Here is a 227,601-nt window from a genome sequence, read left to right on the forward strand (position 1 = left end):
AGCCCGCCGGACAATGTCCGAGCGGGCTTTTTGCTGGAGGTCTGCATCAAGTTTGTCGCGGTCTTGCTTGGGCCGGCGTGTGGATCCGCCTGCTGTGACCGCTTGGGATCGGTCTCAGAATGCCTTGCGGCGTTCCATCATGGCCCGGAAATCATCGTCTTCCCGCTTCAGAGCCGCAATCGCCGAGACGACCGAGGCCACGAACATGCCGCTGATCAGGGCAGCCAGAACCGATAGGGTGATGAACATGGCGTTTCCTTTCTTTCTCAGCGTGTTGTTGCGTCTCTAGCGGCGAAGGTCCGATGAAAGATTAGTGGCCGAAGCTGTGGTATCGAGCCGTCATCGGTGGTCCGTAGAAAGCAGCGTCACCGCTGTCCTTGATGTAAAAGGTTGCGGAGGTGGCAACCATGGCAGTCATCATCATCATCCACACGAGGTTGATCAGGGTAACTTTGTCATGCATTGCTTTAGTCCTTTGAATGCCGGCATTCACAGCCGTAAAATGCTTGAGTGGGGAAATGGTTCCCGCACAGTGTAGGAAGGTGTTTACCAACGCCCCCCTGAAGTCCTCTTGAACACGCTGTTCATCTGCCGTTCATCTTCGTAGCGAATTTGCTGCGCTTCCCATTGATCGCGAACGACCATCAGCCCGAGTTCGACGAGAAGCGAGGCGACGATAGCGAAGGCGATGAGAAGAACCAGCATGGGAACGACCTTGAAATGGTATGTTCGATTGACGATACCGTTTTAGGCAAACGCGTCTGAAGTGGCCTTGAATGGGACGTTCATCTGCCGTTCAGCGGCAGAAACCGGCTTGCCGGGAGCGTGATCGTGCGGCCGGGATCATCGGACAGCGCTTGCGATATCGGCCCTTCCATGACAAAAGGCGGTCGAACAACCGACGGGTTCCCATGGCGACCGCATTCTATCCAGGCTCCTTCGATCCGATGACCAACGGGCATCTCGATGTGCTCGTTCAGGCGTTGAACATCGTCGATCGTCTCGTCGTCGCGATCGGCACGCATCCGGGCAAGACGCCGCTCTTTACCTATGAGCAGCGTGCGGATCTGATCCGCGCCTCGCTGGCTGAAATCCTGCCGGGTCGGGCAGGGGACCTTGAGGTCGTCTCCTTCTCCGATCTCGCCGTGGATGCCGCCCGCCGGCATGGTGCCCGCATCATGGTGCGCGGCCTGCGTGACAGTACGGATTTCGACTACGAGATGCAGCTTGCCGGGATGAATGCCAGGATGGCGCCGGAACTGCAGACCGTCTTTCTGCCGGCAGCGACCGCCTCCCGGCCCATAACCGCCACATTGGTTCGGCAGATCGCCGCAATGGGTGGGGATGTCGCTCCCTTCGTGCCGGCCCCGGTGCTGGCCGCCCTCAATTCCAGACACCGCGGCTGAGCCGCATCTATTGATAAAGGGAGTGATCATGAAGCTCGTTCAACTCGCAACCGCGTTCCTGCTGGCCATCGCCGGCTTCGGTTCCGCTCAGGCTCAGTCCAACGAGGACTTCCTGACCATCCAGCTGAAGGACGGCCCGGTCGTGATCCAGCTCATGCCGGACGTGGCGCCCAAGCACGTCGCGCAGATCAAGGATCTCGCCGTCAAGGGCGAATACGACAACGTCGCCTTCCATCGCGTGATCGAGGGCTTCATGGCCCAGACCGGCGATGTCCAGTTCGGCGACATGGAAAACGGTTTTGAGCCCGGCCGCGCCGGCACCGGTGGCTCCAGCCTGGGTGATATCCCGGCTGAGTTCTCCAGCGTGCCCTTCGAGCGCGGTACGGTCGGCATGGCCCGCAGCCAGGATCCGAATTCCGCCAATTCGCAGTTCTTCATCATGTTCGCCGAGGGCGGCTTCCTGAACGGCCAGTATACGGTCGTCGGCAAGGTCGTGGCCGGCATGGAATATGTCGACAAGATCAAGCGTGGCGAAGGCGGCAACGGCGAAGTCGCCGATCCCGACCGCATGATCAAGGTCACCGTCGGTCGCAACTGATACACCAAGGGCCAGACGCCCAAATACAAGGAGAAAACCCATGGCCGAGATCAAGGATCCGGAAAACACCATCCTGATGGAAACCACCAAGGGCAAGGTCGTCATTGCGCTCTTCCCGGACCTGGCCCCCGGCCATGTCGCTCGCATCAAGGAATTGTCGCGCGAAGGTGCCTATGACGGTGTCGTCTTCCACCGCGTCATTCCCGATTTCATGGCTCAGACCGGCGACGTCCAGTACGGCAAGAAGGGTGGCGAGAGCTTCAACCCCGGCCGTGCCGGCATGGGCGGCTCTGACAAGCCGGACCTGAAGGCCGAATTCTCGGCCACGCCGCATGTCCGCGGCACTTGCTCCATGGCCCGTTCGCAGAATCCGAATTCGGCCAACTCGCAGTTCTTCGTCTGCTTCACCGACGCTCCCTGGCTCAACAAGCAGTATTCCGTCTGGGGCCAGGTCATTGAAGGCATGGACATCATCGATCAGATCAAGAAGGGCGAGCCAGTCAGCGACCCCGATTCGATCCTGTCGATGAAGGTTGCCGCCGACGCCTGATCGGCCTACAGCACACGAAGCCCGCCACGGTGCGCAGCGCCCTGGCGGGTTTTCGCGTTTAGCCCCGCCATGACAGACCCGAACAGATAACGATGCGTGTAGACCTTTTCGATTTCGACCTGCCGGATGACAACATCGCGCTGAGGCCTGCAAGCCCGCGTGATCATGCCCGCTTCCTGGTGGTTCGCCCGAATGCGACCCCGGTGCTCGAAGATCACCATGTCTATGATCTGCCGTCCTTTCTGAGGCCTGGCGATGCGCTCGTGTTCAACGACACCAAGGTGATCCCGGCCCAGCTCGAGGGCATACGGCACCGCGAAGGCGCGGAAGAAATCGCCGTCTCCTGCACGCTGCATATGCGCGTTGGCGCCAGCCGCTGGAAAGCCTTTGCCAAGCCCGGCAAGCGCATCAAGCCAGGTGATCGCATCGATTTCGGGGTGGGGCAGGGCAACAGCGCCGTCTGCCTGCTCGGCTCGCTCGTCGCGACCGTCGCCGAAAAGGGTGACGCCGGCGAGATCGACCTCGCCTTCGACCTCTCCGGCCCCGATCTCGACCAGGCGATCGCTAGCGTCGGCCATATCCCGCTACCGCCCTATATCGCCGCCAAGCGGCCGGAGGACGGACGAGATCGCGCCGACTACCAGACCATCTATGCCCGCGAAGAAGGTGCCGTTGCGGCCCCGACCGCCGGCCTGCATTTCACACCTGACCTCTTCGCCAGGCTCGACGCCGCCGGCATTGAACGCCACTTCGTCACCTTGCATGTGGGCGCCGGCACCTTCCTGCCGGTCAAGGCGGACGACACGGCCGACCACAAGATGCATCAGGAAATCGGCCATATTGACGCGACCACGGCCGCAGCCCTCAATGCCGTTCGTGCGCGAGGCAACCGCGTCATTGCCGTCGGCACGACTTCGCTTCGCCTGCTCGAAAGTGCCGCCGAGGACAATGGCCACATCCCCGCCTGGTCGGGTGCGACCGGCATCTTCATCACGCCCGGCTATCGCTTCAAGGCGGTGGACATGCTGATGACCAATTTCCACCTGCCCAAATCCACGCTCTTCATGCTGGTCTCCGCCTTTGCCGGCCTCGACACGATGCGCGGCGCCTATGCGCATGCCATCGAGACCGGCTACCGCTTCTACTCCTACGGCGATTCCAGCCTGCTCTTCCGGAAAGACGACTGACCGATGTCCGAGAATTTCACATTCAATCTGAAGGCCACCAGCGGCAAGGCCCGTCTCGGTGAGATCACCATGCCGCGCGGCACGATCCGCACTCCAGCCTTCATGCCTGTCGGCACCGTCGGAACGGTCAAGGCCATGTATCTCGACCAGGTCAAGGAAGGCGGTGCCGATATCATCCTCGGCAACACCTACCACCTGATGCTGCGCCCCGGCCCGGAACGCGTTGCCCGCCTCGGCGGTCTGCATGAACTCATCCGCTGGCCGGGCCCCATCCTTACCGATTCCGGCGGCTTCCAGGTCATGTCGCTGTCGGGCCTGCGCAAGCTCGACGAGCAGGGCGTCACCTTCAAGAGCCATGTCGACGGCTCGCTCCACCACATGTCGCCGGAACGATCGATCGAGATCCAGGGGCTGCTCGATTCGGACATTCAGATGCAGCTTGACGAATGCGTGGCGCTGCCCAACGAACCCCGCGAAATCGAGCGGGCCATGGAACTGTCGCTGCGCTGGGCAGAGCGCTGCCGCGTGGCCTTCGCCACCCAGCCCGGCAAGGCCATGTTCGGCATCGTCCAGGGCGGCGACCAGCCGGGCTTACGCATCCGCTCGGCCGAAGGCCTGAAGCAGCTCGACCTCAAGGGCTATTCCATCGGCGGCCTCGCCGTTGGAGAGCCGCAAGCCGTCATGCTGGAAATGCTCGGTATCACGCTTCCGGTCCTGCCGACGGAAAAGCCGCGATACCTCATGGGCGTCGGCACACCGGACGACATGCTGAAATCCGTCGCCGAAGGCATCGACATGTTCGACTGCGTCATGCCGACAAGGTCCGGCCGCCATGGCCTTGCCTTCACGCGGCGCGGCAAGGTCAACATCCGCAACGCCCGCCATGCCGAAGACATGCGCCCGCTCGACGAACAATCCTCCTGCCCGGCGACCCGCGATTATTCGCGTGCCTATCTGCACCACCTCGTGCGCTCGAACGAGGCTCTCGGCGGGATGCTGCTCTCCTGGAACAATCTGAGCTATTATCAGGAACTGATGCAGGGCATCCGCCAGTCCATCGCCGAGAACCGCTTCGAGGATTTCAAGGCCGAAACCATCGAGACCTGGGCGCGCGGCGACATCGACCCGAAGTGATGGGCGCAGAGGGGCAGGGCAGCGTTTGTCCTGTCCGCGCCCCTCAGATGCCTTGACTGTTGGTCTCGCGCATTATGCGCACGCCATTGATCGCAAACTGCCCATCACGCTGCCGCTTCAGTTCGTAATACACCGCCCAGTCCTTTCCGTCGGGCGCCGAGATCAGGACTTCCTGATAGGCGATCGTCCCGTCGGGCGAGACCTGGTTGCGCCCAAACGCGTAATTGCCCGGCCGGTAAACCGGCGCGTAGCTTTTTTTCACCATCTCGAAGAAGCGTTCCGCGTTCGGAAACACCGACTTGATCTCCGGCGACGCAAAGGAGTAGGCGGTCGTCGCATCATCGTTGAGAAAGGCGGTGATCTGTTGTTCGATCACGTCCTTGGCGAGACCGGCGACACCAATACTTTCCTCCTGCTGGGCGAAGGCCGGGGCATTGACAATGCCGGCCACGAGAAAGATCGCAATTCCAATTCGCATGCGCATCATCATCCCCTTGCTTTAGAAAGTCCGAAACAAAAGGATAGGCGGATTCGTGACGATGAAAAGACCGTTCAAGTGGAAGTGAGCGCGTTTGCCCTCACATGAAGGGCATCACCGGTACCAGAGTGTGGGCAGGTAGAGCGTCAGTTGCGGGAACACCGTGATCAGCAGCAACACCGTCATCAGAGGGATGAGGAATGGCGCCGTCGCTCTCACAGTCTTCTCGATCGAGAGGTTGGATACCCTCGCCAGCACGAACAGGACCATGCCGATCGGTGGTGTGATGAGGCCGATCATCAGGTTGAGCACCATCACCACGCCGAACTGAACCGGGTCGATACCCACATGCAGGACGGCCGGCATCAGGATCGGGACGAGAATGGAGATCGCTGCAATCGTTTCCATGAAGCAGCCGACGATCAGGATGATGACGTTGATGATCAGCAGCAGCATGATCGGATCGTCGGTGATTGTCAGCAGGAGTTCCGTGAATTGCGCCGTCACCTGGGTGACCGTCAGGACCCAGCCGAACAGCGAGGCTGCAGCAACGATGACCAGCACCGAGGCGGTTGTTTCGATCGTCTGGATCGTGATCTGGTAGAAACGTTTCACCGACAAGGTGCGGTACACGACGAAGCCGAGGATGAGAGCCCAGGCGCAGGCGGCGATCGCAGCCTCTGTCGGCGTGAATGCACCCGTCGCGATTCCGCCGATGATGATCGCAGGCGTGAGCAGGGCCGGCACGGCATTCAGGGCACTCCTCGCCAGGACCCGCAATCTGAACGCCTGATCGGCGCCGATCTTGTGCCGCCATGAATACCAGGTGATGTAGGCCATCAGCGAGCCTGCCATCAGCAGGCCCGGAATGAAGCCCGCCGCAAACAACTGCCCGATGGAGACATTGGCCATGACGCCGAAGATCACCATGGGCAGGGACGGGGGGATGATTGGCCCGATGGTCGAGGACGCAGCTGTCACGCCGACCGCGAGATGGTCATTGTATCCCCGGTCCCGCATCGCCTTGACCTCGATCGTCCCGAGCCCGCCGGCATCGGCCACAGCCGCGCCCGACATGCCGGCGAAAATGACCGATGCGATCACGTTGACATGGCCAAGCCCGCCCTTCAGCCAGCCGACAGCCGCTGTGGCAAAGTCGAAGATCCGGTTCGTAATGCCGGCGGAATTCATCAGATTGCCCGCCAGAATGAAGAAGGGAACGGCAATCAGCGGAAAGCTGTCGACGCCACCCACCATTCGGTGGAGCACGACGAAATCCGGCAGGTTTCCAATGAAATGCGTATAGGCAAGGGATGCACCGCCCAATGCCACAAAGACAGGCACGCTGACCAGCAGCAGCCCGAAGAACACCATGAGAAGCAGGACCATCGACAGACCTCAATCGAACATCTGCGACGGGTCCGAAACCGGATCCCAGCCGCGCTTGGCATTGGAAATGAGAGCCTGAACCGCCCGCCAGAGCATAAGCAGGCAGCCAACGAGCACGCCGCCATAAACCACACTCATTGACACGTCGATCACGGTCATCCGCTGGATCATCATGCGTTGGGTCAGGTTCCAGGCGAACCAGACCAGCAGGATGACGAAGCTAAGCGTGATCATGTCGGCCACGAACCGCAACACCCTTGCAACGTTCGGCGGCATCATGTCCACGATCACTTCTACCGCGATATTGGTACGCCGCCGGAAGACGATCGCCGCGCCGAAAAAGGTCACCCAGATCAACAGATAGCGGCCGATCTCCTCGGTCCAGGCGACCGAGTCATTCAGCACATAGCGGCTGAAGAACTGCAGAAAGGTGACGCCGCCCAGGATCCAGAACAGGCAGAAGGCGAGAACGTCATCGATTCGGAAAATGAGCGGCGGATCGGCCTCGTCCTCGACATGCAGGATGGCGGCTGGCTTTGCAGCCTCGTCTTGCGGCTCGTGTGTCATGCGCTGTCTCCGCGCTGGCTGGCATCGAAGCGGCTGCGGCGCATCGCGCCACAGCCAATTCCCGCGAGGGGGTTAGCCCCAGGACTCAGAGCGCCTGCAGCGCGTCATACTGCTCCTGTGACCAGCCGGCGCCGGACTCAGGATCGTTGTGCAGTGGTACTGCAGCATCGATGAACGGCTTGCGATCGATCTCGACCACCGTCTTTCCGAGCGTCCGGAATTCGTCGGCAAGACGGCCCTCCGAGGCGCGGATGTCTGCGGTCGCCCGCGAAGCCGCTTCCTTCAAGACTTCGTCCATGATCGTCTTCTGCTCGTCCGACAGTTGCGCCATCACATGGCCGCCGACGATGGTCAGCAGCGATTCCGTGATGTGGCCGGTCAGCATGATATGGCTTTGAACTTCGTAGAATTTCTTGGCCATGATCGTCGGCAGAGGGTTTTCCTGCCCGTCAACCGTACCCTGCTGCAGGGCGAGATAGACTTCGGCGAAAGCGATCGGTGTCGCATTCGCGCCGACGGATTTGGTGAACATCAGGAAGAGCGGGGCAGGCGGCACGCGCAACTTCATGCCCTTCATGTCTTCCGGCTTGGTCACCTCGCGGTTGGCCGTCAGGTGCCGCTGGCCGTAATAGGTGAGGGCATGCACCTTGTGACCTGTGGCACTGTCATACCCGCCTGCGATCTCCTTGAAGAGGTCGCTGTCGCGATAAGCCTGCCAATGGTCGAAATCCCGCAGGATGAACGGCGCATTGGAGATCGCGATCGGCTTGTGGATCGCGCCGGCAAAGGCCACGCCCGTATAGATGATGTCGACGGTCCCGAGGCCGAGACCTTCATTGATCTGGTTTTCATTGCCGAGCTGCGAGGCGGGGAAGACCGAGATTGAGATCTCGCCATTGGTCCGCTTCTTGATTTCCTCGGCCGCCCATACCGCCTGGTTGTGATAGGGTTCGCTCGTCTCGTAGACATGCGCCCATTTCAATTCCATGGCCGACTGCGCCGGTCCTGCGAAGATGCCAGCCAAAGTGAGTGTTGCGATTGCGAGCGAAGCGCCCCTGCGGGTCAGTTTCATGATCAGTCCTCCCAATGCCGGCGGTCCCGGCCGTTCCTCCGAATGATCGTCCAGTCGCGCACTTCAGCGGCACTTCGCCTGGCGCTGGCGTCCCGCGTGCCTCCACATGCGTACCCCCTGTCCGTGGCCGGGACGCGAACTGCGTCACACCCAACCTGTCGTACAAGTAAATCGAGCGCTGGGGATGGTCAACAGACAACTGAAATTGCCTGGTAATTGCTGAGGCATTTGCGGCTGCCGTCCCAAAAGGAGCGCGGCGGACAAGGGCGTCGCTTCGCGGCTCTGGTCGCAATACGCGCAACGAGACGCATTCTCCGAAACCGATCCCACGATAGTCTGTCGCGGATAAAGTGGCGGGTAGGGTGCTCGACAGCCTCTGCACCATGCCTTGCTCGCCGCCCAAAATCCGCTAGAAGGCTTGGATGCCTTTAGAACCGCAACGGATCCCCTGAGTATGCGTCTCTTCCTCGGATCCGATTTCCACGTTGATTATCAGGAGAACCTGGATTGGTTGCGCGCACTCTCGCGCTCCGAATTCACCGACGACGTCCTGATCGTGGCCGGAGACCTCTCGGACGAGGTTGATCTCGTGAAGGCTTGTTTCGACGAACTGCTGCCGCGTTACGCCAAGCTCGTCTTTCTGCCCGGCAATCACGACCTCTGGACGTCGCGCAGCGGGAAGGGGCCATCATTCGACAAGTTCGAGACGCTCAATGCGCTCTGCCGGGGCTACGGCATCGAGACCGGGCCCCTCACGGTCGGCCGGACGCTTATCGTCCCGTTGCTTGCCTGGTATGATTATTCCTTTGGCGAGCCCGGACCCATGATCCGGCGCGGCTGGATGGATTTCTACAAGTGCAACTGGCAAGGCCTGACACCACCGGAGGTCGCCGCCCGGTTCGACGCGATGAACGTGATCCCGGAGACATCAGGCTTCGAAGCCGTCTATAGCGTCTCGCATTTCGTGCCGCGCCTCGATCTCATGCCGGCGCGCTATCCGGAGAAACACAAGGCTCTGTTTCCGGTGCTCGGCACCGACCGTCTGGAAGCCCAGATCCGCCGGCTCGGCTCGTCGAAGCATTTCTACGGACACAGCCACCTAAACCGCAACAAGGTGATCGACGGCGTGACCTATATCAACAACGCATTCGGCTATCCTTCGGAGGCAGAGATCTCGGCCAAGACCATCCTGCATGTCGCGGATCTCTGAGGGCCGAGGGAATGCCAAGCGAGCGCCTACATCACTACACACAAAGATCGCATAAGATAGATTATGGAACTAATCTACATATAGAGATGGCAGGCACTGTGGGCTGCGACAGTCGGTCAGCCCTCGACAATTGAAAGCCACAAGGCTTGTCACGCAATCAACAGCCGCGCACCGGCATCAGCGATGGCCTGGGCGATTTCGGCCGATGGAGCTTTGTCTGTCGCAAGCTCGGAGATCGCCTCGAAGCCGCAAACGCGCACGAGCCCATCGCGGCCGAATTTGCTGTGATCGGTAACGACAAGCGTTCGCTGCCCGCGCATCAGGACCGTGCGGGCGAATTCCGCTTCCTCGAGATCATAGTCCATCATGCCATGTGTGTTGACCGCGCCGGTCGAGATGATGGCATGGGTCACGGAGAAGCGACTGATGAAGTCGATCGCCGTACTGCCGAAGGCCGCACCATTGTCGCTGCGCAATTCTCCGCCTGCCATATAGACCCGGTTATCGTTCAAGGTCGCCAGGGTCCGGGCAATGTCGGAGGAATTTGTAACGATCGTCAGGCGTCGGTGACCGATCAATTCCCGCGCCAGGAAGCTCGTCGTGGTGCCTGTATCCAGCATGATGGAATCGCCGTCCCGGATCGTTGCTGCCACGGCCGCAGCAATCACCCGTTTCGCCTCGCTGTTCTCACGCATTCGTCTCTCGAACGGTGCTTCGCCGATCGTCGACGCAAGGCCGACGGCGCCATGCATCTTGATCAGGGAGCCGCTGTCGGCCAACGGCTTGATGTCGCGCCGGATCGTCTCCAGCGACACATCGAGTTTACGTGCCAGGAGCGACAGGGCCACGCTTCCCTCGTGCTCCAGCACCCGCATGATTTCCCGCTGTCGCTTTGAAGGCGGCATGACGCTCTCTCTCCCCACACCCAATGTTACGGCCGCTCGTTAGCGCGCCATGCGTCCAGTCGCAACCAATTACCACACATTCGGTCAAAAAAGCACAAAATGCCACAAATCGACATTGACAAGTCCGTACGCTTGATCCGAGACTGACGTCATACACACGCTCGTCATCAGATATGAAAAATACGGGGAACGACGACCGGGTGCCTTGCCAGTTCTATGGATTTTCAACGGGCTCTACTGGGAGAACTCGAATGCCTCATCTTGACCGCATGCCGAGGACCATCGCGACCGCATTGCTGATGTCCGCCTCATTTCTGGCCGTGCCGCTCTCGGCACAGGAATCCACCGATCCGATCAAACTGACGCTGCATGACTGGACGGGCCAGTTGATCACCACCCAGATCATGGGTGAAGTGTTGAAAAAAGCCGGCTATTCCGTCGAATTCGTTCAGGCCGATTATCTCGCACAGTTTGCCGGTCTCGAATCCGGCGATCTCCATGTTGCCATGGAAATCTGGGAGACGACCGGCCGTGAGGCCATGGACGCCGCAACGGCCACAGGCAAGGTCGAGAACCTCGGCGAAACCGGCATGCAGGCCAAGGAAGAATGGTGGTTTCCCGAATACATGAAGGAGAAATGCCCCGGCCTGCCGAATTGGGAGGCGCTGAAGACGGAGGCCTGTGCCGAAGCCTTCTCGACGGCAGAAACGGCACCGAAGGGTCGTTATCTCGGCGGACCGGTCACCTGGGGCGGATTCGACGACGAGCGCGTTGAAGCACTGGACCTCCCCTTCGAGGTCGTTCATGCAGGAACAGACGCGGCGCTTTTTGCCGAACTCGAAAGTGCCTATCAGCGCCAGGCCCCTATCCTCCTCTGGATCTATGCGCCGCATTGGGCGCCGGCCAAATACAAGGGCGAATGGGTCGAGTTCCCGCAATACACCAAGGAATGCTACACCGACGCCGCCTGGGGCTCGAATGCCGATATGGCCTATGATTGCGGCAAGCCTTTCGGTCCGATCTGGAAGGTCGCCTGGTCTGGTTTGAAGGACAAGTGGCCTGGTGCCCATGAAGCCATCAAGGCCTTTAACGTCGGCAATGACGAAATGGGCGCGATGATCACCGAGGTCGATCTCGAGGGCAAGAAGGTCGAGGAGGTCGTCGCCGAATGGGTCGGCGCCAACGAGGCAAAATGGTCGGAGTGGATCAAGAACTAGCCGAACTGGCTCCGGTCGCCTGCGCATGCACGCCGCGCGCGTGACCGGTCATTCGAACGGCCCCGGCGGGCCACCCGTCCTGCGATCCAGCGGAACTGCCATGTCGATTGAAGCCAAACTCGTCTGTCGCAATGTCTGGAAGATATTCGGTGCGGGTGCCCGCGAAGCCGTGTCCTCAAACGGTGGCAAGCCGGACGCCGGGACCCTCTTGAGCGCCGGCCTGGTCGGTGCCGTCAGGGACGTCAATCTCGAGGTGCGGACCGGCGAGATCTTCGTCATCATGGGACTGTCCGGCTCCGGCAAGTCCACACTGGTGCGTTGCCTGTCGCGGCTGATCGAGCCAACCTCGGGTGAAATCCTGTTCAACGGGGAAAATCTGCTGGCGGCCAGCGAAGCCCGGATGATCGAGATCAGACGCCATCAGATGGGTATGGTCTTCCAGAATTTCGCGCTTCTGCCGCATCTGACCGTGCTCGACAATGTCGCCTTTCCGCTGGAGGTCCAGGGCATTGACCGGTTGGCGCGGGAGGACCGCGCCCGACGCATGGTCGAACTGGTCGGTCTCGCCGGCAAGGAGACCGCCTTCCCGCGCCAACTCTCCGGCGGCCAGCAGCAGCGCGTCGGCATTGCCCGTTCGCTTGCGGTCGAACCCGAGCTCTGGTTCCTGGACGAGCCTTTTTCGGCGCTTGATCCGCTGATCCGCCGAGAAATGCAGGACGAATTCCTGCGCCTGCAATCGGTGCTGAAGAAGACCATCGTCTTCATCACCCACGATTTCGACGAAGCGATCCGGCTCGCCGACCGCATCGCGATCATGAAGGATGGCGAAATCGTGCAGGCCGGTACGCCCGAAGAACTCGTTCTGGCGCCAGCCACCGATTATGTCGCCGAATTCACCCGCCATGTCGCCCGCTCCAAGGTCGTCAAGGTCGCGTCCCTGATGACGGCTGCAACCGGCCCCCTGCCCGCGGCCACCACCTCGCAGTCGGCCTCCGTCTCCGAAGCCGCCGCCCTCTTTCTCAACGCCGGCGACACGCTTGGCGTCGTCGATGCAGAGGGCCGACCGGTTGGCCTCCTGCGACGCAGCGATGTCGTCGATGTGATGATGCAGGGCTGAAGCCATGAACCCATTGCCCGCCCCGCCATTCGAGGCCGCCGAGACCGACAAAACGTCGACTGGCAAACGCCTGGCGGATGGCGCCCTGGCGATCGTCGCTTTCACGGTCCTGATGGCCTGGTGGCTCGGTCCATCGATCGGCCAATGGGCCTTCGACTATCCACGCGCCTGGCAAATTCCCGCGGCTCGACACATCAGCCAGTGGATGAAGTGGTTGGTCAACGAGGCGAGCTTCGGCCTCTTCTCCTTCACCGATTTCACGCGCTTCATCGCTGATCTCATCGACATTCCCTATACCCTGGCGCTCGGCCTGCTCGCCACGGGCTTTCTTTCCGGCCAGGGGTCTGCAGCAGTCCAGATCGTCCCGCCGATTTCCTTCCTGGGTGTGATCCTCCTGGTCGGCCTGCTGGGATACTATGCGGGCGGACGCAGGCTGGCGACACTGGTCGTGGTCTGCTTCGGTTTCCTTGCCGCTTTTGGTCAGTGGTCGAGTGCCATGGTGACGCTCGCGTCCATCCTCGTCGCCGTTCCGATCGGTGTCGCATTTGGTCTGCTTCTGGGGCTTGCCGGTTATCGCTGGCCATGGGTTGACCGGGCCATCACCCCACTCCTGGACCTGATGCAGACGATCCCGATTTTCGCCTATCTCGTGCCGATCCTCTTCCTCTTCGGTTTTGGCCCGACGGCTGCCATTGTCGGTACGGTGATCTATGCCATGCCGCCCATGGCCCGTATCACCATCCTGGGCCTGAGAGCCGTGCCGTCGGAAATCCGGGATCTCGGCCACATGGTGGGCTGTTCGCGTCACCAGATGACGTGGAAGGTTATGGTGCCCTCAGCGGCCGATCCGATCATGGTCGGCGTCAACCAGGTCATCATGCTCTCGCTCAACATGGTGATCATTGCCTCGATGATCGGCGCCGGCGGCCTCGGTTTCGAGGTGCTGGCCGCCCTGCGCCGCCTCGACATCGGAGCAGGCTTCGAGGCGGGCTTCGCAATTGTTGCCCTTGCTGTCGCCCTCGACCGCCTGAGCCAGGCTATCGCCCGGAAAGCTGGTGTTCCTCCTGTTCTCGCGGAGGGCAGGACCAGTCTTGTCCAGCGTCACCCCTATCTGTCTGCAGCCCTCGCAGTCATCGTCGTCAGCCTGATCGCAAGTCTTCTGTCCCCTTCTCTCGCCACACTGCCAGACAGTCTCACCCTGTCGACCGGCACCTTCTGGAACGAGGTGGTGAAATGGATCAACATCAACTTCTTCGACGTGCTCGAGGTGATCCGCACCACCCTCCTGCTGAACCTGCTGGTGCCGGTCAAACGCTTCCTGGCCGAATTGCCCTGGCTCGGTGTCGTCGCCCTTCTCGCCATCGCCGGCTTCCGTCTTGGCGGTTTCAGGCTCGCTGCACTGGCCGGCGCCCTCTCCTTCCTGATTGCCGCGACAGGTCAATGGGAAAAGGCGATGGTGACGGTCTATCTGTGCGGCATCGCCGTCATCATCGCGAGCCTGATCGGCATCCCGATCGGCATCCTTGCCGCGGAGCGGGAACGGGTCTGGCGCTGGCTGCAGGTGGTGATCGACACGCTGCAGACGCTGCCCTCCTTCGTTTATCTCATGCCGGCCGTGATGCTGTTCCGCGTCGGTGATTTCACCGCCCTCATCGCCATCGTCGCCTATGCCGTGGCACCCGCGATCCGTTACACGGCGCTCGGCCTCCAGCGCGTCGATCCAAAGGTCATCGAGGCTGGCCGCGCCATGGGCTGCACTCCCTTTCAGATCCTCACCAAGATCAAGCTGAAGCTCGCACTTCCCGAACTCATGCTCGGTCTGAACCAGACGATCATGTTTGCCTTGTCTATGCTCGTGATCACGGCCTTGGTCGGCACCCGCGATCTCGGCCAGGAGGTCTATATCGCTCTGACCAAGGCCGATACCGGCCGCGGTATTGTCGCCGGGCTTGCTGTCGCCTTCATCGCCATCATCGCCGACCGGCTGATCTCTGCCGGTGCTGCACGTCTCCGGGAGCGAATGGCATGACCGACGTCACCCCGCCCCCCCTGATTGAAGATCGCATCGCGGCCCTGCCCTGCTGGAATGGAGCACTGGAGATCTCCGTGCTCAAGGGCGGCCTGAGCAATGAAAGCTTCCTGGTGGCTGATGCCACCGGCCGTCACGTTGTGCGTTTCGGGACCGACTATCCCTTCCATCAGGTGTCCCGGACCCGCGAACTCATGACGGCGCGCGCCGCCCATGAGGCCGGCTTTGCTCCGAAGGTGGAATATGCCGAGCCCGGCATCATGGTTTCGACCTTCCTCGAGGCGAAGACATTCTCAGCCGGCGACGTTGCGGCCGAACGCGAACGCGTCGCTCTTCTGCTCAGGCGCTTTCACAACGAGATGCCACGCCACGTCTCCGGCGCCGGTTTCATGTTCTGGCCCTTCCACGTTGTGCGCGACTACGCCCGCACGCTCGAGGCTGGCGGCAGCCGGATGATCCCTCAACTCGCGCGTTACCTTGTTCTGGCCGAGGAACTGGAAGCGGTTCAGTCCCCTCTCCCCATTGTTTTTGCCCACAATGACCTCCTCCCCTCGAACATCCTCGATGACGGCGAGCGGCTCTGGTTGATCGATTTCGAATATGCCGGCTTCTCGACGGCGATGTTCGACCTCGCCGGGGCGACTTCGAATGCCGGGCTGACAGCGGACCAGTCGGAGGAGTTTCTCACCGCCTATTTCGGCGGAGCCCCCTCGTCCGAGATCCGCCGCTCGCTCGCCGCCATGCAATGTGCCTCGCTGCTGCGAGAAGCGATGTGGAGCATGACCTCCGAGCTCTACCTTGATGCGCCGGGCGCCGACTATGTCGCCTATACGGCCGAAAACCTCACGCGCCTGCAAGAAGCGCTGGACCACTACAACTCTGTCTATGGGAAACACTCCAAATGACCCTGCCCTCCCACGCCCAGATCGTCGTCATCGGCGGTGGAATCATCGGCTGCTCGACCGCCTATCATCTCGCCAAGGAACACAAGGCAGACGTGCTGCTTCTCGAACAGGGCGCACTCACATCGGGTTCGACCTGGCATGCGGCCGGCCTCGTCGGCCAGTTGCGCTCCTCCGCGTCCATCACCCGCGTGCTGAAATATTCGGTCGACCTCTACAAGGGTCTCGAAGCCGAAACCGGTCTGGCCACGGGCTGGAAGATGAGCGGCTGCCTGCGACTGGCGACGAACCAGGACCGCTGGACCGAGTTCAAGCGGCTTGCCACGACCGCCGGCAGCTTCGGCATGGAGATGCATCTCGTTTCCCCCGAAGAGGTGCAGCGTATGTGGCCGCTGATGAATGTCGATGATCTCGTCGGTGCCAGCTGGTTGCCGACCGATGGCCAGGCGAGCCCGTCCGACATAACCCAGTCACTGGCCAGGGGCGCGCGGATGCATGGCGCGAAAATCCTCGAGAACGTGCGGGTGACGGGCTTCGAGATGAAGGAAGACCGGATCACCGCGGTGAAGACGAGCGAGGGCGATGTCACCTGCGAAAAAGTGGTGAACTGCGCCGGGCAATGGGCACGTCAGGTCGGTGCGATGGCCGGCATCAACGTCCCTCTGCAGGCCGTCAAGCACCAGTACATCATCACCGAGAAGATCGACGGCCTGTCGACCGACGCCCCGACGATCCGCGACCCCGACAGGCGGACCTACTACAAGGAAGAGGTTGGCGGCCTGGTGATGGGCGGCTATGAGCCCAACCCGCAAGCCTGGTTCACCGGCGATCTGCCTGACGATTGGGCCTTCCGCCTGTTCGACGACGATTTCGACCATTTCGAGCAGCACATGGTCCAGGCCATCGAACGCGTTCCGGCTTTGGAAAAGGTCGGGGTCAAGCAGATGATCAATGGACCCGAGAGCTTCACGCCGGACGGCAATTTCATTCTGGGTGCTGCGCCAGAATGCAAGAACATGTTCGTCGGCGCAGGTTTCAACGCCTTTGGCATCGCGTCCGGCGGAGGCGCCGGCTGGGTGCTGGCACAATGGGTGATCGACGGCGAGGCCCCGCTCGATCTCTGGGTCGTCGACATCAGGCGTTTCGCCGGCATGCATCGCGATCGTCAGTGGGTCTGTGACCGCACCCTGGAAGCCTACGGCAAACATTACACGATTGCCTTCCCGCACGAGGAATATGAAAGCGGCCGCCCCCGCCTCGTCTCTCCGCTCTACGACCGCCTGAAAGGTTCGGGCGCCGTATTCGGTTCGAAACTTGGCTGGGAGCGCCCCAACTGGTTCGCCCCGTCGGGCACGGAACCGAAGGATGTCTATTCGATGGGACGGCAGAACTGGTTCGATCCCGTCGGCGAGGAGCACCGCCACGTGCGTGAAGCGGTCGGTATCTTCGACCAGTCGTCCTTTGCGAAATACGAATTGTCGGGTCCTGATGCCTTGAAAGCGCTGGACTGGATCTGCGCCAATGACGTGAACAAGCCTGTCGGCCGCCTGACCTACACACAGCTCCTCAACACGAGGGGTGGCATTGAGGCAGACTTGACCGTCGCTCGCGTCTCGGAGGAAACCTTCTATATCGTCACCGGAACGGGTTTCCGCACCCATGACTTCGGCTGGATATCAGATCATATTCCGCCGGGTGCCGATTGCACCCTCGCCGATATCACCGAAGACTGGGGCACACTGTCACTGATGGGGCCGAAGTCCCGCGACGTGCTCAGCAACGTCACCCCGGCTGATCTCTCGAATACGGCCTTTCCCTTCGGCCATGTGCGCGAACTGTCCATCGCCGGAGCAACCGTTCGAGCGCTGCGTGTCACCTATGTGGGCGAGCTCGGCTGGGAACTGCATATCCCGATCGCCGCACTTGGAGACGTCTATGATGCGCTGATGACCGCGGGCAAAAGCCATGACATCCGCCCGATCGGATACCGCGCCCTGGAATCCCTGCGCCTCGAAAAAGGCTACCGTGCCTGGAGCTCCGACATCACGCCCAACGACACCCCCTTCGAGGCAGGCCTCGGCTGGGCGGTGAAGCTCCGTAAGAACACGGATTTCCTGGGTCGCCGGGCGCTGGAAAGCCTCGCCGGCCAGCCGCTCAAGAAACGGTTGATGGGTTTCACTGTCGATGATCCCTCGATCGTGCTTGCCGGGCGCGAGACGATCCTCAGAAACGGCGAGCCGGTCGGCTACCTCACGAGCGGCGGCTACGGCTACACGGTGGCCAGGAACATCGGCTACGGCTATGTGCGCAATGCGGAGGGCGTCAGCGACGACTACCTAAAAAGCGGCGTCTACGAATTGGTGGTCGCAGCAGCAAGGACGCCGGCCACGCTGCACTTCGGGCCGATGGTCGACCCGGCCATGGACAAGATCAAGGCCTGAGGGGTTTGCCCATGTCATTTCGCGCGGATCGTCACGTCCACATCCTCATCATCGGCGGCGGCGCCATCGGCACCTCTATTGCCTACCACCTTGCCCGCGATGGTGCGAAGGATGTGCTTCTCGTCGAAAAATCCATGCTCACCCATGGCTGCACCTGGCATGCGGCGGGCCTCGTCGGTCAGCTCCGGGGAAAGCGCAATCTGACCAGGCTGATGCAGAACTCGGTCGCCGTCTTTGATCGGCTGGAAGAGGAGACCGGGCAACACATCGCCTGGAAGAAAGTGGGCTCCCTCAGGCTTGCCGGCAGCCCGGAACGCTGGAGCGAAATCCGCCGGTCGATGACCCAGGCAAAAAGCTTCGGCGTGGAATGCCATTCCCTCTCCGCTGACGAAGCTGCCAGCCGTTTCCCGTACATCGTCCGGGACGGCATTGAAGGTGCAGCCTTTATCCCCGGCGACGGCTATATCGACCCCTATTCCCTGACCATGGCCTATGCCAGAGGAGCCCGCATGAACGGCGCGAAGATCGAGGAAGGCGTCACTGTCGAGGAGATCGTCGTCAATAATCGCCGCGTCGTCGGTGTCGTCACGAATGGTGGCACCATCTCCTGCGACATCGTCGTCAACTGCGCCGGCCTCTGGGCAAAGCGCGTCGGCGAGATGGCAGGCGTGCCGCTGGCAGCGGGTGTCGTGGAACACCAGTATTTCCTCACCGAGAAGAAGCTGACCCTGCCGCCGGACCTCACCACGCTGCGCGATCCTGACAACAATTTCTACCTGAAGCCGGATACCGGCTCCTTCGCCATCGGCGGCTGGGAAGACGGCACGAAGGGCTGCTGGCGCGGCAAACCGCTGCTCGATTTCGGTCGCGAACTCTTCGAGCCCAACTGGGAGCGGCTGGAGCTCTTTGCCCTGCCAACCGCGACCCGCATTCCCGCCCTGAACGACATTGGCATCCAGACCGTGATCAACGGCCCGATCCCGGTCTCCTTCGACGGCGAACCGATCATGGGGCTCGCGCCGGAACTCGACAATTTCTATGTCGCCTGCGGCTTTACCGCCGGCATCGCGGCCTCTGGCGGTGCGGGACTGGCGCTCTCGAACCTCATCCTGCACGGTGATGCCGGCATGGACCTTTGGCCTTTCGACGTCCGTCGTTTCGGCGCGGTGCATGCCCAGGGCCGGTATCTCGAGCAACGTGCCATCGAGGCCTATGGCGCCTATTACAAGGTCCATTGGCCGGGCGAGGAAGCGCAAGCCGCGAGAGGCCTGCGCCGCTCGCCGTTGCACGAGGTCCTTGCCAGGAACGGTGCTGTCTTCGGCTCGAAATTCGGCTGGGAACGCCCCAACTGGTTTTCGCAAGCGGGCTCGGAAAACCGGGATATCCCCTCTTTCGAGGACAAGCCGAACTGGTTCGACGCTGTCGGAGATGAGGTCAAGGCAATCCGCGAGCGCGTGGCGCTCATCGACCAGTCTTCCTTCTCAAAGTTTCAGATCAGCGGCCCCGGTGCCTGGGCCGCCATGCAGCGGATTGCGGCAAACGATCTCTCCGGCCCGCCCGGCAAGGCCGTCTACACCCAGCTTTGCAACGCGCGCGGAGGTATCGAGGCCGATGTGACCATTGTCCACCTCGCCGACGACCTGCTCTACCTGATCACCGGATCCGGATTCGGTGTGCGGGACGGCAACTGGGTCTCCCGTCATCTGACCGAGGGCGTGATCCTCAGCGACTTAACGAACCGGTTCGCCACCCTGAACATCTGCGGTCCGCGGGCTCGCGAGGTGCTGCAGAGCGTGTCCGACGACGACCTTTCCAACGCAGCCTTTCCCTTCCTATCAGCAAGACGCATCGAAATCGGTGCTGCAACGGCGCTTGCTGTCCGCATCGGTTATGTCGGCGAGCTCGGCTATGAACTCTATGTCGACCAGGAGTATGCCGCTCACGTCTACGACACGCTGAAGGCGGCCGGAAAGTCCTTCGGCATCGCCGATGCCGGCTACCGGGCCATCGATGCGGCGCGTCTGGAGAAGGGCTATCTCTACTGGTCCGGCGACATCACGCCCGACTACAACCCATATGAGGCCGGTCTCGGTTTCTGTGTTGCCCTCGACAAGGGGGACTTCATCGGCCGCGATGCCTTGGCGACGATCAAGGCGGCAGGCGTCGGGCGCAAGCTCGTCTCCTACACCATCGACGGCTTTGCCCCTTTTCACGGCGGCGAGGCCGTCTTGCTCGACGGCAAGGTCGTCGGTTCCACGGCCAGCACCGGTTACGGATATACGCTCGGCAAGACGATCGCCTTCGGCTACCTGCCAGCCGAAATGGCGAACGGCGAAGAATTTGAGATCGAGGCCTTCGGCAAGAGCTACCCGGCGCGCCGGGGTGCCCGCAGTCTCTATGATCCGAAGATGCTGAGGCTGAAAGCATGAACGAAGAGGCCGAAATTGCGCTTGCCCGCGAAACAATTAGGACGATTCCCCTGCTTGCCGGTTACAACGGACCGATCGAGCGTTTGGGCGGCCTCACCAATCTCGTCTTCCGCGTTGGCGACCACTGCCTGCGCATCCCCGGCAAGGGCACCGAGGAATACATAGATCGGGTCAACGAAATGGTGGCGACGGAGGCCGTCGCCCGTGCCGGTGTCGGCCCGGATATTCTCTTTGCGGATCCCGCGAGCGGCGTCTTCCTCTCGCGTTACCTCAATGGTGCCGCGACCATGACACCGGATCGCTTCCGCTCGCGCGCCGGCGCTCCTGCCCGGGCCGGCAAGGCCTTTCGAAAGCTGCATGACAGCGGGGCCATCTTTCCGGCACGGTTCGAGCTGTTCGCGATGATCGACAGCTACCTCGGCATCCTCGAAACGAAGGATGTCGCCCTTCCCATGGGATATCATGATGTGCTCCGGGAGGCCGAAGCCGTGCGGGCGGCGCTGTCGGCCCATCCACTGCCGAATCTTGCCTGCCACTGCGATCCGCTTTGCGAAAACTTCCTCGACGATGGAGAACGCATGTGGATCGTCGATTGGGAATATTCCGGCATGAACGACCCCATGTGGGACCTCGGCGATCTCTGCATCGAAGGCGGTTTCGGCCCGGAGCAGGAGGAGGAGATGATCCAGGCCTATTTCGGCCGCGAGCCCTCCCCCGCCGAGCGGGGCCGGATTGTCATCTACAAGGCAATGTGTGATTTGCTGTGGACCCTCTGGGGCCTGATCCAGCTCGCCAACGGCAACCCCGCAGACGATTTTCGCATCTATGCCGATAACCGTTTCGCCCGCTGCCGCGGCTTGATGCAAATCTCGGATTTCTCCCGCGCCATTGAATCCGTCGCGCGCGGCTCATCTGGCGGATGATTCCGGCTTCGCCCAGACCGACCGGCGAAGCTGATTCAGGATCTTAGAGAACTCAGATATCCATTTCAAATTGCATGGTAAACTGGTCGTAGCCAGGTTCGACATGCGACGGCGTCTCGGCCATGACTGTCTCGTAGTCGAGCGGCGTATGCATATGCGTCAGCACGGCACGTTTCGGCGCCAGCCGCGCGATCCAGCCGAGCGCCTGTTCCAGCGACAGATGGCTCGGATGCGGACGATATTGCAAGGCGTCGATGACGAGCAGATCGAGACCGGAGAGTTTCGCCACCGTCTCGTCCGGAAAATCGGAGACGTCGCAGCAATAGGCGACATTGCCGACCCGGAGACCGATCGAGATGATGTCGCCATGCTGCTGTTCGAGCGGCAGAAGTGTGATCGGCCCGCCTGCCCCGTTGACCTCGATCGGCGCGGACATGTTCTCGATGATCTGCGGCGCGACGATCGGCGGATAATTGCTGCCTGAAGGCGTCTTCAGGCAATATCCGAAGCCCTCCTCGATGCGCGCCATGGTGTAGGGCTCGGCATGGATCGGAATACGGTTTCTCTGGGTGATGAAATAACCTCTGAGGTCGTCGATCCCGTGCAGATGGTCCGCATGCGCATGGCTGTAAATCACGGCATCGATATGCGCGACCTGGGCGCGGATCATCTGCTCGCGAAAATCCGGTCCGGTATCGACAACGACGGTTGTCTTGCCGCCATCGGGTCCGATCTGCTCGATCAGGAAGGAGGCGCGGGTCCGCCGGTTGCGAGGATTGTTCGGGTCGCAATTGCCCCAGTCGCCGTTGATCCTCGGCACGCCTGGTGACGACGAACAACCGAGCAGCGTGAACCGGCGCGTGACCCTCATCAAAGCTCCCTCAGCTGAGCCGTGGCATCTTGGAGAAGCAGCGAAAGGCATTCTCTGTCGTGATGTCTGCCATCTCCGCGTAGCTCACGCCCTTCACCTCGGCCAGAACCTCCGCCGTATTCACCACATAGGACGGCTCGTTGCGTTTTCCACGCCAGCGCTTCGGCGCCAGATAAGGGGCATCCGTTTCGACCAGCAACAGGTCCAGTGGCACGCTCCTGGCGATCTCGCGCAACTCTTCCGATTTCGGGAAAGTCACAATGCCGGAAAAGGAGACGTAGCCGCCGAGCGCCACACCGGTATCGGCAAGCGTCTGTCCCGATGAGAAACAATGGAGGATGAAGGGGAAGGCACCCTTCCGGGTCTCGGCAGTCAGGATATCGGCCATGTCCTCATCGGCGCTACGGCTGTGAATGACGAGCGGCAAGCCCGTGCGTCGCGCCGCCTCGATATGCCGGATCAGGCCGGTCTTCTGGTCCTCGGGCTTCTGCGTGTCATAGAAATAGTCGAGCCCCGCCTCGCCGATCGCCACGATCTTCGCGTGGCTTTCCGCCAGCCGAACGAGTTCGTCCGCCGTCACGTCCAGCTCGTCGCCCGCATTGTTCGGATGCGTTCCGACCGAGCAGAAGACGCTCGGGTAACGCTCGGTGAGTGCAAGCAGCGTCTCGAGTTTCCGAACCCGCGTCGAGATCGTCACCATCTGCTTCACGCCGGCCTGATGGGCGCGCGTGACAAGCTCGTCACGCTCTGCGTCAAAATCGGCGAAGTCCAGGTGGCAGTGCGTATCGATCAGCATCGTCTCACGCCTTGCCCGTGTCCGGCGCAACGTAACGCGGATAGACCGGCGACGGTGCCGGCAGCTCCGTGCCCGGCTGAAGGCGACCGGCAGAGCCGAGCTTGGCAAAGACCCGGTCTTCGTCGGCCACGGCCACGAGATCCAGGATCTTCGCCGAAGACGCCGGCATGATCGGCTGGAAGAGGATGGCGATCTGCCGCACCACTTCCGCGGTCACATAGAGCACGGTGCCCATGCGCGCCTCGTCGGTCTTCTTCAGAACCCACGGCGCCTGGGCTGCGAAATAGCGGTCGGCCTCGTTGACGATGTTGATGATCGCCGCCACCGCCTTGTGGATCTGCTGGCGGCCCATCTCGTCGCGGCAGATCGCGATGGCGTCGTCGGCGACCTTGAGGATCGCCTCGTCTTCCGCCGTCAGCGGACCGGGTGTCGGCACCCTGCCCTCGCAGTTCTTGTTGATCATCGACAAGGAGCGCGAGGCGAGATTGCCGATGCCGTTTGCGAGGTCGGCATTGATGCGGGTCGCGATCCCCTCTTCCGAATAGCTTCCATCCTGGCCGAAGGAGACCTCGCGCAAGAAGAAGTACCGCACCTGATCAAGGCCAAAATGGGCAACGAGATCAACAGGATCGACGACGTTGCCTACGGATTTCGACATCTTCTCGCCCTTGTTGAGCAGGAAGCCATGGGCATAGACGCGCTTCGGCAAAGGCAGGCCCGCCGACATCAGGAACGCCGGCCAGTAGACGGCGTGAAAGCGGATGATGTCCTTGCCGATGATATGCACGTCGGCCGGCCAGTATTTGGCGCGCGCTTCATTCTCGTCTTCAACATAGCCCGTCGCGGTGATGTAGTTGGTCAGTGCGTCGACCCAGACATACATGACATGCTTGTCATCGCCGGGCACCTTGATACCCCAGTCGAAGGTCGTGCGCGAAATCGACAGGTCCTTCAAGCCCGACTTGACGAAGGAGATCACCTCATTGCGGCGCTCGTTCGGTCCGATGAAATCCGGCTGGTCCTCGTAAAGCTTGAGAAGCTTGTCTTGGTAGGCCGAGAGCTTGAAGAAATAGCTCTCTTCCTCGACCCATTCGACCGCCGTCCCCTGCGGCCCGTAGCGCACGCCATCGGCGCGCAGCTCGGTCTCTTCCTCCTGGTAATAGGCCTCGTCGCGCACCGAGTACCAGCCGGCATAGCCGCCCTTGTAGATGTCGCCATTCTTCTCCATCCGCCGCCAGACCTCCTGCACCGTCTGGTGATGGCGCTGCTCGGTCGTGCGGATGAAGTCGTCGTTCGAGGCATTCAGCAGCGTGCCCATCTCGCGAAAGGCATTGGAATTGCGCTCGGCCAAAGTCTCGGGCGAAATCCCTTCCGCGCGTGCCGTCTGCTGCATCTTTTGCCCATGCTCGTCCGTTCCGGTCAGGAAGAACACATCCCGGCCGTCGAGCCGCTGGAATCGCGCCATGGCGTCCGTCGCGATCAGCTCATAGGCATGGCCGATATGCGGCTTGCCGTTCGGATAGGAGATGGCAGTGGTGATGTAGAAGGGATCGCTCATGGCTTCTTGTTGTCTTTTCGTCGGTTGCGATGTCACGAGGCCGGACAATGGCGGCGTAGGGCCGGCCATGAACGGCGAAAACAATTGGGGTCGAACGCTCTTAAAGCATTCCTCGGCCTTTAGGAACATCCGTTTTGCTGCAGCGCCACGAAGTCGCTTCCCGGCCGCAGGATCAGCGCACGATCGCCGCCAGCACGTCGAGGATCGTCTGCTTGCGGTCCAGATTGTAGGCAGCCGCCACGCCGAGCTGCTGGTTGATGACGGAGGAGAGCCGGGCATAGTGCTCGGCGCCGCCGAGATCACCCGCCATGGCAAGCTTCCGTGCCGCCTCGGCCAGATGATCGCCGAGATGTTCGGTGAAGAAGCCGAAGGCGACTTCGCTGTCCTTGCCCGAAAGCGCGTCGGCAATCTTGAACATCATCCGCCGTTGCGCAGGGCCGGTCGCGGCAAGCATCTGCTCGAAGGCCTCCAGAATGTCGGCGCCGCCATAGTTCACCAGCTTCAGCGCGCGCGCCACGCTGCCCTTGGCCAGCGAAAGCACCGCCTCGCGCTTCTCTGCGGGAACCGAGAGACCGAGCTGCCCCAGCGCCTGATCCATGGCCGGCGGCGATAGTTCATGCAGTTTGAGCGGCAGGCAGCGCGATCGGATGGTCGGCAGGAGCTTGCCGGGCGCGTGGGACAGCACCAGGAACATCGCGCGCTTCGGCGGCTCCTCAAGGATCTTCAGGATCGCGTTTGCCGCATTCCGGTTGAGATCGTCGGCGGGATCGATGATCACGATACGCCAGCTGCCCGTACCGGATGTCTGGCTGAAGAAATGTCCTGCTTTCCGCACTTCGTCGACGGTGATCGCAGTCCGCACACGCCCTGTCTTTTCGTCAACAGGCCGCGACAGATGCAGAAGATTGTGGCTGGCACCCGAGGCGAGTTGCCGTGTCACGGGATGCGCCGGGTTCGGATCGGCAATCACCTCCGGCGCAGTCTGTGGCTCCGGATGGCGCAGGATGTGATTGGCAAAGCGAAAGGCGAGCGTCGCCTTGCCGATTCCCTCGGGGCCCTCGATCAGGACTGCATGGTGGCCCTTGCCCGATCGATAGCTGCGCGCCAGAAACTCTTCCGCCGCCTCGTGACCGAAAAGCTTGATATTGCTGACCGGCGCGATCGCCCCGTCGAGAAGCCCTGCTCTCTCGTCACTCATGACCGCGCCGCCTGCCCGTCGTCGGTCTGGCCGGAAGCCGGTCCGGCCATCACGCGTTCCACTTCCGACAGGATGTCGCGCGCAATGCGGTCGACATCGAGCGAGGCATCGATAACCCGACAACGTCCCGGCTCGCGCAGAGCAATGTCGAGAAAGCCTTGCCGGCGCTTTTCGTGGATTTCGAGTTTTTCCTTCTCGAAACGGTCCGGTGTGGCCGTTTCGGCCAGGGCGCCTGCCCTGCGACGCGCCCGCTGCAATCCGACCTCCGCCGGAAGGTCCAGCACCAGCGTCACGTCGGGCATGCTTGTCCCGATCGAGACGCGCTCGAGCGCGGCCATGAGCGGCGGTTCGAGATTGCCGGTCACGCCCTGATAGACGCGCGAGGAATCGACGAAACGGTCACACAGGACGGTCTCCCCGCGCGCGAGCGCCGGACGGATCACGCAATCCAGATGATCGGCCCGGGCCGCTGCGAAGAGCAATGCCTCCATGCGCACGCCGAAAGGTTCGGCAGCACCCGAAAGCAGAACATGGCGGAGCGCTTCTGCGCCGGCAGAGCCACCCGGCTCGCGGGTCGTCACGACCGTATGGCCGCGCGCGCGCAAGGCTTCCGCAAGCAGGCGAATCTGGGTCGATTTCCCAGCCCCCTCGCCTCCCTCGAAAGTCACGAACAATCCGCGCGCCGTCGTCAATGCCTTGCCTACTTCCCGCCTGCGGCGTTCCAGATTTTCACCCTGTCGGGCATGCCTACGGCTCTAAACCAAGATGCTCGCCCGCGAAACCGCGAACAGCAGATGCGGCTGCATTTTACGTCAGATCCAGAAGAACAGGAGTTCGATCACTGCATCCCAGGCCCGCTGGCGCAGTGTCCCCACTTCAACCGCCTCTGCACTTTGCAGGGGCAGGCTTCTCAACAGCCGTTCGCCGGAATAGAGGTTGAGCGTGGCGATTTCGCGATCCGCGGCGACCGGTGGATCGAGCGGCCAGCGATAGACGATGCGCGCCTGCAGCCGTTCTGGATTGTTGACCGGAACATAGACCTCGATTGCTCGATCGGCGACAAGTGGCACCTTGGACGAAGCGCCGCCATAGACACTTGCTTCACCGACAACCTCACCCGCCTTGAACAGCGTGCGCATCTCGAAACTGTCGAAACCCCAGGCAAGCAGCCGCGCCGCTTCATCGGTTCGCTCCTTGTTGGTCTGAGCGCCGCCCAGGCCGAGAAAGAGCCGCCGTCCCCCCCGCTCCATCGAGGCGACGATGGCAAAGCCGCTGCCTTCGGCAAAGCCGGTGCCGAGCCCGTCCGCGCCGAAGGATAAAAGCGGATTGCGATTGCGCTGCAGGATCGTGTTCCACTCGAATTCGGGCAGCCTGAAGGTCCGGTAGAGGTCCGGATAGGTGTCGACGAGATGGCGCGACAGTTTCACGAGGTCGAAGAGTGTGGATCGATTGTCGGGATGCGGCAGGCCCGTCGCATTGCCGAAGTGGCTATCCGTCAGCCCGAGTTCGGCAGCCCGGGCATTCATCCGATCGACGAACTTCGCCTCAGACCCCTCCATGCCCTCTGCAATGATCAGACAGCCGTCATTGGCCGTCTGCACCGCGATCCCCTTGACCAGATCGTCCACCGATACCTGGCTCTTCACCGCTGCAAACATGGTGGATGTGCGTGACGGCGCGCCCCCTGTTCGCCAGGCGTATTCCGAAACCGGATAGATCGTATCCGGTCGGATCTCGCCCGTCGTCAGCGCATCGAAGACGACTTCGAGCGTCATCAGCTTGGTAAGCGAGGCTGGCGCAAAACTCTGGCGCTCGTTCTTGGCGAGCAGCACCGTGCCCGTGGATGCCTCGATCAGATAGACTTGCGTTGCCTTTGTCTCGATCAGTTGCGGGGCGGGAACGGCCTGTGCGTGCGCCGAACCGGGCTCGGCCGAGACGAGTGCTGCAAGCAGCAGGAGAAAGGAGAGGAAAGGACGCATGATCACACTTCGGCTAAGGGGCGCAGGCCCTCTCCTTGCCCGGTCGCAGCGGCGTCAGAGCCCGCTGGAGAGCTTGATGCCGCCCGTCGCGACCGAGGAGAGAATCGACCGCTCGGTGAGGCCGTCATTGCGCACGAGAATGGCATCGAAGGCAAGCGCGCCGGCTTGCGCCGGTTCCTCGGCATAGGCCGAAGCAAAGCCCGACCCGTCGTAGCCGTCGACATGATGCGGCCTCGGCATTGGCGTCGGACCATAATCCGGAAGCGCCGCAAAGGTCTCGCCCGGCATCACCGTTGCGCCAGCACTCCCCTGCATCAGAAGCTGGGCATCCAGCGTCTGCTGGACCGCTCCGCCACTGGGCGTCGAACCGGCGAGCGCTGTCTGATAGGTGGTCGCGACCGGGGGCTGATATTCAGGCATGGTTGTGTCGTTCGACGCGACCATGACGCCGGATGCGATCTGGCCACCCGGATCGATGACAGGGCCTCGATCGCCCTTCCGGGTGTAGGAGGCCATCAGATAGGGCATGTCATGCCCGTCCATCCGGGCCGGCCCGACATATTGCACGCGCACTTCGCCGGTACCGCTGTGTTTCATGTCCAGCATGTCGGCCGTCTTGCGCGACAGGTCTATGATACGGCCCTTGTGAAACGGACCGCGATCGTTGATGCGCACGACGACGGAACTGCCGGTATTCAGGTTGGTGACGCGTGCATAGCTGGGCAGAGGCAGAGTCGGATGGGCAGCCGACAAGTGTTCCTTGTCGTAGAGCTCGCCATTCGCCGTCATCCGCCCATGGAAGGCATCGCCATACCAGGAGGCAACGCCGACCTTGTCATAGTCAGGATTTTCCTTCGGCACGAAGGTCTTGCCCTTCACCACATAGGGCTTGCCGACCATATAGCGCCCGCCGCCCTTGGGGACCGGCCCACTCGCGACCAGCCTCGGGCTCGCCTTCACGCCATAATCCGACTCGGCAAAATATTCCTTCGACCGCTTCGGCTTTTCAGCCGTGTCCTTGGTGGTCGAACAGGAGGCGAAAGAAGCGCAGAGCAGCGCCAGGCCGAACCACTTTGCCGATTTGGCCCCAAGGCCGTGCGTCGTCAGATGCATGTGTCCCACTTCAGATCAGCGGGGCATGCTGACATCGCGCCCCATCTGCGAGGCCCCCATGCCCCGCTCACTTGCGCGCAATTAACCTGTGCAAAAATGGCCAAAATGGGAAAAGTCACAATTTGAACGATCCAGAACGCCAGAATCTGCATTCATGGTTAATCGGACACTAACGTCGGGCGGCGCATTACCCGATGCGAGTCGGGTGGCTGCATGCGGCAAAACCATGCCGCAAGGCGCGACAACACTCTTGCCAAGTCTGATCGCTTTGCGCATAACGCCCCCGTCTGGAAGAGTGTCCGAGTGGTTTAAGGAACCGGTCTTGAAAACCGGCGTGCGGGAGACCGTACCGTGGGTTCGAATCCCACCTCTTCCGCCACAACCCTATATTTGTGCCGCGCCATTTCTGTTGACGTCGGCTGCTCCAATCCGGGGTATCCTGAAACATCGTCAGCAACACACTGCAACTGATTTGCTGTTGCGGCATCTGGTGATTCCCTCATCAACCAGGCGCAGTCGATCCCGCGCGCCCCGCATGGCGGCGCTTCGCTGACGCCCCTGCGGCTGCGCTGTGGTCTGATCTTGCCACGCGCGAATCCAGCCCCGGCCGTTGCGGATCATGGGCTCAAGCTTCCGATGGGCGCGCCCTGCAAGTCGTCGGGCTTTATCTGCATGGTCAGGCTGCCACAGGCGTAGACCTGGCAAGAGGGCCGTTACGGGTTGCTCGATGCGAATGCCGATGCCAGGCGTTTGGCAGCCTCGACCGCCTGGTCCCCGTGCAGCGGCCAGGACTGCGTCAGGCCTTCGAGGATGACCAGCATGGCCACCTCCTGTCCGGCAAGCCCCGCCGCGGCGGCCGCACGCTCGGCCACCTCTTTCTTGTGCCGCTCGAGCAGGTCGCGCAAGGAGGCATTGCCGGGGTCGGCAGCCACCGCCGCATGGAACAGACAGCCATGCGCGGCCTCGATCTGCATCCACGTGCCGATCCGGTCCATCAACAGGGCACGGGCCTCGCCTGGATCATCCGGCAAGCCGTGCATCACCCGCGCCATGTAACGTTGATGACGATGTTCCAGCGCAGCCTTCACCATATCGGCCCGCGAGGGCGTATATTTGTAGAGCGTGCGCAGGCTCACCCCGGCGGCCTCGCGCAGGGTGTCGACATTCGGCTCGGCAAATCCGTGGCTGGCAAAGGCCCGTTCCAGCCCGGCGGCGATCTTTTCTCGGATTCCGTCCATGCTTGACGCGGTAAAGGGATTGCTCTACCGCCGCAAGTAGAGGAAGTGCTCTACTTTGCGAAAGGACGACCGATGGCGCGGCCCGAAATGATGAAAGCCGTCCTTCTGACCGGTCACGGCGGCCTCGACCGGCTCGAATTCCGCGACGATATCCCTGTCCCTGAGCCGGCAGCCGGCGAGGTTCTGATCCGCGTCCGCGCCTCGGCCGTAAACAACACCGACGTGAACACGCGCACGGGTTGGTATTCGAAGGTCGTGCGCGGCGACACCAATTCGGCCGCGACCGCCGGCTATGACGGCGCGTCGGATGCCGATGGCGGATGGTCGGGCGCGCTGTCCTTTCCGCGGATTCAAGGCGCCGATTGCTGCGGCGAGATCGTCGCCGTGGGGCGGGAAGTCGACCCGGGTCGCGTGGGCCAGCGCGTTATCGTGCGCCCCATGTATCAGCCGAAGGCCAGCGATGACCCGCATGCGCTTTTCACCTTCGGATCCGAAGTCGACGGGGCCTTTGCCCAGTTCGCCGTCATCGAGACCGAACATGCCATCGCGGTGGACAGTGCCCTGACGGATCTTGAGCTGGCCTCCTTTCCTTGCGCCTTTTCCACCGCCGAGGGCATGATCCAGCGTGCGGACCTTCGCGCCGAACGCGTGCTGATCACCGGGGCATCCGGCGGGGTGGGGTCGGCGGCAATCCAGCTGGCGAAACGGCGAGGCGCCCATGTGACTGCGGTGACCTCCCTGTCGAAGGCTGAGGCCCTGCGCGATCTTGGCGCAGACGCCACGCTGGCGCGCGACGACGCGCTGCCGACGGATGCCTTCGATGTGGTGCTCGATCTGGTGGGCGGCGGGCGCTGGCCAGACCTGCTGGAAGCGCTCAATGTGCGCGGGCGCTATGTGACCTCCGGCGCGATTGCGGGCCCGATCGTCGAACTGGACCTTCGCACGCTCTATCTCAAGGACCAGACCCTGATCGGCAGCACCCGGCAGGACCCGCGCGTCTTTGCCGACCTCGTGGGATACATCGAGCGGGGGGAAATCCGTCCGGTCCTTGCCGGCAGCTATCCCCTGCACGAGATCCGGAGCGCCCAGGCGGCGTTTCTCGAAAAGGGCCATATCGGCAAGATTGGTCTGCACATTCCGTAACGCCCATGGCACGGCCTCACCGTCACGTGTAGCATGTCCCGTGCATGCACTTTCGGCCAGACCAGAGTGCCAAAGATTGGACGGCAGGCCCATCCCTTCGGCCACTGACCACGTATGTGCGTGCCGATGCGGGAAAGGAACTTCAGTGACAGCTCATGAGACAAGTCTGAAAATAATTCGTGCCGAGACGGGCGCTGCGCCAGCTCCACCGGAATATTTTACCGGTGACGTGCAGATCTCGGGCCGCTACCAGGCCGACGCTCCTGCCTGCATCGGCGGCGCCACCGTGACCTTCGCCCCTGGCGCAAGAACAGCCTGGCATACACATCCTCTCGGACAGACCCTGTTCATCGTCAGCGGGCACGGCTGGGTCCAGCAGGAAGGTGAGCCGGTCCAGGACGTCCGGCCCGGGGATGTGGTCTGGATCCCGCCGCTGATCCGGCACTGGCACGGGGCTTCCGCGCATGGACCGATGACGCATTTTGCAGTCGCCGAGGCACAGGCCGGAAGCTCGGTCACCTGGATGGAAAAGGTCTCCGACGCGGACTACCTCCAGGGGCCTTGAAGCGTAGCACCGGTACCGCGGGTGGTCGCCTGTCGCCCCCTCGGATCTGTGACACCGGGTTGCAGACCAACAGTCGGCCGCCCGACAGCCTTCATTTTGCCCGCTTCTTGAGAACTTGTTAAGAATTCATTCCTGTCGGAGGTCTTCATGGCGCTTGGCGCATCGCATCGCTTGCAGGACGGCGTCCTTGCCGTCGAAACCATGACGCGCTTTGCGCTCGCGGTCCTTGCTCTCGCCTCCGGCGTCTACACCTATCTCGGGGTGCGCAGTCTCCTCGACGGTTCGCCGACCGCTATTTTCTTTGCCGCCATCATCTACTCGGCATCGGTTTCGGTGGCGATCTATGCCTTCTGGTCCTACATGGCGCGCTTCTATCCGCATGTCACCGGCGCGGCCTCGCGCGGCGCCATGATCGGCGTCATGGCGCTTGGCTGCGCCATGATCATCGCCATGTCGAGCTGGCTGAATGCGGCCGCCCTTGCTGGCTCAGCAGCCCTCGAACAGCATCTCGCCGAAACGGTGCAGGACTATACGGCCGACCTTGATCAGGCGCACCAGAATGCACTCGCCGCGCAAAGCCTGCTGCCGGATATCCAGCGCACATCGGAGCGCTTTTCGAGGCTTGCTGAAGATGAACGCCAGAACGGCGCGCTGACCGGAACAACCGGGTCCGGCAGCGTCGTCCAGCTCCTGACGCAGATGTCGGCGCAGTTGAGCGAGCTCGAGACCGGCATCGTGGCATCCCGTGAACGGGTCACGACACTCTTCGACCAGGGGCGCACCCATCTTGCAACCATGCGCACACTGGTCTCCGCGCCGGGCGCGATAGCACCGCGCAGCGACGAATTTTCCGCCGAAGTCGTTGCCCTGTCAGGTGTCATAACCTCCCTCGAACAGACCTCGATTGCGCCCTCGGTCAAGCGGGCGGCCGAAGACCTCTCGCTTGGCTTCATCGCGCCGGTTGCCGATGGAAGGGCCGCCGATCTGGCCGACCGTCAGGACCAGGTGATGCAGACGATCCGCACCTCTGTCTCTGCCCAGTCGCAAGTCCTGTCACAGGCCGCGGACGATATCCTGGCGCGCGAGCCGGTCGCGGAGCGCCGGTTCGTGCCGCTATCGTCTGCAGAAGCCGTTCTGCGTTATGCCGCCGATTTCATTCCGGCCTGGGCCGGTGCCATCTCCATCGACCTGCTTCCCGCCGTCCTCGTCTTCATCCTGGCCGTGGTCCATGGGGCAATCAGACGGCAGCAGGAGCGCATGCCCTTTGCCCACAGGATCACGGCGGCCGAACTTCTGGAAGCCCTCGAAGTGCAGCGCGCGCTCGCCCGGCAAGGGGTGGACGTCGAGCAGGTCTTGAAGGCTGCCGAGCCCGAGGATGAGCATGGTCGGACGGACTCCAACATCACCAGCCTCGACATGTCGGCAAAGGCGCCGCGAAAGGGACCGCCCGCGTGAGACCCGCTTCGCTATTCCAGCGTTTGAAGACCGCTGTCCTGCGCGCCGACGACGGTCTGCTGATGCGCGGTGCATTCTTCGGCCTTCTGGCGGCAGCGGGAACCTTCCTCTTCGTCGACCTCCGGGAAATGAGCCTGGCACGCGCTGCGCTCCCGGGGCATGATCCCATGACGACGGACGCCCCGGTGCTGCCACCGGCCTTGACGGACGGCGTTCCGCAGGCGCCGCCGGTGGAGCCGGAAGCCTCCCGCGAGGTCCTGCGCCAGGCGATGCGCTTCGAACTCCTGCCAGGTGGCCAGCTGAAGGCGGAAGGGTCGATCGATCCGGGTGCCGCCGACCGCTTCGCCGAGGAAATCGCCGCGCGCGGTGAATATGTGAAGGAAGTGTCCTTGAATTCGCCGGGTGGGTCGGTCGACGATGCGCTGGCGATGTCGGCGCTGATCCGGGAAAAGGGTCTGAGCACCAGAGTGGCGGCAAAGTCGCTCTGCGCCTCGTCCTGCCCTCTGATCTTTGCCGGCGGTGTCGCGCGCGAGGCGGAAGAAAACGCCATTCTCGGCGTCCACCAGGTCTTCAATGCCGGCCAGGAGCGCCCGTCTCCCGAACAAGCCATGTCGGCAGCCCAAAGCACGACGGCGCGCATCACCCGGCATCTCGGCGAGATGGGCATCGGCGAGGGCCTCTGGATGCACGCGCTGGAAACACCTCCCGACCGCCTCTACTACCTGACGCCGAAGGAGATGGTCGAGTACAAGCTGATCACAGCACCGCAGGCGACGGCAAAGCAGGCGGACTGATCCGGATCGCCCCGGGCCTTCACACGGCATGATCCGAATCGCGCTTTGCCACTTCGGCATCGCAGCGGAGACGTCCAGATTACAACCTTACCAATCTTTCACTGTCCTTTCTCCACCGAACCTCTATCTCCATGCAAACGGAACAATGACGCCGATTGACCCGGATCAAGGGCGCGGCGCCGGTTCTGGTCCAGGTTGTGGGCCGATGCATTTCTGCGACGGAGTGGCTGTGAAAGACGACGTGAAATCCGAGACTTCTCCCGAGACGGAGGAACTGAAGGTCATCCTGGCAAATGCGGCGCGGCCGAAGGCCCGCTGGGGTCTGCGTATGCTCGGCCTTCTGGTTCTGGCCGGTCTTGGTTACGGTGCCTATCTCTGGTCCGCCGGCGGAACTACCGTCAGTTACACCACAGCCGAGTTGAAGCCCGGCGACCTGACCGTCCTTGTGACCGCCACCGGCTCGGTCGAGCCGACGGTCCAGGTCGATGTTTCCTCCGAGCAATCGGGCACGGTCCGCGACGTTCTGGTCGACTTCAACAGCGAGGTGAAGAAGGGCGACGTTCTGGCGCGCCTCGACACCGACAAGCTGAGCGCCGACCTGAAGGCCAAGGAGGCCGCCCTCGCCTCTGCCCGTGCCTCCGTATCGAAGGCGCTTGCCGACGAGCAGTCCGCCAAGGCCAAGCTCGACCGCCAGACCACGCTGGTTTCGAGCCGTGTCTCCACCCAGCAGGATCTCGACACGGCCGAATATACGTTCCAGGCCGCCTCTGCCGCACGGCAGAGCGCCGAAGCCGATGTGATCTCGGCAGAAGCAGCCCTCGAACAGGCGAAACTCTCGGTGTCCAAGGCGACCATCGTCTCGCCGATCGACGGCATCGTACTTTCGCGTGACGTCGACACGGGTGCGACCGTCGCGGCCTCCCTCGAGGCCCCGACACTGTTCACCCTTGCCGGCGACCTGCGCCAGATGGAGCTGCAGGTCTCGATCGACGAGGCCGATGTCGGCCAGGTCGCCGTCGGCCAGACCGCCACCTTTACGGTCGATGCCTTCCCCGAGCAGCGCTTTCCGGCCGAGATCACCTCGATTCGCTACGCCGCCGAAACCGTCAGCGACGTCGTCACCTACAAGGGCATCCTCTCGGTTGCCAACGACGATCTTCTTCTGCGTCAGGGCATGACCGCGACGGCCGACATCGTCGTCCAGTCGGTCGAAAACGGTCTTCTCATCCCCAATGCCGCCTTGCGTTATTCTCCGCCGGCCACCGCCACGGCCGAACCCACCGGCGGCGGCAGCGGTGTCTTCAGCCTCTTCCGCCCGCCGCGCGAGGCGGCGCGCAGCGCACCCGAGCCCGAAGGCAGCGAACGCACGATCTGGTTGCTGCGAGACGGTGAACCCGTCGCGGTCAACATCGAGATCGGCGCATCCGACGGACAGAACACCGTCATCGTCAAGGGCGACGTGAAGCAGGGCGACCGGGTCATCACCGACCAGACCGTCCGCAACGGCTAAAGGCGCGCAATGGCCTCCTCCCCTCTCCTCGAGTTTCGCCAGATCTCCCGCATCTATGGACGCGGTGAGGCGACGATCCGTGCCCTCGACCGGGTGGACCTGTCGATCGACCGAAATGAATTCGTTGCGATCATGGGGCCCTCCGGCTCCGGTAAATCGACCGCCATGAACATCCTCGGCTGCCTCGACGTACCGACCTCGGGCCAATATCTCTTCCAGGGCATCGACACGACCGGCTTCAACCGCGCGCAATACACGCTTCTGCGTCGCCACATGCTGGGTTTCGTCTTTCAGGGTTTCAACCTGCTCCCCCGCACCTCCGCCGTCGAAAATGTCGAATTGCCACTGGTCTATCGTGGCATGGATCCTCGCGAGAGACGTCTGCGCGCGATGAAGGCGCTTGCCCAGGTCGGCCTGGCCGGGCGCGAGAATCACACGACGCAGGAACTCTCGGGCGGTCAGCAGCAACGCGTCGCGATCGCCCGTGCCATCGTCACCAGCCCCGCCGTGCTGCTCGCCGATGAGCCGACCGGTAACCTCGACACGAAGACCAGTCGCGAGATCATGGAACTCATCACCGGCCTCAACCGTGATCACGGCATCACGGTCATCATGGTCACCCATGAAGACGATATCGCGGCTTATGCGAAGCGGACCCTGCGTTTCGTCGATGGGCATATCCAGTCCGACAGCGGGATCCAGGAGGCACGCGCCCATGTTCGGTGAAACCCTGAAGCTGGCGCTCCGCGCGATCAGCCGGAACCTTCTGCGCTCCTTCCTGACGGTGCTCGGCGTCGTCATCGGCGTTGCCGCCGTCATCGCCATGGTGACGATCGGCAACGGCACGACCGCCCAGGTCACCAGCGAGATTTCCAAGCTCGGAACCAATCTTCTCTTCGTCCGCCCCGGCCAGTTCGGCCCGGGACGTGCCGCAACCGATGCCAAGAAGTTCACCATCAGAGACATCGAGGCGATCCGCGAGCAGATCCCCGGCCTGCGCGCTGTCGCCGCCATCAACCAGTCCAGCCAGACCGTGATCTTCAGCGGCCAGAGCCGCCAGACCTCGATCATCGGCTCGGGAGACGATTACCTGATCGCACAAAACTGGGATCTGGCCTCTGGCCGAACCTTCCTGGCCTCCGAAGAGCGCGGCGGCCAGGCCGTCTGCCTCGTCGGCGAAACCGTCCGCTCCAAGCTCTTTGGCTCGACGCCGGCGATCGAACAGACGATCCGGGTCGGCAGCGTCGCCTGCCAGGTGATTGGCATTCTGGCAAAGAAGGGTCAGAGCGGCATGGGCAGCGATCAGGACGATGTCGTCATGATGCCGCTCAAGGTCTTCCAGCGCCGCATCGGTGGATCGACGGATGTCTCCAGCATCATGCTCTCGGCCGATGACGGCGTGTCGACCTCCAAGGTCCAGGCCGATGTCGAGCGCCTGCTGCGGGAGCGCCGCAAGATCGTGGCCGGGCGCGAAGACGATTTCAGTGTCAACGACATGACCCAGATGGCCGCGACGCTGACGGGCACCACCACCCTGATGACTGGCCTGCTCGGCGCGGTCGCGGCCGTCTCGCTGCTCGTCGGCGGCATCGGGATCATGAACATCATGCTGGTCTCCGTCACCGAGCGAACCCGCGAGATCGGTATCCGGCTGGCGATCGGTGCGGTCGAACGACAGGTGCTCATGCAGTTCCTGGTCGAAGCCGTCACACTCTCCGTCTTCGGCGGCGTGGTCGGCATCGCGCTCGGCCTGGCAATCGCCTATTCGGCCGTGACGCTGATGTCTGTCCCCTTCGTCGCAAGCCCCTCGATCATCCTGCTCGCCTTTGTCTTCTCGGCGGCGATCGGCATGGTCTTCGGCTATTTCCCGGCCAGGCGCGCCGCCCAGATGAACCCGATCGACGCACTCCGCCACGAGTAAGGCGGCCCTGCGACCACCGGGGCAAGCCTCGGGCAAACTTGTTGTGGTGTAGCTGGCCCTAATGGATGCGGGCCCGCCCCGTTTCCGAGAGTCCTGACCATGTGAGGAGCAAGCCCATGTCAGTCTTTCCGGATCGCGACACCGTCGCCGCCAAGATCGCCTCGATGCAGGAACCAGACCAGGCCTTTCTGAAGCTCATCTTCGAGAACCCGGCCCAGGACGATGCCCTGCTCGAAGGCCTTTGCCTCTATCTCGACATCGCCTCTGAATCTCGGTTTCTCAATTCGCTGAAGCTCGAGCGCAATGGCGAATGGATAGGCCTCAATGCGCCGACCCGCCTGCAGATCAGGCTGATGGAGGCCGCACGCTCCAGCCAGCACCCGGCCTTCACTGCCTTCCGCGCCGGCCTTGCCCGCTCCGGCGGCCTGGAGCGCGCCTATCCGAAGGCTGCCGTCTAGAACATTCCGGGAAAACAGAGAGATAGGGCATTTGTGGCGATCCGGTTTTCGCCGAAAATGCTCTGATATCCTATTGTGGAATGGGCATGCTCACCGAGAGGATCGGGCCCATGGGAAACAACCGGTCCATCCGCTTGTCTTCGGCGCTGAACACGCTCGAAATCGTCCCGTCGAGATAGAGCGCATTGTCGCAGCCCAGCCGGTCGCGGAAAAAGACCGCGAAGTCGTAGAAGCGCACCGGCACTCTCGACACCACCATATGCACATGGCCCTCGGCATCGACGCCCACACCGTTGCGGATCTTGTAGCTGTCGCTGTCCGGCAAGAAACGTGGATGCAGCTTGCCATCGATGACGAGCATCGGCCCCGATTGCGTCCCGAAATCAGGCGCAACGCCGCGCGCGACGAAGGCCTTCGTCTCCATCACCTCGGCCTTGCCCTGCGTCATCAGAAAGACGCCATTCGGCAAGAGGTGGAAATTCCCCCAGCCGCCAGTGGTCACCGCCGGCTTCGACACCGTGCCATATTCGGCAAAATAGCCGACGGGCGAGAGGTCGTCGTGATACATGCCGGCATTCATGGCAAAAAGCAGCACGCGCCGTTCGGCCCAGAGCTGCCGCCTGAGGCTAGCAAAACCGCCATAGTCCTGGCCGTCGGGTGGGGCGAGATGCGTTCTTATATCGTAGCGACCGGGATCGAAGCGGCAAGCGAGATAGCTTGTGCTCCCCTCCCGCATCTGCTCGCACGCGGCATGCGCCAGCGTCGGAAGGGAGAAAGTTGCAGCCATGAAGCCGAGTATGGTCAGGAAATGTCGCACGCAGAGCCCTTTCGCTGGCTCCGCTACTTGGCTGTGATTCCGGGCATTGTGAAGGCCATTCCCCGGAAATTCTCCAAGCGATCGCACGGGCTCTCAGCCGGGCAGCGTCAGGGCCTGCATGTGAAAGCGCAGTTGTGCGTCGGGATAGCGATACTGGACCCCGACAGGACAGGCATTGCGGGCAAGGCAACCCGAAACCATGCAGCCACCCTGCCCCGCTGCAGTCACAAGGTGCTGCCGACAGCGCGCGACATCGAAGTTGTTCTCCGAGACGGCCCCGGCCGGACACGCCGACAGGCAGGGTTTTTCGAAACAGCGATCGCATGGATGCGCTTCTGCCTTGCCAACCGCTCCGATCTCGTCGCCCCAGTTACGAAACAGGAGCGCGCCGCGATAGCTGTGCCAGAGCCCGTATTGCGGATGGATCAGAATGCCGAGCGGCGAGGCCTTCAACCCCTCGGCCTGCATCGCCCATCTCTGAAATGGTTGGTAAGGCGGCTCTGACGGATAACAGGCCGAAGCCCCGAATTGCGCCGCCACATCGGCGATCACGAATTTTGACCAGCGATCCAGCGGATCGGCCCCGCCACCATCCGCTTGCGCCTCCCGCCAGGCACTGAAGATCGGCCACATGGCACCACCGGCGACACCGACCAGCACCACGACCGAAACCGGTCCGTCATCGCCAAGCAAGGCTGCGGGCTCTCCGTCTCCGAACCGAAGCACCCCGCGGCATGAAAGGCCGAACGCTGCCAGCCGCGCATCGATTTCGGTCAGAACGGATGAAGGGCCGCTCATCGCGGCCCCTCGATTTTATAATGGGGTCGCCAAACCTCCTCCTGGATCATGTCGGCGACCTTGGTGGCTCCGCCTTGCTCCCTGGCAACGGGACCCTTTCAAGTGAAGGCGTCGGGCATCGAATCCTTGCGGCCAGCGATGAAGGCCAGCAGTGCCTCGTCGATCGCAGGATCGAGCGGCGGCGCCTCGTAGCTGTCGAGCCAGGAGCGGCAGAGTGTGTTCGCCCGTTCCTCGACGCGCTTGCGTCCCTCGATTTCCCACTGCTCGAAGGAGTTGTTGTCGGCCAGTGCAGAACGGTAGAAGGCGGACTGGAAGTTCGCCTGCGTATGGGCGCAACCGAGATAATGGGCACCGGGACCCACTTCGCGGATCGCATCCATCGCCTGACCGCTTTCGCTGAGATCCACGCCCTGTGCCATTTTCTGCATCATGCCGAGCTGGTCCTGGTCGATCATGAACTTCTCGTAGCAGGCGGCAAGACCGCCCTCGAGCCAACCGGCCGCATGCAGAACGAAGTTGGCACCGGCCAGCAGCGTCATGTTGAGCGTATTGGCGCTCTCATGGGCTGCCTGCGCATCCGGAACCTTGGACGCGCAGAGCGAACCGCCGGTACGGAAAGGCAGACCCATGCGCCGCGCGAGCTGCGCTGCTCCATAGGAGACAAGAGCTGGCTCCGGCGTGCCGAAGGTCGGCGCACCCGACTGCATCGAGATCGAGGCGGCAAACGTTCCGAAGAGAACAGGAGCACCTGGGCGGATCAGCTGCGTGAACGAGGCCCCGGCCAACACTTCGGCGAGGATCTGCGTCAGGGTTCCAGCAACCGTGACCGGGCTCATTGCGCCGGACAGAATGAAGGGTGACACGACGGATGCCTGGCCGTGACGCGCATAGACCTTCGACGCCCCGAGCATGGTCTCGTCGAAGACCATCGGCGAGTTGGCGTTGATCAGGTTCAGCATGACGCAATTGTTTTCGACGAAGTCGTCGCCGAAGACGAGTTTCGCCATGGCGATCGAATCTTCCGCCCGTTCCGGCGCCGTCACCGAGCCCATGAACGGTTTGTCGGAATATTTGATATGGGTATAGACCATGTCGAGATGGCGCTTGTTGACGGGTACGTCGACCGGCTCGCAGACCGTGCCACCCGACGAATGCATCGACGGCGCCATATAGGCGAGCTTCACGAAATTGCGGAAATCCTCGATCGTCGCATAACGCCTGTTGCCGTCGAGGTCGCGCACGAAGGGCGGGCCATAGACCGGCGCAAACACGGTGGCATTGCCGCCGATGCGAACGCTGCGCTCGGGATTGCGCGCATGCCAGGTGAATTCGGAAGGCGCCGTCTTCAGGAGCTCGCGGCAGAGCCCCTTGGGGAAATGCACCCGCTGTCCCTTTACGTCTGCGCCGGCATTCTTCCAGAGTTCCAGCGCCTCGGCGTCGTCACGGAATTCGATGCCGATTTCCTCAAGCACGATGTCGGCATTGTGCTCGATCAGCTGAAGGCCCTCTTCGTCCAGAACGTTGTAGGGCTGGATCTTGCGGGTGATGTAAGGCATGGCGGGGCCGGAACCACCGCCGCTGCGCGAGGCCCTGCGGGCTGCAGCGCCACGTCCCTCGCCGCGAGAACGACGTCCTGCACCCGGTTCTTCGATGATCTCATCCATGTCTGCTTCCTCGCTCGAGCGCTCGTCCGCGCTGCTTCTCTCCTCCATTATGCTATTCCAATCTGCATGTGAAACCATCCTTTATGCGCCAACCGCTTGCGTCTCACAGACATCGCATTTCGCACGGCTAGTCTCACACCGTCGCATTTCAGGGTCGCCGCGTCGTAATCGAAAAGAGTTTTTCACGAACTTGAGGTTTAACTTTCCTTCGGGCAATCTCATGCCCGGCGCGAACGGAATCGCGTTAAAAAAGAAGCGGGAAGCACCACCATGGCCGAAGATGACATCATTCTTTCCGAACTCTCCGATGAAGAGCTCGTGCAGCAGATGCATGATGACCTCTATGACGGCCTGAAGGAGGAGATCGAAGAAGCGACGAACATCCTCCTGGAGCGTGGCTGGGTGCCCTATGACGTCCTGACCCAGGCCCTCGTCGAAGGCATGCGCATCGTCGGCGTCGATTTCCGCGACGGCATTCTCTTTGTGCCGGAAGTTCTGTTGTCGGCCAATGCCATGAAAGCCGGCATGACGATCCTGCGACCGCTTCTCGCCGCCACCGGCGCTCCGAAGCAGGGCAAGATGGTCATCGGCACCGTGAAGGGCGACATTCACGACATCGGCAAGAACCTCGTCGGCATGATGATGGAAGGTGCAGGCTTCGATGTCATCGACCTCGGCATCAACAACCCGGTTGAAAACTATCTGGAAGCCTTGGAACGCGAAAAGCCCGATATCCTCGGCATGTCGGCTCTGCTTACGACAACCATGCCCTATATGAAGGTCGTCATCGACACGATGAAGGAAAAGGGCATTCGCGACGATTACGTCGTGCTCGTCGGCGGTGCGCCGCTCAACGAGGAATTTGGCAAGGCCGTTGGCGCCGATGCCTATTGTCGCGATGCGGCTGTCGCCGTCGAAACGGCCAAGGACTTCATCAGCCGCAAACACAACAGCCTGGGCGCTCGCGCCTGATCCGCGAAACGGCGAAGCCGGCCCTTAAAGGCCGGCTTCTGCGTAGAATTGTCCCTGGGGGGCCGTCGCCATGGTCTGCCAGGCGACATGCCCTCCGGCATACAGGATGGCCGCCAGCATGTAGATGGCACTGGCCTTCGCGATGGTGGTGAGCGTCATGCTCCCTCTCCTGTTTCAGATGCGCTCAAAGCGGTGTCCCCCGCGCGGTCGCGATTAGCGGGAAGCTGCGGCGTCGACGTTGTTGGCAGCGTTCTGGGTCGCATCGACCGTGTTGGCGGCGTCCTGGCCAACGCCCCGGATGGTATTGCCGCAGGACGACAATGCGAAGACGGTGACGAGAAGAACGGCGCCGGCTGTCAGTTTTTTGGCCATCATGTGTATGTACCTTCTGTCTGGTGAAGAGTGGATTGCGATGGAACAACGCGCAAATTCGGAAAAGGTTCACGTGATCGCATGCGGAGCGATCGCGCGCGAAATTCTGGCCGTGAAAGCTCTGAATCGGCTCGATCATCTGACGCTGGAATGTCTGCCGGCCATCTGGCATGTCTGGCCGGATCGCATCGCCCCGGCCTTGCGCGAAAAGATCGCGGAGGCCCGTGCTGCCGGCCACGAAAACATCTTCATCGGCTATGCGGAATGCGGCACGCAGGGTGAAGTCGACAAGATCTGTCGTGAGGAAGGAATCGAGCGCCTTTCAGGCCCCCATTGCTACGCCTTCTTTACCGGCACGGAGAAATTCCTCGCCGAATGCGAGACGGAATTCACCGCCTTTTACCTGACCGACCTGATCACCCGGCAGTTCGAGGCATTCGTCATCGAACCCCTGAAGCTCGATCGACATCCCGAACTGCGCGACATGGTCTTCGGCAATTACACGAAGATCGTCTATCTCGCCCAGACCCAGGACGCCGAGCTTCAGGCGAAGGCGAAATGGGCGGCGGATTATCTCAAGCTCGACTACGAATACCGTTTCACCGGCTATGGCGATCTGGCACCGGAACTGGTCGCAGCAGCAGGTGTCGCGGCGGAGACTGCCTGAAAACCGGCAGGTCCCGGACACGCCGGCTCAGTTGATGGAATTCGCGACGCTGCGGCCCGCATCCTGCGTCGCATCGACCGCATTGCCGAGATCGCTGCCAATCCCGCGGATCGTGTTGCCGCAGGACGACAGACCGATCGTCATAACGATCAACATGGTCACAAAACCTGCACAGCGTTGAAGAACGACAGTCATCCTGATTCCCCGTCTGATCAAAACAAGACGACCTAGGTGACAAGCGCTAGCGAAAAAATCAAGGCAACAGCCTAAGCCGGTTCCAGGATGGTTTTCGCATGATTCACCCTCTCTTTACCATTCCCGAAAGCACGGCAGCGTCACCGATCCGCTTTAATCGCCCTGTAATAACCCTGTGCAAACGTGGCGATAGGTCAACAAAAAACAAGAGATCAAGGAATGACCGACAGGGCGGAAACATGGGTGGCGGGTCTCGTCACCGCGCGTGAACATCATCAACCCGAGAACCTCTCGGACCTTCTGGTACGGCTGGCCCGCACCACGGACCGCAAGGTGACGATCCGCGACATCGCGATCGCCCTGCAGGACCGGTCCTTCGGCGCCTTCCTTCTTGTCTTTGCGCTTCCCAATCTCGTGCCCATGCCCCCGGGCGCCACCTTCATTCTGGGGCTCCCGCTGATTTTTGTCGCCTGGCAGATGGTCGCCTCTCCCGGCGGACGCGTCTTCTTCCCGCGTGTCGTCAATGAGTATGGCGTCGAACCGCAGACATTCGAGGCCATCGTCAGGCGACTCGTTCCCTGGATGCGCCGGGCCGAAAAGCTGGTGATCCCGCGCTTCTGGCTGTTCGAAAGCCGTATCGCAGAGCGCGTGATCGGTCTCTTCGCCCTGATCCTCGCGGTCGTCGTCTTCCTGCCGATCCCGCTTGGCAACTGGCCGCCGGCCTTCGCGCTTGCGCTGCTCGGCTTTGCTCATTCCCAGCGTGACGGCCTCGGCGTCATCATCGGCTGCGCCCTCGGCCTCCTCTCACTGCTACTCGCCGGCTTCGTCGTCTACACCGCCATCGCCGTCGTTTCGCTCGTCGTCTGATGCCCGAAACCATGGCCGAGCCGATTCGCCGTCCGGTGGTCGTCATGACCGCCGGCGGCCTCAATCCGACCATCGTGGTCCAGCACCTCGCCAGAAGCGGCCACGACGTTCACGTCCTGCTGGAAAATCCCGAGGGCAAGGGCGAGATCACCCGCCGTCGCGCCCGCAAACTCGGCTGGACCGCTGCCCTTGGCCAGCTCGGTACGATGGTCGCCGCCCGCCTTCTGCGGCGTCTGGCCGATCGCCGGGTGGCAGAACTGCTCAGCCTTCACAGTCTGGAACGGGATCTGCCGAAGACAATCCCCATCCACCCCGTCACCTCGATCAACGCTGCGGAGACGACAGACCTCGTCGAAAAGATCCAGCCCGGCGTCATCCTCCTCGTCTCTACCCGCCTGATGTCGGAGCGCCAGATCGCAGCAATGCCCTGCCCGGTCATCAATCTGCATGCCGGCATCAACCCCCATTACCGCGGCCAGATGGGCGGCTACTGGTCCTTGCGCGAACACGACGCGCAGAACTTTGGCGCCACACTCCATCTCGTCGATGCCGGCACCGATACAGGTGGCACGCTTTACGAAGTCCGCACCCGGCCTGCGCGCACCGACTTCATCTCGACCTATCCGCTGCTGCTGACGATTTCCGCCCTGGAGATCACCCGCCACTCGATCGAAGATGCGCTCCACGGCCGCCTGTCTCCGAAGGTCCCGCAAGGCCCCTCCGCTCTCCGCTTTCCGCCAACACTCTGGTCCTGGATCTGGTGCGGCATCGCGCGCCGAATCTGGTAAAATCATCAGGACTCATGGCAGCGTCGTATTTGGCGACAAGCGACGTCGTGAAAAGCGCAGTCCGGCGAATGCCCCCCGTGCATTCTGGTCTCAAAGGGAGAGAGTGGCATGGCAGACAAGATCGTCGTTTACTGGCGGGATATTCCAGCGCAGGTCATCGTCAAGCAGGGGCGCAAATCCGCCAAACGCGAACTCTCGCTGCGCTTCACCGAAGCCATCGACATGGCCGCGATGCGCTCCGGCGCTGCCGAGACCGACGCCTATCTCGCCGACTGGCGCAAGGCTGATCCTGTTCCCGTCGGAGATGACATGGAAGCGGAAGCGGAAGCCGCGGCCGCCGAAATCGAGGCGGCCTACGACAAGGCCCGTCTCGTCGCACTCGTCCATACCGGAGGCCGCGACAATGGGTGAGCCGCAACTCGTCGATCCCGGTCCTCCGAAAAAGGGCAATGCCGCCCCTGCGGCCAAGGCCAAGACCGGCGCCTTCACGCCAGCCGGCGTCTCGCCCAACCGCCGCGCCCGCCGCTCCTATACGATACGCCTCTGGGCCGTGCGCAATTCGCGCCTGCTCGAATGGATCTACCGCAATTTCGCCAGCGCCTTTCTCTTCCTCCATCCGGTCTGGAAGGCGCTCGGCTATAGCAGGGTCGAAACCCCGGTCACCTTTGTCGAGCGCAATGTGAAGGGCCTCCTCTTCGACTGTCGCATGTGCGGCCAATGTGTGCTGTCCTCCACCGGCATGTCCTGCCCGATGAATTGCCCCAAGCAACTGCGCAACGGCCCCTGTGGGGGTGTGCGCGCCAATGGCAATTGCGAAGTCGAGCCTGACATGCCCTGCGTCTGGGTCCAGGCCTGGAACGGCTCGCGCAACATGGTGTCAGGTGACGCGATCCTGAAAGTGCAAAAACCGGTCAACCAGTCGCTGCGCGAGACATCCTCCTGGCTGCGGGTCACGGCGGAAGCCGCCGCCGAGCGTGAAAAATCGGCAAAGGAAGCCTGACCCATGGCCCATATCGACGAAAACCCGCTGGGTCCGCATCTGCCGCTCGATCCCTTGCCCGGCCACTCTTCGCTGGGCCGCCTCGAACGCGTGCTCCGACGTGGTGAGTTCGCCGTCACTGCCGAGCTCAACCCGCCAGACAGTGCCGATCCGGAAGACGTGTTCGAACGCGCAAAGATCTTCGACGGCTGGGTCGACGGCATCAATGCGGTGGATGCCTCGGGCGCCAATTGCCACATGTCCTCCGTCGGTATCTGCGCGCTTCTGACCCGCATGGGTTATGCCCCGATCATGCAGATCGCCTGCCGCGACAAGAACCGCATCGCCATCCAGGGCGACGTGTTGGGCGCTGCCGCCATGGGCGTCGCCAACATCATGTGCCTGACCGGCGACGGCGTGCAGGCGGGCGACCAGCCGGGCGCAAAGCCGGTCTTCGACCTCGACTGCATGTCGCTGCTCGAAACCGTGCGCACCATGCGCGACGAATCGAAATTCCTCTCCGGCCGCAAGCTGACCACGCCGCCCAAGGTCTTCCTCGGCGCCGCGATCAATCCCTTCGCCCCGCCTTACGACTTCCGTCCCTATCGCCTCGGCAAGAAGATCGAGGCAGGCGCCCAGTTCGTCCAGAGCCAGTACTGCTTCGACGTGCCGATGTTCCGAGATTACATGAACAAGGTCCGCGACCTCGGTTTCCATGAGCAATGCTACATCCTGGTCGGTGTCGGCCCGCTCGCGTCGGCCAAGACCGCCAAATGGATCCGCTCCAACGTGCCGGGTATCCACATTCCGGATTCCGTCATCGCGCGCCTCGAAGGTGCGCAGGATCAGAAGAAGGAAGGCAAGCAGCTCTGCATCGACATCATCAACGAGGTGAAGGAGATCGAGGGCGTCTCCGGCGTGCATGTCATGGCCTATCGCCAGGAAGAATTTGTCGCCGAAATCGTCCACGAATCCGGCATCCTCAAGGATCGTCGTCCCTGGAAGCGCGAACACGGCCGGGCCGATGACATGGCCGCCCAGCGCATGCACGAAATCGGCGCCGATCCCGTTCAGGACCAGCAGGAAATGGCGGCCAAGGCCGCTCATCCCCAGCCGCACTGAGCGCAGCCCATTGCTTTTTCCCGGCACCTGCCGGCACAACCCATTCCCGCCGCGCGTCAGCCGGCAACGACCGGAGGACTGAAATGACCCGCACCATCGTCGCATCCGCCACACGAGAAATCATCATCGGCTTCGACCAGCCTTTCTGCGTGATCGGCGAGCGCATCAATCCGACCGGCCGCAAGAAACTCGCTGCCGAGATGATCGAGGGCAATTTCGACACGGTCATCAAGGACGCGCTGGAACAGGTCGCGGCCGGCGCCACCATGCTCGACGTCAATGCGGGCGTCACCTCCGTCAATCCGAACGAGACCGAGCCGGCGCTTCTGGTCAGGACCATGGAAATCGTCCAGGGCCTGGTCGATGTGCCCTTGTCGATCGATAGTTCCGTCACCGCCGCCATCGAGGCGGCCCTCAAGGTCGCCAAGGGCCGCCCGCTGGTCAATTCGGTCACCGGCGAGGAAGAAAAGCTCGAAGCCATCCTGCCGCTCTGCGCCAAGTATGACGTGCCGGTCGTTGCCATTTCCAACGACGAGACCGGCATTTCGATGGACCCGGATGTGCGCTTTGCGGTGGCCAAGAAGATCGTCGAACGCGCCATGGATTACGGAATCAAGCCGCATGACATCGTCGTCGACCCGCTGGTCATGCCGATCGGGGCGCTCGGCGATGCCGGCCGCCAGGTGTTCCAGCTGCTCTACCGCCTGCGCAACGAGCTGAAGGTCAACACCACCTGCGGCCTCTCCAACATCTCCTTCGGCCTGCCCCATCGCCACGGCATCAATGCCGGCTTCATTCCCATGGTCATTGGCGCCGGCATGACCTCCGCGATCATGAACCCCTGCCGCCCGCAGGAAATGGAAGCCGTCCGCGCCGCAAACGTCCTGAACGGCACCGACCCGAACTGCGGCAACTGGATCATGACCTACCGCGACCACAAGCCTGCCGAAGCCGGTGCGCCGGCGTCCACAAGTGCGCCGGGAGCATCGAGCGGCCGCCGCGGCGGTCGCGCGGGCCGGACGGGTGGAGGCGGCGCCACGGAGTGAGCCTGTCCTCCGATCTCCCCCCTTGTGGGGGAGATGTCACGCAGTGACAGAGGGGGTTAAGACCTCCGCGCAACAGATGAGGGAGACGTCCCTCGAAACCGGAAGACCAGAATGACAGACGCCGCTGATCCCCTCGTCCTCTTCATGCCATCGGGCAAACGTGGCCGATTCCCGGTCGGGACATCCGTGCTTGAAGCTGCCCGCACGCTCGGCGTCTATGTCGAAAGCGTGTGTGGGGGGCGCGCCACCTGCGGGCGTTGCCAGATCGAGGTCCAGGAAGGTCAGTTCGCCAAACACGGCATCACCTCCGCCAACGACCACATTTCAGCCATCGGGCCGAAGGAAAAGCGCTACGCGGAAATCCGCACCATCCCGGCCGGACGGCGCCTGTCCTGCTCGGCCCAGATCCTCGGCGATCTCGTCGTCGATGTGCCGCCGGATACCGTGGTCAATGCTCAGGTCATCCGCAAGGCCGCGACAGACCGGACTTTCCCGCGCAACCCGGCCATCCAGCTCTGCTATGTCGAGGTAGACGAACCCGACATGCACAAGCCACTGGGCGATCTCGACCGGCTCAACCTGATGCTGGAAAAGGATTGGGGTTTCAACGACATCCTCGTCGCCCAGCATCTCCTTCCGGATGTGCAAAAGACCTTGCGCAAGGGGAACTGGGGCGTCACCGCCGCCATTCACCGCGACCTTGATGCATCGCGCCCCAACATGATCGCGCTCTGGCCCGGCCTGCACAACGAGGCCTATGGCATTGCCTGCGATATCGGCTCGACGACGATCGCCATGCATCTCGTCTCGCTTCTGTCAGGCCGCGTCATCGCCTCCTCCGGCACATCAAACCCGCAGATCCGCTTCGGCGAGGACCTGATGAGCCGCGTCTCCTACGTGATGATGAATCCGGATGGGCGCGAGGCCATGACCAGGGCTGTCCGTCAGGCGATCAACGAACTGACGGTCAAGGTCTGCGCGGAGGCCGGCGTCAATCCCGACGACATCCTCGATGCGGTCTTCGTCGCCAATCCGATCATGCACCACCTCTTCCTCGGCATCGACCCGACCGAACTCGGCCAGGCACCCTTCGCGCTCGCCGTGTCAGGCCCCGTCCACACCTGGTCGCGCGAGATCGATCTCGCCATCAACCACGGTGCGCGCATCTACTGCCTGCCCTGCATTGCCGGTCATGTCGGCGCGGATGCAGCCGGCGCCACTCTGTCCGAAGGCCCTCATCGCCAGGACAAGATGATGCTGCTCGTCGATGTCGGCACCAATGCCGAAATCGTGCTTGGTAACCGCCAGCGCACGGTTGCCGCCTCCTCTCCGACGGGCCCGGCCTTCGAAGGTGCCGAAATCTCCTGCGGCCAGCGCGCCGCCCCCGGCGCCATCGAACGCGTCCGCATCCACCCAGACACGCTGGAGCCACGTTTCAAGGTCATCGGCGTCGAGCAGTGGTCGGATGAAGAGGGCTTTGCCGAAGCCGCGAGCAAGACCGGTATCACCGGCATCTGCGGCTCGGCCATCATCGAGGTCGTCGCCGAAATGTATCTCTCGGGCGTCATCTCCACCGACGGCGTGGTCGATGGCGGCATGGCCGCCAAAAGCCATCGCATCCTCGAAAACGGCCGCACCTTCTCCTATCTTCTGCATGACGGCGCCCAGAAGATCACCGTCACCCAGAACGACGTTCGTGCCATCCAGCTCGCCAAGGCCGCCCTTTATGCCGGCATCAAGCTCCTGATGGAAAAGCTCGCCATAGACACCGTCGACACCATCCGCTTCGCCGGTGCCTTCGGCTCCTTCATCGATCCGAAATACGCGATGGTCCTGGGCCTGATCCCCGATTGCGAGCTCTCGGAAGTCAAAGCCGTCGGCAATGCCGCCGGCACCGGCGCCCTGATGGCCCTGCTCAACCGCGACTACCGCCGCGAAATCGAGGAAACCGTCACCCGCATCGAAAAGATCGAGACCGCACTGGAGCCGCATTTCCAGCAACTCTTCATCGATGCCATGGCCCTGCCGAACAAGGTCGATCCGTTCCCGAAACTCTCGGCCGCCGTGACGCTGCCGGAGCGGAAGGTGCTGGCGGAGGGGGATGGCGAAGGTGGCGGCCGCAGACGCCGGCGATCGAGGGAATAGCCGCAGGCATCAACTGCGCCTGGGTTAGCGTCGCCGGAGATTGCCCCGACAGAAATTTTCTTCCTTCAAGGGAGCTTGTTCCCGTCTGGCGCGTTCAGCGTGGTCGGTATCATGGGGCCATCTTCTATATGTTCACAGAGTTCTTTGCAGACTACCAGGCGCAGGTTGCCCTGGGGCTGGTCGTCTTGCTGTTTGCCTTTTTCGTCTGGGAGAAATACCCCGCCGAAGTCACGGCGTCTGCCGGGGCCGCCCTCTTCATCGTGCTCGGCTTCGTGCCGACCGACAAGGCGATGGCCGTCTTCTCCAATTCCGCCCCCCTGACGATCGCCGCCATGTTCGTCCTCACGGGTGCCCTTGTGAGAACCGGTGTCCTTGAACGCGTGGCCGGCCTCGTTTTGGAGCGGTCGAAGACCTATCCGAGGCTTGCCCTCGGCGTCTTCCTGTTCACCGCCCTCGTCGCATCCGCCTTCATGAACAATACCCCCGTCGTGCTGGTGCTCATCCCGATCGTGATCCGGCTTGCCGCAGCGCTCGACATTGCCTCCACCCGCCTTCTGATCCCCGTCTCCTATGCGGCCATTCTCGGCGGCACCTTGACCCTGATCGGCACCTCCACCAGCCTGCTCGTCGATGGCGTCGCGCGCGGCCAGGGTCTGGAACCCTTTTCCCTCTTCGAGATCACGCCGGTCGGCCTTGCCACGGCCGCGACCGGCATTCTCACCATGCTCGTGCTCGGCAAGTTCCTGCTCCCGGATCGGCGCGACGAGGGCGGCGAACTGGAGAATGAAAACGACGCCGAATATCTTTCGGAAATCACCGTGCTGTCAGACGGTCCCTTCACCGAAAAACCCGTCGGCGAGATCGCCGAATTCAAGCAGCCTGGGCTGCGCATCACCGGCATACGCTCGAATGGCGAGATGATCCGAAAGGGCCTCAATGCCCTGACCCTGAGGAAAGGCGACAGCCTCGTTGTCCTGGCAAAGTCGGCCGAACTCCTCACGCTGAACAACCTCGAAGGCCTGCGCGTCGGTCAGCGTCGCGGAACGTCGGGTGAAGGCGAACGTTCGGTGGTCGAAGCCGTCGTCGCACCCGGACGGTTCTCGCAAGGCATTCGTCTTTCCACCCTTACGCTCGGCCGCCGGTTCGGCGTGCGCATCTTGGGCGCGCACAGGCACAAGCACGTGCCCGGCCCCGATCTCGGCAATGTCCGGCTTCGCCCGGCCGACAAACTGCTCCTAGAAGGCACGCCGGAGGCCCTCGACGAACTCTCCCACGAAAGCGAGCTTGTATCGGTCACCCGCTCGACCGCGCGCGCCTTCCGTCCGACCAAGGCGCCACTGGCGCTGCTCGCGCTGGGCCTCGTAGTCGTCCTTGCGGCCTTTGACGTCATGGATATCGGCATCCTCGCCATGATCGCCGTCCCCGCCATCCTCATTTTGCGCTGCATCGACGCAGACGAGGCCTGGGGATCGATCGAAGGCGGCATCCTGATCCTCATCTTTTCCATGCTGGTCGTTGGCCAGGGCCTGCAGGAGACCGGTGCGGTGACACTTGTCGTCGACACCGCCATGCCGCTGATGTCCGCCGTCTCGCCCTTCGTGGTCCTGCTTCTCGTCTACGCGCTGTCCTCGACATTGACCGAATGCGTGACCAACAACGCCGTTGCCGTCATCCTCACACCGATCGTAATAGGTCTTGGCCAACAGCTCGGCATAGAGCCGCGCGCCCTTGTCGTCGCCGTCATGTTCGGCGCCAGCGCCAGCTTTGCGACCCCCATCGGCTACCAGACCAACACCCTGGTCTATGGTGCCGGCAACTACCGCTTCAGCGATTTCGTCAAGATCGGCCTCCCGATGAACATCATCGTCGGCTTCGTCACCTGCTACGCGATCTATCTGTATTATGGGGTTTGAACTGGCGGGTGACGGCGCGCGAGGACGACGAAATGTTCCGGAATCATCGCCGGAAGGAGAGCGAGAGCAGCCACGGCATTTGGCAGCTCAAGCGCACAGGCAATGCACGAACCAGTTCGAAAAACGCAGTGAGGTCCAGGTCGAACGCGCCAGGCATGCCTGCGAGTTTCGTCCTTGTTAGGTGAATTCCACTGTGCCGACCGCAAACCGACCGTTGCACGCGCAGTTTAGAGCAAATGACCTTGTGGCGGCCGGGAATGTCAGCTGAATGCTGCATTCCTACAGTTCGCGAATGTCCTTCAGACTGCCTCGGAACGTGGCAACGAGCCCATCCGGCAAATAGCGCTTCTCGGCATCGCCATTGCCAACCAAGCCGAGCTGGATGAGGCGGGAACCGAAGCCTCTTCTGACCGGATCGGCAACGATTGGTCCGCCCGATTCCTTCCATGTCACGGTCAGCATTGGCTCAGACGCATCTGTTTCGATCTGCCATGAGAGGTCCACGCGTCCTTCCGGAAGAGAAAGTGAACCATACTTTGCCGCATTGGTGGCGAGTTCATGCAGCAGCATCGAAATCGAAAGTGTCGCTCTCGGTCCTAATTCCAGTTCAGGACCAATCGCGTAAATCCTTCCAGCGTCGTCATGCAGGTTGAGCAACAGGCGAACCACCCGTCCGAGAGGGGCGGCTGTCCAGTTCTCCTGCTGAAGCTGATCGTGCGCCAGATCGAGTGCAGATATCCGGCGCTGAAAGGCCTGCACCGCGTCTCTTTCGGCTACCTTTTTGAGCGTTTGATTGGCGATGGCCTGGACCATCGACAGCGTATTCTTCATCCGATGGGAGATCTCCTTGTTCAGGAGGTCCTGCCGGGCCTGCGCTGCTTCCCGTTCGCGCAAGAGTTGCCGCAATTCAATCTGCCGCATGACCTGACGCGCCAGAACGCGGAGTGCTGTTTCCTGGAGCGGAGAGAGAGATCTCGGTTTGTAGTCCAGGACGCAGACTGTCCCGATGGCATGACCAGCCTCCGTCTTGAGCAAGGCGCCGGCATAAAACCTCAGATTTGGCTCACCAGCGACGAGTGGATTACAGGCAAAGCGCTCGTCTTTTGTGGCATCCGGCACCATGAGGAAATCTTCCTCCAGGATCGCCTTTGCACAGAACGAAGAATCGATCGGTGTTTCCCGTACGCCAAGGCCGACTTCCGCCTTGAAAAACTGCCGATTCTTGCCGATCAGGTTGACCACCGCGATCGGCGTTTCGCAGATCTGCGAAGCGAGTTCCGCGATGTCATCGAAATCGCGCTCACGCGGGGTGTCGAGCATGTTGTAGGCTTCGAGGGCCTCAACTCGATCTGCTTCCCGATCATGCACAATCATACGTCAGAACCCGATATACCCAATCGAATCATGAGTGCCATCTCTGCCATCTAGATGCAACCGGTGCACATCAACGCCTCGGGGGGAAACTGCGCGATTACCGCTTGCCGCAGGGGAACATCGGCCATTCGGCTCAAAATTGGCATGATGCGCATGGCATGCGCGTGTCAATCGACCTGCGGTTTAAGCAAAATCCTGGCAAATGGTTTCATGGGGTCGTCGAGAACACCCCCCACGCTTACCGGCAGCAATTCAACCATGAGCACGGCCGCGGACAGTGTCCTGACGGCCCAAGTCGCCTCGCTCACCCCAGAATGTCGGGCGCCGCCTCCACCATCTTCGTCAAAGCCTCCGCTTTTGCCCCGCGCACCGGCCCGCAATACTTCACCTTGAGATCCCTGAACCCGCAAAAGCCGAGGATCTGCCGGCGCAGAATCTTCACCCAGCCATTGCCATAGCCCCATTTGAGGAAAAAGGTCGGCGTGTCGGACGTGATGACCACGCGCGCCTTGCGGCCCTTGAGCAGTGCCAGCGGAAACGCCTTTCCGTCGACATATTGAAAGCCGAATCCCGGCATCAGCAGCCGGTCGAAGAGACCTTTGAGCTTGGCTGGCGCCGCCCCCCACCAGAGCGGATGCACGATGACAAGCCGGTCGCACCAGGTGAGGCTTTCGGCCAGGGCCTGAAGATCCGGCTCCCAGTCCATCCGGGCGCGATAACCGTCACGAAGATTGGCGTCGAAATCCAGAGCCTCGAGATGCACCAGCCGCACCGTCTGGCCCTGCTGGCGGGCGACATCCGCAATTCGTTCGGCCATGTCCCCGCACAGGGTTTTCCGTGCCGGATTGCCGTTCAGGACGAGTACGCGCGATGGCTGCGCATCGCGTGACAGGAAGGACATGAGGGATCCTCTTGTTTTTGACCACGGTCAATTTATGCTGCGTAAATTGACCTCGGTCAAGTTAGTTTTGGCGTAGGCTCGTCCAAAAGGAATCGCGCATGAAACTTCGCCAGTCCCGCAGCCGCCAGACCCGAGACCAGATCCTTGGCGCCGCGCGCGAGCTTTTTTCGCGCCAGGGTTACGAGCCGACCAGCATCGACCAGGTGGCCAGCGCGGCAAAAGTGGCGAAATCGAGCGTCTTTGCCCATTTCGGCGACAAGGCCAATCTGCTGGCAGCACTCGGCCTCGGCGAAATCGAGAAGCTGGCGGAGGCTGGCAAGGCAGAAGTCGCAAGGGCCGACGACCGCCCGCTGGCTGATCAGCTGCGCGCCCTGCTCCAGCCTTGGCTCTCCTATTTCTGCCGGGAACACGCCTTTGCCGGCCTCTATCTCAGCCAGTCAGCCTTGACCCGCGGGCCCCATACGGAGGCCTTTCTCGATCTCTGTTGGGTGCTGGAAGATCAGGTGGCCGAACTGTTCCGCAAATCGCACAAGGGATCGCTGTCGGCCGAGCGCGCGCAACTGCTCGCGCGCGGCGTTCAGGCCCTGTTTCACGAAGTCATCGTCTTCGAGATCTCCGGCTGGATCGTGCCGCCGGAGAGCGCCGAGATCATGCTTGGCCGGTTCCTCGACATCTGGATCGCAGGCGCCCAACAGACCTCGATACCGCCGGACCCCATCGCTTGAGATCCGGAATCCTCATCTGCGAATTTCGGCGTCAGGTGAGCCCGGCGAGAAACCGTCGTGCTGCGCCGGCCAGAACCTCGGGCGGAAAACCGGAAAAGCCGATCACCAGGCCGCGCCGTGCCGGCAAGGCCCGATAGAGCGGCGAAAGCGCCTTGACACCGAAGCCAGCCTCGAGCGCCTGCCGCGCAAGCCCGACATCGTCGCTTCCGGGAGGAAGGTCCGCCACCAGGTGCAGGCCCTGCTCGGGCGTGGAAACGGCGAACGGCCCTGGCTGCAACGCCTCCACCAGCGCATCCCGCGCTGCTCGGACCCGTTTTCGCGCCCGCTTGATATGCGCCGAAAAATGCCCGTCGCGCAGGAATTCCGTCAGCGCATCCTCCGATAGCGTTGAGGGAAAGCGGTCGGTTAGCCGGCGAATGGTCAGTATGCGCTCACGCAAACGTCGCGGCACGACAAGATAGCCGATCCGGAAACCCGGCAGCAGCGTCTTGGAAAACGTGCCGAGATAGATGACATGGCCAGATCCATCGATCCCCTGAAGGGCACTCAGCGGCGGGCCGGCGAAGCGGAACTCGCTGTCGTAATCGTCCTCGATGATATAGGCGCCTGCAGACCTTGCCCAGTCGATCAGCGCCAGCCGCCGCGTCATGGACAGCGTGACACCGAGCGGATACTGGTGCGACGGCGTCACATAGACGGCCCTTGCATCCGGCCGCGTCGCGATGCCGGCGGCAACATCGATCCCCTCGCCATCGACCGGTACGGGTGTCACGGAAAGGTCCGCCCCCTCGAACAGCTCCCTTGCGGCGGCATAACAGGGATCCTCCAGCCACACCGGATCTCCTGGTTTCAGCAGCGCCCTCACCGCGAGATCGAGACCCTGCTGGGTTCCCGACGTCATGATGACCTGCTCGGGCTCGCAGACGACCCCGCGCGCCGCCTTGAGGTAAGCGGCGACTTCCACACGAAGCGCCAGGCTCCCGGCCGGATCATTGTAGTGGAAATGCCGCGGCGACGGTTTCATCAGATGCCGGTTCATCAGCATGCGGAAGATCCTCAGTGTCGTCTCGTCCGCCGTCGAACAGCCCAGCGCACCGGGAAGCGGCGCTCGCCCTTCGTCGCCCCTGATCTGCTGGGAGACGTGCGGGACGGCCTCCTTGGCGACCTCCGGGGAAAACTGCGGCAAAACCGGCGCCGGCTGGACCAGCGGCACGGCCTCGGCCACATAAGTGCCAGCCCCGACCCGCGCCTCGGCAAAGCCATCCGCCACGAGCATCTCATAGGCCGCCACTGCAGCGCCCCGCGACATGCCGAACCGTGCCGCAATATCCCGTGTCGTCGGCAGCTTGTCGCCAGGCCGCATCTGCCCGCTTTCGATCAGCCCTCGCAGCGACCGGTAGAGCGCCTGGCGCCGCGGCCCCGTGGCCGGCAGAACGGGCGTACTGGCCGACCAGTCGGAATTGGTTCTTACTTTCCTTGCCATCATGGACCTTCTTTGGACCAATCACTGCGACTATCCCTGCCGCATCAGCCGTCAGGAGGCAAGCATGAACGCGCGACCAGACCCGCAAACCTACCCCGTCACCCCGCGCAACCGGGCAAAACGCCTGCATGAGCGCGCAGCCTACGACCGGGACGCCGTCTACGCCGTGCTCGACGCTGCCCTTCTGTGTCATGTGGCCTATGTCATCGACGGTCAGCCCTATTGCACGCCGACCATCCACTGGCGCGAGGGCGACTGGCTCTTCTGGCACGGCTCGTCTGCCAGCCGCATGCTGAAGACCCAGAAATCCGGCATCCCCGTCTGCCTCACGGTCGCTCATCTCGACGGCCTGGTGCTGGCTCGCTCCGGCTTTCACCACTCCGCCAATTACCGCTCCGCCATGTGTTTCGGCACGGCCCAGATCATCGACGATCCGGCGGACAAGGCGGACGCCCTGAAAGGCGTCGTCGACCGCTTGTATCCCGGCCGCACGCAGGTCTTGCGCGAAAACGACCCCCAGGAAGCCAAGGGCACCATGGTCATCGGCATGCGCATCGAGGAGGCCTCGGCCAAGATCCGCTCAGGCGGCGTCTCCGACGATCCCGCCGATAGCGACGCACCGGTCTGGGCCGGCGTCATCCCGGTGGAAACCCGCCTCGGCACACCGGAGATCTGTCCGAAGGTCCCGGACGGCGTCACCTATCCCGACCATCTCGCCCATTTCCGAGAAGGCCGTAGGCTGGACGAAGTCTTGACGGAAAGCCAGGCGCTCTACGAAAGGCAGGGCTGACGGGGCCATCCCGCCTCTCGACACCGTGCAATGAACAAGGGGCGGCGCATCGACCGATGCCCGCCCCAGCAGAGCCATCCCTTGATCGCCCCTCACACCGCCGAAATCCACCCCTCGAGCTTGACCCGTTGCGCCTCGGAAAACGCATGCGACTTGCGCGTCGTCTGGTCGAAATGCACGACCACCGTCTCGGCCGAGGCACAGAGCCTGCCGTTCTGGAACACCGCCTGGCTCATCGTCACCGACGACCGCCCGACCCGCGTCACCCGTGTCCCGATCTCGACAGTGCCCGGCCACAAGATCTCCGCGACATAATCGATGTCGAGCTTGGCCAGAACGAAGGAAAAGCCTTCGTCGAGCAGCGGATCATCCGGGTTGTAGATCAGCTCCACACGTCCCGTTTCCATGAAGGTAGCAAACACGGCATTGTTGACATGCCCCTGCCGGTCCGTATCGCCATAACGCAGCTTGTCGTAAGCCTGGCCTGCAAAATCCTCGAGCCTCAGCCCCTTCGTCTCATCCACCATACGCACGGAAATCCTACTGCCTGCTGCCTCTTGGCCGATCAGCCAATTCGGCATTTCCCTAATTTCAGAAATCGCCAACCGCTTACCAAGGCCACCCGATCACGCAGCCATGCCGATCATCTCGGAAAACGCATATCGCACGCTGTCGGCCACCGCCCGGATCGTCTCCGACGTCTCCTTGCCGGTCAACAGCCTGACTTCGAAGGAGCCCAGCTCGGGCAGCCCGTGTTTGACGCCGAGTGCCGTCATGTCGTCGGTGAGATAGCTCCGCGGCAAGGGCGCGACCGCCAGATCGGCGATCACCGCTGCCCGCTGCGCCATCGTATGCGCCGAGAGATAGGCGATGCGATAGGGCCGCTTCTCCTTGTCGAGTCTCGCCAGCGCATCCGCCCGCCAGCAGCAGCCATCCTCCCAGATCGAGACGGGCAGCGGATCGCGCAAATGCGCCGTGCCACATTTGGCTCCGGCCCAGACCAGCTGCTCCTGGTGGATCACCTCGCCCTCATGAACCACCTGGCCGGGCGCGCAATTCGACAGCGTCAGATCCAGCCGCTGTTCGGCGAGCCGGCGCCTCAGCGCGCCCGACGAATCCACGGTCAGATCCACCATGATCAGCGGATAGAGCTCGGCAAACCGCCTCAATATCGTCGGCATGAAACGCTCGCCGATGTCGTCAGGCGCGCCGAGGCGCACCACCCCCTTCATCTCCGGCATGCGGAACCGGCCCACCGCCTCGTTCGACAGGGCGAGCATCCGCCGCGCATAGGGCAACAGCACCTCGCCCCCCTCCGTCAACGTCACCGAACGCGCGTCGCGCAGAAAGAGCGTCACGCCCAGCTGCTCCTCGAGCTTTTTGATCTGCATGGAGACGGCCGACGGCGTGCGGTAGACCCGGTCGGCGGCCGTGGTGAAGCTGCCGGTCTCGGCGATTGCCACAAAGGTGCGGAGCACGTCGTTGTCGAGAAGCGGAAGAGGCTGGCGCAGCATGAGGGTCATGATGATCTACCTTCAACAAAATTGAATCTGAAGACGATACTATTGCGTTTGATTGAATGTCAATTGCGGAGCATCCTTCTTCTCACACACCGACATAGGAGGATTGCAGCCATGACTTCGACAGCCTTCCAGACCCTGCGCCACTCCCTCGCCACCCTGATGGCGAAGACGCGCCAACGCACCACCCGCGAGGCCACCCGCCGGACGCTCGCCTCGCTCGACACCGCACTTCGCGATGATCTCGGCCTCACCCGCCACCACCAATTCATCACGTTCCAGAATGCAAAGCATGACAAACATTCGTTTGAGTGATGCGTTATGACGCGTCATACGAGAACCCGGCCCTGAGGATCCGATGAAGAAAGGGCCGCCGAACCCGAGAGGATCAAGTCCATGACAATGGTTTGCTGCACAGCCCCGATCACACGTACCGCCCCCGCCGTCCCGACGACGGTTGACATGGCAAGGCGCGCGGCCGCCCATCTCGCGACGAAACTGAACGGTCTGGCCCACGCCATCGCGGAGGACCGCCGCCGCAGGCGGGACGCCGCAGCACTGGCCGCCCTGCCCTTCGATCTGCGCAAGGATCTCGGCTGGCCTGCGGGCGACACGCATCGCTGATCGCCGGAACCAGCGCTCCACCCCGCGACGCGGCCAGCCGGCCGCGTCGCAAACGGGGCATCGCACCACCCCGCCCATCCCTTGCCCCACGGCCCGGAAGCCCCAGGTTTTTCAACCACCTGTAAGCGCCTGTCCCGCCAGTGCCCGTTTCCCGACGTCGCAGCCGGAAAAATCGGCAGAAATATCGCTCTTTAGCGATTGCGAATGCTTTCACGGCGCGGGATCTTATGACAATGTCGTAAAACGACTATCGCGCCGATCAATTCAGGCGGAGCATGCCGGAAAACAAGGGAACGGCAGCAAGGACAACCGGGCACCATCATGAGCAAGATTCAGCCACAGACCAAGAAGCGAACCATCGTCTTCTTCCTAGTCCCCCATTTCACGCTTCTGCCCTTTGCCGGCGCCATCGAGACGCTGCGCATCGCCAACCGCATGCTGGGTTACGGTGCCTATGAATGGCGCCTTGCCTCGGTTGATGGCCAGAAGGTCTATTCCTCCTCCGGCATCGGCATCGAGGTGAACGGCTCGCTCGCCGACGAGCGCCGATATCTCGGCGGCGAGAACCGGCCGAACATGGCGATCGTCTGTTCCGGCATCTATGTCGAGGAGTTCAACAACAAGTCGGTCAATGCCTGGCTGCGCGAAGCCTATAACCGCAATGTCGCCGTCGGCTCGCTGTGCACCGGCGCCCATGTGCTCGCCCAGGCCGGCCTCCTCAACGGCAAGCGCTGCGCCATCCACTGGGAAAACCTGCCCGGCTTCTCTGAAAACTTCCCCCAGGCGGAAGTCTATGCCGATCTCTACGAAGTCGACGGCAATCTCTACACCTGCGCCGGCGGCACAGCCTCGCTCGACATGATGCTGAACCTGATCGGCCAGGATTTCGGTGAAGGCCTCGTCAACCGCGTCTGCGAACAGCACCTGACCGACCGCGTCCGCTCTGCCAACGACCGCCAGCGCTTACCCCTCCGGGCTCGCCTCGGCGTGCAGAATTCCAAGGTCCTGCAGATCATCGAGCTGATGGAGGCCAATCTCGCCGAGCCGCTGTCGCTGCTGCAGATCGCCGACGATGCCGGCCTGTCGCGCCGCCAGATCGAGCGCCTGTTCAGACAGGAAATGGGCCGCTCCCCCGCCCGCTACTATCTCGAAATCCGCCTCGACCGCGCCCGCCACCTGCTCGTCCAGTCCTCCATGCCCGTCGTCGAAGTCGCCGTCGCCTGCGGCTTCGTCTCGGCCTCCCACTTCTCCAAGTGCTACCGCGAACTCTACAACCGCTCCCCCCAGCAGGAGCGTGCGGAACGCAAGCTGACAATGTCGAGCAACCGGACCGGGGTGGTGGTGTAAGCCACCGGCTACACCCGGAGCCCATCGCGGGGTCCGCTCTCCCACCTCGTGGGGGAGATGTCCGGCAGGCCAGTGGGGATCACACAGCAGATGGCTGGCTATGCCCAAAGCTGCATCCCAGCCTTGCCGTCCCTTTCAGGTGGAGACTGGGCATGGCGTGCGAAGCAAGATGCATAACCAGTCGGCTTCCGAAGCAGGCCGGCTCTATCGATCGCGTTGTGACGTCGGGCAGCAGTGTCTGGCGAGCGAGGTGGTCCCTCGCCTTGGACGCCAGGGGCGAACCCCGGATAGACCACGCCTATTGAAACCGTTTTCGCGCGGCTGAAGGCGCATCGTGCGGGGCGCGCGAAGAGAGGCGCGCACCGTCCGGCGCGCGCCCTGTTTCGTCTCAGTCCGCCAATTCCGGGATCCGCAACACCTGCCCGGGATAGATCTTGTCGGGATGGCTGAGCATCGGCCGGTTGGCCTCGAAAATCACTGTATTCTTCGCGCCCTTGCCCTTACCATACTGCGCCTCGGCGATCTTCCAGAGATTGTCGCCCTTCTTGACGGTGTAGAAGACGGGCTCCTTTGCCGCGGAGACAGGCGCGTCCGGCGTTTCGGCAATGGTCAGTTCCGCGGCCTCGACCGAGGAAATGCCGAGCGTATTGCCGACGGCAACGACGGCCTTTTCGAAGGCGGACTGGTCCTTGACCGTACCCTTCAGCACCACCTTGTCTTTGACCACCTCGACCTTGACGGCGTCGGTGCCGAGCCCATGTGAGGCGAGTTCCTTCTGCACGGCTTCCGCATCCGGCGCGTCGTCGTCACCGCCGATACCAAGCTTTTTGCCGGCATTCTTGATGAAATTGAATAAACCCATTTTCGTCTCCTCACTGTCTCAACCGTTGATCGGTGCCGACAGGAGAGACCAGCTTTATGACAAACTCAAGAAGCCATTGCTGTTTTATATTCATGCTTATCGCGATCGCACCAATATGCCGGCCGAGGCTTGGCCGCCGTTTAACAAATTGAAATCCATCCATGCGACACTGGGAACAACTTTGCACCTGAAGCGGAAGACGGCGCCGACAGTCTGCATGTGCCGCATTGCCTCGGGCGCAATGAGTATCGAGTGGAGAGCGGTGTCTTGTTTACCCAGCAGCAATTGACGGCGATCCTGTCATCGCTACCGGATCCAGCCTTCATCCTGACCCGGAGTGGCCGTTATACCGAGGTCTTCGGAGGCAAGGATGCGCGCCATTATCACGATGGCAGCGCCCTGATCGGGCGCAGCCTCTTCGAGGTATTGAAAGACGACAAGGCCCGCTGGTTTGCCGCCGAGATCGGCAAGGCGCTGGAATGCGGCGTTCTGCATATCGTCGAATACGAATTGTCCGGAAGCGACGTCAAAGGCGCAGGCGACGGACCCTCGGAGCCGATCTGGTTCGAGGGGCGCGTTCGGGCCCTGCCCTTCCAGGTGGACGGCGAGGATGCCGTCGTCTGGGTGGCGAGCAACATCACCGAGAAAAACGACGTAGAGCGCAAGCTTCGGGAGCTCAGTGAAACCGATGCGCTGACAGGCCTCTACAACCGCCGCAAACTGATCGAAACACTCGATCACCGCATGCAGATCTTCGCGAGCGAACAATCCCAGACATCGGTGCTGATATTCGACCTCGACAATTTCAAGCGCCTGAACGACGAGCGCGGCCACCACGCCGGCGATTCTGCCTTGATCGAGATCGCCCGGCTTTGTCGCGAAAACCTGCGCCAGGATGACGTGATCGCGCGCATTGGCGGCGACGAGTTTGTCATCGTGATGCCGGATCTGGACTGCAAGGATGCTCTGGCGATTGCGGATCGGCTGCGCAAACGGGTGTCCGCCGAGTTGCGCGAAAGCCTGCGCTACGAATCCACGATCAGCGGCGGCGTCAGTGAATTCAACCAGCCGGACCGCTTTTCGTGCGACATTCTGAAGCGCGCCGACGAGGGCCTCTATGTCTCCAAGCGCGCGGGCCGCAATCGCGTATCGGCCTGCTGATCCGCGCCTATGGCCTTGCGACGGAAACGAGGCGACCGCCGGTTATCGAGCGATGATCGAGGCGGCGAAGCAAGCCCTAGCTTCCAAGCAAGCTCCAGAAGAACCGCGCCGAGACGAAGAGCAGAAACACCGCAAAGCCCAGTTCCAGCTGTCGCTTGTTCAGCCGATGCGCCAGCTGGGCGCCATAGGGCGCGACCACCATGGCGATCGGGAAAATCACTGCAAAGGCGATCCAGTTGACATAGCCGGTGGAAAAGGGCGGCAGACCCGCCTCGCCCCAGCCGGCATAGATGAAGCCGAGAAAGGCCGGGATCGAGATCAGCACACCGACGCCGGAAGAAGTCGCGACCGCCTGATGGATCGGCCTTCCGAACAGCGTCATGAAGGTATTGTTGAACACCCCGCCGCCGACCCCCATCAGTCCGGAAAACAGGCCGATCGCCGACCCCGTCAGGAAGCGCCAGGGTTGCCCCGGCAGTTCCGTGCCGAGATGCATCCGGTTGGAAAGAAACAGCATGCGTGCCGCCAGCACCAGACCCATGACCGCGAAGAACAGGCGAAGTCCGGCGCTCGAGACATAGGCCGCAACGACGGTGGCGGCGAGCGCCCCGAGCGGCACCGCGATCATCCAGCCTTTCAGCAGGTTCATATCGACCGCCCCGCGCTTCTGATGCGCCTGGAACGAGCGGATCGAGGTCGGCACGATCAGCGCCGTCGAGGTGCCCACGGCGAGGTGCATGATCACATCCTCGGGGATCCCGGCATAACCGAACACCTGGTAGAAGACCGGCACCAGCACCGCCCCGCCTCCGATGCCAAACACACCGGCCAGAAGTCCCGCCACCGCACCGGCGGCCGCGAGCATGACGGCAAACAGGAGAATATCGGCAAGCGGCGGCATGGGGCACTCCGGAAAATACAAACCGTCTGGCCAGACGGTCCTTGGCGGCGGGATGTCGGGCGCCGCCGCTCGTCCCGATCCGGAAGCACTGCGGCGGCAGACATGCTGAAGCCTCTAGGCCCTGCCCGCCCCGGCCGCAAGCCCGCTCCCACCCGCTGCGGTACGCCCCGGACAGATCACCCGATCTTGAGCCTCATGCCGGGTTCACCATTGGGCTGCAGGAGAGCCGCTCGACGCAGCAGCCGGACTGAACCCTCTCTTTCGTGGGAAAAGTTCGGTGAGGTCACCTGAAAATGCCCGCCTGCACCGCGCAAGCATTGACCCACCCGAGGCATCCACCGCACACGCGGCAAATGACTTAGGCAATTAGCGAATTGCGGCATTCGCGAAGCGCCGACCTCAGCGGCAGTTCCGTTTGTCGAGATAGAGCGAGCAATCCTTGCCTGCGGGCGCGCCGCCTTGCTGCGAGGACGCCCCTGTCGACCGTCGCGTCGAGACCGGAACCGGATCGTTCATGCCGCTATTGCCGCTATCGGCCGCAAGCGGCAGGATCCCGCCCTCGCCCGGCATGTCCTGCGCCAGCTGCACCTCTTGTGCCGCCGCCCCGCCCGGTCCCGTCACGATCTGTGTCGGCTCGTCGAAACCGATCCCGTCCACCACCGGCTGGCTGGTCGTGCCCTCGGCAATCGCCATCGCCCCGCCATTCGTCACCACATGCGGCTGCACCCCGACAGGGCTCACGACGTCGGCAGACCCCAGGTCGGCAACAGGAGGCGCCTCGCCGATCCCGAGCTGGCCGTCGATATTCACGCCGCCTTCAGGAATGATCATCGCGCTTGCCGCAGGCTCCAGCCCGCCGTTCATCGAACGCGGCTCGGCCGCCGCCATCATCGGCGCGGTTTGTGCCCCGTCGCTCTGGCTGAGATCGGGCGTGTCGAGATAGTCGATCCCCGCGCTGCCGCCATTGCCCGGAGACGCCGGCGGCGCATAGGCCGCGGCCTCCGCTTGCGGGTCACCGACGCGTCCGACGAGCACCCGCCCGTCCCGCCTCCGATCGACCTTGCCGATCAGCTGGTCCCCCGCGCGCGGCCCACCGACATCGGCAAAGGGCACGCGATCGCTGCCGGAACAGCCTGATAGCATCAGGGCCGAGATACAAGCTGCCGTAAGCCGGCAGCCAAGGGACGAAAACACAAAACTCATTTCACCCTCGATGGCCCTTTATGGGACAACTTCGAGGAGCATAGGACCGGCAGACTTAACGCGCCATGAACGGAAACCGCCAGGAATCCAGGGCAAAAAATAGGGGCCGGCGGATCACTCCACCGGCCCCGACTGTTCGCCTGTGCTGACGCTTACGCCGCCCGGCGATGACCCGTCGCCTGCTGGACGTTGACCTTGAGGCGCGAGAGCAACTGGCGCAGCTTGTAGCTCTCCTCCGCCAGCGACTGCCCGGCCGCCGAGGTTTCCTCAACCATGGCCGCGTTCTGCTGCGTCATCTGGTCCATATGGTTGACCGAGGTGTTGATCTCGGCCAGCCCCGTCGCCTGTTCCTTGGCCGCGGTCGCGATCGTGTTGACGCTCTCGTTGACGCGGTTGACCAGCGATTCGATCTCGACCAGCGCCTCACCGGTCGAGCGAACCAGGCCAACGCCCGTATCGACTTCGGCCGCCGACGCGCTGATCAGCGTCTTGATCTCCTTCGCCGCATTGGCCGAACGCTGTGCGAGCTCACGCACTTCCTGCGCCACGACGGCAAAGCCGCGACCGGCTTCGCCTGCCCGCGCCGCCTCGACACCGGCATTCAGCGCCAGCAGGTTGGTCTGGAAGGCGATCTCGTCGATCACGGAAATGATCTGGCTGATCTTCTGCGAAGACCCCTCGATCCGTCCCATGGCATCGACCGCATTGCGGACGATCTCGCCGGAGCGGTTGGCGCTCGACTTGGTTTCGGCCACCATCTGGCGGGCTTCATTGGCCCGTTCCGCCGCCGTGCGTACGGTGGCCGTGATCTCGTCGAGCGCTGCCGCCGTTTCTTCGAGGGCCGCCGCCTGCTGCTCGGTGCGCTTCGACAGGTTGTTCGTCGCCTCGCTGATATTGCCGGCCGAAGACGTCACCACGTCGCTCGTCTGGTTGATCGCCGAGATCACGCCGCCGAGCGATTCCACCGCACGGTTGAAGTCGTCGCGCAGTTTTTCATAATCCGAGCCGATGACGCCGATCTGCACGGTGAGGTCGCCCTCGGCCAGCCGCTCCAGTGCCGACCCCAGCGCATGGATTGCGTGGTTCTGCCGTTCCGAAGAGGTGCGCAGGTTCAGTTCATTGCGCTCGCGTTCGCCATTCAGGCTCGCCTGCTGCTCCGCCTCGCGGTCGCGCAGCTCGATGCGTTCGCGCACGCTGTCGCGCAGCACCACGAGGGTCTGGGCCATGCCACCGATCTCGTCGCGGCGCTCCGTGCCTCCGACCTCGATATCCACCCGTTCGTCGGCGATGTCGCTCATCGCAGCCTTGAGCCGGTTGATCGGAGCAACGACGCTGCGAACGACGAGATAGGCGCACAGGATCATGCCGACCATGGCGCCCAGGATGAGCACGCCATATTTCAGGGCCGTCTGGCGGAAGAGTGCGGCAAGGTCGTCCGAATAGACGCCGGTCCCGACGATCCAGCCCCAGGGCTCGAAGCCGATGACATGCGACAGCTTCTCGACCGGCTCCTCGAAGCCCGGCTTTGGCCAGTAGTAGTTGACGAAGCCTTCCTTGCCCGACTTGACCGTATTGACGAACTCGACGAACAGCAACTTGCCGTTCGGATCCTTGTTCTGGCTCAGGTCCTTGCCGTTCAGTTCCGGCTTGATCGGATGCATGACCATGGCCGGCTGCATGTCGTTGATCCACATGTAACCGTCCGGCTGATAGCGCATTGCGCCGATCACGTCCTTGGCCCGCTCCTGCGCCTCCTCGCGCGTCAGGGTACCCTCCTGCTCCATCTTCTGATACTTGTTCAAGATCGCAACGGCATTGTCGTTGACTTGCGCAAGTCCGACACGGCGCTCTTGCACCAGCATGTCATAGGATTGGAACAGACTGTAAGTCAGCGCGCCCGCCAGAACGGCCAGAGCCAGCGCAACAAGTGCATAAAGCCGCACAGACAGCGACACGGATTTCATATTACCCACCCCCCAAATTGGTCAGAATGCTAAATTTTGATATTTAACCGTTCTAATTTCAGTAAATGCGCGCCTATAGATTCTGAGGGGTATCTTTTGATCCATTAGATTTAGTAGTGGCGCAGCCGCCGTGCACATCGACATCTGGTCGAAACACTCCGGAAGAGAATCGACAGGACATGATGGAAAGAACGGACAGGCCCACGGGCGAGCTCACACTGAGGACACTCGCCATGCCCGCCGATGCCAATGCCGCGGGTGATATTTTCGGTGGCTGGGTCATGGCGCAGATGGACCTTGCCTGCGGCATTCGCGCCGCAGAACGGGCCCGTGGCCGCGTCGTCACAGCCGCCGTCCAGGAAATGGCCTTCGCCATGCCGGTCAAGATCGGCGATACGCTTTGCGTCTACACGGAGATTGCCCGCGTCGGCCGCACCTCCATGACGCTGAAAGTCGAAACCTGGGCGCAGCGCTATCTGACACATGTCATGGAAAAGGTGACGGAGGCGACCTTTGTCATGGTCGCCCTCGATGCCGAAGGTAAACCCACGCCGGTGCCACCGGTCTGATCTGACGCCGCGCTACAGGAACGCGACCCGCGCCTCCTCCTGCAGCCCTGGAAACACGGAGCTGCGCAAGGCAGATCCTGAAATCCCGAACTGGCTCGCCAGGATCGCCGCTGCGATATGTCGGACATCCCCGGTCGGCATCAGGTCGCGGCCATCCAGAAGGTCACTGCCGTCCAGTCCCGGAAAGCGTCCATAGACCTTGCCGCCCCGGATCGCGCCGCCGGCAATGATGGCACAGCCGCCGGTACCGTGATCGGTCCCGCCACTTGCATTCTCATGCGCGCTTCGGCCGAATTCCGTCACGGCCAGCACCGCAGTCTGCGCCCAGGCGGCCTCGCCCAGGCTTTCCCGGAGCGTCGTGATCGCCCCCGAGAGGATCCTGGCCGCCGGCTGGAATTGCGCTTTCTGATTCACATGCGTGTCCCAGCCGTTGATCGAGAAGCTGGCGATCCTGTACTTGTCACGCAACATCGTGCCGGCCAGTTTGGCCGCCGCAGCACCATGCCGATCCTCCACGGCCTCGCCGCGCAGGAGGTCGGTGAACGCGTCTACTCCCACGGCGTCGCTCAGGGCCTTGGTATAGGCCGGATCGTTCCTGTAAAGCCGCGCCAGCATCTGCAACTCGTCGTCCGCCAGCGCAATGTCGGACCGGGGTGCCCAGACGTCTGCCGGGTTCGGCCCCGAAAGGATCATCTCGGGCGTCACGGAAACATCGATTGCCGGCGCCGGATTCCTGGTCAGCGTCAACACCCGATTGAGCCAGCCGCCTTCGCTGCCCCTTTGCGCAGAGCCACCGCCTTCCAGCATATCCTGACCGTCGAAATGGCTTCGGCCGTCGCGATAGGGCGTCGAGACGGCATGCACGAAACCCAGTTCGCCGCGCCGATAGAGGGGTTCGAGAGCAGCCGCGGCCGGATGAAGCCCGAAACGACCATCGAGATCGATCAGCCCCGTGTCCGGTGTCAGACCCAGCTTCGGTCTGAGCTGCCGGAAGGCGAGATCACCGTATGGCTGCACAAGATCCAGCCCGTCCATCGCCCCGCGCAACACGATGGTCACAAAGCGGCTGTCGCCCGGCACGGCAGCCAGGCTGACGGGGCTGAGGATCGGCGCTGCTGCCAGACTGCAGGCAGCACCGATCAGCCCGCGACGCGAAATCAAAATCCGATCAGTCATCTTCTTCATCTCCGGTTGAATTCGGGGGACACCAGCGTCGCGAGCAGCCCGGCTTCGCGGTTGGGAGCCTGGTTCACCACTGCGATCGTATCGGCGCGCGCCACCTCATCGAGTGTCGCCTGCAGGAAATCACGCGGATCGAGGGATTTGCCGCCCCGGGCGATAATGCGGCGTGCAAAGGCAATGCGTTGGGCGAGTTGGCCAGGCCCGCCCCAATAGCCCGAGCCGTCATCGAAACCGGCAGCATTGCTGGCGCGCCACAGCGGTTGCCCGAGTGCGTCCAGCGTCGCGACCGAGAGTTGACCAAGGCCGCGGGCCGCCCCGGCGCGGGCACCGGCATCGGCCATCATGTCACTCTCGCCGTCCGGATCGTCTGCGTCGTTCGTATTGAGCAACTGCGCCCGATTGAAACCGAATGCCTTCAAGCTGGACACGACATAATCCAGCGGCATCTTGGTTTTTCCCGCAGATGCAGTCCAGGCGGCTGGATGCTCCAGCATCGCGGCATAGACCGACGAAAGATCGCCATGGGTCTCCCTCCATCGAAGCGCCATTTTCTCCACCAGATCGTGGGGTGGCTGATCGCCGATGAAGTGTTCGGCGAGCCTTGACGAAACGTGGCGGGCGGTACGCGGATCATCGGCCAGCACCGAAAGGATCGTTCTTGCATCATCAAGAGAGCCTTCACGGCCATACCGCTGACCGAGGATTGCGAACGAGCCAGGTTCCGCTACCCGCGGATTGAAGACAGTCTCGATGGTCGTGGGAGCCAGAGTCACGCCCGTCAGCATCAGGGCCAGCGCTTGCACATCGGCCTGGCTGTATCCAGAGCCAGCACCGAGCGTATGCAGTTCCATCACTTCGCGGGCGAAATTCTCGTTTGCCGCCTCACCACCCTGCCGTTTGCCGCGTCGGGAACCCGGACCGACCGATTTCGCCTGATCGAGAAATATGACCATGGCCGGATGCAATGAGGCCGAGGTCAGAAGATCCCGAAAGGAGCCCGCGAGATGGGGACGGATCGCCTCGGCCTCGTAGAGCGGCACCAGCAGCCGCATGACCGGCGATTTCGATGCACTCACCGTGAAATGGTTGATCCAGAACGAGGCGAGACGCTCGTGAAAAGCATAAGGTGACAGAACGGCCTGGGTGACGCGCAGCACGGAATCCCGGCGAAAGCGCTTCTGCACCTCCCGCCGCAACACCTTGATGGCATCGTCCTCGGCCCCACCTGTCCCGACCGCCCTACGCTCGGCGCGGGCAGCTTTTTCGCGAGATGCAAAATCAATCAGCGCATCACGGCGCCCTTGCACGCCCTCGAGCGGAAACAAGGGAGGCACCGCAGCGGCCCGATCCAGCTCCGAGATCAAGTCGTCGGGTCGGAAGTAGGGAGCGGTTTGAGGTCCGAGACCATAGCCGAAACGGATGGCCGAAATGCCCGCGCTGAAGCCCGTCATGCAACAACCTTTCAAAAATTACCACTTTGTAATTATTGAATTTTATCGCAATTATGGGGTCAAAATGAGGCTGGCCTGTTTTAGCAGAACCGGCACGCAGGCAAGCCGATCAGCCTCGAAACACGAAGGCAGCGCCTGCCGCGATCAGGGCAAAGCCGATCGCGTGATTGATCGTCAGGCTCTCCTTCAGGAAGAAGACCGAGAAACCGGTAAAGACGATCAGCGTGATCACCTCTTGCATCGTCTTCAATTGCGCGGCCGAATAGACCTCGGCACCAATGCGATTGGCCGGCACAGCGAGACAATATTCAAAGAAGGCGATCCCCCAACTGGCGACGATGGCGATCCACAGCGCCGACGTTTTGTATTTGAGATGGCCGTACCAGGCGAAGGCCATGAAGATATTGGACAGCGACAGAAGCAGGATTGGCCAGAGAGCGGCGGGAGATAAGCTCGGCATGCAGAACTCGCGGGTGGGAGTGAGGTGGCGGAACGGTCGGCAAGTGACCGAATCTCGCCCCGCACAGCCTAGCAAAATGCAGGGATCATGGCGCTGCCAGGTCTTGCGCACCCCGCATGCAAGCATCTCACCCGCCACCACAACCTGAGGGACACTCACGAATGACGGGCAATGGTCGGATTTTCATCCTGCACGGGCGGATCCGTTGCCCAAAGGCCCCATGAAAAGTCGCGGATCATTTCTAGTTAAATTGCGCGAAGACGACGTAACATACCATTAAGTCGCTCATGTTATTGAGTAATTATTGAGATTGGTATGGGCTTTGATCTATGTGGTTGAGTGAGAACCGAAGCGGCGAGATGATACCTGAAGTGCTGCAAGCCAAGGTGGCGGACGTCGCCGATGGATACCGCTCGACCCTGACACTCAACCTGATCACCCTCTCCGTCTGCATCTTGATCCTCTATCTGCAGAACCAGGTGAATTGGGCCAGTCTGGCCTGGTACGGCACAGCGCTCGCCATCGTGGCTGGCCGTGCCTACTCAATGAAAGCGCTCACACGCCGAAACCTTCTCGTCACCGCCCCGAAATTCACCCTGACGATCCTGTCATTCGGCGCACTCGCGCTCGGAACCACCTGGGCAGCCCTGCCTTGGGTGGTCACCGACTTCGCCCCCCTCGGGCAGCACGCATCGCTCCTGCTGATCATGGGCGGCATGGCCACCGGATCGGTCGTCAAGCAGATCGGCAACACCCCCCTTGCACTCAATTACGCGATCCCGATCCTCGTTTCCCTCATGCTCAGCTTGATCGGGACGGGCCGCGCCAACGAAGTGCTCATGGGTTTCTGCCTGTCGCTGATGATCCTGGTCTTCATCCGCCGCAGCCTCTGGGCGGAACGCATGTTCGTCAACAGCCAGGTCGCGCGCCACGAGGCGACGGCGCTTGCCGACAGCCTGACACGGGCCAACAGTGACATCTTGCGCCAGAACACCCGTCTCGAAGCCTTGGCCAATCGCGACACGCTGACCGGACTGGCCAATCGGGTCTTCTTTCACGGCCGTCTGGCCGGGGACATCGCCCGCGCACGGGTCGTGGACGAAGACGTCGCCTTGCTGATCTTCGACGTCGAGCGTTTCCAGTCGGTCAATGATACGCTCGGACACAGCGCCGGCGATGCGCTGCTCCGGCAGATTGCCACGCGACTGTCCTCCACTGTCGTGGACGGCAGCCTGATTGCGCGTCTCGGCGGCGACGAATTCGCCGTTATCGTCAGCGGTCCGGACGCGCTCAGCCGCGCCCGCACCCATGCGGCCTCCGTGCTGGAAGCAAGCCGCCAGCCGATCCAATGGCATCAGCGCCAGGCCGTTGTCGGCCTGAGCGTCGGCCTTGCGGCCTATCCCGAGCATGCCAGCGATGCCGAGGAACTGCTCGCCTGCGCCGACATGGCGCTTTACGATGCCAAGCGCAACGACCGCCGGCAGCTGCGCGAATTCGATCCGGACCTGCGCAGGAATGCCGAGCGCCGGCGGATCATCGAACAGGATCTCGAGCGCGCCATCCAGACAGGGGCGATCGGAGCCTGGTTCCAGCCCCAGGTCGATCTCGTCACACGCCGCATCACCGGCTTCGAGGCGCTTGTCCGCTGGCAGCATCCGCAGCTGGGCTTTGTCTCGCCGCCCGAAATCGTCAATGCGGCCCGGGCCGTGCATCTCTCCGAACAGTTCACCGCCCGGATCGCCCGCGACGCCTGCCTCCTCGTCCGCCGCCTGCCGGAACTCGGCCTCCCCGATGTCACCGTCGCCCTCAACGTCTCGCCGCGGGAATTCGCGCTTTATTCCGTCGCCTGCATGCTGCATCGCGTGACGACGGAACACGGCGTCAGTCCCGCGTCGCTGGAGATCGAGATCACGGAAGAGACGATCCTCGACCCGGCCCTCGCCGACGCCCAGCTGAAGCTGATGGAAGAAGCCGGCTACAAGCTCGCCGTTGACGACTTCGGCATGGGTCATTCCTCGCTGGCCTATCTGATCGGCCTCAAGGTCGATCGCCTGAAGATCGACCGCAGCTTCGTCAACGATGTCGCCCGCAGCGAAACAAACCAGAAGCTGATCTCGACCATGGTCAGCCTCGGCCAGTCCCTCTCGCTCGAAATCGTCGTCGAAGGCGTCGAGACCCCCGAAGATGCCGCCATCCTGGCCCGCCTCGGCTGCGGCACGGCCCAGGGCTACCTCTTCGCCCGCCCCATGCCACCAAGCGCCCTCGACACCTGGATCGCCAACCACCAGACCACTTCCAATCTGAAGCGCAAGAGCAAGTCGAAGCATCTGTCGGTGGCGTGACAGTCGGCGCTCGGCGGCCCCAGCCTCAGCCTTAGCTTCGCGGGAGACGAGACGCGGCGTTTCGCAGTCCTGATCTGACATTCAGGACGGCTGACACCCGTTCCTCCTGCCACCATGCTGGCAACAACCCCTGCCCCCCGTTGCGTTTTTGTTCTGATTATCCGGGCCTCGCCTCTTCCCTTTGCCGGCGCCCTTCTCCATATTCCGGCCATGGCCAAGTCTCCCAAATCCTCCGCCCCCTCTGATCGTTTCGAGGAAGCTCCGCAAGCGCCGTTCGAAGGCGCGCCCCTGTCGGGATCCGTTTCCGACTGGGTGAAGCAATTGGAGGCGGAAGCCGAGGCGTCGACCGTCGAGAGCCAGCGCGAACTCGCCTCCAAGGCCGGCAAGCATCGCAAGAAGATCGAGATCGAGGCCCGCCGCCATGCGGAGAAGGTGGCGCTGGAAAAGGCGACGACCAAACCCACCGCCAAGAACACCACGTCGACCAAAACCTCCCGGGGCGTCTCGATCGGCGCCTCTTCCGATCCCAAGACCCGCGCCGCCGCCGGCCTCAATCCGATCGCCGGCATGGACGTCTCCCTCGAGGAAGCCGAATCCCTGGCCCCCGGCGCCGTCACCGCCACGGTCGAGGCCCTGACCGCCCTGATCGAAAGCGGCAATCCGCTGTTCAAGAACGGCGAACTCTGGATGCCGCACCGCCCGGCCCGGCCGCAAAAGTCCGAAGGCGGCGTGACCATCCGCATGGCCTCCGATTTCGAGCCCGCCGGCGACCAGCCGACCGCCATCAAGGACCTGGTCGAGGGCCTGAAGAATGATGACCGCACCCAGGTCCTGCTCGGCGTCACCGGCTCCGGCAAGACCTTCACCATGGCCAAGGTGATCGAGGCGACGCAACGCCCGGCCGTCATCCTGGCGCCCAACAAGACGCTGGCTGCCCAGCTCTATTCCGAGTTCAAGAACTTCTTCCCCGACAATGCGGTGGAATATTTCGTCTCCTATTACGACTACTACCAGCCGGAAGCCTATGTGCCGCGCTCGGACACCTTCATCGAGAAGGAATCCTCGATCAACGAACAGATCGACCGCATGCGCCACGCCGCCACCCGCGCCATCCTCGAGCGCGACGACTGCATCATCGTCGCCTCCGTCTCCTGCATCTATGGTATCGGCTCGGTCGAAACCTACACCGCCATGACCTTCCAGATGTCGGTCGGCGACCGCATCGACCAGCGCCAGCTCTTGGCCGACCTCGTCGCCCAGCAGTACAAGCGCCAGGACATCAATTTCGTCCGCGGCTCCTTCCGCGTGCGTGGCGACACGATCGAACTCTTCCCCGCCCACCTGGAGGATGCCGCCTGGCGCATCACCCTCTTCGGCGACGAGATCGAGAGCATCACCGAATTCGACCCCTTGACCGGCAAGAAGACCGGCGAGATGAAGTCGGTGAAGATCTACGCCAACAGCCACTATGTCACGCCACGCCCGGCCTTGAACGGCGCGATCAAGGCGATCAAGGACGAGCTGAAGATGCGACTCGCCGAGCTCGAAAAGGGCGGCCGCCTGCTCGAAGCCCAGCGCCTGGAACAGCGCACCCGCTACGACATCGAAATGCTCGAAGCCACCGGCTCCTGCGCCGGCATCGAGAACTATTCGCGCTACCTCACCGGCCGCAAGCCCGGCGAGCCGCCGCCGACGCTGTTCGAATACATTCCCGACAACGCGCTCCTCTTCATCGACGAAAGCCACGTCTCCGTCTCCCAGATCGGCGGCATGTATCGCGGCGACTTCCGCCGCAAGGCGACGCTGGCCGAATACGGCTTCCGCCTGCCCTCCTGCATGGACAACCGGCCGCTGCGCTTCGAGGAATGGGACGCCATGCGCCCCCAGACCGTCGCCGTCTCCGCCACCCCCGGCAATTGGGAAATGGAAGAAGCCGGCGGCGTCTTCGCCGAACAGGTCATCCGACCCACAGGCCTCATCGACCCGCCGGTCGAGATCCGCCCGGCCAAGTCCCAGGTCGACGACGTGCTCGGCGAAATCCGCGAGACCGCGCAAAAGGGCTACCGCACCCTCGTCACCGTGCTCACCAAGCGCATGGCCGAAGATCTCACCGAATACCTGCATGAACAGGGTGTGCGCGTCCGCTACATGCATTCCGACATCGACACGCTGGAGCGCATCGAGATCATCCGCGACCTCCGCCTCGGCGCCTTCGACGTGCTCGTCGGCATCAACCTGCTGCGCGAAGGCCTCGACATTCCCGAATGCGGCTTCGTCGCCATCCTCGATGCCGACAAGGAAGGTTTTTTGCGCTCGGAAACGTCCCTTGTTCAGACGATTGGTCGTGCGGCCCGAAACGTCGACGGCAAGGTCATCCTCTATGCCGACCAGATCACCGGCTCCATGCAGCGCGCCATGGACGAAACGTCCCGCCGCCGCGAAAAGCAGATGGCCTACAACACCGAACACGGCATCACGCCAGAGTCCGTCAAGGCCCGCATCTCCGACATCCTCGATAGCGTCTACGAGCGCGACCACGTCCGCGCCGACATTTCAGGCGTCTCCGGCAAGGGGTTTGCCGATGGCGGCCACCTCGTCGGCAACAATCTCCAGGCCCATCTCAACGCGCTGGAAAAAGACATGCGCAACGCCGCCGCCGACCTCGACTTCGAAAAGGCCGCCCGTCTGCGCGACGAAATCAAACGCCTCAAGGCCGTCGAACTCGCCGCCATGGACGACCCGATCGCCAAGCAGGAGGCGTCGAGCGCCGAAGGCGCGAGAGGGAAAAACTTGGCGCCGCCCCCTCCATCGTCATCCTCGGGCTTGACCCGAGGACCCACAACCGACGGCGACACCCAACCCCGCATCTCCCCCTCAGGCCGCAACAAGTCGGGCGCCCCGGAAGGCAAGGGCAGCTATTTCTCCAAACCCCATATCGACGACATGGGCCCCGGCACCGACGGCGCCGTGCCCATGCCGAAATCCGGCCCGGAAAGCTCCCATTTCCGCAAGAACACCAGCGCGGATGCCCTGCCCGGCGAAGCCGGACAGGAGAGCGAATCCGCGCCATTGGGAAAAAGCTATTTTCGTAAAAATAGCTTGGACGAGATGACCGTCGGCCGCACCGAAAAACCGGTGACCGGCAAGCTGCCGGAAAAGCCGGAGGCCCCTCCTTCTCCCCGTTCACGGGGAGAAGTTGCCCGAAGGGCGGATGAGGGGCAGTCCGACGACCCCCGCCCCATCATCCGCGCCCGCTCCGGCGCCGGCTCCTACGAGGATCCGATGGATCAGAAGCGCAAGGGCCGAACGAAGGGCAAGACGGGGCGACCGGGGCGCTAGGCCACCTCCCCCCTTGCGGCGGAGAGTGGAATTTCAGCATCTTAGCGCAGCTAAGTGCTAGAAATTCCAAGAGAGGGGCATCAACGGACACCATGCAAGACCTCGCAAACCTGCTCCCCGATATCCTTAGTTACATGACCGCCGGCTGGCGCAGCCGCTCCTGCAGCGTGAGGTGGCTAGTGCGGGGTGGGACGGTAGCGCTGGTCGTCGCGCTGGCATGGCTGCTGTGGCTGAAGTAGCCGGTCAGGCGCCCAAGATGATCGAACAGAAACTGGGGCACGTATTTCGTGTATTCGCGCGGTTGGAGGCGGCCGGAGGTGACAATATGATGCTAGGGTAACGCTAGGAGCGACGGCGGCAGGGGGATCCAGTGGAAGAAGCTGAGAATTCTAGAAAATTGAACAGATTGGCATACCAAGTCGAAGCGGAGCAGCGATTACTCTCGTCTGTAGATGATGTATTCGCAGAGCCCCCGGTGGATTTCATAGGAAATCACGGCATGGCAGGGGCAGAAGCCGCCATACAAAAACAACAAGTGTTGCGCGCTGAGCTTATAAGAATCGCAAGACAATGCCTTACCGAAGGAGGCTGGCTGGTGAGTGGCAGCCGTGCGTTAGACGAACTAACCGCATACTTTGATTCGTCTCCCTCCTTGCTGCGAGCGTTCAATGTCGCCCACTCAACCGGAATGGATGCGCAGGTTTACGGACCATGTCCGTTCATACTCGACGATAAGGTATCTTCGTTAAAGAAGCTGATTAGCGATTCAGAGTTGATTGGACGCAGTCAAAACGAATTAGGTGGATACATTCTCGCTAACCTACTTCATAAATACTCTCCAGTAGTCGGAAGAAACGCTCCCGACCTCCAAGACCTGTCCGCAATTATGTCCTTGGGAATGTCATGGATAGCGCTGCGCAAAATTTCTTATGCTCAACGACAAGCAAAAGATCACGATGCAGAGGAAAAGCAAGTCTTAGAATTGCAGCAGCAAGTGGCCCGGTACGCGGATGATGCAGGAAAAGTCCACTCGCAGTATATGCAAATATCAGACGGGATGGCTAAACTCGCGGAGCAGCCTAAGTATATCTCTGACGAAATTCGTATTTATCGGGATGAGGCCAACAATGCAATATCCGCTTTAAAAGAACAAATAGGAATGAATGAGACAAAGAAGCTCTGGTCTACTCAAGAAACAAAAGGGTCACGTGCTTATTTTTCTTCTTTAATGCTGATATTAGCGCTGCTGATAGGCGCTCCGATTGCTGTGTGGATGAACAAGAGCTATTTAATAGAATACATATCGAACATCGAAAGAGCATTTCTGCTCTCTGGGGAATTTTCGCCAGGATTTGCAGCTGTAGGGGTAGCGAGCCGACTGCTACTCATCACAGCCCCTTTGGCACTTCTCATCTGGGCAATAAGGCTGCTTGTCAGATTCAACATCCGATCAATGCTGCTGATGGATGACGCGTCCCAACGAGTTACCATGCTCAACACATATCTCTTTCTGGTGGATAAGGGTGCGGCAACGATTCAAGATCGCGGGGCACTGCTTGAGGCCATGTTTAGGCGTGCCCCTGGGCACGGACCGGAAACCATCGAGCCACCGAACTTAACAGATGTAATGAAGTACGGCGAAACAATGCGCGAGAACCCGCGGTAGCGTTGTAAGTTCTTCATCCTGACTTTGTTAGCGGCGGTTCCTAGTCAGCCTCGTTTCTCCCCACCTCCCCCCATGCGGGGGAGGACGGAAAATCGAAGGCTTAGGCGCGCGCAAGCCGCCTAAACTTCAGATTTTCCTGGAGAGAGGCACGGTTCCATAGGCATCGACATCACCGAGCCCCTCTTTTACGAAATCTGAGGTATGGCCCTGATCTGGCCAATTCCTCGATTTCGCTTTCTCCCCCGCAAGGGGGGACATGGCCCCGCCCCCACCTGTGTTTGGATCCTCGGGTCAAGCCCGAGGATGACTACCTCTAGAGAGAGATGAGGGTATCCTCCTCAGGCGTCGTGCAATGAAGACAGTCGCGGAGGATACCAATCGCCCACCTCACACTCCGTCATCCTCGGGCTTGACCCGAGGATCCAAACACAAGCCTTCCGAGGCCAGACATTCCAGCCCGACCGCCCCAATTCCCGAAAAAAGGGGGACGCCCCGCAGCGTTTCTCTAACAAAATCAGACCCCGACACATTTTTTCATCCCCCACCATTTCCACCCCATTACCCTAGTCCCCGTCCCGCCCTCGGATACACCTGACGATGCGATGTCAGGCGAGGCGGGGCCGGCGCCGGGGGCGAGCACTCTCGCAGGTGCAAATCCCCGGCCCGCTGCAACGGTCTCCCTCCGGACGAGGGGCTGAGGTGACGGGGTCGGATGCCCCAACACCGGATACCCTGATCGGAAGGACGTGCCTCAGAGGCACACAGACAAGGCGCCAGCGCTGTCGCGAACATCCAGACAGCGGGGCGAAACAAACGGCGGGGATGAGCGCCGGGCCGCAAATGGCCAGACGATCTCCCCCGGGCGAGGGTCCCGGTCGGATTGGTGCACCATCCGGCGGGAACCTCCCGGGCCACCGGCCAGGCTGAAGTGTCATCTCACGGTGATGCCGCAGCCGGACCCGCGCCCGGTCATTCCTCGGTCATCCTCGGGCCTGACCCGAGGACCGAAGACCGTCGCCGCCTTGCCAGAGAGACGCATGCAGCGGGAATAGACGCCGAACGGGGCGCCGGAAGGAGCCACATAAAACACCTTAGACAGGTTGCTTCTGGCGCCTCGTCCGACCCTCGGGTTCAACCCGAGGAAAGCATGCCCCACCCGGAGGGAGTTGATCCCGACCGGCGGCGAAGCTTTGGCTGTCATTTCCCCCGCAAGGGGGGAGATAGCCGCGCAAACTTCCCTCTTTCGCCAAGTCCCGAAACACCTCACGACAAGGAGACCGACATGCCAGACCCGACAACCACAGATGACCCCACGGCCGAACCGCTGGAGCTGCGCCTGCTGCGCGACATCCTTGCCGAACACGGCACCCCCCTCATCTGCCGGCGGCGCCAATGCCGGCGCAACCGGCATTGCAGCGGCCGGGCGCAACGCGCGGATCCGCCGCTGGCATCAGGCGAGTGCCTGCCGCCCTGCGTGGCACACGCCAGGCCGAGAGAGCGCCTGGAGATCCAAACCCTGGCCGGCCAATTGCGCCCGCATGTCAGCCCCAGCACCGAACCCCGCCAATGGCCCGAAGACAAGCAGGCAGTCTCCCAGCTTCGCCTGGCACTGGCCATGATCCACCGCATCCACACCCGCCCCGGTCTGCACCCCGAAGACGAACGGACAGCGCTTGCCGACTGGCAGGCCACCGACCCCGACCGCCAAGTCTCCGCCCTCTACCGCCGCACCTGGCGCCACGGCAAACCGGGCAAACGCCCCTCCGCCAATAAGGGCACCGCGCCATGAAGCCGCGCGCAAGTGAGGAGGCCAGTGATGGGAAAAGTGAGGGAGCCGACCCTATTCCGCCGCCTTCGGCAGATCCTCGGCCTCGATTTCGACCGGCAGAGGCTCCAGTTCGTAGGAATAGCCCTCGAGCATGGAATAGGCCCGCTCGATCGCGCCGATCTGCACTTCCGACGCCTTGATCGCATCGGTGATCGATTGCGCCCGCGCCCTCAGCATCGAGCCGAGCACGTCGGTATCGGGCCGCCGGCCGAGCCGGTCGAGATGTTTGCGCACCCGCGCCCGGTGGCGCTCCAGCTCGAGAATGTGGAAGCGGCATTTGAGAATGTCGTCGGTGAGCTTGCGCCGCAGGCCCGCGACCGGATCGAAACTGCCGGGCTCCCGCTCGTCGAGGATCATGTCGTTGATCAGCGTCTCCAGCACCATCAGCCCCTTGAGGTCGGTGGGCTCGGCCAGCTGCGGATCATAACCTGTATCGTCGAAGACGCGGCGGCGCACGGGATCCTTCAGCAGGTCGTAGCAGGCAGAGATTTTGGCAAAGGCCTCGGCATCGCCGCCGGCATCCGGATGGGCGGTCTTGACCACCTTGCGATAGGCCGCCTTGACGGCCGCATCGTCGGCATCCCGGGCCACGCCCAGGAGCTCGTAAGGGTCGATCACTGCGGCACCCGTCTTCGCCATACTCATTCACTCCCGCGCCCAGCCACCTCTCCCCTAAACCCGGATGGCGGCTGCTTCAAGACGGAACACGCCGTCGTCCCCGGTCGAAACATCGGTCGGTCCGGGGGCGTCCACCCCCGGCCGGGCGCGCAAGGGCATCAGACTCACCCCCCAAATCTCAAGGATTTCAGTCTATTGCGGAATTTGTGCGGTGCAGACTGTGATTTTTCGTACTTGCCAAGGTTCGGAAATGCACCTACCTCTTGTAGCGTTCGGGCACCAAAGATCCCGGAGACTGGACTGACTTTGATCGACCGCATGTGTGGTCCTGGGGGCCTTCTCCCGCCGGCAGACGTTCTTTCCCCGTTATCGCGACCACTCGACGGTTCCGTTTCGGCGGAACTTCACCTTGCCGCTTCCGGTCCGCCGGCCGTGGCGCAGACGACAGAAATCGGGAACAAGGAACTCTCCCATGGCCACCAAGGGCACCGTAAAATTCTTCAACCAGGACAAGGGCTTCGGCTTCATCACCCCGGAAGACGGCGCAAAGGACGTGTTCGTCCACATCTCCGCGCTCCAGGCCTCTGGCCTGCAGAGCCTCCAGGATGGCCAGCAGGTCACCTTCGACACCGAGCCGGACCGCATGGGCAAGGGCCCCAAGGCCGTCAACATCCAGGCCGATTGATCAAGAATTTCGAATGGCGTCCCCCGGGGCGCCATTTTCGCTTTCGGACCGCAGAAATGCCGAAAAGCCGCGCTAGAAATTATTCCGCGGCGGCCGACGTGCTGCTGGACGCGCCCTGTGTCTTCGGCCCGCCCGCAATGTCCACGGCCGCAAAGGCCTCGGCAATGAGGTCCGGCGACACGGCGGGCTTGGTTGCCTCCGACGACAGGATCTGCCGATAGCGCCGCGCACCGGCATAGCCCTGGAACAGCCCGACCATATGCCGCGTGACATGGTTGAGCCGTCCGCCGGACGCCACCACCCGCTCCGCATAGCCGATCATGGCATCGCGAACGTGATCCCAGTCGACCGGTTTCGCCGCCGCGCCATAGATGCGGGCATCGACCTCGGTGAGCAGCGTCGCATTGTGATAACTCGCCCGCCCCAGCATAACGCCATCCATGACGGCAAGATGCCGGACCGCCTGGTCGAGATCGCTGATCCCGCCATTGATGCCGAGGAAAACATCGGGATTTTCGCGCTTCATCCGATAGACGAGTTCGTAATCGAGCGGCGGGATCTCCCGGTTTTCCTTCGGGCTCAGACCCTTCAGCCAGGCCTTTCGCGCATGGATCCAGATCGCGTCGGCCCCTGCCCCGATCATCCGGGCGAGGAAATCCGGCAGCACAGCCTCCGGTTCCTGCTCGTCCACCCCGATCCGGCACTTGACGGTCACCGGCACCGTCGCCACCTGTTTCATGGCGGCAACGCAGGCCCCGACCACTTCGGGCGTCTGCATCAGGCAAGCCCCGAAGGTCCCCGATTGTACCCGGTCCGACGGACAGCCGACATTCAGGTTGATTTCGTCATAGCCGTAATCCGAGGCGATCCTGACCGCCTCCACGAGCTTTGCCGGATCCGATCCGCCCAGCTGCAGTGCAACCGGATGTTCTTCCCCGTTGAACGAGAGCAGTTTCTCCCGCGGCCCGTGAATGATCGCATCCGCCACCACCATCTCGGTATAGAGCAGCGCGCGGGCCGAGAGCTGCCGATGGAAAAACCGGCAATGCCGATCCGTCCAGTCGATCATCGGCGCAACGGCGAAGACGGGAGCTTTGAAATAATTGACGTTTTGTTGCTCTTCAGACACTTACGGCACTTTCTCCATCGTCTCACTTACACTCGCTCGGGGCTATTTCCGCCGATTTTAGCACTCGATTTGGTCCCATGGACCAGATTAGGAGCCGGCTATGGGCACGATCCGCGCGCGCAAGCGCAAGGATGGCAGCGTCGCCTACCGGGTGCGAATGCGGGTCATGCAGGATGGCGTGACTTATCACGAGACAGACACCTTTGACAGACGTCCTGCGGATACAGCCCGGATTTCAAAACGCGAACGGCAATATCATTGCTGACCTGGCATTTTGGACCAAAGCAATCCGAAAGTTCGAGGTGTAGCGCGACCAAGCTTCAACTTGATGTGGGTCAACCGCGCCCCCCTGTCTCGGGCGTATGCTCAATACGAGTAACAGCACACGGCAGATTACCACTATTGGGAGGGTCTAACATGAATGGCTTTGTCGCCCCTATCGTTTGGTTAGAAAAGCTGAAGCGCACTGATGTGGCCAAGGTTGGCGGCAAGAACTCCTCGCTCGGCGAGATGATCCAGGAGCTTGGCCAGCATGGTGTCGACGTTCCCCCGGGTTTTGCCACCACCTCGGATGCCTATTGGAATTTTATCGATCAGAATCATCTACGCGAACCGGTCGGCAAGCTGATTGCGGACTGGACAGCCGGTAAGGCGACCCTTTCGGAGACTGGCGCGGCCATCCGCCAGCTTGTTCTGCGGGCAGATTGGCCAGAAGCCACGGCTGAAGCCATCATCCAGGCGTACAGGGAACTGTCCGGCAGAGCAGCCCGGGAGCAGGTCAGCGTTGCAGTGCGCTCGAGCGCGACAGCAGAAGATCTACCCGACGCGAGCTTCGCGGGGCAGCAGGAGACCTTCTTGAACATTGTAGGCGAAGCTGAATTGCTGCAAGCCTGCAAGCGCTGCTTTGCCTCGCTCTTCACCGATCGTGCCATTTCTTATCGTCAGGCAAAGGGGTTCGACCACATGAAGGTCGCTCTGTCCGTCGGAATACAGCAAATGGTCCGCTCCGACCTCGGCGGATCTGGTGTCATGTTCTCCATCGACACGGAAACAGGTTTCGACAAGGTCGTCATCATTGATGCCGCCTGGGGGCTTGGGGAAAACGTCGTTCAGGGTGCTGTCGACCCGGACGAGTATCAGGTTTTCAAACCTCTTCTCGAGGATCCGACTTTGATGCCGATCATCTCGAAAAGATGCGGTGGCAAGACCATAAAGATGATCTACGGCACAGCCCAAGAACCAACCCGGAATGTACCGACATCGAAAGCCGAGCGAAGCGCTTTTGTCCTTTCAGACGAAGAAATCCTGACACTGGCCCGCTGGGCAACAACCATCGAACGTCACTACGGCTGTGCCATGGATATGGAATGGGCTCGGGACGGGCATACTCAACGCCTTTACATTGTCCAGGCGCGACCGGAAACGGTCCAGTCGAACCGCGATACCGCAGTCTTCAGCTCCTATCAGATCAAGAGCAAGGGCAAGACATTGGTCAAGGGCCTGTCGATCGGCGACGCCGTCGTCTCCGGTCAAGTCTGCCTGATCGAGAATGCCCGTGATATCGGGCAATTCATCGACGGATCGATCCTGGTTACATCCACGACGGATCCTGACTGGGTTCCCATCATGAAACGGGCGGCGGCCATCGTCACTGACCATGGCGGACGTACGTCGCATGCTGCCATTGTCAGCCGCGAGCTGGGGCTGCCGGCCGTTGTCGGAACCGGAACGGCCACCCAGGTGCTGCATTCCGGCCAGGAGATCACGGTGTCCTGCGCCGAGGGCGACGAGGCAGCGATCTACGAGGGTCTAGCAGACTACGAGGTTCAGACACTCGACATGGACGATGTTCCGGCGACGAGAACCAAGGTGATGCTCAACCTTGCCAATCCGGGCGCCGCGTTCCGCTGGTGGCGGCTGCCGGCGGACGGCGTGGGGCTCGCGCGCATGGAATTCGTCATCAGCAATGCAATTCGCATCCACCCCATGGCACTGGTGAATTTCGACACACTGACCGATCAGAAGGCGAAGGCCGAGATCGCGGGATTGACGGCAGCCTATGCCGATAAATCCGTCTACTTCGTCGACAAGCTGGCCGAAGGGCTGGCGCGGATCGCTTCGACATTCCACCCAAAGCCGGTCATCGTCCGGATGAGCGACTTCAAGACCAATGAATATGCGGGCCTTCTGGGCGGCGGCGCGTTCGAGCCAACCGAGGAAAACCCGATGATCGGTTTTCGCGGCGCCTCCCGGTATTATTCACCGCTCTACCGGGAAGGATTTGCTCTCGAATGCAGAGCAATACGGAAACTGAGAAACCAACTCGGCTTCAAGAATGTCGTTGTCATGATCCCGTTCTGCCGGTCCGTGTCGGAAGCCGAAAAGGTGCTGGAAGTCATGGCTGAGAATGGACTGAGGCGAGGCGAAGACGACTTGCAGGTTTTCGTTATGTGCGAGATCCCGTCCAACGTCATCCTGGCGAAGCAGTTCGCGCAACACTTCGATGGCTTCTCCATCGGGTCGAACGACCTGACCCAATTGACGTTGGGAGTCGATCGCGATTCCGGCGAATTGGCCGATCTCTTCGACGAGCAGGACGAAGCCGTCAAATGGATGATCCGCAAAGTGATCGGCGAGGCAAAGGCGGCCGGAGCCAAGATCGGCCTTTGTGGCCAGGCGCCGAGTGACCATCCCGAATTTGCGAAGTTCCTGGTGGAATGCGGCATAGATAGCATTTCGGTCACGCCGGACAGCTTCATCGCGGTCAAGCAGAACGTTTCGGAAGCCGAAATGGCGAACGAAGCCGGCGCGCAGATATTTGCGGATGACATTCCGGGATAAGCCGGTCCTGCGGCAAATCTACCGGATCGATAGATGCGCTCGAAAATGCCAGCGTCGGATTACGCTCCGTAGCGCCATGTCGACCACTTCAGAGCCCCGGCTGAAAACATGGGAGGGACGGCTGAAACATGGCTCATTCTCAATAGAAATATCAGGCTGCGCCGGGTCAGCTCTCAGTGGACATCAACAGACAGGCCTTAGTCTGCGTGGCCGCACGGCTCCAGTCGGCAACCGAAATGCAAGGCCTCGTCGTCTCGTTCAGAATGACCCGTCGCTTCGAGAGACGGTGGTACGTGGCAGAAGTAAAACCGCGTAACAAATTGAATATTTGTAGACTTTTTGCCCGATCCGTCGCCGTCATCAGTGGGGCCACGGCAAACACCGGTCGCCCATGGGGCCCGGGACCGGGTGTGTCACGGGTGGAGAAGTCGGTTTCTATCGTCATGGCCGCGCCCTTGGCATGCGCTGGCATCAAAGGAATCAGTTGCATTCGCCGCGAGGCCAGCGGGTCCGCTCAGCTGTCCAGCCCGATCACCTTTTCGAGCCGCTCCCAGGTGTCATCCATGGCGTAAGCCGCAAAAAAAGACAGGTTGATATGGCCGTAGATCGGGGAAAGCTGCCATTCGGCCTCCTCCTCATCGACACCGGCGACCTGCTGCAGGAAGATGACGGAGGCGAGACCGGTACGGTCGGCGCCCGACATACAATGCACAAGGATCGGCTGCTCCGCCGTTTTGAGAAGCGCCAGCAATTCCTGCGCCCGCTCCGGCGTCAGTTCACGGCGGGCCGAAATGCCGAAATTCACATGCGCGGCGCCATGCGCGGCCGTTGCGGCGACCTCGTCGTCATACCAGCCCCGGCCGACATTCTCGCCACGCAGATTGATCACGGTCTTGATGCCGTAGCGGTCGATCTCCTCGCTCAGCCGCGCACCGGAAAGCTGCGCCGAGCGATAGAACTGTCCGGGCAGAACTTCGTGGAAGTTTCCGGACAGGATCAGGATGCCGACATAGGCACCAAATAGCGCGAGAAGCCCGGCAACCGCCAGTCCGGAATGCAAGGCAATCCTGCGCCAACCGCGGACCTGCGGCACCTTGCGCTCCAGTGCCCCTTGATCGCCTTCAACACTCGACATCGCAAGTCTCCCCGCCCTCTGGTCCAATGGACCGGCTCACAACGCTGCCCTTGCCACCCGATTCGGCTGTTTCGATGGCAAACGGTCCAGACGACAGCACGGACTTACACGATACAGGTGCCTCCTGTGCTGCAACCGGATGCGGGGGGCAACCGTCAAGTCCAATACAGGAAATGGCGGTTTCACAGCCGGACTGTTTCACCCGCACCCGAACCGCTTGCGGCCAGGATGAGCGCGCGACCCCAATTCAACGGAAACTTCAGCCAGGGCACCATGATCCGGCCCCTCGGCGGGCATTCCGCTCACAGCAATCCCAGTTCGGCCAGCTCCCGCTTCAGGTCATCGGGCATATCCTCGATATTGGCACCAGAGGCCGAAAGGTCGCGGGGCGCAACATCGGCGTCGAGATAACGCCAACCCTGGAAGGGCCGACGTGGTGCCGGCGCCACTTCGATCACCTCAGGGCCGAGGATCAGCTCGCAGCGGGTGATCCCATCGCCGCCGGTGAAGGTCTTGATGTCGAGGAGCTTCTGGCGGGCCGACAGCTGGCCCTTGATGATCCAGTAGAGCGAGCCACCATCCAGCAGTTCCTCCATGCGCTTCGGCACCATCCGGGTGACATGCGAAGAATGCGGCTCCAGGCCCGCCGCAACCGCGACGAGGCAGCGTTCGGCGACCCAGTCGCGCAGGTCGTCGATGGAGTCGGCTCCGACGCAGAGTTTGAGGAGATGCAGTGTCATGACACCCGAGATAGCCGGTCTGGCCGGGGGGTCAAGGGCATGGGCGTCAAAGGCAGGGGCTGCTCAACAGTTGCGATGCATTTGCCTGCTGTGGCCATCCTCGGGGCACGCCTGAGGATGACGACGGAGACGTATCAGGACAGAGGCGCTCCCCTCCCCGCATCAACATTCGACGACGTTGACGGCGAGGCCACCAAGCGAGGTTTCCTTGTACTTCTCGTTCATGTCATTGCCGGTCTGGCGCATGGTCTCGATACAGGCGTCGAGCGGCACGAAATGCACGCCATCGCCTTTCAGCGCGAGCGATGCAGCGGTAACGGCCTTGACGGCACCGAGCGCGTTGCGCTCGATACAGGGCACCTGGACAAGGCCGGCGACCGGGTCGCAGGTCATGCCGAGATGATGTTCGAGAGCGATTTCCGCGGCGTTCTCGATCTGCTCCGGCGTGCCGCCCATGACGGCGGCAAGACCGGCAGCGGCCATGGCCGAGGCCGAGCCGACTTCGCCCTGACAGCCGACCTCGGCGCCCGAAATCGAGGCATTGTGCTTGATGATCCCGCCAATGGCAGCGGCCGTCAGCAGGTAGTCGCGAATGCCCTGCTGGTCGGCATCGGGATGGAAATGCAGGTAATAGCGGATGGTGGCGGGCACGACACCGGCAGCACCATTGGTCGGCGATGTCACGACGCGGCCACCAGCAGCATTCTCCTCATTCACCGCCATCGCATAGACCGAAAGCCAGTCATTCGCGAGCACCGGATTGAGCCGGTTGGAACGCCACTCCTCCTGCAGCTGATCGTGGATGGATTTCGCCCGGCGGCGCACCTTCAAACCGCCCGGCAACTGGCCTTCCTGTCGCAATCCGCGATCGATGCAGCTCAGCATCGCATCCCAGATCCGGTCGAGGCCTGCATCGAGATCCTCGCGCGATCGCACGACCTCTTCATTCGCCCGCTTCATCTGCGCGATCGTCTGGCCGGATGAGGCGGCCATGGCGAGCATTTCCTTCGCCGAAGCGAAGGGATAGGGCACCTTGTGATCGGATGCTTGCTTCTTCTGCTTCTGCAGGGCGAGAAGCTCGGTATCGGTGACAACGAAGCCACCGCCGATCGAATAGTAGATCTGGGTGAGGAGAACGCGGCCGTCCTTGTCGAGGGCGGACAGTCGCATGCCGTTGGCATGACCCGAGAGCGGCGTCTTCTTGTCGTAGACGAGGTCGTCCTTCGGTTGGAAGATGTAAGCTGGATGACCGGGCGGGGTGACGCGGCCTGTGCGCTCCACGTCCGCAATGATGCCCTCCATGCGGTCAGGGTCGATGCTGTCAGGTGCCTCGCCCATCAGACCGATGATCACCGCGTTTCCCGTGCCGTGACCGATGCCGGTATAGGCGAGCGACCCGTGCAGGCTCGCCTTCAGGGCTGCCACATGGGCACCGGCGGGGCGCGGCCACTGATCAGAGAGGATGAGGTCGAGAAACCGGTTGGCCGCCGTCATCGGACCCATGGTGTGGGAACTCGAGGGGCCGACGCCGATCTTGAACACGTCGAAAACCGAAAGAAACATGGGGCTCCTCGCATGCGGGACTGAAAGCGCAAAGGCTAGAGCATCGCCTATCACGAATGCGCCTCGCAATCGACATCGGCTTTCATGGCCGCGACATGACCAAGATGGTGTCCGCAGCCCAAAACGCAAACAGCGCGGTCGAGATGACCGCGCTGTGCGCAAATTCCGTTTGTGTAGGCTATCAAACCGCGCCGAAGAGATAGGCCAGGCAGAGAACGCCGGCAAATCCTACCAAAGCACGGATGGTAACGCCCCAGCACGACGGCTGAACATTGCCTTCCATGGAAACTCCAAGTGTGACCACTCATTCGTGGAAAGCCGTCCCCCGACCGCTTTCCGGCGAGATGTGTATTAAAATGCTGCGCCTTTCGCAATTGCAAAAATGGCAAAAGCAAGGCGTATTTTGCGCAGCAGGCATGCGTGGAGCGCATGGATATGTTATATTTCAATGGGATGAGCCGTTAACCGGCTTGGCACCACCTGCCTCATTTCGACCCAAAGCCTTAGAGCTGGTTAATTTCCGTTGTGGGAGATCGCTGGAGAAGGATAATGCGCGACGAGACGCGCTCGCAGGAATCGCAGCCATGACCATGCCGGACTACATCGCCCTCACCCTCTTCATTCTTCTTTGGCTGGCCTATGCGCGAATCACGGGCAACCAGGTGATCTGGCAAAGGACCAGCCTGACCAAGGCCATGGCGGAACGCCGGCGTGAATGGATCCTCAATTCCATGACGCGAGACCTGAAGATGATCGACACCCAGATCATGGGCGGGCTGCAGAACGGCACGGCCTTTTTCGCCTCCACGACGATCTTTGCCATAGGCGGCTGTTTCGCCTTGCTCGGCGCAACTGAACAGGTGGATGCAATCCTCAGGGACATTCCATTCATCGTGCAGGGTGGACGGGCAACCTTCGAACTGAAGGTCTGCGGGCTGATTGGCCTTTTCGCGTACTCCTTCTTCAAGTTCGGCTGGTCCTACCGGCTGTTCAACTATTGCACCATACTCTTTGGTGCGATCCCCATGATGGACGAAGCAAAGATGGACCCGGCGCGTGCGATGGAAGCGGCGGAGCGCACGATCCGGATGAACATCATCGCCGCCAGCCATTTCAATATGGGTCTGCGCGCCATCTTCTATTCGATCGGCTATCTCGGCTGGTTCGTCAGCCCCTGGATCTTCATGATCGCGACAGTTCTGGTCTTCATCGTGCTGCTGCGCCGCCAGTTTTTCTCCGAGGCAAGGCTTGCCCTCCTGAACGGGAGCGATACGTGAAAGCAGGAAATGCGACACGGGCCATGAATTTGCCGCCTTTGGGACCGACCGCCGATCCCTGACCGGCGCTGCACAGCGGCAGCCGGGGGAGAGGTGAAGGAAGACTGCGTGGCAGAGCAAACAGAGCATACCCCCCCGAGCCGCCCGAGTCGCCCGCGCCTTCCCGCGCTCGATGCGGCACGCGGCCTCGCACTGATCGCGATGGCGACCTATCATTTCAGCTGGGATCTCGAATTCTTCGGCTATCTGGAGCCCGGCAGTTCGACGCAAGGCTTCCTGCGGGTCTATGCGCGGCTCATCGCATCGACATTTTTGTTCCTCGCCGGCTTCAGCCTCGTGCTCGCGCAATACCCGACACTTCGACTGCAGCCCTTCCTGCGCAGGCTCGGGGTCATCGTCGCCGCGGCGGCTACGATTTCGGTCGCGACTTATTGGTTCACACCCGACAGCTGGATCTTTTTCGGCATCCTGCATGCGATTGCGCTGTCGAGCGTCGTCGGCCTTCTCTTCCTCAAGGCCCCGTTCATCGTGACACTGGTCGCTGCCGCTGTCGCCTTCACGCTGCCGACAGTCCTGCGATCGTCGAGCTTCGATGCGCCCTATTTCTGGTTTCTGGGTCTTTCGGAAACGCTTCCGCGCTCCAATGACTACGTGCCCCTGCTGCCATGGATCGGTGCACTGCTGACCGGCATCGCCCTGGCGCGCTTCCTCGTCGATCGCGACAGGCTGGGCTGGATCGCCAGGCTGCCGGCGGGCCCGAACTGGCTCCGCTGGGGCGGCCGCCATTCCCTGACCGTCTACCTGCTGCACCAGCCGGTGCTGATCGCCGGTCTTTTCCTCGCAAGCTACGTCGTTCCGCCACCCGCCGCGGATCCGGTCGCGTCCTACATGGGAAGCTGCCAAGCGAGCTGCGCGGAACAGGGTAACGAAGCAGGTCTGTGCGAGCGCTTCTGCGACTGCACACTGGAGCGCCTTCAGGCGGAGAACCTCTTTGCTCCCCTCCAGTCCGGCGCAATATTGCCGGCTCAGGATGCACGCATCCAGACGCTGGCCGAAGAGTGCACGTTAAGGAGTCAGTCAGCGCCGTAAGGGGGAGTTCTTCAATGAATGCCTACCGCGCGAAGCCTCTGAAATATCCCTGGCCACCCATGCTCTACCTGACGGGCATCCTGACCGCCATGCTGGCTGGCCGGATCGCAGCGCTGGCTCCGATCCCCTCGCCCTATGGCTTCGCGTTGTCCTCCATCGGCCTTGCCATCCTGCTTGCGGCCGTCATGCTCGATGTCTGGGCCGTGCGAACGCTGATCGGCCGGCAAACACCGGTTTCGGACTGCCGATGCGCCCGTCACCTCGTGACCTGCGGCCCATTTCGCTTCAGCCGCAATCCGATCTATCTCGCCTATACCTTGTTCGCAGTCGCACTTGGTCTGATCTCGGGGAACAGCTGGTTTTTCGTCGCCGCGCTCGTTTCGCTTGGAGCGACGCGCCTGATCGCGATCCCCAGAGAAGAACGCCATCTCGAAGCCCGGTTCGGATTCGACTACGACAGCTACCGCAAACGGACGCGGCGCTGGATCTGATTTGGACTGAAAACGAGGCCGCCGGACGTCAGGTGCCGACGCCGATCTCCACCAGGCGCGTAAGGCAGGCTTCTTCGGCCTGATCCAGTTCGGACAGGGTCTCATCGATATCGCGGCGCTTCTGTCGAAGCTCATCGCGCTTCTCGTCAATCTTCTTCATCATCAACTTGAGCTGCCCGATCTCGCCGGGCGGCTCCTTGTAGACGTGAACGATTTCGCGGATTTCGGCGATCGTAAACCCGATGCGGCGACCACGCAGGATTTCCTGCAGGAACCGGCGGTCGGCGGTGCGGTAGAGGCGCGTACGGCCACGGCGTTCCGGATGCAGCAGGCCCTCGTCCTCGTAGAAACGCAGGGTGCGCGTCGAGACACCAAATTCACGCGTGAGCTCTGTTATGCTATAGTATTTCTTCACGGCATTCCGATCCTGTGTCGGAACACATGATATTGACTTTTACGTACAAGTCAATTTTTTCGGCCTTCCGATGGTCGAAACCAGCCCCCTCGGTGCCTGCATACGAGGCCAGGTGTCACATGAACCACCAGGTGGCGAGACCGAGAAAGGCAAAGAAACCGATGATATCGGTGACCGTCGTGACGAAGACGGAGGAGGCCACGGCCGGATCGGCGCCGAAGCGGTCGAGCGCAAGCGGGATGAGGATGCCGGCGATGGCAGCCGCCATCATGTTGATGAGCATGGCGGTCGCGATGATCCCGCCGATATTGACGTCCTGAAACCACAGACCGGCAATGACGCCGATCATAATGCCGAAGACCACGCCGTTCAGCAGACCGACGCCCGCTTCGCGGCGCACGACCCTATAGGCATTGTGAATATCGAGATTGCGGGTGGCAAGCGCCCGGACCGTGACGGTCATGGTCTGCGATCCGGCATTGCCCCCCATGCCCGCGACGATCGGCATCAGGACCGCAAGTGCCACGATCTCCTGGATTGTCGCCTCGAACAGCGAGATGACCGAAGCCGCCAGGAAAGCCGTCAACAGATTGACCGCGAGCCACGGCACGCGCGACCGCGACGTCTCCGCAATGCTGTCGGACAGCTCTTCGTCGCCGACGCCACCGAGGCGCAGCAAATCCTCCTCCGCCTCTTCCTGGATGACGTCGACCACGTCGTCGATGGTGAGCACGCCGACCAGCCGCTCGTTTTCATCGACGACGGCGGCCGACAGAAGGTCGTATTGCTCGAAAAGCTGGGCCGCCTCTTCCTGGTCCATCTTGGCCGGGATCGGGTGGTTCGTCTCGTGCATGATCGTCTCGATCTTCACCTGCCGCTTGGTGCGCAGGATCCGGTCGAGATTGACGACGCCGAGAAGTTTGAAGGTCGGATCGATGACGAAGATCTGGGTAAAGGTCTCCGGCAGATCTTCCTCGTCACGCATGTAGTCGATCGTCTGGCCGACCGTCCAGAAGGGCGGCACGGCGACGAATTCCGTCTGCATACGTCGGCCGGCGGAGCTTTCCGGATAATCGAGCGCCCGGCGAAGGCGCACGCGCTCGGTGAACGGCAGCTGGGCGAGAATTTCCTCGCGGTCTTCGTCCTCGAGGTCTTCGAGAATATAGACGGCGTCATCCGAATCGAGATCGCCGATAGCCGCTGCGATCTGCGCATTCGGCATCTGATCGACGATCTGCATGCGGATCGCTTCATCGACCTCGGTCAGCGCCGTCATGTCGAAATCGGCGCCGAGCAGCCGGATCATCGCCAGCCGCTGGTCGGGCTGGATCGCCTCGATCAGGTGGCCCAGTTCCGACTCGTGGAGCTTGGCAACATTCTGGCGCAGGAAGATCACGTCGCGATCGGCGATCGCGGCACCGACCATGGTCAGGAAATCATGACGGATCGAGCCTTCCTCGTCATAAATGTCGGCCTGCGGCTCCTCGGGAGCGCCACGGCCGAGACCATCGTCGTCGATCTCACTCATGACCTGCCCTCGCCTCTGATGCCCACTGCTTCGAAGTCGGGAGAATGGCGGCAAAAACCCTCAAGTCAACACGCAGCCAGGGGAAAAATGCCAGGAGCTGTGCAAAGCCTCCGGCTTCCTGCTAGCGTGTCTCTTGCGCCACAGTGGGCATCCGGCCCGCTCGCCAAGAGCCGAGAGTTTTCGTGACCCGCCTGACCATCCGCTGCTATCCCGACACCGCCCTGAAGACACCTGCCGAACGGGTCACCGAGTTCGGAGCGGATCTGCAACACCTTGCCGATGACCTCTTTGAGACGATGAAGGCGGCCCCCGGGATCGGCATCACCGCCCCTCATTGCGGGATCTCTAAGCGCCTGACCGTGATCGAGCTTCCCGAGATCGGCGGTCGGCGCGATTACGTCAATCCGGAAATCCTCTGGGCTTCCGAAGATGTGATGACCCAAACCGAAGGCAGCGTCTCCATGCCCGGCATGACCGAGGAGGTGACACGGCCAAGGGCGGTCCGGATCCGATACCAGACGCTTGACGGCACGGTGAACGAGGAAGCGCTCGAAGGATTCGCCGCGATCTGCATGCAGCACGAAATCGACCAGCTCGATGGCATTTTCTGGGTCCAGAAACTGTCGCGCCTGAAGCGGGAACGGCTCCTGAAGAAGTGGGAAAAGGCGGCGCGCTGACCGACAAGGTCGAACAAAGAACAAGGCCAGGCGTTATCGTCTCAGACAGTGACGAAGGAGCCCATCATGGCCAAGGACGACCGCAAGACCGACTTTTCCCGCGAGGACGATTATCGCGACTACGACCAGCGCAATATCGGTGACGGCTGGCCCTATGCCGACGGCGCGGGTGCCACGGCAAGCCCGGTCGGGAACCGCGGCTACGGCGAAACCGCCGCCAATTTCGACCGCGACCGCAACGAGGGATATCACGTCGATGCGGTTGACGCTGCCGGCCTGGAACCGTCTCCGGCGACACCGGTCCTGCCGACGACCGAGGGTCGCGAAAACGACGACCAGCTCGAATCGGATATTTCCCTTGCCCTGGAGAGTTTCGACGACTCGGTGCTGACAGGCCTCGACATCCATGTCGATGGCCATCTCGTGACGCTGCGCGGCGCGGTAGACACCGCCGAGGAGCGGCGTGCGGTGGAACTGAAGGTGCTCGGCGTGACAGGTGTCAGCGAGGTGAAAAACTTCATCACGACACTTGGCGTGGACAGCCACATCCCGCATGACGGCGATTGAGAAGCCGTTGAAATTCAGCAACAAAAAACCCGGCGCAAAGGCCGGGTTCTTTTTTGGTGCGGTCGAGAAGACTCGAACTTCCACGGGTTGCCCCACAGCGACCTCAACGCTGCGCGTCTACCAATTCCGCCACGACCGCATCGTGGTAGGCGCCGAATTGCTCCGGCGGGGCTGCATGTAGCAAAAGCATTGGGGGTCCACAAGCCCGGCGTGACAGATTTTTGAAAATTCCTCAGACGCTGTGGGAAAGCCCTGATGAAGAGGGTGGCTGCTGCCCTTGAAGTCCGGGGCTTTTCTTGCCAAATACAGGGAAAACAAGGCTTTTCGCCAGTCCACAGCCGAAGGCAAATTTCATGCTCCGCACCGATCTCGAACATTCCATGCATGCCCGCGAAGACTGTCCGCCGGTGCGTTGGCGAGTCACCGACGGGCTTGTCGGCTATGAAGAGGCCGTTGCAGAAATGGAGCGGCAGGTGGGTCTGATCGCAGACGGCAAGGCCGATGAACTGGTCTGGCTTGTGGAGCACCCTGCCCTCTATACCGCCGGCACTAGTGCCGATCAGAAGGACCTGATCGAACCGGACCGGTTTCCGGTCTTTGCGACGGGGCGTGGAGGCGAATACACCTATCATGGCCCCGGCCAGCGGGTCGCCTATGTCATGCTGGACCTGAAGCGTCGCCGGCAGGATGTGCGCGCCTATGTGGCGGCCCTCGAAGAAGTGGTGATCCGCACGCTGGACAGCATGAACGTCAAGGGCGAACGCCGCGAGGAGCGCGTCGGCGTCTGGGTGCGCCGTCCCGAAAAGCCACGACTGCCGGATGGCACGATGAGCGAGGACAAGATCGCAGCTCTCGGCATTCGGCTGCGTCGCTGGGTGAGCTTTCATGGCCTGTCGATCAATGTCGACCCGGATCTCTCGCATTTCACCGGCATCGTACCCTGCGGGATCTCGGCCCATGGCGTGACGAGCCTCGTCGATCTCGGCCTGCCTGTCATGATGGCGGATGTCGATATGCGCCTGCGTGAGGCCTTTGAGGACGTCTTCGGACCGACGGTCAGCGAAGACTGACCGACCTCGGCTCAGGCGCGTCCCATGACCGGCCCATCGAGATCGCCGGCCTTGCGCCGCCGCTCGTGGCCTTCCTCATAGGTTTCAATCTGTCGCGCAATCTTGTCGATGAGACGGGCGCATTCGCGATGCGCATCGGTCAGGCGCTGAAGATCAAGCTTCAACGCTTCGAGGGGCAGATCGCCGGTTTCCTGGATCGGACCGGTTCCCAGACCTGTCATCAGCCACATGGGCGAGACGCCAAGGATGCCGGCGAGATCAACCAGGCTCGACGCGCCAGGCTCCGAACGATCAGCCTCCCAGGCGAGCAGGTTTTCGCGCTTTACGCCGATTCGGTTCGCCACATCGGCGAGTGACAGGCCCGAAGCGTCGCGTGCGGCCGAGAGACGACCTCCCAGCGTGTCATCGCTCGAATCGGTCATGCGGGAAAACTCGTTGCGCGCCGGCATCGGCACCTCCTGATCGTCCAGTTGCGCCGCCCAAGGGGCGACAGTTGCTCTACTCCGATCCGTCGCATCCATTGTAGCGGATCCGAAGGGCCCGCATCTTTCCGGTGACGCCACGGACAGGCATGAAAACGCCGTCCGGGCCCCACAGACGAATGCGGACAAAAGGCCATAAACGCACGACGCAGCGATTGGTTCCCATTTTTCTTTTGCTTGATCACACCGACGCGCCATGCTTGTTCACGCAGGCGCGATCGCCATCTCCTTTCGGGTCCCACCATGCACAACTCGTCCTCCGATCCCCTTCGCGGCATGATTCTCATGGCGGGCTGCATGTTCGTGCTGCCGGTCATGGACGCGATCGCGAAATACATGGCGACCGTGGGCGGCATGTCGCCCGGCCAGATTACCTTTTATCGCTTCTTCTTCCAGCTCGCCTCGGTGCTGCCGGTCCTGATCGCCCTCAACGGCATGGCGGCCTTTTCCGCCAGGCGCCCCTGGCTCAACCTCCTGCGGGGAGCGATACACGGGGCAGCGAGCCTGATGTTCTTCATGGCGGTAAAATACATGCCGCTGGCGGATGTCTTCGCGATCTATTTCGTCGAACCCTTCATCCTGACGGCAATGTCCGCCCTGTTCCTGAAGGAAAAGGTCGGTTGGCGCCGCTGGCTCGCCATTGCCGTCGGCTTCGGCGGGGCCATGATCGTCATCCAGCCAAGCTACGAGATCTTCGGCCTGACTGCCCTGCTGCCGGTCGCCTGTGCATTCCTCTTCGCGCTCTACATGTTTCTCAACCGGGCGATCGGCGAAGCCGACACACCGATGACCATGCAGACCATGGCCGGCATTGGCGGGACCCTGTTCATGGGAGCAGCGCTCCTGATCGGAACCTCGGCCGGCGAGGCGGACTTCGAAATCTCTCTGCCGAACTCGGCCACCGGTTTCGGATTGCTGCTCCTTCTCGGTGCCATCTCGGGCTACATCCACCTCCTCGTGGTGCGCGCCTTCCGCATGGCGACCTTGTCGGTGCTGGCGCCGTTTCAGTATTTCGAGATCATTGCCGCCGTGGCACTCGGTCATATCCTGTTCGACGAATTCCCGACGCCCTCGAAATGGCTGGGTATCGCAATCATTGTCGGTTCCGGGCTGTTCATCCTCTGGCGCGAACGGAGGCGGGCTGCACCGGCGCAATCGATTGCCGGGGCCGGATGAGACGAACCTCGACAAGCACGGCATTTTAACGATTCCAGCCATCAAACTCTAAGACTTCTCGCCTAGGTTCGGACCATCATCTGCATCACCGGGAGAGGCGTCTTGGCGACATATCAGGCCGCAGTCTTTCTGGCCGCCGTCAATCTCGGCCTCTTGTGGCTGTTGATGGCGGCCCCCCTGGGACGCAGGACGATCCGCATCAGCCGGATTATCCGCGAACGACCCGAAGAATTGTGGAACATCACCCGCCCTGCCGGAGACCAGACGCTCTGGCATCCGAATGTGATTTCCGTGGAACCGGTCGACGGCAAACCGGACCTGGTGGAGTTCGCCTACCGCAATCCCGATCGCCACGGGCAGCCCAGCCGCCGCACCATGATCGTCGATCGCACCGCCATGACCTCCGCCGGAAGTTTTTCCTGTCATCTCAGGGTCGTCGGAGACACAACGCTCGACCAGTCTTTCTGGGAAGGGTACCAGGAGAGCCGAAAAATCGAACGGGCACCGCTCGGCAGCCGCGTGACCTTCGAGCAGACCGACAATTTTCGCGGTCTCGCCTTTTATCTCTTCCGCCGCATGGCGCTTTCCAGAGAAATCAGCGCCCTGCGAGACCATGTCGAGGAAAGCAAGGGCTCGAGCCTGCTGCATTTCGAGCATCCGGCCTGGCAGACGGTGCTCGTTATTCTCTCGACCCTGATTCTCTGGCCGTTTTTTGGGATGAATGCGCAAGGGCTGATGATCTCGATCTTCCTGACCCTCGTCATCCTGCTGCACGAGCTCGGCCACATGGTCGCCTACCGTGCCTTTGGCCATCCGACGACACGCATGCTCTTCTTCCCTCTGCTCGGTGGCGTCGCGATCGGTGGTCGCCCCTATAACAGCCATTTCGAAGTCGCGACCTGCGCGCTGATGGGCGCGGGCTTCTCAGCCCTGCTCGTTCCAATTCTTGTGGCGTCCCACCAGTCGGCCATGGAGATCCCCCATCCATCCGAGGCCGACGGGCCCATTCTGGTGTTTCTCGTCATCCTCGGCGCCTTCAACCTGCTGAACCTGCTGCCCACCTATCGCTTCGACGGCGGCCAGGTCCTGCGGCAGGTCTTCGAAGGACAGCGTGTTCTCGCCATCATCAGCTTTCTCGTGACCGGCGTCGTCGTGTGGACGGGATGGCGGATCGGCCTCGGCGCACCGGCACTCATCGTCGGCGTGGCTCTCTTCACCCTGCTCAGCATGATCCGCACCAAGTCCGTGAAGCCGCGCGAGGCCCTGACGCCGATGAACGGGCCGGAGCGACTGATGACCGGTTTCGGTTTCTATGCCGCGCTCGCCATGCATGTCTATGCGGTCATCTATGCCTGCGACAAGCTGTTCGGCTGACGTCCGGGACCATTGCCCTGCCCGCTTGACAGCTCGCCCATGACGCTGTCCAAAGACGCATGGACACCGAGAACCCTCCCCTTACCGCCGGCTATTTCGACGTTCCAGCCAACATGCTGGCAACGATCGTCACCTGCCTTGAAATGCGCACGCGACCGGCACCTCGGCCCAATCCGCCGTCAGACGGTCTCATGGTCGAGCCTTGGCCATCCCCCGCGACCGACGCTTATCGCGCGCTCTATCGCCGTGTTGGGGAGGACTGGCTCTGGGTTTCGCGCGCGGTCATGGACGATGACAAGCTCGAGACAATCATCAGGGATCCGGCGGTCGAGATTTACACCATGACGCGCGACGGCGAGCGTCTGGGCCTCCTCGAGCTCGATTTCCGCGAACCGGGACAGTGCGAACTCGCCTTTTTCGGGCTCGATCAGAGCCTGATCGGCTCCGGCGCCGGGCGCATCATGATGAATGCAGCGATCGACAAGGCCTGGGAAAAGCCCATCTCCCGGTTCTGGGTGCATACCTGCCATCTCGACCATCCCGCAGCGCTCGCCTTTTACCAGCGCTCGGGTTTCGCACCTTACAAACGCATGGTCGAGATATTCGAAGACCCGCGCCAGACCGGGAAACTTCGGGCGGATGCAGCCGCGCACTTTCCCGTTCTTCAAGCGGAATAGCCGATAAAAATCAGACTTTTGACAATATCCGGTTGACCTCTTGAGCCGGAGGGGCCAGCCGTGTCAAAGTCCACGCCAACGATTTGTCAGGGAGAAAAACCATGGATGTTCGCGCCGCCGTCGCCGTTCAGGCTGGAAAGCCGCTCGAGGTCATGACCGTTCAGCTGGAAGGACCACGCGCTGGCGAAGTGCTGATCGAGGTCAAGGCCACCGGCATCTGCCATACCGACGACTTCACGCTCTCGGGCGCCGATCCGGAAGGTCTGTTTCCCGCAATCCTCGGCCATGAAGGTGCCGGCGTCGTCGTCGATGTCGGCCCGGGCGTCACCTCGGTGAAGAAGGGCGACCATGTCATTCCGCTCTACACGCCGGAATGCCGGGAATGCTATTCCTGCACCTCGCGCAAGACCAATCTGTGCACCTCGATCCGATCGACGCAGGGCCAGGGCCTGATGCCCGATGGCACTTCGCGCTTCTCGATCGGCAAGGACAAAATCCACCACTATATGGGCTGCTCGACCTTCTCGAACTTCACGGTTCTGCCGGAGATCGCGGTTGCCAAAATCAACCCGGACGCCCCTTTCGACAAGGTCTGCTACATCGGCTGCGGTGTGACGACCGGCATCGGCGCCGTCATCAACACGGCCAAGGTCGAGATCGGCGCGACGGCCATCGTCTTCGGTCTCGGCGGCATCGGGCTCAACGTGCTGCAGGGGCTCAGGCTCGCCGGTGCCGACATGATCATCGGCGTCGATATCAATCCGGACCGCAAGGCCTGGGGCGAGAAGTTCGGCATGACGCATTTCGTCAATCCGAAGGAAGTCGAGGGCGACATCGTGCCCTATCTGGTCAACATGACCAAGCGCAACGGCGACCTGATCGGCGGTGCCGACTACACCTTCGACTGCACCGGCAATACCAAGGTCATGCGACAGGCGCTGGAAGCCTCGCATCGCGGCTGGGGCAAATCCGTCATCATCGGGGTCGCCGGTGCTGGCCAGGAAATCTCGACGCGTCCCTTCCAGCTGGTCACCGGTCGCAACTGGATGGGCACCGCCTTCGGTGGCGCACGCGGCCGCACGGACGTGCCGAAGATCGTCGACTGGTACATGGAGGGCAAGATCCAGATCGATCCGATGATTACCCACACCATGCCGCTGGAGGACATCAACAAGGGTTTCGACCTGATGCACAAGGGCGAATCCATCCGGGGCGTCGTGATCTATTGACCAGCGGACATGCTTACAAGGTCGATGTGCGGAGGATGGACGAATTCTCCGCCGTCGAGCTCTACGCCATGCTGAAGCTTCGGGTCGACGTCTTCGTCGTCGAGCAGCACTGCCCCTATCCCGAGCTGGATGGCAACGATATCGACTGCCTGCATCTGCGACTGATGGATGGTGACGAACTGCTGGCCTGCGCGCGGCTCTGGCGCCCGACGCCGGAGCAATATCCCCGGATCGGCCGCGTGGCGGTTTCGCCAAACCATCGCGGCAAGCGGCTGGGCGAGGCCCTGATGCGCGAGGCGATTTCAGAGGTGGAGAAGCGTCATCCCGGCGAGCCGATCGAGATTTCGGCGCAGAGCCATCTCCAGAATTTCTACGGGTCACTGGGCTTCGAGGTAATCTCCGAGGAATATCTGGAGGATGATATTCCGCATGTGGATATGCTGCGGAAAGGATAGCCGATGTCCGAAATCTATGTCGATGCCGATGCCTGTCCGGTCAGGCCGGAGATCCTGAAAGTGGCCGAACGCCATGATCTGCCCGTGACCTTCGTCGCCAATTCCGGCTTGAGGCCTTCACGCGATCCCATGGTCAAGAACGTGATTGTCTCGGGCGCTTTCGATGCGGCCGATGACTGGATCGCCGAGCGCTGCGGCGAAGGCGACATCGTCGTCACGGCCGACGTACCGCTGGCTGGGCGCTGCGTAGCCGCCGGCGCGCTTGTGACCGGACCGACGGGCCGGATCTTCGACACGGCCAATATCGGCATGGCAACCGCCATGCGCGATCTCGGCGCACACTTGCGCGAGACCGGCGAGAGCAAGGGCTACAACGCCGCATTTTCGCCCCGCGACCGCTCCGCCTTTCTCGAAACGCTCGACCGGCTTTGCCGTCGCGTGAAGAAATAAGCCCTCAAGGGCCACAAACAAGGAAACTTGCGATGAATATCCTCTCCCAGAACACCGCCTTTGGTGGCATGCAAGGCGTCTTCTCCCACACCTCTGAGACGACCGGTACCGAGATGACCTTTGCCGTCTTCGTGCCGCCGCAGGCGACGACCGAAAAGCGCCCCGTTCTCTGGTATCTCTCAGGGCTGACCTGCAGCCATGCCAATGTGATGGAGAAGGGTGAATACCGCCGGATGGCCGCCGAACTCGGTCTGATCGTCGTCTGCCCTGATACCAGCCCGCGCGGCAATGACGTGCCGGACGAACTGACCAACTGGAAGATGGGCAAGGGTGCGGGCATGTATCTCGACGCCACGGAAACTCCGTGGGCCGAGCATTACCAGATGTATTCCTACATCACGGAGGAACTGCCGGCGCTGATCGCCGAGCAATTCCGCGCCGACATGGACCGTCAGGGTATTTTCGGCCACTCCATGGGCGGCCATGGCGCCATGACGACTGCGCTGAAGAACCCGGATCGCTTCAAGAGCTGCTCGGCCTTCGCCCCGATCGTCAATCCGCTCACCGCCGACTGGACGCAGGATGCGTTCGAAAAATATCTCGGCGCCGACCGGGCCGCGTGGCGGCAATACGATGCCTGTGCGCTGGTCGAAGACGGCGCACGCTTTCCGGAATTCCTGATCGACCAGGGCAAGGCCGACAGCTTCCTGGAGACCGGTCTCGCACCCTGGAAGTTCGAGGAGGCGGTCAAGGGCACGGATATCGGGCTGACGCTCAGAATGCATGAGCGCTATGACCACTCCTACTACTTCATCTCGACCTTCATGGAGGATCATCTGAAGTGGCATGCGGAGCGGCTGGGCTAAGCCCCAGTCTAAGCCCCAGTTTAAGCCCGGGCATGCTCGGGCCTGCACCGGGCGTTCGCGGCCGTCGGACTTCCCGGGACATCGGCAGATCCCGGGGACAAGCCCGCGGATGACGACCTAAGGCCGGACCCCGGCAGGGAACGTCACCCGTGCCCATGCCGGTGATGCAGATCCGGGTAATGCGGATGTTTGTGACGCAGCGGGGCGTGGCGGTGCCAATGCGCATGAGGCTCGGTCACCGGGCCGTCATGGTCATGGCTGTGATGATCATCATGGCTATGGACATGATCGTGCTCGAGGGGTTCGTGCTCATGGTCATGCTCGTGCCGTTCGGACAGGTGCAGCCACAGGCCGATCCCCATCAGCAGTGCAGCGACAATGAGCGACAGGCTCACCGATTCACCGAAACCGATCACGGCGATCAGGGCGCCGATGAAGGGCGCAAGCGAAAAATAGGCACCGGTGCGCGCCGTACCGAGATGGCGCAGACCCAGCATGAACATGACAAGGCTGACGCCGATTCCCAGAAACCCGACCAGGGCGCCCGCTGTAATGACCGTCAGATCGGGAATGGCGGCGCCGAGCGCGAAGGCAAGAATGACATTGGTGCAGCCGGCAGCCAGCCCCTTGATCATCGCGATCTGAACCGGGTCGGCAGACGACAGCTTGCGGGTCAGATTGTTGTCGATGCCCCAGCAAAGGCAGGCCGCCGCGATCCACAAACCGCCCGGGTCAATCTGGAAGCTGCCACCGTCGAAAGACAGGAGCACCGCACCGAGGAGAATGGCAAGCGCGCCGATCAGGAGGCGTCGATCGACGTTTTCGCGAAACACCAACCAGGCAATCAGCATCGTCGCCAGCCCCTCGAGATTGAGGAGCAGCGAGGCTGAGGATGCTGTTGTCAGGGAGAGGCCGAGCATCAGGAAAAGCGGCGCCATGATGCCGCCGAACAGCACGACCGCGCCGAGCCAGGGCATGTCCGGACGTGACAGCGGTGTTTCCACCCGCTCCAACCCGATCAGCGGGCGCCCCCAATGGACGAGCGCCAGGCCGAGCCCCGCACCGAGATAGAGGATACCCGCAAGGAGCCAGGGATCGACGCTGCCGATCAACCATTTGCACAAGGGTGCAGAGGCGCCGAACAGCACGGCGGAGCCAAGCGCGAGCGGGACGCCGGGCCAGAGATGGGAATGGTCTTTGTCCATGGCGTGAGATTACAGACAATGTGAACGACGTATAGTCCAATCGTGCCTGCGGCAGCCCGCCCGAACATGAATACTCGGGTCGACGGATCCTACCATTGCCACCCTTCGCCGTTGCGCTGAGAACAATCCGGTGCATCCTGACTGTGGATCAGACGCCCCCTGCGAATCCTCGGCACAAGGCTCCCGATCCGAGCATCTGGTGGAGCCGGCCTGCGCCCTTTTACCCCCGCCGATAGACGAACCGCTCGAAATCAGCCGGTCGACCCTGCCCTGTGATGTCGAAGCAGAACATGCCGGCAAAGGCGCCGGTGAAGGAACCGTGTTCGCCGAACCCGCCTTCGTCAGAGACGACGCCGGCGTCGAGGACCGGGCCAATGGGTTGCCATATAGCCTGCCCCGCAAGGCGCCAGAAGAATTGCAGGTCGTTGTCGATGATTTCCATAGCGAGATCGATTGTGCCATCCGGGATCGACTGGCCCATGCCAACAGGGAAGGTGAGACTGCCGGAAGGATAGTCGCCCGGACAGGACAGGATGATCAGCGAGCGGCCGAGCTTTTCATCCGTCGAGACCCCGAGCGCGTGGAACTTGAAGCGGTTGTAGTAGTGGGTCAGGCCCGCGACCTGCTGATAGGTTTCCGGCGAAAATTCAAGCCGCGTCTCCGCACGGAAGCGATGGTACTCCTGGCGGCGGGCAATCAGCGACTGTTCGAACCAGGAGCCGATGCTTTCGCGGCCGAAGAGGCGCAAGCGCCCTGCCCGCTCGGTCAGGCTGAACAGGCGATCGGGGTTCGGCGTGCGCAGCCACTGGAATTCTTTCGGCAAGTCCGGGCTGTCGAAGGTCCTGACGATCTCGACCGGCTCCTCACGTTTCGTCGCACCATGAGGCGCCGGCACTTCGACGGCCGGCACAACGCCACCCTGTTCGAGATAGAGCCAGCCGTCTTGCTTCCAGACGCATTTTTGTAGCCCAGTTTCGCGGCCGAGCGTACAGCGACGCTTGGGCGGCATGGGTCTGCCGCAGAGATGGGTGTGATAGACGTCACCGTCTGGCGTCTCGACATATTGGCCATGGCCGGCGCGCTGCAACACCGCGTCTGGCGCATCCTTCGAGGTGATGAGATGCGTGTCCGGATGCATTTCGTAGGGGCCCTCGATCGAGCGCGAGCGGGCCATGGTCACGACATGGTCGTAACCCGTGCCGCCCTCGGCGGTGGTGAGGTAATACCAGCCATTGCGCTTGAAGAGATGGGGCCCCTCGACGAGACCCTGTCTGCTGCCTTCGAAAATGTTCTTGATTGGCCCGACGAGCTTTTGCGTCGTCGGGTCCCATTCCTGCAAGAGGATGCCGTCAAACTTGGCATGGCCAATCGTGTTGCGTGCCTCCGGGCGGTGGTTCCACTGCATGTTGAGGAACCACTTTCGCCCGTCATCATCATGAAAGAGCGAGGGGTCGAAACCGGAGGAATTGACATAGATGGGGTCGGACCACGGGCCTTCGATCGACGGCGCCGTGACAACGTAGTTGTGCGCGTCCTTGAACGAACCCTCGAAGCGCTTCACATCGGTATAGACCAACCAGAACAGGCCGTCGGCATGGGAGAGGCACGGCGCCCAAACGCCGCAGCTATCCGGATTGCCGCGCATGTCGAGCTGGCTGGCACGATCGAGCGGCCGGCTGACGAGGTCCCAATTGGCGAGATCGCGCGAATGATGGATCTGGACGCCCGGATACCATTCGAAGGTGGAGGTCGCGATGTAATAGTCTTCGCCCACGCGGCAGATCGACGGATCCGGATTGAAGCCGGGCAGGATGGGATTGATGATCATCGCGACTGTTTGCTCCTCCGCACTTGCCTCTCCCCCTGCGGGAGAGGAAGAAAAATCAGGATCTTAGCCGAAGGCTCAAGTCCTAGATTTTTCAGGAGAGGGGCTGCCTGGCTGACGAGCCCCTCTCTGGGTTTTCTGGCACTTGGCTGACGCCAAGTTCCTGAAATACCGTTCTCCCCCGCAAGGGGGGAGATGGTTTTCTACTTCTTCTTCCTCGGCGGGCCCTTGCGCTCGGCAGAGGCTGCCCAGAGGTTGATGTCGGCGTCTTTGGCGAAGACGTCGATTTCAGCGAGTTCTTCAGCGGTGAAGTCCGGCGTATCGATGGCCTTGACGCAGTCCTCGACCTGGCCCGGCTTGGATGCGCCGATCAAGGCCGTGGTGATGTGACCGCCACGCAGAACCCAGGCGAGCGCCATCTGCGCCAACGTCTGCCCGCGTTTCTCGGCGATGCGGTTGAGGCCGCGGATATTCTCGAGATTGCGCTCGTTGAGGAAGCCGGGGTCGAGCGACTTGTCCTGGCTGGCACGCGTCCCCTCCGGAATGCCGCCCAGATACTTGGACGTCAGCATGCCCTGGGCAAGCGGCGAGAAGACAATCGAGCCGACGCCGAGCTCTTCCAGCGTGTCGATGAGCCCATCTTCCTCGACCCAGCGGTTGATCATCGAGTAGCTTGGCTGGTGAATGAGTAGCGGCGTACCCAGGCTTTTGAGGATCGCATGGGCTTCGCGGGTGCGCTTGGAATTGTACGAGGAGATGCCGACATACTGCGCCCGGCCGGACCGGACGATATGGTCGAGTGCGCCGCAGGTTTCCTCGAGCGGCGTGTCGGGGTCGAAGCGGTGTGAATAGAAGATGTCGACATAGTCGAGGCCCATGCGCTTCAGGCTCTGATCGCAGGAGGCGATAAGGTATTTGCGGCTGCCCCACTCGCCGTAAGGGCCCGGCCACATGTTGTAGCCGGCCTTGGACGAGATGATCATTTCGTCGCGATAACCGCGAAAATCGGTCTTCAGGATCTCCCCGAAGGCTTGCTCCGCGGAACCTGCCGGCGGGCCGTAATTGTTGGCGAGATCAAAATGGGTGATGCCGAGGTCGAAAGCCTTGCGGCAGATCGCCTGCTTCGTCGCATGCGGCGTGTCATTGCCGAAATTGTGCCAGAGGCCGAGCGAGATCGCCGGCAGCTTCAACCCGCTCTTGCCGCAGCGATTATAGGTCATCCGCTCATAGCGGTTTTCGGCGGGGGTATAGGTCATGGATGGTTCTCTCCCAGAAGGTCTTGTTTTCGAGCCTGCCCTCATCCCCTGCCCGATCCTTCTCCCCATTTGCGGGGAAAAGGTGCAGCAGCCGGATCAAGGCAAAGACACAGACCTTATCTAAGCAGAGCCTGCGCTTCGTCGATACCCAGGGCAGCAGGTTGGGTGCAGGTTGTCGACAGAGTTACGAATTCACCCGTCTCACCCGACTTCAGGATCGAGACCATTACATCGACGCCGTGCAGGGTGCGATCCAGCGAGCAGCGGGCATCGCGGCCTTCGAGGATCGCGACCGCCATGTCTGCGAGGCCGGCGGTCCGGTAGTTGGCACGCGGGCCCTGCGGGCTATCCTGGTTGTTGCGACCGAATGGATGGTCCCAGGCTTCGAGCGGCTGAATATTCTTGTCGCGACCGGAGGCCTCGACAAGGCCACCGAAGAAGTTCGGATCCGGCACGAAGAGCGAGCCGTCGGTGCCGTAGAGCTCGGTATTGGCGTGGCGATGGCTCCAGACATCCCAGCTGGCCGACAGCGTGATGGTCGCGCCGTTCTCAAATTCCAGCAGGGCATGAATGTTGGTCGGCGTCTTGACCGGGATCGTTTCGCCATGCCGCGGCTGGCTGGTGATCGTCCGCGTGTCGTTCGCCATGGACGTCAACGCTGCAACCCGCTTCACAGGGCCGATCAGGTTGATCAGGTTGGCAATATAGTAAGGGCCAAGGTCGAGGATCGGACCGCCACCGGGCAGGAAGAAGAAGTCCGGGTTGGGATGCCACATTTCCATGCCGGGGCTCATGACATGGCAGGTACCGGAGGTGACCCGGCCAATGCCGCCCTTGTCGATATAGGCGCGGGCAAGCTGATGGGCGCCGCCGAGGAAGGTATCCGGGGCACAGCCGACCGACAGTCCCTTGGCCTTTGCAATGGCACGCAGGTCCTCGCCCTGTTCGAGCGAGAGAACCAGCGGCTTTTCCGAATAGACATGCTTGCCTGCCTCAAGGATGCGCTTGGAGACGGGGTAATGTGCATCCGGGATCGTCAGGTTGACGACGATGTCGATCTCGTCATTGGCGAGCAGTTCGTCGATGGTCTGTGCCTTGACGCCATATTCCTCCGCGCGCAGCTGGGCGGCATTCATGTTGATGTCCGCGCAGGCGAGCACCTTCAACCCGCGAAACAGCGGCGCCAGTGTAAAGTAAGTGGTGGAAATGTTGCCGCATCCGATGATGCCGACGCCGAGTTCGCGTGCCATGGGGATATCCTGCTTCTGCGATGGGTTCAGTAGGTGTTGAAGGCGGCGATCGAGCGGGCAATCAGCCGGTCGATGTCCTTCGGATTGTCGTGTTCGACGACGAAATGCTTGACGCGGGTGGCTTTCAGCGCCGCAATCAGGCCCTTCCAGTCGACGGTGCCATGGCCGACATCGGCCCAGCCGTCTTCGTCGGTGTTTTCACCAGCCGGCGCGATATCTTTCACATGCACGGCGCTGATCCGCTTGCCGTAGCTCTCGATCCAGGCAAGGGGATCGGCCTTGCCGCGGATAACCCAGGCGATGTCCGCTTCCCAATCGAGCTCGGGACCGCCGGAGAAGATCTGCTCCTGCGGTGTCGAGCCATCGGGAAGTGCCACGAATTCGAAGTCGTGATTGTGCCAGCCGAAGACGAGACCGGCATCGCGCAGCGGCTTGCCGGCAGCCTGAAGCCGCTGGCCGAAGGCAAACCAACCGGCCGCGTCCGAGGGACGCTGGTCGGGCATCAGATAGGGGCAATAGACCGCCTCGATGCCGAGCGTCCTGGCGATCTTGATGACACGGGTCGGGTCACTCTCGATCATATCGAGGCCGAAATGGGCGGTCGGCATGGTGAGGCTGTTCTGGTCGAGTTCCTTGCGAAAGGCATCGAGTTCGCCATCGGCAAGCGATGCGTAGAGCGCGCCGTAGCCCTCGACCTCGCCGTAACCAGCCGCCTGGAGTTTCGGGTAAATGCCACTGAAGGGCTGGAAATTGCGGGCGCTGTAAAGCTGGAAGCCAAGCGTCGTCATGGGGTGGTTTCCTCCTCGTTTGGTCCTGGATCGGGCGCCCAGGACCTTGTTGGCTTGGCCTGTCAGTCCACCGACTGGCAGGTGTAGAGATCGTAGATGCGGAAATCCGGAACGGACCCGGCAGGAAGTGCAGTATCCGGCGTGAAGATGATGCGCCGGCTTTCGCCGGTCGCAAGGTCGAAGGCATTGTCGGAATAGCGGCCAGGGGTTGCGCTTTCGAGCATGACGAAGAGCGCAAGCCCCTGGGCGGTCACGGTCACCTCGAAGCCGCCGTCGGCGATGGGCGCGACCGTGGTTTCCAGACGCGACGCTTCGAGGTCGAGCGCCTTGTAGGTGCCGACCAGGAAGTGCCCCTCCCCGGTCATGCCGTTCGAGGCGACAAAGCTCCAGGCGAGCAGGCTTGCCGCCGGGATTTCAGCGGCGTCGAGTGTGCCGAGCACCTGAGCGGCGTCTGGACCGCAGTCACCCCGCAGGCTTTTCAGCGGAATGCGTTCTCCGGACAGGGTCAGCACGAAGAGCTTGGAATCGATCGTAACCGCATCGAGCGTGTCATTGACCATGGAGAGCGATATGGTCTTGCCATCCTCGGACGGAATAGCGGCAACCGCGACCGGCTGGAAGAAACGGCGCACCATGTAGTGCATCGCCTTCCAGCTGCCGCCGTAATCGAGGCTCGACCAGGAAGCGACCGGCCAAGTATCGTTCAGCTGCCAGTAGATCGTGCCCATGCAATGGGGCTTGAGCGACCGCCAGTATTCGACGGCGGTCTTGATGGCCAGCCCCTGCTGGATCTGGCTCAGATAGACGAAATTGGCGAAATCCTTGGGGAAGCGGAAATAGCGGAACATGGTCCCCGCGATCCGCTCATTGCCACCGGCATTCTTCTGGTGGAGCTCGATTACCGGCGAGGCGATGTTCATGTCGGCCTTGTCGGCGAAGCTCTCGATGACTGGCAGCGACGTATAGGACTGGAAGCCGAATTCCGAGCAGAAGCGCGGTTTGACGGTTCGGTAATTATCGAAACTCTTGTTCTCGTGCCAGACCGACCAGTAGTGCATGTCGCCGGAACCGTCGGCATGCCAGGCATCGCCATAGTCGAGATAGCCGGAGGCCGGGCTCGACGGCCACCAGATCCCCTGCGGGAAGCACTTCTTGACGCCCTGCTCGATGACGCGATTGAGCCGGTCATAGGCAACGAGGTAGCGGTCGCGATTGTCGCGCGATTCCGGGAACCAGGTGAGCGCACCGACGAGCTCGTTGTCGCCGCACCAGATCACGATTGAGGCATGGGACGACAGACGCTTCACCTGGTACTCGACCTCATGCGCGACATTGTCGAGGAAATCCTCGGTGCAAGGATAGAGGTTGCAGGCAAACATGAAGTCCTGCCAGACCATGAGGCCGAGCCGGTCGCAGAGATCATAGAACCAGTCGGCCTCGTAAAAGCCGCCGCCCCAGATGCGGATCATGTTCATATGGGCGGCGACCGCAGAATTGAGCAGGTCGGTCGTCTTCTCTTCCGACGAGCGGGAGAACAGCGCATCGGCCGGGATCCAGTTGGCGCCGCGGCAGAAGATTTCACGGCCGTTGACCTTGAGCGCAAAGCGGCTGCCGGCTTCGTCCGCATCGGTCAGGAGTTCGACCGTGCGAAGTCCGATCTGGCGCGTAACGGCTTCACCCGGCAGGTCGACGGTGAGCGAGTAGAGCGCCTGCTCGCCGGAACCGGCGGGCCACCAGAGGCGTGGGCTCTCGATCTCGAAGACATGCACCACCTTCGTCTCGCCGGCAGCGATGCCGACATCAAGCCTTACGCGTTCACCATCGAGCGCGAAATGAACGGGCACGACGGCAGGATCGATGGAGTGAATTGTAGCGGTAACCTTGAGCTCCACGCGACCATCGGCATGGTGGACCTGCTGCGTCTCCACATGCTCCAGTCGGGCTGGATCGAGCTTCTTCAGAGACAGGGTACCGTAGATCCCGAGAGGCGCGATCGCGATGTTCCAGTCCCAGCCGAAATGGCATTGCGGCTTGCGCAACATGTTGCCGTTCGGGATCGGGGAATTCGCCGTCGAATAGGGAATGTAAAAGGGCTGGCGCGCCTGCCGCTCGGCCCCGGCCGTGATGCTGGAGTGGAAGACGATACGAACCGTGTTTTCGCCCGGCTGCAGCGCGTGGCTGACATCGGGGCGGTAGCGGCGGAAGCAGTTGTCGGCCGAGAGGACCGGAAGGTCATTGACGAAGACGACAGCAACCGTGTCGAGATAGTCGATGTCCAGATACCAGGTGCCTGAAATGTCGGGCACGACGACCCGGCGCTCGATCACCCAGTCGCGTTCGGCGACCCACTGCACAACCTCCTCGTTGCGGCCGAGATAGGGATCCGGGATGCGGCCGGCGGCATGGAGCGCGGAATGCACATCGCCGGGCAAGGCGATCACCGCCTCATGCTCGCCATCGACGGAGGCGAGACGCCACTCCCCGTGAAGATTGATCACGCCACCGTCAGTATTCTGGTTCATCACATCAGTCCTGCAGAAGAAAAAGGCGCCCCGGTCTGGGATCGGGACGCGAGGGAGAACGTGTCAGATACGCTCTTCAGTCTGCGCATCGAAGAGCGAGGCGACTTCCATATCGAAGCCGAGGCGCACCTTGGCACCCGGCGCATAGCGACGCGTGCCGCCAATGCGCACGGACATGGAATGCCCGGCATGCTTCAGCCACAGAAGATTGTCGGCGCCCATCGGCTCCTCGATGTCGACCACCGCCTCGTGCAATTCGTCGATGCCGCTTTCTTCATCGACCTTGATATGCTCCGGGCGGACGCCGAGCACGACCTTGCGGCCACCGGCCAGCGGCTTCTCCGAGCGATATCCCTTCATCGAGAACAGCACGTCATGGGTGCGGAAGAAGATCTCGCCGCCTTCGTTGATCAGCTCGCCATGCAGGAAGTTCATCGAGGGTGACCCGATGAACCCGGCGACGAAGAGGTTCCGCGGCTGGTTGTAGATCGTGTTCGGGTCCGCAAGCTGCTGGATGACGCCGCTCTTCATGATCGCGATGCGGTCGGCCAGCGTCAGTGCCTCGATCTGGTCGTGGGTGACATAGATCATCGTGTTCTTCAGGTTCTGGTGCAGGCGCTTGATTTCAACCCGCAGCTCCGACCGGAGTTTCGCGTCGAGGTTGGACAAGGGCTCGTCGAACAGGAAGACATCGACGTCACGCACCAGGGCACGACCGATCGCCACGCGCTGGCGCTGACCGCCGGAGAGCGCCGAAGGCTTGCGGTCGAGCAGCGGCCCAATCTGCAGGATATCGGCGGCACGCTGGACGCGCTTGTCGATTTCCGCCTTCGGCATCTTGGCGACCTGCAGGCCGAAGGAGAGGTTCTTCTCGACGGTCATCTGCGGATAGAGCGCATAGGACTGGAACACCATGCCGATGCCGCGGTCCTTGGGCTCTTCCCAGGTGACGTTCTTTTCCTTGATGAAGATCTGCCCGTCGGTCGGCTCCAGAAGACCGGCAATGCAATTGAGCAGCGTGGACTTGCCGCAGCCGGAGGAGCCGAGGAGAACGATGAACTCGCCGTCGACGATGTCGAGATTGAGGTTTTCCAGCACCTTGACGGCGCCGAAGCTCAAAGAGAGGTCCTTGATCGATACACTGTGCGACATGAGCTTAACCCTTGACTGCGCCGGCGGCGATACCCCGGACGAAGAGACGTCCGGAAATGAAGTAGACGATGAGCGGCACGGCGCCGGTGAGCAACGTTGCGGCCATGTTGACGTTGTATTCCTTCACGCCCTGCACCGAATTGACGATGTTGTTGAGCTGGACGGTCATCGGGTAATATTCCGGTCGGGTGAAGACCACGCCGAACAGGAAGTCGTTCCAGATGCCGGTGATCTGCAGGATCATTGCGACCACGAAGATCGGCAGCGACATGGGCAGCATGATTCTGAGGTAAATCTGCCAGAACCCTGCCCCGTCGATGCGGGCGGCCTTGAACAGTTCTTCCGGCAACGAGGTAAAGTAGTTGCGGAACAGCAATGTCAGGATCGGCATGCCGAAGATGGTGTGCACGAGGACGAGACCGGTCAGCGTGCCGTAGATCCCCATTTCCCGAAGCACGATGACAATCGGATAGATCATCACCTGATAGGGAATGAAGGCCCCGATGATCAGGATCGTGAAGAACAGTTCCGCCCCCTTGAAGCGCCAGTTGGCCAGCGCATAGCCGTTGACCGAGGCGATCAGGATCGAAATCAGCGTGGACGGCACTGTGATGCGAACCGAGTTCCAGAAGCCCCGCGAAAGGCCATCGCAGTTGAGGCCGGTGCAGGCGGTCGCCCAGGCCTTGACCCAGGGCTCGAAGGTGATCTCCACAGGCGGAGAAAAGATGTTGCCGAGACGGACTTCCGGCATGCCCTTCAACGATGTGACGATCATCACGTAGAGCGGCACCAGATAGTAGATCGCAAAGAAGATCAGCGATCCGTACAGCATGATGTTGCGGGGCGAGAGAGCCCGTTTCGGCTTGGCGCCACGAGGCCCCGATCCGAGTTGACCGGAGACGGCATCGAAACCGGCGGCAGTGGTGTTGAGGGAACCGGGATTAGCCACGCTTCTTACCTCCGAATTCGAGATAGGCCCAGGGAATGATGATGATCGCGACCGTCAGCAGCATCATGGTCGATGCGGCGAAGCCCTGACCGAGGTTCTGCGCCTGGAACATGTAGTCGTAGACATATTTCGCCGGCACTTCGGAGGCGATGCCGGGGCCGCCGCTGGTCTGCGCGACCACGAGATCGTAGAGGCGGACGATGCCAGACGTGATGATCACGAGCGTGGTGATGAAGACCGGGCGCATCATCGGAATGATGATGAAAAGATAGGTCTTCCACATCGGGATCCCGTCGACACGCGAGGCCTTCCAGATGTCCTCGTCGATGCCGCGAAGCCCAGCGAGCAGCAGGCACATCACCAGACCGGTCCCCTGCCAGAGGCCTGCAATCAGGATGCCGTAAATGACGATGTCGGAATCGTAGAGGGGATTGAAAGTGAAGGTCTCCCAGCCCAGCGACCGCACGATCGACTGCACCCCGAAATCCGGGTTCAGGATCCATTGCCAGACAAGGCCGGTGACGATGAAGGACAGGGCGAAGGGATAGAGGAAGATCGTCCGGAACGCATTCTCGAATCGGATCTTCTGGTCCATCAGGGCGGCGAGCAGGAAACCGATCACAATCGAGAAGATCAGCGACAGAAGGCCGTAGATCGCCAGGTTCTGGATCGACATGATCCAACGCGGCGCATCCCACAGACGCTCATACTGCTCCAAGCCGACAAAATTGGCGCGCGGCAGAAGCCTGGAATTGGTGAAGGAATAGACAATCGTCCAGATGGTTCCACCCAGGAAGATGACCAGTGCGGTCAGGACCATCGGGATCGATGCAATCTTTGCATTCAGATTGCGAAACAGTTTGTTGGGTCGACCGGCATGGGCTTGGCGTGCCATGGGTCCGTCTCCTCGTCCTGGACACGGGAGAGGTCACAACCGATCCGACTGTGCAAAGGCACAGACGATATCGTTGAAACGCCCTGCGGCAATCCGCATTCCCGGTCGAAGTTGGCAAGTCACCGACCGGGGCTTGAGCCCCGGCCGGATTGTGTCAACCAGTCAGATCAGTCAGCAGATGCGACGATCTCGGCGAAGCGCTTCTGCGCGTCTTCGACGGTCATGGACGGATTGGCGAAGAACTCCGAGAAGAGGTCTTCCTTCTGCTTCTGGCTGTCTGCCGAAAGCAACTGGTCGGTACCCTGGATGACATTGCCCTTGGCGAGAATGTCGAGGCCCTTCTTCATGCAGTCGTTGGCGGCTGCGAGATCGACGTCACCGCGAACCGGCAGAGAACCCTTCTTCAGGTTGAACGCAACCTGCGTTGCGGGCGCAAGCAGGGTGGACGCAAGAACGTCCTGTGCAGCAGACTTTTCCTCGTCGTCGAGAACGGGGAAGTAGAATGCGTCACCGCCGGTCGAGATGATCTCGTTCACGCCGAGGCCCGGCAGGCAGGTGTAGTCCTTGCCGGCGACCTGACCAGCGAGTGCGAACTCACCCTGCGCCCAGTCACCCATGATCTGACCGCCGGCCTTGCCGGTGATGACCAGGTTGGTTGCCTGATTCCAGTCCTGGACGTTCGAGCCCTTGGACATCTTGCGGGCATCGTCGGCAGCCTTGAAGACCTTGGCGATCTCAGGTCCGGCTGCAACGTCTGCATCCTTGTCCTTGAACACCTTCTCGAAGGTCTCCTTGCCGGCAATGGCGACCATCAGAACGTCGAAGGCACCGGCCGTCTGCCAGGGCTGGCCGCCGACAGCGAGCGGAATGATACCCTTGGCTTCAAGCGCGGGTGCCGCTGCGACGAACTCGTCCCAATTCTTCGGCACAGCAACGCCAGCCTGTTCAAAGGCCGCGTTGGAAAGCCACAGCCACTGCCAGGAGTGGATGTTGACCGGGGCGCAATAGATCTTGCCGTCGATCGTGCAGCTTTCGAGCAGGCTTGCCGGCTTGATGATATCCTTCCAGCCTTCCTTCTCGGCAACCGCAGTCAGGTCCTTCATCAGACCCGCTTCGGCGAGCTCCTCGGCCTGACGGCCGTGGTTGAACTGTGTGGCAGCCATGGGATCACCACCGGTGATACGGCTGATCATGATCGGGCGGGCAGTGCCGCCGGATCCGGCGATCGCGCCATCGACCCACTTGTTGCCGGTGGCATCGAATGCCTTGGCGAGCTCGGCGACGGCTGCGGCTTCGCCGCCAGACGTCCACCAATGGGTCACTTCGAGATCGGTGGCATGAGCCGCTGCGAGCGGCATGACGACGGTTGCGGCCAAAGCTGCCGCGAAGCTACGGAAATTCATGAGTCTCCTCCCTCACTGAAACGTTGCCGGAAAAACTTATGTCAAAGATTTTTGGAGCGCAACCTATTCGATTGCAAATATTCTATCGCAGCGTCGATTCAGCGAAAACGTGCATCGCACGAGCTATATTCAAATCGCTTTGGATGGCGCACGCATTGCGCAGCAACATCTCTTTTCTCGCTGAAATCACCATATTATAGCGCAGAAACAGGATTTTTGTGCTGCATGTGCGAACTTGCCGAATTTTAGTGCTGTGAACAGACGGGAAAACTCACCCCCTCGCCCTAGAGTTGTGTACCTTCGCAATGCAGCATGAGAAAGGGCTCGACAAACCACCTGTATCGTTTCAGATTTTCTCTTCCAAGCGCCGGGAGGGGGTGCCGGGCAAACTGTTTGCAGGCGAGTGAAAGCTCACTATAAGCGAGACTTTCTGATTGGCGGGAACACGATGGCAGATCAGCAGGGCAGCGGATTGATAGATCGTCCAGGGGCGAACAAGGAGCGACCGACGCTCAAGACGATCGCCTTCATGACCGGACTGGGCATTACGACAGTGTCGCGAGCCTTGAAGGACGCGCCCGATATTGGCGCCGAAACCAAGGAACGCGTGCGGATGGTCGCCCGCCAGTTGGGATACCAACCCAACCGCGCAGGCGTGCGCCTGCGCACCGGCAAGACCAATGTGATCGCGCTGGTCCTCGGGATCGACGAGGAAATCCTCGGCTTCGCCAACCAGATGGTCGTCGGCATTTCCGAAGTGCTCGCCGGCACGCCCTATCATATCGTCGTGACACCGCATGCCCATACCAAGGATCCGATGCTGCCCGTCCGTTACCTCCTGGAAACGGGATCGGCCGACGGCGTCATCATATCGCGCACAGAGCCCGATGACGCGCGGGTAAGCTTGCTCCTGGAGCAGAACATGCCCTTTGCCACCCATGGCCGCACCGACATGGGCATCCAGCACCCTTTCCATGACTTCGACAACGAGGCCTTTGCCTATGGTGCCGTGGAGCGGCTTGTGCAGCGCGGGCGAAAGCGCATTGCCCTTCTGCCGCCACCGACCAAGCTCACCTACTACAAACACACGTTTGATGGCTTCATGCGCGGCCTGAAGGCATTCGGGGCCGAAGAGGTTCCCCTGCACATCAATATCGACGCCACGCTCGACCAGATCCGCGCATCCGTGCAGGAACTGATGAGTGGACCGGATGCGCCAGACGGCATGATTTCATCCTCGGGCAGCAGTGCAATTGCCGCCAATGCCGGCATCGAGGCCGCGGGCAAGCGCGTCGGACGCGAAGTCGATCTCGTCGCCAAACAAGGGACGCCGATTCTCAACTGGATTCGCCCGGAGATCATCTCGGTCTACGAAGATGTGCGCCAGTCCGGCCGCGAACTGGCCAAGGCCGTCATCGCCCGTATCGACGGCGTCGATCCGGAACTGCTGCAGAGTGTCAGCAAGCCGCGCTGGGAATAGGATCGGGAAGCCGAAGCCCTCACCTTGTCCGGCGCCACCCTGTGCCCCGTCCGGTGAATGACGGACACTGGTCATTGGCCCGGTCAAATGCGGAATTGCGGCCGTCGAACCTGTACACGGGCAGATCGGCCACGAATTCCGTACCGGCCAGGCGCCGAGCAGTGCAAGTTCCCGGCAATGCGCGCAGGATGATCGCGACGACCTGCTTCAGGACCACTCCGCCAGACAGGCAGACAGACCGGAGTGCCTGTTTACAGGGTAATGACCCGCCCGTCGCGACCGACCACAATCTCACCACCGAAGATGGGCCTGACCGCCGCATGCCAGTGCTCTTCGGTAAAGGCCGGGTCATCGGCGGGAATGAGATGGTTCAGCACAAGCATGGCGACGCCAGCCTGCTGGGCGATGCGGGCAGCGTCTGCCGCAAAGCTGTGCGAGGCGACCAGATGCTCGCGCAGGCGGCTGCCGTTTCCCGTCCGGCTGATGATGCTGTCGAGCCCTTCCGGGAGCATGGCCTCATGCACCAGGATGTCGGTCTGGCGGGCGAAGTCGGCAAGCGGCGGGAACGGCGCGGTATCGGCCGAGAAAACCACGGTCTTGCCGGCGCCTGAAAACTTGAGCGCGAAGCACTCCGTGACGGGCGGATGATCGACCCGCAGCGCCTCGACCTGAAGGTCGCCCTCCTGCAGGATGACACCGGGACCGTATTCGGTGACCGTGACGAGCGAGGCGAGATCCGGGCGCCCCTCGTCGGCAATCCGTGTTTCAATGTCATAGGCGAGCGAGGCAAGGAAACCTGTCCAGACGGCCCGGGTTCCGGGCGGGCCATACACGGTCACCGGATGGTCGAGCCCGGTCGTCCAGGCAGTGTGGAGCAGCGGGCCGAGTTCCAGCACGTGATCCGAATGAAGATGGGTGATCAAGACGAGGTCGAGTTCCTTCAGCGACATGCCTGTCTCGACGAGGCCGCGCGAGACCCCGAGCCCGCAATCGATCACCATCCGGCGTCCGCAGAGCGTGAGCAGCATCGAGGTCGGATTGGGTCCGCCCGGGCGGATGGCCGGGCCACCCTTGGTGCCGAGCAGGGTGAGTGTATGGGGCATGCTGACTCTCCGACAAAAAAGAAAGGCCCGACATCGCGCGATATCGGGCCTCGGTCATTCCCAGCAATCGTCCGCGATCAGAACTGACCGGCCCAGGGGCCATGATGCAGGTCCTTGCCGTCCAGGCGGTCGAAGCCGTGGGCACCGAAGAAGTCGCGCTGCGCCTGGATAAGGTTCGCCGTGCCGCGACCGCGGCGATAGGTGTCGAAGTAGGACAGCGCCGAGGCGATCGCCGGGACCGGCAGGCCCGAGAGTGCGGCATGGGCAACGACGCGGCGCAACGCCCCGTCTGTTTCCTTGACCATTTCGGCGAAGGCCGGCGTCACGACGAGGTTCGCCACGTTCGGATCCTTGGTGAAGGCCGACGTGATCTCGTCGAGGAACTGCGAGCGAATGATGCAGCCGGCACGCCAGATGCGGGCGATGGTCGGCATGGGCAGCGACCACTTGAACTCGTCAGACGCAGCCGACATGACCGCGAAACCCTGCGCGTAGGCCGCGACCTTGGCGGCGAGCAGGGCGTTTTCGAGATCCGCGATGAAGGCGGCCTTGTCCTTCGGCGTTTCTCCGAGTGTCGGCAGGCCGAAGAGCTTTTCGGCGGCCAGGCGCTCCTGACGCAGCGACGACAGCACCCGACCGGAGACCGCAGCTTCGATACCGCTCGCAGCCACTGCCAGGTTCTGTGCCTCGATGGCCGACCACTTGCCGGTACCCTTCTGGCCGGCGGCATCGACGATGATATCGACCATCAGCTTGCCGGTTTCCGGATCGGTGGCCTTCAGAACCTTTTCGGTGATCTCGATCAGGTAGGAGTTGAGGCGGCCCTTGTTCCACTGACCGAAGATTTCACCGATTTCGGCCGCCGACATGCCAAGGCCGTCGCGCAGGATGCCGTAGATCTCGGCAATCATCTGCATGTCGGCATATTCGATGCCGTTGTGGATCGTCTTGACGAAGTGCCCGGCGCCATCGGTACCGAGCCAGGCGACGCAGGGGTCGTCGTTGAACTTGGCGGCAATCGAGGTCAGCACAGGCTCGACGCGCTTCCAGCTTTCCTCGGTGCCACCGACCATGATCGAAGGACCATGGCGGGCGCCTTCCTCACCGCCGGACACACCCATGCCGATGAAGGTCAGGTCGGTTCCGGCAAGGCGTTCGAAACGCGCGACGGTATCGCGGAAATTGGCGTTGCCGGCATCAATCATGATATCGTTCTTGGACAGATGCGGCATCAGCGCCGCCATCTGCTGGTCCACGGCCTCGCCAGCCTTGATCATGATGATGATCGGGCGCGGTGGCCGGATGGCGGCGACAAACTCCTCGATCGTGTGGCAACCGATGATTTGGCCGGCCAGATCGCCTGCTTCTGCAAGGAATTCATCCGTGCGCGCCGGCGTCCGATTGAAGACCGCGATCCGATTGCCCTTTTCGGCAATGTTGAGCGCCAGATTGGAGCCCATGACTCCGAGACCGATCAGTCCGATTTCCGCTTGCTGCACGATGTAGCCTCCGCATGCAAATTCTTAGATGAGGCTTTCTCGCATCCGCAAAGGCATGCGGCAAGCGTGAAATTTGACCGCCCGGTAAACGGTGCATCAATCCGCCGGCCTGTCGTCCTTGTCCGACAGAACCCGCCATGCGGCACCATCGAGATCTTCATACTGGCCGCTCTTCAACGACCAGAGGAAGGCAAAGAGTCCGAGACCGCCGAGAAACAGCGCGATCGGAATGAGGAAGATCAGCATGTTCATGCGGCAATCCTCGCATCGTCAGGGGCTCCAGCCGGTACCGTCGCGGCGGCGTCCCCTGTCAGGGTATTCTCGTCAAGTGCCAGCCGGTTGAGGCGCAGCGCATTGGCAACCACGATGATCGACGAGGTCGACATGGCAACAGCCGCGATCAGGGGGGTGGCGTAACCGAGGAGCGCAATCGGTACGGCAATGACGTTGTAGCCGATGGCAAGCGCGAAGTTCTCGCGGATCAGGCGACCCGCACGGCGCGACGCCTCGATCGCAAACGGTACGGCTTCGAGCCCGTCGCGCATGAACACGAAGTCGGCAGCCTGGCGACCGACATCGGCGGCGGTGGCGGGTGCCATCGAGACATGGGCGGAAGAGAGAGCCGGAGCATCGTTGATGCCGTCACCCACCATCAGCACGCGGCGCCCGCGCGCCGACGCATCGGCGCAGGCCTCCGCTTTCTCACGGGGGCTAAGCCCTGCCCGCCAGTGGGCGATCCCGAGATCGGCTGCGAGCTTGGCAACGACGGGTGCGCGGTCGCCCGAGAGAATGCCAAGCTCGAGACCTGCATGCTTCAGGGCCTCGACTGACGACCGGGCTCGCGGACGCAGCGCATCCTCGAAGAGGTATGTGGCGCGTTCGATCCCGTCGAGGGAGAGAACCACTTCGGAATAGGGCTTGTCAGTCAGATCGATCGGCTGGGAAGGAGAGGCAAAGCGGCGATTGCCGAGCCGCCAGACGCCCTCCTCCGTCTCCGCCTCGACACCGGCGCCCGGCACTTCGCGAACGGTTTCGAAACCGCGCGGCTGGCCGCCATAGGCCGCCCACAGGGCGCGAGACAGCGGGTGACGGGAATGGGCGGCGAGACCGGCAGCGACGGCAAAGCCGACCGGTTCGATCCTGGCTGCATCGACGAGTCTTGGACGACCGAGCGTCAGCGTTCCGGTCTTGTCGAAGGCAACAGCCTCGATCTCGGCCAGACGCTCCATGGCAGAACCGTCCTTGACCATGACGCCCGCCTTGAACAGGCGCCCGGCAGCCACGACCTGGACAACGGGCACGGCAAGGCCGAGTGCGCAGGGGCAGGTGATGATGAGGACAGCGATTGCGACCATCATCGCGTGTTTCCAGTCGCCGTCATACAGCCCCCAACCGACAAAGGCGGTGACGGCGAGCAGATGCACGGCCGGCGAATAATATTGCGCGGCGCGGTCTGCGATGCGGCGATAACGTGCCCTGCCCCCTTCGGCTGCCTCCATCAAATGGATGATTTCGGAGAGGAACGAGTTCTGGGCGGTCGCAGTGGCACGCACGGTGAGCGAGCCCGTGAGGCTCAACGTCCCCGCCTGGACATGCGAGCCCGGACGGACGGAAACCGGCGCACTTTCACCATTGACGATCGACATGTCGAGATCGCTTTCGCCCGAGACGACCATGCCGTCGACGGGAATGCGGTCGCCGGCCGCGATTGCGACCTGGTCGCCGACGCGGATTTCATCGACGGCACGGTATTCGCGGGAACCATCGTCGGAAAGCACCATGGCGCCGCGTGGATTGAGGCGGGCAAGCCCGCTGATCGCCGACCGCGCCCTGTCGCGCATGACATGGTCAAGCGTGCGGCCGATCAGCAGGAAGAAGAGCAACGACGCCGTCGCGTCGAAATAGGCGTGTTCGCCGTGATGAATGGTTTCCCAGAGCGAGGCGAAATAGGACAGCGTGATGCCGATCGCGATCGGCACGTCCATGTTGGTACGGCCGTGTTTCAGCGCGTTCCAGGCAGACTCGTAGAAGAAGCGACCGGCATAGATCAGGGCCGGGGCGGCGATCATGGCCGAAATCCAGTGGAAGAGATCGCGGGTCGAGGCTTCCGCCCCGGACCAGATGGAAACCGACAGGAGCATGATATTGGTGGCGGCGAAGCCTGAAACCGCGACCGCCCGGATCAACTTGTTGCGCAGCGCATCCGAGGCTTCTTCTGCCGCCGTGAACAGGTGGGCCGTATAGCCGGCCGAGACGATCGCGCGCGCCAGATTGACGGGGTCTGTTTCCACGCCGTCGACCGCTTCCTTCCAGACGACGGAGACACGTTTGGTCGAGAGGTTGACGCGCGCACGCTCGACTTCCGGCAAGGCTTTCAACACACTCTCGACGGTTGAAATGCAGGTGCCGCAATGGACCGAGGGCACGCTCATGTCGACCTGCCAGAGCCCGGGGCCGACGGCACGGCTGGAGAACCTCAGCTCTTCCGCCGATGGCAGGGACGCCCCTGCCCGCTCCAGGTCGAGTGCGCCTTCAGTGCCTGCTGCACAGCAACTCATCGCTATTCTCCCGAAACGGTGACCCGCTTCGCCTCATGCATGATCAGCTTTGCATCCTTTGTCGCCTGGATTTCGACGATCCAGCTCCCGGGCAGGATCGCCTTGTCTGCCAGATAGAGACCATCCCCGGCGGGAACCAGCTGCAATTCGAAATCCTGGGCAGTGCCAACCGGGCGCCTGAAATGGGCGGTCACCGCATCGGCGACGACCGGAGTGTTTTCAGGCAGGGTCAGGCGGTAGCGCATGCCCTTGCCATCCACCTGGAGATCGCCGGCAATGCCGGTCGCGAGCATATCGCGAATGGCGGCCGTCTTGCCGTTGAACTGCTGGCTTGCGACATAGGTGTTTTTCACCACCAGACCGCTCCAGGTGGATGTCGCGAGATAGGCCATGGTGAAGTTGACCGTGATGATCGTGCCAAAGAAGGCCAGCATGATCGCCAGCATGTGCCAGCCCGTGAAGGTGAAGGGTTTCTTGGCCTCTGAGTTCATTTCCTGGCTCCCGGTCCCATGAAGACTGCATCATACACGTCGCGCTCGTCGCTGCCCGCATCCTTCGCAACGAACTGGAAATCCTGGTTGGCGTCGGTGACCTTGTCGCCGGCAAGCGTGACAAAGACCTTCAGCGTCGTGGCCTCGTCCGGCTCCACCGAGACGGTGAATAGCCGGGCGGGCGACTGGCTGATGCCGTTGATCTTCATGGTCGCATCCGGCAGGCCCTCGAGTGAGACCTCGATATCACGCGGAACGGCGATCATGTTGAGGATGCGGATCGTATACCCATTGCGGATCGACCCGTCGGATTCGAGCACGAATTGCGGATTGCGGTCGTGCAGGACGTTGAGTTCCAGACGGTCGCGGCCGAGAAGCGCCACGAGCATGCCAATGCCGACAGCCGTCCACACCCCCATATAGAGCAGCGTGCGGGCACGGAAGATGACGCGCCAGTCGAAGTGGCGCACCTTGTCGGAGAACCTGCCGTCGTCGTTGCGCACTCTCTTCGGGTCGATCGCGGTTGCGCCGCCATTGGTCGCGAGCGCCATGTTCGACTGGTATTCGTCGAGCGTGGCATAGGCAATCAGGCCGCGCGGCTTGCCGACCTTGTCCATCACCCCGTCGCAGGCATCGATGCAGAGCGCGCAGGTGATGCATTCGAGCTGCTGGCCGTCCCTGATGTCGATGCCCATCGGACAGACCGCCACGCAGGCATTGCAGTCGACGCAATCGCCAATCGATTCGCCGGCAGCGATGGCCTTCTTGGCATGGCGGGTCCGTGGCTCGCCGCGCCAGTCATTATAGGTGACGACCAGCGAGTTCTCGTCGAGCATGGCGGCCTGGATACGCGGCCAGGGGCACATATACATACAGACCTGTTCGCGCATCAGCCCGCCGAAGACATACGTCGTGGCGGTCAGGATGGCGACGGTCATGTAAGCGACGGGGGCCGCATTGCCGGTGATGAAATCCATGGCAAGCGATGGTGCGTCGGCGAAATAGAAGATCCAGGCGCCCCCGGTCAAAACGCCGATCAGGATCCATGTCGCGTGCTTGCTCACACGCTTCCAGATCTTGTCGAGGGTCCAGGGCGCTGCCTCGAGCTTTATCCTCGCATTGCGGTCCCCCTCGATGAAGCGCTCGACGACGAGAAAGAGATCGACCCAGACCGTCTGCGGACAGGTATAGCCGCACCAGGCCCGCCCGACGGCGGAGGTCAGAAGGAAGAGGCCGAAACCGGCCATGACGAGCAGGCCCGCGACGAAGAAGAACTCCTGCGGCCAGATCTCGATGAAGAAGAAATAGAAGCGCCTATGGGCAATATCGATCAGGACGGCCTGGTCCGGCGCGAATTCACCGCGATCCCAGCGAAGCCAGGGCGTCAGATAATAGATGCCGAGCGTGATCGCCATGACGATCCACTTGAAGCGGCGGAAGCTGCCCTCGGCACGTTTGGGGAAGATCTTCTTCCGGGCTTCGTAAAGCGGCCCGCGGGTCTTGGCCGACATCACCGCCTCGGCTTCGAGTCTCTCGACATCGGGCGTTTCTGCGACATGTGTCTGATCGGCATGCAGGTTCATGGGACGAGGACCTTCTTCTGATGATCGCCTTGTCCCATCTCGCCGGCCAGCCTGCCTTGACTTAAGTCAAGCAGCGGCGAAGCGTCGCAAGACATAGCGTTTTCCATATCTGGAAACAGAAACGGGCCGCATTCTGAAATGCGGCCCGCTGTCGAGAATGTATGCGAAGCTTACTCGCCGCCACCCAGCTGGTGAACGTAGACGGTCAGCTGTTTCACGGTCGTGTCGCCAAGGCGCGCAGCCCAGCCGGGCATGGCGCCGTGACGAGGCTGGCGGATCTGCGCTGCAATCTGTGCCTCGCCATCGACCTTCAGCCAGATGGCATCGGCGAGATTCGGCGCTCCGAAGTCGCGATTGCCCCGGGCGTCGTCAGCGTGGCAGGAGGCGCAATTGTCCGCATAGAGCTCCTTGCCCGGCTCGACCATCTCGACATCGAGCGGCGTGCCTGTCAGGCTGACCACATAGGCCGCGACCTGCTTGATCTGCTCGGCCTCGAGAATGTCGGCAAAGGCCGGCATCTCAGAGATCCGGGTATCCGGATCCTGGTCGTAGCGGATGCCGTGGGCAATGCTGGCCTGGATCGCTTCCAGATCGCCACCCCACAGCCAGTCGTCATCGTTCAGGTTGGGATAGCCGGCACCGCCAGCCGCCCCCGAACCGTGACAGGGCGAGCAGTTCACCTTGAAGGCGGCCGCGCCGCCGGCGACGGCGAACTGGGTCAGTTCCTTGTCGGCGACGATCTGGTCGAGCGGCAGAGCGGCGATCTTGTCCAGGTAGACCGACTGTGCGGACTTCGCTGCGGTCAATTCGGCTGCGACTTCCGCACGGCTGGAATAACCGAGCAAACCCTTGGTGTTTTCGGTCAGCAGCGGCCATGCCGGATACATGATCGTGTAGCCGATCGCCCAGACAATGGTCGCGTAGAAGGTATAGACCCACCAGCGCGGCATCGGGTTGTTCAGTTCGCGGATGCCGTCCCACTCATGGCCAGTGGTCTCGACGCCGCTGATCTCGTCGATGTGTTTCTTGTCTGCCATTGTTCAATCCTCCTTGAGAGGGATGCTGGCCGCGTCATCGGCGGATTTCTTGCCGCCCGGGCGGAATGTGAAGAGCACGACTCCGACGAAGAAAAGGGTCATGGCAAGCAGGCCCCAGCTGTCGGCGAAGTGGCGCATGGCCGTATAGGTTTCCATGGTGCTCTCCTCAGCGGTATCCGGTTGCGTCGTCATATGTGGAGAAGTCGACGAGCGTGCCGAGCATCTGCAGATAGGCGACGAGTGCGTCCATTTCCGTCAGCTTCGCCGGATCACCGTCGAAGTCGCCGATCTTGGCTTTCGGGTAGCGCTCCAGCAGGCCGGACGTATCGGCATTCGGATCCGCCTGGGCCGCGAGATCGGCGGGCGCCTGCGCCAGCATCTCTTCGGTATAGGGCACACCGACGAGGCTGTTGGCCTTGAGGTCCATCGTGACATCCACCAGCTTGAGCGGCGTCGTCTTCAGATACGAGTAGCTCGGCATGATGGATTCAGGCACGACGTCGCGCGGTTCAATCAGGTGCTGGACGTGCCATTCGTTGGAATAGCGGTCGCCGACACGGGCAAGATCAGGACCCGTGCGCTTCGATCCCCACTGGAACGGATGATCGTACATCGACTCCGCTGCCAGCGAATAGTGGCCGTAGCGCTCGACCTCGTCCTTGAACGGCCGGATCATCTGGCTGTGACAGACATAGCAGCCTTCACGGACATAGATGTTGCGACCAGCCAGTTCGAGCGGCGAATAGGGCCGCATGCCCTCCACCTTTTCGATGGTGTTCTCGAGGTAGAAGAGCGGAGCGATTTCCACGATGCCGCCGATGGTGACCACCAGAAGCGAACCGAGGAAGAGAAGGCTCGTGTTCTTCTCGAGGATTGCGTGTTTATCAAGAATTGACATGAGAGCCTTCCTTTCATTCAGCCGGCTGCGCGGCAGCAGGCATGACCGTTCCGGCGATCGGCGCTTCCTGGCGCTCGTGGCCGAGAATGGTCATCAGGACATTGTAGGCCATGATGAAACCGCCCAGGAGATACATGGTACCGCCGACTGCACGCAGCACGAAGTAGGGATGCATGGCAGCGACCGATTCCGCGAAGGAATAGACCAGGAAGCCCTGCTCGTCGTATTCGCGCCACATCAGGCCCTGCTGGATGCCGGCGACCCAGAGCACGGCGGCATAGACGACGATGCCGAGTGTGGCGAGCCAGAAGTGCCAGTTGACCAGGCGCAGCGAATAGAGCCGGTTGCGGTTCCACAGCTTCGGCGTCAGGTAGTAGATCGCACCGAAGGTGATCATGCCGACCCAGCCGAGGGCGCCGGAGTGAACATGCCCGATGGTCCATTCGGTATAGTGGCTGAGCGAGTTGACGGCCTTGATCGACATCATCGGGCCTTCGAAGGTCGACATGCCGTAGAAGGCGATGGCGATGACCATCATGCGGATGATCGGGTCGGTCCGGATCTTGTCCCACGCGCCGGACAGCGTCATCAGGCCGTTGATCATGCCGCCCCAGGAGGGCATCCACAGCATGATCGAGAACACCATGCCGAGCGTCTGTGCCCAGTCAGGCAAAGCCGTGTAGTGCAGGTGGTGGGGACCTGCCCAGATATACATGAAGATCAGAGCCCAGAAGTGGATGATCGACAGGCGGTAGGAATAGACCGGGCGTTCAGCCTGCTTGGGCACGAAGTAATACATCATGCCGAGGAAGCCTGCGGTCAGGAAGAAGCCGACGGCATTGTGGCCGTACCACCACTGGGTCAGAGCATCCTGGACGCCGGCAAAGGCCGAATAGCTCTTGACGCCGAGGAAGGAGACCGGGATCGCGAGATTGTTGACGATATGCAACATCGCGATGGTGATGATGAAGGACAGATAGAACCAGTTGGCCACATAGATATGGCTCTCTTTCCGTCTGATGATCGTGCCCATGAAGCTGATCAGATAGGCGACCCAGACGACTGTCAGCCAGAGATCGACATACCATTCCGGCTCGGCATATTCGCGGCCCTGGGTGATGCCCAGGAGATAGCCGGTGGCGGCCATGACGATGAAGAACTGGTAGCCCCAGAAGACGAACCAGCCGAGATTGCCGCCAAACAGACGTGCCCGCGAGGTCCGCTGGACCACGTAGAACGACGTCGCGATCAGCGCATTGCCGCCGAAAGCGAAGATCACGGCCGAGGTGTGCAGCGGACGCATGCGCCCGAAGTTAAACCAGGGCTCGATGTTGAGATCGGGATAGGCGAGCTGCAAAGCGACGACGACCCCGACGAGGAAGCCGACGACACCCCAGAAGACGGTGGCGATCACGCCGTAGCGGACAACTTCGTCGAAATACTCGGACTGCGGCGCCTTAGGCTTGAGAGCGGAGGAGGATGCCGTGGACGGAGCAAACTGCATCCGACGCAGCATGACGATCGTGCCTGCCGTAAGCACGAAGAAGGCAACCCACATATGGGCTGCAAAGAGACTGTCCTGGGTGAAGGCCACCCCGAGCAGCGCGGCGAAGGCGAGGACCGCCATCACCAGTGTCTCGAACGTATAATTCATTGTTGGAATCCCCCAACGCTTGCTGATCTCATCGCGAGGGGAGCCTGGCCCTGGGGAAGAATCCTCCCGCGTCGAATGCACCAATCGCATTGGGGGACCCAAACCACCTTGATCCAAGTCAATGCGGCGGCTTCTAAAATTCGCAAGGTTTGGTTTCACAACCGGCTTCGCGAATTGTCGTGCGCCATGGCTTGAGACCGCAAGGCGCAAGGCCCGCTGTACGTATCCTGGACTGCTTGGGTACCACGCGACGGAGACCCCGTTGGAGAGAACGGACATGCTGACCAGTATCCAGAACGGCCATGCCGAAAGCGGCGCCACCCGAACCGGCAATCTTCTGCTCGACACGGGCAAGCGCGACCTGTCTTGGCTCAACCGGGCTCATGGCGAGCAACTCGCCCTATGCCGGGAACTGGAGGAGATCGCCGACTCGTTGCCGGCCCGAATCAACCGCCAGAAATGCATCTACGCGGCCAAGGCACTCGGTCCGCTCATCAAGGGCATCCACCACTACGAGGAAACCGTCCTATTCCCCATGCTCCAGGCCAACCCGGACGCCACCGAACGCCTTGGCCCGACGATCGAGAGGCTGAAATTCGAGCATTGCGAGGATGAGTGTTTCGCCGAGGAACTGACCGATGCGCTGTTAAAGCTCGGCTCTGGCGAAAGCGTCAACATGGAGGCCGTCGGCTACATGTTGCGCGGCTTCTTCGAAGGCATGCGACGCCACATCGCGTTTGAAAGAGAGCATCTCCTTCAGGGCGTCACGGACCACTGACGACGCCGGGCGGACCAGACAGCGTCCGGGCCGCCGACCGCCGCAATCACAAGACCCATCGACCGCCTCAGGCGGCGACATCTCCAAAGACGGTTTCCGGTTCACCGAATGTCAGGATGGCACCGCTGATACTGCCGTCCGCGGCACGCAAGGGGCTGCAACGCCCCGGCACGGTGCTCCCCCCCATCTGAGCTGACATTTTTGCAATGAAGGTACCGGACCGCCCGGCAAACGCCGAGTCCAGGGCGTGACGTACGCTCTCGTCGCAACCACCGGCAAGAGCGAGATTGAAGACGCTTCGGCCAATCAACTCCATCTGCTGCTTTCCGAGCATCTCCGCCATGGCCGTATTGGCAAAGAGGTAGCGATAATCGCAGGTAACGACCGCGACACGTTCCGGCAGGTTGTTGAGGATCGCCTCGTTGAGCTGCTCGTCGTCGCCGCCGAGCCGGGCATGGCGCTCGCTCACCTGAGGCATCGGCGTTTCCTGAGCCCGCTTCGGCCCGAAATAGCGCTCGACCAGCAAGGACATCATCGCGGCATGCCGAAGCACGCAGGAGCGGTCGTCGGCATCATCGCGCAGGAACTTGGTGAGGAGGCGCATCTGAAGGTAGATGTCGTCGAGATCGGCGGCGCGATAGCTGATCAACTCCGAGATGAGCGGATCGATTTCGCGATCGAGCACCCGGACGAGCTGATCGTTGCCGCTGCGAATCGCCTGTTGCAACTGCAGCTTTTTCACCGAAACCGCTTCGAACATCGCGCGCAGATTCGAATCACGGAACTCGCCAACAGACATTCGCAACCTCATCACTGCGGTGTGACGCAGAACCGGTTCACGTCACACTCATCCGGCCGTCCCTAACATGAGGTCGTGTCACCTTCAATCGCTGCGAGTGTCCGGCTGCGGCCCAGCCCAAAAAATATCGGTCCGGCTTAATGAAATTACCAATGAAAATTGAGGGGACAGGCAGAGAGCGCGCAGAGCAAAGCCGCGCGACGCCGGCAGGCAAGAGAAACCCGTTGCTGGCGAATCAGATCGTGCGCTTGATGTCCCAGCGGTCGTGATACCAGAGCCACTGCTCCGGATATTCGCGCACCCATGCCTCGACCTTGTCGTTCAGCATCTGTGCCGTGGCCGTGACGTCGATCTGTCCCTTGTCGTTGCGGGGCATCGTGACCCGCGGTTCGATCTCCAGCCGGAAGCGGTTTCCGGGCAGGCGGATGCAACGGGCGGGATAGACCTCGCAGTCGAACTGCCGGGCAAGCTTGGCAAGCAGAGGATTGGTCCGGACCGGATTGTTGAAGAACTGCGTCTCCAGTCCCTTCTTGAACTTCTGGTCGACGAGCACACCGACGCCGCCGCCCTGCTCGAGCTGGCGCGCGAGCGCGAAGGAGGATCCGGCATGCGAGGGAACGAGATTGCCCATGCGCTTGCGACGAAACTCGAAGACCTTCTCGGCGATGTAGGGATTGTTCGGCGGCCGGAAGAGAACCGTGACGAAGAGACCGAAGGCAGCGCCCGCCACGGGAAGCAACTCGAAATTCGCAGTGTGGCCGGTAAAAACGATGAAGGGCCGCGGATTGTCGCGCAGGTCAAGGAATTGCTCGACCCCTGACACCTCCACCCTGCCCTCGCCCGGCTTTTCCGGATCGATATCGAAGAGCTGGTCGAGGAAGACATATTCAGCCGCGAGCCGGCCCATATGGCCCCAGCTCGCAAGCGCAATCACCTCGCGCTCGGCCTCGGATTTCTCCGGAAACGCATTGCGCAGGTTGACCAGCATCAACCGGTGTCGCTTCGTCTTCGGGCCGAGCCAGCGCATCAGCCGGTCGGCAAAGTTGATCGCCGAATCCGCCGGAAATATCTTGAGCGCCGTCAGGAAGCCGAACGCGATCTGCGCCACGGACCAATGATAGAACTTGCGCAGCGCCAGAACGATCCGGGTAACGAACATCCGCACCGGATCAATCCATCTTCAGGATGATCTTGCCGAAGACCTGGCGGCCTTCCATGCGGGCGAGCGCCTTGTCGATGTCATCGAAGGAGACCTGCGTGTCGATGACGGGATGAACGAGGCCACGCGCCATCTTCTGCATGGCATCGGCCATATTCTCCATGCGGCAGCCGAAAGAGCCGATGAGCTTGAGCTGCTGCTGGAACAGCATCATCAGGTTGACCTCGGTCGACACGCCAGAGGTCGAGCCGCACGTAACCAGGCGGCCGCCGCGCTTCAGGCAGAACATTGAGGCTGCGAAGGTGTCCTTGCCGACATGTTCGAAAACGACGTCGACGCCCTTCTTCTTGGTGAGCTTGCGCACCACGCCTTCGAAACGGTCGGTCCGGTAGTTGATGACGTGGTCGGCACCCAGCGCCTTGGCCGGCTCGATCTTGTCATCGGAGCCGACGGTGGTGATGACGGTGCAACCGATCTTCTTGGCGAGCTGGATGGCGGCAGTGCCGATGCCCGAACCGCCGGCATGGACGAGAATGGTTTCGCCCGGCTGGAGCTTGGCATTGTCGAACAGCATGTGCTCGACCGTACCGAAGGTGACGGGAGCGAGCGCCGCGCCGATCGCGTCAACACCGGGAGGTGCCGGCACCAGCAGGCGGGCCGGCAGGTTGATCTTCTCCTGCGCGAAGCCGTCGAGATGGAAACCATGCACGCCCGACACGTTTTCACAAAGATTGTCGCGACCTTCGCGGCACGGCTTGCAGAGACCACATGTACGCGCACCGTAGACGGCAGCGAGCTGGCCCGGCAGGATATTGCCGACGCCGGGGCCGATCGCTTCGACGACACCGGAGGCTTCCGCGCCGATGACGAGCGGCATCTTGCGCTTGGCAAAAGCCATGCCGCGCCAGCCCCAGACATCGATGTGGTTCAGCGCCACGGCCTTGACGCGCAGCGTAACCTCACCCGGACCGGGAGCTTCCGGCTCCGGCAGGTCGACGATTTCAAGCTTGCGATCTTCGACGAGTTGCAATGCGCGCATGACATGTTTCCTTCAGGGCCTACGGGGCAGACGAGGCGTCGTCACGCTCCCATCACACCCGGACGTGTCCCGGGCGTCTGCCGACCTTCGTTGTTCTTGCGAGATGCGTGGATCCTCGGCTGCAGGCCGAGGATGACGTCCCGAATTGATGGCGCAGGCCTTAGACCGGTTCCCGCGTCATGACAAGGCTGGCATTCTGGCCGCCGAAGCCGAAGGAATTGGAGAGAACCGCCGAAACCGAGGCCTCCCGCTTCACGTTCGGCACCACATCGAGCACGATCGAGGGATCGGGGTTCGTGTAGTTGATGGTTGGCGGCACTGTGCCGGACAGCATGGTCTGGATCGAGAACACCGCCTCGACTGCACCGGCCGCCGTCAGCGTGTGGCCGATCATCGACTTGTTCGACGATGCTGGAATTGCGTCCTTCAGCCTGTCGCCGAAGACCGACAGCATGGCGCCATATTCCATCTTGTCGTTTTCAGGCGTCGACGTGCCATGGGCGTTGATATAGCCGATCGCATCTTCCGACAGGCCCGCGTCGGACAATGCCGCACGGATCGTTGCGATCGCGGGGCCGCCATCCGGCGAGGACCGTGTGCGGTGAAAGTGATCGGCCTTTTCACCGCAGCCCTTGATGATGCCGAGAACCTTGGCGCCACGGGCAATCGCCGATTCCAGCGATTCCAGCACCAGCGTTGCCGCGCCTTCGGCGATGACGAAGCCGTCGCGTTCCTTGCTGAACGGCTTGGAAGCCTTTTCCGGCGGATCGTTCTGGGTGGACAGCGCCGACAGAAGCGAGAAGCGGATGACCGCTTCCGGGCTGATCGAACCGTCGGTCGCAACCGTCAGCGCGCGTGTCGTGCGGCCCTGGCGGATCGCCTCGACGCCGAGCTGGATCGCGGTGGCACCGGAGGCACAGGCCGTCGAAAGGGTCACGGGAAGGCCGCGCGTCCCGAACTTGTCGGACAAACGCTCGGAGATCGAGCCGAACTGCACGGCTTCGAGGAAGACCGGATCCGGTTTTTCGCGCATGGCGGCGAGGAAACGGTCATAGGCATCGCCTGGCTGGGTCGAGGCAGGCGCCCGTTCGGCCAGCGCAAAGCGGTCATGCCATTCCGGCTCGACCGGCGGGGCAGCCAGAAAGAGCGGGCCGTTGAAATCGCCATTGATGCCGGCCTGTGCCAGCGCCTCGATGGTCGTCTCGCGGGCCAGCGCATAGGAGCGCTCGACGGCATTGTTGGCGGGAACGGCGATGAAATCGACCGTGCCGCCGATGCGGGTCGACATGCCCTCGGTATCGAAGCGCTTGATGTAATGGATGCCGGACTGACCCGAGGTGAGCTTTGACCAGTTGTCGGCCAGCCCTTGGCCGAGCGACGTGATGACGCCCATGCCGGTGACGGCGATGATCGGGCGGCCGAGATGATCCTTGAAGCGGTTGTCGGTCATGGATCTGTTCTCCTCACGCATTCGCCGAGAGTACGGCGAGGCCTTCGCCCCGCACATAGCCGAGGGTGGAGATGACGGCATGTCTTGCCGGAGCGGTCTGCGCCGTCTCATGCGCCGGATCGAAGGCCGGCACGATGGCGCCAGAATCGATGGCGAGAGCCGCGAGCGCCAAGCCTGCCGGGAATTGGGCTTCGACGGAATGGCCGATCGAACCCGCATAGCCGCGCACAGGCATGCCGGCAAAACGTTCCGCAAGGTGAGCCTTCTCACGTTGCGTCAAGTCAGCCAGCCCCGAAGCGCCCGAGAAGACCACCGTATCAGCAGCAGCCAAGGACGCGGCTTCCGGCACCATCTGCCCGAGACGCGTTTCGAGCTTGCCCTCGTCGCGATTGCCGCGATCGCCTTCGACTGCGTCGAGCACGGCATAGATATGCGCGCCCCGCGCTTCGGCATGTTCGCGGGATTCAAGCACGAGGAAAGCGCCGACCGTGCCCAGGATCATGCCGCCGCCTGACGAGCCGTCACGCGACCAGAGCGATTGCCAGGGACCCGTCTGATGAGCGCGGATGCCCTCGACCAGCAGCAGAATGTCAGGACGCTCTGCAACAAAGGCACCGCCGACAAGCGTATGGGTCGACTGGCCGGCCTTGATGCGGGCGAAGGCGGTCGCAATCGCGGAGATGCCGGCCGCTTCTTCGCCCATGAAGGTGCGCGACGAACCGGTGACCTTGTGCACGATCGAGATATTGCCGGCGAGCAGGTTGGAGAGCTGCGCCAGGAAAAGCGTCGGGCGAAGCTCGGTCTTCAGCTTCTCGATCAGGAATTTCTCGCGGTCGTTGCGCTTCAGCGCCTCGTCGACGATCAGGCTGTCGACGGCAATGTCACGCTCGCCGCCCCCGGCCGCCACGATGAGGTCCATGGTGCCGCAGGCGTCTGCATCGTCCTTCATGCCGGCATCATCAAGCGCAAGGCCGGCGGCGAAGACGCCGAGGCGCTGCCAGTTCTCCATCTGGCGCTGGTCGCCGCGCTTGGCGATCTGCTGCGACCAGTCCATCTCGGGCAGCTTGTGCACGACATAGGGCTTGAACTTTTCGGCCTCGAGCACCGGTTCGGGAGCGGTCTTCTGGGAAAGGAGCGCGATATGCGCTTCCTTGCCGGTGCCGTGGCAGGTGACGATCCCGACGCCGGTGATCACCACATCATTCGGTTGTTTGACCATATGCAATCCTCTCGTCGGCGGGCTGGCCGACGTAAAATGCGGGTTTTCCCGAATAAGGCCCCAAGGTCAATAGCAGATTGCGCGCTTGCGGCCGAATGCGCCTTAAGCCTGGGACGTCATGGCCGCGATCAGACCGATCTCCTCGGCGCGTTTGCGCACGATCGGGGCGAGCGGCACCTCGGAGAAGGGCATGGTGCGCAGCTTCAACTGTGCATCGCAGACTTTCTTGCCTGCGCTCGTGATCTTGGCCTTGGTAACGGCAAAACCTGAACCGTCATGTTCGAGCACAGCCTCGATGTCGAGCACGGCGCCCGGTTCGACGAAGGTGCGCATCTTGGCGCCGTCGACCGACATCAGGAAGGGCATGGCTTCGAAGTCCTTGACCGCAAGCAGCAGCATTCCGGAGGCCTGCGCCATGGTCTCGATCAGAAGCACGCCCGGCACGAGCGGCATGCCGGGGAAATGCCCCTCGAAGACGGGGCTTTCCATCGGCACGGTCGAGGTGGCCTTCAAAAGGCCAAGGCCGAGATCAACGCTCTCGACCTTGTCAATCATCTGGAAATATTCAAGCAACATGACGTGTCTCCGCCGCGTGGCGGCTCAAGCCTTGGCGGCCCTGAGTTCGTCGATCTTGGCGCAGAGGTTTTTCAGAACGAAGTATTCCTCGGTCGAAACTTTGCCTTCGTTGACTTCCTGCGTCCACTGCTCGAGCGGGATCTTGATGCCGAATTCCTTGTCGATCGCAAAGACGATGTCGAGGAAGTCGAGGCTGTCGATGCCGAGGTCATCGATCGTATGGCTTTCCGGCGTGATCGTCTCGCGATCGATTTCGCTGGTCTCTGCGATGATGTCGGCAACTTTGTCGAATGTAGCGGTCACGCTCGTACCTCATATGTCTAAAATTCTGGGTTCCACATAAGGAAAATGGCGTGAAATGCCAATGGTGGTTTTGTGCAGTCGCGAAATTTGCAGGCGTAGTGTTGCCTAAACAGCAATCGAGTGGCGCCCCTTGCCGCTCGACAGATAGCCGTCGAACACAGCAGCGATGGTCCGGGCGAAGGGCCGGCCGGCATCGGTGATGACGAAACGATCGCCCTCCATCAGACAGATGCCGTCCTGGTTCGACTGTGCAAAGGCTCGCGCTTCCGCGACGATGACATCGACCGCATTGCCGAACTCGGCCGTCAGTTCCGCGAATGAGAACGTGAAACGGCACATGATCTCCTCGATCACACGCCGACGCAGCCGGTCGTCGTCGCTCACCTCCACGCCGCGCACGGCCGCAAGCCCGCCGGCTTCCGCCATGCGCTGATACTCGCCGGTTGCCGGCATGTTCTGGACATAGCCTTGCGGAAACTGACCGATGGAGGATGCGCCAAGCCCGATCAGGGCTTCCGCCGCATCATCCGTATAACCCTGGAAATTCCGCCGCAGGCGCCCCTCCCTCGCCGCGATCGCCATGCGGTCCTTCGGCAGCGCGAAGTGGTCGATACCGACAGGCTCGTATCCGGCATCGATAAGCAGCGAAGCGGCGAGGCTCATCTGCGCGAACCGCTCTTCAAGGCCGGGCAAGACCTCTTCCTTGATCATCGTCTGATGCTTCTTCATCCACGGAACATGCGCATAGCCGAAGAGAGCGATGCGATCGGGTGCGAGCGACAGGATATCCCTGACCGTCTCCGCCACGGTCGCCTGCGTCTGGTGTGGCAGACCGTAGAGAATGTCGCAATTGACCGAATGCACGCCACGGGCGCGCACCGCGTCCACCACCGATTTCGTATGTTCAAATGTTTGAATGCGATTGATCGCCTTCTGCACCTCTGGGTGGAAATCCTGAACGCCGAGGCTTGCACGCGTCATGCCGATGGCGGCAAGCGCATCATAGCGCGGTTCATCGAGATCATTCGGATCCATCTCGACGCTGATCTCCACGTCATCGGCAAAGCGGAAGGCGGAACGAAGGGCGTCCATCAGTTCGACCAGGTCGTCCGGTCGCACCATGGTCGGAGAACCGCCGCCGAAATGCACGGCGGTCACGGCGGCGTCGCGGCTGACCAGCGCGCCGACGGTCGCGATCTCCTTCTTCAATGCTTCCAGATAGATAGTGATGGGCTCGTATTTCAGCGTATGCTTGGTGTGGCAGGCACAGAACCAGCAAAGGCGGTCGCAATAGGGGATGTGGACATAGAGTGAGATCCGCTCGTCACCCGTGATTGCCTTCAGCCACTGTGCATATTTGTCGCAATCGACATCCTCGTGAAAATGTGGCGCCGTCGGGTAGCTCGTATAGCGCGGGACAGCGCCAGAATACTTGGCCAGGAGGGAATTCTGCATGATTTTGCGCTGCCTTAGGATGTGTCGAGCTACGACCGAAGATAGCGGCAGCAAGCGGCCGGCTCTTTGACTTCGATCAATTTGCTGATAGTGTTCCCACACAGAGTTTATTGGAACTCACAGGCTCCGGCGGGCCGCCGACCGGGCACGGCAAGCTGCAGCCGAAACCGGGGCGATGGGGTGGCAAGACCATGGATACCTACAGAAAAGACATCCCCCAATGCGACGCTCCTGTCGTATGCCGTTCCTGCGAAGCGCGCCATGGCGGCCTGTGCTCGGTGCTCACGGCCGCCCAACTGGCCGAGATCAACCGTCACTCGATCCGCCGCCGCATCGATGCCGGGAACGAGGTTGTCGGCCAGGGCGAACAGGTCGGAAGCTACAGCAATATCCTGAAGGGCGTCATCAAGCTGTCGAAGATGATGGCCGATGGCCGCCAGCAAATTGTCGGCCTGCAATTCGCGCCGGATTTCCTTGGCCGCCCCTTTCTCGGTGAGAGCACGATCACGGCGGAAGCGGCGACCGACACCGAGATCTGCACCTTCCCGCGCAATGTCGTCGAACGCATGGTGGGCGAAGTGCCCGACATGGAGCGCAAGCTGCATTCCCAGTCGTTGAAGGAGCTGGACGAGGCCCGCGACTGGATGCTGACGCTGGGCCGCAAGACAGCCCAGGAAAAGGTCGCGAGCTTCCTCTACCTGATCGCCACCCACATCGACCCGGAAACCGAAGGTGTCCAGACCTTCGACCTGCCGCTGTCGCGCGCCGACATCGCCGACTTCCTCGGCCTGACGATCGAGACCGTCAGCCGCCAGATGACGAAGCTGCGCAAGGACGGCGTCATCGTCATCGAGAACAACCGCCACGTCATCGTGCCAAAGCTCGACCGCCTGCAAGACGCAGCCGGGATCGACTGAATCATCGCCTCGCCGACGAACACGTTCCGTACTGCCCGATTTGTCGATCGGTTCAACCAGCTCAGAGCAGGCGAATCGCAAGCCAGGTGAGCGCGACGACCGCCGCCATGATCGCACAAGCCGCATAGAAAACGCCGATACCTCCGAGAATATCTGCGGGACCGGCATTGTCACGTCCGCCTGCATGCATCATCGGCTCGCTCACCCGGACGCCGCCATAGACGCGCGGGCCCGCCAGCTGCAGATCGAGCGCGCCGGCCATGGCCGCTTCCGGCCAGCCGGAATTCGGCGAGCGGTGCAATCCACTGTCACGCAGCGCAACCGACATCGAGCGACGGCCGGCCCCTGCCCCGAGCCTCACTGCCGCCGCCAGGGCGATGAAACCGGCGGCCAGCCGCGCTGCGGGCCAGTTGGCGAGATCATCGAGTCGCGCCGAGGCCCAGCCAAAGTCGAGAAAGCGCTCGTTCTTGTGCCCGATCATCGAATCGGCCGTGTTCAGCATCTTGTAGGCGAGCATGCCCGGCAAGCCGGCAATCGCATACCAGAGCGCCGGTGCCACGACGCCATCGGCGAAATTTTCAGACAGACTTTCGATCGCAGCGCGTGAGACACCCGCCTCGCCCAGCGTCTTCGGATCGCGACCGACGATCAACGCGACCGCAAGCCGACCGCCTTCCAGCCCCTCCCGCTGCAGCCCGTCTGCGACGGCCTGAACGTGATCGCCGAGACTTTTCTGCGCGAGGAAGACTGCGACGACAATGACTTCGAGCAGCACTCCAATCAGGCCGAGATGATCGAAGAACCATGAAAGCATGCAGCCGACGGCAGCCGAGCCGGAAAGCAGCAACAGGATCGTCACGGCACCATTCAACCGGCGGCCTTCGGCCGTGAAGGTCGAGCGGTTGAGCGGCTTCTCGAAGAGATCGATCGCCTTGCCGAAGACCACGACCGGGTGCGGCAGGCGGCGCCAGAGCCAGGGCGGGTCCCCGACGATCCGGTCTAGCCCGATAGCGAGCAGCAGCTGCAGGAGATGGCTCATGCGATCACCTCGGGAATGACTTGAGCGCGGCGCCCAGACGGCTATCGCCGGCCGGATCGGGCGCGAGGCCGAAACGCAGCCAGTCGGGCCGGTAGTCGAATCTGCGCGTCAGGATATGACGGCTGCAGAGATGCGCGTGCAGAGCACCGGCCGCGCGATCCTCCACCAGCTGGAACAGGTCTGTTCCTCCCCGCACCGTGAGCCCGGCCTTTGACAGAACGCGGCCAAGAGCCTGTGAACGCTGCCGGATCTGGTCACGGATGACGGAAGTGTCCGAAGACATCAGGTGCTGGGCAAGCACGAGCGCGGGGCCGGACACGGCCCAGGGGCCGAGCCAATCGGCAAACTGGCGGGTGAGGCTTTCATCCGCGATGACGAAGCCGAGGCGAATGCCGGCAAGCCCGAAGAACTTGCCAAAGGAGCGGAAGACAATGAGGTTGGAAGCAGTCCCGGCTGCCACGCTTTGCTCCGGCTCCGTATCGCCGAATGCCTCGTCCACGACGAGCAAACAGCCACGACTGCCAAGATCACTGGCCAGCGCCTGCAATGCGTCCCGCCCGAGCAGACGGCCATCGGGATTGTTGGGGTTCACGACGACGACGAGACTGTGCGCGGGGCCGATCTCACCGAGGTCGGCGATCGCATCGACAGAAATACCGGCAAGCGTGAAGGCCCGTTCATACTCACCATAGGTCGGGGTAAGCACGGCGACGCGACCGCCCGCAGGGACGAGACGCGGCAGCAACTGGATGACGGATTGCGTGCCGGGCACAGGCAGCGGCAGGCGTGCCGCCGAAGTGTAGTAGGTGCGTGCGGCCTCGCGCGCTGCCATATCCCGCTCCCGATCGGGCAGGCGATGCCAGGCACGCATGGGTATGTCGGGCAGGCCCGGCGGACATGGGTTGATGCCGGTGGACAGGTCGAGCCAGTCCTCGATCCGGCCGCCATACTGTGCAGCAGCTGCTGCAAGCCCGCCACCATGCTGGATCGGGCCGCTCATTGCTGCCCTCCGGCAAGATCGATGAGATGCATATAGGAACCGGCAACCGTGCCGCGGCGCAGGCCGACGGCGCCGAGGCTTTCGCCGAGCGCGTCTTCCGCATCGAACAGACGATCTCCGGCCCCTTCCGACACGACCGTGGAATAATGGAATTCATGGGCCGTCAGGGCGCCCGCGAATAGATCGGGCGCGCGCGAGCGAAGTCGACGGTAGCCGAGATGGCGCTTGCGGCTCGCATAACTCGTCACGACGGGCAAGAGGCCGAGCATGGCGTGGGTGTGGCCATCGGCATCGATCAGCCCGTCGCCCAGCACCATATAGCCGCCGCACTCACCGTAGATCCGGGTGCCCCGGGCAGAAGCGGTCGTCATGGCCGTGCGAAAGTGCAAGGCATCGGCAAGCACGCCGGCATGCAGTTCCGGATAGCCGCCAGGCAGATAGACGGCGTCGGCATCCGCGACCGGTGCCTCGTTCGCGAGTGGAGAAAAGAACGAGAGCTCCGCCCCCTGCGCGCGCCAGCCTTCGAGCAGATGCCGATAGGAGAAGGCGAAAGCGAGGTCACGGGCGACAGCGATCCGCTGGCCAAGCGGCGGTATGCCGGCCGGGACAGGCCCGGAAGACTTGGCAACGTCTCCTCCGGCCAATCGCAGAACGGCATCGAGATCGACGCCGGCCTCGATGGCATCGGCCGCGCGTTCGATAAAGGCCTCCAGCGATTCATGCTCGCCCGCCTGGACGAGGCCCAGATGCCGCTCCGGAAGCAATAAATTCTGGTCGGTCCTGAGGCTGCCCAGAACGGGTATCTCGGTCTGCGCCATGGCGGCACGCAGCATGGTGTCATGCCTGTCGCTGCCGACGCGGTTGAAAATGACGCCGGCCACCCGGACATCCGGCCGGAACCGCGCAAAGCCGGTGACCAGGGCCGCCACCGATTGCGAGGTGCGGGCGCAGTCTACGACGAGCACCACAGGCAGAGCGAGACAAACGGCCAGATCGCCGGCACAGCCGCTGCCATCGGCGGCACCATCGAACAGTCCCATCATGGCTTCGACGATCAATGTGCCGGTCTCGGAACAACGGGCGGCTTGCGACCTGAGAAACGCTGGACGCATGGCCCAGGGATCGAAATTGAAGCAGGGCGCTCCGCTTGCGGCTGCGTGAAACGCCGTGTCGATATAGTCAGGGCCGGCCTTGCCAGGGGCCACTGGCACTCCGCGACGGCGAAAGGCCCGCATCAGGCCAAGCGTCACCACCGTCTTGCCGGAACCGGAAGCCGGCGCGGCAATCAGCAGTCCGCTCATGCCGTGTCTTTCCGGTCCGTGCCGAATGGATCGGGCAGGAGTTTGCGCCCGGACATGGCGCCCAGCCAGTCAAGCGAAGGACGGAGCCGGACGACTTCGCCGATCACCACGATGGCCGGAGGCTCGATACCGGCGGCCAGCATGTCGGCCTCGGCCCGCGCAAGCGTCGTCTCAAGCACGGTCTGTTGCGGTGTCGCCGCATTGCAGACGAAGGCGACGGGCTCGTCGGCCCGGCGACCTGCCGAGATAAGATTGGCCGTGATCTGTCCCATATGTTTCATCGCCATATACATGACAATGACAGGTGATCCGCGACCGATCGCATCCCAGTCGATGCGATCGGGCACGACGCCGGAGGAATCATGCCCGGTCAGGAAAGTGACGGCGTGGTTGACTTCGCGATGGGTGACGGGAATGCCGGCATAGGCAAGACCACCGATGCCGGCCGTGATGCCCGGCACGATACGGAAGGGCACGCCATGTTCGATCAGCGTCAGTGCCTCTTCGCCACCCCGTCCGAAGACGAAGGGATCGCCACCCTTCAGACGAAGAACACGGTGGCCGGCCTTGGCGAGTTCGACGAGACGCAACGAGATGTCACGCTGTTTGGCAGACGGCTTGCCGCCACGTTTGCCGGCATATTCGAGCACGGCACCGCTGCGCGCGAGCTTGAGGCAATCCTCGTTGACCAGTGCGTCGTGAACAATGACGTCGGCTTCCGACAGGCCCTTCGCTGCAAGCAGGGTCAAAAGGCCCGGATCACCGGGGCCGGCACCGGCCAGCCACACCTGGCCAGGCTCGATGGCCGGCAGGCTCGTGGGCAGGGCAAGACGCGTCGGTTCACTCATGCTCATGGTCTAGGCCCCGTCGATAAAAATTGCAATTCCGCCCCGACGCTTTCCGCACGCAACCTGCCGCCCCATGCCTTCCGCCGGGCAGCCAGCTCGCCTATAAGCGAGCCATGAGCGATGCCGATCGAAAAGACGCAAAGAACGCCGCCGAAGACGGGCGGCTGGAAAAGCCGGAAGGCGCACCGCTGCGCAAAGGCTGGACGACCGGCGCCTGCGCGACGGCCGCGACCAAAGCCGCCTATACGGCGCTGCTGACCGGGAGCTTTCCGGATCCAGTCTCGATCACCCTGCCCAAAGGCGAAACACCCGCCTTCGCGCTGGCCCGGGAAGGCATGGACGGGCAAAGCGTCTTTGCGGGCATCGTCAAGGATGCGGGCGATGATCCGGATGTGACCCATGGCGCCACCGTAATCGCCACCGTGACAAGGCTGCCGCCCGGAAGCGGCATCCGCTTTGTGGCCGGCGACGGCGTTGGAACCGTGACCAAGGCCGGCCTGCCGATCGGCGTCGGGGAACCGGCCATCAATCCGGTGCCCCGCGCCATGATGACGGCGGTGGTCGAGACACTGGCCGGTGAACACGATGTATCGCCCGATCTCGAGATCCGGATCTCGGTGCCCGGCGGCGCGACCATTGCGGAGAAGACCTGGAACCCGAGGCTCGGCATTCTCGGCGGCATTTCGATCCTCGGCACGACGGGTGTGGTGCATCCCTTCTCCTGCGCGGCCTGGATTCATTCCATCCATCGCGGCATCGACGTGGCCCGCGCCGAGGGCCTGACGCATCTGCTCGGCGCCACGGGCTCGACCTCGGAGAAGGCGGCGCAGGACTTTCATCGCCTGCCGGATGGCGCGCTGATCGACATGGGCGATTTTGCCGGCGGCCTGCTTAAATACCTCCGCGCCCATCCCGTGCCACGTCTGACGGTTGCGGGTGGTTTCGCCAAGATGACCAAGCTTGCCCAGGGCGCGCTCGACCTGCACTCGTCGCGCAGCCAGGTCGACAATCAGTTCTTTCTGTCATTGCCTTGCAGCCAGTCCCTGAGCGACGCCCAGCGCGCGGCGGTCGAGCATGCAAACACCGCCATGGAGGTTCTGACAATCCTGTCGGAAGAGGGTATCGACATCGCACGATCCATTGCCGAAGCGGCCAAACGAAGTGCAGAAGAGGTGCTTCGCGACAGCGGTGTGAGCGTGGACATCATCGTGACCGACCGCAAGGGAACGATCATCGCCCATGCCAACTGATCGGCAAGACACCCCGCAAAAAATCCTGATTCTCGGCGGAACGTCGGAGGCCCGGACCCTTGCCCAACGGCTTTGCGCAGAGGGACATGACGTCACGACCTCGCTTGCAGGGCGGACGGTCGATCCCGTGCTGCCGGTGGGTGCCGTCAGGATCGGCGGTTTCGGCGGCCCCGAGGGGCTTGCGACCTATCTGCGGGCGGAAGGTTTCGCGCGAATGATCGATGCCACCCACCCGTTTGCCCGGCGGATCAGCGAAAACGCCATCCAGGCGGCTGCGATCGCGGGTGTCCGTCTCGAACAATGCTTGCGGCCACGCTGGCAGAAGCAACCTGGCGACCGGTGGAAGCCCGTCCCCTCGCTGACCGCCGCAGCGGATGCCCTGCCAGCCGGCGCAACCGTGTTCCTGGCGCTCGGTCGGCAATATCTCGACGCCTTCCAGGGGCGCAGTGATTGCCGCTTCGTCATTCGCATGGTGGATTCGCCGGAGATACAGCTTGCCTTCGCGGACCACACACTCCTGCTTGGCAAACCGGCCAGCGATCCCGACCGGGAGGCCGATCTGTTCACGGCGCATGGAATTTCACATCTCGTCTGTCGCAATTCGGGTGGCCCCGCCGGCTATGCCAAGATCATTGCCGCACGGCGTCTGGCCCTGCCGGTGATCATCATCGAGCGCGACTGAGGTCGCACCGCCTCAGCGGAACTCGAAGATCTGGCGAAAGACGCCCGGCGCGATGATCGAGAGCGGGTTGATCACGAGATTGGGCTTGGTGGTCGCGCCAGTCAGCTTGAAGGTGATGCCGAGCAGGCCCCGGTCGCGGCCGTTGCCGAGGATCGCACCGATGACCGGCAGTTCGCCGAACAGCCGATTCAAGCCATAGGCGGGCATGAAGGTGCCGGTCAGATCGATCCGCCCGGCCGGATCCCGGACGATGCCCTGGAAGGTGGCACCGATCTGTTCCCCACGCACGATGCCGTTCTCCAGGCTGAGCGTGCCATCGACCACGGCGAGCCGCGCAAAGGCACGCTGGAAAGCCGCAGAGCTGACATCGGTATCGCTGCGGACCGCGCTGTTGAGGCTTCGTCCATCGGCACCGGTCGGCGTCGTGACAATACTCTGCAGGCGCTCTTCGTTCTGCACCTTGAAATTGCGCAGGTCGAGATTGCCGCTCCAGGCGCCTTCTCGAGTTTCAGTCAGCCGGAGATTGGCAAGCCCTCCGCCCAGACGCTTGTAGGTATCCAGAAAACGCAGAACGGCGCCGGCGTCGCTTGTCGTCACGGAGAGTTCACGCCGCCCGCTCGGTTGCCGCAACTTTGCGACCAGAGCCTGGCCGCTGCCCGTGATACCGGAAAAATCCACTCCGCTGAGCCGCCCCTTGGCTGACGAATAGACGACGGACACGCCGGACAGCTGTTCGCCTCCGAAGCCCAGGACACGTTCAAATCGCCCCTCGATCCGAAGCGACGTGTTCGAGGCCCCGGCCTTTCCGGCATCACCGGATGGTTGCTGTATCGTCGAGATCAGCGAGCGTGCATCGAGGACACTTCCCTTGGCGACAACCGAATACACGCCCTTGTTGAGCCGTATCGTCAGGGCCACGTTATCCCCGGGCGCCAGGCGAACACCGGACAGATTGGCGGACACCAGCCCCCTGTCGTCGGCAGACATGTCGCCTAATGCGCCGAAGCCATCCCCGTCGAGTTCGAACTTCTCGATCAGCGACTGAGCACCCTTCTTCGACAGTTCGAATTTCGCAGTGGCGCCGATGCCCTGCCCTTTCGCCCAGCCGACCCAGGGGAAGGTCAGTGTCGCAGACCGCAGATCGACGGACACGGCCTGACGGGTTTCGTCAACGCGGCGCAATTCGATCTTCATCGGGCCGCTGACGATCTCGCCGAGCCCCGGCACGAGCTTCTCGCGGCTCGCATTGTCGAGCGTTGCGGTGACCACGCTTTCACGCGCCACCTCCCCCTCGCCCCGGCGCACAGGTTCGGTGAGCACCACCTTCATAGGCACGTCGTCGATCCTGGCGTCGGCATCGAGCTTCGCCTTGTCCGCATCGACGGTGAGTTTGCCGGTCACGTCGTTGATTTTCCGGCCATCGAACGGCTTCACTACATCGACGTCTTCGAGAGTGACGTCCGCCGTCCAGCTCGGGGCCGGCGGCTGCTGGTCCGGCACCAGACCGAGGCGGATTTTCGCCTTTCCGCGCACCTTGCCGGCAAAATCCTCAGGCTTGAAGTCCACGACACGCAGCGCCTCGATGGGCTTGAACGAAACGAGCTCCGCCACGGCGTCGGCGGCACCGCTGATATCGAGTTCGAGATCCGCCATGAGCGGCTTTTCATAGGCGTCCTGAAGGCTGAGCTTGCCCCGATCGAGCGTCACCATGCGCCCGGATGGAAAGAATGATCCAGCCGATCGGATGTCGACGTCGACCCGTTCCCCCACCATGTCGAACCGACCATAGACATCACGGAGAGGCGGCAGGTCCCCGGTGAGGTTCAGCCGGGCATCCTCCAGATCGAAACCGATCTTCAGCTCGTCGGCATCCAGGCGCACGGGTTTCGGATCGATCGACAGCCGGTTCTGTGGAATGAAGACTTCGATCGTGCCGCGTGGAATGACGCCACCGAAGAGGTTTTCAAGCACCCAAGCCCGCGGTTTCGAGGCGATCCAGTAAGGCCAGAGCTGCTTGACAACGCTCGTGCGCATGTCGTGCACCTCGCCGTTGAAGCGGATCTCGGGGCCTGTTCCGCCGAAACGCATCTGCAGTTTGCCGCGCATGTTGCCACCGGGCGTCGAGGCATCAAGCGTGTCGAGCTGCAACAGGTTCTCATCGACCAGGTAGCGGCCATAGCCCTTCAGGAAGAAGGGAAACGGCGTCTCGCCGGCCGTCGGCACATTCGCCCGCCCGTCGGTCACCACCAGATCCAGGCCGAAGCCCTTGCCGAAACTCGGCCCCTCGGGAAGCCGGTCGAGATCGATGATGCCCCCCGAGAGCGGGATGACCGTCTCCTCGAAGCGCGCAATGGAATCCGCGAGTTCGATCGTGTCCTTGGAGAAATCATAGGACAGCTTGAGCTGGGCATCGGTCAATTCCTGGCGGTCGCCGTCCGAATAGAAGCCTGCCTTGCGCAAGTTGATGGCGAGTGACACCGCCGGTGCCTGGGCGCCATCTTCACGCCGCGCGTTGAGCAGCAGTTCGGCGGAACCGTCGATCCCCTGGCGCGGCTCGCCGACACTCGATCGCCGGAGAAGAAAGGGCGTCACCCGCACATCGGCAATGCGCATCGTCAAGGTTTCCGCCCGTCCACCGACATTGGTGGTGAGTGCAGTGAGCTCGGTCTGCTGACCGTTCACCGAGACGGCGCCGAAAATCGACAGAGAATCGTCCTCGCCCCGTTCCAGCACGATGTCGTCGATGGCAATGGAAAGCGGCCGCCCGCTGGCGCTCGTCGAGGCAATTTCCATTCCGCCGAGTCGCATTCGATCCAGGCCGCCCCGGGCGATGAAGGCCTGCAGCCCGTCGAGTTCGCGAAAGGCATCCGCCAGCCGCTCCGGCACCTGGTCGACCCGCCAGTTGGAAAGGTCGATGGGCTTGCCCTTTGGGAGGACCGTGGCGTCGAGGCTGATGCCTTCGCTGACGACTTCCCGGACAGAGAAACGCCCGCCCAGAAGAGCGAGCGGTTCGATGATGAAGCGAATCGATTGGGTGAGCGCGACCTGCTGACCGCCGACCTTCTGCTGCAGGGTGACGTCGCGCGCTTCGACCGACAGTTCCATGTCGTTCGAGAACCGGACCTCGGTGGCGCCGATCTCGGCGACGAATTGCTGGCCGAGCGCATTGTTGAGAACCGTCCGCGCACGCTGGGCAAGGGCCGCATCGAGCGCGCCACTCTCGACGACTGCGTAAACGCCGATGAAGACGATCAACCAGAGGCCGGCAAAGCCGGATACCAGCCTGAGGAAGCGCCGAAACAGGGAGCGCTTCGGCGGTGGGCAATGCACGATGAGGGGATCTTCGGCCTGCGCCGACGGAAGGGCATGCAGCGGCACGATGTCCCGCTTGCGAAACCGTAGCTTTTCGCCCCGGATCTCCGACATGTGCTGGTGATTGTCTCCGTCGACCGATGCCGCTAACAAGTCGCTCTGGACGACTTCGGAGCGGACTATATATCGATGACGCCCAGTTTCACCCATAAAACGGGCAAAAGAAAGGTTATCCCATGACGGAATTGACTGCCGGGGACATGGCCCCCGACTTCTCTCTGCCCCGCAACGGCGGCGGCACGGTTTCGCTTTCCGATCTCGCCGGCAAACCGGTGATCCTCTACTTCTACCCCAAGGACGACACGAGCGGTTGCACGACCGAGGCGATCGACTTCTCCGGTCTCGCCGCTGACTTCGAAAAGCTCGGCGCACTCGTCATCGGCGTATCGCCTGATTCGGTGAAGAGCCACGACAAATTTTCCGCCAAACACAGCCTTTCGGTGGTCCTCGCCTCCGATGAGGAGCACAAGGCGCTGGAGGCCTATGGCGTCTGGAAGGAGAAGAGCATGTATGGCAAGACCTATATGGGTGTCGAACGCTCGACCTTCCTGATCGACGGCTCGGGCAAGATCGCCGAAATATGGCGCAAGGTGAAGGTAGCGGGCCATGCAGCAGCCGTGCTGAAGGCAACCCAGGCCCTCTGACATGTCCGAGATCAAGCAGCCCGAAACGGCCTTCCATTCCCTTCGCGGCGCTGCCACTCTCGCGATCTCGAGCGCCGACCTCGACGTGAAGACGGCGCTCACACAAGCCGCAGCGGTCCGTTGGCAGGAGCGACGCCTGTCCTTGCGCTCGCCGCTCGACCCCGCCTTGCCGGACAGGCCCGGCCGCCCGGCAAAGCCGGAACTGGTTCCTCCCAAGGCCGTCGGCAAGCGCTCCCTCCACACGCTGCCCGGTCGCGTGGCGCTCCTGCACGCGCTCGCCCATATCGAACTCAATGCGGTCGACCTCGCACTCGACATCGTCGCGCGCTTTGCCACAGAGCCAGTACCGCATTCCTTCTTCGATGGCTGGATGAAGGTCGCCTTCGAGGAAGCCAAGCATTTCAGGCTGGTGCGCGACAGGCTGCGGGCCCTCGGCGCCGACTACGGCGACATGCCGGCTCATGACGGCCTCTGGCAGGCGGCACATTCGACCAAGAACGACCTGACGGCACGGCTTGCGGTGGTCCCGTTGATTCTGGAGGCGCGCGGTCTCGACGTCACACCGGCCCTGCAGGAGAAGATGCGCGAGACCGGCGACATCGAGAGCGCCGATGTGCTGAGCGTGATTTACGAGGACGAAAAGGGGCATGTGGCGGTCGGCGCCAAATGGTTCCGCTTCCTCTGCGCCCGCGAAAAACGTGATCCGGCCAAGGCTTTCCAGGATCTGGTCCGCGCCAATTTCCGCGGCCAACTGAAGGCGCCCTTCAACGATGTCGCCCGCGCCGAAGCCGGCCTCACCCCGTCCTTCTACCGATCCCTGTCCTCCAAGAACAACTCCTCGGTTTGACACGCAAATCCATGCGCCTAACGCTTCATTAACCCTAATTATGCGTAACTCCCGAGGGCGGGATCGGAGAGTCGACGGACCGCCAAAGGGCAAGGAACGCAGTAGCGTTTCGCCTGAATGTGATTGGGGGTCAGCGTGGCGGCGGGTTCGAACAACCAGATCTTCGGAAAACGCAAGGTGCAGCACGTCGTCATCCTGGCGAGCGGCGACCGCATTCGTCACATGACGATCCGCCCCTGGATGATCGCCCTCACCGTCTGTTTCCTCGGCACCATGGCAATCGGCTATCTCGGCGCCACTACTTATCTCGTCCTGCGGGACAACCTGATCGGCGCCACCATGGCCCGCCAGGCGCGCATGCAACACGAATACGAAGACCGTATCGCCGCGCTCCGGGCACAGGTCGACCGGGTGACCTCCCGCCAGTTGCTCGACCAGCAGGTGGTCGAGGAGAAGGTCGAAAAACTGCTCGAACAGCAGATGGCGCTCACCTCGCGGCACGGCCGGATCGGTGCACTTCTGGAGGCCAGCAGCCCGTCCGACGCACTGCCTGCTGACGGTCCCGTGCCGGCCGAAAAGCCGCTGGTCGATGGTGAGGACCACGCAGCGCTCTCGAACGGCACACGGGCCTTTGCAGCACTTCTGGGCACAGCGACAGACGAAACTGCCACGAATGCCGTCGAGGCAGGCAATCACGCGCCGGCGCTCGCGCTGGGTTATGTCCCGATGACGGGCGAGAATGTCGCAGATCGCGCCGACCGGCTCTTCTCCAACATGACGCTGTCCTTGAAGGAAATCGAGGCGGAGCAATTGCAGCGGATCGACCAACTGGCAAGCGGCGCATCGCAGACTGCCGATGAAATTGCCGCGATCCTCGAGCGCCAGGGCGTCCAGATCGACGACCTCGCCGCACTTCCGGTCGCAGACGCCGTCGGCGGCCCTTACCTTGCGCCGCAGTCGGACCGTGACTTCAACGCCTCGCTCAATGCGCTCGACGCAGCCCTCAACCGGCTCGAATCAGTGCGCGGGACAGCAAGACGCCTTCCCTTCGCCAATCCGGCACCCGGGCAGGACATAACCAGCCGATTCGGCAACCGGCCGGATCCGTTCTTCGGCGGCCTCGCCATGCATGCCGGCATTGATTTTCGCGCCCCGACCGGCACCGAGATCCGCTCGACGGGCAGCGGCAAGGTCGTGACGGCCGCCTTCTCCGGCGGATACGGCAACATGGTCGAGGTCGATCACGGCCTGGGCCTGACGACCCGTTTCGGCCACATGTCGCGCATTCTGGTGCGAGAAGGCGAGACGGTCGAACCCGGTCAGCTCATCGGCCTGTCGGGCTCGACCGGCCGGTCGACAGGACCGCATCTGCACTACGAAGTCCGCCGCAACGGCGACCCGGTCGATCCGATGCGCTTCCTCAACGCCGGCATGAAGTTGACGCCACTGATCAATTGAAGCATTTTACCAAAAGCAGATATTCGTCTCTTGAGAGACCCGGAAAGCCAATGCTTTTTTGTCGGTTTGCGAAACCGCTGCCAATTAATCGTGAACTTTAAGCCTTTGTAGGGGTAAATCCGTCTGTTTCCTTGACTTTCCGGCAGTTTCCCACTATTCGCCGCAACCATTGGAGCCCAATCCGATGGGCTATTGAGCGATGTTCGCGAGAACAGGAACGGAAACTACTTCCCTTTGACCACTTTTGCTGACCTTGGCCTGAGCCAAAAAGTCCTTTCTGCCGTCACCGATGCCGGCTACACGATCCCCACACCCATTCAGCTGGGCGCGATCCCGCCGGCCCTCCAGCGGCGTGACATTCTCGGCATCGCCCAGACAGGCACCGGCAAGACGGCCGGTTTCGTCCTCCCGATGCTGACCCTGCTCGAAAAGGGCCGGGCCCGGGCTCGCATGCCGCGCACGCTTATTCTGGAGCCGACGCGCGAACTTGCGGCACAGGTTGCCGAGAACTTTGAAAAATACGGCAAGAATCACAAGCTCAATGTCGCACTCCTCATCGGTGGCGTGTCCTTTGACGAACAGGACCGCAAGCTGGAGCGCGGAGCCGACGTTCTGATCTGCACGCCCGGCCGCCTGCTCGACCATTGCGAGCGCGGCAAGCTGCTGATGACCGGCGTCGAGATTCTGGTCATCGACGAAGCCGACCGCATGCTCGACATGGGCTTCATTCCCGATATCGAACGCATCGCCAAGATGATCCCCTTCACGCGCCAGACGCTGTTCTTCTCGGCCACCATGCCGCCGGAGATCCAGAAGCTGGCCGACCAGTTCCTGCAGAACCCCGAGCGCATTGAAGTCGCACCGCCGTCATCGACGGCGAAGACCGTGACCCAGCGCCTCGTCGCCTGCCACAACAAGGACTACGAAAAGCGCTCGACCTTGCGTGACCTGATCCGCGCCCAGGACGAGTTGAAGAACGCGATCATCTTCTGCAATCGCAAGAAGGACGTCGCCGACCTCTTCCGTTCGCTCGAACGCCACGGCTTTTCCGTCGGCGCGCTGCACGGCGACATGGACCAGCGCTCGCGTACGACCATGCTGGCAAACTTCAAGGCCAACACGATCACGCTGCTCGTGGCTTCCGATGTTGCCGCACGCGGTCTCGACATCCCCGATGTCAGCCACGTCTTCAATTTCGACGTTCCGATCCATGCCGAAGACTATGTCCACCGCATTGGCCGAACCGGCCGCGCAGGACGCTCCGGTGCAGCATTCACCTTGGTGACGCGCAGCGACACCAAGTTCCTCGACGCCATCGAAAAGCTGATCGACCAGAAGATCGAATGGCTGGACGGCGACCTGTCGGCGCTTCCGGCGCCCGCGGAGAGCCATGACGAAAGCCGTGGAAAACGCGGCAGCCGCGACAAGGGTCGCGAGCGCCGCGGCGGTCATAAATCCGATACGCGCAGCGAGTATGTCAAACCGGCAGAGGAACAACAGGTGATGGAAGCGGTGAAAGTGGAAGCGATCAAGGTCGAACCGGTTGCAAGCAAGGCAGAGCCGGTTGCAACGGAACGCCGCACGGACAAGCGCCGCGACCAGAACCCGCGCAACAGCCGCAGCAATCCCCCGCCGGCCAACGACGACAATCGTGATCGCCGCCGCAACCGTCATCATGACCACGATGATGGCCCGACGCCCGTCGGCTTCGGCGACGACATTCCCGCTTTCATGCTGATCGTCGCTGCCGCCAAGGCCTGATCCAGTCAATGGGTCTGCCCGGTCTCGACTTCCCCGGTCTCGGGGTCGGAATTGCCATCCTTCGGGATGGCAAACTGCTTTTATGCAGGCGCATGAAAGCGCCGGAAGCCGGCCACTGGAACATCGTCGGTGGCAAGGTCGAACACATGGAGCCGGCAGAGCATGCCGCGCGCCGCGAGGCCGAAGAAGAGACGGGGCTCTCGATCGGTTCCATCCGCCATCTCGGCGTGACCGAACAACGGATCGAAGCGGACGGCCAGCACTGGGTGTCGCTGCTCTATGTGTGCGATGACGCGAAAGGCGAGCCACGGCTCACCGAACCCGACAAACTCTCGGATATCGGCTGGTTCGACCTTCACGACCTGCCTCAGCCGCTCTCCGTCTTCACCACCGCTGTGCTTGCCTATTTGCGCTGACCGGCTTCGCGCTCGGTCACGCGGATCGCGGCATCGAGTGCGATTCGCGCCCATTTCGCCATTATCTCGGGATCATCAAGCGCCTCGTCGGGCACCGTCCAATAGGGCATGGCGACGGGCTTGCCGCTCCGGCCCTGGTAACACCATCGACTGGCGCCTGCGTCTTCCAACAGCGGCGCACTTTCCGCATCCCCTTTCAGCATCAGCTCTCCGCGCAGCTCGAGCGCGAAGATGACGCCTCGTGCATAGATACCCTTGCCCCCGAACATCCGGCGAATACTGACAGGCCCGACCGCCTCGAACATTTCCTCGATCGCCGCATTGTCCATCGTCAGCCCCTCAGGATCCCGCCAGCCGCCAGGATAGCCTCGGGCGTGTCGACATCAAGTCTTGCAGCCGCTCCGATTTCGACATCGATCACGGCGAGCCCTGAGTTTTCGATGACTGGACGCGCGCCAATATCCCCCTCCAGTGACTTCAGCGCCTCAAAGGTTGCCGCCGGCAGGATGACCGGATTGCCGCGCTGGCCGTCTGAAACCGCGCGCACGATCACCTTGCCGCCTGCCTTGCGATAGGCTTGGGCGAGGGCTGCCATATCGGCCGAAGTTATGTTTGGCATATCGGCCAGCAGCACCATCATTCCGGGCAGCCCCTGCGCCTCGACAGCCGCCAGCCCGACCTTTAGCGAGCCCGCCATGCCACTGGCGAAATCCGCATTCTCCTCCAGTTGCACGTCGAGCCCCGCAATCGCCCTGGCCACCTCCGCGCCACGGTGGCCGGTGATGACCGTGACCGGACCGAGCCTGGCCTCGATCGCCTGTCGGACCGAACGGCGGACCAGGGGCTCGCCGTCGAATTCGGCCAGCAGTTTGTGTCGCCCCCCATCCCCCATCCGGCTCGCCCGGCCGGCGGCAAGCACGACGAGCCCCAGCGCTGCTGGATCGGTTTTTGCGGTTGCGGCAAGGCGCGGCAACGGACGGCTCGGGATCTCCATCAAGAGGCCGCCGACACCCCAGCCTGTCATTTCCGCTCGATCGGGCGGGTATCCGGCCAGGATCCTGTTCAGGACCCAGTCGAAGCCGTTCTCCTTCGGTGAGCGCGCGCAGCCGGGCGCACCGATGACCGGCACCCCACCGACATGGCCGAGAACCAGGAGATTGCCCGGATCGACGGGCAGGCCGACCTGGTCGACGCTGCCGCCGGCCAGCCGGATCGCCGACGGAATGACATCCTCGGCATCGGCCACGGCTGACGCGCCGAAGATGACGATGAGCGGCGGAGCGTCTCTATCGCGCTGCGTTTCCTGGAGAGCCTCATGCAGTGCCTCTGCAACAGCCTCGGCCCGATGGGACACGCGTTGCTCCGAAACAAGCCGGCTCGCCGACGGCATCAGCCGCGCTTCCAGCACGCGCGTCGTCTTCTCCATGACGGACGGCTTGAGCGACGGCAATTGCGTTGCGACGAGATGGACCCGATGCGCGCGATAGGGCGCCACTTCAAAGGCTTGCGCTCGCTGAAGGATGGCCTCTGCGCTTTCCACGCTCGCCCCTTCGACCGCCAGCGGAATGATCTTGACCGTGGCAACCAGATCCCCGGCCCGCACGTCGCGACGGTCGGCGAGACAGGCCAGCGTGATTGCGGGATCGACACTGTTGATGTGATCGACGACCGGACTGTCGGCCAGAAAGAGCCCGTTTTCGCTGGCGTAGAAATTCACCCGCCCCGTCGAGGCGGGACTGCGGCTGAGACCCTTGAGCTGGATGGCGGCGCTCAGTCTCTCGGCAGCTTCATCTTCCGTCAGGTCACCGGGTTCAAGGCGACAGGCGATGACGCTCGGGATTTCCTCGGCGAGAAGACGGGCGATGTCGGCGGCCCGCAAGGGATGACCCTTCGCAAGTTTGCCGGAGGAGAGTGGCTGGGAATGGGCGAGGATCGAACCTTCGGCCTCAGCGGTCGGGATCGGCCCGAACTTCATGCCGAGACCTCTTGCGGGATAGACGACAGGCCGATGCTGCGCCTTCTCAGCGACTGGATGACTTCAGCGAGAATGGCGACCGCGATCTCCGCAGGTGTCGCCGCACCGATATCAAGACCTATCGGGGCCCGGATGCCGGCAATGGTCTCGCCATCCAAACCGGCTGCCGTCAATCGCTCGACGCGCTTCGCATGGGTCTTGCGCGAGCCGAGCGCGCCGACATAGAAACAGCCTGCTCTCAAGGCCGCCACCAGACCGGGGTCGTCGATCTTCGGATCATGGGTGACGGCGACCATCGCGCAGTAGCGGTCGAGCGGCCGGGTCGCAAAGACGTCGTCCGGCCAGTCAGCGCAAAGCTCGATGCCAGCAAAGCGTTCCGGCGTTGCAAAAGCCGTGCGGGGATCGATGATGGTGACAGCAAAACCGGCAAGCGCCGCCATCGGGGCGAGCGCCTGACTGATGTGCACCGCGCCAACGACCACGATTCGTGCCGGCGGCGTGTGCACGTTGAGGAAGAGGCTCCGACTGTCGATCTCGACGGTCCCGGATTTTCCAGACAGAAGCCGCGCCTGGATTTCCTCCCCCAGAGCGTCGGCAGATACCTGGTCCTCGGTGACCAGCTGCGACGTGCCCGCGGCGAGATCAACCACCAGCACGGCGCCGCGGCGATCGCGCTTCGCGGCATTCAGCGCCTTGAGCGTGGAAACATCCATCAGCCAAGCCTCTCGACATGCACGCGGATACGCCCGCCGCAGGAAAGGCCGACACGCCAGGCGGTTTCGTCGGCAACGCCGAATTCGAGCATCTTGGCCGCCCCGCTCTCGATGACGTCAAGGGCCTCCGTGATGACCGCCCCCTCGACGCAGCCACCCGAAACCGATCCCTCGAAATTGCCTTCGCCATCAATCACGAGATGGCTGCCCACTGGCCGCGGCGCAGAGCCCCAGGTTTCGATGACCGTGGCAATGGCCACGGAGCGGCCCTCGCCAAACCAGCTCTCGGCGATGGCGAGCGGGTCGCGCAGGATGGTGTCTGTGGTCATGACTGGCTCCTTCCAGAACCGAGGTAACGCCTGGGATCACAATCCCGATCCGGGGCACCGGACAAAGATTGCACCAGATCCGACAGGGCTTCCAGATTGTGCACGGACCTGAGCTCGTCGACATGCGGCAGCATGGCCAGCACACCCCGCGCGCGGGCCTCGAAGCCGGAAAAACGCAGAAGCGGATTGAGCCAGACGAGGCGGCGGCAGGACCGGTGCAAGCGGTCGGTTTCGCGGCTGAGAAGCTCCACTTCGTCCCGCTCCAGACCGTCGGTGATCAGGAGCACCACGGCCCCCTGCCCCAGCACACGCCGTCCCCAATGCCGGTTGAACAGCTTCAGCGTCTCGCCGATGCGCGTGCCGCCGGACCAGTCGGCGACCGCCTCGCTGCACTGGGCGATCGCCTCATCCGGGTCGCGATGCCGCAGCTGCCGGGTGACATTGGTGAGCCGGGTGCCGAACAGGAAGGTATGCACCCGACGTCGGCGCTCTGTCAGAACATGCAGGAAATGCAGGAAGATGCGGGTGTACTGGCTCATCGAGCCGGAAATGTCGGCAAGCACCACCAGCGGGGGCGGCTGTTGCCGGCGCTCGCGGAACTTCGGCAGCATCAGATCACCTCCGGTGCGCAGCGACTGGCGCATCGTCGCACGGGCATCAACGCCACGACCACGCGGCGACAGCCTGTAACGACGCGTCTGGACGAGATCACGCGGCATGGCGAGGCGTTCGATGGCGCGGCGCGCCTCCCTGAGTTCGGTTGACGTCATCTGGCCGAAGTCGAGCCGGCGAAAGACCTCCTGGGCCGAAACCGTCAGCCGCGCATCGATCTCGACATCGGGCTCCTCCTTCTGCTTCGAGGCGCGCTGTTTCTCGGCAAACAGGGCATCGCTCACCCGCGCACCGCCGGCCTTCGGCTTTTGCCGCTCACCGATCGCTGCCACCGGTGACATCAGCGCAATCATCTTGCCAACCAGATCCCGCGAACGCCAGAAGTTCGAAAACGCCTCATCAAAGACGGGCTGGTCCTCATGGCGCTTGACGAAAACGGCGGAGAGGGCCGCATGAAACTCGATACGCGAGCCGATGCCGATTGCATCGATCGCCGCGATGGCATCGATGACGGCGCCTGGTCCGGGCTTCAGCCCCGCCTTTCTCAGCACCCGCGCGAAATGCACGACATTGTCCGCAAGCCGTCCATCACCCTGCACTGGCGGCGGCACGACGATGCCATCGCGTCCGCTGGCTTGATGCGGCCCGAACGTCTCCATCTCAGCCAGCCTTCGCCAGCAGCTCGGCCTTGACCTCCGAGAGCAGTTTTTCGCCATCACTGCCCTGGATGCGGGCGATGTCCTCCTGATACTTCAGGAGCGTCCCCAGCGTATCCGCGATCGTCTCCGGATCGAGTGCGAGGCGATCGAGTTCGGTCAGGGCTGTCGCCCAGTCGATGGTCTCGGCGATGCCGGGGTTCTTGAAGAGATCGATGGTCCTGAGCTTCTGCACATAGGCAACGATCTGGCGCGAGAGCTGCTCGTTGCAACCCTCGACCTTGCGCCTGATGATGGCGAGTTCGTCGGCAGCGGACGGATAATCCACCCAGTGATAGAGGCAGCGCCGCTTCAAGGCATCGTGCACCTCGCGCGTCCGGTTCGACGTCACGATCACGATGGGCGGCTCGGCAGCCTTGACCGTTCCGAATTCGGGGATCGTCACCTGAAAATCAGACAGCACCTCGAGCAGGAACGCTTCGAAAGCTTCATCCGTGCGGTCCAGTTCGTCGATCAGAAAAACAGGTGCCCGACCGGGCTCGCCCTGGATGGCCTGCAGCACGGGCCGGCGGATGAGATAGCGTTCGGAAAAGATGTCGCTTTCGAGCCGCGACCGGTCCGACACGCCGGATGCCTCGGCCATACGGATCTCCAGCATCTGGGCCGGATAATTCCACTCGTAGACGGCGGAAGCGACGTCCAGCCCCTCGTAGCATTGCAATCGTATCAACGGCCGGTCGAGTGCCTTGGCGAGCACCTTGGCGACCTCCGTCTTGCCGACTCCCGCCTCACCTTCGAGGAAGAGCGGGCGCCCCATCCTGAGCGCCAAAAACAGCACGGTCGCGAGCGGTCTGGCCGCCAGATAATCCTCGGCCGACAGAAGATCGATGATCCCATCGATCGACTCCGGCAGGACCTTTCCCGAGGTTTCTGCCATGTCTCCTCCCATGTTTGAGCGGAAGCTTATAGCGTGCGATAGCCCCGGTCCAGATAGATGAGTGACGGCTCAAGGGCTCCGAAATGGACAGCCTTCACTTCGCCGAAGAGAACCGTATGGGTGTTGGTGACCTTGCGGTCGGTAACCATGCAGTCGAAAGCCACGATCGCATCGGCCAGAACGGGTGAGCCCGTGGCAAGAACCTGCCATTCGGCCAGTGCGAAGCGTTCCTCGGACGACAGCTTGCCGAAGCCGGCAAAGGCATTGGCGAGATCCTGGTGATGGGCACCCAGCGTGTTCAACGCGAAATGCCCGCTCTCGAAGAGCACCGCATTGCTCGGATTGTTGTTGTTCAGGCAGACGAGCACGGTCGGCGGACTATCGGAAACGGAACAGGCAGCCGTGATCGTCACGCCGCGCCGGATCTCCTGATGCTCTGTCGTCACGATCTGCACGTGCCCTGCATAGCGGCTCATGGCGTCGCGATAGACGACCGGATCCAGACCTTGCATGCTCAAATTCACGTCTCCCCTTGAATATAACCCCCGGTCGAAACCGCAATATGGGCCGCAGCCCTTACCTTTTCCACAATAGGGATAGGATTTAGTTCCAACCACCCGCCAAAGGCCGGAAAGCCAGCATTTCCAAACGGCTGCGCTTTCGGTTAGGATCATGCCATGATGAAGCAGACGCTGCGGAAACGTGTTCTTTCGACCTCGCTGTTCCTGGCCCTCGGCCTCGGGGCGACCTCGGCTGCCGAGTTGAAGCTTGCAGTCGTCGCGCCGAAGAGCGGCCCCTTCGCGATACTCGGTGATCAGGTTCGGCAAGGCGCCTCGCTCGCTGCGGGCAAGCTTTCGATCACTCTCGTCGAAATTGACGAGACCTGTAGCGAAGGCAGCGGCAAGGCGATTGCCGAGGCGGTTGCGGCAGCGGGCGCCAAGGCCGCGATCGGATTTCTCTGCAGCGAGAGCCTGAAGGACGCCCTGCCGGGATTGAAGGAAGACGGCCTGCCGGCTTTCACCCTGTCCGTTCGGTGGAAAGGCTTAATGGAAGATGCGATCAAGGGAGGCTCGCCTCTGTTTCGCCTGGCGCCGAATGCCGACCAGGAAGCCGCAAAGCTCTCGGACGTGATCCTGCGGGACTGGGCGGGTTCCGCCGTCGCTCTCCTCGAAGACGGTACAATCCGTGGCCGGGAACTGACGGAAACGATCCGCCTGAGCCTCGAAGAACGCGGCCTGAAGCCCGCCTTCGTCGACACGTTCCGTCCGGGCCAGGAACAGCAGCTGGCGCTTGTCCGCCGCATCAGGAATGCAGGCGTGACCCACGCCTTCATCGGCGGCGACCGAAGCGACGTGGCCGTCATTGCTCGTGATGCGAAAGCGGAGGGCCTGCCGCTCACTCTGCTCGGCGGCGAAGCGATGCGAGCGGCGGACGAACCCGTGCCCCTGGAGGATGGCGTGCTCGCCGTCGGCCTGATCGAGACACCACGGGGGCCTGCTGAAGGAGAACTGACCGCCAAACTCGACAAGACCGATATCGAACCGGAAGGCTACGTCGTTCCCGCGCATGCCGCCGTCACGATCCTCGCGGACGCCTGGGGCATTTCGACCGCCATGGGGACGCCTGTCGCAGACACGCTGATCGGCACGACCTTCGAGACCGCACTGGGTCCAGTCGCCTTCGGCGAGGACCATGAGCTGACCGAGAACCCCTATCGCCTGCTGGAATGGCGAGGCGACAGCTTCGTACCCGTGCCTGACAAGACGCAGTAGACACGCTTTCAGTCGCGATAGGGCCAGAAAGCCTGGCTGAAGACACCGCCGTCGACCCAGATTGTTTGACCAGAGACGAAGGACGATTGCGGGCCGGCGAGAAACAGCACCGGTCCGGCAATGTCCTCTGGCGTACCCACACGACGCAGCGGCGTCACATCCCCCCAGGTCTTGGCATAATCGGGGGCCTCGGCCTGCGTGCGGGCCGTTTCTATGGCACCGGGCGCCACACAATTCACGCGGATCTGGTGCGGTCCGAGTTCGACGGCGGAGACCTTGGTCAATTGTTCGATGCCGCCCTTCGAGGCGGTGTAGTCGACCAGCTTCGGGAAGGCATGCTTGTTGCAGCCGGAGCCGAGATTGATGATCGACCCACCTTTGCTGGCAGCGACCATGCGGCGCGCGACCCGCTGGGTGTTGAGAAATGTGCCCTTGAGATTGGTGCTGATCACGGCATCCCAGCGCTCTTCGGAAAGTTCGAGCATCGAGGCCCAGGTCTGGATACCGGCATTGTTGACGAGCACGTCGGGCGTCTGCCCCGCCCAGTCAATCACTTCGTCGAGGAAATCCTCGATCGCGGCGCTGTTTGCCACCTCGCAGTCGCGACCGATCGCCTTTCCGCCAAGGGCCGCGACTTCAGCCTCGACTTCGGAAGCCGCATCACTCTGGCCGAGATGGGTGAAGGCGACGTCATAGCCCTCCCGCACGAAGGCCGAGACGAGATGCCGGCCGATGCCGGAGCTGCCGCCGGTAATGATCGCGAACTTGGCCATTTGGTCCTCCCAGACTGCTGTCACTGGTCCGAGGGATGGAGTGCCCGGCGCCGATCGTCAAGGGCCGACATCTCGACACGACCTTCTCATCCAAAGGGCATGGTTGCCGCCCGCAAGCGCCGGTGCTATGCGGACGCCGAGCCATCGCCCGTCTGCCAAAGGCATGTCACGTTCAGACGGCGCGCAATCGTCCTGCCTGTCGAGGATATCCAGATGACCCGCCCTCTCCTGATCTCGCCTTCCATTCTTGCGTCGGATTTCGCCCGCCTCGGCGAGGAAGTGCGCGATGTCGTCGATGCCGGCGCCGAATGGGTGCATCTCGACGTGATGGACGGGCATTTCGTGCCGAATATTTCCTTCGGGCCCGCCATCATCAAGGCCCTGCGCCCTTGCACCAAGGCGGTCTTCGACTGCCACCTGATGATCGCGCCGGCCGATCCCTATCTGGCGGCTTTTGCCGATGCCGGCTGTGACATCATCACGGTTCATGCAGAGGCCGGTCCGCATCTGCACCGCTCGCTGCAGACCATCCGCGGGCTTGGCAAGAAAGCCGGCGTCTCGCTCAATCCGGCGACCCCCTTGTCTGCCATCGAACATGTGATGGACGATCTCGACCTCATCCTGATCATGAGCGTCAACCCGGGCTTCGGCGGCCAGAAGTATATCCCCGCCATGACCGACAAGATTGCCAGGGCCCATGCCCTGATCGGCAATCGCCCGATCGATCTGGAAGTCGATGGCGGCGTGACGGCCGACAATGCCGCCGAGATCATCAGGGCGGGAGCCAATGTTCTCGTGGCTGGCTCGGCAATCTTCAAGGGCAAGGGCGTTGACGACTATCGCAAGACCGTCGACACTCTGCGCCACGCGGCGCAATCGGGACGCGGCTGACACGACGACACCGGTCGGGGACGGGAAGCTGGACATTTGAAAGCAAGTCGCCACTGCTCCGCGTCATCCCTGTCCGGATCGCGTGCGCCATCCCTCATCCCTCCCCTCGCCCTCTGGTTTGCCGGGGGAACGGCCTGGGCTGGCGCCATGGCCCTGAGTTTTTTCCTCTCAACCCAAGTCTTCTGTCGCGCCACCGGCAGTCATGATCTGAGCCTGCTCGCGATCTACACGGGCGGTGGATTTCTCGGCTGGCTCGTGGCGCTGCCGTTCATCCACATCCTCACCCATGGCCGGCCGCCACAGACGATACTGGCGGGATGGTTCCTCTTCCTTGGTGTCGTCACGATCGGTGCGACAGCCGGTCTCTATGCGCTGCAGTACCGATACTTCTACGCCCACTGGCATGCGCCCTTCCCGTCCCGCATCTGGTTCTACCAGCTGATTTACACGGCGGCGGTTGCCCTCTACCAGTTTGCCGTGCTCGGTGTGAGGCACCTTCTGCCGGCCGGATTGGCCCTGCTTCTTGCCGTGAGCATGGTGATGGCCCGCCGCAGCCGTTGAGCTTGCCGCCCCACTTTGCTAAGGGGAGCCAGAATTTTTCAAGTCCAACGAAAGACGAGCCCGATGATCCCGCGTTACTCCCGGCCGGAAATGGTCGCCATCTGGTCCCCCGAAACCAAGTTTCGCATCTGGTTCGAGATCGAGGCACACGCCTGCGACGCGCTCGCCGATCTCGGCGTGATCCCGAAGGAATCCGCCCGCACGATCTGGGAAAAGGGTGGCCCGGCCGAATTCGACGTCGCCCGCATCGACGAAATCGAAGCCGTCACCAAACATGACGTCATCGCCTTCCTGACCCATCTCGCCGAATTCATCGGCCCGGATAGCCGCTTCGTCCACCAGGGCATGACCTCGTCCGACGTGCTCGACACGACGCTCAACATCCAGCTGGTGCGCGCCGCCGACATCCTGATCGCCGACATGGACCGCGTCCTGGCCGCGCTGAAGGCCCGCGCCTTCGAACACAAGGACACGGTGCGCATCGGCCGCAGCCACGGCATCCATGCCGAGCCGACGACCATGGGCCTGACCTTCGCCCGCTTCTATGCCGAGATGGCCCGCAACCGCGACCGCCTGGTCAATGCCCGTGCGGAAGTTGCGACCGGCGCGATTTCCGGTGCCGTCGGTACCTTTGCCAATATCGACCCACGCGTCGAGGAGCATGTCTGCGCAAAGCTCGGTCTCGTGCCGGAACCGATCTCGACCCAGGTCATCCCGCGCGATCGTCATGCGATGTTCTTCGCGACGCTCGGCGTCATCGCCTCGTCGATCGAGAACGTCGCGATCGAAATCCGCCACATGCAGCGCACCGAAGTTCTGGAAGCCGAAGAGTTCTTCTCCCCGGGCCAGAAAGGCTCTTCGGCCATGCCGCACAAGCGCAACCCTGTTCTGACCGAGAACCTGACCGGTCTCGCGCGTCTCGTCCGCATGTCGGTCGTTCCCGCCATGGAAAACGTTGCCCTCTGGCACGAGCGTGACATCAGCCATTCAAGCGTCGAACGCGCCATCGGCCCCGACACGACGATCACCTTGGATTTTGCGCTGAACCGCCTGGCAGGCGTCATCGAGAAGCTCGTCATCTACCCCGAGAACATGTTGAAGAACATGAACAAGTTCAAAGGCCTGGTGATGAGCCAGCGCGTGCTTCTGGCGCTCACGCAAGCCGGCGTTTCGCGCGAGGACAGCTATCGCCTCGTCCAGCGCAACGCGATGAAGGTCTGGGAAAAGGGCGCCGACTTCCTGGAAGAGCTGCTTGGCGACGAAGAGGTGCGCGCCGCCCTTTCCGAAGAAGACATTCGCGAAAAATTCGACCTCGGCTATCACACGAAACACGTCGATACGATCTTCGCCCGCGTCTTTGGCTGACGGCAGGCGGCAGTGCCACGGCATGGACAGACGGGCGCGGTTCACTTCCGCGCCCGTTCTGCTTTTCAACGCGTGGGAAAAGGACGACTGAGTGTCCGATCCCGTCCGACACTCGCTGATGCAGCGATAGAAGCGGTAGCAGTCGCGAGCTTTTTCTTGGGGTCGCACGTGTCGCCCCGCTCTCTGAAATCGCAGGCGCCTCTACGTCACCGGCCGGTCATGAGCCTCGTGCCAAACGCTAGACCACCAGCCGGCGATAGAAATGCCAGGTCGCGTGACCGAGGATCGGCACGATCACGATCAGCCCGACGAGCAGTGTCGCCATGCCGATGGCAAGCAGCGCCGCAACCATCAGTCCCCAGACAGCAACCGGCACCGGATTGATGAGGCTTGCACGCACCGAGGTGCCAACGGCAGAGGCGGCACCACAATCACGATCGAGCAGCATAGGAAAGGCCACGAGACTGATGACGAGCGCAACCAGCGCCAGCAGGAAGCCGATACCATTGCTCCACAACAGGAAGCTCCAGGCGTTCGGGTGATCGAAGACGCCGCGGGCAAAGGCAAAGACACCCGGCGCCGGGTAATCCCCGATCATGGAGAGATAGAGCCCGCGCGACACGACCAGCCAGATCATGAAGAGCGTCACCAGATAGGCGCTCATCATCAGGAGTGACGGCAGGGACGGAGACTTGAGCAGGTCGAGCACGTTCGACCAGTTTGCCGGCTGGCCCACTTCGCGGCGACGGCTGATCTCCATCAATCCGAGCGCGAGAAGTGGGCCGAGCAGGGCAAAGCCGGTCAGCAACGGATAGACCATCGGCAGGAGTTCGACACCGGCACTCCAGCCGATCATCAGGGCCCCCGCAATGGGATAGATCAGCGCCACGAAGGCATAGTGCGAAGGTTTCTCGCGAAAATCCTGATAGCCTTCACGCAGGGCAGAAAACACGTCGGACACGGCAATGCGCCGTATCTCGGGTCGCACAACATTGCCGGTCGCATTGGTCATGACATGAAACATCGACATTCTCACTTCCTCCTCGAGCATAAAGGGTCTGCAGGCTGCAAAGTGAAATGCGAAACGGCATCGAGGCCACAACGGACCGCGGCCACGCGCCGTCTATATTGTCCGGGGCAACGCGACAGGATCGACGCACCAGACATTTGCATAAGCAATTAGTTTATCAGCTAATATCCTGCCTGTCGCGCAGAACGAGCGCACAAAGCCGTGACGGGACCGGAGGACTTGTCAACGTGCCGCCGGTCCACCCAGCAGGTGTTACGTCTGATTTTTCTCACGATTGCCAATAGACGAAATCTTGACGTCGCCCCGGCGGAACAGCAGATAGGGGCCATGAAAGTCTCTGAAGCTGAAATATTGATCGTCCCGGGCTATACCAATTCCGGACCCGCGCACTGGCAGACCCGCTGGGAGCAGAAGCTGTCGACGGCAAGGCGCGTCGAACAGGCCGAGTGGTCGAAGCCGGTTCGTGAGGACTGGATCGCGCGCGTTGCCCAAGAAGTGAATGCGTCGACCAAGCCTGTTGTCCTCGTCGGGCATTCGCTCGGCGTTCCCGCAATCGTGCACGCCATCCCCGAGATGAAGCAGCGGGTCGCCGGCGCTTTCTTCGTCGCGCCGCCGGATGTAGCCAACCCCGAGATCCGCCCGAAGCACCTCATGACGTTCGGACCCTACCCGCGAATGCCACTTCCCTTCCCGTCGATCATGATCGCCAGCCGCAATGATCCGTTCGGCGAATATGCGCATGCGGAAGACATTGCCAACGCCTGGGGTTCGCATCTGATCGATGCCGGCGAATCCGGGCACATCAATGCCGAATCCGGGCACGGACCCTGGCCCGAGGGCACGATGGTCTTTGCCCAGTTCCTCAGCCGTCTCTGAGAAGCGAGGCCACCGGATCCGGATCATGCCGGGCACACTGCTCCCATCTGAGAGCCCGGCATTGCACGGCGTGCATTCTTAAAGTCTTTTTAAATCGGCTTTCATAGACTGAGCCAGCCTTACTCAGTCCGGAGCCTCACATTGCGTCCAGACGTTGCCGCACTTGCTGCCTCGCCTAGGGGTGGCGGCTTCGACATCGACACCCTTCCCTCGCCCGCAGCCTGGGTTAGCCCGGATGGATTCGTCCTGGCGCTGAACCCGGCGATGCGCGACTGTCTCGACATTGAAACAGGCCGTCCGTTCTCGGACGGTTTACGCTCCGAAGATGTCGGCGCCTTCGATCTTGCATTGAAGCGACTGACATTGGGGAACCCCTCGGCATCCGTGGAGGTCAGGGGCAGCGGCGACCGGCAATCCGCCTTCATTGCCTCGCTGGCGCAGCCACAGCATAACGATCCGACCCGCGCAATCCTGCTGCAACTGATCGAGATCACCCGCTTGCGGCAGAGCTTCGATGCCCTTGCCGAGCGTGAGAGCCGCTGGAACCACGCCCTGGTCGGTTCGGCATCAGGTGTCTGGGACCAGCGCAACAACGGTGACATGTATTACTCGGACGTCTGGCGGTCGATCCGTGGGCTGGGACCAGACGACCCGATCGCGCAGAACATGGAGGATTGGCTCAAGCTCATCCATCCGCAGGACCGCGAGCGCGTGCGCCATTCGATTGAACGCCAGAACGAGGGCGATCCGGACTACACCACGTTCCAATATCGCGAAATGCACAAGGACGGGCACTATATCTGGATCGAATGCCGCGGCGCCTGCGTGGAGCGGGATGAAGACGGACAGCCGGCGCGCATCGTCGGCACGGATACGGATGTGACAGCCCGAAAGGCGCAGGAGGCATGGCTCGAAGGCCTGTCGCGGCGCCTGAAACTGGCGGTCGACATATCGCGCATCGGCATCTACGAAACCGATTATGACATCGGGGTCAGCGAATGGGACCACCGCATGCGGGAGATCTTCGAGGCTCCCCTCGACGAGGACGTGCGTGTCGGCGATTTCTGGGAACGCAAGTTGCATCCCGATGACCGCGAGCGGACGCTCGCCTATGTCGAGGCCAAGATGGCCGAGCTTAAGCCCTTCACTGACGACTACCGCATCATCGCCAGCGATGGCAGCACCCGGTACATCCGCGCCAACAACCTGCCTTACGTCGACAATGACAGACACCTGAAGATGATCGGCGTCAACTGGGACGTGACCGAGGACCAGCGCCTGCGGCAGGAACTGGAACGTCAGAAGGCTCTGGCGGAAACGCGCAACGCAGAATTGGACCAGATCCGGATCGACGCCGAATACTCCGCGCTCCACGACTACCTCACCGCGCTGCCGAACCGCCGCTATCTCGAAGCACGGCTCGACGAACTCCGGCAGTCGGCCAGTGCGCACAGCCGCGGCATCGCGGTGCTGCACATTGATCTCGACCGGTTCAAGCAGATCAACGACACGCTCGGCCACGGTGCCGGCGACGCGATGCTGAAACATGCGGCCCGCATTCTGCGCGACAACATTCGCCCAACGGATTTCGCCGCCCGAATCGGCGGCGACGAATTTGTCGTTCTTCTGGACTATGACGGCGAGAACGGCGTGCTTTCGGCGATTGCAGAGCGCATCATCGCCGAAATGCGGCAGCCTGTCTGGCACAATGGCCAGGAATGTCGCTTCGGCGCAAGCATCGGCATCGCCTGTTCCGTGGACCGCAGCTCCGACCCCCGCGCATTGCTGCAGAACGCCGACATCGCCCTCTACAATGCGAAGAACCAGGGGCGTAATCGCCACGAATTCTATACCAAGTCGAGCGGCAGGCTGCTGGCGGATGCGCGACGGCTGTCGAGCGAACTCCTGCGCGCGCTCGAAAACAACGAGATCATCCCCTTCTATCAGCTGCAATTCGAGGCCCGGACACGGCAGATCTCGGGTGCGGAATGTCTGGCCCGCTGGCGCCACCCGACTCACGGCATTCTCGGACCGGAGCGCTTTCTCGCCGCGGCCGAGGAATGCGGTGTCCTGGCCCAGATCGACCAAATCATTCTTGAAAAGTCCCTCGCCGATGTTGCCGCCTGGCGCGAAGAAGGCCTCGACCTGCCGAAGATCTCCGTCAACGTCTCGGCGCGGCGCCTGATGGATCCCAATCTCGCAAGCGGCCTCGCCGCCCTCGATATCAAGCCGGGCCAGGTCTCCTTCGAACTGCTGGAAAGCGTCTTTCTGGACCGGCAGGATGCTGCCGTGATGACCAATCTGGAAACCTTGCGCAGGCTTTCGATCGACATCGAGATCGATGATTTCGGCACGGGCCACGCCTCGATCGTCGGGCTGCTGAACCTGAAACCGAGCACGCTCAAGATCGACCGCCAGTTGATCGAGAACATTCCGAAGAGCCAGGAGCAACGCATCCTGGTCATGTCCATCATTCAGATCGCGCGCTCTCTCAAGATCAAGGTGACCGCCGAGGGCGTCGAGACCGAGGAGCACGCCCGAATCCTGAAGCGACTGGGCTGCGACGTGTTGCAGGGTTACGGCCTTGCCCGGCCACTTGACGCCACGGCGATCGCCGAGCTGCTCCGCGCACGCAAAAAAGCCGCCGCCACCTGATCGGGGGCGGCGGCTTCAAACATTAAGTCCGAGACTCAGGTGTTCTGAATCTGCTCGATAGCCTGTCCGAGGAACTCGACCATCTTGGCGCGCAGCTCCTCGTCGGTGATGGACACGCCACCGGCAACCAGGTCACCCATGACCTTGCGGATGACATCCTCGTCGCCGGCTTCCTCGAAATCGGCCGCGATGACTTCCTTCGCATAGGCGTCCGGGTCAGCCTTGCCGAGCAGACCTGCCGCCCAGAGACCGACGAGCTTGTTGCGACGCGCTTCGGCCTTGAAGCGCAGCTCCTGATCATGGGCGAACTTGTTTTCGAAAGCCTTTTCGCGATCACTCATGCCGCTCATATCGATCTCCCGTTTTGTGCCGTCATTGTGCGGTTTGGTTTCCCCATTAATCAAAAGGGAGTACAAAGTGCAATGCAAACTTCCGCGATTCTGGGCGAGCCGCCCGCAACGCGACGTTTTGGCAGGAAGGGACGAACTCCGCATTGTGAAAAGCCGGGTTTTCCGTTAAGGGACCGCTTCAAAGACCGATCCACAGCATCCGCGCCAACCGCGCCGGGATGCCAACAACAGAGAAAATCACCCATGAACCGTCGCCGCCGCGTTTACGAGGGCAAGGCAAAGATCCTCTATGAGGGTCCCGAGCCCGGCACGCTGATCCAGTTCTTCAAGGATGATGCAACGGCTTTCAACAAGAAGAAGCACGAAGTCATCGACGGAAAGGGCGTCCTGAACAACCGCATCTCCGAATACGTCTTCACGCATCTGAACAAGATCGGCATTCCGACCCACTTCATCCGCCGCATGAACATGCGCGAGCAGTTGATCAAGGAAGTCGAGATCATCCCGCTTGAGATCGTCGTGCGCAATGTCGCCGCCGGCTCGCTCTCGACCCGCCTTGGCATCGAGGAAGGCATCGTCCTGCCGCGCTCGATCATCGAATTCTACTACAAGTCGGACGCACTCGGCGACCCCATGGTCTCTGAAGAGCACATCACCGCCTTCGGCTGGGCCAATCCTGCCGAACTCGACGACATCATGGCACTCGCCATCCGCGTCAACGACTTCCTGTCCGGCCTCTTCCTCGGCATCGGCATCCAGCTCGTCGACTTCAAGATCGAATGCGGGCGCCTCTACGAAGGCGACATGATGCGCATCATTCTGGCCGACGAGATCTCGCCGGACAGCTGCCGCCTTTGGGACATCGAGACGCGCGAGAAGCTCGACAAGGACCGCTTCCGCCAGGATCTGGGCGGGCTTCTCGAAGCCTATCAGGAAGTGGCGCGCCGCCTCGGCATCATGAATGAAAACGAACCGATCCGTGGCACGGGCCCGGTTCTCGTCAAGTAAGCTTTGGAGAAGAGATCAGTGATCAAGGCACGTGTCACAGTCACCCTGAAGAACGGCGTTCTGGACCCGCAGGGCAAGGCCATCGAGGGGGCGCTCGGCGCCCTCGGTTTCGACGGCGTCGGCCAGGTCCGTCAGGGCAAGGTATTCGATCTCGAACTCGCCGGCGACGACAAGGCCAAGGCAGAGACCGAGCTGAAGGCCATGTGCGAAAAGCTCCTCGCCAACACGGTTATCGAGAATTATACTATCTCCATCGCCTGAGGGTTGAGGGAGATGCACGATGGCCGAAGTCGCCAGCGAATTTATGTTCGAGCCTCTGAAGAAGCTCAATCAGCGATTTGACAAGGTGGACTTTGCCATCAGCGAGTTGCGCGCGGACAATCAGACAATGCGCGCGCAATTGCATGCACTGCAGGGTGACGTGAACAACCTGCGCGCAACCGTCGGACACTTCGAAAGCCGATTTGACCGCATCGACAATCGTCTGGAACTGCGCGAGTTCCAAGAAGCCCAGATAAGGTTTGAGCCACAGCCATGAAATCAGCCGTCGTCCAGCTCCCAGGCCTCAACCGTGACCGCGACATGATCGCGGCTCTCACCAAGATCTCCGGCCATGCGCCGGTGACGATCTGGCAGACCGAGACCGAGATCCCGGATGTCGACCTGATCGTCATCCCCGGCGGCTTCTCCTACGGCGACTATCTGCGTTGTGGGGCCATTGCCGCTCGCATGCCGGTCATGCAGGCAATCAAGGAAAAGGCCGAAAAGGGCGTCAAGGTCATCGGCGTCTGCAACGGCTTCCAGATCCTGGTCGAAGCCGGCATGCTGCCGGGCGCCCTGATGCGCAACACCTCGCTGAAGTTCGTCTGCAAGGAAATCAAGCTCGAGGTTGTCAACGCCGATACCGACTTCACCCGTGCCTATGCCAAGGGCCAGATCATCCGCTGCCCAGTCGCGCACCACGACGGCAACTACTTCGCCGATGCCGAGACGCTGAAGGCGATCGAAGGCAATGGCCAGGTCGTGTTCCGCTATGCCGATGCGACAAATCCGAATGGGTCGATGAACGACATCGCCGGCGTGATCAACGCAAAGGGCAATGTCCTTGGCATGATGCCGCATCCGGAAAACCTGATCGAAGCGGCCCATGGCGGCAATGACGGTCGCGGCATCTTCGCCTCGGCACTGGACGTGATCGCGGCCTGAGGTAAGCCTCGCTTAACCACCGCCCTTTAAGGGAAGACGGCAGCCAGCCGAAAGAACGCCCATGCGCCGCTTCGCCTTTTTCGTCATCCTCTTTGCAGCAGCCGGCCTTGCGGCCTGCAAGCCGGAGGCACCGCGACCACCTACAGGTGGACAGTCAGCGCTCGACATCATGGAAAAGGTGGCCGTCGGCGCAAACCGCTGCTGGTTCAAATCCGGCGACCCGGCGTTCAAGGCCTATTCGCTCGCCCCGGAACTCACGTCCTTCTCCGGCCGCCCCCGCATCCTGCTGGTGCGCAAGGGCTCGCCAGACATCCGTCCGCTCCTTGTCGTACAGGCGGAAGGCCGCCCGGCGCGTCTCGATGCCTTCGGCCCACTGATGAACGAAACGCTTGCGCCACGTATCCAGAAGGATGTCGTGCGCTGGGCAAACGGCGCCAAGGACTGCTGATCAGACCGGTGGCTGATAAAGGCGTTCGACCAGCAACAGACGCGACTTCCTGATTTCGCGCTCGGCCATGTCGGGCGAAAGGCCCACATCTCGCAATTGCTCCTCGCTCAACCGCGAGAGATGAATGCGCGTTCGCCGCTGCCGCCGCCTCAGTGTCAAAGCCGCTCCGACGGCCCGGGCAATGGCCATCAGCCATGCCAGCCGCGCCGGACGAACGGGATCATTGTGCGAAAATGATGTGATTGTATCTATTGTCACCATGATGGAAACTCCTACGGGCTACTCCGTCGGCATGACCGTATGAATTGACTCCCATGCCGTGACAATCTATAGAATTGTCATCATGACAAATTGGCTCCCCTCTCTTGAAGCCGGTACCGGCCCGCTGTATGTGCGCATCGCCGATGATGCGGAAAACGCCATCAAATCAGGCGCATTGCCTCTCGGCGCCAAATTGCCCCCGCAGCGCGATCTCGCCTATGATGTAGGGGTGACAATAGGTACAATATCCCGAGCCTATGCCTTGTTGCGCGAGCGCGGCCTGGTCAATGGCGAGGTCGGGCGCGGCACTTATGTGCAGGGCACGGATGACCAGGGATCGGCCACGCCGCGTGACCCGGTGTCGATCCACTACGGCGGCACCCGCGCCATCATTCCGCCGCCGGGCAAGCTGCGCTTCGACACCACGGCTGCCATCGACGTCGGACAGGCCGAAATTGTCGGACACATCATGGCCGAGATCGCCTCCGCGCATCCGGGCGAGATTTCAAGCTACACCCGCACCCTCTCCCCAGATTGGCTCGAGGCAGGGCGGCAATGGCTGTCTTCGGGCAACTGGACGCCGGACCCCGAACAGATACTCCCCCAACTCGGCGTGCATGCCGGCATCAACGCCGTTATCGCTGCGGTGAGTGGCGCCGGTGACCGGATCGTGTGCGAGCACCTCACCTATTCGCAAGTCTCGCGCAGCGCGAACCTGATGGGACGACAGATCGCACTGGTCGATTCCGACGCCGACGGCATTCTGCCGGAGGATTTCGAGCGTGTCTGCGCCCGCGAACATCCGAAGGCTGCCTTCATCATGTCGTCGGGCCAGAACCCGACGCTTGCGAGCCTTCCGCTCTCCAGGCGCAAGGACATTGTCGAGATCGCCCGCAAATACAATGTCTGGCTGATCGAGGACTATCTCTATGGCGGCATGATCGCAGACGAGATCCCGCTTCTGGCCGAACTGGCGCCGGACCGCACCTTTCTGCTCAACGGATTGTCGAAATGCGTCGCCGCCGGCGTACGTGGCGGCTGGGTCGCCTGCCCGCCGCATATGAGCCAGCGCGTTCGCGTCACCCAGAAGATGGTGAGCGGCGGCCTGCCCTTCCTCCTTGCCGAATTGTCCGCAAGACTCGTCTTGTCCGGCGCGGCTGGCGATATTCGCGGCAAGGTGCTCGCAGAAATCGGCGCGCGGGAGGAAATCGTCCGCCAGTGCTTTGCCGGAAAGGATTTTCGCTCGCACCCGCGCCTGCCCTTCTTCTGGCTGAAGCTGCCGGAACCCTGGATGTCCGGCACCTTCAAGCAGGCCGTTCTGGATGCCGATGTCCTGATTGACGATGAAGACGAGTTCAAGCCGGCCCGCTCGGCACGCGTCTTCCACCATGTCCGGGTCGGTTTCAGCGAGGGACGCGATCGTGAGATTTCGGTGGAAGGGCTGAAGACGGTTCGGCGCGTCCTCGACCAGTCGCCTCTGGGCACCAGCGCCATCGTCTGACAGCGATCCTCTCCATCCGCCATCGTCACGAAAGCGGCAGGAAAGGCCGGATTGCGCGCATTTTTCAAGTGCGCCGGGCGCAGGCTTGGGTTATAGCCTGCCTCGAAACCGATCTCCCAACGATCTCCCATTGCCCTGAGAGCCAGATGACCGTTTCCAACTCCCGTCCCATCACCGCAGAATTGATCGCAAGCCACGGCCTGAAGCCGGATGAATACGATCGCATCCTGAACCTGATCGGACGCGAGCCGACCTTCACCGAGCTTGGCATCTTCTCGGCCATGTGGAACGAGCACTGCTCCTACAAGTCCTCGAAGAAGTGGTTGAAGACGCTGCCGACCAAGGGGCCGCGGGTTATCCAGGGACCGGGCGAAAATGCCGGTGTCGTCGACATCGATGACGGCGATGTCGTCGTCTTCAAGATGGAGAGCCATAACCACCCGTCCTACATCGAACCCTATCAGGGAGCGGCAACCGGCGTCGGCGGTATCCTTCGCGACGTCTTCACCATGGGTGCCCGTCCGGTGGCCGCCATGAACGCGCTCCGCTTCGGCGCGCCTGATCATCCGAAGACCAAGCATCTGGTGGCAGGCGTCGTCGCCGGTGCCGGCGGCTATGGCAATTCCTTCGGCGTGCCGACAGTCGGCGGTGAAGTGGAATTCGACGCCCGCTACAACGGCAATATTCTCGTCAATGCATTTGCCGCCGGCCTTGCCAAGGCGGACGGAATCTTCCTGTCGGAAGCCAAGGGCGTCGGCCTTCCCGTCGTCTATCTCGGCGCCAAGACCGGCCGTGACGGCGTCGGCGGCGCCACCATGGCATCGGCCGAATTCGACGAATCGATCGAAGAGAAACGCCCGACCGTGCAGGTCGGAGACCCCTTCACCGAAAAATGCCTGCTGGAAGCCTGCCTCGAACTGATGCAGACCGGCGCCGTCATCGCCATTCAGGACATGGGGGCTGCCGGCCTCACCTGCTCGGCGGTCGAAATGGGCGCAAAGGGCGACCTCGGCATTGAACTCATGCTGGACAAGGTGCCGGTGCGCGAGGAGCGCATGACGGCCTATGAAATGATGCTCTCGGAAAGCCAGGAGCGCATGCTCATGGTGCTCGAGCCCTCCAAGGAAGAGGTCGCCAAGGCGATCTTCGTCAAATGGGGGCTCGACTTCGCCATCGTCGGCTACACCACCGACGACCTGCGCTTCCGCGTCATTCACCAGGGCGAGGAAGTCGCGAACCTGCCGATCAAGGAACTGGGCGACGAAGCCCCGGAATATGACCGTCCGTGGATCGAGCCGAAGACCCCGGCCCCGCTGGCCGAGAACGACATTCCGGCAGGCGACGTGACCGACGCACTTCTGAAGCTCGTCGGCTCGGCCAACAACTCCTCGCGCCGCTGGGTCTACGAGCAGTATGACACCCTGATCCAGGGCAACTCCCTGCAGCTTCCAGGCGGCGATGCCGGCGTCGTCCGCGTCGAGGGTCACGCCACCAAGGCGCTCGCCTTCTCCTCTGACGTCACCCCGCGTTACGTCGAGGCCGACCCGTTCGAAGGCGGCAAGCAGGCTGTCGCCGAATGCTGGCGCAACATTACGGCGACCGGTGCACTTCCGCTCGCCGCCACCGACAACTTGAACTTCGGCAACCCCGAGCGGCCCGAGATCATGGGCCAGCTCGTATTTGCCATCAAGGGCATCGGCGAGGCTTGCCTGGCGCTCGACTTCCCGATCGTGTCCGGCAATGTCTCGCTCTACAACGAGACCAACGGCCAGGGCATCCTGCCGACCCCGACCATCGCCGGCGTCGGCCTGATGAAGGATTGGTCGAAGATGGCCCGCATCCGCTTTGCCGCACAGGGCGAGGCGATCCTGCTCGCCGGGGCTCCGTCTTCCTGGGGCACGCATCTCGGCCAGTCGGTCTATCTGCGCGACATTCATGGCCGCACCGACGGTCCGGCGCCGCATGTCGATCTCGCCCATGAGAAGAAGGTCGGTGACTTCGTGCGCGGCCTGATCCAGGATGGTCTTGCGACTGCCGTGCACGACTGCTCGTCGGGTGGCCTCGCGCTTGCCGTCGCGGAAATGGCCATGGCCTCCGGCATCGGCGCCCATGTCAATGCCTTGAACGACGCCAACCCGGTGGCTGTCTTCTATGGCGAAGACCAGGGTCGCTACGTGCTCACGGTCAAGGAAGCAGACGTGGACACGGTCCAGGTCCGCGCTGAAGCCGCTGGCGTCTTCTGCCCGTGGATCGGCCGCACAGGCGGTTCGAACGTCGTGCTCGGCGATGCACGTGCCATTGCCGTCGAGGAACTGAAGAAGGCGCATGAAGGCTGGTTCCCGGCCCTCATGGAAGGCGAACTCGCCTAAGGCCTTCGATCACATGCCTGTGGAGCATGGGGTAGGTGCCACCTACCCCATTGAAAGACTTCGGCGAATGCACGATAGTTCTCGCATTGCTGATTTGCATGAGGGATCCGTTTTATGCCGATGAAACCAGGCGACATCGAAGACATGATCAAGGCCGGCATTCCGGGGGCGAAGGTCGTCATCCGCGATCTCGCCGGAGACGGTGATCACTACGCTGCCGAGGTCGTCGCCGAAGCTTTTCGCGGCAAGAGCCGCGTTCAGCAGCACCAGATGGTCTATGATGCGCTGAAGGGCAATATGGGCGGCGTTCTGCATGCGCTGGCGCTGCAGACCAGCATTCCCGACTGAAGTGACTGCTGTTCTTGAGGCGATATCCAAGGCCTGCCGTTCACCGGCGGGCCTTATTCATGACCTGGGGTCAATGACCGGAGCGCGTGTCGATTGCAGCGCTTCGAAGCTCTTCGCCGGCAGTGGCCCCGCTGTCATCAGGGTAAAGTCGAAGCCGCTCGGCTGATCGGGGCCGAGCACATATTGCCGGTGCATACGCAGAAAATCGCGGCGGTTCTTTTCATAGCGCTCGGTCGACATCGCATGTTTGAAGCGGATGAAGACGAGCTTCGGCTGTGGCGCGTCCGCATGGCCCGAGAGTGCCACGGTATTGCATTTGTAAAGGTGGATTGGGTCAGTCAGGCATTGAATGTCGAACCAGTCCACATCCGGCTGGCGCGCGAGGGCGCCGATCCGCCTGCGCAGCAAGGTCGCCTCTGACAAAAGGCTGCATTGCAGGGCGGCGCCCCCCAATGCGACAAAGACGATCCGTCGCCCCTTGAGAATGTCGGGCGCCTTCTCAAGAAGTCGAGCGATCACCGAGATGGCAAAATTCGCACCCATGCTGTGGGACGTCACAAGGATCTCGTCCGACGGCTGCCTCAAGGCCTCGACCGCCTGGTCTACCGCCCGCTCGATCAGGGATGAGACCTCCGGCCGGTCCTCCGCGATGGCGACCGCGAGCCGCCAGTCGGCCAGCAGATGCAGCACATGGTAGCGGTTGGAAAACGGAATGACGCCGTAGCGGAACACGAGTACGCCCGCAGGCACTGTCAGGAAAGACCACCAGGGCGAAAGATTAAGGACCGATGGGATCGCCGCGATGTTGACCCCGAGCGCCAGACCGGCAGCCAGGAACAGGAAAGGAAAGAGGAAGAACAGGCCGAAACGCCAGGCATGGCGAAAATAGCCCCAAGCGCCGCCCTGGCGCACGACATCAAATCCGGCCTTGAAACCCTTTGCGACCTGCATCCAGACCGGTTCGGACCGCATTGCGGTGATCAGCGCATTATGGTCGAAGACATGAATACCGGAACGCGTCGTCCAGCCAGCGACTTCAGCATCAACCGGAAAGTGCGCACCCGCGCCGTCGACAGACAGCGCCCCGACATCGAAGCGCGCCTGCCAGACAGAACTGGTCTGTGCGGCCGAGCGCTGATAGCGCCGACGATGGGCTTCGGCATCCAGTGGTTCGAAACCCGGAAAATGCAGGACAATGCGGCTATGGATCATCTAGACGGTCACTCGATCGACGGCAGGCGGCCGCATGGGGCGCTTGCTAGACGAGAATTACGCTGATTAAAAGAGCGCATGGAACAAAACCACTCAAGACCGCGGGCGCAAGGGGACTAATATGGCGGATCTGCTGGGAAACATTGTCAAGGACGTCGTCGAGGGCGTGCTGAAGGAGATCCTGAAAAAATCGAACCGCAGCGGCACGACTCGCCGCCGCAAGCGCCAGACCCGCTCCGCGACAACGGGACGTTTCGTGCGCAAGACGACGAAGCGCGTGAAGGCTCCGGCCCGCAAGCAGGTGAGCCGCCGCCGCACCACCGCCAAGCGCAGCCGCCAGCGCAGCCGTTAATTCCGGCATTGCCGCAAACTCGCCACTGGCAAAAGCCGATCCGTATTGCTATTTCTACGGCAAATCGAAGCTGCCGCCTTGAACGGCATGTGAAAGGACAGATAACATGAGCGCCCACGAATTCATCGAAAACGAAGTCAAGACCAACGACGTTGTCCTGTTCATGAAGGGCAGCCCGCAGTTCCCGCAGTGCGGTTTCTCTGGCCAGGTCGTCCAGATTCTTGATTATCTCGGCGTGGACTACAAGGGTGTGAACGTGCTGGCCGATATGGAAATCCGCGAAGGGATCAAGGAATTCTCCAGCTGGCCGACCATTCCGCAGCTTTACATCAAGGGCGAGTTTGTCGGCGGCTGTGACATTGTCCGCGAGATGTTCCAGGCCGGCGAACTTCAGAAACATTTCGAAGACCAGGGTATCGCCGTCCGCGGCGCCGCCTGAACCTACCGGCCGCAAGGCCTATAGACAATCTCCAGGTCATGAAGGCGTTGTTCCCAGCAACGCCTTCATGACGTTCCAAGGTCAAAATTTATGTCAAATTCATTACAGCCCACCCCCAAGGTCCTTGGGGGCATGGGGCGCGTCGAATTCATTGCGCTGATGGCTTTCCTCATGGCGCTCAACGCGCTGGCCATCGACATCATGCTGCCGGGCCTGCAGGAAATCGGCGCCGCACTCAACGTCGAGAACGAGAACCATCGCCAGTATGTCGTATCGGCCTATCTGCTAGGCTTCGGCATCGCCCAGCTCTTCTATGGTCCGATCGCCGATCGCTTCGGCCGACGCATGCCGATGATCATCGGCCTTGCGATCTATGTGGTCTCGTCGCTTGCCGTCGTCATGGTCCCATCCTTCGAGTCACTGCTCGTACTGCGTTTCATCCAGGGCATCGGTTCGGCGGCCACCCGCGTCATCACCGTGTCGATCGTCCGTGACGTCTTCGGCGGTCGCCAGATGGCGGAAGTCATGTCACTGATCATGATGGTCTTCATGGTCATCCCGGTGGTCGCGCCGGGCACCGGCCAGGTCATCATGCTCTTCGGCGACTGGCACTGGATCTTCGTTTTCATGGCGCTGATCGCCGTGATGGTCGGCGTCTGGATGTATGTCCGCCTGCCTGAAACACTTGCGCCGGAAGACGTGCGTCCATTTACGGTCAAGGTGATCTTCGACGGCTTCCGGATCGTGCTGACCAACCGTGTCGCCCTCTGCTACACGATCGCCAGCACCTTCATTTTCGGCGCCCTGTTCGGCTTCATCAACTCGGCCCAGCAGATCTATGTCGGCATTTATGGCCTTGGCGTCTGGTTCCCCGTCGCCTTTGCCGGTGTCGCCCTGTTCATGGCGCTCGCATCCTTCGTCAACGCCAAGCTCGTCGGGCGGTTCGGCATGCGAAAGCTGTCGCACGGCTCTCTGATCGGCTTCATCACCATCAACTTCATCTGGCTGGTGGTGCAGCTCGTCGGTCCGGCGCCAATGCCCTTTGCACTCTTCATTACCCTGTTTGCGTTGGCGATGTTCCAGTTCGGCTGGATCGGCTCGAATTTCAACTCGCTCGCCATGGAGCCGCTCGGTCATGTGGCCGGCACGGCATCCGCAGTGCTCGGCTTCATGGGCACGATCGGTGGATCGATCATCGGCGCGACCATCGGCCAGGCCTTCGACGGCACGGCGCTGCCAATGGTCGCCGGCTTCTTCATGGTCTCGGTTGTCGGCCTCGTTTTTGTCCTGATCGGGGAGAAGGGCCGTCTGTTCCAGGCCCAGAACAAACCGGTTTAGTCGAAACGCCCTCTTTGAAACGTGAAAGGCCCGGTCGATGCCGGGCCTTTTTTTGATCAGTCGACCGTGAATATCCGCTCCCGCAATTCCTGCCATGCGTCCGCATCAGCTGCGACCAGAAGGCCACCCGACGTGTGGTGCGGCAGGTAGGGCGAACCGTCGAACCGCGCCACATGCGCGCCCGCCTCCTGCATCATCAGGGCCCCGCCGAGATGATCCCAAGGCATCAGCTTGTTGTACATGGCGAAATCCATATGCCCCTGGCCGAGCAGGCGATATTCATGCGCCGCGCAGCGATAGCTGGTGAAGAGGCGGACCTCTGCGAGGTTGGAGAGGATCTTGCGGCGCATGTCGATATCGAAGAAGCCGGTATTGGCAATGCCGATCATCTGTTCGAGCGCACCGCTCGGCCGCATGAACATCTGCTCCTGAGAGCCATCAGTGCGATAGAGCCAGGCACCCGATCCCTTTTCGCAAAGCGCCCAGTCATTGCCGATCGGATCATAGATGATACCGGCGACTGTCTCGCCCTTGGAGACAACCGCAAGCATGACGCCGAACAAGCTCAGCCCGGAGGCAAAGTTGAACGTTCCATCAATGGGATCGACGACGACGGCGAGATCGGCATCCTTGAGGCGATCGAGAAGGGCCGGGTCTGCGGCGACCGATTCTTCACCGACGAACAGCGCATCCGGCATAAGGGATTCGATTCCCTTTCGGATCAATCGCTCGGCAGCCTCGTCGGCTTCGGTAACGAGGTCGATGGCCTCCGTCTTCATCCGGATATCGCCATCGCCGAGATTGCGAAAGCGCGGCAGAATCTCCTCGACGGCAGCCTCCTGCAAGAGATTGGCTAGGGCGGCGATGTCGATGGCGGCAGTCATGAGGCGTCTCCTGATGCTTGAGGCAAGGCACGATGTGTCGCGCCATCCGGTCGCCCCCGTTCTAGCCCGTCGACAATGGTGAAGTATAGGCAGAAAGCCACGCCAACCTGATTGTCACCCGGCCTGATTCATGCATGATTTCGAAACAGCTGCATTTTCAGGACCACCACACGACATGTTTTCCAGGCGCGCCCTTCTCTCCCATGCATCGCTGATCCTCGCCGCCTCTGTTCTGCCAGCCGAGGCCGCAAAACCTCGCAAGCCGAAGCTCGCCACCGGCCAGGTCTATCTCTTTCGCGGCTTTGCAAATATCTTTTCGACGGGGCTCGATACCCTCGGAAAGAGGCTCGCCGAGGATGGCATCCAGGCGGAGGTCCTGTCGCTGCCCAATGCCCAGGCCTTCGCCCGAAGGATCGCTGAGCGATACCGCGCGTCGAAGGATGCCCGCCCGATCGTGCTCATAGGACACTCCCTGGGCGCGGACATGACCTTCTCGGTGGCAAGCGCGCTGCAACCGATGAAGATCCCGGTGGCGCTGATCCTGAGTTTTGATCCGACGGGCAAGGGTCCCGTCCCCCGCAACGTAAGGAAGACGCTGAACTTCTACACCGGTGGCGAAAATCTGTGGTCCCCGGTCTTGCCGGCGCCCGGATTCAAGGGCGAACTGGCCAATATCAACTTGCGCCAGGGCGAGGCGGCCATCAAGGGCATCGGCCACTTCAACATCGACAAGAACCCGGAGCTTCACCATCGGGCGATCAAGGAGATCACCCTGGCCCTTCGCAGGCGCTGACAGGTTTCAGAATATCCCGGGAACTAGCCGCTTGGTGCGGGCGCAATAGGCGTCGTATTCGGCACCGAAACTCTCCCGCATCATGGCCTCTTCACGAGACTGGCGCACCGCATAGAGCGCGACCACGGCGCAAAGGCCGACAAGACCGGCAATCCAGTTCGGGATCAGCAGCGCCTGCATGAGCCCCCAGAGCAGGAAAGAGGCATACATCGGATGCCGGACATGGGCGTAGACGCCCTGGGTGACCAGCTGATGGCCTTCGCGCACTTCGAGCGTCACGGACCAGTTCTTGCCCAGATCCTTGTGGCTGCGGCGGAACAGCCAGAGAAAGGCGATGCCCGTTATGGCGCCCAGAAGAACCTGCACGATCCCCTGCCCGCGATCGGCAATACCATCGAAGACATCCAGCCGCCATGCGATCGGCATGACCACGAGGGCAAAAGTGCAGAAGGCCAGAAGCGAGATATCGAGCGTCGAGCGGCGGTCGACCTGTGTCTTCTGGCGGCGCGCCCGACGCATGGCCGGATAACGCATCGCGCACCATGTCACCAGCATCAGGGCCCAGAGGATGAAGGAAATGCGGATCATGATACTGCCTCTGCCGTTTTGCCTGCCTCTGCCGAGATCGGCAGCGCATCGCCTCTTACGGCCTCGATTGGCCGGGTGCCGCAGCAGATCATGAAGAAATCATAGAAATAGCGCCGGCTGTTTGCCGAAATGAACTGATAGTGAACCCGAAAGAAGTTCTTCTTCACGCGGCGATAGGTGTCCCGCTCGAGCATGTCGCGGACACGCACCTGCATCTGGCGCGGAAACGCGTCGCCGCGCCTGTGCGAGAGACCTGCGCGTGCATAGGGGTCGCATTTGTAGAAGTTGATGATGTCGGTGAGCGCCTGGAACTCCGTCCACACGACCCCGGGATGAGATGCCAAGGCTTCGAGCCGCATCCGGGCCCGTTTTGCCGCCGGATGCAGGGCCACCTTGAGCGAGGTGGATCCGACGGTGACCAGCTTGAAGTCGACACGCCTGCCCTCAACCACCAGTCGCTCCGCAAGCTGGTGAGCGACATCGAGGATGAGGGCGCCGCCGGTCGAATGCCCGACAAGCAGTATCTCGTCATAGTCCGCAGCCGCGATCCGCTCGGCAATCAGCCCGGCCCAGCCGTGGATGCGCGCATCCATCACGGGACGGCGGCAATGCAGATGCTCGCGACTGAAGGACCAGAGATCCATGAGGTGAAAGACGAAGTAGCGCCGCCCGATGAAACGACCGACGGCATAAGCAATGGCAGCACCGACGATCGCCGGCAAAACCGGACCACCGGGAAGGGCCAAGAAACCGGCCAGCCGATAGGCGGTTGTAGCGAGCCAGGCGAAGACGAGCAGCATCACGAATGGGTAGAGAAAATACAGTGCGAATCGCCAGTTGGTCGCAAAGAAGCGGAACATGGTGCCGCTCAGCACATAATCGAAGAAGGCCACAAGATAGGCGAGCAGCCTGACGACGAAGGGCCGCGCACCGTCATGCTTCACGATATCGTCGAAGCTCAGAAAGCTGATCTCGGAGCGGCAGGCGCCATCCGGACCGTGGTACTCGACGGCTGCGGTAGTGACCGAGACCTGCGCATGCTCCACCGGCTTTTCCAGCGTCGCTTCGACCGACCAGCACTTGCAGAAGCGATCCATCTCGCGCCCGATGCGCCGGAAAAATCCGGCTGCGTCGTTGCGTTCATACCCTCCGACGAGAAACACGGCACGCCTCGACACCGAAGGCTGAGTGACCTCAGACATTCCTACTCCCACGAATTCCCGGAGCCGCGAAGCAGCGCTCGCAGTCCCTGTCCGGATGCAATGTGCAAGAAGCCCCCTGCGCAGTCCAGCCTTGGGACCCGATCAACATGCGACGGGAGGATTTTTCTTGTGTCTTTACAAGTGAGATGGCGCCGACCGGGGCAGTGCTGGGCTCAATCCGGCTTCGTTGCCATCAGTCCGGCAAAATCGAAGAGCTTCGGATCCAGCAGATGCGAAGGATCGACATGGGCGAGAGCCCTGAGCATCGCATCTTTGCGGCCCGGCATCTTCGATTCGATCCCCGCCAGCATCTCCTTCATTGCGTTGCGCTGCAGACCGTCCTGGGAGCCGCAGAGATCGCAGGGGATGATGGGGAACTGCATGGCCTGGGCAAAGCGCGCCATGTCCTCTTCGGCGACATAGGCGAGCGGCCGCATCACGAAGAGATCCTTCTCGTCGTTCAAGAGCTTTGCCGGCATGGCCGAAAGTCGGCCGCCATGGAAGAAATTCATGAAGAAGGTCTCGAGGATATCCTCGCGGTGGTGGCCGAGCACGAGGGCGCCACACCCCTCCTCCCGCGCGATCCGGTAGAGATTGCCGCGACGCAGGCGTGAACAGAGCGAGCAATAGGTGCCACCGCTTGGCACCTTTTCCTTCACGATCGAATAAGTGTCGCGATACTCGATGCGGTGCTTGACCCCGATCGAAGCGAGATACTCCGGAAGCACGTGTTTGGGGAAATTCGGCTGACCCTGGTCGAGATTGCAGGCGACGAGTTCGACCGGCAACAGGCCACGCCATTGCAGATCAAGCAGGATGGCGAGCAGGCCGTAGCTGTCCTTGCCGCCGGAGAGACCGACCAGCCAGCGCGTCTGGCCCTTCAGCATGTCGAAATCGGCAATGGCCTGGCGCACCTGGCGGATGAGCCGCTTGCGCAGCTTGTTGAAGGACACGGAGCGTGGCGCATTGGCAAAGACCGGATGCACCGTCGAGAGGTCGAGCGCATCCTCGCCGTCGAGTGCTGAGGCATCCTGACTGTCGATCATGTTGACGAGGTTCATCTTCGGCTCCGGCCCGGCAGCAATCGTGGCCATGCAATGCCCGTTGCAGCCGTGAAGATCAAGCCCCGAAGACCGACCAGCCCGTACGGGTTGCGAGCATCTCAAGCGCAGTCGAGCCGAGCGCCGAATTGCCCACCTCGTTGAGACCTGGCGACCAGACGGCAATCGATGCCTTGCCGGGCGCAACCGCGAGGATGCCGCCGCCGACGCCGGACTTGCCCGGCAGGCCGACATGATAGGCGAAATCGCCCGAACCGTCGTAATGGCCGCACATCAGCATCAATGCGTTGATGCGCCGCGCGCGCTTCGGCGAGACAACCGAGAAGCCGGTTAGCGGATTGGTGCCGCGATTGGCGAGAAATAGGCCGGCATGCGAGAGCTGGACACAGGAGAGTGCCAGTGCGCACTGGTGGAAATAGACGCCGAGTGTGTGTTCGACCGGATGTTCGAGATTGCCGAAGCCACGCATGAAATTGGCCAGTGCAAAATTGCGGAAGCCGGTTCTCTGCTCTGACTGGGCCACCTTCTCGTCAATCGACAATGTCTCGTCATCGGCGAGGTAACGCATGAAGCGCAGATATTCGCCGATCGCCTCGCGCGGCGCATGACCTGCCAGCACCATGTCCGTGACGACAATCGCACCGGCATTGATGAAGGGATTGCGCGGGATGCCATGCTCGCGTTCGAGCTGGACGATGGAGTTGAAGGAGGAGCCCGAAGGCTCGCGCCCCACCCGTTTCCAGACGGATTCGCCCGCCTTGCCGAGCGCAAGCGTCAGCATGAAGACCTTGGAAATGCTCTGGATCGAAAACGCCGTGTCGGCATGGCCTGCCTTGTAGGTCTTGCCATCCACGGTGGTGATCGCGATGCCGAACTGCTTCGGGTCGACGCGGGCGAGTTCCGGAATGTAGTCGGCCACCTTGCCTTCGCCGAGGCGCGGCTCAAGCACGCTGACGATCTCGTCGGCGATCAGCTGCAGATCCATCTCTTACCCCTTACCCGCGTCCGTACCGCGTCATCTTCCCCGGTGAGCGCTGCACTGCAAACAAAAAAAGCCGCCCCGAGGGGCGGCTTTCCACAAATCTGTCTCGCGATCAATTAGCGCGAGTAGAATTCGACGACCAGGTTCGGTTCCATGATGACCGGATACGGAACATCCGACAGGCCGGGAACGCGAACATAGGTGGCAACCATCTTGTTGTGGTCGACTTCGAGGTAGTCGGGAACGTCACGCTCTGCGAGCGATACCGATTCCAGAACCGTGACCATCTGCTTCGACTTCTGGCGAACTTCGATGACGTCGCCGGCCTTGCAGCGGTACGAACCGATGTTGACGCGAACGCCGTTCACGGTGACGTGGCCATGGTTGACGAACTGGCGGGCAGCGAAGACCGTCGGTACGAACTTGGCGCGGTAGACGATGGCGTCCAGACGCGACTCGAGCAGGCCGATCAGGTTTTCACCCGTGTCACCCTTGCGGCGGTTGGCTTCGTCGTAGGTGGCGCGGAACTGCTTCTCGCGGATGTCGCCGTAGTAGCCCTTCAGCTTCTGCTTGGCGCGCAGCTGCACACCGAAGTCGGAAAGCTTGCCCTTGCGGCGCTGGCCGTGCTGGCCCGGGCCGTATTCGCGGCGGTTCACCGGGGACTTCGGACGGCCCCAGATGTTTTCGCCCATACGGCGGTCAATTTTGTACTTGGAAGATGCGCGCTTGCTCATCCGTATTTCCTTCTCAACAGGTTACAGCGGTTTGTTGCCAAATCGCTTAAGGAAACACGCCCTCCTCTGAACCTCCTTCCGGGAGGTTCTGACAGGCTTCTCACGTCAGCGAACGGAGAAAACCACGGGACATGTCAAAACAAACACCGGGCGTTTCGGCCCGGCGTTGGTGGGGTGATTAGTGGCGAAGTACACATTTGTCAACACGGCATCCGCACTGCATGGCGCCGGATCTGCAAATAGACGCGCTCATGGACGGTCTAGAGCGGAAAAGATCGCAAAACAGCCTGCAAAGGCTGACAGAACGCAAGAACTCCGCTATCCCCGGGGCATCCTCATTAACAGAAGACACGTCCTTGATGATCAGACATCTGTTTCGCCTGCCTTTGCTCGCCCTTGCCGGCCTCTTCCTGGCCATCATGCCTGCGGCCGCGGAGATCCAGAAGCCCGGCCATGCGCATATCCTGGTCGATGCGGAGACCGGTGCGATCCTGGAGGCGGACAATGCCGATCGGGTGCTTTACCCCGCGTCACTCACCAAGATGATGACGCTCTATCTGACATTCGAGGCGCTGCAGTCCGGCCGCTTCGACTGGGATCAGCGACTGGTCATCTCGCAGAACGCAAACGACAAGGAACCCTACAAATTTGCAGTCGGCGCTGGCAATACGATCAGCGTGCGCGAGGCGGTCATGGGCATGGTGGTGCTTTCGACCAATGACGCAGCAACTGCCGTCGCCGAGACCCTTGCCGGTTCCGAGGAGGCCTTCGGCCAGATGATGACATCCAAGGCCCGGGAACTGGGAATGACGCAGACCGTCTTCACCAATCCGTCCGGCCTGCCCGATCCGCGCCAGTTGACGACCGCGACCGACATGGCGCGCTTGGGGCTGGCGCTGCTCCGGGACTTCCCCGAGGAGTACAAACTGTTCGCCTCGCGCGGCATGACATTCCGCAGCATGAAGTTTCGCGGTCACAATGCCTTCCTCGTGCAGTATCCAGGCGCCGAAGGGATCAAGACCGGCTTCACCAACGCATCGGGCTACAACATCGTGACATCTGCGAGCCAGGGTAACCGTCGTCTGATCGGCGTGGTTCTGGGTGCAGACAGCGCCAATGCCCGTACGCAGGAAATGATCACGCTGTTTGATCGTCATTTCGGAACCAAAGCCAGCCAGTGACGGCAGGAAGACCAGGAAAGGCATAGCCATGACCGACACCGTCCTCGACCGCTTCCTCCGCTATGTCGTCATCGACACACAGTCCGATCCTGCCTCCGAGGCCCAGCCCTCGACGGAAAAGCAGAAGGATCTCGGCCGGGTCCTCGTCGCCGAAATGCTGGCGCTCGGGCTCAATGACGCCCATCTCGACGAGCATGGCAATGTCTACGCGACAATCCCGTCCAACACGGACAGGGACGTGCCGGTCATCTGCTTCTGCTCGCATATGGATACCGCGCCGGACTTCACCGGCACGAACGTCAAGCCGCAGCTGGTGCGCAACTACCAGGGCGGTGACATCATCCTGACGGGCGACAGCAGCCAGGTGATCCGGGTCGCGTCTCATCCGCAGCTGAACAAGCAGATCGGCAATGATGTCGTCACCACAGACGGCACGACACTGCTTGGCGCTGACGACAAGGCCGGCCTGGCAGAGATCATGACGGCAGCGGCCTATCTCGTGGCGAATCCTGACATCCCCCACGGCACGATCAAGATCCTCTTCACGACAGACGAAGAGATTGGACGCGGCGCCGACAAGGTGGACCTGGCCAAGCTCGGCGCCCGCTTCGCCTATACGCTTGACGGCTCGACCGTGGGCGAAATCGAGAACGAGACCTTTTCAGCCGATGGCGTGACGATCGAGATAGCCGGCGTCGCCATGCATCCCGGATATGCCAAGGGCAAGATGGAGAATGCCATGAAGGCTGCAAGCGACATCGTTGCCCGCCTGCCCCGCGACATCGCGCCGGAGACCACGGACGGCCGTCAGGGCTTCATCCACCCGGTCGACATCTCTGGCAGCATGGAGAGCGCCATGCTTCAACTGATCATCCGCGACTTCACCGAAGCAGGGCTCAAGGAAAAGGAAGACCTGCTGGAGGCGATCACCGCAGACGTCATGGCGACCTATCCGGGCTCGACCTATCGCCTCAAGATCAAGCAGCAGTATCGCAACATGCGGGAAGTCCTCGATCGCCATCCGGAGATCATGGAAAACCTCGAAGAAGCGGTACGCCGCGTCGGTCTTGAGCCGGTGCGTCACAGCATCCGTGGTGGCACAGACGGCTCGCGTCTCTCCTTCATGGGCCTGCCCTGCCCCAATATCTATACCGGCGGCCATGCCTATCACTCGCCACTCGAATGGGTGAGCGTTCAGGATATGGAAAAGACCGTCGAGACGATTATTGCGCTGGTGAAGGTGTGGGAAGAGCGGGCGGCCTGAGCCGTCCGGCACGCTCTCAAGCCCACCGGGTTATTCGGCGGCGGACGCCGTCTGCTCGTCCGCATCCACGAGATTAGGGTCCCCCGGCTGCGTCTCGGCTTCCAGATCCGGGAAGGCCACGATGCGCTTGCCGGAAAAGTCGGTATGCACCACGACCAGCCCCTGTTCCTCAAAGTAACCGAGCAGACGTCGGGCACGGCGGGCAGAATGCGTGCCATAGGCCCTGGCGATGCGATGGTCCGACGGGCATTCCTCGTTGCGGAGCGCCGCCTTGGCGAGCAGCAGAAAGACGCCCTGCAGATCGTCGGAGACCCGGACCGAGAGCGAAAGAGCTGTCTGCCATCCCTCGCTCGCCGCAGTTTCCTCATCGACACCAGCGCGCGCAACCGCCACTCGACGGCGGAATTCACCCATGGGCATTGGCGGGCCGGTCACGCGACGCATCCGGGCCCGGACCAGAAACTCCTGATAGAGCACACTATCGGTCCGGTAGGCGGCCTGCGGATCACCGAGGATTTCGGAAAGCACGGCCGCGAGTCGATCCTCACGCTCTTCGGCCGACATTTCTGCGCCACGCGCCGGAGAATCGCTTGCGACCGGGGTCATGGAAGCGGGGGAAGAGCGGGAGAGCTCGGCCAGAATGTCCGTCGTCGGCCGTGGCGCCGGCGATGCTCGGCGCACGATCGGCCGGGTGAATTCTTCCGGGTCGGGCGTGAAGATCAGATCCTCGACGTCCTGAGGCGCATCGGGTAGCGGCATCAGCATGGGCGAGGACGAGCGGGCGGACGTCTCGACGGCACCGATGACGATCGGCAGCGGCCGGCGCGACATGGCCGGGCCCAATGCAACGAAATTGCCGCGTTGCAAATCGCGGAACATCTCCGCCTGCCGGCGGTCCATGCCGAGCAGGTCGGCTGCGCGCGCCATGTCGATATCGAGAAAGGTTCGGCCCATGAGGAAGTTGGAAGCCTCCGCCGCGACGTTCTTGGCAAGCTTTGCGAGGCGCTGGGTGGCGATCACGCCGGCCAGACCGCGCTTTCGGCCACGACACATCAGATTGGTCATGGCGCCCAGCGACATCTTGCGGGCATCTTCAGAGACATCGCCGCTGACGGCGGGTGCAAACATCTGTGCTTCGTCGACCACGACGAGGACCGGATACCAGAATTCGCGATCGGCATCGAAAAGACCGTTGAGGAAAGCGCCTGCCGCGCGCATCTGCTGCTCGACATCCAGGCCCTCCAGCGTGAGCACGCAGGAGACGCGGTGCCGGCGGATACGATCCGCAATGCCCGCAAGTTCCGCTTCGGTGCGCTCACCATCGACGACGACATGGCCATATTTTTCGGAAAGCGTGACGAAGTCACCTTCGGGGTCGATGATGACCTGCTGGACCCACTGCGCCGATTGCTCCAGCAGGCGACGCAGAAGATGCGACTTGCCCGAACCCGAATTGCCCTGCACCAGGAGTCGGGTCGCAAGAAGCTCCTCGATATCGAGCTTGGCAGGCTGTCCCCCCTGCACCGTTCCCATATCGATTCCGACCTTCAATGACGGCATCCTCAAATCATGTGTTGATCTGTTGTCACTAACAGACTTGAAAGCCCGCGTATGGGCTGCATCCGCGAAACCCACAGGGAAGTGCTGACGTCAGGCGGCCTTTCGGCGACGCAGCAGACCTGCAAGCAAGATGCTGAGTACCAGCGCAGGCAGAAGCGTTGCAAGCCCGCTACGCAACCCGGAGAGTTCTGCCACGAAACCGATCATCGGCGGGCCGACCAGGAAACCGAAAAGCGCGATGAAGCTCAGGATCGCGACATTTTCAGCCGCCGGCCGGTCACCCAGATCGGCAGAGGCCGTGACGGCGAGCGGAAAACCGACGGAAACGCCAAGGCCGACACAGGCGAGACCAAGATAGACAAGCGCCGTGGCAGGCGCAACGACGACGAGCAGCAGACCGCCAAGCGAGAAAAGAAGGCAGATCCGCGCCAGAACCACAGCGCCCAGACGTTGCTTGGCCCCATCGCCGAGAAAGCGGCCGACCGAGACCATCATGGCGAAGACGACATAGCCCATGCCCGTCGCCATGCCCGACGTCGCGAAGACATGCTTGAGATAGACGGCCGACCAGTCGGCAACCGCCCCTTCCGTCATCGTAATCCCGAAGACGAAGAGACTGATGCCGAGGATATCGGGACTTGGCAGCCGCCACGACGACCGCGGCGCATTGGCCACAGCCGTCACTTCGTGCAGCGGCAAGGCACGGCAGACAAAAAAGGCAACCGGCATCAGAAGCAGCGACAGCACAGCAATCGCAATCACGGGCGATGTCTCCAGCGCCAGGAAACCAGCCCCGATCAGGCTGCCCGACATGATCCCAAGGCTCCAGAAGCCGTGGCAGCGGTTCATGATCGAGGCCGTGCCGCGCTTCTCGATAATGTCAGCCTCGACATTGAGACCGAGTTCGATCGTTGAAAGGCCGATCCCGAGCAGCGCGAGCAGCAGGAAGAGCGACAGCATATCCGGGGCCGCGACTGGCAGCGGCACCAATGCGAGAAAGACCGGAAAACCAAAGATCAGTGTGTTGCGGCTGCCAATCCGACCGACCAGCTGACCGGCGAAGGGCAGCATCAGCAGAATGCCTGCCGGCAGGCCAAGCAGCGCGATCGCAAGTTCGGCAGGGCCGAGCGCCAGCCGCTCCTGCACCCTGGCTATTTGCGGCAGCCAGCTGCCGAAGGCGATCGGCTGCAGGAAGAACGCGGTCATGATGAGGAATTGCGGCGGCATTGACGGACCGGGTGCTGGGGAGGGAGGGAATCAGATCCCCAAGATACTCGGCCAGCCCCGCTGTTTTGGAAAGCAGACCACCGCATCGAGTGGTCTGCTCGCCGACAAAAATTCTGACCCGGACGGTTCGCGATGCGAGGACCAGTCAGCGCTCAAGGTCTGATGTCCCAGAGCGACAGACGGCCCGGAAAGACCGGCCGATCCTCGGGGAGTCCGATATCCCGCCGCAGTTGGGGAGAAAGATGCGCCGTCAGATTGCGAAGCTGTCGCCGCCTCCAGCTGGCACCGATCAAGGCGGCCAGCAGTCGCCAGGAGCCAAAGTGTTGCAGCAGTTCATCCATCCGCTTGGCGAGCGGGTCGGCAACTATAGATTGATTTTCGTGCATGACTTGTCCGTCCCGGAACGCCGACGCGCCCAGGTCCTTTCGCTGATGAAAATGCGACGTGACACAAGCGAACGAACGCGTTCACACGCGCTGGCGGCAAGTCACGTCAGTATGGTTGAAAACGCCGGAAAAGGCAGGAAATATGACTGTTCAGACAGTCATTGGGTGCATCGAACGATGGTGGATGAACCCACGCACATCGAAGACACCGATCCGCCAGAGAGGCGCATACGCATGGTAAAATGAGTCATCTGTCGCCTCCTGTAGTTTGTGTTGCGGATGATCGAAACATGCCATGCAAAATCGACTCGGGCAAGATCACAATTCGAGATTGCAAATCTTGCCGAAGACCGTTGCCGATCTGCAACAAATTGTCGCAGGGCCGATTGGGAGCCGTCCTGTTGTTTACCGTAAGACCGTTTCGGCCGCTGGTGGCAGGGACAGGCCCATGCCCTGCATCAGGCGCCGGGTGGAAAAATCCTGACTGCCGGAGGTGAAGACGGCAAAGTCAAAATTGTCGGGATGTTCGGCCCCCTCCACAAGCGGAACAAGACGGCGCGCCTGCCGGGCGATGGCTTCCGCCGGATCGAGCCAGTCGACGGGCCAGGGCGCGAGCCGGCGAAAGACGTTGGCGAGGAACGGATAATGCGTGCAGGCGAGCACCACGATATCGGACCGCCTTCCGTCCTTCTCGACGAAGCAGGGCGTAATCTCTGCAAGCACCGCCGCATCGTCCAGCGCCTCGCCCCGGATATAGGCCTCCGCCATGCGGGCGAGGTTTTCCGAACCGACGAGGCGGACATGGCATTGTGAAGCGAAGGACTGAATGAGGTCGCGCGTATAGGCACGTTTCACGGTCCCCGGCGTCGCCAGCACCGAGACGAGGCCGGACCGTGTCCGCTCGGCCGCTGGCTTGATCGCCGGGACCGTTCCGATGAAACGCATCTCGGGAAATCGCTGCCTGAGGTCGGAACCCGCAAGCGTAAAGGCGGTGTTGCAGGCCACGATCACCGCCTCGGGATCATACCGCCCGAGCAGATCTTCAAAGAGGCGCACGATCCGCGCCTTCAACGGCTCTTCGTCCCAACCGCCATAGGGAAAACCGGCATCGTCGGCCACATAGATGAAGCCGCGCTCGGGCATCAGCAGACGCGCCTCACGCAGGACGGTCAGTCCACCTATGCCGGAATCGAAAATCAGGATCGGCTTCGAGCCGACCGCATCGCCGTTATCTGCCGGAGCCTTCGTCATCAGGGCCATCTTTCGCCATCACAGACTTCACCGACGCGTTGATCTGGCCCGGCCGCGAAAAACGGTCGAGCGAGTTGATCACGCCGCGGATCACGTGGATCTCGGGCGTCGTGAATGCCCGCCGGGTGAAGACAGCGCGCAGATTGTCGATCATCCTCGGCTTCTTGTTGGCGGGATGGAAATACCCCCTGACGTCGAGCGCCTGCTCCAGATGCTCGAACATGCCGATCACCTCGTCCTTCGTCGCCTGTGGCTGTTCCGGCGCATCGAACGGCACCGCATGCGGATCCTCGATGTCGGACTTCATCCATTCATAGGACATGAGAAGCACCGCCTGGGCAATATTGAGCGAGGCGAAGGCCGGATTGACAGGGAAGGTGACGATTTCATCGGCCAGCGCCACATCTTCGGTCGAGAGGCCCGACTTTTCACGTCCGAACAGGATACCGGTCTTCTCGCCCGAGCGGAAACGCTGGCGAAGCGTCCCGGCAGCCGTTACCGGCGAGCGCACCGGCTTGAAGCCATCCCTGAAGCGCGCTGTGGTCGCATAGACGAAGTTGAGATCGGCAACCGCCTCTTCCAGCGTATCGAAGACCACTGTGCCGTCGATCACGTGATCCGCCTTCGAGGCTGCCGCGCGCGCCTTGTCGGACGGCCAGCCGTCGCGCGGACTGACGAGACGCAGTTCCGCCAGGCCGAAATTGGCCATGGCCCGCGCCACCATGCCGATGTTCTCGCCGAGTTGCGGCTCCACCAGAATGATTGCCGGCCCTTCGGCCAGCATGATGCGCTCGCTGTTCGTCCCTGCCATGATCTGCCCTTGCATGATTGTGGGGCTCCCATTGGCATAAAATCACGCGTGCGCAAAGGGGTTGGGGCGGCAACGCAGCCGCTGAAACATCGTAGGGGCGTTCGAATTTCGGCCAAACGAACAGCGGCCAAGGCTCAGATCCCGCCTTGCACCTTCAGGTCCTGCTTGATGGAGGTACCACTCTGTCCATCGACGACCGGATAGATGTCGTCGATCACAGACCGCGCCCCTTCGTCAACGACGTGAAAGATCAGGACCGTATCGACATCGTATTCTGCGCCTTCACCGAAGCAACGGCGATTGTTGAAGAGCGCCGTCACCTGCCCCTCCCCGTCATCCTCGATCCGGATGTTCTCGAAGGGGCATCCATCCTGTCCCTGGGCAATCGGGTCATAGTCGAAGGGATAGCCGGTGGTCTCGCCGTCCGGCGGATCGAATGGCGGGTTCTTCGATGCCGCCTCGAAAGCCCGGGCAAAATCCCGGCTGAACAGGCGGGCAAGACGATCCTCGCTGAACACGTCTTCGCTCGGCCCGTCGATTGTATCATCCCAGCTGCGAGCCGCAGCCTCGACGATCTCTCGAACCGGTTCCGTCACGTCGGCTGAGGCGGAACCCGATGCGACCGAAGCGAAAAACAGGCCAAGGACAAATGCTGCGGACAGGGGTTGCATGGAACATTCCGGTGGGTTCTTGCCGATACACTGCTTTTAGCCGCAAATCGCCAGCCCTAGACAACCAAGTTTGGGGACAAATGCAGGCCGAAAGTCTGACCCGAGAATTTCCTTGAACACCCCCTCTCCTGTTTGCCTTGTACCGAGAGAATGTTATAGGCAGGCCATCGGCACGGCGCCCTCCCCGCGCTCGTCCCATAGGCACCAACCCCGCGAGGATATTCATGAGCAAGATCAAGGTAGCCAACCCGGTCGTCGATCTCGACGGCGACGAGATGACCCGCATTATCTGGCAGTTCATCAAGGACAAGCTGATCCTGCCCTACCTGGATCTCGACATCGAGTATTACGACCTTTCGGTCGAGAACCGCGACGCCACCAATGACCAGGTGACGGTCGATGCGGCCCACGCCATCAAGAAGCACGGCGTCGGCATCAAGTGCGCGACGATCACCCCGGACGAACAGCGCGTGAAGGAGTTCAACCTCAAGGAAATGTGGAAGAGCCCGAACGGCACGATCCGCAACATCCTCGGCGGCGTCATCTTCCGCGAACCGATCATCTGCAAGAACGTACCCCGCCTCGTTCCCGGCTGGACCAAGCCGATCGTCGTTGGCCGTCACGCCTTCGGCGACCAGTACAAGGCAACCGACTTCAAGTTCCCCGGCAAGGGCAAGCTGACGATCAAGTTCGTTGGCGAAGACGGCGAAGTGATCGAAAAGGAAGTTTACAACGCTCCTGGCGCCGGCGTTGCCATGGCGATGTACAACCTCGACGAATCGATCCGCGAATTCGCCCGCGCATCCATGATGTACGGCCTGATGCGCAAATGGCCGGTCTACCTGTCCACGAAGAATACCATTCTCAAGGCCTATGACGGCCGCTTCAAGGATATCTTCGAGGAAGTCTACCAGGCCGAATTCAAGGCGAAGTTCGAGGAAGCCGGCATTGTCTACGAACACCGCCTGATCGACGACATGGTCGCGTCCGCGCTCAAGTGGTCCGGCGGCTACGTCTGGGCCTGCAAGAACTACGACGGTGACGTGCAGTCCGACACGGTTGCTCAGGGGTTTGGCTCGCTCGGCCTGATGACCTCGGTTCTGCTGTCGCCCGATGGCCGCACGGTCGAAGCCGAAGCTGCACACGGCACGGTCACACGCCACTATCGCCAGCACCAGAAGGGTCAGGAAACCTCGACCAACTCGATCGCCTCGATCTTCGCCTGGACCCGTGGCCTCGCCCACCGCGCCAAGCTCGACGACAATACGGCACTGGCAAATTTTGCCGCGACGCTCGAAAAGGTCTGCATCGACACCGTCGAGTCGGGCTTCATGACCAAGGACCTGGCGCTGCTCATCGGTCCCGATCAGCCGTGGCTCTCGACCACCGCCTTCCTCGACAAGGTCGATGAAAACCTCAAGAAGGCCATGGCCGCCTGATCGGCGCCCAAGGCTTGAAACTTCAGAACCCGGTCACGGCAACGTGGCCGGGTTTTCTGTCTCGGCAATGTCGTCCCCAGCATCGACGTCTGCAAAGCGCTTGCGGATCTCGGTCCCGAGGCGCCGGGCCGAAATATGGTAGCCGGACAGCGGCAGATCGTAACTCTCGAGACGATCGGGGTCATCCTCGTCCAGGTAGTCGATGTCAACCAGCCAGCGGCCATCGACACGGCGCTGGGCCAACTCGACCATCGAGGCCCAGGGGATCCGTCTCTCGGTCCTCAAATCGATCAGTTCCTCATTGTTGAGCTCGATCACCGGCCGCGTGGCGAGGACCAGATCTCGCCAGCCCTTGCGTAGCCCGAAGACGGCAAAGGCGATCAGCGCCAGATAGACGAGAACCATCAGGCTCGCCCAGTCGCCGCCCAGGAGACTGGCCATCAGCCCGCCAATGGATACGGACAAGAGAATGGCGGCCATGGCGGCCCAGAGAACCCCGAAGCCGCGGCGGGGATAGACGATGAGGGTCGGGTAGCTTGTCTCTGTTTTCATCATTGACCTCCATACGGAAAATCATCCCCGGCGAATAGCCGGGACGAGGCCTGTCAGACCGGCCTAATCCTTTAGCCCTGTTGTCAAACAGCGGGACTCAGGCTCCAATACTGCCAAAAGGCAACGGGGGATGCCGTGACAGGACACATGCCACCGAAAAAATCATGACCGAAGCCATCCTGCCGAAAACCGTCAGCGTTTTCAAAGAAGGATATGGTCCAGCCGGGTTCAAGGCCGATGCACTGGCCGGCCTCACCGTGGCCATCGTCGCGCTGCCTCTCTCCATGGCGATCGCCATCGCCTCGGGCGTCACCCCGGATCGCGGCCTTTACACCGCAATCATCGGCGGCTTCCTCGTATCCCTGCTCGGCGGCAGCCGCCACCAGATCGGCGGCCCGGCCGGTGCCTTCATCGTGCTCGTCAGTGCGACCGTGGCAAGTCACGGCATCGACGGCCTCATTCTGGCCACCGCGATGGCCGGCATGATGCTGATCGCCTGCGGGCTCCTGCGGATCGGAGATTACATCAAGTTCATCCCCTATCCGGTTACCGTCGGCTTCACGGCGGGCATCGCGGTGATCATCTTTGCCAGTCAGATCAGCGAATTGCTCGGCTTGCACTTTCCCGGTGGAGAACCCGGCCCGCTTGCCGAGAAGCTATCTGCCATCGCGGCTGCCCTGCCCGGTTTTTCGCCGGCCGCAGCCGCCATGGCCGGGCTTACGGTCGGCGTCATTCTGCTGTTGCGCCGCTACCGCCCGTCCTGGCCCGGACTGTTGATCGCGGTTGTCGTAGCCTCGGCTGCGTCCGCCGCTCTCGACCTTCCCGTCTCGACCATCGGCTCCAAATTCGGCGGCATCCCCTCCGGCTTGCCGATGCCGGCGCTGCCGCATCTTTCGCTTGATCTCGCAATCGCCGTGCTTCCCGATGCCATCGCCTTTGCCTTGCTCGGCGCCATCGAGTCCCTGCTATCGGCCGTCGTCGCCGACGGCATGACAGGCCGCCGGCACCGATCCAACACCGAACTGGTGGGCCAGGGCGTGGCCAATATCGCCTCTGCCCTGTTCGGCGGCATCTGCGTGACCGGGACGATTGCCCGAACGGCGACCAATGTACGCGCCGGTGGCACCAGCCCGGTTTCCGGCATGCTGCACGCTGTCTTCCTGCTCGTCTTCATGCTGGTCGCAGCGCCGCTTGCCGCTTACATTCCGCTCGCAGCCCTTGCCGGCGTGCTGGCGGTCGTCTCCTGGAACATGGTGGAGAAATCGGCGATCGCGGCTCTTGTCCGCTCCTCGCGCGGCGAAACGCTGATACTCGCCGTCACCTTCCTGCTCGTCGTCTTCCGCGACCTGACGGAAGGCATTGTCGTGGGCTTCTCGCTGGCGGCCCTCCAGTTCATCCATCACATGTCGAGAAATGTCCGCATCACACCGGAAAAGGTCGAGAGCCCGCTGGAGGAAATGGACGCGGAAACAGTGACCTACCGACTGGACGGGGCCTTCTTCTTTGGCGCCGTGGCGGCCGCGAGCGCCGTTCTCGACAGGATTGCCGATGATCACCGCAATCTCGTCCTAGACTGCCACGGAATCCGTTTCATCGACACCTCGGGCGTCAATCTGCTTGCCGGCGTCATCCGCAAGGCCGTCCGGCAAGATGTGCAGGTCTATGTGATTTCGGACCGCCCGGAGATGCGGCAGATGCTGCTGCATCACGAGGTGCCGGAACATGGGGTGCACTTCGTCCCTTCCTTCGATGAAGCCCGCCGGCAGATCGCAGAACGCGGGGGATCTAAGGATCCGTCATAGACGGATGCGCTGCGCGATCATTGCGCCCTCTCGCAGCATGTTCTGGAGCGCCAGCCAGGCAGTGCCCCAGCCAGCCAGTGCTCATGCAAGCGGACAGGGGCCAGCGTCACCGCCAGCCCCATTTCCGTTTCTTCAGTTGAGCGCTGCCTCGACTGCGGCAATCGCCGCATCGGCCTCAGCACCATCCGGGCCGCCGGCCTGGGCCATGTCCGGCCGGCCGCCGCCACCCTTGCCGCCGAGTGCTGCAGAAGCGATACGCACGAGATCGACGGCGCTGAAACGATCGGTCAGGTCAGATGTGACCGACACGACGGCGCTCGCCTTGCCGTCTTCGGCAACAGCAATCAGCAGGACAACGGCGGTTGCAAGCCCCGCCTTGGCCTCGTCTGCCATGCCCTTGAGGTCCTTCGCATCGATGCCGGCAAGCGTGCGACCGATGAAATTGACGCCATTGATCTGCTTCGGCGCATCGGCACCACCGGCGGCACCACCACCCATGGCGAGTTTGCGCTTGGCATCCGCCAGTTCCTTTTCGAGCTTGCGGCGTTCCTCGACAAGCGCCTCGACGCGCGTGACGACATCCGTCGGCTGCACCTTCAGCGTCGATGCGAGCGTCTTTACCCGTTCGTCCTGCTCGGAAAGATAGGCGCGAGCCGCCTCTCCGGTCAGCGCCTCGAGACGGCGCACGCCAGCACCCACGGCGCTTTCGCCGACCAGGCGCACAAGGCCGATATCGCCCGTTGCCGACACATGTGTTCCACCGCAGAGTTCGATCGAATAGGCCTTGCCTGCCTTGTCGCCGCGCAGCGCCGTGCCCATCGACACGACGCGGACTTCATCGCCGTATTTCTCGCCGAACAGCGCCATGGCGCCTTCTGCGATCGCGTCGTCGACCGCCATCAGGCGGGTCGTGACTGGAGAGTTCTGCAGAATGATCTCGTTGGCCATCTCCTCGACAACCTTCAATTCCTCGGCCGAAATCGGTTTCGGATGCGAGATGTCGAAACGCAGGCGCTCAGGGGCAACCAGCGAGCCCTTCTGGGCCACATGGGTACCGAGCACTTCGCGCAGAGCCTCATGCAGGAGGTGGGTTGCCGAATGGTTGGAACGCAGGCGCGAGCGGCGCGCGTGGTCGACGTTCAGCGTGACGGCCCCGCCAGCCTTGACGACGCCGTTCTGCACGGTCGCGACATGCACGAAGACGCCTTCGCCCTTCTTCTGGGTATCGGTGACATCAAGCGAGTATCCCTCGCCGACGATCTCGCCCGTATCGCCTGTCTGGCCACCCGATTCGCCATAGAACGGCGTCTGGTTGACGACGATCTGCACCTGTTCGCCGGCGCTTGCGTGCTCGACGACCTTGCCATCCTTGACGACGGCGAGAACCTGGCCTTCGGCCGTCTCGGAACTGTAACCCAGGAATTCGGTCGCGCCGAACTTCTCCTTGAGCTCGAACCAGACGGTCTCGGTCGCCTTGTCGCCGGAGCCCGACCAGCTGGCGCGCGCTTCCGCCTTCTGGCGCTGCATAGCGTCATTGAAGCCGGTGAGGTCGACGCCGATACCACGACCGCGCAACGCATCCTGCGTCAGGTCGAGCGGGAAGCCATAGGTGTCGTAGAGCTTGAAGGCGGTTTCGCCGTCGAGGCTGTCACCATTGTCGAGGGTTGCCGTCGCATCCGACAGAAGCGTCAATCCGCGTTCCAGCGTCTTGCGGAAGCGGCTCTCCTCGAGCTTCAGCGTCTCGGAGATCAGCGATTCGGCACGGACCAGTTCCGGATAGGCGCGGCCCATCTGCTGCACGAGAACAGGCAGGAGCTTGTAGATGATCGGATCCTTCGCGCCGAGAAGCTGCGCATGGCGCATGGCGCGGCGCATGATGCGGCGAAGCACGTAGCCACGGCCTTCGTTCGACGGCAGCACGCCGTCGGCGATCAGGAAGGCCGACGAGCGCAGGTGGTCGGCGATGACCCGGTGGCTGGCGCGGCGCTCGCCCTCGGCCTTGACGCCGGTCAGGTCGACCGAAGCATCGATCAGTGCGCGGAAGAGGTCGATGTCGTAATTGTCATGGCGCCCCTGCAGGAGCGCTGCGACACGCTCGAGGCCCATGCCGGTATCGATCGACGGGCGCGGCAGATCGACCCGCTCGTCCTTGGTGATCTGCTCGTATTGCATGAAGACGAGGTTCCAGATCTCGATGAAGCGATCACCGTCTTCTTCCGGTGAACCCGGAGGGCCACCCCAGATATGATCGCCATGATCGTAGAAGATTTCCGAACACGGGCCACAGGGGCCGGTGTCACCCATGGCCCAGAAATTGTCGCTGGTCTTGATGCGGATGATCTTGTCGTCCGAAAGACCGGCGATCTTCTTCCACAGGCCATGCGCCTCGTCATCCGTATGGTAGACGGTCACCAGCAGGCGGTTGCGGTCGATGCCGAATTCCTTGGTGATCAGGTTCCAGGCGAGCTCGATCGCGCGTTCTTTGAAATAGTCGCCGAACGAGAAATTGCCAAGCATTTCGAAGAAGGTATGGTGGCGCGCGGTGTATCCGACATTGTCGAGGTCGTTGTGCTTGCCGCCGGCGCGCACGCATTTCTGCGCGGTCGCGGCCGTCGTGTAGGGACGCTGCTCCAGTCCGGTAAAGACGTTCTTGAACTGCACCATTCCGGCATTGGTGAACATCAGCGTCGGATCGTTGCGCGGCACCAGCGGACTGGAGGAAACGACCTCGTGACCGTTCGTCTTGAAGTAGTCGAGAAAAGTCGACCGGATGTCGTTTACACCGCTCATGTCACGCCCTTCATTCAGGCCGGGAAGCCGGCCAATTTGCAAAATCAATGGCTTTTATCGCCCGGCTTCCTCCCTGTCCAGCAGCCGCAACGAAAACCGGCCGCGTCTCCAGGGAAACGCGGCCGACAAATATCACAAAGGTGGACGACTGGCTTACGCCTCGTCGGCACCATCGCCGTCATTGGCGTCAGGCCCACCGTTCTGCAGGAATTTTTCCGCGATCAGACCGGCATTCTGGCGCAGCGCCATCTCGATCTCCTGGGCCATTGCCGGGTTGTCACGCAGGAACAGCTTGGCATTTTCACGCCCCTGACCGAGACGCTGGCTATTGTAGGAGAACCAGGCGCCCGCCTTCTCGACGATGCCGGCCTTGACCCCGAGATCAACGAGTTCGCCGGTCTTGGAGACGCCTTCGCCATACATGATGTCGAATTCGACCTGCTTGAAGGGAGGTGCCATCTTGTTCTTGACGACCTTGACGCGGGTCTGGTTGCCGACGACCTCTTCGCGATCCTTGACCGCACCGATGCGGCGGATGTCGAGACGAACCGAGGCATAGAACTTCAGTGCGTTACCGCCGGTCGTGGTTTCCGGCGAACCGAACATGACGCCGATCTTCATGCGGATCTGGTTGATGAAGATCACCATCGTCTTCGACTTGGAGATCGACGCGGTGAGCTTGCGCAGCGCCTGGCTCATAAGGCGGGCCTGCATGCCAGGCAGGCTATCGCCCATTTCGCCCTCGATTTCGGCGCGCGGAGTCAGCGCTGCGACCGAATCGACGACCAGCACGTCGATCGCACCGGAACGGACAAGCGTGTCAGTGATTTCAAGCGCCTGTTCACCGGTATCCGGCTGCGAGATCAGCAGGTTCTGCAGGTCGACACCCAGCTTTCGGGCATAGATCGGATCGAGCGCATGCTCGGCGTCGACGAAGGCGCAGATGCCGCCCTTCTTCTGGGCTTCGGCAATTGTCTGCAGCGCCAGCGTCGTCTTGCCCGAGCTTTCCGGCCCGTAAATTTCAACGATGCGGCCCTTCGGCAGGCCGCCAATGCCGAGCGCGATGTCGAGGCTGAGCGACCCCGTCGAGACCGTCTCGACTTCGACCACGCTCTCGTTCGCGCCGAGCTTCATGATCGAGCCCTTGCCGAACGACCGTTCGATCTGCGAGAGCGCCGCCTCCAATGCCTTGCTTTTATCCACCAATTTGTCCTCTACAAGCCGCAAAGAATTCTGTGCCATTCGATCCACCTTTAGGTTATTGAGGCCGCATAGGCAATGAAGCCGCCGATGAGCAACATGTACCCTTTTTGTTCTTGTTTTGCAAGCCTCCGCGAAGCAATTGATATCACATCGTTTTTGAACTCATGTTCGAAATATGTTCCGCGCGGGGCATCGACGTCGCGACAATGCCCTGTCGGGACCGTCGACAGAGCGGGCCTGCCGATTTCGATTCGTGAAATCCGGCCCGCGGAGAGGTGCACATGACCGTCGAAATCCTGGCAATCGGTGGCGCGCATATCGACCGCCGCGCACGCATCCTGGGGGATACAAAGCCCGGCGCCAGCAATCCCGGCGCATGGTTCGAGGAAGCCGGCGGCGGGGTTTTCAATGCAGCCTGCAATCTCTCGCGTCTCGGTCGTGCCGTCCGCCTGATTGCTCCCCGGGGGGGCGATGCGGCCGGCCAGATGGTGGCTGACGCGGCCAGCCGAGCAGGCCTTGAAGACCAGCCGGTGATGTTCCTGGATCGGGCGACCCCGAGCTACACAGCCATTCTGGAGCGCGACGGCAATCTGGTCATCGCGCTGGCCGACATGGCCTTGTATGACGCTTTCACGGCACGGCGACTGAAGGCGCGATCGCTGCGCGACAGCCTGGCGCTCGCGGGCCACGTCCTCACCGATGCGAACCTGCCGGCAGACACGCTGACCACGCTCGCGGCGTCCTGCCATGCGGCCGGAAAGGGCATATCCGCCATCGCCATTTCTCCCGCGAAAGTCATCAAGTTCCGGGCCGCCCTTCCCCATCTCAGCCATCTCTTCATGAACGGAGCCGAGGCCGAGGCGATTGCCGGCGAGCGGCCCGAAGGACCGGAAGACTGGCCGGCTCTGCTGCGCGCCAGGGGCCTCCGAGGCGGGACTGTGACCAGCGGCAGCGGTCCCACGATCGCCTTCGATCCCACCGGCATGGCGCTGATCGAACCCTTGCCGCTGGAAAAAATCGCCGATGTGACCGGTGCAGGCGATGCCTTTGCAGCCGGCTTCCTCGATGCGCGCCTGACCGGCGCATCTCTCGCTGAAGCCTTGCGACACGGCACCGCCAGTGCCGCGATCACCCTCGCATCACTGAACGCAACCGACGAAAACCTGTCGCAGGAGCGGCTGGCAAGCCAGTTGGCACTTGTCCCAGCCGCCCGTTTCCTGTCATGAGAACCTGAATTTCAAGCGGAAGCCCCCCATGACCCGTTCCATCTCTCCTCTCCTGCCGATCACCTATTCGAGTGAAGTCAGCGCCGCAAAGCAGCGCGGCGCCCCGATCGTGGCACTCGAATCGACCATCATCACCCATGGCATGCCCTATCCCGGCAATCTGCAAATGGCCCGCAGCGTCGAGGACATCGTTCGCCAGCAGGGCGCGGTTCCCGCGACCATCGCCGTCATCAAGGGCGTGCTGCATATCGGCCTCGAGCCGGCAGAGCTGGAAGCGCTGGCGCAGATGGAGCATGTCATGAAGCTCTCGCGCGCCGATCTGGCCTTCGCGATCGCCGAGCGCCGCAACGGAGCGACGACCGTCGCTGCGACCATGATCGCCGCCTATCGCGCCGGCATCCATGTTTTCGCCACCGGTGGCATCGGCGGCGTGCATCGCGGCGCGGAAGAGACCTTCGACATTTCAGCCGACCTGGAAGAGCTCGCCCGGACCGCCGTCATCGTCGTCTCGGCCGGCCCTAAAGCCATTCTCGACATCCCGAAGACGCTGGAAGTGCTCGAAACACGCGGCGTTCCCGTTGTCACCTTCGACAGCGAGGACTTCCCGGCCTTCTGGTCGCGCAGCTCCGGCCTCAAGAGCGTGCTCAACCTGCAGAGCCCGGCGGCCATCGCGAATTTCCAGAAGATGCGGGATCAGCTCGGCATCGACGGCGGTATGCTCATCGCCAATCCGGTTCCGGAATCCGACGAGATCCCACGCGAAGAGATGGAAATCTACATCAGCCGCGCACTTGCAAATGCCGAGCGCGACGAGATCGCCGGCAAGCAGGTCACCCCCTATTTGCTCGACAACATCTTCCACCTGACAGGTGGACGTTCGCTCAAGACCAATATCGCACTCGTCGAAAACAATGCGCGCCTCGCCGCCGAGATCGCCGTCGCCATGAACGGCTGACAGTCGGGATGACCCGAGAGAAAGAAGAACCCGCCGGAGCGATCCGGCGGGTTCTTTCAGTCTGCGATAGTCCATAGGCCTATGGAAGACCTCAGCCTTCGCCATCCAGCATTTCGCGCACGGCGACGGCGAGTTGCTTCAGCGAGAAGGGCTTGGGCAGGAAGCCGAACTTGGCATCCGCCGGCAGATTGCGGGCAAACGCGTCCTCGGCGTAGCCCGACACGAAGATGAACTTCAGGTCCGGATATGTCTTGCGCAGTTCGGTGAGCAGGGTGGGGCCGTCCATCTCGGGCATCACGACGTCGGAGACGACGATGTCCACCGCCCCGTTGAGTTCGTCCATGATGTCGAGTGCCTCGACGCCGGAACCAGCCTCATGCACGGTGTAGCCACGCGTCTCCAGCATGCGCTTGCCGCCGCGCCGCACCGCCTCCTCGTCTTCAACGAGCAGGACCACGGCCGACTTGCCCGTCAGATCCGGCGCATCCTGCAGTTCGGCATTGCCGCCGGACTTGGCGACCGTGATCGCATCCCCGTTGAGTGCGGTCGAGACCTGTCCCTCGATGACCGGCTGCACCTCGGGCACATGCCGGGGCAGGAAGATGCGGAACGTCGTTCCCTTGCCCACTTCCGATTCGGGATAGATGTAGCCGCCCGACTGCTTGACGATGCCATAGACCATGGCAAGGCCGAGACCCGTGCCCTTGCCCACTTCCTTGGTGGTGAAGAAGGGCTCGAAGATCTTGTCCATGATTTCGGGCGCGATGCCCGTGCCTGTATCGGCCACTTCGACCAGCACCATGTCTTCCGACGGCAGACCACGATAACCGAAGGCGCCGGCTTCCTCAGCGTCAATATTGCGCGTGGAGACGGTGATGGCCCCTCCGTCCGGCATGGCGTCGCGCGCGTTGACGCACAGATTGATCAGCACCTGCTCGAACTGCGACAGGTCCGTCTTCACCGGCCAGAGATCACGGCCATATTCGACCCTGAGCTTGACATTGCTGCCGGAAATGAGCCGATCGACCAGCATTCTGAGATCGCCGATCACATCCGTCAGGTTGAGCACGCTCGGCCGCATCGTCTGCTTGCGCGAGAAGGCGAGCAACTGGCGCACCAGAACGGCCGCGCGGTTGGCATTGCGCTTGATCTCCATGAGATCGGCGAAACTCGCATCCGAGGGGCGGGCCTGCAAGAGCAGGTGGTCGGAAGACAGGAGGATGGCAGTGAGCACATTGTTGAAGTCATGCGCGATGCCGCCGGCCAGCGTACCGACAGCGTTCATCTTCTGCGTCTGCGCCATCTGCGCCTCGAGCGCCTTCTGGTCGGTCACATCGACAGCATAGACGATGGCCGCCTCTTCCGGCGCTTCGTCGCTCTGATCGATCACGGCGTTGACGTAGAAGCGGAAGTGCCGGGTGTCATTGGTCGGATGGCGGCTGTCGATCGGCGAAATGTCGACCTGCCGGTCCATGGCGGCGGCCAGCGCTTCCCGGAAGTCGTCGCGATCGCCCTCGTGCAGCACCACCTCGATCAGCCCGTGCTGATCGATCTCGTCGCGTGAAATGACGTCGGCGAAGAGCTTCATGAACGGAGCATTGGTGCGCAGTATGCGACCCTCTCCATCGACGGAGGCGATCGCCATCGGCGTATTGTTGAAGAAGCGGGTAAACCGCATCGAAGCGACGGAATCCGACTGGTCGCCGCCCTCGCCCTGGGCGCGGGACAGCACGATCGAGCGGCTTTCCCCCGGCGCTCCGTCGCGGGCAGCGCGCACGCGATGCACGAGTCGCACCGGCAGGCTCTGTCCGTTGACGCGGCGCAGATCGAGGTCGAGCGTTTCGGTGCGGGCCTGTCCGGGCTCGGCCTGCACCGAGTTGATCAGCGCCATGCCCTCACCGGCGACAAGGTCCGTGATCGTCATGGAGCCGGGATTGAACTGGGTGAGGTCGACCCCCAGCCATTCGGCGAGCGTCGCGTTCAGATAATAGATCTCTCCCTTGCGACCGGCGGAGAAGAAACCCGCCGGTGCGTGGTCGAGATAATCGATCGCGTGCTGAAGTTCCTTGAAGAACCGCTCCTGATCGTCGCGCTCTGCGGTGATGTCTGAGATCTGCCAGACATGCTGGGGCTTGCCCCGCCCTTCTCCGGGCAGAAGCCGCGCTTTCAGGCGATACCAATGGGCGCCGGACCCGTTCACCGTCTGGCTTCCCAGCGGCTTGAGGAGGCGGAACTCCTCGTGGCCGTTGCGCCCCTCGCGCAGGCCGTTTGTCAGCCGGTACAAAGCCTCGCTTGATTCGCGGTAGCGCGACAGCAACGCCTCCAGCGTCTGGACTTCCGTGGCCTTGCGCGCGCCGGTCATCGCGCCATAGGCCTGGTTGGCAAACACGATCCGCCCCTCGACATCCGTGATCAGCGTGCCGTCGGGCTGGCTGGAAAGGAAACGGCGGGCGAGCGTATCGCCTTGCGACTGCGGCATGACCTCGACGAAACCGATGACGGCGGAGACGATGAAGAAAATGCCCATCATCGCGAGGATGCCGAGCACACCCAGCACCATCTGATTGTCGAGCTGGTCGCGGAAGAAGATGAAGGCCGCCGAGGTTGCGATGAGCACAAGAGCAAGCAGCAGGATACGAAACACCATACCGGCGCCACTGCGGCGATCGACCAGGGGGCCGTCTCCATCTCGATCGAACTGCTGTCGTGTCATTGATGCCTCTTGCAAAAAGCGCCCGGATGGATCGACCAAGCGAGAATCGGCGCTTTCTCCTGTTTATCAACTTGCCGTAACCGCAAAAAGGAAAGAAAGGGCCAGAATGCCCTGCAAAGCCGCTCTCCCACAGGAATGCCGCAATCCTGACGGAGCATTCAGGCCGTTGCCGCGTTGTGGACCCCATATCTCGCCTTCGCTCAAGATTGCGGAAGGGAGCGTCTTCTGCCAGAAAGCCTGACAAAAGGAGCACGCACATGCTGGATGACCTGATCGCGGCCTATGGCAATCGATTACTCGTGGCGGCACTGGGCGTCAGCCTCGCCCTGCTCTGCCTTTTTGTCGTGCTCTGGATTTTGCGCAACCGGGCACCCTCGCCCTTCGTGCGTGGTGGCCGCAATCGCCAGCCCCGCCTTCAGGTGCTGGATGCCGCCGCCGTCGATACGCGCCGCCGCATCGTGCTGATCCGCCGCGACAATATCGAGCATCTTGTGATGATCGGCGGCCCTACGGATATCGTCATCGAGAGCGGCATTGGCGACGACAGGCCCTATCTGAACGCCCGCCCTTTGACGCAGCAGGGCGAAGAAGACCAGTCCACATTGCCAAATTCGGCGGCGCAGGCGAACCTTGCGGCAGCAGAGCCGCCGGCACCGATGATCACTGCGCCGGCAGCAGCCGTGGCGGCACCGCCCGCCGAGCCGCTCGCACGACGCCAGCCTGTTGCCGGACCGCCAAAGACGGAACCCTCACCGCTGCCAGCCAGGCCAGCCGCCAATGCCGGGGATGCCACCGAGAGCAAACCTGCACCAACGATCCCGGCGCGCCGGCCAGAACCCCCGATGGAAAAGCCGGTAGCTGCGACTGCTTTGCCCATGGCTGCCGCCGCAACCACCGTGATGCATGCGCCACCCCTGCCGACAACAGGCAAACCTGTCGAGCCAGCACCGACGGTAGCTGCGGAAGCCGCGACGATCCAATCCGTCTCACGCCCCGCGCCATCGGCCGATCGGCCAATGGCAGCCGAAGCCCCTGCAGTGCAGCACACCGCGCAACTCGAACCGGTCATGTCCGTCGAGGCCGATAGGGCACCCGCAACGGGCGATTTCGAGCGGATCCGTGCCGAACCGGAGGCGTTCCGGACAACGACGGTCATCGAGCCAGGTGTGACGGTCGGTACGCCGTCGATCGAGACGGTCCGCATGAACAGTGTCGAACCCGTAATGGCAAACGAGGTCCGACCCGCGGCCCGTGATGAAAACCGAAACTTTGTCCCGGCAGAGCCTGCACCCACTCCACCGCCCGTCATTGATCCACCGGCGGCCGAGGAACTGCTCGAAGCGGCACGCCAGCGGGTGCTTGCGCCGGCCCCTCCGCCCACGCCGGTCGTCAGTCAGCAGCCGCAACGAGCAGAACCGACGACCGACATCACGCCCTCAGTCGACGCAAGCGAAGCGCCCAAACGTGACATGAGCGACTTCGAGCGTGTCCTTGAAGAGGAAATGGCCTTGCATCTGGCGGAAGATCCCGCTCCGGCCGCTCGGCCCGCCCCGACGATTTCGCCCATCCTACCGGAAACGCGTGCCGATCGGCCCCGCCCGCCGGTTTCAGCAGTCTTGCCGGAAGGCAACCGGCCAGGACCGGGGCAGAACCAGGCCAAGCCGGGCGATGAGCCCAATCTGCAAAACGAAATCGCCCGCATCTTCGGCGAGATGTCGGCCAGCCGAAACCCCTGACGAAAAGCGGACTGGCAGCAGAAAAAAAGACCCGCCAATGGCGGGTCTGAGATTTTTGTTGCGATTGCCGAGAATGCCGAAGCGTCACTCGTCGCGGTAGACCTTCTCACGGCGCTCGTGCCGCTCCTGGGCTTCGATCGAAAGAGTTGCGATCGGACGAGCATCGAGACGCTTGAGACCGATTGGCTCCCCGGTTTCCTCGCAATAGCCGTAGGTGCCATCATCGATACGCTGCAGTGCGGCGTCGATCTTCGAGATCAGCTTGCGCTGGCGATCGCGGGCTCTGAGTTCGATGGCTCTATCGGTTTCCGAGGAAGCCCGATCAGCGAGATCAGGGTGGTTGGCGCTTTCTTCTGCGAGGTGACCAAGCGTCTCTCGCGCTTCGCGGAGGATGTCGTTCTTCCATGCGACAAGCTTGGCCCTGAAGTACGCCCGCTGGTTCGCATTCATGAACTCATCGTCTTCCGAGAGTACATAATTGCTAAGATTGATCTTCTCACTCAACGCGATTCTCCTGAAGAACATCTCAATGGGCGGGTGTATAACCTTTCAAGGCAACCGGTTCAAGCCTTCTGACTGTTTCAAAGCCATTTTTAAATCCGTTACATTTTTGATCTAAATTTCTATTTTTTAAGCATAATTTGTTTCGACACCGAGCTCCGATACTTCCCACTGGCTGATGCAGGCTGCTCCTTCGCCTGGTTGACGGCGAGGCCCAAGAACCGGTACGTCAATGACGAGCTCCATCGCACGCGGATACCCCAACGGATGACGCCCTCCATTCAGCCTCCAAAGCGGATCTATCTGCTACGCCATGCGAAATCCGGCTGGGCCGAGCCCGGTGGTCGAGATTTCGACCGCAGCCTCGCGGACGCTGGCTTTGCAGAAGCTGAACTGCTCGCGGAGACGGCTGCAGACAAGGGCTACCGCCCCGATCTCGCCATCTGCTCGACCGCAAAACGCTGCCGCCAGACCGCGGACGCGATCAACCGGGTCTTTTCCGGCCTGGTCGAGTTCCGTTATGAAGATGCGCTCTACAACGCACCCGCCGAAGTCTACCTGGAAATTGCCCAGTCCACCCGCGGCGTCGATGCTCTGATGCTCGTCGGCCACAATCCAGCAATCGAGGAAGTCTTCGCGCGCCTCTGCGGCAACGAGGTGATGGGCCGCACAGTGCCCGAGGGCTACCCGACATCCGGCCTCGCGGTGATCGACGCCCTGGGCGACGATGCCTATGTGCTGCGGGATTTCCTGATCGGCTGAACGCGGGTTCACCGAATGTGAGTGCCTCTTTATTGCGCCGCAACCGCTGCCTATATGGGAGTTCGAGACGCGTCTCGCCTCGAGACTAGTGCGCGACCATGACAGACCTGACAGGACACCTCCTTGCCCCCTTCCCTGACCAGCCTGACCGATGAAGCCGCGATCGCCCTGGACAATCTGGCGGATCGTGCCGCCAATCTGGTCAATCCGACGATCCGGCTCGGCGTGACGGGCCTGTCGCGTGCGGGCAAGACCGTGTTCATCTCGTCCCTGGTGCACAATCTCCTGCATGGCGGCCGCCTGCCACTTTTCGAGCCCTTGCGCTCCGGGCGCATCACGGGCGCGGAGCTCCAGGAGCAGCCCGACGATGCCGTGCCGCGCTTCCAGTACGAAGACCATATCCGGGCGCTGGTCGAGGAAAGGGTCTGGCCGGACTCGACACGCGCCATCTCCGAATTGCGCCTCACCATCGATTACAAGAGTGCCAGCTCCTGGAACCGCATGTTCTCCGCTGGCAGATTGTCGATCGACATCGTCGACTATCCCGGAGAATGGCTGCTCGATCTGCCGCTGCTTGGCCAGGATTACCGGACCTTCTCGGAGAACACCGCCAGGCTTGCGGCGTCGGGTGTGCGTGGCGAACTCGCCGCCGAATGGCTTTCGCTGGCGGCCAGCATCGATCCGGACGCTCCGGCGGACGAAATGACCGCCCGTCGCCTCGCTGAGGCCTTCACCACCTATCTCAGGCTCTGCAAGTCGGACGAACGGTCCCTTTCCACCTTGCCGCCGGGCCGTTTTCTCATGCCGGGCGATCTCGATGGTTCACCGGCACTGACCTTCGCCCCCCTGCCGGTCTTGCCCGAAGGGCGTGCCCCCAAGGGCTCGCTGCGCGCAATGATGGAGCGACGCTTCGAGGCCTACAAGTCCGTCGTGGTCAAACCCTTTTTCCGCGAACATTTCGCCAGGCTCGATCGCCAGATCGTGCTGGTCGACGCGCTCCAGGCGATCAATCGCGGCCCTGAAGCCGTACAGGATCTCGAACGCGCGCTCGGCGACGTGCTCACCTGTTTTCGCGCCGGATCCAACAATATCCTAACGTCGCTCGTGCGTCGGCGCATTGACCGGGTTCTGGTGGCTGCGACCAAGGCGGATCACCTGCACCATGAGAGCCATGATCGACTGGAAATCCTCACCCGGCGTCTCGTCAATCGCGCGATCCGCACGATCGGCATGAGTGGTGCCGGCATCGAGGTCATGGCGCTTGCCTCCGTCCGCGCAACGCGTGAGGCCAATGTGAAGCAGGACGGCCATGACCTGCCCGTCATCGTTGGCACGCCCATGGCCGGCGAACGCATAGGGGATGAATTATTCGACGGCAGCCGCAAGACGGCAGTCTTCCCGGGCGACCTGCCACGGGACCCTGAAGCGTATTTCCGCTCCGTCGACGAAGGCGACGCCTCGGCTGCCCTCCCCGATTTGAGCATCGTCCGCTTCCGCCCGCCGCAACTCGACGAGCGGCAGGGCATCACGCTGTCGGTGCCGCATATCCGCCTCGACCGGGCGCTGCAATTCCTGCTGGGAGATCGACTCGCATGAAGAAGCCGACCGTATCGCTACCCGGAAATCCGGCCACGAAGATCCCTGACCCGCAGCGACGCCCCGCCGCCTTCACCATCGAGCCGGAAGCGCCGCACATGTCGGGCGCCGAGAACCTGCGCCGTCCACCACGCAGTTTCGCCGGCGAAGTTGCGATCGTGCCGGATGACGAAGATCCCTTCATCGCGGCCGCAGACGATCTGCCGCCCGCCCCCGTGGCCGAACCGCAGCGCCGCCGGTTTTCCTTCGCAAGGCTCGCCGCCGGTGCTTTCGGCCTGCTTCTGTCCCTCGCTTTCGGCCTTTGGGTCGATCGCCTGATTGCAGATCTTTTCACCAGAGCCGACTGGCTGGGTTATACGGCGCTTGGTGCTCTCGCCATCGGCCTCCTGGCGCTTGCCATTGCCGTAGGGCGTGAATTGATCGGCCTCTGGCGTCTCGAGACGGTTCAAAACCTGAAGGCGGAGGCGCAAGCCGCTGCCGAAAGCGGCAAGCGCAAGCAGGCCGCATCCGTCGTCAAGAAACTCATCGGCCTCGTTGCCCATCGCCCGGAAACCGCCCGCGGTCAGAAGAACCTGGCGACGATCGAGGACGATATCATCGACGCGCCGCAACTGATCGAACTCGCGGAACGGGAGCTGCTGGCGCCGCTGGACAACCAGGCAAGGGCCCTCATCCTGAATGCCGCCAAGCGCGTTTCGGTCGTCACCGCCGTCAGCCCGCGTGCCGTGGTCGATCTCGCCTATGTGCTCTTCGAAGTGGTGCGCCTCGTGCGAAGCATGGCCAATCTCTACGGCGGCAGACCTGGCTCGTTCGGCATGCTGCGGCTGCTGAGAGACGTCTTCGCCCACCTCGCCGTCACGGGCTCCATCGCAATCGGTGACGGCCTTGCCCAGCAGGTTCTCGGCCATGGCCTTGCCGCACGCCTGTCCACCCGCCTCGGCGAGGGCGTGATCAACGGCCTGATGACGGCGCGCATCGGGATTGCCGCGATGGATCTCTGCCGCCCACTGCCCTTCCGGGCCGCCAAGCGCCCCGGCATCGGCGACTTCATCGGCGATCTCACCCCCTCGATGACCGGCAAGGACCGCGATCGCGCCGGGTGAGGCAGTCCGGCCACACTTGCCTTGCCTGTGACTTTTGTCAGTTGTCCGGGCCGCCATTTGAGGTTAATGGCAAGGATGCATTAACCATTTTTCCGCTAGGGTGTCTGCGGGGTTTATGGTTTCTCGTACCAAGGCAAATCGATGTTCTCTCGCTCCTCGACAATCGGCCGTTGCGCCGCCGTGCTTGCCGTTGCCGCGCTCATGCCGGCCACGGTCGCTGATGCTGCATCGCGCGACAAGCGCTTCTTCCAGTCCGTCGCCGGGGTATGGAAGGGTCCGGGTGAAATCGTTGCCGGCAAGTACAAGGGCACGAAGTTCACCTGCAACCTGACCGGCCTGCCGGCAGAGGGCAATGAAACCGGCCTGAAGCTCGACGGCACATGCCGCGTTGGCGTCTTCAGCCAGCCGATGTCGGCGGTGATCTCGCAGTCTGGCGGCAGCTACAAGGGCCAGTTCCTCGATGGCGCCGATGGCAAGGGTCTCGACATCGTCTCGGGCACAGTCACGGGCAATCGCGCCGTGATGGGCATCAATCGCGCCAAGCTGAACGGTGCCATGGTCGCCCGCATCGAGGAAAACGACGCGATGAACATCACCATTTCGGTGAAAGTGGAAGACCGCATGATTCCGGTGATCGGCCTGAAGCTCAACCGCCAGGCGACCGCCATGGCCGAGAGCGACTGAAGATCCACCTTGCAAGAGCGATCGAATTCAACCGCGCCACCAGGCGCGGTTTTCGTTTGCAACGACAATTCCGGTCCGATCGACGCTATCCAGCCAGTCGCCGACGCTCCGTCCCTTGACTGAAAGCTGCGGATCGATATCCGCGAGTGGCATCAGGACGAAGGCCCGTTCCGTCATGCGCGGATGCGGCACTTTCAGATGCTCGGCGTCGATGATCCGGTCTGCAAATGTGAGAATGTCGATGTCGATCGTTCGCGGCCCCCACCGCTCCACCCGGACCCGCTTCATTCTCCGCTCGATCTCAAGGCAGGCGGCCAGAAGCTCCTGCGGTTCGAGCACTGTTTCCACAGCGGCACAGGCATTGTAAAAATCCGCCTGATCGGTCTTTCCCCAGGGCGGCGTCCGATAGAGCCGGGAGACCGACGTCACGCGGCAATCCGAACGCTGGTCAAGCCGGCCAAGTGACTCGGCCATGGCCGCAGCCGGATCCCCGACATTGCCACCGAGACCGAGTATTGCCGTCGACCAGCGCTTACCGTCTGAACTGTTCAACGCTCACCTGCACATAATCGAGGATACCGGCGATCGGGGCGCTCGGCTTGCGAACGGTGATCCGGCACCGAAGCATTTCGGGGAACCGGTCGAGCAGGCCTCGCGCGATTGTCAGCGCCAGAGCCTCGATCAACTGCCGCCTGCTGCCCGTGACGATCTCCTGGATCACCTCGAAGGCGATCCCGTAATGCACGGTCCCGTCCAGCGTATCGGTCTCGGCGGCTTGAAGTGCATCGACGTCGAACTCGGCGTCGATGAAAAAGCGCTGTCCAAGCACACCCTCCTCGGGAAACACGCCGTGATGGGCAAAGAAGGCGCAGTTTTTCAGGGTAATGGTGAAAACGCCGCTCATGTGGAAGATCCCTTCGCCGCAGCGGTCCGCCGCTCGGTTTCCAGCATAGCATCGGCGATCAGGACGGCGTCCCTGTTGATCGCGACATTATGGACGCGGAAAACGGAGGCCCCTTTCAGCCGGAGCGCCACCGTGGTTGCAGCGGTTGCTGCATCGCGGTCCGGGGCATCGCGCCCGGTCAGCGCCCTGAGGAATCGTTTGCGTGAAGTACCCACGAGCAGCGGCAGGCCAAAGGCATGCAGTTCGCCGAAGCGGGTCATCAGCTCCATATTCTCCTCCAGGCTTTCCTTCGCGAAACCGAAACCCGGGTCGAGGACGATTGTTTCGCGCGCGACGCCGGCACGTGCGGCAATGTCGAGGGAAAGGCCAAGAAACTCCCGCTGGTCGGCGATCGGATCGGCGAGCTTGGCGCGTCCACGCCCGGTATGCATGATGCACAGCCCAGATCCGGTTTCCGCAGCGACGGCCGCGATGTCCGGCTCCCGTTGCAGTCCATGCACGTCGTTGACGATATGGGCGCCTGCCGCAACGGCCGCCCGGGCGGTGACCGCCCGATAGGTGTCGATCGAGATCAGCGCATCCGTTCTCTGACGCAGAGCCGAGATCACAGGCAATACACGCGCCATCTCATCCTCTGCACTGACCTCCGCCGCACCCGGTCGTGTCGATTCACCGCCAATGTCGAGAATGGTGGCCCCCTCCTCGACACAGGCCAGGGCATGGGCGACAGCGGCCTCGGTATTGTCGTGCAGACCGCCATCGGAAAAGGAGTCCGGCGTGACATTGACAATGGCCATGATCACGCCACGCTCGCTCAAGTCGAGGGTGCGGCCGTATCCAACACGCCAAATTGTGGGCTCAACCATGGCCACGCGACCTTGTATCCTCTCGACGGAAATCCGCGAAGCTGCGATAGTACAAATCGGGTTTGGCTATGCCCCAAGGGCGCGGCGAATACAACATTGCGGAAAAAAGAATGAAGAACTCCCGCCGTCTTCGGGCCGCCAGCATCTGGGCAGCTCTGATCGGCATATCCCTGCCGCTTTCGGCGAGCGCCGACGTCGTCGTCCAGAAGTCCATCACCTACTTCCAGATCGGCGGCCGGACTCCGGCCGATCTCGACGCAGAACTCTCGCGCAAGGGTCCCTTCACCCAGGCGAGTGGCAACCGCCATCCGGGCGCGACCCAGATCCGCTTCGGTGGCGACCTGACCTATACCCGACGCGGCGACCGCTGCGCGATCGAGGATGTCCGCGTCACAGTGGCGACCAAGCTCATTCTGCCTCGCTGGAAAAACCGCAACCGCGCAACCCAGGACATGGCCACCTTGTGGGATGCGCTCTCGTCCGACATCAAGCGGCACGAAGAGCGGCACGCCGAAATCGCGCGCCAGCATGCCAAGCTGCTGGAACAGCGCCTTTTGAAGTTGCGCCCGACACGCGACTGCGAAACCCTGCAGGATCGCGTCAGCGAGACTACCGACGAAGTGACGGTGGCGCATGACGAGGCGCAGATGAGATTCGACCGAGTCGAGGCGAAGAACTTCGAGGATCGCATGGCGCGGATTCTCAGGCATCGCCTGGAAACCCGGGAAGACCGCTAGAAATCACCCCTGAAATCCAAGGGCAAGTGTTGCCTTGATGCTGCAGCTTGCGCAGGCCTTGCGCCTACGCCTGTGAATAACCGGCAATTTCTCGGCGTGGCCCTTGATACAAATCTGAAATATAAGTGTCATCGAATACGTTGTTTAAGCGTTCCCGATTTCCAGTTCTCCCGGCGCGTCCTGGTGCCACAGGTGCTTCCTCCCTCGCCTGTTTGGCGATGCGCCCCCTTGCCCCGCTTTCGCGTTGCGAAAGCGGGGCTTTTTTTGGGGGATAGCGATGACCGAAAGTCTCAGCCCTGCCGTTCCGGAACGTGAACCACGAGCCCTTCGAGGGATGCTGACACCTTGATCTGACAGGAGAGACGCGAAGTCGGACGTACGTCGACGGCAAAGTCCAGCATGTCTTCTTCCATCGGTGACGGCTGGCCAACCTTTTCGGACCAGGCATCATCGACATAGACATGACAGGTGGCACAGGCGCAGGCGCCGCCGCATTCGGCATCGATCCCCGGGACCGAATTGCGCACCGCATTTTCCATCACGGTGGAGCCGTCGGCTGCCGCGATGTCGAAACGTGTGCCGTCGAATGCGATGATGCTGATGTTTGCCATGTTTGCCTGTCCAGACTTCGCCTTGTGAAAAATCGGCGAAGTCATCTCCCAATTCGGAAAGTCAGTCAACTCACGGGAAAGCGATCAGGGCGAGTGAGAACACGCCTCTGGCGATCAGCGGGCGAGCTTCAGGATGAAGTGCTCGGCTTCCAGCACGGCGGACGAGACCGTAGCCATGGAGTCGGCGGTCGCCCCCTTGGCTTCGACCAGATCGGCGGCAGCCACGACGCGAAGCGCACCGACGGCCATGGCCGCATTGCGCAGACGGTTGGCAGCGGACTTCACTTCCACCTTGCCACGCCCGGCAGACATGGCGAGGAGGCAGCCACGGGCCTGGCGCGCGAAAATCTGCAGGATCTCGACCTCCACAGCCTTGTCGCCCTTGCTCTGGGTGGCCAGGTGTACGAGGTCGATGGGGCGCTGCAGGGAGGGCGTCAGACCATTCAGGTTGTCGGGGGATTCGAATGCGATATTGACTGCGGCGGCCATGACCGGGATCCTTGGTTTCTTGTTTTTGGTGTTGCCAGTCTGAGGCCTCACAATGGGCGCGCCGTTAAGAAAACCGGGGAACGCCGGAAAAAGCTGGCGCTATGGTTAACGGGAATTAAACCTAGGCGCGGACTGGCTTTTCAGCCGAAACCTTGATTGAAATACTGTTAACAAGAGCAAGGGGTGCGGGAACGCCAGGGGCGCATTAATTGTATCGGATGGCCAAATGTGTCAGTACGATACGGTTGATTGGGCAATCGTGCGTGACCTTTGCCCGCGAGCCAGTCGGTGCGCGTGATTCCGGCGATAGCGCCGGCACTGCAGCGACCGAACTGCTATAAGTCAGAGGTTTTGTCCGGCGTGGCGGCGGGCGGGATTTCAAGTGTACGGCGGGAGCCGGACGGAACCGAAGCGATGAGCGGCATCGCGGTTTGGCGTCTAACCCACCGAGAGTAAGCGGTAACGAGGCGTAACCCTATGGCGAACAAGAAGACCGACTCGATTGATGAGAACGCGTTCCACGCGCTCGAGGCGGCCCTGAGTATCGATTTCGATGGTGAGGACGACGCCGCTCCAGGCCCGGCACGGTCCAAACCTCACGCCCCGGAGGCAGCCTTGTCAGACAGTACCTCGCGTTCCGCCTCGAAGAAGACGATTGAGCGCCGCTCCGCGCGCGCCGGTGAGCTCAATCCCGAACCGGCACCAAAGGCTCCGGCCTTCTCTCCCGCCAATGACGGCTCGCGCCGCACGCCCACGGCGATCCTGAAAACGCTGGACGGAGCCTCGTTGACCTCGGCCTTGCGCAATGCCGCCGTCGTCTCCGGGCTGTGGGTCCTCGGCGCTCTGGGCCTGACCCAGCTTCTGTACGGCAGTGCTCTCTGGCAGGTCCCCTCGATCGCCGAGATCGTCGCCATGCCGGGCGTCGTCGCCATCTTCATCGGCACCTTCCTGCCGATCATGCTCTTCTTCGCCTTCGCGATCATGATGGCGCGCGCGCACGACCTGCGCAACGCGGCCCGATCCATGGCCGAGGTCGCCCTGCGCCTCGCCGAACCCGAAACCATCGCATCCGAACGCATCATGACGGTCGGCCAGGCGGTACGCCGCGAAGTCTCCGCGATGAACGAAGGCATCGAGCGCACCATCGCCCGTGCCACGGAACTGGAAACCCTCGTCCATTCCGAAGTGACCGCGCTCGAGCGCAGCTACACCGACAACGAACTGCGCGTCCGCGGCCTCGTCCACGAACTGGGCGCCGAACGGGATGCCATCGTCAACCACGCAGAGCGCATCCGCTCCTCCATCGTTGGCGCCCATGAACAGCTGAAGGAAGAACTGTCGCTTGCCACCGAAGAGATTTCGGTTCGCCTGCAGACATCGGGTGAAGCTTTCGCGTCGATGATCGACACCCGCGCCGCAACGATCATGGAAAAGTCCGATGCGGCGGTCAACGCTCTCGGATCGCTGCTCGCGCACAAGACCGAAAACATGGTCCAGACGCTCGCCGCGTCGGGCATGTCGCTCTCCAACGAATTTGACACCCAGCTCCAGTCGCTCACCTCGACACTGAGCCAGCGCGGTCGCGAACTGCTCGGCGAGTTCGAAACCCGCGCCTCCTCGCTCGACGCCAATACCGAAAAGCTGAACGCGGCACTGAATGAACGGGCGCGCCAGCTCAACGAGACCCTGGTCGAGCGCACCCGCGACATCGCGGAAACCCTGAAGGGCAGCGAGACCTCGATCACCTCGTCGCTCGACGACGTTCTCTCGCGCCTCAACCTGTCTCTGGACGAGCACGGCCGCGGCTTCCGCCAGAGCCTCCAGTCGAGCGCCGACGATGCGATCGTCGATCTCGACCTGCGCTCAGGCCTCTTCGAGGACCGGTTCCAGACGACGATCGGCCAGATCAACGCGACCTTCGACCAGCGCGTCGCGGAATTTGCCAGCGCCTTCGACCAGCGCGCCGGCTCACTCGATTCGAAGCTGATGGAAAGCCTTGCCCGGATCAACGAGACGGTGAACGGCGGAACCGACTCCATCAACGGCATCCTGAACTCCAGCATCGAACGCCTCGGCTCGACACTCACCGACCAGTCGCTGGCGCTCGCGATGACGCTCAGCACCAGCCAGGAAATGCTCGACAGTTCCATGTCGGATCGTGCGCAGGAAATCGCGGATGCAATGTCCGCCCGAGCTGCCGCACTGACGGAAAGCCTCGAAAGCGCACAGACACGTATCGATCAGGTCATGGAAGAGCGCAGTGGCTCGCTCTACAACGCGCTCAGCGACAACCAGCAGCGCTTTGAACAGACGCTGTCGAGCCGTGCCGAGCACATCGTCAATGCACTCGAAGCCAATCAGGATCGATTCGCCGAAACCCTCGACGTCAAGGCGCGCGGCATCGCAAATCTTGTCGAGGGCCAGAGCGAACAGCTCATCGACGCCCTCAACACCAAGAGCCTCGAGCTTGATCTCACCCTGACCGCACGCACTCAGGACTTGTCCGAGACCCTGAACGACAGCCAGCGCCGCATTGACGAGACGCTGAACCAGCGCGCCTCGTCCATCATCGAGACGGTTGCCGATGCCGATCGCCGCATCGACGCAGCGTTTGCGGAAAAGGCCGAAACCATTCGCAACGCCTATGGTGAAAACCAGGAACGTCTGGAACTTTCACTTGCAAGCCATACGTCCTATCTCACCTCGACGCTCGAAGATGCGACCGGCGACATCGAACGCAGCCTCGGCCAGAGCTCCGGCCGGATCGCCGAGACGGTCGCGACCGGTCTTGCCGACATCGACGAGAAACTCGGAGGCAACCAGCAGCGCCTGGAGCTATCCCTGGCAAGCCACACCTCCTATCTCGCATCGACACTCGAAGATGCGACCGGCGAGATCGAGCGCAGCCTCGGCCAGTCCTCGAGCCGCATCGCCGAAACCGTTACTGCCGGCATAGCCGAACTGGGAGACAAGCTTGGCGGCAGCGAGCAGCGCCTCGACAGCCTGCTTACCGCGGCCTCCAGCACCATTTCCAGCACGCTCGAAGACAATGCGGCCCGGATCGCGAACACGCTGAGATCCGGCGTGGACGACATCGATGGCAGGATTGCCGAGACCAACACCACGCTGAGGAGCAGCCTCGAATCGGCGACCAATGCGCTGGCGACGACCCTTGGCGAAAACACGGACCGCATCTCGCAGACGATAGATACCGGCGTCGCCGCGATCGATGATCGCCTGGTCGACACGCATGAGCGGATCCGCGCGACCCTCGACGACCGCACCCAGGCCATTACTGCTTCCATAGGTGAGGCCCGCGACGCGCTGGAAACTACGCTCGGCGAACATGCAACCTCGATCGGCGCCTCTGTCGCCGCCAGCACCGGCATGCTCGAAATGAGCCTGGAGGATCACGAGGAAAGCCTGCGCAAGGTCATCGACGACAGCAGCCGGGCACTCGACGAGCGCCTGCGCGGCACCGCCGGTGCCCTCACCGATCAGATCCGTGAAGCGGCCGACGACATCACACGTTCGGCCCACGGCTTCTCGGGCACCGTCGAACAGTCCGTCTCGGGCATGACCACCCGCCTGGACGAAACCAGCACCCGCATCGAACAGAGCCTCGGCACACTGGAAGATCGTCTGCGAAACGGTCTCGACGGCGTCGACGCGCGCGTCAACGATGCCGGCGAGAAGTTTGCCGCCCGCCTCGACGAAAAGGTCTCCAATATCGAGCGCGTTGGCGACGAAGCCTCGATGCGCGTGGCACAGGTCCTCGACGAGGGCATCGGCCGCGTCTCCGAAACCTTCGACACTCGTACACCGGTGATCGAAGAGCGTTTGGCGACCATGGACCGCGCCCTGAACATCGGGCTTGAAAACGTCAACCGCACCATCGAAGGCAAGGCCGCAGGCCTGGCGACTGCCCTGCGCAGCGCCGTGACCGACGCCGCCCGCGACCTCGACAGCGAGGCTCAGCGCTCGGTCGATCGCCTGGCGGCCACCACCTCGCAGTTTGCCGAGCAGATCGGCGAACGCAGCGCCGAACTCAACCGCACGGTCGAGGAACGCTCGGAGGACCTCGCGCGGCGCATCACCGACACCCAGAACCGCCTCGCCGGACAGGCCGCGACGATCGCCGAAACCTTCTCGCAGGCCGGCGATGTCATCAGCAACAAGGTGAACCAGGCAGAAGCGCTTGTCAGCGCCCAGGTGGCCAACCTTTCGGGCACCCTTGGCGAAGTGAGCACCACGCTGGAACAGCGCGCCGCCGCAATTCGTGACGCGATCTCCGGCAACACACAGGAACTCGCCGATGCCATGAACGCGGCAGAGAAGGCACTCGAGGATCGCGGCAATTCCATCCGCGACGCGATTTCCGGCAATACGCAGGAACTCGCAACCACCATGAATGCGGTGGAGAAGGCGCTCGAAGCGCGCGGCAACTCCATCCGCTCGGTGCTCGACGATCGCACCCGTGAGCTGAACTCGATGCTCTCCACGCGTTCGGCCGAACTGTCGCGTCTGATCGACGAGAAGGCAGCGCCCGTCGTCGCTTCCTATGCCGAGACCGGACGTGTCGCCGCAGAACAGATCGCCGCGGCTGCCGAGCAGAGTGCCGAGCGCCTTCGCGCCGAAAATGCGGCCCTGGTCAACGCGATCAGCCAGCGCACGGATCGTGCGGTTGCAACCCTGGGCGCGGCAGAGCAGAGCCTCGTCGCCAGCGCCTCGCAGCTCATCGAACGGCTGGGCGACAGCAATGCCGGCCTTTCTTCGATGATCGACCAGGCCGTCGAGAGCATCGGCTCGCTCGACAGCCGCCTCGGCTCCACGGCCAATCGCTTCAACGAGACGGCGAGCCAGGCGACCGACATGCTGTCGACATCCAATCGCCTGCTCGACGACAAGCTCGGCCGCCTCACCGCCGTCTCCGGCGAAACACTGCAGCAGGTCTCGTCCATCGTCAGCCGCTTCGGCGACCACACCCAGGTTCTCGGCAAGGCTTCCGAACTGTTGTCGGCTGCCCAGTCCAACCTGGTCGGCACGCTCGAAGAGCGCCAGCAGGCCCTGCGCGACCTCTCCATTGGCCTCGTCAAGCGGTCGGAGGAAATCGAGACCACCATGCAGGGGCTCGGCAAGATGGTCGAGACCGCCTTCGACCGCGCCGAACAGCGCTCCGGCCAGATGGCCGGCAATCTCCGCCAGAATGTCCAAGCATCCTTCACCGATATCGGTCAGATCCTCGGCGAGACGGAAAAGCGCGCCCAGTCGACGGCTGCCAACATGCGCGAAAGCGTTCAGGCCTCCTTCGCCGACATTGGACAGGTGCTCGGGGAAACCGAAAAGAAGGCACAGCTCACCGCAGCCAACATGCGCAATGCCCTGCTCTCCGCCGAACAGGAGGCACAGGTCTCCATCGACAAGACGCTGACCGAAGCCGAGAAGCGTTCGGGCGAACTTGCAAACCGTCTGCGCGGCGGCCTCGCCGTCTCGCTGAACGACATCGACCACCTGCTCGGCGAAGCCGGACGCAAGTCGGAAGGTGCTGCAGTTGCCCTTCGCGAAGCCATGCAGCAGGCCGTGACCGAGGCAGTTGCAAGGTTTGCGGGCGCGACCGACGAGATCCGTCGCTCGGCCGTCGACATTCGCAAGGAACTCGATCTGACCCGCAATGAGCTGAAGCGCGGGGCCTTCGACCTGCCTGAGGAGGCCAAGGAAAGCGCAGCCCAGATGCGCCGTGCCGTATCCGAGCAGATCAAGGCGCTACAGGACATCTCGCAGCTCGTCGGCCGCACAAGCCAGACGCTCGAAATCTCCGAGCCTGTCGCCCGGCGCCTGGCGGAGGCCCAGCCCGAACCTGCACGCCGCCAGCCGGCCGCACCGCAGCCGCAACCCCAGATCCGTCAGGCCGAAGGCCTGGCCCTGCGCGGAAGCCTCGGCGCGACCGAGCCCTACGCCCAGTCGACGGCTGCGACCACCCGCGCTGAAGGCGGTGGCTGGATCAGCGACCTTCTGCGCGGCGCCTCGCGCGAAGAACCCCAGGAAGCAGCCCCCGCTCGCCCGGCGCCTGCTCCGCAGCGACCGGTCGCGGAAAGCCAGCCGGCACGCCAGGGTGACACCCGCAATCCGCGCCACATGGTCGAATCGCTGAACTCGCTCTCGGTCGATATTGCCCGCGCGATCGATCACGACGCTTCTGTCGATCTGTGGCGCCGCTACCAGCGTGGCGAACGCGACGTCTTCACCCGCCGGCTCTACACGCTGAAGGGCCAGCAGACCTTCGACGAGATCAAGCGCAAGTACGACCGCGAGCCGGAATTCCGTGTCGCTGTCGATCGCTACATCGCCGATTTCGAAAAACTTCTGGCAGACGTCGCACGCACCGATCGCGACAAGTCGATCACCCAGTCCTACCTGACCTCCGACACGGGCAAGGTCTACACCATGCTCGCGCATGCGGCCGGCCGTTTCAGCTGATGATTTGATCTGAGCCGGTCACCCGGCTCAGATGCAGACCAACGAAAAACCCCGGATTGCGGTGACGCATCCGGGGTTTTCTTTTGTCTGGACTGGGAGGGGCTTCGACGTCGTCAGATCGACTGCAGCGTCCAGGCGACGATATCGCCGGTCACGCGGGCAAAGGCCCGGTCCAGCGCTGCCACATAGGCCGCATTGTCCGAACCGGACGAAGGCACTTCCGCACGGAAGACCCGCTGTGCCTTGACGGTGCCGTTGCGATCATTGAGCAGCTTGGCGGAAATCTCGACGACGCCTCGATCGGTCCCCTCGGCCGACACCTCGAAGGCGCGCACGTCGGTGATCAGCTGGAAGTCGATCGCCAGCCCCTGCCCCGGCCGGCCGACGCCGCCGAGCCGTCCGGTGTTCTCGAAAGCCTCGACGAGCTTGGACTGCACCACACGCGTCAGGCGGTCGCTCCACTGCGATTGCGACAGATATCGGATCTCGGCACCGGAGACGCGCACGAGGATCTGCTCGCTGTCGAGAGCCTTCAGCGCCGAGGGATCGGCAATGAGGAGCTGTCGGTTGCGGGCACTGGCAGTTGTCGTGACGTCGCTCGCCGAAGCCGTGAGGTCGAATGTATCATTGGCGGCCTTGGACCCGCAGGCCACAAGGCTGAGGCCAAGGCTCGGAACGATTACCGAGGTCAGAAGCAGCCGCCGAAGCTTGCCCATGTCTGCGGACCCGTTGACGCTGGCCTTTTGCATTCTGTCGTCCTTTCCGCTGGTACCCGTCATCGGCGTGTCCGTCCGTCGAATTCCTTGACCGTATCGCCGCCGAAAAGCAGGCGCTGCGGATCCTGGTCGAAGTTGCTGATCGCGTCGTTCAGGCCGCGCACGGTCTGGCGCGTGTCGTTGACGAGTGTCTGGATGTCTCGCAACCCGGTTGCCGAGAAGCGCTGGAAATTTTCGGCAATGGGCCCGATCCGGGCGTTGACGTTCTCCGCTGCGAGCCGGATTGATTCCAGCGTCCGGCGGGCCTCGACGCTGAGCGAATTGACGTCGCCGGAACCGAGGAAGCTGTCGACCTTTCGCAGAATGCCATCCACCTGGGTGGAGGCATTGTTCAGGCGATTTGCCAGTTGGGTGAAGTCATCGATAGCCTTGTCGATATCGTCTCGGCGACCGGTGATGCTGTCGGTGAGCTCACGGAACCCGGCGATGGCCTGCCGGGCGTCGGCGCTGGCAACGGACGCATTGTCGACGACCTGTCCCACCTTCTGGCTGTCCACAGCGTCGATCAGCTTGGAGACCTTCTGCAAGGTCTGGTCGGCATTGGACCCGAAGCGCTGGAAGGTTTCTGCGGTCTCGCGGAAACTGTCGATCGCCGGACCGATGCTGTCCGAAGCCTGGGCGAAGCTTGCAGTCGCGCGCTCTGTATTGGTCAGGATCTGGTCGATCTTCTCGGAGTTGAGCGCTTTGAAGAGATCCTCGGCAGCCGACAAGGTCGTATCCAGTCGGCCGGAGAGACCGGAGACAGAGTCAGACAGGGAGCTCACACTTTTCAGGAATTCGTCGATGCCCTTTGCATTGTCGGCGAGAGACTTGGAGAATGTTTCGGCATTGCGGACGGTATTCGTCAGCGGCGCGCGCGCATCGGCAATGAAGCCCTGGAGCTCGGCAACGGCACCGTCGGCGCGCTGCAGGATCCGATCGGCGGTGGAAAGCAGATTGGTCACGCTGGATTGTTCGGCCGTCAGTATGGCCGGTTCGCCGGTATCGATCGCCCGCGCCAGGATCGGCTCACCCGACCCCGGACCACCGCCCGAGAGTTCGATATAGGCGGCACCCGTCAGCCCCTGAATCTCAAGAATTGCCTTTGTCCCGGACGTCACTGGCGCATCGGCACGAACTTCCGTAAAGGCCACGGAGAAATTCGGGTCCTCGTTGTCGATATAGAGATTGCGAACCGAACCGACAGAGATGCCGTTGAAGCGAACCGGCGAGCCGATGCTCAGCCCGTTCGCTGAACCCGGGATGCGAATGGCGAGCGGCGCCATCGGGCCGCCGCGGCCATATTCAGCCATCCAATAGACAAATCCAAAGGCGGCCGCGATGACCAGCATCGTGAAAAAACCGACTATGGCGTAATTGGCTTTGGTTTCCATGGTTCACTCTACCGGATGTCCGGCGGAAAGCTCCGACCGGGGAATGGAACGGGCACGTTTGCCCCTGAAGTAGGATTGTACCCACGCATCGTCGAAGGCGAGCATGTCGTCCAGCGTCCCTTCGACCAGAACGCGCTTCTGCCCGAGCACCGCGATGCGGTCACAGACAGAGAACAGGCTGTCGAGGTCGTGGGTCACCATATAGACCGTCAATCCCAGCGTATCGCGCAACTGTGCGATCAGATCATCGAATTCGGCAGCACCGATCGGATCGAGACCCGAGGTCGGTTCGTCGAGAAAGACGAGATCCGGATCGAGCGCCAGAGCGCGGGCGAGCGCCGCCCGCTTGATCATGCCGCCCGAGAGTTCGGAAGGATACTTGTCCGCCGCATCCGGACTGAGACCGACCAGCTCGATCTTCAAATAGGCGAGCTCGTCCATCAGCCATTGCGGCAGGTCCAGGTATTCACGCATCGGCAGCTGGATATTCTCCTTCACGGTCAATGAAGAGAATAGGGCGCCGTGCTGAAATAGAACCCCCAGGCGGGTATCAAGGGAGATGCGTTGTGCGTCATCCACAGTATCGTAGTCCGAACCGAGGATCTCGATCGACCCGGCCCGCCGCGGCAAAAGGCGCAACACCGTGCGCATGAGCACCGACTTGCCGGCACCGGAAGCACCGACGAAGCCGAGAATTTCACCGCGATAGATATCGAGATTGAGCTTGTCGAGAACGATCTTCTCGCCGAAGCCGACCGTCAGGTCCTTCACCGAAAGAATGGTCTCGCGCTCGTCAGAGGGTCTCTGGTTCATCTGCCCCTCCTCAAAAATCAATGGCTGCATAGAAGATCGCGAAGAGGCCGTCCACGAGGATGACGACAAAGATCGACTTGACCACAGAGGCTGTGACGTGGCGGCCAAGAGACTCCGCACTTCCTCCGACCTTCATGCCCTCGACAGCTGCGATAATCCCGATGATCAGCGCCATGAACGGCGCCTTGATCATGCCGGTCGCAAGCGTGGAGTAATCGACCGCATCGTGCAGACGGGTGATGAAAACATCGAAGGTGATGCCGGAATATCCCCAGGCGACGACAGCTGCGCCATAAAGCGCGGCAAAATTCGCCACAATGGTCAGCAGCGGCAGCGCGATCGTCAGCGCCACGAGCCGCGGGAAGACCAGAACGCCGATCGGATTGAGGCCGATGACCTTCAGGGCATCGATCTCTTCGCGCATCTTCATCGAACCGATCTCGGCCGTAATGGCGCTTCCGGAGCGACCGGCGATCATGATCGCGGTCAAGAGGACGCCGATCTCGCGCAATTGCAGAATACTGACGAGGTCGACGACGAAGACCTCGGCGCCGAAGTAGCGGAGCTGAAAAGCGCCTTGCTGCGCGATGATCGCTCCGATCAGGAAGGACATGAGCGTGATGATCGGAACCGCCCGAACGCCCATATGGTCGAGCTGGTTGACGACCGAGGCAGGCGACACGCCGGCGCCACGGCCAAGCTTGGTTTGTGCGCCCCGAACCGCTGAGCCCAGAACGAACATCATCGCGACCAGATCGCCCCAGAGGCTGACCGTCAGACGCCCGACCGGTTCGAAGACCCGCTCGAAACGGCTGCGGTGATCGACCAGCTTCTCTGGCGGCGTGACCTTTTCGGGCAGGGCTTCGATCAGATCCCGCATCTCGGGATGGGCGCCCACGATTTCGACAGACCGGCCCTGCTCGCGCCGTTCCGTCACGTAGCGGCGGATCAGCCAGGCTCCAGCCGTATCAATGCCAGAGACGGCGCTCAGATCGATCGTATCCGACCTGGAATCCTTATCGTCGACAAGTGGTCCGGCGGACTTGATCAGAGCGCTCAGGCTGGTGTTCTTCCACGTGCCGACAAGCCGGACCAGTCGACGATTGCCATCCGGCTGATCCTCGATCTCGATACGGGCGTTTTCAGGCTGAACCGGATTCAAGGTGGCGACAACTTCCATATTCGCGCCGGCTAGATCCGGTTACGCAAATCACGTGACAGATGGCTGCACACTATAACCATCGCCGACGGGAAGAAATCCTTTACGGAAAGTTAATCGCGCTTTTCCCGCCGGAATGCCGACAGCGATGGCTGCTTTGCAACAGGCCCTCGATCAAGCCGCCCGGACACCGTCTTCCTTGGCCACGTCGGCAACGCTGGACGGAAGGTAAATCGGAACGAGCCGGGTGGCACGCTTCGGCGACGAAAGCGCACCGACCTTGTGGCCCCAGGAGATCAGCTCCAGCCTTCCGTCGGAATGCTCGGCGATCGCCGTACAGCTCTCCACCCAGTCCCCGGTATTGACGTAATGAATGCCGTCGATGTCTTCCATGACGGCATGGTGGATATGCCCGCAGATGACACCATCGACCTCGGCGCGCCTTGCCTCGTCGGCCACGACGCGCTGGAACTCGCCGATGAAATTGACCGCATGCTTGACCTGCAGCTTTGCCCAGGCCGAGAACGACCAGTAGGGCATGCCGAGGCGTCGGCGCACGGCGGCGAGCACGACATTGATGGCAATCGCCGTGTCATAAGCCCAGTCACCGAGATAGGCGAGCAGGCGGGCATTGCGAACGACCACATCAAATTCATCGCCATGCAGAACGAGATATTTCTTCCCGTCCGCCATTTCATACACCATGCGCTCGGCGACCTCGATACCGCCGAAGTGGACGCCTGGAAACTCCCGCATGAATTCGTCGTGGTTGCCGGGAATGTAGACGATGCGCGTGCCCTTGCGTGCCTTGCGCAGAAGCTTCTGAACAACGTCGTTGCATGGCTGGGGCCAGTACCAGCTGCGCTTGAGGCGCCAGCCATCCACGATGTCGCCGACCAGAATGATGGTATCCGCCTCATGCGTACGCAGGAAATCCAGAAGGAAATCCGTCTTCGCGGCCTTCGATCCCAGATGCACATCCGAGATGAACAGGGTCCTGAAATGGCGTGTTTCGCTGGCTTCTTCCACGGCACGGTCCTCTTCGCTGTCTGGACAGCGCTTAATCAGACTCGTGTTTCAGTAAGATGACATTGCAAGATTTGCGGCCCAACCGTGGTTCGCTCGTGTTATCCGCGCCGGCAGGGGATCGCGGAACTAAAGTCTACCACTCGTGGCC

General features: G+C 62.1%; 214 protein-coding genes and 2 tRNA genes. 102 read left to right on the forward strand and 114 right to left on the reverse strand.

What is annotated here, in order from left to right; all coding sequences use genetic code 11:
• Window positions 1–114 precede the first annotated feature (114 nt).
• The 3 genes from LJE98_RS20165 to LJE98_RS12135 all read right to left on the reverse strand — a co-directional run bounded on the left by LJE98_RS20165 (window position 115) and on the right by LJE98_RS12135 (window position 705).
• Window positions 115–249, reverse strand: coding sequence for a hypothetical protein (locus LJE98_RS20165; RefSeq protein ID WP_267499031.1), 135 nt, complete (start codon window positions 247–249; stop codon window positions 115–117).
• 61 nt (window positions 250–310) lie between these two features.
• Window positions 311–463, reverse strand: coding sequence for a hypothetical protein (locus LJE98_RS12130; RefSeq protein ID WP_162760091.1), 153 nt, complete (start codon window positions 461–463; stop codon window positions 311–313).
• Between the two features lie 83 nt (window positions 464–546).
• Complete coding sequence (locus tag LJE98_RS12135) at window positions 547–705, reverse strand: hypothetical protein (RefSeq protein WP_229575479.1); 159 nt, start codon at window positions 703–705, stop codon at window positions 547–549.
• 206 nt (window positions 706–911) lie between these two features.
• On the opposite strand from LJE98_RS12135, the gene coaD reads away from it, so the two are divergent.
• The 5 genes from coaD to tgt all read left to right on the forward strand — a co-directional run bounded on the left by coaD (window position 912) and on the right by tgt (window position 4,875).
• Window positions 912–1,406: a pantetheine-phosphate adenylyltransferase gene (gene coaD / locus LJE98_RS12140; protein ID WP_229575480.1), complete on the forward strand. Its 495-nt coding sequence runs from the start codon at window positions 912–914 to the stop codon at window positions 1,404–1,406.
• 28 nt (window positions 1,407–1,434) lie between these two features.
• Window positions 1,435–2,004, forward strand: coding sequence for a peptidylprolyl isomerase (locus LJE98_RS12145; protein WP_229575481.1), 570 nt, complete (start codon window positions 1,435–1,437; stop codon window positions 2,002–2,004).
• Window positions 2,005–2,044: 40 nt separating this feature from the next.
• Window positions 2,045–2,554 (forward strand): peptidylprolyl isomerase, encoded by a 510-nt coding sequence (locus LJE98_RS12150; protein WP_229575482.1) that lies wholly within the window; start codon window positions 2,045–2,047, stop codon window positions 2,552–2,554.
• Between the two features lie 92 nt (window positions 2,555–2,646).
• Entirely contained in the window at window positions 2,647–3,741 is a 1,095-nt protein-coding gene (gene queA / locus LJE98_RS12155) for a tRNA preQ1(34) S-adenosylmethionine ribosyltransferase-isomerase QueA (RefSeq protein ID WP_229575483.1), read from the forward strand.
• Between the two features lie 3 nt (window positions 3,742–3,744).
• Complete coding sequence (gene tgt, locus LJE98_RS12160) at window positions 3,745–4,875, forward strand: tRNA guanosine(34) transglycosylase Tgt (RefSeq protein ID WP_229575484.1); 1,131 nt, start codon at window positions 3,745–3,747, stop codon at window positions 4,873–4,875.
• 43 nt (window positions 4,876–4,918) lie between these two features.
• Here the strand turns inward: tgt and LJE98_RS12165 are convergent, their stop codons facing one another.
• The 4 genes from LJE98_RS12165 to LJE98_RS12180 form a co-directional block, all read right to left on the reverse strand.
• Entirely contained in the window at window positions 4,919–5,365 is a 447-nt protein-coding gene (locus LJE98_RS12165; RefSeq protein ID WP_267499032.1) for a DUF4864 domain-containing protein, read from the reverse strand.
• A 102-nt stretch (window positions 5,366–5,467) separates the two neighbouring features.
• Window positions 5,468–6,742, reverse strand: coding sequence for a TRAP transporter large permease (locus LJE98_RS12170; RefSeq protein WP_306424870.1), 1,275 nt, complete (start codon window positions 6,740–6,742; stop codon window positions 5,468–5,470).
• A gap of 9 nt (window positions 6,743–6,751) precedes the next feature.
• Window positions 6,752–7,309, reverse strand: coding sequence for a TRAP transporter small permease (locus LJE98_RS12175; RefSeq protein ID WP_229575486.1), 558 nt, complete (start codon window positions 7,307–7,309; stop codon window positions 6,752–6,754).
• 85 nt (window positions 7,310–7,394) lie between these two features.
• Window positions 7,395–8,375 carry a sialic acid TRAP transporter substrate-binding protein SiaP gene (locus LJE98_RS12180; RefSeq protein WP_370660344.1) on the reverse strand — a complete coding sequence of 327 codons (981 nt, stop codon included), beginning with the start codon at window positions 8,373–8,375 and terminating at the stop codon, window positions 7,395–7,397.
• Between the two features lie 460 nt (window positions 8,376–8,835).
• Here LJE98_RS12180 and LJE98_RS12185 point away from each other — a divergent pair, with 460 nt between their 5' ends.
• A complete protein-coding gene (locus LJE98_RS12185) occupies window positions 8,836–9,591 on the forward strand; it encodes a metallophosphoesterase (protein WP_229575488.1) in 756 nt (251 codons plus the stop codon).
• Between the two features lie 149 nt (window positions 9,592–9,740).
• On the opposite strand, the gene LJE98_RS12190 is transcribed toward LJE98_RS12185, so the two are convergent.
• The gene (locus LJE98_RS12190; RefSeq protein WP_229575489.1) at window positions 9,741–10,496 is read right to left on the reverse strand and encodes a DeoR/GlpR family DNA-binding transcription regulator; all 756 of its coding nucleotides are present in this window, start codon (window positions 10,494–10,496) and stop codon (window positions 9,741–9,743) included.
• Window positions 10,497–10,747: 251 nt separating this feature from the next.
• On the opposite strand from LJE98_RS12190, the gene LJE98_RS12195 reads away from it, so the two are divergent.
• The 7 genes from LJE98_RS12195 to LJE98_RS12225 all read left to right on the forward strand — a co-directional run bounded on the left by LJE98_RS12195 (window position 10,748) and on the right by LJE98_RS12225 (window position 21,554).
• Entirely contained in the window at window positions 10,748–11,713 is a 966-nt protein-coding gene (locus tag LJE98_RS12195) for an ABC transporter substrate-binding protein (RefSeq protein ID WP_370660325.1), read from the forward strand.
• 100 nt (window positions 11,714–11,813) lie between these two features.
• The gene (locus tag LJE98_RS12200; protein WP_229575490.1) at window positions 11,814–12,830 is read left to right on the forward strand and encodes a quaternary amine ABC transporter ATP-binding protein; all 1,017 of its coding nucleotides are present in this window, start codon (window positions 11,814–11,816) and stop codon (window positions 12,828–12,830) included.
• Window positions 12,831–12,834: 4 nt separating this feature from the next.
• Window positions 12,835–14,859 (forward strand): ABC transporter permease, encoded by a 2,025-nt coding sequence (locus LJE98_RS12205; protein WP_229575491.1) that lies wholly within the window; start codon window positions 12,835–12,837, stop codon window positions 14,857–14,859.
• Window positions 14,856–15,764, forward strand: a complete 909-nt coding sequence (locus LJE98_RS12210) for a phosphotransferase (protein ID WP_229575492.1) — start codon at window positions 14,856–14,858, stop codon at window positions 15,762–15,764. Before LJE98_RS12205 ends, LJE98_RS12210 begins: the two co-directional genes overlap by 4 nt.
• Complete coding sequence (locus LJE98_RS12215) at window positions 15,761–18,202, forward strand: GcvT family protein (protein WP_229575493.1); 2,442 nt, start codon at window positions 15,761–15,763, stop codon at window positions 18,200–18,202. Before LJE98_RS12210 ends, LJE98_RS12215 begins: the two co-directional genes overlap by 4 nt.
• A gap of 11 nt (window positions 18,203–18,213) precedes the next feature.
• Window positions 18,214–20,631: a GcvT family protein gene (locus tag LJE98_RS12220; protein ID WP_229575494.1), complete on the forward strand. Its 2,418-nt coding sequence runs from the start codon at window positions 18,214–18,216 to the stop codon at window positions 20,629–20,631.
• The gene (locus LJE98_RS12225) at window positions 20,628–21,554 is read left to right on the forward strand and encodes a choline kinase family protein (RefSeq protein ID WP_229575495.1); all 927 of its coding nucleotides are present in this window, start codon (window positions 20,628–20,630) and stop codon (window positions 21,552–21,554) included. Before LJE98_RS12220 ends, LJE98_RS12225 begins: the two co-directional genes overlap by 4 nt.
• A gap of 52 nt (window positions 21,555–21,606) precedes the next feature.
• On the opposite strand, the gene LJE98_RS12230 is transcribed toward LJE98_RS12225, so the two are convergent.
• The 7 genes from LJE98_RS12230 to LJE98_RS12260 form a co-directional block, all read right to left on the reverse strand.
• A complete protein-coding gene (locus LJE98_RS12230; protein WP_229575496.1) occupies window positions 21,607–22,425 on the reverse strand; it encodes an MBL fold metallo-hydrolase in 819 nt (272 codons plus the stop codon).
• A 10-nt stretch (window positions 22,426–22,435) separates the two neighbouring features.
• A complete protein-coding gene (locus LJE98_RS12235; RefSeq protein ID WP_229575497.1) occupies window positions 22,436–23,221 on the reverse strand; it encodes a TatD family hydrolase in 786 nt (261 codons plus the stop codon).
• 4 nt (window positions 23,222–23,225) lie between these two features.
• On the reverse strand, window positions 23,226–24,779 hold the full coding sequence (gene metG, locus LJE98_RS12240) for a methionine--tRNA ligase (protein ID WP_229575498.1): 1,554 nt from the start codon (window positions 24,777–24,779) through the stop codon (window positions 23,226–23,228).
• 172 nt (window positions 24,780–24,951) lie between these two features.
• Window positions 24,952–25,977 (reverse strand): DNA polymerase III subunit delta', encoded by a 1,026-nt coding sequence (locus LJE98_RS12245; protein WP_229575499.1) that lies wholly within the window; start codon window positions 25,975–25,977, stop codon window positions 24,952–24,954.
• Window positions 25,974–26,669 carry a dTMP kinase gene (tmk, locus tag LJE98_RS12250; RefSeq protein ID WP_229575500.1) on the reverse strand — a complete coding sequence of 232 codons (696 nt, stop codon included), beginning with the start codon at window positions 26,667–26,669 and terminating at the stop codon, window positions 25,974–25,976. Before tmk ends, LJE98_RS12245 begins: the two co-directional genes overlap by 4 nt.
• Before the next feature lie 120 nt (window positions 26,670–26,789).
• The gene (locus LJE98_RS12255) at window positions 26,790–27,956 is read right to left on the reverse strand and encodes a D-alanyl-D-alanine carboxypeptidase family protein (RefSeq protein ID WP_229575501.1); all 1,167 of its coding nucleotides are present in this window, start codon (window positions 27,954–27,956) and stop codon (window positions 26,790–26,792) included.
• Between the two features lie 54 nt (window positions 27,957–28,010).
• On the reverse strand, window positions 28,011–29,069 hold the full coding sequence (locus tag LJE98_RS12260; RefSeq protein WP_229575502.1) for a septal ring lytic transglycosylase RlpA family protein: 1,059 nt from the start codon (window positions 29,067–29,069) through the stop codon (window positions 28,011–28,013).
• A gap of 289 nt (window positions 29,070–29,358) precedes the next feature.
• Here LJE98_RS12260 and LJE98_RS12265 point away from each other — a divergent pair.
• Window positions 29,359–29,448: transfer RNA gene (locus LJE98_RS12265), tRNA-Ser, on the forward strand.
• Between the two features lie 334 nt (window positions 29,449–29,782).
• On the opposite strand, the gene LJE98_RS12270 is transcribed toward LJE98_RS12265, so the two are convergent.
• Window positions 29,783–30,307, reverse strand: a complete 525-nt coding sequence (locus LJE98_RS12270; protein WP_229575503.1) for a TetR/AcrR family transcriptional regulator — start codon at window positions 30,305–30,307, stop codon at window positions 29,783–29,785.
• Between the two features lie 72 nt (window positions 30,308–30,379).
• On the opposite strand from LJE98_RS12270, the gene LJE98_RS12275 reads away from it, so the two are divergent.
• From LJE98_RS12275 to LJE98_RS12310, 8 genes are all read left to right on the forward strand, one after another.
• A complete protein-coding gene (locus LJE98_RS12275) occupies window positions 30,380–31,450 on the forward strand; it encodes an alcohol dehydrogenase family protein (RefSeq protein ID WP_229575504.1) in 1,071 nt (356 codons plus the stop codon).
• Between the two features lie 145 nt (window positions 31,451–31,595).
• Window positions 31,596–32,015, forward strand: coding sequence for a cupin domain-containing protein (locus tag LJE98_RS12280; RefSeq protein WP_229575505.1), 420 nt, complete (start codon window positions 31,596–31,598; stop codon window positions 32,013–32,015).
• A 147-nt stretch (window positions 32,016–32,162) separates the two neighbouring features.
• Entirely contained in the window at window positions 32,163–33,470 is a 1,308-nt protein-coding gene (locus LJE98_RS12285; RefSeq protein ID WP_229575506.1) for a hypothetical protein, read from the forward strand.
• Window positions 33,471–33,532: 62 nt separating this feature from the next.
• Window positions 33,533–34,264: a hypothetical protein gene (locus LJE98_RS12290; RefSeq protein ID WP_229575746.1), complete on the forward strand. Its 732-nt coding sequence runs from the start codon at window positions 33,533–33,535 to the stop codon at window positions 34,262–34,264.
• Window positions 34,265–34,469: 205 nt separating this feature from the next.
• A complete protein-coding gene (locus tag LJE98_RS12295; RefSeq protein ID WP_420710147.1) occupies window positions 34,470–35,774 on the forward strand; it encodes an efflux RND transporter periplasmic adaptor subunit in 1,305 nt (434 codons plus the stop codon).
• Between the two features lie 9 nt (window positions 35,775–35,783).
• Window positions 35,784–36,500 (forward strand): ABC transporter ATP-binding protein, encoded by a 717-nt coding sequence (locus tag LJE98_RS12300; protein WP_229575508.1) that lies wholly within the window; start codon window positions 35,784–35,786, stop codon window positions 36,498–36,500.
• The gene (locus LJE98_RS12305; RefSeq protein WP_229575509.1) at window positions 36,490–37,695 is read left to right on the forward strand and encodes an ABC transporter permease; all 1,206 of its coding nucleotides are present in this window, start codon (window positions 36,490–36,492) and stop codon (window positions 37,693–37,695) included. The genes LJE98_RS12300 and LJE98_RS12305 overlap by 11 nt, the downstream gene beginning before the upstream one ends.
• Window positions 37,696–37,811: 116 nt before the next feature.
• Complete coding sequence (locus tag LJE98_RS12310; RefSeq protein ID WP_229575510.1) at window positions 37,812–38,153, forward strand: hypothetical protein; 342 nt, start codon at window positions 37,812–37,814, stop codon at window positions 38,151–38,153.
• Between the two features lie 70 nt (window positions 38,154–38,223).
• On the opposite strand, the gene LJE98_RS12315 is transcribed toward LJE98_RS12310, so the two are convergent.
• The 3 genes from LJE98_RS12315 to LJE98_RS12325 all read right to left on the reverse strand — a co-directional run bounded on the left by LJE98_RS12315 (window position 38,224) and on the right by LJE98_RS12325 (window position 41,432).
• Window positions 38,224–38,940: a phosphodiester glycosidase family protein gene (locus tag LJE98_RS12315; protein WP_267499043.1), complete on the reverse strand. Its 717-nt coding sequence runs from the start codon at window positions 38,938–38,940 to the stop codon at window positions 38,224–38,226.
• A 123-nt stretch (window positions 38,941–39,063) separates the two neighbouring features.
• Window positions 39,064–39,768: a ferredoxin gene (locus LJE98_RS12320; RefSeq protein WP_229575512.1), complete on the reverse strand. Its 705-nt coding sequence runs from the start codon at window positions 39,766–39,768 to the stop codon at window positions 39,064–39,066.
• A gap of 98 nt (window positions 39,769–39,866) precedes the next feature.
• A complete protein-coding gene (locus LJE98_RS12325; RefSeq protein WP_229575513.1) occupies window positions 39,867–41,432 on the reverse strand; it encodes a trimethylamine methyltransferase family protein in 1,566 nt (521 codons plus the stop codon).
• A gap of 270 nt (window positions 41,433–41,702) precedes the next feature.
• On the opposite strand from LJE98_RS12325, the gene LJE98_RS12330 reads away from it, so the two are divergent.
• The gene (locus tag LJE98_RS12330) at window positions 41,703–42,404 is read left to right on the forward strand and encodes a corrinoid protein (protein WP_229575514.1); all 702 of its coding nucleotides are present in this window, start codon (window positions 41,703–41,705) and stop codon (window positions 42,402–42,404) included.
• 24 nt (window positions 42,405–42,428) lie between these two features.
• Here the strand turns inward: LJE98_RS12330 and LJE98_RS20170 are convergent, their stop codons facing one another.
• Window positions 42,429–42,563, reverse strand: coding sequence for a hypothetical protein (locus LJE98_RS20170; protein WP_267499033.1), 135 nt, complete (start codon window positions 42,561–42,563; stop codon window positions 42,429–42,431).
• Window positions 42,564–42,617: 54 nt separating this feature from the next.
• On the reverse strand, window positions 42,618–42,779 hold the full coding sequence (locus tag LJE98_RS12335; RefSeq protein WP_229575515.1) for an entericidin: 162 nt from the start codon (window positions 42,777–42,779) through the stop codon (window positions 42,618–42,620).
• Window positions 42,780–42,816: 37 nt separating this feature from the next.
• Here LJE98_RS12335 and LJE98_RS12340 point away from each other — a divergent pair, with 37 nt between their 5' ends.
• On the forward strand, window positions 42,817–43,443 hold the full coding sequence (locus LJE98_RS12340) for a DUF1638 domain-containing protein (RefSeq protein ID WP_229575516.1): 627 nt from the start codon (window positions 42,817–42,819) through the stop codon (window positions 43,441–43,443).
• A 27-nt stretch (window positions 43,444–43,470) separates the two neighbouring features.
• Here LJE98_RS12340 and LJE98_RS12345 read toward each other — a convergent pair whose 3' ends face one another.
• A complete protein-coding gene (locus tag LJE98_RS12345; protein ID WP_370660327.1) occupies window positions 43,471–43,638 on the reverse strand; it encodes an entericidin B signal peptide protein in 168 nt (55 codons plus the stop codon).
• Window positions 43,639–43,857: 219 nt separating this feature from the next.
• Here LJE98_RS12345 and LJE98_RS12350 point away from each other — a divergent pair, with 219 nt between their 5' ends.
• From LJE98_RS12350 to LJE98_RS12385, 8 genes are all read left to right on the forward strand, one after another.
• Window positions 43,858–44,505 carry an exopolysaccharide biosynthesis protein gene (locus LJE98_RS12350; protein WP_229575518.1) on the forward strand — a complete coding sequence of 216 codons (648 nt, stop codon included), beginning with the start codon at window positions 43,858–43,860 and terminating at the stop codon, window positions 44,503–44,505.
• An 11-nt stretch (window positions 44,506–44,516) separates the two neighbouring features.
• The gene (locus tag LJE98_RS12355) at window positions 44,517–45,293 is read left to right on the forward strand and encodes a formyl transferase (protein ID WP_229575519.1); all 777 of its coding nucleotides are present in this window, start codon (window positions 44,517–44,519) and stop codon (window positions 45,291–45,293) included.
• A gap of 108 nt (window positions 45,294–45,401) precedes the next feature.
• Window positions 45,402–45,704, forward strand: coding sequence for a virulence factor (locus tag LJE98_RS12360; protein ID WP_229575520.1), 303 nt, complete (start codon window positions 45,402–45,404; stop codon window positions 45,702–45,704).
• A complete protein-coding gene (locus LJE98_RS12365) occupies window positions 45,697–46,293 on the forward strand; it encodes a methylenetetrahydrofolate reductase C-terminal domain-containing protein (RefSeq protein WP_229575521.1) in 597 nt (198 codons plus the stop codon). Before LJE98_RS12360 ends, LJE98_RS12365 begins: the two co-directional genes overlap by 8 nt.
• Before the next feature lie 3 nt (window positions 46,294–46,296).
• Window positions 46,297–47,394: a methylenetetrahydrofolate reductase gene (locus tag LJE98_RS12370; protein ID WP_229575522.1), complete on the forward strand. Its 1,098-nt coding sequence runs from the start codon at window positions 46,297–46,299 to the stop codon at window positions 47,392–47,394.
• 83 nt (window positions 47,395–47,477) lie between these two features.
• A complete protein-coding gene (locus tag LJE98_RS12375) occupies window positions 47,478–48,440 on the forward strand; it encodes a methyltetrahydrofolate cobalamin methyltransferase (protein WP_229575523.1) in 963 nt (320 codons plus the stop codon).
• Window positions 48,441–48,551: 111 nt separating this feature from the next.
• Window positions 48,552–50,585 (forward strand): ASKHA domain-containing protein, encoded by a 2,034-nt coding sequence (locus tag LJE98_RS12380; protein WP_229575524.1) that lies wholly within the window; start codon window positions 48,552–48,554, stop codon window positions 50,583–50,585.
• A gap of 128 nt (window positions 50,586–50,713) precedes the next feature.
• Window positions 50,714–52,498 carry an SLC13 family permease gene (locus LJE98_RS12385; protein ID WP_229575525.1) on the forward strand — a complete coding sequence of 595 codons (1,785 nt, stop codon included), beginning with the start codon at window positions 50,714–50,716 and terminating at the stop codon, window positions 52,496–52,498.
• Between the two features lie 279 nt (window positions 52,499–52,777).
• Here LJE98_RS12385 and LJE98_RS12390 read toward each other — a convergent pair whose 3' ends face one another.
• Both LJE98_RS12390 and LJE98_RS12395 read right to left on the reverse strand, forming a co-directional pair.
• Entirely contained in the window at window positions 52,778–53,872 is a 1,095-nt protein-coding gene (locus tag LJE98_RS12390; protein WP_229575526.1) for a sensor histidine kinase, read from the reverse strand.
• A 304-nt stretch (window positions 53,873–54,176) separates the two neighbouring features.
• Entirely contained in the window at window positions 54,177–54,773 is a 597-nt protein-coding gene (locus tag LJE98_RS12395; protein WP_229575527.1) for an NAD(P)H-dependent oxidoreductase, read from the reverse strand.
• 98 nt (window positions 54,774–54,871) lie between these two features.
• On the opposite strand from LJE98_RS12395, the gene LJE98_RS12400 reads away from it, so the two are divergent.
• Window positions 54,872–55,498 (forward strand): TetR/AcrR family transcriptional regulator, encoded by a 627-nt coding sequence (locus tag LJE98_RS12400; protein WP_229575528.1) that lies wholly within the window; start codon window positions 54,872–54,874, stop codon window positions 55,496–55,498.
• A 31-nt stretch (window positions 55,499–55,529) separates the two neighbouring features.
• On the opposite strand, the gene LJE98_RS12405 is transcribed toward LJE98_RS12400, so the two are convergent.
• A complete protein-coding gene (locus LJE98_RS12405) occupies window positions 55,530–56,981 on the reverse strand; it encodes a PLP-dependent aminotransferase family protein (RefSeq protein ID WP_420710151.1) in 1,452 nt (483 codons plus the stop codon).
• A gap of 64 nt (window positions 56,982–57,045) precedes the next feature.
• On the opposite strand from LJE98_RS12405, the gene LJE98_RS12410 reads away from it, so the two are divergent.
• A complete protein-coding gene (locus LJE98_RS12410; protein ID WP_229575530.1) occupies window positions 57,046–57,771 on the forward strand; it encodes a pyridoxamine 5'-phosphate oxidase family protein in 726 nt (241 codons plus the stop codon).
• Window positions 57,772–57,863: 92 nt separating this feature from the next.
• Here the strand turns inward: LJE98_RS12410 and LJE98_RS12415 are convergent, their stop codons facing one another.
• Together LJE98_RS12415 and LJE98_RS12420 are read right to left on the reverse strand one after the other, a co-directional pair.
• Window positions 57,864–58,298, reverse strand: coding sequence for an acyl-CoA thioesterase (locus LJE98_RS12415; RefSeq protein WP_229575747.1), 435 nt, complete (start codon window positions 58,296–58,298; stop codon window positions 57,864–57,866).
• A gap of 99 nt (window positions 58,299–58,397) precedes the next feature.
• Complete coding sequence (locus LJE98_RS12420) at window positions 58,398–59,294, reverse strand: LysR family transcriptional regulator (RefSeq protein WP_229575531.1); 897 nt, start codon at window positions 59,292–59,294, stop codon at window positions 58,398–58,400.
• Between the two features lie 111 nt (window positions 59,295–59,405).
• On the opposite strand from LJE98_RS12420, the gene LJE98_RS12425 reads away from it, so the two are divergent.
• From LJE98_RS12425 to LJE98_RS12435, 3 genes are all read left to right on the forward strand, one after another.
• Window positions 59,406–59,606, forward strand: coding sequence for a hypothetical protein (locus LJE98_RS12425; RefSeq protein WP_229575532.1), 201 nt, complete (start codon window positions 59,406–59,408; stop codon window positions 59,604–59,606).
• Between the two features lie 81 nt (window positions 59,607–59,687).
• Window positions 59,688–59,915 carry a hypothetical protein gene (locus LJE98_RS12430; RefSeq protein ID WP_229575533.1) on the forward strand — a complete coding sequence of 76 codons (228 nt, stop codon included), beginning with the start codon at window positions 59,688–59,690 and terminating at the stop codon, window positions 59,913–59,915.
• A 321-nt stretch (window positions 59,916–60,236) separates the two neighbouring features.
• On the forward strand, window positions 60,237–61,262 hold the full coding sequence (locus tag LJE98_RS12435) for a GlxA family transcriptional regulator (RefSeq protein WP_229575534.1): 1,026 nt from the start codon (window positions 60,237–60,239) through the stop codon (window positions 61,260–61,262).
• 388 nt (window positions 61,263–61,650) lie between these two features.
• On the opposite strand, the gene lysM is transcribed toward LJE98_RS12435, so the two are convergent.
• On the reverse strand, window positions 61,651–62,124 hold the full coding sequence (lysM, locus tag LJE98_RS12440) for a peptidoglycan-binding protein LysM (protein WP_229575535.1): 474 nt from the start codon (window positions 62,122–62,124) through the stop codon (window positions 61,651–61,653).
• On the opposite strand from lysM, the gene LJE98_RS12445 reads away from it, so the two are divergent.
• On the forward strand, window positions 62,105–62,413 hold the full coding sequence (locus LJE98_RS12445) for a hypothetical protein (RefSeq protein ID WP_229575536.1): 309 nt from the start codon (window positions 62,105–62,107) through the stop codon (window positions 62,411–62,413). The genes lysM and LJE98_RS12445 overlap by 20 nt on opposite strands.
• Window positions 62,392–63,285 carry a sensor domain-containing diguanylate cyclase gene (locus LJE98_RS12450; protein WP_229575537.1) on the forward strand — a complete coding sequence of 298 codons (894 nt, stop codon included), beginning with the start codon at window positions 62,392–62,394 and terminating at the stop codon, window positions 63,283–63,285. Before LJE98_RS12445 ends, LJE98_RS12450 begins: the two co-directional genes overlap by 22 nt.
• A 76-nt stretch (window positions 63,286–63,361) precedes the next feature.
• Here LJE98_RS12450 and LJE98_RS12455 read toward each other — a convergent pair whose 3' ends face one another.
• The 3 genes from LJE98_RS12455 to LJE98_RS12465 all read right to left on the reverse strand — a co-directional run bounded on the left by LJE98_RS12455 (window position 63,362) and on the right by LJE98_RS12465 (window position 67,353).
• On the reverse strand, window positions 63,362–64,186 hold the full coding sequence (locus LJE98_RS12455) for a sulfite exporter TauE/SafE family protein (RefSeq protein ID WP_229575538.1): 825 nt from the start codon (window positions 64,184–64,186) through the stop codon (window positions 63,362–63,364).
• Window positions 64,187–64,585: 399 nt separating this feature from the next.
• Window positions 64,586–65,389, reverse strand: a complete 804-nt coding sequence (locus LJE98_RS12460; protein ID WP_229575539.1) for a hypothetical protein — start codon at window positions 65,387–65,389, stop codon at window positions 64,586–64,588.
• Window positions 65,390–65,541: 152 nt separating this feature from the next.
• On the reverse strand, window positions 65,542–67,353 hold the full coding sequence (locus LJE98_RS12465; RefSeq protein ID WP_229575540.1) for a methyl-accepting chemotaxis protein: 1,812 nt from the start codon (window positions 67,351–67,353) through the stop codon (window positions 65,542–65,544).
• 182 nt (window positions 67,354–67,535) lie between these two features.
• Between LJE98_RS12465 and LJE98_RS12470 the strand changes: the two genes are divergently transcribed.
• Window positions 67,536–67,922, forward strand: a complete 387-nt coding sequence (locus LJE98_RS12470; RefSeq protein WP_229575748.1) for an acyl-CoA thioesterase — start codon at window positions 67,536–67,538, stop codon at window positions 67,920–67,922.
• A gap of 12 nt (window positions 67,923–67,934) precedes the next feature.
• Here the strand turns inward: LJE98_RS12470 and LJE98_RS12475 are convergent, their stop codons facing one another.
• From LJE98_RS12475 to LJE98_RS12485, 3 genes are all read right to left on the reverse strand, one after another.
• Window positions 67,935–69,107, reverse strand: coding sequence for a DUF1501 domain-containing protein (locus tag LJE98_RS12475; protein WP_229575541.1), 1,173 nt, complete (start codon window positions 69,105–69,107; stop codon window positions 67,935–67,937).
• On the reverse strand, window positions 69,104–70,555 hold the full coding sequence (locus LJE98_RS12480; protein ID WP_229575542.1) for a DUF1800 domain-containing protein: 1,452 nt from the start codon (window positions 70,553–70,555) through the stop codon (window positions 69,104–69,106). Before LJE98_RS12480 ends, LJE98_RS12475 begins: the two co-directional genes overlap by 4 nt.
• 109 nt (window positions 70,556–70,664) lie before the next feature.
• On the reverse strand, window positions 70,665–71,015 hold the full coding sequence (locus LJE98_RS12485; RefSeq protein WP_229575543.1) for a DMT family protein: 351 nt from the start codon (window positions 71,013–71,015) through the stop codon (window positions 70,665–70,667).
• Window positions 71,016–71,374: 359 nt separating this feature from the next.
• Here LJE98_RS12485 and LJE98_RS12490 point away from each other — a divergent pair, with 359 nt between their 5' ends.
• From LJE98_RS12490 to LJE98_RS12505, 4 genes are all read left to right on the forward strand, one after another.
• Complete coding sequence (locus tag LJE98_RS12490) at window positions 71,375–73,357, forward strand: putative bifunctional diguanylate cyclase/phosphodiesterase (protein ID WP_229575544.1); 1,983 nt, start codon at window positions 71,375–71,377, stop codon at window positions 73,355–73,357.
• Window positions 73,358–73,567: 210 nt separating this feature from the next.
• Window positions 73,568–76,696: an excinuclease ABC subunit UvrB gene (gene uvrB, locus LJE98_RS12495; RefSeq protein ID WP_229575545.1), complete on the forward strand. Its 3,129-nt coding sequence runs from the start codon at window positions 73,568–73,570 to the stop codon at window positions 76,694–76,696.
• A 370-nt stretch (window positions 76,697–77,066) separates the two neighbouring features.
• On the forward strand, window positions 77,067–78,362 hold the full coding sequence (locus LJE98_RS20235) for a DUF6161 domain-containing protein (protein ID WP_229575546.1): 1,296 nt from the start codon (window positions 77,067–77,069) through the stop codon (window positions 78,360–78,362).
• 1,282 nt (window positions 78,363–79,644) lie between these two features.
• Complete coding sequence (locus LJE98_RS12505) at window positions 79,645–80,151, forward strand: hypothetical protein (RefSeq protein WP_229575547.1); 507 nt, start codon at window positions 79,645–79,647, stop codon at window positions 80,149–80,151.
• Window positions 80,152–80,202: 51 nt separating this feature from the next.
• Here LJE98_RS12505 and LJE98_RS12510 read toward each other — a convergent pair whose 3' ends face one another.
• Entirely contained in the window at window positions 80,203–80,829 is a 627-nt protein-coding gene (locus tag LJE98_RS12510; RefSeq protein ID WP_229575548.1) for a DnaJ domain-containing protein, read from the reverse strand.
• Between the two features lie 451 nt (window positions 80,830–81,280).
• Here LJE98_RS12510 and LJE98_RS12515 point away from each other — a divergent pair, with 451 nt between their 5' ends.
• A complete protein-coding gene (locus LJE98_RS12515; RefSeq protein ID WP_229575549.1) occupies window positions 81,281–81,493 on the forward strand; it encodes a cold-shock protein in 213 nt (70 codons plus the stop codon).
• Window positions 81,494–81,572: 79 nt separating this feature from the next.
• On the opposite strand, the gene dusA is transcribed toward LJE98_RS12515, so the two are convergent.
• The gene (dusA, locus tag LJE98_RS12520; RefSeq protein WP_324255839.1) at window positions 81,573–82,622 is read right to left on the reverse strand and encodes a tRNA dihydrouridine(20/20a) synthase DusA; all 1,050 of its coding nucleotides are present in this window, start codon (window positions 82,620–82,622) and stop codon (window positions 81,573–81,575) included.
• A 100-nt stretch (window positions 82,623–82,722) separates the two neighbouring features.
• Here dusA and LJE98_RS12525 point away from each other — a divergent pair, with 100 nt between their 5' ends.
• Window positions 82,723–82,887: a hypothetical protein gene (locus LJE98_RS12525; RefSeq protein WP_229575550.1), complete on the forward strand. Its 165-nt coding sequence runs from the start codon at window positions 82,723–82,725 to the stop codon at window positions 82,885–82,887.
• 152 nt (window positions 82,888–83,039) lie between these two features.
• Window positions 83,040–85,463: a phosphoenolpyruvate synthase gene (gene ppsA, locus LJE98_RS12530; RefSeq protein ID WP_229575551.1), complete on the forward strand. Its 2,424-nt coding sequence runs from the start codon at window positions 83,040–83,042 to the stop codon at window positions 85,461–85,463.
• 514 nt (window positions 85,464–85,977) lie between these two features.
• On the opposite strand, the gene LJE98_RS12535 is transcribed toward ppsA, so the two are convergent.
• The 3 genes from LJE98_RS12535 to LJE98_RS12545 form a co-directional block, all read right to left on the reverse strand.
• Window positions 85,978–86,598 (reverse strand): tyrosine-protein phosphatase, encoded by a 621-nt coding sequence (locus tag LJE98_RS12535; RefSeq protein ID WP_229575552.1) that lies wholly within the window; start codon window positions 86,596–86,598, stop codon window positions 85,978–85,980.
• A gap of 302 nt (window positions 86,599–86,900) precedes the next feature.
• Entirely contained in the window at window positions 86,901–87,338 is a 438-nt protein-coding gene (locus LJE98_RS12540) for a DUF1489 family protein (RefSeq protein ID WP_229575553.1), read from the reverse strand.
• A 162-nt stretch (window positions 87,339–87,500) separates the two neighbouring features.
• The gene (locus LJE98_RS12545; RefSeq protein ID WP_229575554.1) at window positions 87,501–88,901 is read right to left on the reverse strand and encodes an L-serine ammonia-lyase; all 1,401 of its coding nucleotides are present in this window, start codon (window positions 88,899–88,901) and stop codon (window positions 87,501–87,503) included.
• A gap of 584 nt (window positions 88,902–89,485) precedes the next feature.
• Here LJE98_RS12545 and LJE98_RS12550 point away from each other — a divergent pair.
• The 3 genes from LJE98_RS12550 (at window position 89,486) to LJE98_RS12560 (ending at window position 91,758) form a co-directional block, all read left to right on the forward strand.
• The gene (locus LJE98_RS12550) at window positions 89,486–90,178 is read left to right on the forward strand and encodes a DUF599 domain-containing protein (protein ID WP_229575555.1); all 693 of its coding nucleotides are present in this window, start codon (window positions 89,486–89,488) and stop codon (window positions 90,176–90,178) included.
• Between the two features lie 108 nt (window positions 90,179–90,286).
• A complete protein-coding gene (locus tag LJE98_RS12555) occupies window positions 90,287–91,267 on the forward strand; it encodes a heparan-alpha-glucosaminide N-acetyltransferase (protein WP_229575556.1) in 981 nt (326 codons plus the stop codon).
• Window positions 91,268–91,281: 14 nt separating this feature from the next.
• A complete protein-coding gene (locus LJE98_RS12560; RefSeq protein WP_229575557.1) occupies window positions 91,282–91,758 on the forward strand; it encodes a methyltransferase family protein in 477 nt (158 codons plus the stop codon).
• A 28-nt stretch (window positions 91,759–91,786) separates the two neighbouring features.
• On the opposite strand, the gene LJE98_RS12565 is transcribed toward LJE98_RS12560, so the two are convergent.
• Both LJE98_RS12565 and mgtE read right to left on the reverse strand, forming a co-directional pair.
• Window positions 91,787–92,173, reverse strand: a complete 387-nt coding sequence (locus tag LJE98_RS12565; RefSeq protein WP_229575558.1) for a MerR family transcriptional regulator — start codon at window positions 92,171–92,173, stop codon at window positions 91,787–91,789.
• A 115-nt stretch (window positions 92,174–92,288) separates the two neighbouring features.
• Window positions 92,289–93,701 (reverse strand): magnesium transporter, encoded by a 1,413-nt coding sequence (gene mgtE / locus LJE98_RS12570; RefSeq protein ID WP_229575559.1) that lies wholly within the window; start codon window positions 93,699–93,701, stop codon window positions 92,289–92,291.
• A gap of 182 nt (window positions 93,702–93,883) precedes the next feature.
• On the opposite strand from mgtE, the gene LJE98_RS12575 reads away from it, so the two are divergent.
• Together LJE98_RS12575 and LJE98_RS12580 are read left to right on the forward strand one after the other, a co-directional pair.
• A complete protein-coding gene (locus LJE98_RS12575; protein ID WP_229575560.1) occupies window positions 93,884–94,378 on the forward strand; it encodes a peptide deformylase in 495 nt (164 codons plus the stop codon).
• A 66-nt stretch (window positions 94,379–94,444) separates the two neighbouring features.
• Complete coding sequence (locus LJE98_RS12580; RefSeq protein WP_229575561.1) at window positions 94,445–94,945, forward strand: BON domain-containing protein; 501 nt, start codon at window positions 94,445–94,447, stop codon at window positions 94,943–94,945.
• A 54-nt stretch (window positions 94,946–94,999) separates the two neighbouring features.
• Here LJE98_RS12580 and LJE98_RS12585 read toward each other — a convergent pair.
• A tRNA-Leu gene (locus LJE98_RS12585) sits at window positions 95,000–95,084 on the reverse strand.
• 214 nt (window positions 95,085–95,298) lie between these two features.
• Here LJE98_RS12585 and lipB point away from each other — a divergent pair.
• Complete coding sequence (lipB, locus tag LJE98_RS12590) at window positions 95,299–96,015, forward strand: lipoyl(octanoyl) transferase LipB (RefSeq protein ID WP_229575562.1); 717 nt, start codon at window positions 95,299–95,301, stop codon at window positions 96,013–96,015.
• 11 nt (window positions 96,016–96,026) lie between these two features.
• Here the strand turns inward: lipB and LJE98_RS12595 are convergent, their stop codons facing one another.
• On the reverse strand, window positions 96,027–96,464 hold the full coding sequence (locus LJE98_RS12595; RefSeq protein WP_229575563.1) for a helix-turn-helix domain-containing protein: 438 nt from the start codon (window positions 96,462–96,464) through the stop codon (window positions 96,027–96,029).
• A 276-nt stretch (window positions 96,465–96,740) separates the two neighbouring features.
• Between LJE98_RS12595 and LJE98_RS12600 the strand changes: the two genes are divergently transcribed.
• The 7 genes from LJE98_RS12600 (at window position 96,741) to fghA (ending at window position 102,724) form a co-directional block, all read left to right on the forward strand.
• Window positions 96,741–97,673, forward strand: coding sequence for a DMT family transporter (locus LJE98_RS12600; protein WP_229575564.1), 933 nt, complete (start codon window positions 96,741–96,743; stop codon window positions 97,671–97,673).
• A gap of 102 nt (window positions 97,674–97,775) precedes the next feature.
• Window positions 97,776–99,047: a hypothetical protein gene (locus LJE98_RS12605; protein ID WP_229575565.1), complete on the forward strand. Its 1,272-nt coding sequence runs from the start codon at window positions 97,776–97,778 to the stop codon at window positions 99,045–99,047.
• Window positions 99,048–99,106: 59 nt separating this feature from the next.
• A complete protein-coding gene (locus tag LJE98_RS12610) occupies window positions 99,107–99,724 on the forward strand; it encodes a GNAT family N-acetyltransferase (RefSeq protein WP_229575566.1) in 618 nt (205 codons plus the stop codon).
• Between the two features lie 101 nt (window positions 99,725–99,825).
• Window positions 99,826–100,953, forward strand: a complete 1,128-nt coding sequence (locus LJE98_RS12615) for an S-(hydroxymethyl)glutathione dehydrogenase/class III alcohol dehydrogenase (protein ID WP_229575567.1) — start codon at window positions 99,826–99,828, stop codon at window positions 100,951–100,953.
• Window positions 100,954–100,988: 35 nt separating this feature from the next.
• Complete coding sequence (locus LJE98_RS12620; RefSeq protein WP_229575568.1) at window positions 100,989–101,408, forward strand: GNAT family N-acetyltransferase; 420 nt, start codon at window positions 100,989–100,991, stop codon at window positions 101,406–101,408.
• 3 nt (window positions 101,409–101,411) lie between these two features.
• Complete coding sequence (locus tag LJE98_RS12625) at window positions 101,412–101,858, forward strand: YaiI/YqxD family protein (protein WP_229575569.1); 447 nt, start codon at window positions 101,412–101,414, stop codon at window positions 101,856–101,858.
• A 32-nt stretch (window positions 101,859–101,890) separates the two neighbouring features.
• A complete protein-coding gene (gene fghA, locus LJE98_RS12630; protein WP_229575570.1) occupies window positions 101,891–102,724 on the forward strand; it encodes an S-formylglutathione hydrolase in 834 nt (277 codons plus the stop codon).
• Between the two features lie 143 nt (window positions 102,725–102,867).
• Here fghA and LJE98_RS12635 read toward each other — a convergent pair whose 3' ends face one another.
• From LJE98_RS12635 to LJE98_RS12680, 10 genes are all read right to left on the reverse strand, one after another.
• Complete coding sequence (locus LJE98_RS12635) at window positions 102,868–103,929, reverse strand: DMT family transporter (RefSeq protein WP_229575571.1); 1,062 nt, start codon at window positions 103,927–103,929, stop codon at window positions 102,868–102,870.
• Between the two features lie 220 nt (window positions 103,930–104,149).
• Window positions 104,150–105,757, reverse strand: coding sequence for a glycoside hydrolase family 43 protein (locus tag LJE98_RS12640; RefSeq protein WP_229575572.1), 1,608 nt, complete (start codon window positions 105,755–105,757; stop codon window positions 104,150–104,152).
• Window positions 105,758–105,957: 200 nt separating this feature from the next.
• Window positions 105,958–107,010, reverse strand: a complete 1,053-nt coding sequence (gene mgrA / locus LJE98_RS12645) for an L-glyceraldehyde 3-phosphate reductase (RefSeq protein ID WP_229575573.1) — start codon at window positions 107,008–107,010, stop codon at window positions 105,958–105,960.
• Window positions 107,011–107,126: 116 nt separating this feature from the next.
• Window positions 107,127–108,260, reverse strand: a complete 1,134-nt coding sequence (locus LJE98_RS12650) for a Gfo/Idh/MocA family protein (RefSeq protein ID WP_229575574.1) — start codon at window positions 108,258–108,260, stop codon at window positions 107,127–107,129.
• 26 nt (window positions 108,261–108,286) lie between these two features.
• Window positions 108,287–109,048 carry a sugar phosphate isomerase/epimerase family protein gene (locus LJE98_RS12655; protein WP_229575575.1) on the reverse strand — a complete coding sequence of 254 codons (762 nt, stop codon included), beginning with the start codon at window positions 109,046–109,048 and terminating at the stop codon, window positions 108,287–108,289.
• Window positions 109,049–109,110: 62 nt separating this feature from the next.
• The gene (locus LJE98_RS12660) at window positions 109,111–111,570 is read right to left on the reverse strand and encodes a beta-mannosidase (protein ID WP_229575576.1); all 2,460 of its coding nucleotides are present in this window, start codon (window positions 111,568–111,570) and stop codon (window positions 109,111–109,113) included.
• 63 nt (window positions 111,571–111,633) lie between these two features.
• On the reverse strand, window positions 111,634–112,722 hold the full coding sequence (locus tag LJE98_RS12665) for an ABC transporter ATP-binding protein (protein ID WP_229575577.1): 1,089 nt from the start codon (window positions 112,720–112,722) through the stop codon (window positions 111,634–111,636).
• A 4-nt stretch (window positions 112,723–112,726) separates the two neighbouring features.
• Window positions 112,727–113,671 carry a carbohydrate ABC transporter permease gene (locus LJE98_RS12670; protein WP_229575578.1) on the reverse strand — a complete coding sequence of 315 codons (945 nt, stop codon included), beginning with the start codon at window positions 113,669–113,671 and terminating at the stop codon, window positions 112,727–112,729.
• A complete protein-coding gene (locus LJE98_RS12675; RefSeq protein ID WP_229575579.1) occupies window positions 113,664–114,566 on the reverse strand; it encodes a carbohydrate ABC transporter permease in 903 nt (300 codons plus the stop codon). The genes LJE98_RS12670 and LJE98_RS12675 overlap by 8 nt, the downstream gene beginning before the upstream one ends.
• A 167-nt stretch (window positions 114,567–114,733) precedes the next feature.
• Entirely contained in the window at window positions 114,734–115,969 is a 1,236-nt protein-coding gene (locus LJE98_RS12680) for an ABC transporter substrate-binding protein (protein ID WP_229575580.1), read from the reverse strand.
• A 448-nt stretch (window positions 115,970–116,417) separates the two neighbouring features.
• On the opposite strand from LJE98_RS12680, the gene LJE98_RS12685 reads away from it, so the two are divergent.
• Entirely contained in the window at window positions 116,418–117,449 is a 1,032-nt protein-coding gene (locus LJE98_RS12685; RefSeq protein WP_229575581.1) for a LacI family transcriptional regulator, read from the forward strand.
• 251 nt (window positions 117,450–117,700) lie between these two features.
• On the opposite strand, the gene LJE98_RS12690 is transcribed toward LJE98_RS12685, so the two are convergent.
• The 10 genes from LJE98_RS12690 to ccoN form a co-directional block, all read right to left on the reverse strand.
• Window positions 117,701–118,552, reverse strand: a complete 852-nt coding sequence (locus LJE98_RS12690; RefSeq protein ID WP_229575582.1) for an MBL fold metallo-hydrolase — start codon at window positions 118,550–118,552, stop codon at window positions 117,701–117,703.
• Between the two features lie 77 nt (window positions 118,553–118,629).
• Entirely contained in the window at window positions 118,630–120,051 is a 1,422-nt protein-coding gene (gene gndA, locus LJE98_RS12695) for an NADP-dependent phosphogluconate dehydrogenase (protein ID WP_229575583.1), read from the reverse strand.
• A 96-nt stretch (window positions 120,052–120,147) separates the two neighbouring features.
• On the reverse strand, window positions 120,148–120,303 hold the full coding sequence (gene ccoS / locus LJE98_RS12700) for a cbb3-type cytochrome oxidase assembly protein CcoS (protein WP_229575584.1): 156 nt from the start codon (window positions 120,301–120,303) through the stop codon (window positions 120,148–120,150).
• A complete protein-coding gene (locus LJE98_RS12705; protein ID WP_229575585.1) occupies window positions 120,300–122,609 on the reverse strand; it encodes a cation-translocating P-type ATPase in 2,310 nt (769 codons plus the stop codon). The genes ccoS and LJE98_RS12705 overlap by 4 nt, the downstream gene beginning before the upstream one ends.
• 2 nt (window positions 122,610–122,611) lie before the next feature.
• A complete protein-coding gene (locus tag LJE98_RS12710; RefSeq protein ID WP_229575586.1) occupies window positions 122,612–123,100 on the reverse strand; it encodes a FixH family protein in 489 nt (162 codons plus the stop codon).
• Window positions 123,097–124,683: a cytochrome c oxidase accessory protein CcoG gene (gene ccoG / locus LJE98_RS12715; protein ID WP_229575587.1), complete on the reverse strand. Its 1,587-nt coding sequence runs from the start codon at window positions 124,681–124,683 to the stop codon at window positions 123,097–123,099. The genes LJE98_RS12710 and ccoG overlap by 4 nt, the downstream gene beginning before the upstream one ends.
• A gap of 170 nt (window positions 124,684–124,853) precedes the next feature.
• A complete protein-coding gene (ccoP, locus tag LJE98_RS12720; RefSeq protein WP_229575588.1) occupies window positions 124,854–125,720 on the reverse strand; it encodes a cytochrome-c oxidase, cbb3-type subunit III in 867 nt (288 codons plus the stop codon).
• A 3-nt stretch (window positions 125,721–125,723) separates the two neighbouring features.
• Complete coding sequence (locus LJE98_RS12725; protein ID WP_112243432.1) at window positions 125,724–125,876, reverse strand: cbb3-type cytochrome c oxidase subunit 3; 153 nt, start codon at window positions 125,874–125,876, stop codon at window positions 125,724–125,726.
• A 10-nt stretch (window positions 125,877–125,886) separates the two neighbouring features.
• Window positions 125,887–126,618, reverse strand: coding sequence for a cytochrome-c oxidase, cbb3-type subunit II (gene ccoO, locus LJE98_RS12730; protein ID WP_229575589.1), 732 nt, complete (start codon window positions 126,616–126,618; stop codon window positions 125,887–125,889).
• 13 nt (window positions 126,619–126,631) lie between these two features.
• Window positions 126,632–128,272 carry a cytochrome-c oxidase, cbb3-type subunit I gene (gene ccoN, locus LJE98_RS12735; protein WP_229575590.1) on the reverse strand — a complete coding sequence of 547 codons (1,641 nt, stop codon included), beginning with the start codon at window positions 128,270–128,272 and terminating at the stop codon, window positions 126,632–126,634.
• Between the two features lie 277 nt (window positions 128,273–128,549).
• Between ccoN and LJE98_RS12740 the strand changes: the two genes are divergently transcribed.
• Window positions 128,550–129,050, forward strand: a complete 501-nt coding sequence (locus LJE98_RS12740; RefSeq protein ID WP_229575591.1) for a hemerythrin domain-containing protein — start codon at window positions 128,550–128,552, stop codon at window positions 129,048–129,050.
• Window positions 129,051–129,117: 67 nt separating this feature from the next.
• Here LJE98_RS12740 and LJE98_RS12745 read toward each other — a convergent pair whose 3' ends face one another.
• The 8 genes from LJE98_RS12745 to hemN form a co-directional block, all read right to left on the reverse strand.
• Window positions 129,118–129,849, reverse strand: coding sequence for a PAS domain-containing protein (locus LJE98_RS12745; protein ID WP_229575592.1), 732 nt, complete (start codon window positions 129,847–129,849; stop codon window positions 129,118–129,120).
• A gap of 235 nt (window positions 129,850–130,084) precedes the next feature.
• Entirely contained in the window at window positions 130,085–131,014 is a 930-nt protein-coding gene (locus tag LJE98_RS12750; RefSeq protein ID WP_229575593.1) for a lipid A biosynthesis lauroyl acyltransferase, read from the reverse strand.
• 4 nt (window positions 131,015–131,018) lie between these two features.
• On the reverse strand, window positions 131,019–132,047 hold the full coding sequence (locus tag LJE98_RS12755) for a zinc-binding dehydrogenase (RefSeq protein ID WP_229575594.1): 1,029 nt from the start codon (window positions 132,045–132,047) through the stop codon (window positions 131,019–131,021).
• Window positions 132,048–132,207: 160 nt separating this feature from the next.
• Complete coding sequence (locus tag LJE98_RS12760) at window positions 132,208–133,497, reverse strand: beta-ketoacyl-ACP synthase (RefSeq protein ID WP_229575595.1); 1,290 nt, start codon at window positions 133,495–133,497, stop codon at window positions 132,208–132,210.
• Between the two features lie 13 nt (window positions 133,498–133,510).
• Window positions 133,511–134,716: a beta-ketoacyl-ACP synthase gene (locus LJE98_RS12765; RefSeq protein ID WP_229575596.1), complete on the reverse strand. Its 1,206-nt coding sequence runs from the start codon at window positions 134,714–134,716 to the stop codon at window positions 133,511–133,513.
• Window positions 134,717–134,818: 102 nt separating this feature from the next.
• A complete protein-coding gene (locus tag LJE98_RS12770; protein ID WP_229575597.1) occupies window positions 134,819–135,292 on the reverse strand; it encodes a 3-hydroxyacyl-ACP dehydratase FabZ family protein in 474 nt (157 codons plus the stop codon).
• 24 nt (window positions 135,293–135,316) lie between these two features.
• On the reverse strand, window positions 135,317–135,595 hold the full coding sequence (locus tag LJE98_RS12775) for an acyl carrier protein (protein ID WP_046797252.1): 279 nt from the start codon (window positions 135,593–135,595) through the stop codon (window positions 135,317–135,319).
• A 105-nt stretch (window positions 135,596–135,700) separates the two neighbouring features.
• Window positions 135,701–137,050, reverse strand: coding sequence for an oxygen-independent coproporphyrinogen III oxidase (gene hemN, locus LJE98_RS12780; protein ID WP_229575598.1), 1,350 nt, complete (start codon window positions 137,048–137,050; stop codon window positions 135,701–135,703).
• Between the two features lie 191 nt (window positions 137,051–137,241).
• Here hemN and LJE98_RS12785 point away from each other — a divergent pair, with 191 nt between their 5' ends.
• Window positions 137,242–137,967: a Crp/Fnr family transcriptional regulator gene (locus LJE98_RS12785; protein WP_229575599.1), complete on the forward strand. Its 726-nt coding sequence runs from the start codon at window positions 137,242–137,244 to the stop codon at window positions 137,965–137,967.
• A gap of 61 nt (window positions 137,968–138,028) precedes the next feature.
• Here LJE98_RS12785 and cbiB read toward each other — a convergent pair whose 3' ends face one another.
• The 4 genes from cbiB to cobA are packed head-to-tail and all read right to left on the reverse strand — an operon-like array spanning window position 138,029 to window position 142,161.
• On the reverse strand, window positions 138,029–139,006 hold the full coding sequence (gene cbiB, locus LJE98_RS12790) for an adenosylcobinamide-phosphate synthase CbiB (protein WP_229575600.1): 978 nt from the start codon (window positions 139,004–139,006) through the stop codon (window positions 138,029–138,031).
• 4 nt (window positions 139,007–139,010) lie between these two features.
• Window positions 139,011–140,006: a threonine-phosphate decarboxylase CobD gene (gene cobD, locus LJE98_RS12795; protein WP_229575601.1), complete on the reverse strand. Its 996-nt coding sequence runs from the start codon at window positions 140,004–140,006 to the stop codon at window positions 139,011–139,013.
• On the reverse strand, window positions 140,003–141,307 hold the full coding sequence (locus LJE98_RS12800) for a cobyrinate a,c-diamide synthase (protein WP_229575602.1): 1,305 nt from the start codon (window positions 141,305–141,307) through the stop codon (window positions 140,003–140,005). The genes cobD and LJE98_RS12800 overlap by 4 nt, the downstream gene beginning before the upstream one ends.
• A complete protein-coding gene (gene cobA / locus LJE98_RS12805; RefSeq protein ID WP_229575603.1) occupies window positions 141,304–142,161 on the reverse strand; it encodes a uroporphyrinogen-III C-methyltransferase in 858 nt (285 codons plus the stop codon). Before cobA ends, LJE98_RS12800 begins: the two co-directional genes overlap by 4 nt.
• 107 nt (window positions 142,162–142,268) lie before the next feature.
• Between cobA and LJE98_RS12810 the strand changes: the two genes are divergently transcribed.
• Complete coding sequence (locus LJE98_RS12810) at window positions 142,269–143,405, forward strand: cobalt-precorrin-5B (C(1))-methyltransferase (RefSeq protein WP_229575604.1); 1,137 nt, start codon at window positions 142,269–142,271, stop codon at window positions 143,403–143,405.
• Window positions 143,395–144,087, forward strand: coding sequence for a cobalt-precorrin-6A reductase (locus tag LJE98_RS12815; protein ID WP_229575605.1), 693 nt, complete (start codon window positions 143,395–143,397; stop codon window positions 144,085–144,087). The genes LJE98_RS12810 and LJE98_RS12815 overlap by 11 nt, the downstream gene beginning before the upstream one ends.
• Window positions 144,088–144,099: 12 nt before the next feature.
• On the opposite strand, the gene LJE98_RS12820 is transcribed toward LJE98_RS12815, so the two are convergent.
• The gene (locus tag LJE98_RS12820) at window positions 144,100–147,513 is read right to left on the reverse strand and encodes a DUF3971 domain-containing protein (RefSeq protein ID WP_229575606.1); all 3,414 of its coding nucleotides are present in this window, start codon (window positions 147,511–147,513) and stop codon (window positions 144,100–144,102) included.
• A 122-nt stretch (window positions 147,514–147,635) separates the two neighbouring features.
• On the opposite strand from LJE98_RS12820, the gene bcp reads away from it, so the two are divergent.
• The 5 genes from bcp to LJE98_RS12845 all read left to right on the forward strand — a co-directional run bounded on the left by bcp (window position 147,636) and on the right by LJE98_RS12845 (window position 152,585).
• Window positions 147,636–148,103 (forward strand): thioredoxin-dependent thiol peroxidase, encoded by a 468-nt coding sequence (gene bcp, locus LJE98_RS12825; protein ID WP_229575607.1) that lies wholly within the window; start codon window positions 147,636–147,638, stop codon window positions 148,101–148,103.
• 1 nt (window position 148,104) lies between these two features.
• The gene (locus LJE98_RS12830; RefSeq protein ID WP_229575608.1) at window positions 148,105–148,950 is read left to right on the forward strand and encodes a ferritin-like domain-containing protein; all 846 of its coding nucleotides are present in this window, start codon (window positions 148,105–148,107) and stop codon (window positions 148,948–148,950) included.
• Between the two features lie 135 nt (window positions 148,951–149,085).
• Window positions 149,086–150,408, forward strand: a complete 1,323-nt coding sequence (locus tag LJE98_RS12835; protein ID WP_229575609.1) for a M23 family metallopeptidase — start codon at window positions 149,086–149,088, stop codon at window positions 150,406–150,408.
• 234 nt (window positions 150,409–150,642) lie between these two features.
• Entirely contained in the window at window positions 150,643–152,169 is a 1,527-nt protein-coding gene (locus LJE98_RS12840) for a DEAD/DEAH box helicase (protein ID WP_229575610.1), read from the forward strand.
• Window positions 152,170–152,177: 8 nt separating this feature from the next.
• Complete coding sequence (locus LJE98_RS12845) at window positions 152,178–152,585, forward strand: NUDIX domain-containing protein (RefSeq protein WP_229575611.1); 408 nt, start codon at window positions 152,178–152,180, stop codon at window positions 152,583–152,585.
• Here the strand turns inward: LJE98_RS12845 and LJE98_RS12850 are convergent.
• From LJE98_RS12850 to LJE98_RS12880, 7 genes are read right to left on the reverse strand one after another with little or no spacing between them, the layout of a single operon-like run.
• Entirely contained in the window at window positions 152,573–152,914 is a 342-nt protein-coding gene (locus LJE98_RS12850) for a TfoX/Sxy family protein (RefSeq protein ID WP_229575612.1), read from the reverse strand. The two genes, LJE98_RS12845 and LJE98_RS12850, sit on opposite strands and share 13 nt — an antisense overlap.
• Before the next feature lie 2 nt (window positions 152,915–152,916).
• A complete protein-coding gene (locus LJE98_RS12855; protein ID WP_229575613.1) occupies window positions 152,917–154,560 on the reverse strand; it encodes an NTP transferase domain-containing protein in 1,644 nt (547 codons plus the stop codon).
• A complete protein-coding gene (locus LJE98_RS12860; protein WP_229575614.1) occupies window positions 154,557–155,273 on the reverse strand; it encodes an XdhC family protein in 717 nt (238 codons plus the stop codon). Before LJE98_RS12860 ends, LJE98_RS12855 begins: the two co-directional genes overlap by 4 nt.
• The gene (locus LJE98_RS12865) at window positions 155,273–155,602 is read right to left on the reverse strand and encodes an XdhC family protein (protein WP_229575615.1); all 330 of its coding nucleotides are present in this window, start codon (window positions 155,600–155,602) and stop codon (window positions 155,273–155,275) included. Before LJE98_RS12865 ends, LJE98_RS12860 begins: the two co-directional genes overlap by 1 nt.
• A complete protein-coding gene (locus LJE98_RS12870; protein WP_229575616.1) occupies window positions 155,599–156,873 on the reverse strand; it encodes a vWA domain-containing protein in 1,275 nt (424 codons plus the stop codon). The genes LJE98_RS12865 and LJE98_RS12870 overlap by 4 nt, the downstream gene beginning before the upstream one ends.
• 1 nt (window position 156,874) lies before the next feature.
• Window positions 156,875–157,807 carry an AAA family ATPase gene (locus LJE98_RS12875; RefSeq protein ID WP_229575617.1) on the reverse strand — a complete coding sequence of 311 codons (933 nt, stop codon included), beginning with the start codon at window positions 157,805–157,807 and terminating at the stop codon, window positions 156,875–156,877.
• Window positions 157,808–157,833: 26 nt separating this feature from the next.
• Window positions 157,834–158,319, reverse strand: coding sequence for a flavin reductase (locus tag LJE98_RS12880; protein WP_229575750.1), 486 nt, complete (start codon window positions 158,317–158,319; stop codon window positions 157,834–157,836).
• 165 nt (window positions 158,320–158,484) lie between these two features.
• Here LJE98_RS12880 and LJE98_RS12885 point away from each other — a divergent pair, with 165 nt between their 5' ends.
• The gene (locus LJE98_RS12885; protein ID WP_229575618.1) at window positions 158,485–159,579 is read left to right on the forward strand and encodes an ABC transporter substrate-binding protein; all 1,095 of its coding nucleotides are present in this window, start codon (window positions 158,485–158,487) and stop codon (window positions 159,577–159,579) included.
• Window positions 159,580–159,587: 8 nt separating this feature from the next.
• Here LJE98_RS12885 and LJE98_RS12890 read toward each other — a convergent pair whose 3' ends face one another.
• Window positions 159,588–160,352, reverse strand: coding sequence for an SDR family NAD(P)-dependent oxidoreductase (locus tag LJE98_RS12890; protein ID WP_229575619.1), 765 nt, complete (start codon window positions 160,350–160,352; stop codon window positions 159,588–159,590).
• A 213-nt stretch (window positions 160,353–160,565) separates the two neighbouring features.
• On the opposite strand from LJE98_RS12890, the gene rpe reads away from it, so the two are divergent.
• The 3 genes from rpe (at window position 160,566) to purB (ending at window position 163,169) form a co-directional block, all read left to right on the forward strand.
• Entirely contained in the window at window positions 160,566–161,243 is a 678-nt protein-coding gene (gene rpe / locus LJE98_RS12895; protein WP_229575620.1) for a ribulose-phosphate 3-epimerase, read from the forward strand.
• 147 nt (window positions 161,244–161,390) lie between these two features.
• A complete protein-coding gene (locus LJE98_RS12900) occupies window positions 161,391–161,804 on the forward strand; it encodes a hypothetical protein (RefSeq protein WP_229575621.1) in 414 nt (137 codons plus the stop codon).
• Between the two features lie 63 nt (window positions 161,805–161,867).
• Entirely contained in the window at window positions 161,868–163,169 is a 1,302-nt protein-coding gene (gene purB / locus LJE98_RS12905; RefSeq protein WP_166599734.1) for an adenylosuccinate lyase, read from the forward strand.
• A 238-nt stretch (window positions 163,170–163,407) separates the two neighbouring features.
• Here purB and LJE98_RS12910 read toward each other — a convergent pair whose 3' ends face one another.
• The gene (locus LJE98_RS12910) at window positions 163,408–164,199 is read right to left on the reverse strand and encodes a DUF2189 domain-containing protein (protein WP_229575622.1); all 792 of its coding nucleotides are present in this window, start codon (window positions 164,197–164,199) and stop codon (window positions 163,408–163,410) included.
• Window positions 164,200–164,526: 327 nt separating this feature from the next.
• On the opposite strand from LJE98_RS12910, the gene LJE98_RS12915 reads away from it, so the two are divergent.
• Together LJE98_RS12915 and LJE98_RS12920 are read left to right on the forward strand one after the other, a co-directional pair.
• On the forward strand, window positions 164,527–165,075 hold the full coding sequence (locus tag LJE98_RS12915) for an RBBP9/YdeN family alpha/beta hydrolase (protein WP_229575623.1): 549 nt from the start codon (window positions 164,527–164,529) through the stop codon (window positions 165,073–165,075).
• 141 nt (window positions 165,076–165,216) lie between these two features.
• Window positions 165,217–167,730, forward strand: coding sequence for an EAL domain-containing protein (locus LJE98_RS12920; RefSeq protein WP_229575624.1), 2,514 nt, complete (start codon window positions 165,217–165,219; stop codon window positions 167,728–167,730).
• A gap of 35 nt (window positions 167,731–167,765) precedes the next feature.
• On the opposite strand, the gene LJE98_RS12925 is transcribed toward LJE98_RS12920, so the two are convergent.
• Window positions 167,766–168,080: a DUF1476 domain-containing protein gene (locus LJE98_RS12925; protein ID WP_229575625.1), complete on the reverse strand. Its 315-nt coding sequence runs from the start codon at window positions 168,078–168,080 to the stop codon at window positions 167,766–167,768.
• 243 nt (window positions 168,081–168,323) lie between these two features.
• On the opposite strand from LJE98_RS12925, the gene purC reads away from it, so the two are divergent.
• From purC to LJE98_RS12950, 5 genes are all read left to right on the forward strand, one after another.
• Complete coding sequence (gene purC / locus LJE98_RS12930; RefSeq protein WP_113459581.1) at window positions 168,324–169,088, forward strand: phosphoribosylaminoimidazolesuccinocarboxamide synthase; 765 nt, start codon at window positions 168,324–168,326, stop codon at window positions 169,086–169,088.
• 18 nt (window positions 169,089–169,106) lie between these two features.
• On the forward strand, window positions 169,107–169,349 hold the full coding sequence (gene purS, locus LJE98_RS12935) for a phosphoribosylformylglycinamidine synthase subunit PurS (RefSeq protein WP_113376567.1): 243 nt from the start codon (window positions 169,107–169,109) through the stop codon (window positions 169,347–169,349).
• Window positions 169,350–169,368: 19 nt separating this feature from the next.
• Window positions 169,369–169,626 (forward strand): hypothetical protein, encoded by a 258-nt coding sequence (locus LJE98_RS12940; protein ID WP_229575626.1) that lies wholly within the window; start codon window positions 169,369–169,371, stop codon window positions 169,624–169,626.
• Window positions 169,623–170,294, forward strand: coding sequence for a phosphoribosylformylglycinamidine synthase subunit PurQ (gene purQ, locus LJE98_RS12945; protein WP_229575627.1), 672 nt, complete (start codon window positions 169,623–169,625; stop codon window positions 170,292–170,294). The genes LJE98_RS12940 and purQ overlap by 4 nt, the downstream gene beginning before the upstream one ends.
• Window positions 170,295–170,355: 61 nt before the next feature.
• Complete coding sequence (locus LJE98_RS12950; protein WP_229575628.1) at window positions 170,356–170,742, forward strand: hypothetical protein; 387 nt, start codon at window positions 170,356–170,358, stop codon at window positions 170,740–170,742.
• Here the strand turns inward: LJE98_RS12950 and LJE98_RS12955 are convergent, their stop codons facing one another.
• Window positions 170,743–171,003, reverse strand: a complete 261-nt coding sequence (locus LJE98_RS12955; RefSeq protein ID WP_229575629.1) for a DUF1127 domain-containing protein — start codon at window positions 171,001–171,003, stop codon at window positions 170,743–170,745.
• An 82-nt stretch (window positions 171,004–171,085) separates the two neighbouring features.
• Between LJE98_RS12955 and LJE98_RS12960 the strand changes: the two genes are divergently transcribed.
• The 3 genes from LJE98_RS12960 (at window position 171,086) to LJE98_RS12970 (ending at window position 175,221) form a co-directional block, all read left to right on the forward strand.
• On the forward strand, window positions 171,086–172,504 hold the full coding sequence (locus tag LJE98_RS12960; RefSeq protein ID WP_229575630.1) for a PLP-dependent aminotransferase family protein: 1,419 nt from the start codon (window positions 171,086–171,088) through the stop codon (window positions 172,502–172,504).
• A 146-nt stretch (window positions 172,505–172,650) separates the two neighbouring features.
• Window positions 172,651–174,873, forward strand: a complete 2,223-nt coding sequence (gene purL, locus LJE98_RS12965; RefSeq protein ID WP_229575631.1) for a phosphoribosylformylglycinamidine synthase subunit PurL — start codon at window positions 172,651–172,653, stop codon at window positions 174,871–174,873.
• 114 nt (window positions 174,874–174,987) lie between these two features.
• On the forward strand, window positions 174,988–175,221 hold the full coding sequence (locus LJE98_RS12970) for a BolA/IbaG family iron-sulfur metabolism protein (RefSeq protein ID WP_054149753.1): 234 nt from the start codon (window positions 174,988–174,990) through the stop codon (window positions 175,219–175,221).
• A gap of 57 nt (window positions 175,222–175,278) precedes the next feature.
• On the opposite strand, the gene LJE98_RS12975 is transcribed toward LJE98_RS12970, so the two are convergent.
• On the reverse strand, window positions 175,279–176,433 hold the full coding sequence (locus LJE98_RS12975; RefSeq protein ID WP_229575632.1) for a hypothetical protein: 1,155 nt from the start codon (window positions 176,431–176,433) through the stop codon (window positions 175,279–175,281).
• Between the two features lie 121 nt (window positions 176,434–176,554).
• Between LJE98_RS12975 and LJE98_RS12980 the strand changes: the two genes are divergently transcribed.
• The 3 genes from LJE98_RS12980 (at window position 176,555) to LJE98_RS12990 (ending at window position 178,562) form a co-directional block, all read left to right on the forward strand.
• On the forward strand, window positions 176,555–176,785 hold the full coding sequence (locus LJE98_RS12980) for a hypothetical protein (RefSeq protein WP_229575633.1): 231 nt from the start codon (window positions 176,555–176,557) through the stop codon (window positions 176,783–176,785).
• Window positions 176,786–176,891: 106 nt separating this feature from the next.
• Window positions 176,892–177,224 carry a Grx4 family monothiol glutaredoxin gene (grxD, locus tag LJE98_RS12985; protein WP_229575634.1) on the forward strand — a complete coding sequence of 111 codons (333 nt, stop codon included), beginning with the start codon at window positions 176,892–176,894 and terminating at the stop codon, window positions 177,222–177,224.
• Between the two features lie 132 nt (window positions 177,225–177,356).
• Window positions 177,357–178,562 (forward strand): multidrug effflux MFS transporter, encoded by a 1,206-nt coding sequence (locus tag LJE98_RS12990; protein WP_229575635.1) that lies wholly within the window; start codon window positions 177,357–177,359, stop codon window positions 178,560–178,562.
• Window positions 178,563–178,618: 56 nt separating this feature from the next.
• Here LJE98_RS12990 and LJE98_RS12995 read toward each other — a convergent pair whose 3' ends face one another.
• Window positions 178,619–179,446, reverse strand: coding sequence for an inositol monophosphatase family protein (locus LJE98_RS12995; protein WP_229575636.1), 828 nt, complete (start codon window positions 179,444–179,446; stop codon window positions 178,619–178,621).
• A gap of 175 nt (window positions 179,447–179,621) precedes the next feature.
• On the opposite strand from LJE98_RS12995, the gene LJE98_RS13000 reads away from it, so the two are divergent.
• Window positions 179,622–180,239: a thioesterase domain-containing protein gene (locus tag LJE98_RS13000; RefSeq protein WP_229575637.1), complete on the forward strand. Its 618-nt coding sequence runs from the start codon at window positions 179,622–179,624 to the stop codon at window positions 180,237–180,239.
• A gap of 6 nt (window positions 180,240–180,245) precedes the next feature.
• On the opposite strand, the gene LJE98_RS13005 is transcribed toward LJE98_RS13000, so the two are convergent.
• From LJE98_RS13005 to rpsD, 5 genes are all read right to left on the reverse strand, one after another.
• Window positions 180,246–180,827, reverse strand: coding sequence for a protein-S-isoprenylcysteine O-methyltransferase (locus LJE98_RS13005; protein ID WP_229575638.1), 582 nt, complete (start codon window positions 180,825–180,827; stop codon window positions 180,246–180,248).
• Window positions 180,824–182,029 (reverse strand): alpha/beta fold hydrolase, encoded by a 1,206-nt coding sequence (locus LJE98_RS13010; RefSeq protein ID WP_229575639.1) that lies wholly within the window; start codon window positions 182,027–182,029, stop codon window positions 180,824–180,826. Before LJE98_RS13010 ends, LJE98_RS13005 begins: the two co-directional genes overlap by 4 nt.
• A 173-nt stretch (window positions 182,030–182,202) precedes the next feature.
• Window positions 182,203–183,090, reverse strand: coding sequence for a tRNA 2-thiocytidine(32) synthetase TtcA (gene ttcA / locus LJE98_RS13015; RefSeq protein ID WP_420710152.1), 888 nt, complete (start codon window positions 183,088–183,090; stop codon window positions 182,203–182,205).
• Window positions 183,091–183,148: 58 nt separating this feature from the next.
• Window positions 183,149–184,075, reverse strand: a complete 927-nt coding sequence (locus tag LJE98_RS13020) for a glutaminase (RefSeq protein WP_229575640.1) — start codon at window positions 184,073–184,075, stop codon at window positions 183,149–183,151.
• Window positions 184,076–184,188: 113 nt separating this feature from the next.
• A complete protein-coding gene (gene rpsD, locus LJE98_RS13025; protein ID WP_229575641.1) occupies window positions 184,189–184,806 on the reverse strand; it encodes a 30S ribosomal protein S4 in 618 nt (205 codons plus the stop codon).
• A gap of 359 nt (window positions 184,807–185,165) precedes the next feature.
• Here rpsD and LJE98_RS13030 point away from each other — a divergent pair, with 359 nt between their 5' ends.
• Both LJE98_RS13030 and pepT read left to right on the forward strand, forming a co-directional pair.
• Window positions 185,166–185,987: a D-alanyl-D-alanine carboxypeptidase family protein gene (locus LJE98_RS13030; RefSeq protein ID WP_229575642.1), complete on the forward strand. Its 822-nt coding sequence runs from the start codon at window positions 185,166–185,168 to the stop codon at window positions 185,985–185,987.
• A 28-nt stretch (window positions 185,988–186,015) separates the two neighbouring features.
• The gene (pepT, locus tag LJE98_RS13035) at window positions 186,016–187,251 is read left to right on the forward strand and encodes a peptidase T (RefSeq protein ID WP_229575643.1); all 1,236 of its coding nucleotides are present in this window, start codon (window positions 186,016–186,018) and stop codon (window positions 187,249–187,251) included.
• Between the two features lie 30 nt (window positions 187,252–187,281).
• On the opposite strand, the gene LJE98_RS13040 is transcribed toward pepT, so the two are convergent.
• Both LJE98_RS13040 and LJE98_RS13045 read right to left on the reverse strand, forming a co-directional pair.
• Window positions 187,282–188,802 (reverse strand): ATP-binding protein, encoded by a 1,521-nt coding sequence (locus tag LJE98_RS13040; RefSeq protein WP_229575644.1) that lies wholly within the window; start codon window positions 188,800–188,802, stop codon window positions 187,282–187,284.
• Window positions 188,803–188,901: 99 nt separating this feature from the next.
• Window positions 188,902–190,017: an MFS transporter gene (locus LJE98_RS13045; RefSeq protein ID WP_229575645.1), complete on the reverse strand. Its 1,116-nt coding sequence runs from the start codon at window positions 190,015–190,017 to the stop codon at window positions 188,902–188,904.
• 263 nt (window positions 190,018–190,280) lie between these two features.
• Here LJE98_RS13045 and LJE98_RS13050 point away from each other — a divergent pair, with 263 nt between their 5' ends.
• Window positions 190,281–190,670: a hypothetical protein gene (locus tag LJE98_RS13050; protein WP_229575646.1), complete on the forward strand. Its 390-nt coding sequence runs from the start codon at window positions 190,281–190,283 to the stop codon at window positions 190,668–190,670.
• A 159-nt stretch (window positions 190,671–190,829) separates the two neighbouring features.
• Here the strand turns inward: LJE98_RS13050 and murI are convergent, their stop codons facing one another.
• The 3 genes from murI to LJE98_RS13065 form a co-directional block, all read right to left on the reverse strand.
• Window positions 190,830–191,675 (reverse strand): glutamate racemase, encoded by an 846-nt coding sequence (murI, locus tag LJE98_RS13055; RefSeq protein ID WP_229575647.1) that lies wholly within the window; start codon window positions 191,673–191,675, stop codon window positions 190,830–190,832.
• Window positions 191,653–192,486, reverse strand: a complete 834-nt coding sequence (locus LJE98_RS13060; RefSeq protein ID WP_229575648.1) for an RNA methyltransferase — start codon at window positions 192,484–192,486, stop codon at window positions 191,653–191,655. Before LJE98_RS13060 ends, murI begins: the two co-directional genes overlap by 23 nt.
• A 134-nt stretch (window positions 192,487–192,620) precedes the next feature.
• Window positions 192,621–193,157 (reverse strand): hypothetical protein, encoded by a 537-nt coding sequence (locus tag LJE98_RS13065; RefSeq protein WP_229575649.1) that lies wholly within the window; start codon window positions 193,155–193,157, stop codon window positions 192,621–192,623.
• Between the two features lie 224 nt (window positions 193,158–193,381).
• On the opposite strand from LJE98_RS13065, the gene LJE98_RS13070 reads away from it, so the two are divergent.
• The gene (locus LJE98_RS13070) at window positions 193,382–194,596 is read left to right on the forward strand and encodes an NADP-dependent isocitrate dehydrogenase (protein ID WP_229575650.1); all 1,215 of its coding nucleotides are present in this window, start codon (window positions 193,382–193,384) and stop codon (window positions 194,594–194,596) included.
• A 33-nt stretch (window positions 194,597–194,629) separates the two neighbouring features.
• Here LJE98_RS13070 and LJE98_RS13075 read toward each other — a convergent pair whose 3' ends face one another.
• Window positions 194,630–195,148, reverse strand: coding sequence for a hypothetical protein (locus tag LJE98_RS13075; protein ID WP_229575651.1), 519 nt, complete (start codon window positions 195,146–195,148; stop codon window positions 194,630–194,632).
• Between the two features lie 164 nt (window positions 195,149–195,312).
• On the opposite strand from LJE98_RS13075, the gene LJE98_RS13080 reads away from it, so the two are divergent.
• Window positions 195,313–196,950 carry a SulP family inorganic anion transporter gene (locus LJE98_RS13080; protein ID WP_229575652.1) on the forward strand — a complete coding sequence of 546 codons (1,638 nt, stop codon included), beginning with the start codon at window positions 195,313–195,315 and terminating at the stop codon, window positions 196,948–196,950.
• A gap of 132 nt (window positions 196,951–197,082) precedes the next feature.
• Here the strand turns inward: LJE98_RS13080 and alaS are convergent, their stop codons facing one another.
• Window positions 197,083–199,740, reverse strand: coding sequence for an alanine--tRNA ligase (gene alaS / locus LJE98_RS13085; protein ID WP_229575653.1), 2,658 nt, complete (start codon window positions 199,738–199,740; stop codon window positions 197,083–197,085).
• Window positions 199,741–199,893: 153 nt separating this feature from the next.
• Complete coding sequence (recA, locus tag LJE98_RS13090; protein WP_229575654.1) at window positions 199,894–200,982, reverse strand: recombinase RecA; 1,089 nt, start codon at window positions 200,980–200,982, stop codon at window positions 199,894–199,896.
• A gap of 242 nt (window positions 200,983–201,224) precedes the next feature.
• On the opposite strand from recA, the gene LJE98_RS13095 reads away from it, so the two are divergent.
• Both LJE98_RS13095 and LJE98_RS13100 read left to right on the forward strand, forming a co-directional pair.
• Window positions 201,225–202,169: a carbohydrate kinase family protein gene (locus LJE98_RS13095; RefSeq protein ID WP_229575655.1), complete on the forward strand. Its 945-nt coding sequence runs from the start codon at window positions 201,225–201,227 to the stop codon at window positions 202,167–202,169.
• Between the two features lie 28 nt (window positions 202,170–202,197).
• On the forward strand, window positions 202,198–203,124 hold the full coding sequence (locus LJE98_RS13100; RefSeq protein ID WP_229575656.1) for a pseudouridine-5'-phosphate glycosidase: 927 nt from the start codon (window positions 202,198–202,200) through the stop codon (window positions 203,122–203,124).
• Between the two features lie 91 nt (window positions 203,125–203,215).
• Here the strand turns inward: LJE98_RS13100 and cckA are convergent, their stop codons facing one another.
• Window positions 203,216–205,837, reverse strand: coding sequence for a cell cycle histidine kinase CckA (gene cckA / locus LJE98_RS13105; protein ID WP_229575657.1), 2,622 nt, complete (start codon window positions 205,835–205,837; stop codon window positions 203,216–203,218).
• 257 nt (window positions 205,838–206,094) lie between these two features.
• Here cckA and LJE98_RS13110 point away from each other — a divergent pair, with 257 nt between their 5' ends.
• Complete coding sequence (locus LJE98_RS13110) at window positions 206,095–207,573, forward strand: flagellar biosynthetic protein FliO (protein ID WP_229575658.1); 1,479 nt, start codon at window positions 206,095–206,097, stop codon at window positions 207,571–207,573.
• A gap of 84 nt (window positions 207,574–207,657) precedes the next feature.
• Here LJE98_RS13110 and dksA read toward each other — a convergent pair whose 3' ends face one another.
• Window positions 207,658–208,077 carry an RNA polymerase-binding protein DksA gene (gene dksA, locus LJE98_RS13115; protein ID WP_112243309.1) on the reverse strand — a complete coding sequence of 140 codons (420 nt, stop codon included), beginning with the start codon at window positions 208,075–208,077 and terminating at the stop codon, window positions 207,658–207,660.
• Between the two features lie 264 nt (window positions 208,078–208,341).
• Between dksA and LJE98_RS13120 the strand changes: the two genes are divergently transcribed.
• The 4 genes from LJE98_RS13120 to LJE98_RS13135 all read left to right on the forward strand — a co-directional run bounded on the left by LJE98_RS13120 (window position 208,342) and on the right by LJE98_RS13135 (window position 212,219).
• Window positions 208,342–208,836 carry a SixA phosphatase family protein gene (locus LJE98_RS13120; protein WP_229575659.1) on the forward strand — a complete coding sequence of 165 codons (495 nt, stop codon included), beginning with the start codon at window positions 208,342–208,344 and terminating at the stop codon, window positions 208,834–208,836.
• A 123-nt stretch (window positions 208,837–208,959) separates the two neighbouring features.
• Window positions 208,960–210,432 (forward strand): YcjX family protein, encoded by a 1,473-nt coding sequence (locus LJE98_RS13125; protein ID WP_229575660.1) that lies wholly within the window; start codon window positions 208,960–208,962, stop codon window positions 210,430–210,432.
• Window positions 210,429–211,535, forward strand: a complete 1,107-nt coding sequence (locus LJE98_RS13130; protein WP_420710150.1) for a YcjF family protein — start codon at window positions 210,429–210,431, stop codon at window positions 211,533–211,535. The genes LJE98_RS13125 and LJE98_RS13130 overlap by 4 nt, the downstream gene beginning before the upstream one ends.
• Window positions 211,536–211,676: 141 nt before the next feature.
• Window positions 211,677–212,219: a hypothetical protein gene (locus LJE98_RS13135; RefSeq protein WP_229575661.1), complete on the forward strand. Its 543-nt coding sequence runs from the start codon at window positions 211,677–211,679 to the stop codon at window positions 212,217–212,219.
• A gap of 27 nt (window positions 212,220–212,246) precedes the next feature.
• Here LJE98_RS13135 and folK read toward each other — a convergent pair whose 3' ends face one another.
• Genes folK through folP form a run of 3 tightly spaced genes read right to left on the reverse strand, consistent with a single transcriptional unit; the run spans window position 212,247 to window position 213,995 of the window.
• On the reverse strand, window positions 212,247–212,771 hold the full coding sequence (folK, locus tag LJE98_RS13140; RefSeq protein ID WP_267499035.1) for a 2-amino-4-hydroxy-6-hydroxymethyldihydropteridine diphosphokinase: 525 nt from the start codon (window positions 212,769–212,771) through the stop codon (window positions 212,247–212,249).
• On the reverse strand, window positions 212,752–213,123 hold the full coding sequence (gene folB, locus LJE98_RS13145) for a dihydroneopterin aldolase (protein WP_229575662.1): 372 nt from the start codon (window positions 213,121–213,123) through the stop codon (window positions 212,752–212,754). Before folB ends, folK begins: the two co-directional genes overlap by 20 nt.
• Window positions 213,120–213,995 (reverse strand): dihydropteroate synthase, encoded by an 876-nt coding sequence (gene folP, locus LJE98_RS13150; protein ID WP_229575663.1) that lies wholly within the window; start codon window positions 213,993–213,995, stop codon window positions 213,120–213,122. The genes folB and folP overlap by 4 nt, the downstream gene beginning before the upstream one ends.
• 104 nt (window positions 213,996–214,099) lie before the next feature.
• Between folP and LJE98_RS13155 the strand changes: the two genes are divergently transcribed.
• Complete coding sequence (locus LJE98_RS13155) at window positions 214,100–214,726, forward strand: DUF922 domain-containing Zn-dependent protease (RefSeq protein WP_229575664.1); 627 nt, start codon at window positions 214,100–214,102, stop codon at window positions 214,724–214,726.
• A gap of 290 nt (window positions 214,727–215,016) precedes the next feature.
• Here LJE98_RS13155 and LJE98_RS13160 read toward each other — a convergent pair whose 3' ends face one another.
• Complete coding sequence (locus tag LJE98_RS13160; protein WP_136560131.1) at window positions 215,017–215,337, reverse strand: 2Fe-2S iron-sulfur cluster-binding protein; 321 nt, start codon at window positions 215,335–215,337, stop codon at window positions 215,017–215,019.
• A 114-nt stretch (window positions 215,338–215,451) separates the two neighbouring features.
• Complete coding sequence (locus LJE98_RS13165; RefSeq protein WP_229575665.1) at window positions 215,452–215,826, reverse strand: Hpt domain-containing protein; 375 nt, start codon at window positions 215,824–215,826, stop codon at window positions 215,452–215,454.
• A gap of 477 nt (window positions 215,827–216,303) precedes the next feature.
• Between LJE98_RS13165 and LJE98_RS13170 the strand changes: the two genes are divergently transcribed.
• A complete protein-coding gene (locus LJE98_RS13170; protein ID WP_229575666.1) occupies window positions 216,304–222,303 on the forward strand; it encodes a hypothetical protein in 6,000 nt (1,999 codons plus the stop codon).
• Between the two features lie 113 nt (window positions 222,304–222,416).
• On the opposite strand, the gene LJE98_RS13175 is transcribed toward LJE98_RS13170, so the two are convergent.
• From LJE98_RS13175 to LJE98_RS13195, 5 genes are all read right to left on the reverse strand, one after another.
• Window positions 222,417–223,052: an ABC-type transport auxiliary lipoprotein family protein gene (locus LJE98_RS13175; RefSeq protein WP_229575667.1), complete on the reverse strand. Its 636-nt coding sequence runs from the start codon at window positions 223,050–223,052 to the stop codon at window positions 222,417–222,419.
• 26 nt (window positions 223,053–223,078) lie between these two features.
• Window positions 223,079–224,452 carry an MCE family protein gene (locus LJE98_RS13180; RefSeq protein ID WP_229575668.1) on the reverse strand — a complete coding sequence of 458 codons (1,374 nt, stop codon included), beginning with the start codon at window positions 224,450–224,452 and terminating at the stop codon, window positions 223,079–223,081.
• Between the two features lie 3 nt (window positions 224,453–224,455).
• Window positions 224,456–225,265 (reverse strand): ABC transporter ATP-binding protein, encoded by an 810-nt coding sequence (locus tag LJE98_RS13185; protein ID WP_229575669.1) that lies wholly within the window; start codon window positions 225,263–225,265, stop codon window positions 224,456–224,458.
• Window positions 225,266–225,275: 10 nt separating this feature from the next.
• Entirely contained in the window at window positions 225,276–226,445 is a 1,170-nt protein-coding gene (locus LJE98_RS13190) for an ABC transporter permease (protein WP_229575670.1), read from the reverse strand.
• A gap of 153 nt (window positions 226,446–226,598) precedes the next feature.
• A complete protein-coding gene (locus tag LJE98_RS13195) occupies window positions 226,599–227,453 on the reverse strand; it encodes a UDP-2,3-diacylglucosamine diphosphatase (protein ID WP_229575671.1) in 855 nt (284 codons plus the stop codon).
• Window positions 227,454–227,601 lie beyond the last annotated feature (148 nt).

The organism is Rhizobium sp. 'Codium 1' (genome assembly GCF_020889605.1).
Taxonomy (GTDB): Bacteria; Pseudomonadota; Alphaproteobacteria; order Rhizobiales; family Rhizobiaceae; genus Allorhizobium; species Allorhizobium algae.

Coding starts and splice junctions, on each gene's coding strand:
- LJE98_RS20165 (WP_267499031.1), bottom strand. CDS start 249: ATGTTCATCACCCTATCGGTTCTGGCTGCCCTGATCAGCGGCATGTTC.
- LJE98_RS12130 (WP_162760091.1), bottom strand. CDS start 463: ATGCATGACAAAGTTACCCTGATCAACCTCGTGTGGATGATGATGATG.
- LJE98_RS12135 (WP_229575479.1), bottom strand. CDS start 705: ATGCTGGTTCTTCTCATCGCCTTCGCTATCGTCGCCTCGCTTCTCGTC.
- coaD (WP_229575480.1), top strand. CDS start 912: ATGGCGACCGCATTCTATCCAGGCTCCTTCGATCCGATGACCAACGGG.
- LJE98_RS12145 (WP_229575481.1), top strand. CDS start 1,435: ATGAAGCTCGTTCAACTCGCAACCGCGTTCCTGCTGGCCATCGCCGGC.
- LJE98_RS12150 (WP_229575482.1), top strand. CDS start 2,045: ATGGCCGAGATCAAGGATCCGGAAAACACCATCCTGATGGAAACCACC.
- queA (WP_229575483.1), top strand. CDS start 2,647: ATGCGTGTAGACCTTTTCGATTTCGACCTGCCGGATGACAACATCGCG.
- tgt (WP_229575484.1), top strand. CDS start 3,745: ATGTCCGAGAATTTCACATTCAATCTGAAGGCCACCAGCGGCAAGGCC.
- LJE98_RS12165 (WP_267499032.1), bottom strand. CDS start 5,365: ATGATGATGCGCATGCGAATTGGAATTGCGATCTTTCTCGTGGCCGGC.
- LJE98_RS12170 (WP_306424870.1), bottom strand. CDS start 6,742: ATGGTCCTGCTTCTCATGGTGTTCTTCGGGCTGCTGCTGGTCAGCGTG.
- LJE98_RS12175 (WP_229575486.1), bottom strand. CDS start 7,309: ATGACACACGAGCCGCAAGACGAGGCTGCAAAGCCAGCCGCCATCCTG.
- LJE98_RS12185 (WP_229575488.1), top strand. CDS start 8,836: ATGCGTCTCTTCCTCGGATCCGATTTCCACGTTGATTATCAGGAGAAC.
- LJE98_RS12190 (WP_229575489.1), bottom strand. CDS start 10,496: ATGCCGCCTTCAAAGCGACAGCGGGAAATCATGCGGGTGCTGGAGCAC.
- LJE98_RS12195 (WP_370660325.1), top strand. CDS start 10,748: ATGCCTCATCTTGACCGCATGCCGAGGACCATCGCGACCGCATTGCTG.
- LJE98_RS12200 (WP_229575490.1), top strand. CDS start 11,814: ATGTCGATTGAAGCCAAACTCGTCTGTCGCAATGTCTGGAAGATATTC.
- LJE98_RS12205 (WP_229575491.1), top strand. CDS start 12,835: ATGAACCCATTGCCCGCCCCGCCATTCGAGGCCGCCGAGACCGACAAA.
- LJE98_RS12210 (WP_229575492.1), top strand. CDS start 14,856: ATGACCGACGTCACCCCGCCCCCCCTGATTGAAGATCGCATCGCGGCC.
- LJE98_RS12215 (WP_229575493.1), top strand. CDS start 15,761: ATGACCCTGCCCTCCCACGCCCAGATCGTCGTCATCGGCGGTGGAATC.
- LJE98_RS12220 (WP_229575494.1), top strand. CDS start 18,214: ATGTCATTTCGCGCGGATCGTCACGTCCACATCCTCATCATCGGCGGC.
- LJE98_RS12225 (WP_229575495.1), top strand. CDS start 20,628: ATGAACGAAGAGGCCGAAATTGCGCTTGCCCGCGAAACAATTAGGACG.
- LJE98_RS12230 (WP_229575496.1), bottom strand. CDS start 22,425: ATGAGGGTCACGCGCCGGTTCACGCTGCTCGGTTGTTCGTCGTCACCA.
- LJE98_RS12235 (WP_229575497.1), bottom strand. CDS start 23,221: ATGCTGATCGATACGCACTGCCACCTGGACTTCGCCGATTTTGACGCA.
- metG (WP_229575498.1), bottom strand. CDS start 24,779: ATGAGCGATCCCTTCTACATCACCACTGCCATCTCCTATCCGAACGGC.
- LJE98_RS12245 (WP_229575499.1), bottom strand. CDS start 25,977: ATGAGTGACGAGAGAGCAGGGCTTCTCGACGGGGCGATCGCGCCGGTC.
- LJE98_RS12255 (WP_229575501.1), bottom strand. CDS start 27,956: ATGCGTCCTTTCCTCTCCTTTCTCCTGCTGCTTGCAGCACTCGTCTCG.
- LJE98_RS12260 (WP_229575502.1), bottom strand. CDS start 29,069: ATGCATCTGACGACGCACGGCCTTGGGGCCAAATCGGCAAAGTGGTTC.
- LJE98_RS12270 (WP_229575503.1), bottom strand. CDS start 30,307: ATGGACGGAATCCGAGAAAAGATCGCCGCCGGGCTGGAACGGGCCTTT.
- LJE98_RS12275 (WP_229575504.1), top strand. CDS start 30,380: ATGGCGCGGCCCGAAATGATGAAAGCCGTCCTTCTGACCGGTCACGGC.
- LJE98_RS12285 (WP_229575506.1), top strand. CDS start 32,163: ATGGCGCTTGGCGCATCGCATCGCTTGCAGGACGGCGTCCTTGCCGTC.
- LJE98_RS12290 (WP_229575746.1), top strand. CDS start 33,533: ATGCGCGGTGCATTCTTCGGCCTTCTGGCGGCAGCGGGAACCTTCCTC.
- LJE98_RS12295 (WP_420710147.1), top strand. CDS start 34,470: ATGCATTTCTGCGACGGAGTGGCTGTGAAAGACGACGTGAAATCCGAG.
- LJE98_RS12300 (WP_229575508.1), top strand. CDS start 35,784: ATGGCCTCCTCCCCTCTCCTCGAGTTTCGCCAGATCTCCCGCATCTAT.
- LJE98_RS12305 (WP_229575509.1), top strand. CDS start 36,490: ATGTTCGGTGAAACCCTGAAGCTGGCGCTCCGCGCGATCAGCCGGAAC.
- LJE98_RS12310 (WP_229575510.1), top strand. CDS start 37,812: ATGTCAGTCTTTCCGGATCGCGACACCGTCGCCGCCAAGATCGCCTCG.
- LJE98_RS12315 (WP_267499043.1), bottom strand. CDS start 38,940: ATGGCTGCAACTTTCTCCCTTCCGACGCTGGCGCATGCCGCGTGCGAG.
- LJE98_RS12320 (WP_229575512.1), bottom strand. CDS start 39,768: ATGAGCGGCCCTTCATCCGTTCTGACCGAAATCGATGCGCGGCTGGCA.
- LJE98_RS12325 (WP_229575513.1), bottom strand. CDS start 41,432: ATGGATGAGATCATCGAAGAACCGGGTGCAGGACGTCGTTCTCGCGGC.
- LJE98_RS12330 (WP_229575514.1), top strand. CDS start 41,703: ATGGCCGAAGATGACATCATTCTTTCCGAACTCTCCGATGAAGAGCTC.
- LJE98_RS20170 (WP_267499033.1), bottom strand. CDS start 42,563: ATGACGCTCACCACCATCGCGAAGGCCAGTGCCATCTACATGCTGGCG.
- LJE98_RS12335 (WP_229575515.1), bottom strand. CDS start 42,779: ATGATGGCCAAAAAACTGACAGCCGGCGCCGTTCTTCTCGTCACCGTC.
- LJE98_RS12340 (WP_229575516.1), top strand. CDS start 42,817: ATGGAACAACGCGCAAATTCGGAAAAGGTTCACGTGATCGCATGCGGA.
- LJE98_RS12345 (WP_370660327.1), bottom strand. CDS start 43,638: ATGACTGTCGTTCTTCAACGCTGTGCAGGTTTTGTGACCATGTTGATC.
- LJE98_RS12350 (WP_229575518.1), top strand. CDS start 43,858: ATGACCGACAGGGCGGAAACATGGGTGGCGGGTCTCGTCACCGCGCGT.
- LJE98_RS12355 (WP_229575519.1), top strand. CDS start 44,517: ATGGCCGAGCCGATTCGCCGTCCGGTGGTCGTCATGACCGCCGGCGGC.
- LJE98_RS12360 (WP_229575520.1), top strand. CDS start 45,402: ATGGCAGACAAGATCGTCGTTTACTGGCGGGATATTCCAGCGCAGGTC.
- LJE98_RS12365 (WP_229575521.1), top strand. CDS start 45,697: ATGGGTGAGCCGCAACTCGTCGATCCCGGTCCTCCGAAAAAGGGCAAT.
- LJE98_RS12370 (WP_229575522.1), top strand. CDS start 46,297: ATGGCCCATATCGACGAAAACCCGCTGGGTCCGCATCTGCCGCTCGAT.
- LJE98_RS12375 (WP_229575523.1), top strand. CDS start 47,478: ATGACCCGCACCATCGTCGCATCCGCCACACGAGAAATCATCATCGGC.
- LJE98_RS12380 (WP_229575524.1), top strand. CDS start 48,552: ATGACAGACGCCGCTGATCCCCTCGTCCTCTTCATGCCATCGGGCAAA.
- LJE98_RS12385 (WP_229575525.1), top strand. CDS start 50,714: ATGTTCACAGAGTTCTTTGCAGACTACCAGGCGCAGGTTGCCCTGGGG.
- LJE98_RS12390 (WP_229575526.1), bottom strand. CDS start 53,872: ATGATTGTGCATGATCGGGAAGCAGATCGAGTTGAGGCCCTCGAAGCC.
- LJE98_RS12395 (WP_229575527.1), bottom strand. CDS start 54,773: ATGTCCTTCCTGTCACGCGATGCGCAGCCATCGCGCGTACTCGTCCTG.
- LJE98_RS12400 (WP_229575528.1), top strand. CDS start 54,872: ATGAAACTTCGCCAGTCCCGCAGCCGCCAGACCCGAGACCAGATCCTT.
- LJE98_RS12405 (WP_420710151.1), bottom strand. CDS start 56,981: ATGGCAAGGAAAGTAAGAACCAATTCCGACTGGTCGGCCAGTACGCCC.
- LJE98_RS12410 (WP_229575530.1), top strand. CDS start 57,046: ATGAACGCGCGACCAGACCCGCAAACCTACCCCGTCACCCCGCGCAAC.
- LJE98_RS12415 (WP_229575747.1), bottom strand. CDS start 58,298: ATGGTGGATGAGACGAAGGGGCTGAGGCTCGAGGATTTTGCAGGCCAG.
- LJE98_RS12420 (WP_229575531.1), bottom strand. CDS start 59,294: ATGACCCTCATGCTGCGCCAGCCTCTTCCGCTTCTCGACAACGACGTG.
- LJE98_RS12425 (WP_229575532.1), top strand. CDS start 59,406: ATGACTTCGACAGCCTTCCAGACCCTGCGCCACTCCCTCGCCACCCTG.
- LJE98_RS12430 (WP_229575533.1), top strand. CDS start 59,688: ATGACAATGGTTTGCTGCACAGCCCCGATCACACGTACCGCCCCCGCC.
- LJE98_RS12435 (WP_229575534.1), top strand. CDS start 60,237: ATGAGCAAGATTCAGCCACAGACCAAGAAGCGAACCATCGTCTTCTTC.
- LJE98_RS12445 (WP_229575536.1), top strand. CDS start 62,105: ATGAAATTGAATAAACCCATTTTCGTCTCCTCACTGTCTCAACCGTTG.
- lysM (WP_229575535.1), bottom strand. CDS start 62,124: ATGGGTTTATTCAATTTCATCAAGAATGCCGGCAAAAAGCTTGGTATC.
- LJE98_RS12455 (WP_229575538.1), bottom strand. CDS start 64,186: ATGCCGCCGCTTGCCGATATTCTCCTGTTTGCCGTCATGCTCGCGGCC.
- LJE98_RS12460 (WP_229575539.1), bottom strand. CDS start 65,389: ATGAGTTTTGTGTTTTCGTCCCTTGGCTGCCGGCTTACGGCAGCTTGT.
- LJE98_RS12465 (WP_229575540.1), bottom strand. CDS start 67,353: ATGAAATCCGTGTCGCTGTCTGTGCGGCTTTATGCACTTGTTGCGCTG.
- LJE98_RS12470 (WP_229575748.1), top strand. CDS start 67,536: ATGGAAAGAACGGACAGGCCCACGGGCGAGCTCACACTGAGGACACTC.
- LJE98_RS12475 (WP_229575541.1), bottom strand. CDS start 69,107: ATGAAGAAGATGACTGATCGGATTTTGATTTCGCGTCGCGGGCTGATC.
- LJE98_RS12480 (WP_229575542.1), bottom strand. CDS start 70,555: ATGACGGGCTTCAGCGCGGGCATTTCGGCCATCCGTTTCGGCTATGGT.
- LJE98_RS12485 (WP_229575543.1), bottom strand. CDS start 71,015: ATGCCGAGCTTATCTCCCGCCGCTCTCTGGCCAATCCTGCTTCTGTCG.
- LJE98_RS12490 (WP_229575544.1), top strand. CDS start 71,375: ATGATACCTGAAGTGCTGCAAGCCAAGGTGGCGGACGTCGCCGATGGA.
- uvrB (WP_229575545.1), top strand. CDS start 73,568: ATGGCCAAGTCTCCCAAATCCTCCGCCCCCTCTGATCGTTTCGAGGAA.
- LJE98_RS12505 (WP_229575547.1), top strand. CDS start 79,645: ATGCCAGACCCGACAACCACAGATGACCCCACGGCCGAACCGCTGGAG.
- LJE98_RS12510 (WP_229575548.1), bottom strand. CDS start 80,829: ATGGCGAAGACGGGTGCCGCAGTGATCGACCCTTACGAGCTCCTGGGC.
- LJE98_RS12515 (WP_229575549.1), top strand. CDS start 81,281: ATGGCCACCAAGGGCACCGTAAAATTCTTCAACCAGGACAAGGGCTTC.
- LJE98_RS12525 (WP_229575550.1), top strand. CDS start 82,723: ATGGGCACGATCCGCGCGCGCAAGCGCAAGGATGGCAGCGTCGCCTAC.
- ppsA (WP_229575551.1), top strand. CDS start 83,040: ATGAATGGCTTTGTCGCCCCTATCGTTTGGTTAGAAAAGCTGAAGCGC.
- LJE98_RS12535 (WP_229575552.1), bottom strand. CDS start 86,598: ATGTCGAGTGTTGAAGGCGATCAAGGGGCACTGGAGCGCAAGGTGCCG.
- LJE98_RS12540 (WP_229575553.1), bottom strand. CDS start 87,338: ATGACACTGCATCTCCTCAAACTCTGCGTCGGAGCCGACTCCATCGAC.
- LJE98_RS12545 (WP_229575554.1), bottom strand. CDS start 88,901: ATGTTTCTTTCGGTTTTCGACGTGTTCAAGATCGGCGTCGGCCCCTCG.
- LJE98_RS12550 (WP_229575555.1), top strand. CDS start 89,486: ATGACCATGCCGGACTACATCGCCCTCACCCTCTTCATTCTTCTTTGG.
- LJE98_RS12560 (WP_229575557.1), top strand. CDS start 91,282: ATGAATGCCTACCGCGCGAAGCCTCTGAAATATCCCTGGCCACCCATG.
- mgtE (WP_229575559.1), bottom strand. CDS start 93,701: ATGAGTGAGATCGACGACGATGGTCTCGGCCGTGGCGCTCCCGAGGAG.
- LJE98_RS12580 (WP_229575561.1), top strand. CDS start 94,445: ATGGCCAAGGACGACCGCAAGACCGACTTTTCCCGCGAGGACGATTAT.
- lipB (WP_229575562.1), top strand. CDS start 95,299: ATGCTCCGCACCGATCTCGAACATTCCATGCATGCCCGCGAAGACTGT.
- LJE98_RS12595 (WP_229575563.1), bottom strand. CDS start 96,464: ATGCCGGCGCGCAACGAGTTTTCCCGCATGACCGATTCGAGCGATGAC.
- LJE98_RS12600 (WP_229575564.1), top strand. CDS start 96,741: ATGCACAACTCGTCCTCCGATCCCCTTCGCGGCATGATTCTCATGGCG.
- LJE98_RS12610 (WP_229575566.1), top strand. CDS start 99,107: ATGGACACCGAGAACCCTCCCCTTACCGCCGGCTATTTCGACGTTCCA.
- LJE98_RS12615 (WP_229575567.1), top strand. CDS start 99,826: ATGGATGTTCGCGCCGCCGTCGCCGTTCAGGCTGGAAAGCCGCTCGAG.
- LJE98_RS12620 (WP_229575568.1), top strand. CDS start 100,989: ATGGACGAATTCTCCGCCGTCGAGCTCTACGCCATGCTGAAGCTTCGG.
- LJE98_RS12625 (WP_229575569.1), top strand. CDS start 101,412: ATGTCCGAAATCTATGTCGATGCCGATGCCTGTCCGGTCAGGCCGGAG.
- fghA (WP_229575570.1), top strand. CDS start 101,891: ATGAATATCCTCTCCCAGAACACCGCCTTTGGTGGCATGCAAGGCGTC.
- LJE98_RS12635 (WP_229575571.1), bottom strand. CDS start 103,929: ATGGACAAAGACCATTCCCATCTCTGGCCCGGCGTCCCGCTCGCGCTT.
- LJE98_RS12640 (WP_229575572.1), bottom strand. CDS start 105,757: ATGATCATCAATCCCATCCTGCCCGGCTTCAATCCGGATCCGTCGATC.
- mgrA (WP_229575573.1), bottom strand. CDS start 107,010: ATGACCTATACCCCCGCCGAAAACCGCTATGAGCGGATGACCTATAAT.
- LJE98_RS12650 (WP_229575574.1), bottom strand. CDS start 108,260: ATGGCACGCGAACTCGGCGTCGGCATCATCGGATGCGGCAACATTTCC.
- LJE98_RS12655 (WP_229575575.1), bottom strand. CDS start 109,048: ATGACGACGCTTGGCTTCCAGCTTTACAGCGCCCGCAATTTCCAGCCC.
- LJE98_RS12660 (WP_229575576.1), bottom strand. CDS start 111,570: ATGAACCAGAATACTGACGGTGGCGTGATCAATCTTCACGGGGAGTGG.
- LJE98_RS12665 (WP_229575577.1), bottom strand. CDS start 112,722: ATGTCGCACAGTGTATCGATCAAGGACCTCTCTTTGAGCTTCGGCGCC.
- LJE98_RS12675 (WP_229575579.1), bottom strand. CDS start 114,566: ATGGCACGCCAAGCCCATGCCGGTCGACCCAACAAACTGTTTCGCAAT.
- LJE98_RS12680 (WP_229575580.1), bottom strand. CDS start 115,969: ATGAATTTCCGTAGCTTCGCGGCAGCTTTGGCCGCAACCGTCGTCATG.
- LJE98_RS12685 (WP_229575581.1), top strand. CDS start 116,418: ATGGCAGATCAGCAGGGCAGCGGATTGATAGATCGTCCAGGGGCGAAC.
- LJE98_RS12690 (WP_229575582.1), bottom strand. CDS start 118,552: ATGCCCCATACACTCACCCTGCTCGGCACCAAGGGTGGCCCGGCCATC.
- ccoS (WP_229575584.1), bottom strand. CDS start 120,303: ATGAACATGCTGATCTTCCTCATTCCGATCGCGCTGTTTCTCGGCGGT.
- LJE98_RS12705 (WP_229575585.1), bottom strand. CDS start 122,609: ATGAGTTGCTGTGCAGCAGGCACTGAAGGCGCACTCGACCTGGAGCGG.
- LJE98_RS12710 (WP_229575586.1), bottom strand. CDS start 123,100: ATGAACTCAGAGGCCAAGAAACCCTTCACCTTCACGGGCTGGCACATG.
- ccoG (WP_229575587.1), bottom strand. CDS start 124,683: ATGAACCTGCATGCCGATCAGACACATGTCGCAGAAACGCCCGATGTC.
- ccoP (WP_229575588.1), bottom strand. CDS start 125,720: ATGGCAGACAAGAAACACATCGACGAGATCAGCGGCGTCGAGACCACT.
- LJE98_RS12725 (WP_112243432.1), bottom strand. CDS start 125,876: ATGGAAACCTATACGGCCATGCGCCACTTCGCCGACAGCTGGGGCCTG.
- ccoO (WP_229575589.1), bottom strand. CDS start 126,618: ATGTCAATTCTTGATAAACACGCAATCCTCGAGAAGAACACGAGCCTT.
- ccoN (WP_229575590.1), bottom strand. CDS start 128,272: ATGAATTATACGTTCGAGACACTGGTGATGGCGGTCCTCGCCTTCGCC.
- LJE98_RS12740 (WP_229575591.1), top strand. CDS start 128,550: ATGCTGACCAGTATCCAGAACGGCCATGCCGAAAGCGGCGCCACCCGA.
- LJE98_RS12745 (WP_229575592.1), bottom strand. CDS start 129,849: ATGTCTGTTGGCGAGTTCCGTGATTCGAATCTGCGCGCGATGTTCGAA.
- LJE98_RS12755 (WP_229575594.1), bottom strand. CDS start 132,047: ATGCGCGCATTGCAACTCGTCGAAGATCGCAAGCTTGAAATCGTCGAC.
- LJE98_RS12760 (WP_229575595.1), bottom strand. CDS start 133,497: ATGACCGACAACCGCTTCAAGGATCATCTCGGCCGCCCGATCATCGCC.
- LJE98_RS12765 (WP_229575596.1), bottom strand. CDS start 134,716: ATGGTCAAACAACCGAATGATGTGGTGATCACCGGCGTCGGGATCGTC.
- LJE98_RS12770 (WP_229575597.1), bottom strand. CDS start 135,292: ATGTTGCTTGAATATTTCCAGATGATTGACAAGGTCGAGAGCGTTGAT.
- hemN (WP_229575598.1), bottom strand. CDS start 137,050: ATGCAGAATTCCCTCCTGGCCAAGTATTCTGGCGCTGTCCCGCGCTAT.
- LJE98_RS12785 (WP_229575599.1), top strand. CDS start 137,242: ATGGATACCTACAGAAAAGACATCCCCCAATGCGACGCTCCTGTCGTA.
- cbiB (WP_229575600.1), bottom strand. CDS start 139,006: ATGAGCCATCTCCTGCAGCTGCTGCTCGCTATCGGGCTAGACCGGATC.
- cobD (WP_229575601.1), bottom strand. CDS start 140,006: ATGAGCGGCCCGATCCAGCATGGTGGCGGGCTTGCAGCAGCTGCTGCA.
- LJE98_RS12800 (WP_229575602.1), bottom strand. CDS start 141,307: ATGAGCGGACTGCTGATTGCCGCGCCGGCTTCCGGTTCCGGCAAGACG.
- cobA (WP_229575603.1), bottom strand. CDS start 142,161: ATGAGCATGAGTGAACCGACGCGTCTTGCCCTGCCCACGAGCCTGCCG.
- LJE98_RS12810 (WP_229575604.1), top strand. CDS start 142,269: ATGAGCGATGCCGATCGAAAAGACGCAAAGAACGCCGCCGAAGACGGG.
- LJE98_RS12815 (WP_229575605.1), top strand. CDS start 143,395: ATGCCAACTGATCGGCAAGACACCCCGCAAAAAATCCTGATTCTCGGC.
- LJE98_RS12820 (WP_229575606.1), bottom strand. CDS start 147,513: ATGTCGGAGATCCGGGGCGAAAAGCTACGGTTTCGCAAGCGGGACATC.
- bcp (WP_229575607.1), top strand. CDS start 147,636: ATGACGGAATTGACTGCCGGGGACATGGCCCCCGACTTCTCTCTGCCC.
- LJE98_RS12830 (WP_229575608.1), top strand. CDS start 148,105: ATGTCCGAGATCAAGCAGCCCGAAACGGCCTTCCATTCCCTTCGCGGC.
- LJE98_RS12845 (WP_229575611.1), top strand. CDS start 152,178: ATGGGTCTGCCCGGTCTCGACTTCCCCGGTCTCGGGGTCGGAATTGCC.
- LJE98_RS12850 (WP_229575612.1), bottom strand. CDS start 152,914: ATGGACAATGCGGCGATCGAGGAAATGTTCGAGGCGGTCGGGCCTGTC.
- LJE98_RS12855 (WP_229575613.1), bottom strand. CDS start 154,560: ATGAAGTTCGGGCCGATCCCGACCGCTGAGGCCGAAGGTTCGATCCTC.
- LJE98_RS12860 (WP_229575614.1), bottom strand. CDS start 155,273: ATGGATGTTTCCACGCTCAAGGCGCTGAATGCCGCGAAGCGCGATCGC.
- LJE98_RS12865 (WP_229575615.1), bottom strand. CDS start 155,602: ATGACCACAGACACCATCCTGCGCGACCCGCTCGCCATCGCCGAGAGC.
- LJE98_RS12870 (WP_229575616.1), bottom strand. CDS start 156,873: ATGGAGACGTTCGGGCCGCATCAAGCCAGCGGACGCGATGGCATCGTC.
- LJE98_RS12875 (WP_229575617.1), bottom strand. CDS start 157,807: ATGGCAGAAACCTCGGGAAAGGTCCTGCCGGAGTCGATCGATGGGATC.
- LJE98_RS12880 (WP_229575750.1), bottom strand. CDS start 158,319: ATGCAAGGTCTGGATCCGGTCGTCTATCGCGACGCCATGAGCCGCTAT.
- LJE98_RS12885 (WP_229575618.1), top strand. CDS start 158,485: ATGATGAAGCAGACGCTGCGGAAACGTGTTCTTTCGACCTCGCTGTTC.
- LJE98_RS12890 (WP_229575619.1), bottom strand. CDS start 160,352: ATGGCCAAGTTCGCGATCATTACCGGCGGCAGCTCCGGCATCGGCCGG.
- rpe (WP_229575620.1), top strand. CDS start 160,566: ATGACCCGCCCTCTCCTGATCTCGCCTTCCATTCTTGCGTCGGATTTC.
- LJE98_RS12900 (WP_229575621.1), top strand. CDS start 161,391: ATGGCCCTGAGTTTTTTCCTCTCAACCCAAGTCTTCTGTCGCGCCACC.
- purB (WP_166599734.1), top strand. CDS start 161,868: ATGATCCCGCGTTACTCCCGGCCGGAAATGGTCGCCATCTGGTCCCCC.
- LJE98_RS12910 (WP_229575622.1), bottom strand. CDS start 164,199: ATGTCGATGTTTCATGTCATGACCAATGCGACCGGCAATGTTGTGCGA.
- LJE98_RS12915 (WP_229575623.1), top strand. CDS start 164,527: ATGAAAGTCTCTGAAGCTGAAATATTGATCGTCCCGGGCTATACCAAT.
- LJE98_RS12925 (WP_229575625.1), bottom strand. CDS start 168,080: ATGAGCGGCATGAGTGATCGCGAAAAGGCTTTCGAAAACAAGTTCGCC.
- purC (WP_113459581.1), top strand. CDS start 168,324: ATGAACCGTCGCCGCCGCGTTTACGAGGGCAAGGCAAAGATCCTCTAT.
- LJE98_RS12940 (WP_229575626.1), top strand. CDS start 169,369: ATGGCCGAAGTCGCCAGCGAATTTATGTTCGAGCCTCTGAAGAAGCTC.
- purQ (WP_229575627.1), top strand. CDS start 169,623: ATGAAATCAGCCGTCGTCCAGCTCCCAGGCCTCAACCGTGACCGCGAC.
- LJE98_RS12950 (WP_229575628.1), top strand. CDS start 170,356: ATGCGCCGCTTCGCCTTTTTCGTCATCCTCTTTGCAGCAGCCGGCCTT.
- LJE98_RS12955 (WP_229575629.1), bottom strand. CDS start 171,003: ATGGTGACAATAGATACAATCACATCATTTTCGCACAATGATCCCGTT.
- LJE98_RS12960 (WP_229575630.1), top strand. CDS start 171,086: ATGACAAATTGGCTCCCCTCTCTTGAAGCCGGTACCGGCCCGCTGTAT.
- purL (WP_229575631.1), top strand. CDS start 172,651: ATGACCGTTTCCAACTCCCGTCCCATCACCGCAGAATTGATCGCAAGC.
- LJE98_RS12970 (WP_054149753.1), top strand. CDS start 174,988: ATGCCGATGAAACCAGGCGACATCGAAGACATGATCAAGGCCGGCATT.
- LJE98_RS12975 (WP_229575632.1), bottom strand. CDS start 176,433: ATGATCCATAGCCGCATTGTCCTGCATTTTCCGGGTTTCGAACCACTG.
- LJE98_RS12980 (WP_229575633.1), top strand. CDS start 176,555: ATGGCGGATCTGCTGGGAAACATTGTCAAGGACGTCGTCGAGGGCGTG.
- grxD (WP_229575634.1), top strand. CDS start 176,892: ATGAGCGCCCACGAATTCATCGAAAACGAAGTCAAGACCAACGACGTT.
- LJE98_RS12990 (WP_229575635.1), top strand. CDS start 177,357: ATGGGGCGCGTCGAATTCATTGCGCTGATGGCTTTCCTCATGGCGCTC.
- LJE98_RS12995 (WP_229575636.1), bottom strand. CDS start 179,446: ATGACTGCCGCCATCGACATCGCCGCCCTAGCCAATCTCTTGCAGGAG.
- LJE98_RS13000 (WP_229575637.1), top strand. CDS start 179,622: ATGTTTTCCAGGCGCGCCCTTCTCTCCCATGCATCGCTGATCCTCGCC.
- LJE98_RS13005 (WP_229575638.1), bottom strand. CDS start 180,827: ATGATCCGCATTTCCTTCATCCTCTGGGCCCTGATGCTGGTGACATGG.
- LJE98_RS13010 (WP_229575639.1), bottom strand. CDS start 182,029: ATGTCTGAGGTCACTCAGCCTTCGGTGTCGAGGCGTGCCGTGTTTCTC.
- ttcA (WP_420710152.1), bottom strand. CDS start 183,090: ATGAACCTCGTCAACATGATCGACAGTCAGGATGCCTCAGCACTCGAC.
- LJE98_RS13020 (WP_229575640.1), bottom strand. CDS start 184,075: ATGGATCTGCAGCTGATCGCCGACGAGATCGTCAGCGTGCTTGAGCCG.
- rpsD (WP_229575641.1), bottom strand. CDS start 184,806: ATGAGCAAGCGCGCATCTTCCAAGTACAAAATTGACCGCCGTATGGGC.
- LJE98_RS13030 (WP_229575642.1), top strand. CDS start 185,166: ATGATCAGACATCTGTTTCGCCTGCCTTTGCTCGCCCTTGCCGGCCTC.
- pepT (WP_229575643.1), top strand. CDS start 186,016: ATGACCGACACCGTCCTCGACCGCTTCCTCCGCTATGTCGTCATCGAC.
- LJE98_RS13045 (WP_229575645.1), bottom strand. CDS start 190,017: ATGACCGCGTTCTTCCTGCAGCCGATCGCCTTCGGCAGCTGGCTGCCG.
- LJE98_RS13050 (WP_229575646.1), top strand. CDS start 190,281: ATGCGCCGTCAGATTGCGAAGCTGTCGCCGCCTCCAGCTGGCACCGAT.
- murI (WP_229575647.1), bottom strand. CDS start 191,675: ATGACGAAGGCTCCGGCAGATAACGGCGATGCGGTCGGCTCGAAGCCG.
- LJE98_RS13060 (WP_229575648.1), bottom strand. CDS start 192,486: ATGGCAGGGACGAACAGCGAGCGCATCATGCTGGCCGAAGGGCCGGCA.
- LJE98_RS13065 (WP_229575649.1), bottom strand. CDS start 193,157: ATGCAACCCCTGTCCGCAGCATTTGTCCTTGGCCTGTTTTTCGCTTCG.
- LJE98_RS13070 (WP_229575650.1), top strand. CDS start 193,382: ATGAGCAAGATCAAGGTAGCCAACCCGGTCGTCGATCTCGACGGCGAC.
- LJE98_RS13075 (WP_229575651.1), bottom strand. CDS start 195,148: ATGAAAACAGAGACAAGCTACCCGACCCTCATCGTCTATCCCCGCCGC.
- LJE98_RS13080 (WP_229575652.1), top strand. CDS start 195,313: ATGACCGAAGCCATCCTGCCGAAAACCGTCAGCGTTTTCAAAGAAGGA.
- alaS (WP_229575653.1), bottom strand. CDS start 199,740: ATGAGCGGTGTAAACGACATCCGGTCGACTTTTCTCGACTACTTCAAG.
- recA (WP_229575654.1), bottom strand. CDS start 200,982: ATGGCACAGAATTCTTTGCGGCTTGTAGAGGACAAATTGGTGGATAAA.
- LJE98_RS13095 (WP_229575655.1), top strand. CDS start 201,225: ATGACCGTCGAAATCCTGGCAATCGGTGGCGCGCATATCGACCGCCGC.
- LJE98_RS13100 (WP_229575656.1), top strand. CDS start 202,198: ATGACCCGTTCCATCTCTCCTCTCCTGCCGATCACCTATTCGAGTGAA.
- cckA (WP_229575657.1), bottom strand. CDS start 205,837: ATGACACGACAGCAGTTCGATCGAGATGGAGACGGCCCCCTGGTCGAT.
- LJE98_RS13110 (WP_229575658.1), top strand. CDS start 206,095: ATGCTGGATGACCTGATCGCGGCCTATGGCAATCGATTACTCGTGGCG.
- LJE98_RS13120 (WP_229575659.1), top strand. CDS start 208,342: ATGACGCCCTCCATTCAGCCTCCAAAGCGGATCTATCTGCTACGCCAT.
- LJE98_RS13130 (WP_420710150.1), top strand. CDS start 210,429: ATGAAGAAGCCGACCGTATCGCTACCCGGAAATCCGGCCACGAAGATC.
- LJE98_RS13135 (WP_229575661.1), top strand. CDS start 211,677: ATGTTCTCTCGCTCCTCGACAATCGGCCGTTGCGCCGCCGTGCTTGCC.
- folB (WP_229575662.1), bottom strand. CDS start 213,123: ATGAGCGGCGTTTTCACCATTACCCTGAAAAACTGCGCCTTCTTTGCC.
- LJE98_RS13155 (WP_229575664.1), top strand. CDS start 214,100: ATGAAGAACTCCCGCCGTCTTCGGGCCGCCAGCATCTGGGCAGCTCTG.
- LJE98_RS13160 (WP_136560131.1), bottom strand. CDS start 215,337: ATGGCAAACATCAGCATCATCGCATTCGACGGCACACGTTTCGACATC.
- LJE98_RS13165 (WP_229575665.1), bottom strand. CDS start 215,826: ATGGCCGCCGCAGTCAATATCGCATTCGAATCCCCCGACAACCTGAAT.
- LJE98_RS13170 (WP_229575666.1), top strand. CDS start 216,304: ATGGCGAACAAGAAGACCGACTCGATTGATGAGAACGCGTTCCACGCG.
- LJE98_RS13175 (WP_229575667.1), bottom strand. CDS start 223,052: ATGCAAAAGGCCAGCGTCAACGGGTCCGCAGACATGGGCAAGCTTCGG.
- LJE98_RS13180 (WP_229575668.1), bottom strand. CDS start 224,452: ATGGAAACCAAAGCCAATTACGCCATAGTCGGTTTTTTCACGATGCTG.
- LJE98_RS13185 (WP_229575669.1), bottom strand. CDS start 225,265: ATGAACCAGAGACCCTCTGACGAGCGCGAGACCATTCTTTCGGTGAAG.
- LJE98_RS13190 (WP_229575670.1), bottom strand. CDS start 226,445: ATGGAAGTTGTCGCCACCTTGAATCCGGTTCAGCCTGAAAACGCCCGT.